The sequence below is a fragment of the Bacillus sp. AM1(2019) genome (genome assembly GCF_009906915.1).
In the GTDB taxonomy this organism is placed as follows: domain Bacteria; phylum Bacillota; class Bacilli; order Bacillales; family Bacillaceae; genus Bacillus; species Bacillus velezensis.
This window is the reverse complement of sequence record NZ_CP047644.1, coordinates 512,587-743,272: the sequence shown is the minus strand read 5'-3', so window position 1 is coordinate 743,272 and position 230,686 is coordinate 512,587. Positions and strand designations below refer to the sequence as shown.

The window sequence follows — 230,686 nt, the reverse complement described above, 5'->3', positions numbered from 1 at the left end:
CCCCGAGTGAATTGAGGTCAAACGCCTGATGCAATAATCCGTAGATCAGCATATGGCGCAGCCGGAGAAAATCCGGGATGTGTTCAAGCCAGGCGGGGTCAAGGTCATTTTCTTCCCTGTAGCCTTTCATAAAGTGTGTCATGAACTCACCCGTAAACGCGGCCTTGTCTTCATACGGGATGACCGGATACCACAATATGTTGTACAGCAGAATACTGATATCATTCACAAACCAATTGTAGCCGGTATCATCAAAATCAAATGCAGTGATTTTTCCGTTGTCCCAATTGAAATTACCGTGGTGCAGATCGGCGTGCACAAGGCCGTAGTTTTCAGGATTCTTCGGCAAACGGCGCAGTTTTTCCATTAGAGCATCCGCCCGCTCAAATACGAGATGCTGATCTGCGGGCACGTATTTTCTCAGCTTCAGCTGCTCCTCTTCATCCCATTCCTGCCTTTTATATGCCGGGTCGCTCAGACGGTAGCTTTTTGTCAGCCGGTGCATGTTCCCCGTGTACTTCCCAAGCTCGTAAAACAGAGTCCCGTTCCAGTCTGATTGCTCCACTTTGCGTCCGGGCGCTTTTTCATAGACTCTTACTAAAAATGCTCCGCCTTTTCCATCCGGCACTTCTTCGACATCTTTGCCATTTAATGAAGGAATCGGTTTCGCTGCTGAAAGCCCGCCCTTTGCCAGATGATGAAGCCATTCCATTTCTCCGAGAATATATTCCGGTGTTCTTCTGATCGTATGCGTAATTTTTAAGATATACGGTTCGTTATCTTTCACAATTTCATATACGTAGTTCTCTGCGTCCGCGATAAATTGAAACGTAGTAAATCCGTATATTTCACCGGCCTCAGCCAGTACCTTATCTTCCTCAAAAATCGCTTTAATATCTTTATGCATGCTGATTCACCCTTTCATAATGTTTGTAGGCGGTGTGTGTACTCAGCAAATGTCATTCATCAACATTCCTGCCCTTCTTTTTTCACAGCAGATTCGTAACATCCGCTTAGAAATAAAATGTGTTTTCCTGTTAATTCCTAATTATACAAATATCTTAACATACCTCATCCCTCTCTCCAACGATATTCACAATAAAAAAACCCTTGCTCATACAGAAATGAACAAGGGCATCTTGGTTAATCGTAAATATGGACGGTCGGTTCTTTGTCACCCGCATTGCGGACGATCAGCGCTTCCTGTCCGTCAGACGAGGTAATGTTAATTTCGACATCAACTGAGCTTTTTGAATAATAATCCATCAGCTCACCTGTTAAGTATTGGGTAAAGGCGATAACTTCGCTTTTCCCGTAAAATTGCATCGGGATTTCAATCTTCATTTTTCTCATTTCATCGTTTTCGTACATTGCCGTTCCGACGACTCCGGTGTAATTCGGGAAGTAGCTGTCGATGGCGTTTTTGAAGCGTTTAAACACTTCGGAATCATCAGGGTATTTCTTTGCCGTGTCTGTATCCGCCGGATAGAAGACGTACTTTTCTTTGACATCATCCCAGTTTGAAATGGTGGATGAGCCGGCCTTGACTTCTGTTTTCGCAATGTAATTCCCCGGTACGATTGATGTTTTCGGCGCTTGTTTATAAAGGGCGACGGTAATCGGCACATTTTTCAGGTTATCCATTTTCCGGAGGCGGTTAACGACTTCCTGGGCGATTTCTTCACCGTGGCTGCGGATCGTTTTGTCGCTGAGCTCCACTTCCTGCTGCGGATCACCTGTGTTTTCGCGGTAATAGTAAACAGAGTTGAGAGCGAGACCGATCATGACACCGCCAAGCTGGATGGAATTTTTATCTTTTCTTACTAAGTAATCCTGTTCAAGCATAGACGCTAAGTAAATCGGGCTGTTTTCATTTTTCTCTTTTGCCGATCCCGAGCTTGGCAGCACCGGGTTTAAGCCGAGATTCTGGAAATTGGCGTCTGCCTTTTTCGCCTTTTTCAGATCACTGCCCTCTTTTTTGCGGTCAAGCCAGCTGAGTACCGTGTCCTCATCTAAATACTGGCCTTCCTGATACAAATAGTCATCCGTCGGGAACGTGTCTTGAGCGAGCCGCATCAGACCCGTCTCGAATTCATCGATGTCCAGCCTCGTGTTCAGCCGGTCCGCGGTCAGGCCGCGCGCTTTTCCGGCCTTAAACGGAAGCACCATTTTATAGTAGGAATCAGAGATATTATATTTCGGTATGATCGCTTTTTCAGAAGACTTTGCCGTTTTCTGCGTGATCTCTTCCTCTTTGTTCCCCCCGAAACTCGGCGAACAGGCCGACAGCATGAGTACTGCCGCCGTTGCCGTCGCCGCCAATGCCAACATCTTTTTCAATAGAAAACACTCCTCTTATTTCTTTAGCTCTCCCAATAGCTGTGCTTCATTCCATACTTCAATGTTTAATTCCTGCGCTTTTGTCAGCTTGCTTCCGGCCGCTTCTCCGGCAATCAGCAAGTCTGTTTTTTTGCTGACAGATCCCGTCAGCTTTCCGCCGAGCGCTTCAATCTGCGCCTTGGCTTCATTTCTGGACAGCTCTTCAAGCTTTCCGGTTAACACGATGGTTTTGCCGGCAAAATAAGAGTCGCTGTCCTCCGCTTTTACTTTTTTCGGGCCTTTGTAGAGTGTGTTCACACCGAGTTCCTCAAGTTCATTCAATAGCTCAACCATTTCTTCTTTACGGAAATAGGTGACAACGGCATCGGCCATCTTTTCGCCGATTTCATCTACCGCAAGCAGCTCTTCTTCCGTGGCTTGTTTCAGATTTTCCAGGCTTTCAAAATGCATGGCGAGTGTTTTGGCCGCTTTTGAGCCGATAAAACGGATGCCGAGACCGAACAGCAGGCGTTCCAGCGAATTCTCTTTCGACTTTTGGATGGAGCTGATCAGATTGTCAGTTGATTTTTCCCCCATCCGCTCAAGCCGGATGACCTGCTCTTTCGTCAGCTTATACAAATCAGCGACATTACGGACGAGATGTTCACGGAAAAGCTGTGTGATGACACGTTCTCCGAGTCCGTCAATATTCATCGCGTTGCGTGAGACAAAGTGAATCAGGCCTTCTCTGATCTGCGCCGGACATTCCGGATTGATGCAGCGCAGCGCGACTTCCCCTTCAATGCGGACAAGTTCGCTCTCGCACTCAGGGCAGCTGGTAGGCATATTGAATTCTTTTTCTTCCCCGGTCCGCTGTTCGATTAAGACATTGACGACCTCAGGGATGATGTCGCCCGCTTTTTTGACGACCACTTTATCGAGAATGCGGATATCCTTCTCTTTAATTAAATCTTCGTTATGAAGGGATGCTCTTGAGACCGTCGTTCCCGCGACTTTTACCGGTTCCAGAACGGCGGTCGGCGTAATGACGCCCGTTCTTCCGACATTCAGTTCGATATCGAGAAGTTTTGTCACGACCTCTTCCGCCGGGAATTTATAAGCAATCGCCCAGCGCGGGCTTTTTGCCGTATACCCGAGCTCTTCCTGCTGGTCGAGCGAATCGACTTTGATGACGATTCCGTCAATTTCATACGGGAGATCGGCCCGCTTCGCCTGCAGCTCTTCGATCATTTCAATGACTTCATCTATCGTGGCGCATTTTTTCCGTTCCTGGTTTGTTTTAAAACCGAGCTCATCCAGAAAATCCAGGCCCTGACTCTGTGTTTCCACACCCATTTCGTCAAGCTCCGCTATACTGTAGACGAAGATGTCAAGATTTCGTTTCGCTGCAATTTTCGGATCGAGCTGTCTGAGTGAGCCCGCAGCCGCGTTCCGGGGATTGGCGAACGGCTCCTCTTCATGTTTCAGCCTATCTTCATTGAGCGCTTCAAATGACTGTTTCGGCATGTACGCCTCTCCGCGCACTTCTATGGAAAGATTCCGTTTCATTTTCAGCGGAATGTTGCGGATCGTTTTTAAGTTTTCCGTGATATCTTCGCCCGTCGTTCCGTCTCCTCTTGTCGCGCCTCTGACGAAATAGCCGTCTTCATAACGGAGAGAAACAGCAAGACCGTCTATTTTCAGCTCCACATTATAAGCGACGCCGTCACCGACAGCCTGACGGACGCGGCGGTCAAAATCGCGGAGATCATCATCGTTAAATGCGTTGCCGAGACTGAGCATCGGCGTGCCGTGCTGCACCTTTTGAAACGATTCAAGCACCGCTCCCCCGACCCGCTGTGTGGGCGAATCAGGCGTTCTGAGCTCCGGGTGCTCTTCCTCTATGGCAATCAGCTCCTGCATCAGTCTGTCGTACTCGGAATCCGGCACGCTCGGTTCATCTAAGGTGTAATATTCATAACTGTACTGATCGATGGTGCGGCGCAATTCTTCTGCCCGGTGTTTCGCTGTTTCTTTGTCCATCATGTTCTTCCTTTCCTCTTCAGGTTACTGCTTTTCAATCGGCGCAAAAGCGGCAAGAAGACGCTTCACGCCGACTGGGCTCGGGAATGCGATATCAAGCTCGGTGCTTTCGCCTTCTCCTTTTACGCTGACAACCGTTCCGGTGCCCCATTTTTTATGGCCCGCTTTATCGCCGACCGCCCAGCTGAGCGAGTCGCCGCCTGTTTTGTTCGCATAGGAAACGGGACGGGATACGGGACCGCGTTTTGGCTGCACTTTTCTTCCCGGCTGCATGCGAGGTGTTTTCTTCTCATTTAGGTTCTCCAATAAATCGCCAGGTATTTCCCTGATAAAGCGGGATTCCGGATTCATATTGGTGCGGCCGAATAAGGTGCGCATTTTGGCATTCGTTAAATACAGTTCTTCTTCCGCCCTCGTAATGCCTACATATGCGAGCCTGCGTTCTTCTTCCATCTCGGCTTCTTCCATCAGGGAGCGGCTGTGCGGGAACACGCCTTCTTCCATGCCCATTAAGAACACGACAGGAAATTCAAGCCCCTTAGCGGCGTGCAGTGTCATTAAAGTGACGGCATCCTTTCCGCCTGATTCCTCTTCCTTCTGGTCGAGCTGGTCAATATCCGCGATCAGCGCCAGATCAGTCAGAAACGCGACGAGAGACTTGTCTTCGCTTTTTTGTTCGAAGTTTTTCGTCACGGAAAGAAACTCGTCGATATTTTCAAGGCGGCTTTGGGCTTCGATTGATTTTTCGGCCTTCAGCATTTCTCTGTATTCCGTTTTCTCGAGAATTTCTTCCGTGAGTTCCGTAATGGACAAGTAATCCTGCATGTTCGTCAGATTTTCAATCATCGCGCCAAAGCCGTCAAGCGCGTTTGCCGCTTTCGCGCTGACGCCGATGAAATCAACCTGTTTGACCGCCTGGAACATTGACATTCCGTTCATCGCCGCATATGAAGCGATTTTTTCTAGTGAAGTTGCGCCGACGCCCCGCTTCGGCACATTGACGATCCGCGTAAAACTGATGTCGTCGTCCGGGTTTGACACAAGGCGCAGGTATGCGAGAATGTCTTTAATTTCTTTCCTGTCGTAGAACTTGGTTCCGCCGACGATATTGTAGTTCAGTCCGGATTTTAAAAGGGTTTCCTCAATAACGCGCGACTGGGCGTTTGTCCGGTATAAAATCGCGATATCGGAAAGCTTCCGCCGGCCCGAACTGTTCAGCTCATAAATTTTGCCCGCGACGAATTGGCCTTCGCCGAATTCATTGTCGCCGCTGTAATAAGAAAGCTTGATGCCTTCGTCATTTTCCGTCCACAGGTTTTTCGGCTTGCGGTTTGAGTTGTTTTTGATCACTTCGTTAGCCGCTTGCAGAATCCGCTTTGTTGAGCGGTAGTTTTGTTCGAGCAGAATCACGTTTGCGCTCGGGTAATCTTTTTCAAAGGAAAGGATATTCGCGATATCCGCCCCGCGCCATCTGTAAATGGACTGGTCGGAGTCACCGACGACGCAGATATTTTCAAGACGGGCCGCAAGCTGCTTCACAAGCAGGTATTGCGCCCTGTTCGTATCCTGATACTCGTCTACGTGAATGTATTGGAATTTACGCTGATAAAACTCAAGCACTTCCGGCACACGCTCGAAAAGCTTAATCGTCGTCATGATTAAATCATCAAAATCGAGCGATTGGTTTTTCAGCAGTTTTTTCTGATAATCGGTATACACGTCACTCGTGACCTGATCGTAGTAGCCGCCGGCCGTTTTTGCGAATTCCTCAGGTTCGATCAGCTCGTTTTTTGCGCTGCTGATGGAGCCTAAAATACTTCTCGGATCAAACTTTTTCGGATCGATATTCCGCTCTTTCAGAATCCCTTTAATAACGGAAAGCTGATCAGCCGTATCAAGAATGGAGAAATTTCGGTTGATGCCGATTCTGTCAATATCCCTGCGCAGAATCCGCACGCACATGCTGTGGAAGGTGGATATCCAGATTTCATCCGCGCCGGGTCCGAGAATGCTCTCAACCCGCTCCTTCATTTCTCTGGCTGCTTTATTTGTAAATGTAATCGCCAGAATGTTCCATGGCGCCACGTGTTTTTCCGCCATTAAGTATGCGATTCTGTGCGTCAGCACACGTGTTTTTCCGCTTCCCGCGCCCGCCATCAGAAGCAGCGGACCGTCCGTCGTCTTGACCGCTTCCTGCTGAACGGGATTTAATCCGCTTAATAATTGATTGCTAATGTAATTCATATCCGTTCACCGCCTATCAAACATATGTTCTATCATAAATCAATTTCGTCCGCTTGGCTACTTTGTCTTTACAGCCGCCACTGTTTTAAGCGCCTGATCAAAATCTTCATATACGGCATTTCCGACAACGATGACATCGGCATGACGGCCGAACCGTTCCGCCGTTTCCGCGTCTTTAATGCCGCCTCCGTAAAACAGGACGGACTTGTCCAGCACAGCCTTCGTTTTCTCCACCGTTTCTATGTCCGCCAGCATCCCGCTGTATTCCAGATAAAAAATCGGGAGATGAAGCAAATGTTCCGCGACCCGCGCATAGGCGAGAATATCTTCTGTTTCTATATGTGTATCCGCCTCCGTCAAAGCGGCCGCCTTACAATCAGGATTGACGATGCAGTAGCCCTCCGTCACGATTTCCTCCATTGACATGAGCTCTCCGTATTCTTTCATCGCCTGATGATGCATGCCGACAATCCAGTCCGCCTTTTTGCTGTTGAGCACACTCGGAATGAAATAAAGATCAAACCCGGGCACAATGGAATCAATCGTCGACACCTCAAGTACGCACGGCACTAAAAACCGCCGCACCTTTGACATCAGTCTCAGCACATTGTCCTCGGTGATATTGTCGCTTCCTCCGATCACAATGGCGTCAGTCCCTGATTCACAAAGCCGTTCCAGCTGTTCATCCGGTAAATCTTTATTCGGATCGAGTTTAAAAACATGCTTCCACTCGTTAACATCGTACATGCGTTTTCGTTCCTCCATTCGTTTCTTGCCATTTAAACATTATAACAAATTCGTTTGGCCCGGAAAAACGGAAAAAGACGTCATTCACCTGATTCACAAAAAAAGATTGCGCTCCGCCGGACGGGAAACGGCTATGTTTGAAAACAGACAATATGTGGAATGTCAAAGAGAAAAAAGACAAGGAGTCTGATCTCAATGGAACAAGCCATTATCGTACTGATTTGTATATTGATCTTTATTATTTTAGTTCCCGCCGCATTGTTTCTCTGGATATACATAAGAGACGAAAAGCAGGAAGAACATTCAGTGCTGCGCAATTATCCCGTAGCGGGAAAACTGCGCTATATATTTGAAAAAATCGGACCAGAGCTGCGGCAGTATTTATTCAGCAATGATAACGAAGAACAGCCGTTTTCCCGGAGAGAATATGAACAGACGGTCATGTCGGGAAAGTATAAAAGCAGAATGATGGGCTTCGGCTCAGAACGGGATTTCGATCAGCCGGGCTATTATATCCGTAACGCCCTCTTCCCGAAACAAAGGGAGGAGCTGCGCGCAGATCAGACGCCGAAGATCGACACGATGATATACAAAATTGACAAAGACAACCTGCTGAAACGCAGCGAACACCGCGAAAAAGCAAAGGCGGACCCTTATTACCTGCATCCGGACGATGTGCAAGTGATCGGCCGCGATACATGCAAGAAGCCGTTTTATGTGAAAGGGTTAATCGGACAATCAGCGATGAGCTACGGCTCACTTGGCGACCGGGCAATTACCGCCCTGTCAAAAGGGCTGCACCAGGCCGGCGGCACATGGATGAATACAGGCGAAGGCGGCCTGTCTGAGTATCACCTGAAAGGCGGCGCGGATATTATCTGCCAAATCGGTCCCGGGCTGTTCGGCGTCCGCACCGAAGAAGGAGAATTTTCGTGGGAAGAATTTAAGAAAAAAAGCCGCCTCGAACAGATTAAAGCCTTTGAATTAAAGCTTGCGCAAGGGGCGAAAGCAAGAGGCGGGCATATTGACGGTTCAAAGGTGACCGAAGAAATTGCCGCCATCAGAAATGTACAGCCCGGACAATCCATTGACAGCCCAAACCGCTTCAACGAGTTCTCAAATGTCCCGGACATGCTTGATTTCATTGAGAAATTAAGGACTGTCGGAGAAAAACCGGTCGGCATCAAAATTGTCCCGGGAAGCCGCAAAGACCTTGAAGACCTTATTTCCTGTATGAGTTCCTCAGGCAAACTTCCCGACTTTATTACGATTGACGGCAGTGAAGGGGGAACGGGAGCTTCTTTCCATGAGCTGGCGGATTCCGTCGGCCTGCCGATTCTGACCGGCCTCCCCCTTGTTGACGGCCTTTTGAAGACATACGGGATAAGAGATAAGCTGAAAATTTTCGCATCCGGAAAGCTGCTCACTCCGGATAAGATTGCCGTTGCCCTCGCGTTAGGCGCGGATTTTGTCAATATTGCCCGGGGAATGATGTTTTCAGTCGGCTGTATCCGCGCTCAAGTATGCCACACCAATCATTGTCCTGTCGGAGTGGCGACAACCGATCCAAAACTTCAGCGCGCGCTCAGTATCGAGGATAAACAGCACCGCGTCTGCAACTACGTGCTCTCGTTGCGTGAAGGGCTGTTTCACCTAGCCGCGGCGGCGGGCATCAGCTCGCCGGTTCATTTCTCAGCTGAACACATCGTATACCGGGAGGAAGACGGAAGCCTGAGGGAACTTCCCGGCCTTTTGAATCAGCACGCATAAAAAAAACCGCCTGCCGTCATCGGCAGAGCGGTTTTTTACGTAGCTGAGGAGGATTCTCCTTTGTTTACGCGGTCGAGCGCCATTTCATAGGCGTCGTTTCCGTAATTTAAGCAGCGCTTCACCCGGGAAATCGTCGCTGTGGAAGCACCCGTTTCGCTTTCAATTTTGTGATACGTATTTCCTTCGCGGAGCATTCTTGCCACTTCCAAACGCTGCGCCAGCGATTGGATTTCATTAATCGTACAAAGATCGTCAAAGAAACGATAGCATTCCTCCAGATCTTTCAGCGATAAAATAGATAAAAATAACTGGTCCAGTTCTTTTCCGCGTAATTTATCGATTTGCATCGTCAAACACCTTCTCCTTTACTAATGGAAGCTGCATCGAGATCAGGCACGATATTAATCCATGTCTTTCCTGGCACAAACGGAAGAATCTCACCGCCTTTTACGGGCAGAATACGGCCGTCTTTATATTCCCAGTCTGACTCCATAACATCGCCGTGCTGAAGCAGGAGGCCCTTCCCCCCTGACTGAATATCGATGGCCCGCCTTCCATCTTTGTCTGTCATGCGATGGCCGGCTTCAACAATAAAAATGTTGTGCATGGCTAAAGGCTTTCCGGTCTCCCGGTCTGTCGCTTTCACACCATCAGAGCTTCTTGTATAAGCATCAGCTTTTTTATCATAATCGTATTCGACAAGATTTGTAATGTTTTGTGTTCCATAATCTATCCGAATATTGTAGGTTTCGTTTCCGGGTTTTGCATCTGATGTCTGAAATGGGAGCGGTTCTGTTTTTCCGTTCAGCTTGTATCCTTTTTGTTCCGCCGCCTTCCTGATATTGTCATACGACGTATAGGAATTGTGGGGCGGCTTGCTGAAATCGGCTCTCCAAAACAGGCTTCCGTCAAAATCCAAACCGTTTATATAATCGTAAGCTCCGGACTCCAGCTGCTTTTTTGCGCCGGGACTCCAGCCATGATGGACAAATATGCTGTTAAACCCGCTGCTGAGCGTGACAAAATATTCCCTCGCGCTCCGCACAGGCCCGACCGTTTCCGGCATCTCACTTTGAAAAATCGCGAGAAACCGCGTAATCCGGCCCTCCGCAAGCGCCTCGATGACAACATCCGCCTTTGACAGCCCGGATTGGGGCCTCGCCTTCGGATGATTGTTCACTGCGACTGCAATCGGACGGCGTTCTGCAAGCTTCTGCTCAGTTTTCAGCCCCGTTAAAGGAGCTTCCGCTTCTTTCGGCTGCACCTGATCGGCATTGTTCTGCCGGCAGGCGGCAAGCAGCAAAAACGCAAAACAAAGCATACAAACGGTTTTCCATCTTTTCATATGTCGGCTCCCTGCTTTTATATTTTAACGCATTATCGATGGAAAGAGTACAGTTTTTTTCATCACGTCGAATATTCCTCTCGGCGTAATGCGGATATAAGGCAGGTGTGTGCTCTGCAAAAAGAGCAGCGTATAGATCGGATCGCAGAATCGGTAGCCCCGCTCCTCCAGCAGCGTCCTCAGTTTTTGCTCTTTCTCAAGCACTTCTTCATAATTCTCCGCAGATGCAGAACCGTTTAAGGCGAGGGGAATCTCATGCAGAATCTTCCCGTTTTCGGCAAGCACGATTCCGCCGCCGATTTCTTTCATCCGTGAGAAAGCGAGCAGGATATCTTCCTTATTTTTTCCGGCAGCGATAATATCTCCAGTTGTCGTGTAGGAACTGACAAAGCCCTGCACCCGGTCGGCAAAACCTTTCAGCATTGTATTAACCCGCCATTTTCCATGCTTATCGAGAAGCGTGAGATAGCATTCATCATGATCAAAAGAAAGCTGGTCAACAGAATTATCAATCGCAATCATATACGGCTCCATAATGACCGCGTTGCGCATGGACACACCCATCGGCATTGAAAACTGTAAATCATCCATCGTCATATCATATGAAAGCTCAAGAGGGACAAGACCGCCCTTTTTCCAATCCGTTTCTGTAAACGCATTCATATTTCGGCCGTCTTCCCTCAGCAGGATGCCTTTGGAGATCACCGTGACCGGGTCAGGATTCATCGGGTCATCGAGAATGTTCAATGAAGCAAGCCGGCCCGGACCGATCACACCGAGAAAGTCGTCCATCTGATAATACTTCGCGATATTAAAGGAGGCCATATTGTAGGCGTCAATCGCCGGAACTCCTTCCTCCAAAGCGATTTTGATTAATTCATTCGTCATGCCGCCTTTATAAAAATGCGGCGTCGCTCCATCCGTCGTGTAAAAGAAATGATCATAATGCCGGAAGCCTTTTTGATGAAGATCCTGCAAAATCGTTCTCAAATCAGGGCGGATGGATGAATGTCTGAGCGAAACATAGTAGCCCAATTCAAGCCGTCTCATTACCTCGCCGCCATTCATCGCCTCGTGGTCGGAATCAGCTCCGAACAGTTTCATCTTCGTCAGTGTTTTTTCAGAGGCTCCGGGAAAATGCCCTTCTATCCGCTTGCGCAGTTTCTTTGTCGCCTGCATGCAATGAAGCATCAGGTCATCGCCGTCCATGAGGCGCGGCCATCCGGTCAATTCTCCGCCTTGAATGACATCCGGGTGCTCAATCCATTGCTTTCGGACATCAAAAGAAAGAAGCTGATCCTCATTCAGCACTTCAGTCTGCAGATCATATCTGGACCACCAGAAATATTGCACCGGCTGTTTTTTCAGTTCTTCCAATATAGTAAGCGCTTTCTTTTTACCGCTGTGCAAAAGAAAAAACAAGTTATCATTAACAAACGTCGTTGTTCCGAATTGAGACACATATTCGGCGAGCGTTTGGGGATTATATATTTGAAAAGGATGTGTATGCGGTTCAATGTAACCTGGCACAATGTATTTTCCTTCACAATTTATGGTATGAATGTGCTCAGCTGCATCAGGAAGCTCATCACCAACATATACAATTCGGTCTCCGTAAATCCAGACGTTCTTTTTCAGCCATTGTTTTAAAAAAGGATTTAATACGAGAGCATCCCGTAAAAGTAGCGTTGGAAGCAGCTTTGAGTCTACAACATCCGCCTGTGATCTGATGTCTTTATTTTTCCAGTTAAAGGTACGTTCGGACATTCACATACTCTCCTTCGCTTATATTAGACCCATCGTATCACATCCGCACAATTATCGCACGGCTAAAACGTTACAAATTATTGAAGATGAATGAAAAACTTTTTCTAAGGGAGCTGAAATGATGAAACCGAATATCAGTTTATTAAATGCCGTTATGCGCATCACTTGCGGCCTCACCATTTTGTCTGCTGCTTCAGCGAAATACACGAGAAAACCTTGGTGCAAGATGCATCTCTTCTGTATGATGATGGGCGCGATGAAAGCGGCGTCCGGCATCCTCCGCTTCTGCCCGGTGACATATATGTTCCAAACCGGAATGAATCAGGATGACAGCCATCAGCAAGAAAAATAACAAGCCGTTTCGGCTTGTTATTTAATTTCTCCTGTCCCGCGAGTCTGAGAAGAATCCGTCTATACGCCTTCATCGATGACTGGCAAGCCGACAACCTAGGCCGTCCTCAGCTTACGTAAAAAACCCCGCAGCTCGGGTGCTGCGGGGTTCTGCTTTCTATCGTTGAGAAGCTTTCAGCGCACGGGCGCCGATGTCGCTTCTGTAAAACAGTCCGGGTTTTGTCAGCCCTGAAACGGCGCTGTACACTTTATCTCTCGCCGCTTCAAATGTCTCAGCAAATGCGGTGACATTGGCGACCCGGCCGCCGTTTGTGACAAATTGACCGCCTTCTTTTTTCGTTCCGGCATGAAAAATGGCGATCCCGTCTTCAGCGGATGCCAAACTGCCGATCGGCGTCCCTTTTGCATAGCCTTCCGGATAGCCTTCAGAAGCCAGCACAACGCTGACGGCGGCCGTATCTTTCCACCTTAGGTCAACATCTTTCTCATGCAGCAGATCCAAAAGCACCTGGATGAGGTCAGATTCCATTCTCGGCACGACAACCTGTGTTTCCGGATCTCCGAAGCGCGCGTTGAATTCAATGACTTTTGATCCGTTTTCCGTCAAAATCAGCCCCGCGTACAGCACGCCCGTGAAGGAGCGTCCCTCTTTCACCATTGCTTTTGCCGCCGGCTTCACAATCGTTTCGACTGCGCTTCTGACGATATCATCGGAAATGTGCGGCACCGGTGAGTAGGCGCCCATTCCGCCCGTATTCGGCCCTTTGTCTCCATCGAAGGCGCGTTTATGATCTTGAGCGATTACCATCGGATAGACGGTCTCCCCTTTTACAAACGCCATTAAAGAAAATTCTTCGCCGGCGAGGAACTCTTCAATGACCACAGATGCGCTCGCCTCGCCGAATTTCTCATCCTCAAGAAAATCGTGCAGGCATTCAATCGCTTCTTCTTCCGTCATCGCGACCGTGACACCTTTTCCAGCGGCAAGCCCGTCCGCTTTAATGACAATCGGCGCGCCTTTTTGCTGCACATATGCTTTCGCCTCTTCAAATGAAGTAAACGTCTCATATTCCGCCGTCGGAATGCCGTATTTTTTCATTAAATCCTTGGCAAACTGTTTGCTTCCTTCAATGATTGCCGCTTTTTCAGACGGTCCGAAAACAAGCAGTCCGGCTTTTTCAAACTCGTCCGCTATCCCTTCAATCAGAGGAACTTCGGGGCCGATAATCGTCAGCCCGACACGATGTTCTTTCGCAAACGCAATGAGTGCGGCATGATCGCTTTCTTCAATGTTGACCAGCGTCGCGCAGCCTGCCATACCGTCATTTCCGGGCGCGGTGTACACCGTGTCAACAAGCGGGCTTTGCGCCGCTTTCCAAGCCAATGTATGCTCTCTGCCGCCTTTTCCGATAATCAATACATTCACGCTTCGTTCCCCCTCTTAATGTTTGAAATGTCTGATGCCGGTGAATACCATGGCGATGCCGTATTCATCCGCTTTTTTAATCGAATCTTCATCGCGGACCGATCCGCCGGGCTGGATAATCGCCGTGACACCGGCTTTTGCGGCTTCTTCGACTGTATCCGGCATCGGGAAAAACGCGTCTGATCCGAGCGCGCTGCCTTTTGCTTTTTCTCCGGCCTGCTCAATGGCGATTTTAGCTGAACCGACGCGATTCATCTGTCCTGCGCCCACACCGACCGTCATATGGTCTTTTGCAAGAACGATCGCGTTGGATTTCACGTGTTTGACGACTTTCCAGGCGAGCTTCAGATCTTCCCATTCCTGCTCGTTCGGCTCTCTTTTTGTCGGGATGCTGATGTCGGCGTCATCAAATCCATGGACGTCTAAATCTTGAATCAAAAGGCCGCCCTGTACGGATGTCAGCTGTTTTTCTTTCTTCCCTGATGCGGTCACGTCAAGCGTGAGCAGACGAAGGTTTTTCTTCGCCGTCAGCACGTTCAGCGCTTCTTCACTGAAAGAAGGGGCGATAATGATTTCTAAAAAGATGCCGTGAAGGGCTTCAGCCGTTGCCTGATCAACTTCACGGTTCAGCGCGATGATGCCGCCGAAAATGGAGGTTTTATCAGCTTCATACGCTTTATTGAATGCTTCCTCAATTGAAGCTCCCGTACCGACTCCGCACGGGTTCATATGTTTAACGGCGACAGCTGCGGGTTCTGTAAACTCCCGGACGATTTGAACGGCCGCATCCGCGTCCTTAATATTGTTGTAAGAAAGCTCTTTGCCGTGAAGCTGTTTTGCCGCCGCGATGGAACCGGAGACAGGAAGTGCGCTTTGGTAGAAAACCGCCTCTTGGTGAGGGTTTTCACCGTAGCGGAGCGATTGTTTTTTCTCAAATGTAACGGTGAATTGTTCAGGGTCTTTCTCACCGGCCTCGCGTGTTAAGTAATCAGCGATTAATGCGTCGTATGCCGCGGTATGGCGGAATACTTTGGCCGCAAGCTCGCGTTTTCTTTTAAGCGAAACGCCGCCGTGTTCTTTAATCTCATTGAGCACGGAGCTGTAATCGGCCGGATCTGTGATGACCGTCACATCCTGATGGTTTTTCGATGCGGCGCGCAGCATGCCGGGGCCGCCGATATCAATGTTTTCTATCGCTTCATCGTATGTTACATCTTCTTTTGAAATCGTTTCTTTAAACGGATAAAGGTTGACAACCACAAGGTCAATCGGTGCAATGCCGTGCTCATTGATCTGCGCCATATGCTCTTCATTGTCTCTTACGGCAAGCAGGCCGCCGTGAATATTAGGATGGAGGGTTTTTAACCGTCCGTCCATAATTTCAGGAAATCCGGTCACTTCTGAAATGCCGATGACATCCACACCGTTTTCCTGGAGAAGTTTTTTTGTTCCTCCGGTCGAAATGACTTCGACGCCGAGCTCTGTCAGTTCCTTTACGAAAGGTACGAGATTTGTTTTATCAGAAACACTGATTAGTGCGCGTTTGATTGTCATGCCTTTTCACCTCTGTTATTTAGTCCCAGCAGCTGTTTCACAACGCTCGGATACCATTTGTGCTCAAGCTCGTGTATTGTATGCTCTATGTCTTCAAGCGTATCGTTTTCCTGTATTTCGAATGCTTTTTGCGCGATAATCGGTCCTGTGTCCATGCCTTCGTCGACGTAATGAACGGTAATGCCCGCCACTTTCACACCGGCCCGATACGCCTGTCCGACAGCGTCAATCCCGGGGAATGCCGGAAGAAGCGAGGGATGTATATTAATAATGCGGCCCCCGTATGCTTCAAGCAGCGTATCTCCAATCAGTCTCATATAGCCGGCGAGAACGATTAATTCCGCCCCGTGCAGGCGCAGCTGTTCAATAACGGCCCGTTCAAAGGCCGCTTTGTTTTCAAAAGATGACGGTTCAAAGGCGAATGACGGAATGTGTAAAGCCTCCGCCCTTTCCACCGCCTTTGCCTGAGGCTTATCCGTCACGAGAAGCGAGAGCTCCGCATCCCACTTCTCTTCTCTCATGCGTTTGGCAATGGCCTCGAAGTTCGATCCGTTTCCTGAAGCAAATACCGCAAACTTTTTCATGAAAGAGCCGCACCGCCGAAAGAAATGCCTTCGCCCCGCTTGACCCGGCCGATCAAATAAGCCTTCTCGCCCTGAGCTTCAAGCGTGTCGATGACGTCTGTCAGGTTTTCTTCTTTAACGGCAAGGACAAAACCGATGCCCATATTAAAAACATTGAACATTTCTTCTTCTTTCAGCTTGCCGTGCTCCTGCAGAAACGGAAAAATCGGCGGGATCGGCCATGATCCGTGATCAATTTCCGCACTCAATCCGTCCGGCAGCATCCGCGGGATGTTCTCGATGAATCCTCCGCCTGTCACATGCGCCATGCCGTCCACCTTACCGCTTTTCACCGCCTTGAGCACCGGCTTCACATATATTCTCGTCGGTTCCAGCAATTCTTCTCCGAGAGGACGCGCAAACGGTTCATAGACAGTATCCAAATCAAGTCCGCCGTCATCAAGAAGCACTTTTCTCACAAGGGAAAATCCGTTGCTGTGAAGGCCGCTTGAAGTAAGTCCGATTAAGAGATGCCCCTCTTCGATATGTTCACCGGTGACGATTTCGTCTTTTTCCGCGACGCCGACTGAAAAGCCCGCAATATCGTATTCATCAGCCGTATACAGCCCCGGCATTTCCGCCGTCTCACCGCCGATAAGCGCTGATCCTGACTGCTCGCATCCGTCCGCCACGCCCTGAACGATCTGCTCAATTTTTACCGGATCAGCCTTGCCGACCGCCAAATAATCAAGGAAAAACAGCGGCTCCGCTCCTTGGGCAAGCACATCATTTACACACATCGCGACCGCATCGACGCCGATCGTGTCATGTTTATCCATTGAAAATGCGAGTTTCAGCTTGGTGCCGACACCGTCTGTTCCGGAAATTAAAACAGGCTTTTGATACGGAAGCTCTGACAGATCAAACATTCCGCCAAAACCGCCCAGGCTTCCCATAACGCCGAGCCTTTTCGTGCGCTCCACGTGTTTTTTCATTCGTTTGACGGCTTCGTATCCGGCTTCGATGTCAACTCCGGCATTTTTATAAGCATCAGACATCCCTATCACTCCTTGTCAATTCGTTTCTCCTTAAAAGGCAGAAAGAGAAAGGCAGCCTGAATTCCCGCTGCCTTTATGTCATTTTCACATTTTATTTTGTCAGCACCGCTTCTTTTACGTGAGGAAGCACTGTATCCTGATAAATTTCCGTCGGATATTTGCCCGTAAAACAAGCGAGGCATTGTCCGCAGTTGGTGTCTTCAAATTTTCGGCCGACTCCTTTTAACAATCCGTCTACACTTAAGAAAGAAAGCGTGTCAGCACCGATGATCTGGCGGATTTCTTCCACGGAATGAGAAGAAGCGATCAGCTCCTCATGGGTTGATGTGTCGATGCCGTAGAAGCACGGATGAGCGATCGGCGGTGAACTGATCTTGACGTGCACCTCTGTCGCTCCCGCTTCTCTGAGCATTGTGACAATCCGGCGGCTTGTCGTCCCGCGCACGATGGAATCATCAACCATGACGACCCGTTTTCCTTCAACAACACCGCGGACGGCGGACAGCTTCATTCTCACGCCTTGCTCGCGCAGAGCCTGTGACGGCTGGATAAACGTTCTGCCGACATAACGGTTTTTAATGAGACCGAGTTCGTACGGAATGCCCGTTGCCTCAGCATAGCCGATAGCCGCAGAAATACTGGAATCAGGCACGCCTGTGACGACATCCGCTTCAATCGCGGACTCCTGGGCAAGCATTTTTCCGAGGTTTTTCCGGGCGCTGTGCACGTTAATGCCGTCGATATTGCTGTCAGGTCTTGAGAAATAAATGTACTCCATGCTGCAGATGGAACGGTTGATATTCATGGAGAAACGCTCTGATTTCATGCCTTCATCATTGATGATCAGCATTTCGCCCGGCTCTACCTCGCGAAGGTATGTCGCGCCGACCACATCGAATGCGCACGTTTCTGATGCCACGACGTAAGCGTCACCCATCATGCCGATTGACAGCGGTCTGAGTCCGTTCGGGTCAAGCGCTACGATCATTTCTGTTTCAGTCATGATTAAAAAGGCATAAGCGCCTTTCAGCATAGACAGCGAATTTTTGATTTGATCCTTCAGCGAAAAGTGTCCGCTGCGTTTAATCAGATGAGCCAGCACTTCCGTATCGGAGGAAGTCTGAAAAATGCTCCCTTGATTTTCAAGCTGCTGCTTCAACTGTGTGGCGTTGACCAAGTTGCCGTTATGGGCGAGCGCGAGGCTGCCGTTGTTTTGCGAACGGAACAGGAGCGGCTGGACATTTTCATATCCGCCTCCGCCTGCCGTCGCATAACGGACGTGCCCGATCGCGCCTTTTCCCTTCACTTTGCTCAGTTCGCCGTTTTGAAAAACTTCGGTAATAAGCCCCTGTCCTTTATGCGCCGTCAGTTTTTCACCGTCAGTTGCGACAATTCCCGCGCCTTCCTGTCCTCTGTGCTGGAGGCTGTGCAGGCCGTAATACGTGATCTGCGGGGCTTCTTCATGTCCCCAGATGCCAAACACACCGCATTCTTCATTCAGGCCTTTGATTTCAGCAAGCATGGAATAGCTCCTTTCCACGCGCGCTCAAGTTCTTTCGTTTGCGCGTGAACCAATTGTTGTCCGTCCTGGTTTTGAATCGCCAGAAGTCCGTCAGCCGTTACCTCGCCGATATGAACCGCATCGGCCATAGCCGCTTCAAACGCCGCTTGGTGTTCTTTTTTCACCGAAACGACGAAGCGTGATTGAGATTCAGAGAATAATAATGCCGCTTCCCCTTCTACAGTCACGTGCGCGCCAAGGTTTTCCGTCGTCATGACGCTTTCTGCAACCGCTACGCCTAAGCCGCCTTCAGACACATCATGCGCTGATTGTACGAAGCCTTTTTTAATCGCGTCAAGCAATGCTTTTTGGCGTGACAGCTCTACATCAAGATCGATTTGCGGCGCTTTGCCGTAAATGCGGCCTTCTGTCATTTTTTGCAGTTCGCTTCCGGCAAACTCAGGTTTTGTTTCGCCGATCACGTATACAAGATCCCCCGCTTGTTTGAAATGCTGTGTCGTAATATGAGCGGTATCTTCAATTAAGCCGACCATGCCGATAACAGGCGTCGGGTAGATCGCCGTTCCGTTCGATTCATTATAAAGTGATACGTTACCGCCGATGACGGGAGTGCTGAGAACATTACACGCCTCGCTGATGCCGTCGGCCGCTTTTTCGATCTGCCAGAAAATTTCAGGTTTTTCCGGGTTTCCGAAATTCAGATTATCCGTGACCGCAAGCGGTTCGGCGCCGGAGCATACGATGTTGCGCGCCGCTTCGGCAACGGCGATTTTCCCGCCTTCTTCTGGATCAAGATATAAATAACGCGCGTTGCAATCCGTCGTCATCGCCAGCGCTTTTTTCGTGCCGCGGATTCTGAGCACTCCCGCGTCAGAGCCCGGAGCGACCACCGTATTTGTGCGCACCATGTAGTCATATTGATCGTACACCCACTCTTTGCTGGCAATTGTCGGCTGCTGCAGCAAGGCAAAAAGCGTCTCTGTCCCATCTTTTACTTCAGGCGCGGGAACTTCTGTTTCCTGAAACTCGCGGTAGTACGCGGGTTCTGCTGACGGCTTGTGGTATACAGGCGCTTCTTCCGCCAGCGCGTCAACCGGAAGCTCGCAAACAACCTCTCCGTTATGGCGGAGGCGGAGCATTTTATCATCCGTAACATGACCTACGGAAACCGCTTCAAGATCATATTTATCAAAAATATCGACAATTTCCTGTTCACGTCCGCGTTCAATGACGAGAAGCATGCGTTCCTGAGACTCGGAAAGCATCATTTCGTAAGCGGTCATACCTGTTTCCCGCTGCGGAATGAGATCAAGGTTCATTTCAATGCCTGAGCCGGCTTTGCTTGCCATTTCAGCACTCGAACTTGTCAGACCGGCCGCCCCCATATCCTGAATGCCGACTAAGGCGTCGCATTGGATGACTTCAAGGCATGCTTCCAGGAGAAGTTTTTCCATGAAAGGATCGCCGACCTGCACCGCGGAACGTTTTTCTTCAGATGAATCTGACATTTCTTCTGATGCGAAAGTAGCGCCGTGTATGCCGTCGCGGCCCGTTTTAGCGCCGACGTACATGACCGTGTTGCCGACACCTTTCGCCTGGCCTTTTTTAATATCTTTATGATCAATTAAGCCGACGCACATTGCATTGACAAGCGGATTGCCCTCATAGCTTGCGTCAAACTGCACTTCTCCGCCGACCGTCGGAATTCCGATACAGTTTCCGTATCCCGCGATTCCCGCCACTACTTCTTCAAACAAGTACTTCACACGAGGTGAAGTGAGCTCACCAAATCGAAGAGAGTTTAATACAGCTATCGGACGGGCGCCCATTGAGAAAACGTCACGGATGATGCCGCCCACTCCCGTCGCGGCACCTTGGTATGGCTCAATCGCTGACGGATGGTTATGAGATTCAATTTTGAACACGACCGCCTGATTGTCACCGATGTCAACGATTCCCGCGCCTTCACCGGGACCCTGCAGCACGCGTTCGCCGCTAGTCGGGAATTTGCGTAAAACCGGTTTTGAGTTTTTATAGCTGCAGTGCTCTGACCACATGACGGAAAAAATCCCGATTTCCGTGTAGTTCGGCAATCTTCCGATAATAGATTCAATGAGTGCGAACTCGTCATCACTGACACCCATTTGCTGATAGAGTTTCTCTTCTTTTATTTGTTCTTTACTTGGTTCAAGCAGTAGCGACATGAGTTTCCCTCCAATTTTTCACGATAGACCGGAACAATGTAAGACCGTCTGCGCTGCCGAGCAGTTCATCGACTGCGCGCTCAGGGTGAGGCATCATGCCTAATACGTTGCCTTTCTCATTCACGACGCCGGCAATGCCGCTGACGCTTCCGTTAATATCGCCGCCGTATGTGAAGGCGATTTGATTGTTTTCTTTTAATCTTTCAAGCGTTTCGTCATCACAGTAGAAATTGCCTTCGCCGTGGGCAACCGGAATCGTAATCGATTGTCCTTTTTCATAGGAAGATGTGAATAACGTACCGCCGTTCTGCACGATTAATTCAACCGGTCGGCAGATGAACTTTAAATCTTTGTTGCGTCTCATCGCGCCGGGCAGAAGTCCGAGCTCCTGCAGAATCTGGAATCCGTTGCAGACGCCGAGAACCGGTTTTCCTTCGGCAGCCGCTTTTTTCACAGCCGGCATGATGTTTGCGAATCTGGCGATGGCGCCGCATCTCAAGTAGTCGCCGTATGAAAACCCGCCGGGGATGAGCACGCCGTCAAATCCGTCAAGGCTTGTTTCCTCGTGCCAGACATACTCGACTTCTTCGCCGAGTTCGTCCTTTACGGCGTGGAACATATCAATATCACAGTTGGAGCCGGGTAACACAATCACCGCAAATTTCACTGTGCGACAACCTCCTCAACTTCATATCGGTAGTCTTCAATGACTGTATTGGCAAGGAGCTTTTCACACATTTCTTTCACGAGCGCGTCAAGATCGCGGTCAGATTTTTCAATCGTCAGCTCCATATATTTTCCGATGCGCACATCCTGCACTTCATTGTAGGTCATGCTGTGCAATGCATGCTGCACCGCGCTTCCTTGAGGATCGAGCACACTTTCTTTTAAGCTGACATAAACTTTCACTTTATACATTATGAAATGCCTCCCAGTCTTTTGAAAATCTCTTCATATGCGTCGGTTAAGCTTCCCAGGTTCCGTCTGAACAAATCTTTATCGAGCTTTTCGTTTGTGTCTTTGTCCCACAGACGGCACGTGTCAGGAGAAATTTCATCCGCTAAAAGCACCCGTCCCTCTGCGTCTAAGCCGAATTCCAGCTTAAAATCTATTAATCTGACGCCGCAGTCTTCAAAAATATGCTGCAGCTCTTGATTGACCTGTTTTGTAATCGATTTGATCGTTTTGACCTGCTCAGGAGCAGCCGCTTTCAAGAGCCAGATATGATCTTCTGTGATGAGCGGATCGCCCAGCGCGTCATCCTTGTAGTAAAATTCGATAATCGGCTGCGGAAGCTCTGTTCCTTCCGGGATGCCGAGACGTTTCGACATGCTTCCGGCGGCAATGTTTCTGACCACGACTTCAAGCGGAATGATGCTCACTTTTTTGATAAGCTGCTCTGATTCTGAAACACGCTCCACAAAGTGGTTGTCAATTCCTTTGGCGTGCAGATGTTTGAAAATCAGGCTTGAAATTTCATTGTTCAGACGGCCCTTTCCGCTGATCTCCGCTTTTTTCTCACCGTTAAAGGCTGTTGCGGAATCCTTGTAGACCACGCGGAGAATCTGTTCGTCTTCAGTTTGATAAATCCGTTTCGCTTTTCCTTCATAAAGAAGATTATTGTTCACAATATTCACGGAAGGCCTCCTAACCCGAATGTTGGGAATATTCAATCTATGGCGGCTGAAGAAGCCGCCTCCGGCTGGCTTCTTCTATAAACCTAAACGATCAAAGATCAAGTCGACGTTTTTCAGATGATAATTGTAGTCAAAGCAATCGGCAATCTGTTCCGGTGTGAGACGGGACGTGATTTTTTCCTCCGCTTCGACAAGCTGGCGGAACGGCACTTGTTTTTCCCACGCTTCCATCGCTTTCGGCTGAACCGTGTCATATGCTTCTTCACGAGGCAGACCCGTGTCGATTAAAGCGAGCAGCACGCGCTGAGAGTAGATTAAACCGAGTGTGCGGTCCATGTTGCGTTTCATATTTTCCGGGAATACCGTTAAGTTTTTGACGATATTGCTGAATCGGTTCAGCATGTAATTCAGCGCGATTGTCGCGTCAGGAAGAATGATGCGCTCAGCTGATGAATGAGAAATATCACGCTCATGCCATAACGGTACATTTTCGTATGCCGTCAGCATGTACCCGCGGATCACGCGCGCCATGCCCGTCATATTTTCCGACCCGATCGGATTCCGTTTATGAGGCATAGCCGATGAACCTTTTTGTCCTTTCGCAAAAAACTCTTCCACTTCACGTGTTTCACTCTTTTGCAGACCGCGGATTTCCACTGCGAATTTTTCAATGCTCGTCGCGATCAAAGCCAGTGCCGCCATGTAATCCGCATGACGGTCGCGCTGTAATGTCTGAGTGGAAATCGGCGCCGCTTTCAGGCCAAGTTTTTCACAGACATACTGCTCTACGAACGGATCAATATTTGCATATGTGCCGACCGCGCCGGAAAGCTTCCCGACTTCGATCCCTTCTTTTGCCTGCTTGAAACGTTCAAGGTTGCGTTTCATTTCTTCGTGCCAAAGCGCGAGTTTCAGGCCGAATGTCGTCGGTTCCGCGTGTACGCCGTGCGTGCGGCCCATCATGACCGTGTATTTATGTTCTTTCGCTTTTTCTTTTATAATGTCAACAAATCTCTCAATGTCCTTGAGCAAGATCTCATTCGCCTGTTTTAATAGATAGGAAAGAGCGGTATCCACGACATCTGTTGACGTCAGGCCGTAGTGAACCCATTTTCTTTCTTCGCCTAATGATTCTGAAACCGCGCGGGTGAATGCAACGACGTCATGGCGCGTATCCTGCTCGATTTCCAAAATGCGGTTGATGTCGAAAGACGCGTTTTCGCGCATGACCTTGACGTCTTCTTTCGGAATGACGCCAAGCTCAGCCCAGGCTTCACAGGCTAAAATCTCGACTTCCAGCCATGCCTGGTATCTGTTTTCGTCCGTCCAGATCGCGGACATTTCAGGTCTTGAATAACGTTCGATCATTATGCTCGTCCTCCGTCTCTATTCATCCATATGTTCGTGATGTCCTGAATCCATGTTTCATCAGGCTTCCGCAAAAATGTCATATGCCCCATTTTACGGCCTTTTTTAATCTCATGTTTTCCGTACAGGTACAGTTTGGCTTCCTTTAAAAGCTCCGTATGCTCCTCCGCAAGCTTCACTTCATCACCGAGCAGATTCACCATCATTCCCGGTTTGAGAAGATCGGTTCTGCCGAGAGGAAGTCCGCAGACCGCTCTGATGTGCTGTTCGAATTGGCTCGTTTCACAAAGGTCGAGCGTATAATGCCCTGAATTGTGAGGACGCGGCGCCAGTTCATTAATCAAGAGGCCTCCGTCTTCCGTGACAAACATTTCCACCGCAAGCGGCCCGACAAGCTCCAATTTCTCCGCGAGCTGAACGGCAAGCGCCTCTGCCCGCTTCTGAACCGTTTCCTCCGCTCTCGCGGGCACGATGCTTTGGAACAGAATATTATTTTTGTGGATATTTTCAGCAGCCGGAAAGGTTGAAATCTCACCGTGCACCGATCTCGTCACGATAACGGAAAGCTCCATCCGGAACGATACCCAGCTTTCAAGTATGCACGTGCCGTTTTCTAACAGCGCAGCCGCTTCATCTGTCTGTCCTTCTTCCTTAATGACAAATTGGCCTTTGCCGTCATATCCGCCGCGGCATGTTTTCAGCACCGCCGGGAGTCCCAGTGCCTGAACGGCTTCCTCAAGCTCCCGTCCGCTGTTTACGATCCGATAAGGAGCGACTTGACAGCCTGCTGACTGGATCGCCTTTTTTTCCGTTTCCCTGTTTTGGGTGATGAGCAGCAGCTCGCTTCCCTGGGGAAGATATGCATGTTCTTTGAGCCAGTTGAGCGCCTCGTAATCGATATTTTCAAATTCGTAGGTAATGATGTCACTGACTCCGGCCAATTTTTGAATCGCTTCACGGTCATTGTACTGGGCGGTAATCTCAATATCGGCGATCTGTCCGCATGGCGAGTCTTTCACGGGATCGACGACAGCGACTTTATAGCCCATCTGTTTTGCGGCGACAGCCATCATTTTTCCGAGCTGTCCGCCTCCGATAATGCCGATGACAGCACCGGGAAAAATCGTTTTTTTATCAGACAAGCTGATCACTGCTTTCCAGCACCGTTTGTTTTGTCGCATTTCTTCTCGCCTCTAGTTTATCCGCAATGTCATCGTCAAATGCCGACAAAATTTGCGCGGCTAACAGACCCGCGTTCACTGCGCCCGCTTTCCCGATCGCCGTCGTCGCGACCGGCACGCCGCCGGGCATCTGTACGATAGACAGAAGAGAATCAAGCCCGTTAAGCGATTTCGTCTGAACCGGTACGCCGATCACCGGCAGCGTCGTTTTGGCCGCCGTCATTCCCGGCAGATGCGCCGCTCCCCCGGCTCCGGCAATAATGACTTTTAAACCCCTGTCTCTTGCGCTTTCTGCATATTCAAACATCAAATCAGGCGTCCGGTGCGCGGATACCACCTGTTTTTCATAAGGAATGTGAAGTTCGTCAAGTATGTCGCATGCATGTTTCATTGTCTCCCAATCGGAGGTGCTTCCCATGATGATTCCTGCTAGCGGCTGCATTCTGTTCCCACCTTCTCATGCTTTGTTTTTCAGAAAAAAAAGCCCGGCTTATATTGCAACTATGAGGAAGCAATACAAACCGGGCATGGCGCGCGTATCGTCAGTCGTTCGCTTCTGCGATATCCATGTCAGCTGTTTATCACTTTCCTGCATAGTCCGGCCGTTTACGGCAGCCGGGTAGAAACTTATGGGCCATATTCCCAAGATTATATGAGGTCGTGTTTTGATTTCATGTTTATCTTAACAACGGACTTGGATAATGTCAACGACATTATCGAACGATATAAAAATTCTTTCTTTTAATGTTCGTGTTTAGATCAATTTCCCTTCAAATACGATTTTTTTCCCGCAAGGAACGACTTGAATTGATCCATTTTCTTTCTTTTCTGTAAAGATCGGCTCTTCCATCCGCCGGACGGGCATATAACCCTCTTCCTTCATTAAAGTGAGAATGGTGTCAATCGTTTCATCTTCCGTTACTTCAAACCGTTTCTTTTTTGGCTTTGTCATTCCTTAATTCTCCTCTTCTTCACTGCTTTCACCCAGAATCCGCCGTGGATCGTTTTCGGCTCAAAGGCGATAATAAACGCTTTTTCATCAAGCGTTTTAATCGTATCATAAAGCTGAAGCTCATATTTGCGCGGCGTCAGAATCTGCATGGCGGTCCGGTCTCCTTCAAGTCCGCCCGCAACCCAGCTTGTAACCCCGTATCCTTTTTCCCGGAGCTGTTTCGGCAGGTCCAGATCGAGCTCCTTCGTAATGACGTTGACTGTAATATAGCCGAGCGCCAGTTTCTCTTCAATTTTCATTCCCACTATGACGCCGAGGCCGTAGCCGAGCGCATAGGCAATGACGTTTTGAATTTGATTCAGATTGCCGAGCACGAGACTCAGGCCGGTCACATACACAAGGATTTCAATCGTACTGATGCCTGCGGCGAAATAGCGCTGTCCCTTTAATGTCAGAATCATCCTGATCGTAAAGAAAGAGACATATATAATGTTAATGATGAGAATAATGAGAACCATACCTATACTGTTGGATAAAATCGTCTGCATCACTGATTCCCCTCCTCTGATACTTTGAAAAGCATCAATCCTTCAATTAAGGATAGTTTACCCTCTTTTCATCATTTTCAAAAGAAAAAAAAGCCCGCCCCGCAAGGCAGACTGTTAAGCTCTTATCAGTGAAGCTCGGCTTTTTTCAATCGTTTGACGGCTTCATATTCCTTCTCAAGTTCACTCAGCGTGTACCCGGACAGTTCCTGAACATGGTCTTGATAAAACCCTGAGCGGATCAGTTTTGTCCTCAGGTGCTGTTTTTTCCGATTAATGGCTTCTCGCAACAACGGGGCCATCTTCATCATCCCTTTCCGAATCATAAAGAGTAGTGCCGCTTTCGAATTGCTGTTGCTCTCATCATATCTCGGCCGGGTCCTCAAAACAATACGCTTTATTAGAAAAATTTGTAAACATTGTGAAAGACAAATTTCGACTTATAAAGGGATCAGCGAAGCAGTAAAGTACTCGGAAATGAGCGGCCATGTCACAGCCGTAAAAACGAGCATGATGATGACCGCCGCGGAAATACAGTACATCACGTCAGCCGCAGGCTTTTCAGCCGATTTGTATAGAATCTGCACAAACTGCACCATCGCCGAGGCGGCCAGAAACAAGGTCAGCGCCGTAAACACCACGGTGACGACCGGCAGATTCAATATCGCGAAAATCATCCACACGATAGAGCAGGCGACAGCCGGAACCAAAAGCGATCCGACCCCCGCGGCCGCATCCCGCATCGTAATTTTCTGTTTCATCATATAACGTGATACAAGCCAGACCGCGCCGGCCGCAGCGGCAAAAAAGACGAGCGTATACACGAGAACGACGGTAAAGCCGTCAAAAAACGTATGATGCCGCTCCCCGTATCCGAGAGGCCTTTGCTGGCTTGCCCTCAGCTGAAACCAATTTCCGATTGAGAAAAAGATACTGAATACAAGCATTGAAATAAGAGCATATTTAAAGCGGGAAAAGCCGTCTTCCCCAACGACCTTCACCGGTGATGTCAAAATGCGCAGCGCGAAACGGCAATAACGTTTGACCGCGGCCCATGCAGAAGCGAGTTTTTCCGTAAAAGCCGGAGCCGGGCGCCGTTCCTTTACTTTTTTCTTTTGCTTTTGATAACGTCCCGCATTTCTGGACATTCTCGACAGCGGTTCTTCATCAGTCCCCTGATGCTGTTTTTCTTCTTCCAACGTTTCTTTTCTTTCTTCCGTCATGTCAGCAACTCCTATCAAAAAAATACGGCGGAATTTGTTAAACAAGAAAATAAAACACTTATATAAGGTACCGAAGCGTCCTTAAACAGTCAAGCGGTTTTCTTCACCCGGACACCCACATGACGTTTTATAGTATGTATTGGTTTTACGGAATAGGACAAAAACAAAAAACCGGCTTAACTCAGCCGGTTTTTCCGTTATTTCAAGAAGATGAAATACAGGATAAAGATGACGAACAGCCCGTACATAATCGGGTGAACGCTTTTTCCTTTTCCTTTGCAGATCATTGTAATCGGGTAGAATATAAAACCGATCGCAATCCCCGTCGCAATGCTGTACGTCAGCGGCATCATAATCATCGTTAAGAATGCCGGCACAGCCACCTCGAATTTATCCCAGGCGATCTTACCGAGCGGCGCCACCATCAGCGCGCCGACAATAATTAAAGCCGGAGCCGTCACATTCGTGGTGACAACTGACAGAAGCGGCGAGAAAAACATCGCCAGCAAAAAGAGAATGCCCGTCACAACAGCCGCGAAGCCGGAGCGCGCCCCCGCCGCAACGCCTGAGCTGGATTCAACATAAGAAGTCGTTGTAGACGTACCGAGTACGGCTCCGATAACGATTGATGTCGAATCTGCCAGAAGCGCTCTTCCCGCACGCGGAAGTTTGTTTTCCTTCATCAGCCCGGCCTGTGTCGCTACAGCCACCAGCGTTCCGGCCGTATCGAAAAACCCGACGAACAAGAAAGTTAAAATGACAATCAGCATTTGGACGGAGAAGATATCCGGAAGATGCATCCACGCCTGTCCGAAAGTCGGCGCAAGACTCGGCACGCTGCCGACAATGTGCGTCGGAACCGGAATCAGTCCGCAGACCATGCCGGCAACCGCCGTCAGAAGCATTCCGATAAATACGCCGCCGTTTACGCGAAGCACCATCAGAATGACAGTCACAATAACACCGAAAACCGTCAGCAGCACAGGGCCGCTGTGAATATTGCCGATAGACACCAAAGTCGATGAGTTCGCTTCAATAATGCCCGAACCCTGCAAACCGACAAATGTGATAAACAAACCGATACCCGCGCCGACCGCCAATTTCAGCTCAGGCGGAATCGCATTAATGATTTTTTCCCGCAGTCCCGTCAGCGAAAGCGCCACGAAGATAATTCCGGAAATCAAGACGCCGGAAAGCGCAGCCTGCCATGAAATCCCCATGCCGAGGACGACAGAGAAAGCAAAAAACGCATTTAATCCCATACCCGGCGCAATCGCGATCGGATACTTTGCAATGAGCCCCATTAAAATACAGCCGGCCGCAGACGCCAAGGCTGTAGCGGTGAACACCGCGCCCTGATCAATTTTTAATGCTTCCGGAAATCCCTTCACACCGTTTAAAGACAATGTCAGCGGATTGACGAACAGAATGTACGCCATTGACAAAAAGGTCGTTAAACCGCCGATGATTTCATTACGATAGCTTGTCCCCAGCTCATCAAACTGAAAAAATTGCTTCAAGCCAATTGCCTCCTTCATTCTCTCCCATTTATTCTGCCCGTTATCCGCCAAATAAAAAACGCCCCAAATACATTTGGGACGCTTGACTACATACGTTCAGTCTGAATAAATAAGAATGGATTATTTATATCAAACGATTGAGATTGATCCGTAGTCAAGCCATTTACGGTAGCTTGGTAGAAACTTGCGGGCCATATCCCCGCCATTATACGATATCTGCATATTTGATTTCTGAGTCTATTGTATCAATTCAATTTTGAAAACTCAATAAAAAAAACGAACAATCCCGTTAAAAAAATTTGGTTTATTCGTTAATTGACCAAAAATGGAAGACGGCAAAAGCCGCCTTCCCGACATCATTTTCCGTCCGCAGGCCGAACCGGCACCGCGAATGTGATCCCCTTATCATCCGCCAGCAAGTTCATAACCGTTTGATTGACGTACAAAGCGTATGAATCGAATGAGAAATCGCGCAACGAATAGTCTTTATTGGATGAATCATCCAATTCAAAAACGGATTCCATTTCACCCGTTTTAAGGTTCGTGACTTTCGCCTTATTTCCTTTCAGATAATAGCCTTTTTCATACTCATTAAGCGATGGCCAGGTTTTCATTTTTTTCGTATTGCCGAGACCGATTGACTCACCGACATTGATCAGCTGATCTTCATCCGCCTTGCTGTAATTGATTCCGGTGAATTGATAATCGACGATTACCGTTCTGCCTTGCTGTTTGATCTTTTTGATGGTAATGCCGACATGATGATGTTTCGTTTTATAACTGACGGGCAGTTTTGTTTTCAGAGGCACGATTTCTCCCGGCTCTGATTCTGTTTTTATATCGCCCGTTATGAAAAGTGTTTTCGCTTTCGGGTCTATCGGTTTGCTGAATTGAGTTTGGCCGCGTATTCTTTTCCCGCCGCCGGGAAGATTCTTTCTGCCGCCAAGTTCAATATTCGACGCCGTCATTTCATAATGGTTTCCGGCATCATCCGTTGCCTCGTAAATCGAGATGGCATCATTTTTGGCTGCATCATAGAAGTCGATAGAATACAGGAGAGCCGATCCCGTCGTTCCGTTTTCCGCCCGGATATCGAAAAAGCGGTATAATCCGTGATTTACATTCACAGCTTTCGTTCCTTCAAGAGAAACGGACTTTTGTTTTTTGATCGGGAGTGTAAAGCGCCAGTTTCCCGGGATGTTCTTGATTTTTGTAATGACAAGCGGAAGCTTATCACCGTCTTTCAGCTTTGAGCCGTCCGTGAACAGGCGAAGCTGTCCCGCGTACCGTCCGTCTTTCATTTTTTTCATATCACTGCTGTCATAATCCTCTGCTAACATATTCCGTGGATCTTTATAATCAACTTGAAAAGAGATGCTCTGCTCATCTGATTTCAAATTGTCAACGGTAAAATTGTAAACGAGCTGTCCGCTGTCGTAATACACACTTTTCACTGTCACCGTGATTCCGCGTGATTCCGCTTTCTCATTCAGTTTTGTCACCAAATTGCTTTTAAACAGCGCAGAACCTGCCTTATCCTGAAACAGACTGTAAATTTGTCCGGCAACAGGAATGTTTCCCATAGCCGTATTAACGGAGGGCATGAATAAGCCTGAGGACAGATACAGAATAAACAAAGCAGCAGCAACCGCGAGTCCGTTTATCACTTTTCGTCCCCATCTCCGTCTGACGGCGCCTTCTTTTCCGGCACGGACAGCGGCGCTGTGTATCACATTTTTCAATTCAGCTTTCGGCACGTCAATGTCCTGATACAATTGCTTCATTTGATGCTTTTCCATATATGTTTATCCTCCTTTTCCAGCTCCTGCTTCAATGCTTTTCTCGCCCTGTGCAGATGCGTTTTTACAGTGCCTTCCGCCATACCGGTCTGTTCAGCGATCATAGCAATCGAGAAATCTTGAAAATAATAAAGCTGAATGGTCAGCTGTATATGTTCGTCAAGCGTTTCCAGGGCATTCCGAAGATCTATGTATTCTTCAATGTTCTTATTCTCCGCGCGCGTATCATGCTGCGGCTCAAACGGGATGACGTCTCCGTGCTTTTTCCTCATCGCAAAAATCGTATGAAGCAAAATCCGGATCAGCCACGTTTTAAAATATTTCGGCTCCTTCAGCTGCGCGATATGAAGAAAAGCCTTGTAAGCCGTTTCCTGAACAGCGTCCAGCGTATCTTCCTTGTGATGCAAATAGAGATAAGCTGTTTTATATAAAGTATCCTGGTGTGCGGTGATCAGTTTTTCAAAGGCTGCGGCATCACCTTTTTTCGCCTTTTTGATCAATCGTTCTTCCTTCACCTTATCCACCTCCTATGCTGTTAGATATGAATCAAGGCAAAACGGTTTCAAAAAGATGAAAAAAAAACGCCTCAAAGTCTAATTTCGGATAACAACGATCCGTTTTCAAACTTGAAGGTGTTTTTTATTTGTCTCATCTTATGGGGTCAGTCCCTTAGATTAATACCTTCTTTGTTCGCCGTTCAGTCTGTATTCCTCTCCCCAAAAATATAAACACTCTTGTTTCCCATTCTGATGGGGCGCTGCTGAAAAGAAAAAAGCCTTTAAACCTTTGAGGTTCAAAGACTTTGCCATTAATTCTTCATTGTGTTAAAACATTTAACTCCTATGAGATTCTGTTACATCAACTTTTGAATGTCCGCTCTTATCAAGATGTTTTTTTGCCAAAAATAAAACCGGAATTCCCGAGGCTGTCGTTATAAAAATGATCAAAAACATATAGAAGGACCCGTTTACACCAAAAAAGGAAAGAAGAATCCCTCCCAGCCAAGGACCGATTACATTTCCTAAACGGTTAAAGCCTGCTGCTCCAAAGTATGTCCCTTTGAAGCCTGGTTTTGCAATTTCATCCACCAGCATATCAACCATCGAAAAAATCAAAACTTCCCCTATTGTGAAAAACACGACGATAGAGCCCCATATGAATGGGTTGGACGATAGCGAAAAAAATAATAAACTGAAACTAATTAAAGCATTTCCCAGAATGATTGAATGAATCGGCGGGAACTTTTTCATGATATTCACAATAGGGTATTGAACAATTAAGACGACAATTGCATTCAAAGCTAAAAGCCATGAAAATATGGTCACCCCGTCCTCTATTTTGGCGGCAAAATATTGGGGCAATGTTGTAGAAAAGTGCGCATATCCGGATATTGATAATATCACTCCAAGTAATGTGATAAGAAAAACCTTGTCTTTCCTTGTCACATTAAAAGCCGTAGCAATAGTCGTTTTATTTTCTTTTCGATTGTTCTCGTCTAATTTAAATTTTCGGAATGAAAATACGAGAGATAGACCATAAAGAAAATATGTAAAACCTGCGAACAGAAATGGGAGAGCCGTCTTGGCAGCTCCCAATCTAAGGCCTAAAAGAGGACCGAAAACTACGCCGATATTAATCGCAGTATACCGCAAATTAAACATCTTCAAACGATTTTCTTCTTTGCTTATATCGGATAATAATGCTCTTGACGCCGGTTCAAAGATAGATTGACACAGCCCGTTAAGCGCATTGATGACAAAAAATGCGAGTACACTATCTGCAAACATAAAACTTACAAAAACAAGCGCCCAACAAAATACAGACGTTATCATCACAATTTTCCTGCCAAAAAGATCAGACAAATACCCTCCGTAAAAGCTCATTACAATCCCAGCCAGCGAACTTACTGAAACAATGATGCCGGTCAAAGCAGGAGAAACACCTTTTACTTGTGTTAGGTAAATAGAAAGGAAGGGAATGCTCATCGAGACTGACATTCTGCTAAACAAGGTGCCTAAAATGATATTCCAGCCCACAGGGTGAATTCTTAATCGTATGCCTTTCAAAAAACCACCTGCCTAAACATTAGATGCAGATATAAAGAGGCTCGTTTAAGCTTTCAGCGCTCTGTTATACCTTAACTGCCAGCTGAGTTGTAAAATTATTAATTCTTTTCAAAGCCTCTGTGATAAGATCCTTTGGGATGGCAAAATTCAAACGAATGTTGTTCGGCTCTCCGAATGCTGTGCCGGGAACAGCTGACACGTGCTGTTTTTCCAACAGAAGATGACAAAATGTCTCCGCATCAATTATTTGTTGATCTTCAAACATTGTTCCGAAAAATTGTGAAACATTCGGAAACGCATAAAAGGCTCCATTTGGTTTGGCGCATTGAATGCCCTCAATTTGATTTAAACCATCGACTAATATATCGCGTCTTTTTTTGTATTCTTCGACCATCGACTTGTCAAAACCGTTTAAAGCAGAAATACCGGCATATTGAGAAATAGTTGACGGGCTGCCTGTAGCATGGCTTTGAAAGCTGGCAATGGCTTCGGCTATATCCGATGGGGCTGCGATATAGCCGAGCCTCCATCCAGTCATTGCAAAGACTTTGGAAAATCCATTCGTTATGATGGTCCGATTCAGCAATTCGGGAAAAATGAGCGGCAGACTGATATGCTTGCCCTCATACACAAACTGATCATAAATTTCGTCGGAAATGATAAAAATTTCAGAATAATCTTTCAACACATTTCCTAAAGCTTTCAGTTCATTTTCTGAATAAACGGACCCTGTCGGATTATTGGGAGATGTGATAACAACAGCTTTTGTCTTAGGGGTAATTACTTCTGCAAGCTTCTCGGGTGTGATTTTAAAATTTGTAGTTTCATCACAGCTTACAATAACAGGAACCGCCCCCGACAGTTTGATTTGTTCCGGATAAGATACCCAGTAAGGTGAAGGGAGGATAACTTCGTCGTCTTGATCACAAATTGCTTGAAAAACATTATATAGCGGCTGTTTTCCCCCGGCAGATGCAATTATTTGGTTTGGTTTATATTCTAAACCTCGTTCGTTAAGCAGATATCGCACAATGGATTCTCTTAATTCAATCAGCCCTGCTGCCGGCGTATACCCGGTTTTCCCCTTCACTATTGCCTGAATTCCTGCATATGAGGCTGTTAATGGCGGATGAAGATCCGGTTCTCCGACACTCATATTTATAATGTCTTTTCCTTCTTTTACCATTATCTTCGTTTTGGCATTTAATGACATAGTGGCCGAAGGTTTTATATTCATGACTCTATCGGATAATCTTTTATTCAATTCAAACGCCTCCAATGTCTTTATGGGCCATTCTTAAAATAGCACGATACAAAAACCTCAGTTAGCCGGCTGTCTATGGATCAAACGCTCCAGTTGCTTCATCCCCGGAACGTCTTGAATGTCAAATATCTCATTAACGCTCACGATGTCATTTTCAATCTGCAAAGACGATTTATTATTTATAATGCTTTCGAATGTATCATTTATAGCCTTAACAGAAGCGCGCAACGCCTGATTCGCATAGATGGAAACCTTCACTCCCAATTTCTCAAGCTGTTCCATTGAGAGCGTCGGATATTTAGTCGGAACCACAACCAACGGCGCATCCACGTCCCAATTGTTAACAAACTCAATAATTTCATCAGGCGATTGTTCTTTTGAATGAATTAAAATTGCATCTGCTCCAGCATGAACATAAGCTTTTGCTCTTGTATAGGCTTCTTCTTGACCCAATTTAGCAATTAAAGCTTCGACACGGGCAATCAATACAAAATCGTCATTTTGCTGAGCCATCTTTGCGGCTCTAATTTTTGCGCAAAATTCTTCAGTACTGACAAGGATCTGTTGTCTGTCGTCAAATGAGTTTAATTTTGGATATACTTTATCTTCAATACAAACTCCGGCAATACCAGCAGCTTCGTATTTTTTGATCATGCGGGTGACATTGTGAATGTTCCCGTAGCCGGAATCACAGTCAGCGATGACCGGCAAATTGCATGATTCATTCATAATGACGGCGGCTTCAAGAAATTCAGTCATCGTTAATATACTGGCATCAGGTACAGTTTGCACAGCCGAGATTCCCAAACCGCTTGCCCATACGGCATTAAATCCGTTTTTCTCTGCTAATTTGGCGCTTAAACCGTCATGAGCTCCCGCAACTTTCACCAAACCTTTACTGTTTAAAGCATCTCTAAAAATTGATGATTTTCTGTTTTTCACCATCATTCTCCCCTTCACCTAATGATTATTTTTATTTTGTCAATCGCATCATGTAATGCGTGATTGACTTCTCGCTCATTTTTCCCCTTTACAATCATCCATCCTGCTCTATCGTAGCTGTTTTTGATCGGTCTGATTCTATCACCGACACTGCAATTTACATGAAAATCTACTACATTCCCCATCATTTTGAGATCGCTGATCCCTTTGATTGCGCGTACAACCCCTTGGTTCGTTTCTAAAAAACGAACGGCGCATACTTCGCTTTGAGCATGTTTCCTTTCCGGTTGATATGGGATGCCCGCCAGTTCCGCAAAAATAGGTGTATGCATATCACATTTCATGGCGATTTCTGTAATGGTCACTATGTTGTCTCCGCCATAGCGGGTGTGTACCTCGCCAACCACAAATCCTTTATTTGTGTGATACCCTTCAATATGCAAGGGGCCAAATACGATCCCCATGGCATGAACAACTTCCTTGACCAGATTCTTATACAAATCCTGATGTTTTTCTTTATGTTTATACGGCGATATATGCCCGGATTCTACAAAAGTCCCGGGGTATAGCAGCTTTTCGGTCACACCAAATATGTCGGCCTTGCCTTGGCAGACAACGGCTTCTATTGAAATTTCCTGCCCTTCTATAAATTCTTCGGCTAATACTGACTTCTCCTCGTCATGTTTTGAACACTCTTTAAAACACGCCTCAATGTCCTCTTTTTTCTCAACTTTTATGACGCCTATACTGCCTTGCTGAGATCTCGGCTTTAAAATGATAGGATGTTGAGATGTATTCCAAAAATCGTATACGTCTTCCACGCTCCTGCACAATCCAAAATCGGGAGAGTTTAGTCCTGCCTTTTTTAAAAGCCGGCGCGTTGTATATTTATCAAGGCATGCTTGCACCACAGACGGAGGATTTCCTTTTAAATGAAATGCCTGCTGAAGTTTGGATACATTGAATAAGCCGGCTTCTTTGAAAGTAAATATGGCATCTAAAGGCTCTTTGTCATGGATTTCTTTAGCGACTGAGAATAGATTCTCATGATTGGTATAATCTAATGCGATTTTTTGGTCAGCTTCCTTTATTAAATGCTCATATTTTTTTAATGAAGCTTCTGTATCTCCTAATAAGACGTCAAAACCAAGTTGTTTTGCCCTCGTAACGGCCTTCTCAATATGCGTTTCAGGAATCCCGATCAGGAACAGTCTTTTCCTCTCCATTGATGAAACACCTCACTTCAGATAAAGCATTTTCAGCATATTCGATCGCTTTTTCTGTATCTTCGGCTTCTGTGATGACATAAGCAATCCGGGAATCATGAAACTTTTCAGGCGGCAGGCCAACATGATCGCCCGGCTGCTTTTCTAAAACAAATTCAACGACCCCGGGCATTTCTTTGATCGATTCGACACCTTCCCACTTTTCTATCACACCAGCACGGTCTGCAATTAAAAACCTGACGCAGGCAGCTCTTCTTTTCGAAGCTTCAAAGCTTATTGTTTCTCCTAATACAGCCAATAGGTTTGCGCGCGTTATATTTATACCTTTGGCTAGAGGAACCAAATGGGTAGTAATAAAATCGCCGCCCAGACGACCGTTGATCTCGATAATCTTGCACCCTTTCTCTGTGATCATGACCTCGGCATGAAAACCACAATTGTTCAGCTCCAAAGCTTTTATCCCTTCACTGGTGATGTGGAATAATTCACGTTCCACAGCCTCCGGCAGCCTGGCGGGAAATGCATGCTGGTATTCTTCGAAATACTGATCCGTCCATTTTTCAGTAACACCTGCAAAGTGAATGACTCCGTCGGAAATCACTCCCTCAATGCTGACTTCTTGTCCGTTCATAAACTCTTCAACAATATACTCGTTTTGATAAAAAGAAAACATTTTATCGTTTTCCGGCACCGCAGCGTTTAACAGCTGCTGATATGCGCGGTTTAAATCTTCAGGCTTTGATATTCGGAATACGCCTTTACTGGCAGAAGCACCCACAGGTTTAACGATCAATGGGTATTCCATATCAATGCTTGCATGATATAATTCGGTCCAATTTGTAAATTTGCAATATTTTGGATGAGGAACTTGTGCGCGGTTCAAAAATTGACGCATCTTCCATTTGTTTCGAGCCCGTTCTGCCGCTTCCACCGGACTGCCCTTTAAGTTAAGTTCTCGGGCAGTTACCGCCACCGGAACCACATCTCTATCCCAGAATGTAATGACTCCATCAAAAGGATTTTCTTTGGCAGTTTCCTTCAGAACAGCTATAGTCTCATCAATCTGATAAGTATTTGCGGAAATGTAATGGTCAACGAATGGCCGCGACCATTCAGGCAGTTCAGGGCCGACAACAGAAACCGTCAAGCCCAAATTTTTAGCAGTCTCCAAAGTAGAAATTTTTTTAATATAAGTAGCATTAAAAAATAAAATATGTTTTTCCATCCTTCCGAGCCTCTTTCAACATTTTTTTCTACAAATTAGAAACCTTCTGCGTTTCTAAAGAACTGAATGCAGAAGATAAAAAACCCCTTGGAAAACTCAAACCATCATATGTTTTATTTGTATATATTCATAATAACATACATTATTTGTTATTAAATGAATATTTTATGAATTCAGTTTTATTAGAAAAAATGAAATTATAGGGAGAATATTAGGAATACAACTGATTAAAAAACTCGAATATATAAAAAACTGCTGTACATCTTCTCCGGTGTTAATGATAAAAGGCCCATTATTCCTAGAACCATGTAAATTAAAAAAGCCTCAAATCTTTATAAATAAAAGATTTGAGGCTTTTCTCATTATTCCCACTCAATTGTTGCAGGCGGCTTAGAAGTAATATCGTACACCACTCTGTTGATGTGTTTCACTTCATTGACGATCCGTGTCGAAATCACTTCAAGCACATCCCAAGGGATACGCGCCCAGTCAGATGTCATGCCGTCAATTGATGTTACGGCACGGATACCGATTGTGTAATCATACGTTCTCGCATCTCCCATGACGCCGACGCTGCGGATGTCAGGAAGAACCGTGAAGTACTGCCAGATGTCGCGCTCAAGGCCGTGGTTCGCCACTTCTTCACGCAGAATCGCGTCTGATTCACGAACGATCTCAAGTTTTTCTTCCGTTACTTCGCCGAGTACGCGGATGCCAAGTCCAGGGCCCGGGAACGGCTGACGCCATACGATATCATCCGGGATGCCGAGCTCTGTGCCGAGCGCGCGCACTTCATCTTTGAAAAGAGTGTTCAGCGGTTCGATCAGTTCAAATTGCATATCTTCAGGAAGTCCGCCGACATTGTGGTGCGATTTGATCGTTTGCGCAGTTGCCGTTCCGCTTTCAATAATGTCTGTGTAAAGCGTTCCTTGCGCAAGGTAGTCGATTCCTTTCAGCCTGTCCGCTTCATCATCAAATACGTAAATGAATTCGTTGCCGATGATTTTGCGTTTTTGCTCAGGATCAGAAACACCTTTCAGCTTGTTTAAGAATCTGTCTTTCGCATCAACTTTAATGACATTCATATTAAAGCCTTCGCTGAACGTTTTCATGACGCCTTCCGCTTCGCCTTTGCGGAGAAGGCCGTGATCTACGAAAATACAAGTCAGCTGGTCGCCGATCGCTTTATGAATCAAAACGGCTACGACAGAAGAATCGACTCCGCCGCTCAAAGCGCAAAGCACTTGTTTGTCTCCGACGGTTTCGCGGATTTTTTGCATTTCGATTTCGATAAAGTTTTCCATTGACCATTCGCCTTTACATTCACAAGGCCCGAAGACAAAGTTTTTCAGAAGGTCATTTCCGTATTCTGAATGACGGACTTCCGGATGGAACTGAACACCGTACCATTTTTTGTCTTTTTTGCTCATCGCCGAGTTCGGGCAGTGATGGCTTGTCGCGTCTACCGTAAACCCTTCCGGCACTTGTACGACTAAGTCGCCGTGGCTCATCCAGACAACTTGTTCTTCCGGAAGATCTTTGAACAAGTCAGGAGTTCCTTGAATCTGAATGTTCGCTTTTCCGTATTCGCGCTGGCTTGCCGCCTCGACTTTCCCTCCGAGGTAATGAGTCATCAGCTGCATGCCGTAGCAGATGCCCAATACAGGAATATCAAGTTCAAAGATTTTTTCATCACAGCGGAAAGATCCTTCATCATATACACTGTTTGGTCCGCCTGAAAGGATAATTCCTTTTGGATTCATTTCTTTGATTTCCTCAGCTGTCAACGTATGGGGATGCAGCTCGCTATATACGCCAAATTCACGGATCCGGCGGGTAATCAGCTGGTTATACTGACTGCCGAAATCAAGAACAAGAATCATTTCATTCACTAACTTCGTCATGGTTGTCACCTAATCTCCTCTAAGTTTTTGACACAGAAAAAACGGAGGACACACGTTCAGCCCTCTGTCGGCAAGACTTGTCCGGAAGCCCGGCTTTTTAACGCTCCCGGGCTCCCATTTAACATTCATTTATTCTAACAACAGGACGATATGCGGTCAAGACTATCTTCTTTTAATTATATTTTCCCACAACTGTCCCGATTCATTCCAAAGCTTTGCGGCATTATCGCTGCGGTATAACGCACGCTCATAGCGCAGCGTCAGCTCGGACATGTCGTTTGTATGGTGCGCCTCGTCAACCCTCGCGGCAAAATCACGGAGCGTTTCTCCGTCCCCCCTGCTGAACCCTTTTCGTTTCAGCTGTCGGAGCAGCGCGGCATATGCGTCGAAAAAGACGTCTTCATCCGTTCGCCGCTTCAATCTGGCTGCTGTAACGTGCGGAATCCAGCGCGCCCGGAGCAGCCAGGCGAGTGCCGCCGCGGCTGAAATCACAATGACGATGGCTGCATACGGCCATAGCTGTGCCGCGGTTTTGTTGCGGATCACAGGCTGCGGTGCCGCGCTGTGATCCCGCTTTTTCGGCTTTTCCTCTTTTTCCGGCTTTGATTCCTGACGCTGCTTGTCAGACGGTTCATCCGAGTTCCCCGCTGAGCCTCCGCTGTCTTTTGCCGCGGTATGATTTTGCTCTGACGTAAACTCCGTCGGATTGGTGAAGCCTTTCGTCGGCTCAAACGTCACCCAGCCCTGATCCGGAAAATACACTTCTACCCACGAATGGGCGTTGTTGTTCGTGACTTCATAAATGTGGCCGTTATGGTCGCCTGCCCCTTTATACTCGCCGGATGTATAACCCTTCACCCAACGGGCGGGAATACCCGCAGATCGGAGCAGCACGGCCATTGCCGATGAAAAGTTATCACAATATCCTCTTTTCGTTTCAAACAGAAATTGATCGACATAATCCTGATTGTGCTCCGGAACCGCGACATCCTGTGTATGATACGAAAATGCGGAAGATCCGAGATAATCCTCGATCGCCTTCGCTTTATCGAACATATTATGATGATCCCGCGTCAGTCTGTCCGCAAGCTGTCTCACTCTTTTCGGAAGGCTGTCGGGGACCTGTAAATACCGGTCATTGAATTGATTCTGCTCACGGTATCGTTTTACTTTCACTTTTCTGAGATCATTCAGCTTAAAGACGGGCGCCTGAAAAGTCACCGTGTACCGTCCCATATTGCGGATGTTGCCTACTTGTTCACTGACCGGCGTAATTTGCTCGGTGTTTCCGTTCATTTCAAGCTGAATCGAGTGCTTCGGTTTAATATTGGAGACGCCGATCGGATACATGACGTGATTATAGAGATAATTCTCATCAATGGACACCTGTGCCGTATACCGTCTCGTCTGCACACTCCGGTCAAACCATATATCTTCAACGTTGCCGCCGTTCAGTTTATAGGACATGCCCTGATCGGTCTCCACCCAGCCTTTCCCCGTGTATGTATCCTTCGTTTCCACCCGGAAGTACGCCCGTTCTTTTCCCTTCCATGTAAAAACCGGCGTATCATCCTCCTGAAAAGGGCCGCCCAATGTTTCATCATGATTGCCGTAGCCGATTTTGCTTTCGGCGGCGGGCACTTCTTTGTGGTTTGTTATTTTTTTAAGAAACGGCACGGGGTCCGGCCAGTTCGGGTCTGATTTCGGAGCCGCCAGACCGAACACGACGGAAGCGCAGATAAACAGCATCAGCGGCAGAAACCATTTGAGTATCAATCTTTTTTTAAACGCTATGTGTTCCGTAAGCCGGATGCGCTCCATATACAAAAGCCCCATCATCAAAAAGCCGATAAAGACGATCCGGATGACGGCGTATGCGGCATCATAGGGAGTAAACGTATCAAGCACGGTGATATACGCCACCGTCATGATAAAAAAGAATAAGATTTTCCGCTGATAGATCACCCAGTAATGCAGCAAATACACGAGCAGCCATAAAAGCACAAAAAACAGCAATGTGCGGAATGACGGATTCATATCATTCCATCTTCCGGTCCCGATGTGGCGGGCATTTTGCATCACGTCCCGCAAAAAAGAAACGAGCCATTCCGGCTGAAAAACCGAACCTTTATAAAACAGGATGTGAATACTGATCAACGTAAACAGAATGCAGGACGGCACGGTGACGTACCACCTCATCCGGAAGAATGACAGCAGAAATGCCAAACCGATAAAAACGATGAAAAAACCGGTATGTTTTGTATCCGTAAAATTGTGCAGCGGCCTGAGCCATTCCCATAACAATAAAAAAGCGAGAAAATAAAACAGCAGCAGACTCAGCCTGCTTCCCTGGTTCTCGTCATGCGGCATGGCGCGCCACCTCTCTTTCTAAACAACATGGGACACCCGTTTGTCCCTGATCATTTGCACCTTAATATTTTTTTGCGCGAAGATGAGAGCGAGTTTCCGTTCTTTCTCCGAAAGCGCGGCATTCGTTTCTTTCGCCAAAAACACCGTCATGTCAGCACGGCCGGGCTCAGCCTGTTTGAGAAGGTCTTCTGTAAGACTGCCCGTCACGACGGCAATGGAAGCTTTGCGGACGCGCGGATCCGCCAGCTCTTTTCCTAAACGCCCGCCTGCATCGGCTTCTTCCGATTCTGAAGCTGATGCCAGGTAACGCAGCATCTTTCTGAAATGCCGGTCTCCCTCCCGGACGGGAAATACGGTCCGGTCGCTCCCCAATGAAATAAATCCTGCGGGAGAGCCCTTCACAAGCGCCGTGTAAAGCAGGGATGCCGAAGCTGATACCGCGGCTTCAAACGATGGGGACGGCCTGCAGTCCAAAAGGAGAATTATATTCACACTCTGCAGCGGGTCAAATTCCTTCGTCATCAGCTCATTTCGCCGCGCCGATGTTTTCCAATCAAGTGCGGAAAACCGGTCGCCCGGCTGATAATTTCTGACGCTCGCAGCCATTGCGGAGCGGTGTACCTGAAACGGAGCGCCGGCAGCCGTACCCTCTTCCCCGGAGGCGGACTGCGGCTTATAGTGAACAGACCCGTACGCCGGGAAAACCAGAACCGTATCCGTAACGGAAAACGACGCCGTCTTGTCCAAAAGCCCGAGAACATCTCCCGTCCGCACTCTTATCGTATGTAAATGATGCTCTCCGCGCGGCACCTGCGGCAGCTCATATTGTAACGTCAGCTTCCTTTGAAACCACGGAAACACAAGCTGTTTCGCACTGCGCCTCTCGCCAAGCGTTTCCGGCATCACATCTTCAATGACCATATATGTCAGCGGAAACGGCAGGCGCCTCGTCAGCCTGATGGTGACAGACAGCCTGTCGCCTGAGGTTAACTGGGCGGAGGACACGTCACGCGCCACCTGAAACGCCCGCAGCGGGTACACAGCGACCAGCCCGGCGTAAACGGTAAACGGCAAAAACGCATAAAATAAAAACCAGCTCACAAATCCGCCCTGAAACATGGCATAAGAAAAGACAGCCGCCGTCAGTACGGCCAACATAAGCAGCTTCCAGCCATATAGAAGCCAATGCATCTTCTTTCTCATTAGCGGACCGACATCCTTTGGACGGGCACTTTTTCCGTTTGCATGATGTCTTCTATAATCGCTTCCGGCGTCACATCGTTAAATTTCGCCTCGGCGGTCAGGATCATTCTGTGCGGCAGCGTATACGGAGCCAAATACTGGACGTCATCAGGAATGACGTAATCGCGGTCATGAAGCAGCGCGTACGCCTGCGCGGCTTTCATTAATGAGATTGAACCGCGCGGACTTACGCCCAGATGTACGGACGAATGCCGGCGGGTATGCTGAGTAATGCCGACGATATACGCTTTAATTCCCTCATCCACCCGCACCTTCTCCAGTTTTTGCTGAAGGCTGATAAACTGTTCTTTAGAAATGACGGGCTCGATTGTTTCAAGCAGATTGCGCCCTTCCTGCAAAGACAGAACTTGAAGCTCTTCCTCGGCAGTCGGGTAGCCCATGCGCAGCTTAAATAAAAACCGGTCAAGCTGGGCTTCGGGAAGCGGATACGTTCCTTCATATTCAACCGGGTTTTGTGTGGCCATGACGAAAAACGGCTCAGCCAGCCGCATTGTCTTTCCGTCAATCGTGACATTCCCTTCCTCCATTGCCTCAAGCAGGGAAGACTGCGTTTTCGGAGAGGTTCTGTTAATTTCATCAGCCAGCACGATATTCCCCATGATCGGTCCAGGGCGGTATTCAAATTCCATCGTTTTCGTATTATAAATAGAGACACCCGTCACATCTGACGGCAGAAGATCCGGCGTGAACTGAATCCTCTTAAAGTCAGCTCCGATCAGCTTGGCCAAAGCGCGGACCATCATCGTTTTTCCGACTCCCGGCACGTCTTCCAGCAGCACATGCCCTTTTGCGAGAATGGCGGCCAGACTGAGTATGGCGATATCCCGTTTTCCTATGATGATGTTTTCAATATGCTCAACGGCTTTCTCCAGCAGCGGATGCAGCTCTTCTTTATAAGCCATTCTTCTCCTCCTAGTCATCTCTCAAATTTCAATTATCGTAACCTAACTTTACCACAAAATATAAACAGTATAAAAAAACGTTTCCAGCAAATTGTTTCCAGTCTGAAAAAGGAAAAAGCTCCCTTTAGAAAGGAAGCTTTATTTCAGCTGGAGAGGCTCCATATGAACGTGTGAATGGTCAATGGCATGTTCCTCTTTCATCTTGCGTTCTACCTCATTTGCGATCTCATGACTCTCTTTAATGTTCAGATCAGACGGCACTTCAATGACGACATCAATATGAACGGAGCTGCCCAGATATCTCGCTTTAATATCTTTTAAACGGCTGACGCCCGCAATCTGTTCAATCGTCTTTTTATAATCAGAAATATGTTTGACATCAAAACCGTCAGTCAGCGAATGAGAGGATTCCTTAAAAATATCCCACGCGGTTTTGCAGATGATCAATCCGATGATAAACGCGGTAACCGTATCCACCCAAGCCAAATGGAACTGTGAAGCAAAAATTCCGATAAACGTGCCGATACTGACGAGCGCATCTGATTTATTATCAGCGGCCGCAGCTGAAAGGGCCTGGCTGTTTACCTTTTTGGCAAGCCCTTTCGTATAGCGGCAGACCATCAGCATCACGACGGCGCTCCCCGCGGCCGTCCAGGCGGCTATCATATCCGGTGTTTCCTCTTTAACGGAAAAAATAGATTGCGCGGCGCTGAACAGCACTTGCATTCCGACAAGCATCATAATAATGGAAGCGATGAGTGACGCGACGGTCTCCGCCCGAAAATGGCCGTAAGGATGATCTTCGTCAGGAGGTTTCTGAGAGATGCGCAAACCGATGAAAACAGCCGCAGATGCCACGATATCAGTCGTATTATTTAAACCGTCGGCCTGAAGCGCTTCTGAGTGAAACAAATAACCGATCACAAGCTTCACAGCCGACAATGCCGCATATGCGCCAATACTGACAATCGCTCCGGTTTCGCCTTTTTTCAATTCATGATATCTCTCCACTGAAAATCCTCCTTCCCGTTCAATTTTTCCTTCATTATCATACAAAGCGAAGACACAGTGGGTCTATAGAAACATGATTCACTTTCCACAGAAAAATAGTAAGCATAGAACATTTATGCGCTCAGGAAACTTATTTTTATTCACGAAACCCCTCTCATCCCAATCGTATCAAGGATTCTCGCCATCCCATGTTCATGGAATTATTTTCAAACCCATTAAAACACAAAAATAACAGAAAATTATTTCTTTTCCTTCCGGCACCTCTGCTGTACGGACGAGAAAAAATGTCATATTTTCTTACATCATTTTCAACTGTCTGTGGCATTTATGATAGAATAATACTTGTCGGAATATTCAGCATAAACAAGCCAAAAGGAGGCAAAGAATGAATCAGCCTAACTCTTTATCAAAGGGATTAAAAACCCGGCATATGACTATGATTTCAATTGCCGGCGTGATCGGCGCCGGATTATTTGTCGGAAGCGGATCCGTCATTCATTCCACCGGACCCGGAGCGATTGTCTCCTACGCTTTAGCAGGATTATTAGTGATTTTTATTATGAGAATGCTGGGGGAAATGTCCTCCGTCAACCCGACAAGCGGTTCGTTTTCACAGTACGCGCATGATGCCATCGGTCCTTGGGCCGGTTTTACGATCGGATGGCTGTATTGGTTTTTCTGGGTCATCGTCATTGCTATTGAAGCCATTGCAGGCGCCGGAATCATACAGTACTGGTTCCCGGGCATTCCGTTATGGCTGACGAGTCTGCTTCTGACCGTGCTGTTAACACTGACGAATATTTATTCAGTTAAATCGTTCGGCGAATTTGAATACTGGCTTTCCTTAGTGAAGGTAGCGACGATCGTTGTCTTCTTAATCGCGGGATTTGCGTTCATTTTCGGAATCGTCCCCGGCAGCAAGCCGGTCGGGCTGGAAAATCTGGCGGGCAGCGGCGGATTTTTCCCTAAAGGTCCAAGTTCCGTTCTGCTCGGCATCGTCGTTGTCATTTTTTCTTTCATGGGATCTGAAATCGTCGCAATCGCAGCGGGAGAAACGTCAAATCCGGTCGAATCCGTCACAAAGGCGACCCGCTCAGTCGTTTGGCGGATCATTATTTTTTACGTCGGCTCCATTGCGGTTGTGGTCACACTGCTGCCGTGGGATTCAGCCAATATTTTGGAAAGCCCCTTCGTTGCCGTTTTGAGCCATATCGGGGTTCCCGCAGCCGCTCAAATCATGAATTTTATCGTCCTGACAGCCGTTCTGTCCTGCCTGAACTCCGGGCTTTATACGACGTCACGGATGCTGTATTCACTGGCAGAGCGAAATGAAGCGCCGCGGCGTTTTATGAAATTGAGTAAAAGAGGCGTACCGGTTCAAGCCATTATCGCCGGCACCTTTTTCTCCTATATTGCCGTTGTTATGAACTACTTTTCTCCCGACTCCGTATTCTTATTTCTGGTCAATTCATCAGGGGCGATCGCACTGCTCGTCTATCTCGTCATCGCCGTCTCACATCTGAGAATGAGAAAGAAAATCGAACGGACAAACCCTGAATCTCTTAAAATCAAAATGTGGTTCTATCCGTACTTAACCTACCTGACGATCATCGCCATTTGCGCCATCTTGTTATCTATGCTGTTTATCAGCTCAATGCGGTCTGAATTTCTGCTGACAGGATTTATTACTCTGCTGGTGCTTGCCTCATATGTATTCCGCAAAAAACAAAAACCGAAAGAGAGCGCTTCCGAAAGCCGGGTTGCGCAATAACCGCAAACACCCCCCTCAAAAAAGGGCGGGTGTTTTTTTAACCAACCTGTTCCAGGCAGCATTAACTGTAGTACAGGATTTCAATAAATGATAAGGACAGGATGAAAAATGGCACTAGAAAAATTTGCAGATGAACTGCCGATTATTGAAACACTCCAGCCGCAGAAGAAATCAGACGGCAACACGTATTATGAAGTCACCATGAAGGAATGCTTTCACAAGCTGCACCGCGATCTCCCGCCGACCCGGCTGTGGGGGTATAACGGTTTATTTCCCGGCCCGACGATCGACGTGAACCAAGATGAGAACGTCTATATTAAATGGATGAATGACCTGCCGGATAAGCATTTTCTGCCTGTGGATCATACCATTCACCATTCAGAAAGCGGCCATCAGGAACCCGATGTCAAAACCGTCGTCCATTTACACGGAGGAGCAACGCCGCCGGACAGCGACGGCTACCCGGAAGCCTGGTTCACAAAGGATTTTAAGGAAACGGGTCCTTATTTTGAGAAAGAGGTATACCATTATCCAAACAAACAGCGCGGGGCTCTGTTATGGTATCACGATCACGCCATGGCGATTACGAGGCTCAATGTGTACGCCGGGCTTGCCGGGATGTATATCATTCGCGAGCGAAAAGAAAAGCAGCTGAAGCTTCCCTCCGGAGAGTATGACGTACCGCTTATGATTTTGGACCGCACGTTAAATGACGACGGTTCCTTGTCTTATCCGAGCGGACCTGCTAACCCTTCCGAAACGCTGCCCGACCCTTCCATCGTCCCGTTTTTTTGCGGAAATACCATTCTCGTCAATGGTAAAGCGTGGCCGTATATGGAAGTTGAACCGCGGACATATCGTTTCCGCATCCTTAATGCCTCCAATACAAGAACATTTTCTCTCTCGCTCAATAACGGCGGGAAGTTTATCCAAATCGGTTCTGACGGCGGACTGCTTCCCCGCTCTGTCAAAACACAATCTATCAGCTTAGCCCCGGCAGAGCGGTATGATGTGCTCATCGATTTCTCCGCCTTTGACGGAGAACATATCATTTTAACGAACGGCACCGGCTGCGGGGGCGACGCCGATCCGGATACAGACGCCAATGTGATGCAATTCCGCGTCACAAAACCGCTGAAGGGAGAAGACACAAGCCGTAAGCCTAAATATCTTTCAACAATGCCTAATGTGACATCAAAGAGAATACACAATATCAGGACGCTTAAACTCACAAATACGCAAGACAAATACGGCCGGCCCGTTTTGACGCTGAATAACAAGCGATGGCATGATCCTGTGACAGAAGCGCCGAAGCTCGGCACAACGGAAATCTGGTCGATTATCAATCCGATGGGGGGCACCCATCCGATACACCTGCACCTTGTTTCCTTCCAAATCCTTGACCGGCGTCCTTTTGACTTAGAGCGTTATAACAAATTCGGCGACATTGTGTATACAGGCCCCGCCGTCCCGCCTCCTCCAAGTGAGAAAGGCTGGAAAGATACCGTGCAGGCGCACTCGGGAGAGGTCATCAGAATCGCGGCGACTTTCGCTCCTTACAGCGGACGCTACGTATGGCACTGTCATATTTTAGAGCACGAAGATTACGACATGATGAGACCGATGGACGTCACGGATAAGCAGTAAACAAACATCCCCCCTTTTCTGAGAGGGGCTTTTTTATTTATCCAAAAAGAAAAAATAAGAAGACACTTATTTGCATATACTGTAATAACAGGAAGACGGTGCACCCTCATTGGAAATCTGGATAGAAAAAGGAATTAGGAGATTAGGGAAAAGTATGAGACAATGAAGGAGTGCACGAAAATTCATAAGGGAAGAAGTGACTTTATGTCTTACTACAACAAACGTAATCAGGAACCGCTGCCTAAAGAAGATGTCAGTACGTGGGAATGCACAAAAGAGGACTGTATTGGCTGGAGCAGAAAGAATTTTGCCGGCAGTGATACCCCGACTTGCCCCCTTTGCGGCAGTAAAATGATCGACGGCGTCCGTTCGTTGGTAAATCTCCAAAACAATAATCAAACGGCATCAAGTTAGACCTCCCTTTTACGAGTCTCAACATAGAGAAGGCCTCCATGTCTCATGAGAGGCCTTTGCGTTATCATGTCCTTTTATGATGCAAAGGAGCAATGAACATGAAAAACGATCGGCAGCAGAAAGATCTGAAGGAAATGGCAAAACGGCGGAAAATGAACCTTGCCGCACAGTCATTCATCGAAACGCTCCATTTTGCCGTTCCGATTCTCCGTTTTTTCAAATGGCTCGCCTCAGCCGCAGCCAGCTTTGTTCATTAAAAAACACCCAGCAGGCGGGGACTGACCCCATAAGATGAGACAAACAAAAAACACCTTCAAGTTTGAAAACGGATGATTGTTAGCCGAAATTAGACTTGGAGGTGTTTTTTCTATGGGGACAAGAGTGAGTTATCCGGTTGAAGTGAAACAGAAGGCTGTAGAAATGAGATTGGCAGGCGTGCCTATGAAAGAGATCATGCAGGAATTGAATATTAAGAATAAGACACAGGTTCAGACATGGGTTAGATGGCATAAGACTGGGGATACACATCGATTCGAACAGCCTGTCGGAAAGCAATACACTTACGGAAAAGGCCCGGAGTATTCTTCCGAATTAGAGAAACTGCAGGCAGAAAATCGTTATCTGAGACAACAGAATGAAGTTTTAAAAAAGTGCAACGAATTGGAAAGGAAGCTGATAGCGAAACGCCAGTCGAGCTTGTAGAAGCATTGCGCGGCACAATGACCATACAGGATATCTGTATTCATTTAGGTATCTCACGAGCATCTTATTATCGTTGGAAGAAGAATCTGATGAAAGATAACCCTAAATACCATTTAGAAAAACAAATCGGCACGTTGTGCCGAGAACACAAGTTTCGATATGGCTATCGGAAAATCACAGCCATATTAAAAAAGGGAATGCGTGTGAATCATAAAACGGTTCAGCGCATTATGCAGAAGAATCAGTGGCAATGCCGGGTTAAGGTGAAAAAGCGCAAGAAAGATGGGCAGCCATATGCCGTGGCCGAGAATATATTGGATCGAAACTTTCAGTCTGAACGCCCTCTGGAAAAGCTAGTAACGGATATCACATATTTGCCTTATGGGCAGAAACAATTGTATCTTTCCAGTATATTGGATTTATACAATGGAGAAGTGATTGCTTTTACAATTGGCGATAGACAGGACACAGACTTTGTCTTACACACACTTGATCAGCTGCCCGCACTGCCAGAGAACTGCGTGTTACATAGTGACCAAGGTTCTGTTTATACATCTTATGAGTATCAGAAAGCTGTTAAAACAAAAGGCATTACCATGAGCATGTCCCGCAAAGGGACGCCCGCTGATAATGCCTCCATCGAATCGTTTCATTCCTCACTAAAGTCTGAAACGTTCTATCTTAACAGCATTGATCGAACTACGACGACCATCGTAGAACGCACTGCCATAGAATACATTCATTATTATAACAATATTCGTATTCAAACGAAACTAAACAGCCAATCGCCGATACAATATCGGCAATTGGCTGTATGAAGGTGTTTTGATCCCTGTCTCAAAAACAGGGGTCAGTCCCGGCGCTGAGTGTTTTTTTCATGATTGGATGACGGAAAAATTGTTGATAATGCCGTTGTCATTTTCCCAGACTTTTTCGCATTTTTTCGTATCCAAATGATAAGCATAAATGGTCCGGACCTTCGCATTCCGCCCTGTTTCATCCTTCAGACGCTTAGCGCCTTTTGCTTCCGCCATGAAATAAATGATGCTGCCGTCTTTAGAAAACTGAGGCTGGGCATCAATCAGCGGAGCGAAGTCCTTCCCGTTTGAGATAATCGTTTCATCTTTTTTCGTTTTGACATTCATCAGACGGATGGACGCTTTTTGTTCCGTCCCTTTTTGTGTATAAGATGTAAAGACAAGGTTCTTTCCGTCCGGTGACACCGCCACGTCGCTGATAAACTGTTCAAGGTTTGTCAGATCCTGAAGGTGTTCGCCCGCTCCTGCCGCAAACCGGATATTCGTCGGTTCAGGGTCAATCCCCTTCTCATTTGCTTCATCCGTTTTTTGATAATCCTCTTTTACGGAATAATGCAGAAGCGCAAAATCGTTTTGGCTGCGGTTATAAAAGAAGCTGCTTACACTGTCGTCTTTCTCATCGGCGGCGGGATACAGATTTTCATAACGTTTCGTTTTCAAATCAAAAGATGCGAGACGGAAAATATCTTCATCCGCTTTTCCGAGACGGAAATAAATGTGCGTCAGATCCTTTGATAAAAACAAACTGTCAGCGCTTGCCGTTCCTTTATAAAGCACCGTCTTCTTTTTCGTCTTCAGATCAAGCTTATACAGACGCATCTCATTTTGGTCATTATTCCCGACAAAATAGAGCACCTGATGGGCATCATCCAGCGCAAACGCCGGATATGCCGAAAGCTTTTCCTCGTACAGCACGCGGCCGTCCTCGTAATATTTCGTCATCAGATCTTTGTCTGTAATGGAAACAAGCAGCTTGTCATGACCGCCGGAGACAACGGCTTTTCCGCCGCCGTCGCTTTTTCCTTTAATCAGTAAAACGGCCGCGATGACCGCCGCCGCCAAAACGGCGGCCAGCAACATCCAGATCCATCGTTTCTTCTTCATTATCAATCTCTCCGTCAATCAGAAAAAGCAAGAATCAGTGTCCTTGCTTTTTAAGATGGTCTATTTTAATAGCTGTAGTGTCCGGATACTCTTCCTTTGCTTAACGGATATCCGAGCGCTTTGAACGCTTTCGGGCTGACATCCAATACGGCATTCGGCAGACGGCCTACATCATTTTTGTATACGGTGATAACCTTTTTCGGTTTTGCTTTCGCATAAGCTCTGATTTTCGTTCCGTTTCTCGGAACGTCAAATCCTAATTTTGTCGCGCAATCCCAGTGTCCCAGTTTTTTACCGGAAGATCCTTTTTTACCGACTCCATTATACCATGTAATATTTCCGTTCACTTTTTTAGCACTTGCATCAGAAGAGTAACTGATCGCTCCCAGCGTGCTTCCTGCTAAAATCAATAAGGCTAAGAATAACTTCTTCAAGCTTTCGTCCTCCTGATTCTTTATTCTAGGCAAAATTATACACCAAGAAGACGATTATAATATTTCAATCACTTTACATGTTCATTACAACGTGATGAGACATGCACATAACGACGGCACAATTTCCTGTTCTATATAATTCCATGGTAAATTATACTACAAAATTTAATTCATTAGCGTTATAATATTCATAGAGTATTTCTGCATTCAATATGGACTTTTTATAAGGCCTATTGATAGTTGCATAATATGATATATTTTGAGAAATCAGGCTTTAGGAAGCAGGCACTTTATTCCTTTTAACCGTGGTTCATATTGATCATGTACCTATACTCGTTTCAATCAGACTAGGAGTGATAATCAATGAAAGCGGCAAGATGGCACAATCAAAAAGACATTCGAATCGAAAACATTGATGAACCTAAAGCAGAACCGGGTAAAGTCAAAATTAAAGTCAAATGGTGCGGGATTTGCGGAAGCGACCTTCATGAATATTTGGGAGGCCCGATCTTTATTCCGGTCGGCAAACCTCATCCGTTAACAAACGAAATGGCGCCCGTCACGATGGGTCACGAATTCTCAGGAGAAGTCGTTGAAGTGGGCGAAGGCGTCAAAAATTACAGCGTCGGCGACCGTGTCGTCGTGGAACCGATTTTTGCCACACACGGACATCAGGGAGCCTATAACCTTGATGAACAAATGGGATTCTTAGGCTTAGCCGGAGGCGGCGGCGGATTTTCTGAATATGTATCCGTTGACGAAGAATTGCTGTTTAAGCTTCCTGAAGAGCTTTCTTACGAACAGGGTGCGCTTGTTGAGCCGTCAGCGGTAGCGCTTTATGCCGTCCGCCAAAGCAAATTAAAAGCGGGCGACAAGGCGGCAGTTTTTGGCTGCGGACCGATCGGGCTGCTTGTGATTGAAGCCCTGAAAGCGGCCGGCGCCACAGATATTTACGCGGTTGAACTTTCACCGGAACGTCAGGAAAAAGCGAAAGAACTCGGCGCTATCATCATTGATCCGTCAAAAACGGACGATGTCGTTGAAGAAATCGCTAAACGCACAAACGGCGGCGTTGATGTTTCTTATGAAGTAACAGGCGTTCCTGTCGTTCTCCGCCAGGCGATCCAGTCAACAAACATTGCCGGTGAAACGGTTATCGTCAGCATCTGGGAAAAAGGAGCGGAAATTCATCCGAACGATATCGTCATCAAAGAACGGACCGTAAAAGGCATTATCGGATACCGTGACATCTTCCCTTCCGTTCTTGCACTGATGAAAGAGGGCTACTTCTCAGCAGATAAGCTCGTCACGAAAAAAATCGTGCTCGACGATCTGATTGAAGAAGGCTTCGGCGCTTTAATCAAAGAGAAAAACCAAGTGAAAATCTTAGTCAAACCGAACTAAACCGTTCAGCTGAATATCAGACACATCCGAAAAAGAGCCGTTCCGGCTCTTTTTTTCATCTCATCGTCTTTCCTTCCTTTTCCTTTTAAAAATGATCCCCTCTGCGCAAACTATTTTTTACCCTGTCCCGTCTATCCTTAGGCAGCAGCCTATGATACGTATTTTTAAAAAAGGAGCCCTTTGAAGCAATGAAGAACGAAACAGCCAAAGCGTCGCTTGTGACGTGCATAACTGAGCGCAAGGAAGACTTTTACCGGCTTGCGTACAGTTACGTAAAGAACAAGGATGACGCGTTAGATATTGTTCAGGAATCAATTCAAAAAGCGCTGACATCGGTCGAATCCGTCAAAAACCCCGATGTGATCAAAAGCTGGTTTTATAAAATTTTAGTGCGCACGGCCATTGATTTTCTCCGCAAACAGAAAAAACTGAAAGTGATGGACGATGAAACGATCGAGTTTTTAAGCCGCGGAAAGGAAGATCACTACAAGGACACAGACCTTCACGAAGCGCTCGATGACCTGCCGCATCAATATAAAACCATTATCATTCTGCGTTTCTTTGAAGACCTGAAATTAGAAGAAATCGCGGACATCACGGGGGAAAACATCAACACCGTCAAAACACGCCTTTACAGGGGGCTGAAGCTCATGCGCATTCAGCTGACGAAGGAGGATCTTTCTTAATGGAAAAGAGATTAGAACAATTAAGAGAAGAGTATAAAAGTGTGCCCATTCCTAAGGAACTGGACAGCATTGTCGAAAAAGCCCTTCGGCAAAAACCGAAGAAAAAACGAATCGTGATGTGGCCGACATCCGCGGCAGTCGCTGCGGCCGTCTTATTTACCGCCGTTGTCAATATCAATCCGGATGCCGCACAAGCCATGTCTAAAATCCCCGTCATCGGCAAAGTCGTCCAAGCCATCACATTCACGGAGATGAAGGAAGAAAAGAACCAATCAAGCATTGATGTGAAAACGCCCGCTCTGTCCGGACTTTCCGATCATAAACTCGAAGACAGCATCAACCGGCATTACATGAAAGAAAGCAAAAAGCTGTATCAGGAATTTATGAAGGCGACCTCAAAAAGCAAAAAAGGCCACCTCAGTATTTACAGCGATTATGAAACCGTTACTGACACAGCGGATCTGATCTCAATCCGACGTGATATCGAAAAAACGCAAGCTTCCTCTTATACACAAAGCCGTTACATCACGATTGATAAAAAGAATGAGGCCGTACTTACGTTAAAGAGCTTATTTAAAGATGACCGTTATATTAAAGTCATCAGCCAAAATATTAAAGAACAAATGAAAAAACAGATGAAAGAAGATCCGAATAAAATATACTGGGTCGAAGATGATGATATGACGGAGCCTTTTAAAGCCATCCGCGCCGACCAGAATTTTTATATTACAGATAAGCACAAACTTGTTATTTCATTTGACGAATATGAAGCGGCACCCGGATATATGGGCGTTACAGAGTTTACAATACCGACCTCCGTCATCTCCAAGCTGCTTGTCGGAGACCGCTACATCAGATAAAGAAAGAAAAAAATCCATGATATCCGCAGATCATGGATTTTTTCTTTCGTCCCGCAACAGCCAAGATGCACAAGGGACCCTTTTCATATAACAGACGCCGGACGGGGGCTGAAAAGTTTAAGAAAATCACAGCATTTCATTCATTTTTTCTGAAACAAAATCCCCTTCCGAATGCGTCTAATTAACGGAACAAATGGAAGACTGTACAGAAATCTGCCATAGCCATCCGCAAAACAGCGAGAATTTCCGCGCACATTATTGGAGGAATACCATGTCAGACAAGTCACTGCATCACCGCTATATTCCCGGACTGGATGGACTTCGCGCCTTTGCCGTCCTCGCAGTTATCGCATATCATCTGAATTTTAACTGGGCCGACGGCGGTTTCATCGGTGTTGATATCTTTTTTGTTTTATCGGGGTATTTAATTACATCTATTATATTGCCTGCCCAAGGCAATGCCATCACCCTTGATTTGCGTGATTTTTGGGTGCGCCGGATCAGGCGGCTTCTGCCGGCGGCTTATCTCATGATTATCACGACAGTCATTTGGGTCGTATTGTTTAACAGCGAGCTCCTGCATACCGTACGCGGAGATGCGGTCTCCTCACTTTTTTACATAAGCAATTGGTGGTTTATCTTTCATAAACTTTCTTATTTCGACAGCTTCGGCTCCCCTTCGCCATTAAAAAACCTTTGGTCGCTGGCGATTGAAGAACAGTTTTATATCATATGGCCCTTCCTGCTGCTTGCGGGAATGTACATATGTAAAACACGGGCCCGGCTTGCGGCCGCGGTCATGTTCCTCGCGTTATGTTCGGCAGTCGTAATGAGTATGATGTATGTGCCCGGCGGAGATCCGAGCCGCGTTTATTACGGAACGGATACCCGCTCATTTGAATTGCTGATCGGCTGCGCTTTAGCTTTAGTGTGGCCGATGAAACGATTATCTTCCAAACGGCTGCCGAGCAGCATGAAACACCTGCTTCACGGGACGGAGCTTGCCGCTTTTGCCGCGCTGCTGCTTTGCGTCTTTTACACGGATGAATATGAACCCTTCCTGTACAAGGGCGGCATGCTTTTGATCAGCATCACCGCAGCGGTTCTTGTCGCATGTTTATGCCATCCGAGCAGCTTTTTGGGACATGTTCTTTCATGGAAGCCGCTTCGCTGGATCGGAACGAGATCATACGGAATCTATCTTTGGCATTACCCGGTTATCGTGCTGAGCACACCCGTACAGGAAATCGGAAATCCGGTTTATTGGCACTGCGCCGTCAGAATCGGCGCCACTTTCATTCTTGCCGAGCTATCTTACCATTTCATTGAACAGCCGATCCGCACTGCGGGCTTCCGGCCATTTTTACGCCGCGTGTTTCTGAACCGCTTTCTGGAATGGAAGACGTCCTCTGTCATCAGCAGAATGTCGCTCGGCCTCATTCTTGCCGCCATTCTCGTATTTGCGGGCGGGCTGTCAGGGATAGCCGAAGAGAAAAAACAGCCGCAATGGACGTACGCGCAAAATGATCAGCAAGAAACCGCCGCCTCTTCGCACAAAACGGCCGATCACGATCAGCCTGCAAAAGAAGAAGACAGCAAGAAAAAACACGGCGGCGAAAAAACGGACACCGCGTCAGACAAAAACAAGAAAGAACCAACAGACAAATCAAATACAAAGAAAAACGAAGAGAAAAAGGAACGGTCATCTCAAAAAACGGCTGATTCAAAACAAACACAGCCTCAGCAAGACGTGCTGGCCATCGGTGACTCGGTGATGCTGGACATTGCGTCATACCTGCGGCAGTCCCTCCCTCATGTCACCATCGACGGAAAGGTAGGAAGACAAGTCTCTCAAGCACTCCGGCTCACTTCGGAATATGCGTCATTTAATCAGCCGAACAAAGCGGTCATCATCGAGTTAGGGACGAACGGCTATTTCACAAACAGCCAAATTGAATCACTGATCAGCTCCTTTTCAAAAGCCGATATCTATCTTGTCAACACACGTGTGCCGCGGCAGTGGGAAAGCAAAGTAAACGAGTCATTGCGCCGGCAGGCCGAGTCACGGAAAAATGTGACGCTTGTCGATTGGCACGCAAAAGCATTGCAGCACCCTGAATACTTCACACCGGACGGCGTCCATCTCATACCTGAGGGCTCTAAAGCGCTGACATCCCTCATCGTTCAAACAATGAAATCATGACAAAAAAAGAGGCCCCAAAAAGGCCTCTTTTTCGTATATCGTCAGGCAAGCTTCTGTCCGCAATTCGGGCAAAAATTCGCGCCTTCCGTTTTCGTTCCGCAGTTCGGACAGAATTTCGGCTTAGCCGCTCCTTCCGAGCCGTTCGCCGGTGCCGTCCCCTGATTCTGCTGACTTTGATCTTGCTGCGGCTGGTTCTGCTGATTTTGGTTCATTTGGTTCATCATTTGATTTGCCACATTCATTCCCATCATCATGCCCGCCATGTCTGAGGCGGCGCCGCTTCCGTTCATTTTGCCGGATGACATTCCGTCCGTCATGGAAATCTGCTGATAGCGGTTCACATCGCCCACCATGCCGTAAGAAGCGTTTTTCGTAATCATATCCTGAACTTCCTGCGGATAGTTAAAGCTCATAATATTGAAGCCCGTAATCGACATGCCGTCTCCGATCAGCTGCATATCAAGATCTTCTTGAATCCCTTTTCCGATTTCAAAGGAATTCGACTGCAGATTGAACATGTCTTTTCCTTCTCTGGTGATCCATTTCATCAAAAGCTGATCGAGAATAGACGTAATCCGGATTTTAATGTCCTCCACTAAATAGCTGTCTTTGACACCCGCAATCTTATCAATCAATCCGATGTAGTCAATGACCTTGAAGTTAAATGTGCCGTTTGCGCGGATCGGCATACCGCCCGGCATACCTGCCGCCGGAATGTTGATGGCGTTTTTTGTGCCCCACTTCACGGTGAACTCCTTCGTATTCACAAACAGCACTTCAGCCCGCATGCCGCTGTTAAAACCAAACTTAAACCCTTTTAGTGTCGATAGAAACGGAATGATTTCTGATTCGATATCATAATCGCCGTCATCACGGAAAATCCCTTCAATCTTCCCGTTGTATAAAAAGATGGCATCCTGTCCCGGCCGGATGATCAGACGGCTGCCTTTTTTAATTTCACGGTTGTTCCATTTATAGAAAACCATGTCGTCTCTGAATTCTTCCCACTCCACCACATTTGCTAACTGATTTCTGAAAAAACCCATGTATGCTCAAATCCTTTACATATAATTTAAAAACTTCCCTTGCTTCCGCTGTAACTCGTGCCGCCCCTCGTGACTCCGCCGTCACTGTCATTATCTTTATCAGGCTTTTTTTCTCTTGTAACGTCGGTTCGGATATATGTGTCGTGCTGGCTCAGCACTTCAGACGTATCGTGATCCATATACGTGCTGCCGGTGACGGTGACCTTGCCGCCGGAATTGTACACCATCACGGTGACGGCGATTCCGGCCGCGGCTGCGGCAATAATGAGCTGAAACCACCATGTGAGCAGCAGATTGTCAGACTTGTCGTCCGGGCTTTTCCCCATATCTTTATAAGCCATCTTGATGTAGGTCTGAAACGCCTTTTCATAATGGCCTGCGGAAATATCTGACGAGATCGTATTCCTGATCGTATTCAGCCGGCTGTTATTCAAATACGTCTCCGCCTTTTTATATCCGGAGATAAATACTTCCCGATTTTTCATATCAATGGTCAATATCGCCGTACTTCCGCTAAAATGACTGTCATAAAAATCACCGGCGTACTGCTCGATGTCCTTACCGCCCGTTCCGTTTGCGGTAAGAATGATAAAATCGGTATGGCGCTTTGCCCCCAGCTTCCCGGCCAATTCCTCAAGTTTCTTCGTTTCATCCTTCGTTAATAAATGAGCATTGTCGTAAACATATTGCTTCTGTTCCGCGGCAGACGCCGATGTATGTAAAGAAAAAGACAGCATCAGAAAAAGGACGAAGCAGAAGAGACACGCTTTTTTTATCGATACTTTCATCAAAAACCGCCTCCTATCATAAGTGAGACGAGTCTTAATGCTACAAACGCACCGGCGGTTATGCCGCCGAACCACGCGGCCACTTTTCCGGCACTGATCGGCGGTTTGCCGACAACCTTGCCCGTCTGCCCGTTCATCGCAAAAATGTGTTCAGCCCGCTCATAGTCGTAGCTGACCATCCAGACCGGAAGCAGTACGTAAAAGCTGCTGATTTTATCGGTCTGAATCTGCTCATCCGTAATGTCAGCCGTCGTATATCCGGAGAAGGTGGATCTGATATAAGAATCAATATAATGGCTGATTTTATCCTTCGCCCGCGGAAAGAGATCGTCATCGGTATAATTGTACTTTTCCGCTATATATCCCGCTAAATAGGCCGTATTAAACTCCTTCAGCTCACTGTATGAGTAAGGTTCCAATTTGTCCATTAATTCATCATTCATTTTTTCTGAAGCGTCGACCGGAATTTTGAGATAATCAAGATTGATATCGCGGTACGCGTTGTAATACTCGGTCTCCGTCACCCGGTATTCTCCATCATCATAGTGATGCACTCTCGTACAAACGGCATTGACCTGAACCTTGCTGTTTAAATCAAACATCCAAAACGGCACGTACATGCCGGTTATGCTCTTCACCCGGTCGGCAGACATAAATCCTTTCGGTGTCAGACGGCCGTTTCGGCACCACTTTTTAAAAGCGCTCATGGCCTCTTCTTTACTGATCGTAAAAGGGATCACCATCGAAGGCGCGAGATTTCCCGATAATCGGTCGGCGAGAACGGCGGCTCCTCCGCAAAACCCGCACGTCGTGGCCGTCGTTTCCGCCTCAGTCATTAATACCGCGCCGCAATTCTCACAGCGGTACTCGTTCGCCTCATTTTCGGAAAATCTCGTCGTTATATACTCTTTTGGCAGGCTCTCAATCTGATCCTGCCGCCCGCAGCTGTGACATGTCAGCATGCCGGATGAACTGTCAAAGACCATATCATCGCCGCAGTTCGGGCATTTATAAGAAATGATCATTCTGTTTCTCTCACTTTCTCTTTATATCGGACAAAGCTGCAGCCCGCTGTCTATTGATCTTTACTGAAAAGCATTTTCTGCTTGAGCGCCGCCAATTCATCATCGACACTGCTTTGATTGCTGTCATATTTAGCCGCCAGCTCGTCAATATCGTCTTTCGGAGACGCGTTCAGCTCAGCCATCGCATTGGCGTGATCAAGCGCTTGGTTGACCTTGTCTTCCATTCTGCCGAAAGCTGTCATCGATTGGCCCGCATTTGACACAGAGGACCCCAATTTGTTCATTCTCTCCTGCGTTTTTGCCACAGACCACTTCGCTTTGATGGCATTTCTTCGCGACTCAAGCTCTCCGATATCAGCGACAAGCTTGTCATGCATTTTGCGCATTTGAGAGGCGTTGGAAGAAGCGAGCTGATAAGCCGTCTGCAGCTCAGTCAGTCTTGATTCAACAGCCGCTTTCCTTTCCAAAAATGTCCGCGCATCGGCTTCATTGCCGGCCTGCAACGCTTTCATCGCATAACTTTCCATCTTTTCGGCATCAGCCTGGCATTCTGTTAACGCTCTTTTCGCCCGCTGTTCCTCAGCCATGACAGAAGCCGTCTCCGCTTTCACTTTTCCTAAATCACTGTTCAGATTCCGCAAATATTGATCAACCATTTTTTCAGGGTTTTCAGCTTTATCCAGCAGCGCATTGATATTGCTTGACATGATGTCTTTAAATCTTCCTAAAATACTCATTTTTCATTTTCCTCCCAAAATTAAATAGTAACAAGTTCACAGTTATCTATACTGTTTTTTTCAAAAAAAGTTTCATTTTCTCTTTAATTTATGTATTTTTATATGAAAATAGTCTCATTCAGCCCATTTGTGCCGGCGGTAATTCTTTATGACCAGATACAGTGAGAACAAAAAATAAACAAACAGCCCGATCATCAACCCGCTCACTAACGGATAATGTTTCGCAGCATACACAAAGAAATCAAGCTGCGAAATCTGTTCCGGACTTGTAATCGTATCCGTCCCATTCAAAAGCTTTGAAAATTTCGCCGTATCATTCCAATCAAACGAATCAGAAACAAGCTCACTCCCCTGATACCAATTGACAGCGGCGAGACATAAAAAACAAAAAACAGAAAACGCGCATTGCACAATAAGAAAAACATGTTTCATGAAAAACATTCCTCCGCGGTTCAATATCATAGGCCGTCACACTGTACATGACGGCAGCAGCAGAAACTTGGTTTTACTCAGAACTGATAAAAACGTGATTGTATGTACTTCACATCGGTTCAATTTACTGGATGCCTTTCTAAAGTATACCGTATATCGAAAAGGGTTTCAGACCTAAATAAAGAGGATGCTTCCCGAAGTCCGATGACTTTCAAGAAGCATCCTCGATATTTTACAGAGTCACTCCAACCTCTTTTAAGCTCGGCAAAGCATCAATCGCACCGATTTTAGTGCACACGAGCGCCCCCACCTTATTGGCAAATGAGACAATATCACGCAGCTTCGCAAAATCTTCGGCTGCCGTCTGAATCTCATCCGTGCGCGCCAGCTGATACAGCGCCGCGCCGACAAACGCATCTCCCGCTCCCGTTGAGTCTATTGATGTCACCGGAATGCTCGGAATGATGTCAATATCCTTCCCATTTGAAAGAAGGGTACCGCTTTTCCCGAGTGTCACCGCAACAATGCCGGCCCCGAGCTCATGAAGAACCGCAACACCTTCTTTATGATCCTTCGCACCGCTGATGATCTCAAGCTCTTCGTCACTGACTTTCACAAAATCACTTACGGCAACGGCTTTTTTTGCGGTGTTTATAAACTCTGAAACTCTTCCTTTCCATAAATCCTCACGGTAGTTAGGATCGAAGGAAATAAACTGTCCATTGTCTTTCGCAATCGACATCAGCCGTAAATAGGCTGAGCAAAACGGATCAGATAACAATGCCGTCGCTGACCCGAAATGAAGGATTTTGGCATCGTTTACCTTTTCCAGATCAATATCATCCAGCGTGAACAAAGCGTCCGCTCCTCTGTTAAACACAAAGTCGCGCTCCCCATTTTGTTTTAATGAAACAAACGCAAGCGTTGTAGGCGCTTTCTCATCCATGACGAGCATAGAGGTATCGACGTGTACGGCGTCCAATGTCTGCTTCAGAAAATACCCGAACGGATCTTTGCCTGTTTTTCCGCTGAAAGCCGCGTCTCCGCCCAGCTTAGCAATGGCTGCCGACACATTCGCCGGTGCGCCGCCGGCACTTTTTAAGAAATTACGCCCTTCCGTCAAATCAACATCCACATCGGTACAAAAGAAATCAATTAACAATTCTCCAATACAAATAACAGATTGGCTTCCCACATTATCACACTCATTTATCAATTCTCGATTATAGTTTCAGTATAGTGCTTTCTGTCATAAATACAACCGTTTACATAGAATATTTTAAATTTTACGTATACTTATCTGGCAGCCCTTTGCTCCAGATCAGACATCATCTGCTGATATTTTTTTTCAGTTAAAGGATAAAAAGAAATAAGAATAATAGACAGCAGAATGAACAATCCCGGAATGAGCGCATTCATATTTTTAATCGCATTCAATGACGAGGCCGTCTGATCGGTATTCGCGGCATATCCGGCGATTCCGAGATAAACGGCCGAAAATGACCCGGCTAACGCAACTCCGAGCTTATTGATGAAACTCATGCTCGAAATCACCACGCCATCAGCCCGGACTCCGGTTTTCCATTCCGCATAATCGACACAATCGGCAACCATTCCCCAAGCAAGCGTATTTAAAGGCGTCGTAAAAAATCCCGAAACGAAAAGCCAAAAGAAAATAAGCGGCAGCGAAGAATACGATGTAAACTGAAGGCCCGCATAAGAAATCAGCGATAGCGCCGCCGTGATGATCATAACCTGCTTCCGGCCCCGCTTCTCAGAAAAGAAAGGAATAAACAGATTGCTGATCAGCGCCGCTCCGAAAAATAATACAGTTCCTAAAAACACAAATTCCTTATGGCTGACGTTATACGTAAAATAGTACACCATAGTGCTGAGCTTAATGTTAAATCCAATCGCAAACGCCAAAAATGCAGAAACCAAAATGAGCAAAGGCTTGTTTCGGAATAAAACGGACAACGTTTTTTTCATTCCTTGTTTTTTTCTTTTTTCAGGCTGAATCCGTTCCCGCACAGTAAAGAAACTGAACAAATTCAATGCGATGCTCACCGCCGCATAGATGAGCGCCGTCATCTGAAATCCAAACGCCTGATCTTTCCCGCCGATGGCGTCCGCAAGCGGTGTCGCACAGGAAATCGATAACAGAATTCCGATATAAACCAAAATCATCCGGGTCGTCGTCAGAACCGTCCGTTCCTCCACGGAATTCGTCATCCGCCCCGTTAAGCTGTTGACCGGAATCGTCTGCATGCTGAAGGACATCCCAAGCAGAATATAAGTGATGTACGCATAAACCATATTCCCCGTCTCGCCGAAATGAGGGGTCGTGAAGCATAAGAACGTAAATAGCGCAAAAGGAAACGCCACCCACAAAAGATACGGCCTTGCCTTTCCCCATCTTGTATTCGTCTTGTCTAAAATCACGCCCATAATCGGGTCAAAAACAGCGTCCAGCACCCTTACGATAAGAAACAAAGCTGCGATGACCGCAGGCTTAATGCCGCCGACGTCTGTATAGTAGAATAATAAGTATGCGTTTACAAACTGAAAGATAATATTGTACGACATATCGCCGAATCCGTAGCCGATCCGTTCCATCCAGGACAGGCCGCGATATTTCGTCTTTACTGCCGCTGCTTTTTCTGTTTCAATCATTATTTCCCACCCCAAGAATCCGTTTTCATTTTTGATAAGCAAGAGGGAGAATGCAAAGATCCTCCCCGTTCACTCAGCGATTTGGATACACCATCACTTTTAAGCATTCATTTTTGTATTGAAAGGCCCGTTCCATCGCCTCTTGCGTCTGCTCCAGCGGATATTTGTCCGTTACAAGATGCTTCGTGTCCACAATGCCGGAAGCGAGAAATTCAATTCCCTTCGGATACGTATTCGCATAACGGAAGATTCCGTATATATCAATCTCGTTATCTGCAATAAACGGCACATTGAGCGGGATCTCGTTCTGAGAAGGCAAACCGACAATCGCCAGTTTTCCGCCCCGGCGCACGGAAGCCAGTGCGGATTGCAATGCCGCCGGATTCCCCGCTGTTTCCCAGGCAGCATCAACGCCTCTGCCATTCGTGATCGTTTTGATTTCTTCACCGGCATCCTGTTCCCGGACATTGATGACATGCGTCGCGCCCATTTTTTTCGCGGCATCTAACCGCAGCGGCTCCAAGTCGGTCACAATGATTGTGCCTGCCCCGTATGCTTTCGCGGCCGCAACGGCCATCAGCCCCACAGGGCCCATTCCCATGATCGCAACCGTAGAACCGGGCTGGAGCTTCGTTCTCGCGGCCGCATGAATGCCGACAGAAAACGGTTCAATCAAAGCCGCATCTTCATAGGATAGTGAATCCGGAATTGAAAAAACAAAGTCCTGACGCATTTTAATATATTGGACAAACGCGCCGTCAACCGGCGGTGTCGCCAAAAACTGTACATCCGGACAAAGATTATAACGCCCTTCCTTGCACGCCTCACAGCGTCCGCACGTGACACCGGGTTCGACAGCGACCCGGTCTCCCACCTTGAATTGATCGACAGACGATCCGACGGCGGCTATTTCTCCCGCGCATTCATGACCGAGGATAAATGGTTTTTCCACTACATAATTGCCTATTCTGCCATTTGTATAGTAATGCAGATCAGATCCGCAAATTCCGACAGCCATCACCTTAATTAACACTTCATCATGATTGATGTCAGGCACGGGCAATGTTTCGATTTTGATTTCTCTCGTGTTGTGCATAACCGCCGCTTTCATATTTTGAGGCACTGTGTGAGTCATTTGGCAAAATCCTTTCTCTGCTTTGAAATGTAAGTGCATACATTTTTGTTTTCTCTATTACTGCCCCTATTTTATCTGCTTTTCCATACGTACAACAGCCTTTCCTGCTGTATAAAAGGACAGCCGCACTGTACTTTTTATTTTTTCATATACAAAAAACACTGAATTGATAAAATAGTACTAATAGGAGGTGCAGGCTAATGGCTGAACTTGAAAACCGGGCACAATTTGCAGAACTGCTGGCACCTGCCGTCAAATCGCTGAAACATCATCCTGATTTCAAAATTAAAAGGACAAAGAACGTAAAATCCGGACAGTCTTATATAGATCAAATCGCACTCCGAATAGGCGTTTCCTCTAACACGATCAAAAGCTGGATCGGACAGATGGGCGCAAACTACATTCCCGGACGAATTGACGACGGAAAGTTGTTCGGCATGGTCTGGATCATTATAGAAAAGACTGATATGGATCCTGAATGGCTGACCGGCCTTCTGGAAACCACCACCATTCCCGTCATCAAACCCGCATTGCCCGTTTGGACGGCGTCTTGTCTAAAAAAAGCAAAAATACTCCGGAAAGACGGATCATTCGGAGCGCCGAGTGATGACGATGTTGAAAAAGCAGTAAAGCGGCTGTTTCATGACAGACCAAGCCACGAAACGAATGCGCTTACAAGAAACTCCGTCACGCATAACTTACCGTCACGCCGGACGGGAAACTTTATCGGCCGCGACTTTGATATAGAGGCGATTCGACAATGGATGCTGTCTCCGTCACCGGTCTGTTTAATCACAGGCTGGGCCGGCATGGGAAAAACAACAATCGCTCTTGAAGCAGCCTACCTTTGTGCCGGCGGTTCACCAGATTGGCCGGCATTCAACAGCATCATCTGGATCAGCGCGGACTGGAAAGGATTGAGCTTCAGCGATTTTTTAAACACGATCGCCTATCAGCTCGGACGCGCAGAACAAATCGATAAATCAATCAACGAAAAACGGTTCGTCGTCCGCAATGCATTAGCCGCTCATTCAAATGAAAAACCGGTATTGCTGATCGTTGACAGCATCGATACAGCGGAACGTGACATTCACGAATTTATTATCGGCCTTCCGCAAGGCGTAAAAGTCCTCCTTACGGCACGGGAAAACGTAAAACAGACATACCGGGACGGCCTCGGGGAACTGGCGGCCATCCAGCTGAGCGGCCTTGAACAAACGGATGCCCTTGATTTTTATCATCAAGAAGTGCACCGCTGTCTGCAAACATGCAACCTCCCGCATAAACGGGAAAAGCTGGAGCAGCTGCTGCAGCTATCGCCTGACCTTAAGAATGAATTCATCTCGGCAGCCGCCGGCAACCCGAAGGCCATGGCACTGAGCATTGCATACATGTCAGACGACGACATCCCCGCTCCGCAGCTCATTCAAGAACTTAAACAAGCAGGCTACTCATTATTGGAATTGTTTGAGGTTCTCTTTGGCCGCACATGGGACAGATGTCATGAAGACACACGAAAACTATGGCAGACGCTTTGCTTTTTCGCTAAGCCCCCTGATGAGAAAAGCTTGGCTCAAGCGGCCGGATTAGACGTCCGGCGGTTTCATTACGCGATTGAGCAAATGCGGTCATATGCTTTAATACAGCCGGAACGAAGCGCAGGAAGTATTCAATATGCAGCCCATCAAACCGTTGTCGCTTACGGAGAACAGCACTTATCCGAAAATCACGAATTAGCAAAAGAAGCCCGCAGCCGCTGGGCGCATTATTATATTGATTATGCGGAAACCCATATAAAGCGGGAACAGCCCAATTCTGTCTATTGGAGCTACTTGCTGGGACGGAATTTAGAGCAAATGAAAAAGGAATGGCCGAACATCCTAAAGGTCATCGAATGGTCGGTCGAAACCGGACAACATGACATCCTGATCAAACTCATCATCCGCATCAGCCATTTTCTAAGCAGAATCAACCTGCCCCTGCGAATCGAATACGGATTAAAAGCCGCCGATGCCGCCCGTCAATCAGGCGAACACACGCGGGAAGCTTACTTTCGGATCGACACGGCAGGCTGGGCGCTGATGGAAGTCAACGATTCAGACGGAGCTCTCAGGCAAATAGAAGCCGGCCTGAAGATACTCGAACAATCAGGCGCACCGGATCACGACGACTTGAAAGTATGGGGAACCGCCCTGCAATCGAGGCTGCTGTTAAAAATCGGAGAACCGGACAAAGCGGCAGCAATGCTGGACGGCATCAAAGATCAGCCCGTCTCGCCCATTATCCGGCACAGGGTTCTTCTGGTCCGCGGCGACCTGAGTTTCGCCCGCTCTCACTACGAAGAAGCCATCACATTATACGAAGCGGCAAACACAACCAGCGCCGCATACGGCGGCGAAAAAACGATAGAAGCCTATTTCAACCTCGGCATGGCTTACGTCAAGTGTGATCAGCTCGAAAAAGCGGAAAAAGCCTTTGAACAAATGCTCTATGACAAACATAACGCCAATCAAGTTGAACTCATCTACTATTATTACGGAATGGCACAGCTCTTGTATCGTAAAGGAGAAAATAAGAAAGCGATGGAATCGAATCAGAAGGCGATGCGTTTGATTGATTCGTGGGAGCCTGGGATTGGGATTCGGGGTGAGGTGGAGCAGTTGGAAGAGATGCATACATAAAATAGTAAAAGTAGTTAAACATAGAGAAAACAGTTTGGCAACAAAATAAGGAGGCCTATTTTTAAATGAGAGGAACTTGCCTTTCATCCTAGCAATCTCCATATGTAAAGCTATATTTTAATAAGTCAGCGTCCCTAGCTGCTCGGAAACATGATCGCTATACCATATCTACAAGACCGAGATCTGGGCGAGCCGATAGAAAAGTAAATAAATAGCATTTGGTAGATGTATTTGTAAAAGAGATTATACATGAGCTGAATGTTTAGCATAAGATGAAATACAGTTGACAAAAACCAAGTGGTATAAGACGTTGAACAGTCAATAGTTGAAAAATACATATATGGAAGAGCAACTAGAGATAAAAAATCTATTTTCATTAAGAAATCAAAACGGAAAAGAAAAGACAGGGGGCACGCCGGCTCAAAGGTTCTACTAGCCTGTATCCTAAAGGCCCCCCCTGGCTCCTCCGCTTTGTTTCATAGCTAAAGTCTGAGTGTACTACCCCTTAAATTATATGGACATGCTTAGGTCTCTTAATTTAAACAAGGAGTTATCTCTGAGGTAAAAGAGTTCATAAGAAATTAAATATGCCCAAAATAGTTTCAAAAGTGATTTTGACTTCAGCTATTTCTTTTTTTTGACCTGTATCCGTCATCTATATAGTCAAATTTTGAAACCTTGTAAAATATTCTATGAACGACCTACCTGTTTCTTTACTATTGCAAATATTGATAATACAAACAGCACAACAGTATAAACAATAATAATTAAGAAACCATAAACCTCAGGCTTATGATGAAATAAAATATCTCCTGGTATATCTACAATGTAATACATGGGTAAAGCCTTAGATATTATTTTTATAAATTCTATTGATAAATTAGGGGGCTGAAAAAGTCCACCCAAGAATAGTAAAACCATAAATATTCCTGTACCAACTACTTGAGCTGAATCACTAGGCACTAAACTCCCAATAACAATACCTGCAAGAATAGACACAATAGAAGTAATCCATATCCATAAACCAACGATAATCAATTGAACAAAAGAAATACCCATTCCTTGATAAACACAAGCAACCCCAAATACAATAAACACAATAAGAAAGTTTAAAAATAACTGTGATACAACATTTGAAATCATATAAATAGTTGGGGATAAGGGAGATACCTTAATTAATTTTATCCAACCTTGTGAAAAATCCATTGACAGCCTGTTACTTAATGTATTAAGGCCACTTCCCATAACCCCAATTGCTGCACAACTAATCATTAACTTTAATTTCCATGGCACTCCGTCTATCATTACATCCCCATTTACCTGATTTATCAAAATGAAATAAAACAAAATTGGAAATACTATAGTAAAAATTACAAACCTTTTATTCCGGACTGTTCGAATTAACTCACTTTTACACTGTATAATAAGCGTATTCATTTTTACCTCCCGATAGCTGATTCTGTTACCTTATTATAAAAGTCCTCTAAGGTTACATTTTTAATTTCTAACCCGTCTATTTCAAAAGACTGATTCATTAATGATTTCATTGTTACCTCAACATCTCTACTGTTCAGCTTCACTTGATTACCTAATATTTCTACACCAGTAACATAAGGTAATTGTTTTAAAAACTGTTCATCTATATCACTCTTAGTATTAAAAGTTATATAACGGTCACTTACCTTCCTTTTCAATTCATCGGGTGAGCCATCTGAAATAATTTTTCCATTATTAATAAAAATGATTCTATCAGATATCGAATCCGCTTCTTCTAAATAGTGTGTTGTAAGTATAACCGTTTTATTTTTTTCTTTAATTAGTTTTCTTAAAGAATTCCAAAAAAGCTGGCGAGAAGAGATATCCATACCTACAGTAGGTTCATCTAGAAATAAAAGGTCAGGGTCTCCACACATTGCTAAAGCAAAATTCAGTCTCCTCTTTTGCCCTCCAGATAATTTAGTAGAAATTACATTCTCTTCTTTCTTTAATCCTGATATCTCCAATAGTGTGTTAACAGGTAGAGGATTGTCAAAATAGCTTCTAAAAAGAATTATGGTTTCTTTTACTGTTAACAAGTTAATCACGCTTACTTCTTGAAACATAACTCCAATTTTTTGTCTCACTTTCCTAGCAGTTGCTTCTTCTCCTAATATCCTTACTATTCCTGATGTTGGTTTAATTAAACCGAGCATGATACCAATTGTTGTTGATTTTCCTGCCCCATTAGGGCCAAGTAACGTAACAATGGACCCTTTTTGAATTGACAGAGTCAAGTTTTTAATTATCTCTCTATCCCCAAAGCTTTTATGTATATTTTCCAGTTTAATAATAGCCATTGTTAACTCCTCTTTTCTAAAACATTAGCATTACATGAACAATACGGATTCTTAACTAAATGGTTAATTTCAGCATCAAAATTTAGAGTTTTAATCTTCAATTGTTTCCCAATCGTTAGACTATTTTCAGGTTCAATTTTTCTTGGCATATCACCAATCAGATTGGGGAGATCTGTTAAAAATAAACCCGAAACTATTGATGCCTGATTGGGATTAAAGATAATACTTTTTTTATTAGGATTTATTATGTGTTGGTTATATCCATAATAATTGTAATCAATACCTAAATTTCTATTTGATTTCTTGAAACAATTATAACAACCTGTTTGACCTGGAATAAAGGTTGGGCCTATATATAAATCCCACCGATCAATCAGTAGTAAGGTCCACTTAAAGTTATATTGATTAGCCAATTGGTTTACAATATTATAAAGATATGAATCATACTCATCCGTTGCAATTATGACCATATTACAATCGGATAAATATTCACTTAGTCCACTTTCAGAATCGCACATTTCTTCTATAATCTTAACATTTTTAGAGTTAATTGTATTTTTATGAAATTCTTTATAAGCCTTTACTTTGCTGTCTCCAATCTTTTTATTAGTATATTCATAACAGTGGTCTATATGCATTTGATTAATTATACCATAATCAATTAATTTCAACTGTTCAAAATCAAATTCTAAAAGACCTTTAGCTACTTGAACACCAAGTACACCTAATCCAATGGACGCAATTCTTGTTTTGTTGATAGAGTTGTCAAGAAACTTTTCTTTTCCGTACATATTATTAGTTAGCCAATACGGAGTATTCGTTTCTGCTTTTGCCTCCATGAAATATCCTTTTTTGATTCCTGCAATTATAATTTGCAATATGATTTTTTTATTTTTATTAGGTACAACTTTAACCACATCTTTAATAAGACAATGATCACTTAATTTTTCAAAGAAGCTCTTTATCCAATTTTCTTTATATTTGTCTTTTAAATGGAATACACTCTCTGAAAGATAGTTAGTTTTAATATATACTTCATTATCATTAGGGAAAAAGGGAAAATATCCAGGAGTAAAAACAATTTTTTTGTCCATTATATCATTATCCACTGTATTACCTCCTTATATACTAACCGATCGGAATCATGTATAGAACAACCTCAGAAACTCCATCTAAGTCCAAAAAATTATTAGCCCTATCATCATAAAAACCTGTAAAAGGTATAGACTTTTTCTGTAAAAATGTACTCACCAACAAAATATTTTGAGCAATATGACCACTTTCCATAAGCGCTAATCTATAAGCTCTTAATCCATATTTATCAGTTTGATATTTAAAATTAGCTGAAAGCATAAAGACTGCTGAAGCTTTTTCAAAACTATCTTCTGCTATTATTGGATTTCGCTCTTCATCCGTTGAAATCCCTATGGAGTTTAGTGGAACATTTATATCTTTTTCTCGTTTAATTAAGAATAATTTATTAAGTTGTGGGCTAAATAAATAAAGGCCGCTTTTCAACCCCTTAACTTTTTGGATATATATATAGATATCTATGGAATACAAAGCTCCTCCAGAAGGATACGTTCTTTTATTTATGACAAAATTCTGTTTACTGTTAGTTATTTTTTTTACTTCTGTTATACCGAAGCTGTATTGGAGTAATTTACAAAGTTCATCAAATGTTATCTCTTCCCCCTTAAAATCCCAAGAACTCCTTCTGTTTTTGAGCACATGTACAAAAGCATTTTTATCATTCAACTCTTCAAAAGATGGAATTTTGTATTCTTCATAGTATCTTTTTTTTATATCAGCTTTTGGAATAGAGTATGGAAGTAAAGGCATTTGTTTATAGAATATATCAGGATAATACTTACTATTCTCATGGTATAATGATGCTAACCAAAACCTTTCTTTAAAAAATTCATTTACTCGATCATCTGCACTAATAGCGTTATAAGAATTCACAAACCATTTTTTGGATTCCATCAATGCACCAACTCTTTTAAAAGACTACCTAGAATAAATTCAAAGCTGGGGGTAATCCCCAACCTATTGTTAGTCATGTGAATAATTGAAATAGCAATTGAATGAATAGCTTCTTGCTGAGCTTTATCCCCATCTACATTATTTCCACTTATAGGGCTGATTAAATCTGCATCCATTTGTAAAAGTTCATTATAAGAAATTCTTAATTGTTGCTGCCAGCTTGCATATATACCAGATATGTTCTCTAAGGAATCTGTGTCACACAATTCTATACGATTTTTTATATAGTTACCTTGTTTCTGCTTTAGAACAATTATCAACTCGTTAAATTGTTTTAAATCGTCAATGTATGTTTTCCAAAATTCAGCGTAAACACTAAAGAATGTTTGGATGTTTTGAATACCTAAACTTTTAGCAGTAATATACATCAAATCTATTGCAATAATTAATAGTTTATTAAACTCTAATTTTCCACTTATAATCTTAGAAACCATTTCACTTGAATGGTGAAATAAATTTTCACTAATATGTATGGCTTTAGCACCGCCATATCTTCTATATTCAGGTTTATAATCAATTAACTCAACCGAATGATTCGTATAAAAAGGAAGGATTTTATAATCTAACTTTTTACCATCAAATTTATGATTTTTATAGTATTCTTCAGCTGTTAATTGAGGTATACCTTTAAATTTTTTATACTCCGAAACAATTTTTTTTAAATCATTTCTTATTTTATTCTTATTACATTTTAAATTTAACAATCTCAATCTTATATGAGGTCCTCCCTCCCAGTATCTTATAAAAAACCATTTATCTATTAAGCTGCTTTTTTTTAAGCTTTCTACGAAGGGGAAAAAATCCACTTGAATAAAATGATCATAACTATCTTTATCGTGTAAAAATATATGAATAGATGTCCAATTTTGTTTCAAAGACATTTAACCATCTCCTCATGAATTATGGAAAAGGGTGTGGGTACGGATTAATATCTTGTTCTGATTTAATCGTCTTATTAGACTTTAAAAACTTTACTGCATGTTGAAGTCTCTTTAAATTAATTCTTCTATACTGATGTCCAAAGGACATGGTTAACATCCCCTCAACCAACACTTTAACTCCGTTAAGATTGAGTTCTTCTAATTCAAGACTAGTTTGATTTACAATAAATATATCCCCAAAAATGGTTGTAACTTTATTCATTAATTTTATAACTTCATTCGTGAAATTATCATCCGGATTATTTTCATACCATGATTTGTACTGCTTATCAATATCTTCAATGTTATCTTTTGAAAATAAAAAAGATAAACGCTCATAAGCATCTGGATGAGAATAGAGTAGGACATGGTCATTCATTACCTGAACCTTGCCTGAATCTTTCACCATTTCCGCTGCTTTGTCTCTTTGTTTTATAAACTCTTCTTCATAAATTGCAAAAGAAGTTGATACTTCTACTAATGCTGACAAAATGGCCTTTTCAGGATTGGGGTGTGCCCCAGCTGCCGAATATGTTTTAACTGAAGCATTATTGTCAGGGTTAACAATCAATACCCAAACCGATGGAATACCTGTTTCCATGGTTGTATCAAAAATATAAAGCTCATATCCTTGAGATTCAATTAGGTCTTTAATAATGAGTAAGTTTTTATCCTTCGCATTATCTAAGCTAATCTTAGTTAATGGCCTTTGAGTATACCACGCTACTAAAAACGCATCTCTTTCTATAACCTCTAATAACCCATAGAAAATAGCTTCTTCTATTGAACTTCCTAAAGCACAGCCATTTGAGGTTTCATAAACAAAGCGATTATGCTTTTGTTCTTCTTGATTAAGCAAACGATAATAAACCATTGTTTCTGGTAATAACTTTGATTGTTTTTCTTTCCAAGAATAACTCCAACACCAGTTAAGTTCCAAATCATCAGTATAATATTCAAATTTATATCCCGGTTCGTTATACTGGTTTTTATTATGAAGCGTTAACCTTTCGGGGTTTATAGCAATTTCTTTTAACTGATTATAAGAACCACGTATGTTTGTTTTTGTACGCCGTGGATGCATACCAACGTATCTTTCTAAAGCTTCAAGAATTGATGAGTTTTCGGAATCGTAAAAATTATATGTGCGCCCACTCCCATATTCTTTTTCTTCTCCTTCAAACAACGGCATTTCTGCAACTACAAATGGCATCCACCTAATTTTAGATTGATTTCTAAAAATATGAGTAACCAGACCCGTTTGATAATCCAGATAATACTTTCTCAATGTCTTTCGACTTAAAGTATTATTAATCCTATACTTATCTTTGTCCCAGATAAAATGATCTTTAAAATCAATCATGGCAAAAGATGATGAATCTTCCGGTAAAGTACTACATACGTAACACAAAGGATTCGGCTGAAATAAATGTGTTCTTCCTTCTAATGTGATGAGATCGCCAATATAAACCCTTCCACTTAATAATTCAGTACTGTCCTCTTTTATGTAATAATTGATTTGATTATAGATCATATTTACATAAAAAAGAATAGATGGTTCTTCAATTACATCTTTGATTTCCCCATAAATAGAATAATCATCAGTTTTTTGCTTTAATATCTCTTTATTAGGGTGGGCAGTGATTAATCTTTTTTCACAACAATTAATGCACCCTGAATTACGATTAGGTACAATCCATGGTCCTATAAAAATCTTAGTTATATCAATACACACTCTTAATAAAGGGATATTATTCTCTAGAGCAAATTCTTGAATTTCTAATTCTTTTCTTATAGCTTTATTATCTCTGCAGCTAAGAACTATACTAGTTTCCTCTATATATTTCAAAGCTATTGTAATATCATCTACTCTTTTGACTTTCATATTATTCTTTAAAAGAAATCTTTGAGCATTATTAGCGAGATATCCCTTACCTACTATTAAAATTAACTTTTCCACTATTTATACCTTCTCCCTATCCAACTTTAGCTGACCTATAATGACTTTGCTTTTTATAACGACTGGGTCTACATCTTGTAATGAATATTTTATAAATATCTGTTTTTCTTTTAGCTCATTTTTTATTTGTTTTACCCAATCAATTTGCGAAATTTGATCAACATCATTTAATTCAGATAGATTGTGTACAATTCTAAAATTATTCGTTCCGTCAACATAATGTATATGTTCATTCGAGATGGTGGATATTTTTTTATACTCATCTTCATAAGCCAATTGGAATCTAGATATTAATTCTAAAAATCCGTATAGCAATGAATCATGAATATTCTTACCATAACTAATAAACTTTTCATTATTATGATCCGTGAATAGTAGAAAAGATATATTTTTAACCTCTAAAACCATTTTATAAACATTAAATGGTTTATTAATTCGTTTTATTAAAAGGTTATACTGACTATTCAACTCATCATTTTTATCCCATTCATACGCTTCAAGATTTAGTGGTCTGCAAATAATCTCATCTTTTTGAAGAGTTTCTTTTAGCAACAAAAATAATATGCCTTTTTCCAAAAACTCAACCAAATTTCTTCCTGAAGACCAAACTTCACCATGATACTTAGTACTGAAGTAATTCCTAATAATATTAAGAGTTAAACTAGATTCTACATCTGCTAAGGATTTCCCGTACCCTACTAATTTTAAGGGGTCAATATTATTTTCCAGCTTAACTATTGTCGATAAATGAGGTACAGGTATTTGAGGTAACTTTTCTGGTTCAATATTATTTAAGACTCCTATATATTTATCCTGAATGAGTTCCATATCAATTTCTTCTAGTTCATAACTTTCAATTAGATCTTTATCGTCTACAACCAACCAGTTCTTATATGCTATACTTTTGTTCATAAATATAGGGTGAGTGCTTACTTCTAAATTAAATGGATCAATTGCATAAAATAGTTTTGAATTTTCTTTATTATCTCCTAGACAACTCAAAATTTCTTTCATGCACAAAATACTTAAATATTTGCTAATAGAATTATTATTATTATGTAAAGGCACTTTTTTATCTGTAATTCTATTAAAAAGATAGTTCCACTCTTCAAAAGTAAACCACCCAACAATCCCATATCCAGATATTGAAGTAGCAACTAGAACCTCGTTAGTTCCCTCCATTTTAAAAAGGTCTAATAAAGTATTATGATCATATTCGTCACAAACATAAACTAAAGAACTTTGATTTATTCCATTCCTTAAAGATTGTTGTTCATTATTTTTTATCCATGAACTTAATAATTTGTAAGATGATCCGCCTCCATACAAAGATAAAAATGGTCTATCAATTAGAATTTTTTTTGTTTCTCTCTCTATTTCTTCAATCAACAATACTTTTTGTTTTATTAGTAGTTTTAGCAACTGTTCTACAGTCTCACACTCATCTTCAGAAAAGTATGAAATTATATCTCTTATATTATTGTGTTTTTCCGCTGCATCAAGAATCTCACATATAATTTTGTATATCCTATTTCCCTTAATATAAAAAGAATTTTCAATTGTTCTTACCATACAACCATTATTATATTTTTCGATTGTAAAATAATTATTCAAAGATACTTTATTCACATCATTCCACCTCACGATATCCCATTAAATCTTTCCAATTGACATTAAGTCTTTGTTCAACTGCATTAGATAAAATATAGCAAAGCATATTTCTATCCTTAGAATTGAACCCTAAAATTGGGAGTTGTTCATAAAAGAGGTTAATAATAAAACGATATATATTAAAATCTTTAGAAGATAACAACTTAATTCCTTCATTACTTTTTATTAAATGTTTATGAAAATGGCTCAATTCATTAATTTTTTTGGGGTCATTCACTATACTTATAAAATCGTTTGGAGAGCTAATATCTACCGATTCAACTCGTTCCAGATTACTCCAAGTATCATCTATTAAATTATTCCATTCATCAAATAAGCTTTTATTATCAATTTCATTTATGGAGATTATATAGTTATCAATAAAGCTTTCAATTTCTGTTTTTATTAATTCTTCTGTTTTTTTAAAGTCCTTCACCATTATAGATTCAATATTTCTTCTTTTTGATTCATGGATAAAACCTTCTGCATGAGAACGAAAACTTAAATAACCATATTTAATTCCACCTGAAAAGCAATCCGCTACTAAAGCCATGAAGCACGCACAAATAATTAGACGTTCATTTTTAGAAGATGACTTGTTTAAGATTTTCTCTATAATTGGAGTGAATTTTGTTAGAAACTTTTCTCTTTCTAGAATTAATGGCATGCTATTTTTAAATACAGTTACATTGCGTTTATAAACTAAAAATCGAATCGTGTTGTTATTATATATAGGGGTATATGGAGCATCAATCTGTTCCAACAAAGCCAATTTCCTAGAAATCTCTACATATTCTTCTTTATTAATCTTAGTTTCAGAAGGATTTATTTGTAAATAAGTTTGAATTTCTCTCGCTAAATAGGCCTGAAGTTCACTTCTTGTATCATCTGTAAAACCCGTTATATTTATATCAATATGAGGCCCGTTTAGCCAATGTCTTTTTAAATAAGCTTGACATTGTTTACTTTTCAAATTATTTATTAAGGGAAAAATACAATTTATTAAAAGGGAGTCTTTTTGTTCTTCATAATGATATAATCTTAAAGTTAGCCAGTCACTTTCTTTATGCATTTGCTAATCACCTAATTTTTTTGAGTTAATTCAATGATATACTCGTTGACGAAATTTTCTTTTTCTGACTCAGGACTAGATATATCAGGAAGAGCCTCTTCTATATGAATCCCATATTTACTATTAGAAGTTACTTTTCTAAACATTTTACAAAAAAGAGGGTTCCCTAAATCCATGTACAGTGGTTTAAAACTTTCCTCGTCACTATTCTGTTTATCATTTTGTGCGTTACTATCAATCTTTTTGAAATTTGTGGGGATCATTCTGAAAAAGAATTTCGTTGGTATTCCGTTCTCATTTGCCCAATTTTGAATTCGAAAAAAATATTCATCATCTGATATATTTTGTATACTAATTATATACTTTCTAGGAATGATCCATTTCTTTCTCTGTAAAATTAAATTATCTATAATAATCCTTCCATATTTCCTGATATCCTCTTCTTCGGTATCTTTCAAGTTTAATTCGTTATATGTGTGAAAAGGTAATCCTATGAATCCCGATTGGAATAAATGTATCAAATGTTTTTGTAACTTCGGTAAATAAAAAGGAGTGAGATAACCTATATAAAAAGGATAGATTTTCCCTATTTTTTTGTGTTTAAAAACTACTCTTTTTGTATTTTTATCAAAAAATAGTATTAAATCGTTAATATTTATTTGCTTGTTTGTATCTCGAGCAAGATGATAACTAAGCATTTTTAGTTCGTATTCCCCCATCTCAGGGTGTAAATTCGCATTAAAACCAGGGGAACTAGAAATTTCAACTGTAGTGCCATCACTACCAAATATACTTTCTCCTAAATGTTTTTTGAGTTCCTTATATATTTCGGGTGAGTAGTAACTGAGAAACCGTGAAAAAAACTCAGTATAACCTAAGTATACTTGATTAAGAACTGCAAGATCACTGTGTTTACTTTTAAACTTCTGCAAGAAAAAACTGTGAGAAATAGTTCTAGATTTAAATTCTTTAGGAATATTATCATAATATCTATTTATATCGTCTTCTGAAATAAAAACATCTTTTCCATCTTTACTTTTCGTTATAAATTCCTCAAAAAACATAATCTTTAGTTCATTCACTTTTTGTATATGGTCAAGATCTTTTCCAAATTCAGGATCGTATCCGGGATTTATGGTTTTAATATATTCATTAAAAAGAGGTGTTAGTTGGTGCAAAAATTCCTCAATATTATCACATACCCCATTGTGACCATACTTTTTCACAAACAAATCAGCAACGGCACTCTGATAACGAAATCTCACATCAAACAAAGGTGATATTTTTTGAAGTAGCTTAATGCTTTTTAATACAGGATCCCATTCGCTTTTACTTTCTTTAGCTTCATTTAAAATTATAGAATCCTCATATAATATATTGTTAACTATTTTATCTGAAAATGGGATATTTAATAATTCAGCAATGGCTCTGACTGTATTCTTTAGTTTTGAAAGTAAATTGTTTTTTTTGTTTAACTCTGCATTGGAGTATTGATCTATATTTTCATTTAATTGTTTTAATAATTCAATTAAACTTTTAACCACTGGAACGTCCCAATTAGAAATCTTGGTAATAAACTCATCAATAATATTGTCCGACTGCTCATATAAATGTAACGTTGGGAGTATTAGCTGAATTTGATAAATTTTATTTATAAAATCCTTACTTTCTTTCTCAGAACCAAAATAAGACTTTATAAGACTTAAAAGCTCATTATATGTTAATGAACTTTTTGTTTTTATAACTTTTATAATGTTATTAATAAAATCATTGTCTGTAATTTGTACTAGCTTCTCATTCATTCGATAAATTTTAGAAGAGGTGCTAATTCTGTCATCGTTCATAATATAACTAATTGTATTTTCTTTAATCTTTGTCGTAGGGTTTATTATATAGGAACAGAACTGCATTACTTCTTCATGTGCCAGTAAGTATTCAAAAATTCTCATTACCAGTGAATAGTTAATTTTATAGTAACTTTCGGTTCTATTTTCACTTTCATTTATCGAGAATTTGTGTTCAGCCCAATCTCCTATTGCTGTAGATGTAAAGGTGCTAAAAGGACTTGTCTTGCAGGCAGTTCTTATTAAGAAAGTGCTTAATGCGGGTTCTATTTTTCTTAATCTCGATTTTTGATCTTTAATTGGAGTACTAATATATTTCTTTGTTTTTTCATACATAACCTGACTGGTCAAAAGAATACCATTCAATAGATTCTCATTATCAACTACTTTTTGAAAATTCAATCGGATATCATTTAATTCATTTTCATAAACAACAGGATATCTTCCCATTAATTTATTAAAGGCAGAAAGCTTATCATTCCACTTTTTCAAACAGATTATAATTTCCTTGGATATCATCTGATCACAGATCTCTTTTTCCATTGACACCTCTTTTCTTTTATGTATGGTTTTTTTTATTGCAATCAGTTTATCTCTGACCATAGAACTTTTAGTATTTTCTATATTGTCATAAATTAATTTAAAAATGTGTATTTTTATTTCCTCTAATATATGTTCAGTGTCACGTATTTTCCCTATTAAAGCCAACGTTTCATAAGCAATTAAGTCGCGCAGTTTATCGTAGGGCATACCCGCGACTCTTTTTAAATAATAGGGAGTTAATATTTCTGCTTTTCTCATGTTTTACCCCAACTAAAATTTATTCGGATCTGCAGCCCAATTGCATTTAATAATTAATAATTATGATTCAATTTTATGAACAACAAGAAGAACAGCAAGAAGATGAGCCACAAGTTGAATGTCCGCCAGATCCACTCGTTGCTCCTGTTTCAGGAATAGAAATAGAATCTGTTATTTCAGTTACGTCAAGTCCTGTAATTTCTAAGTTATTTAATAAGTCATTTTTTTCTTTTTTCATAGCATTAAGTACCCCCTGAATAAATTATTGGGCTACAGTCCGCTATTTATGATATCATATTCTTGTGTAAAATCAAGAATTTTTAGGAATAATTTATTAAATTGTGGGAAAACAAAGGACATATGACATGAATATATAATATAATTATTGACAGTGGAGTAGATCAAACTTTTTTGGAGGGTTTTTATGGACAGATTAGCTTACTTGAAAAAACTAATGCCTTATCTTATAAAGGTAAGAAGATACTTACATAAACATCCTGAGATCGGATTCAAGGAAACTAACACTAATAGGTACATCAATAAGATTTTAACTAAAACTAACATAGATGTTATTGTTCCTAGAGTTGCTAAAACAGGAATTATAGCAAATATGAATATAAATAAAGACTATAAAACACTTGCTTTTAGAGCAGATATTGATGGATTGCCTGTAGCAGATAAGAAAAATGTTTCTTATAAGAGTATTTATAATGGGATGAGTCATTCTTGCGGCCATGATGTACATACAACAATTTTAATTGGGGTTATTATTATGCTCCAAAGATTAAGAGATAGCCTAAAATGCAATCTTATTTTCATTTTCCAACCTGCTGAGGAAGGACCAGGGGGTGCTGAGAGAATCATAGATTCATCTTTAATAGATAATGCAAATATGATACTAGGACTCCATGTTCTTCCTCACTTACCTACAGGTTATATAGCAGTGAGTGAAGGACTGGTAATGGGGGCATCATCAAAGATTCAGATAAGGATACGTAGTAAATCGTCTCATGTTGCTGAGTTGAATAAAGATGAAAACCCTATTGAAATTAGCGCGGAATTAATTTTGTTCCTTAAGAATTTGGAGAAAAAATTCAATGAAAAACATGAAAACTTTTTATTTTCTATAAGTACTATAAATGGGGGATATTATTATAATACCCTAGCTGATGATATTTCTATGACAGGGACAATTCGTTCCTTTTCGCAAGACATTAATAAAATGTTTTTTAATTACATAAAACAAGAAATGAAAAAATCTTTCCCTGATAAGATAGTTAATGCTATTGAGATGAGCTTTGAGTCAATGTATCCGCCACTGTATAATAGCAATGAATCTGTAAATCTTATTAAAAAAGCAGGGGCCAAGTCACTTGGACCTGATAAAGTCGTTCCTGCTTGGAAAGTATTGGGGGCTGATGATTTTGCATTCTACACAAAAAAAATAGATGGTGGTTACTTCTGGTTAGGAACCAACTTTAATGGTGAGCCTCAACATAACCTTCACAGTCCCTACTTTGATGTTGATGAAAATTGCATATATTATGGTATTCTAACTTTAGTAGAATCAGCTCTATGTTATTCTTGAAGAGAAGCATAAAAGTTAGAGACCTAGTGCAGTTGTTACGGAACGATTAACATTATGCCTCTAAAAAGGTTAAAACTCAATGCAAAATCAGAAATCCCAAAGGTATAATTTATTTAACTTATCTTTATAGTATTCTAACCCATACAAAGTTTGAATAATGGGAAATGAAAATACCAAAAAAACTCACGGCACTAAAAATGAAAGAGGATGCCTCACACAAAGTCCCAGCAGACTTTTGGAAGCATCCTCATGAATGTTATCTTTTTGCTATTTTTTCGGCTGATTGGGGTGATGAAAAACGGTCAAACCCTTGTTATATCAAGAGTTTTCGCCGTTTAATTACATCATGCCGCCCATACCGCCCATGCCGCCCATGTCAGGCATTCCTGCGCCGCCGGCGTTTTCTTCCGGTTTGTCAGCGACAACGGCTTCAGTTGTTAAGAGCATTGCTGCTACAGAAGCTGCGTTTTGCAGAGCAGAACGTGTCACTTTTGTCGGGTCAACGATACCTTTTTCGATCATGTTTACCCATTCGCCAGTTGCAGCGTTGAAGCCTACGCCGATTTTTTCGTTTTTCAGGCGCTCAACGATGACAGATCCTTCAAGACCAGCATTGTGCGCGATTTGACGGATCGGCTCTTCAAGCGCGCGAAGCACGATGTTGATACCTGTTTGCGCATCGCCTTCAGCTTCCACTGCAGCGACTTTGTTGTATACGTTGACTAGCGCTGTACCACCGCCGGATACGATGCCTTCTTCAACAGCTGCGCGAGTTGAGTTGAGTGCGTCTTCGATGCGAAGTTTACGCTCTTTCAGCTCAGTTTCAGTCGCAGCGCCGACTTTGATGACAGCTACGCCGCCGGCAAGTTTCGCAAGACGCTCTTGTAATTTTTCTCTGTCGAATTCAGAAGTTGTTTCTTCCACTTGAGCGCGGATTTGGTTGACGCGTGCAGCGATTTTTTCAGTGTCGCCGGCGCCTTCTACGATTGTTGTGTTTTCTTTCGTTACCACAACTTTAGAAGCGCGTCCCAATTGTCCGATTTCAGTAGATTTCAGGTCAAGGCCTAAGTCTTCTGTGATTACTTCTCCGCCTGTAAGAACAGAGATGTCTTCAAGCATTGCTTTACGGCGGTCACCGAAGCCAGGAGCTTTAACGGCAACAGCGTTGAATGTGCCGCGAAGTTTGTTGACAACGAGTGTAGCAAGCGCTTCACCTTCAACATCTTCAGCGATCAGAAGCAATGGTTTGCCTTGCTGTACAACTTGCTCAAGCACAGGAAGGATTTCTTGGATGTTTGTGATTTTTTTGTCTGTGATTAAGATGTAAGGATTGTCAAGAACCGCTTCCATCTTATCAGAGTCAGTCACCATGTAAGGAGACGCATATCCGCGGTCGAATTGCATACCCTCCACAACTTCAAGCTCAGTTGTGAATCCTTTAGACTCTTCGATTGTGATGACGCCGTCGTTTCCTACGCGCTCCATTGCTTCAGCGATAAGGCTTCCGACTTCCTCATCAGCAGCAGAGATCGCAGCAACCTGAGCGATAGACTCTTTGCCTTCGATCGGCTTAGAAATTTCTTTTAAGTTTTCGATTGCTACAGTCACGGCTTGTTCCATACCTTTACGCACGCCGACAGGGTTAGCCCCCGCAGTTACGTTTTTCAAGCCTTCGCGGATCATAGCCTGCGCAAGTACAGTCGCAGTCGTCGTACCGTCACCGGCAACGTCGTTTGTTTTGCTGGCTACTTCAGCTACAAGCTTCGCACCCATGTTTTCAAACGCATCTTCAAGTTCAATTTCTTTTGCGATTGTCACACCGTCATTTGTAATTAACGGAGAACCGAATTTTTTCTCCAGAACCACGTTGCGTCCTTTTGGCCCTAAAGTTACTTTTACAGCGTCAGCAAGCGCATCGACACCGCGAAGCATAGCGCGGCGTGCTTCTTCACTAAACTTAATATCTTTTGCCATGTTAACGAAACCTCCTCGAATTTTTAAAAATATTTATTTGCTTAGCCGATAACAGCTAAAATGTCGCTTTCACGTAAGATTAAGTATTCAGTACCTTCGTATTTCACTTCAGTACCGGCGTATTTTGAGAAGATAATGCGGTCGCCCTCTTTTACTTCTAAAGCAACGCGCTCTCCGCTTTCCAACACGCGACCTGAACCGGCTGCCACGATTTTGCCTTCTTGCGGCTTTTCTTTTGCAGAATCCGGTAATACGATTCCGCTGGCAGTTTTTTCTTCAGATTCTACGAGTTCAATGACAACGCGATCACCTAATGGCTTTAACAATGTAATAACCTCCTCAATAGTATGAATATGTAATTTTAGCACTCAGCTCTAAAGAGTGCTAACACAGTTATTATAATAAAGAATCTCACTTCCAATTTCAAGTCATAAGAATAAAAAATTTTCACGCTTACATGATTCTCTCTCGCACTGATTTTCTCCTTTTTTCACGTCAAGTTCACTTGTGTTACAATAAGAACAAATAAGTTGATTTTATAGGATAAAGGAGTACATATCATTTGAGAAAACAGTATTGGTATATCATTTTGACATATGTTATCATGCAGCTTTCCGCATTGATCGGCATTCCTTTAATGTACAAATTCGGCTATGCGGGCGGGCACCCTACGAATGCGAATCTCACCATGGCTCAGGGGATTTATTCCGTCGTAAGCTTTTTTATCTGCCTGATTATCGTTCTCTTGATTTTGAGAACCGCGCCGAAGCAGACATTAAGAAACGGGAAGAAAGCATCCGCCGGCATGTCCGTTCTCTGGGCGGTCGCGGGAATATGGCTCGCTTTATTTTCTCAGGGAATCGCCGGGATGATTGAGCAGTATGTCTTTCATGTGGGCAGCGGTTCCGAAAACACGAAAGCCATTCTCAACATTATTAAAGCCATGCCGCTCATGATTATCGTTTCTTCTATCGTCGGGCCGATTCTTGAAGAAATCATTTTCCGGAAGATCATCTTCGGTGTATTATATGAAAAAACGAATTTCTTTATCGCCGGACTGATCAGTTCCGTCATTTTCGGCATTGTGCATCAAGACCTCACGCACCTGCTGCTGTATACGGCCATGGGCTTTACCTTTGCGTTCTTGTATGTGCAGACGAAACGGATTATTGTGCCGATATTCGCCCATGTCATGATGAATACCATTGTCGTGGTCATGCAGCTCGGCCCCGCCCAAAAATATATTGAACAGCATAGTGAGCAAATGCAATTAATTATTGGAGGATTGTTTGTATGAGGAACCCAATGACTTGGGGCTTGATTTATTTCGCAGTCGGCTGTATCTTTACGTATTTGGCCGCAAGCTCTCCGGGAAGCATGTGGTCTTTTTATTCCATACTGCTGATGGTTTTCGCCGCTTATAATATCAGCATCTCGTTTAAAATGTTCGCTTTCTCATTTAAAGTGAAAAAAAATCAAAAATAAAAGAAAAGCCATTTCTCATCATGGAGAAATGGCTTTTTTTATGCTGATACGTCCTGATCAGATTCACTGCCGGTCTGCCTTTTCCGATACGCCGCTTTTGAGATCAGAATGCTGATCTCGTATAAAATGCAAAGCGGAATGGTAATCATCAAGTGAGACAGCAGCTCAGGCGGCGCAATCATCGCGGCGATCACAAGCAGCACAAAATACGCATACTTCCTGATCTTCGATAAAAACCTCGGCGTGATAACACCGAGTCTCGTTAAAAACATGATCAGCACCGGCATCTGAAACAGCAGTCCGAACGGAATCGTCAGCTGCAGCAGAAAATGAAAGTACTCGGTAATCCCGATCACCTGGTTGACATCCAGGTCATTCGAAACCCGCTTCATAAAATCAACGACCAGCGGAAATAAAATATAATAAGAAAACGACACACCGCCGACAAACAGCACGATCGAAATCGGAATATAGCTGAGTGTTACTTTGCGCTCCTTCTCATACAGACCCGGGCTGACAAACGCCCAAATCTGATAGAGAATAATCGGCGAAGTCAAAATGATGCCGATGATAAACGCGAACTGCAAAAAGATAAACAGCGGATCCGTCAGGTTAAAAGCATTAAGGGTGAGCTCTTTTACTTCATCGGCTTTTTGAAGATACACAATGATAGGTTTTGCCAGAAAAAAGCCTGCAATAAAGAAAACCGTAAAGGATAACGCCACAATCAGCAATCGTTTCCGAAGTTCGGCAATATGCTCCACAAGCGTCATTTGATTCACTCTCATACGCGTCATCCTATCTTACTGTTCTTCTTTCTTTTTTTCCTCTTCTTCACCGGCTAATCCCTTAGTAGCATTCTTAAATTCACGAAGCGTGTCTCCCGCCGCTTTTCCTAATTCGGGAAGCTTCTTCGGACCGAAAATAATCACCGCCACCACACCGATAACCGCCAGGCTTCCAGGACCGATCATGTGCAGCTCCTCCTTTCGCTATTCAATTTCTTCCAAAACAGAATAATGCTTTAAGAAATAAACCAATGATTGAAGTTCTACAGCTAAATCTATATGATGAATTCGAATGTGATCCGGCACATTCAAACGGGCCGGCGTAAAGTTAAGGATTCCCTTGATTCCGAGCGACACGAGCCGGTCGGTGATTGACTGCGCGGCAACCGCCGGAACGGTAAGAATCGCCACGGGTTCATCCTTAATGTGAAGCTCTAAATCATTAAGATCAAAGACAGGCACACCGCCTACCTCAGTTCCTATTTTACTCTGATTCACATCAAAAGCCATAGATATTTTGGTGTTATTATTTTTTGTGAAATTATAGTGAAGAAACGCCGTCCCTAAATTCCCGACACCGATCAAAATGACATTCGTCGTTTCATCCTGATCCAGTGTTTTTCTGAAAAATGACAGCAGGTAATCCACATTATAGCCGTATCCTTTTTTGCCGAGCGCCCCGAAATAGGAAAAATCCCGGCGGATCGTGGCCGAATCGACTTTTACCGCGTCGCTCAGTTCAGCTGATGAAACGCGCTGCTTTCCTGACGCGTGTAAATTCTTTAAAAAGCGATAATAAAGCGGCAGCCGTTTTGCCGTCGCCTGTGGAATTTTTGATTGATCCTTGTTCATGATTGGTCCTCCACTTTATACTCAGATGCATCTCTTTTAAAATCACCGTTTTTGCCTCCTGTTTTTTCCATGAGGCAGGTCGGGCCGATGACCATTCCTTTATCCAGCGCCTTGCACATGTCATAAACGGTCAAAGCGCAGACTGAAGCGGAAGTTAGCGCTTCCATTTCCACACCTGTACTCCCTTTCGTTTTTACGCTTGCCTGTATATGAAGAACGGCTTCTGAATCCTTTTCCTCCCAGCCGAATGAAATGTCGACGCTGCTTAAAGAAAGCGGGTGGCACATCGGGATAATCGCTGACGTCTGCTTTGCGGCCATAATTCCTGCCACCTGTGCGACAGCCAGCACGTCTCCTTTTCCGATCTCGCGGTTTTTGATTCTGCTGTACACGTCATGCTTCATGTGTACGCTGGATATCGCAGCGGCAGTACGGACTGTTGAAGATTTATCGCTTATATCCACCATGCGGGCACGGCCTTCTTCATTAAAATGAGAAAATCCATTCATATTTAAACTCTCCTTACTTCTGATCATACACTATTTTCTCCCTGATGTCTTATCCTATAATGTTCCAATTCTGATGTATTGTTTGCTGACAGCAGGTTGATAAGCTACACTTAACTTATTATAACAGAGGTGAAATAATATGATGATCTTACAAATTAATCAGCTATCCAAATCTTTTGGCGCTGATCCTATTTTAAACAATATAAAGCTTGAAGTCAGATCTCGGGATCGCATCGCCATAGTAGGCAGAAACGGAGCCGGCAAATCAACTCTCCTTAAAATTATCGCAGGTCACCTTTCATATGAAAAGGGTGAATTAATCAAACCGAAAGAATTAACGATGGGATATCTTGCCCAGCACACAGGCTTGGAATCCCAGCTTACCATAAAAGAAGAACTGCTGAGTGTTTTTGATTTCCTGAAAGCAATGGAAAAAGAGATGCGCTCTATTGAAGAAAAGATGGCCACGGCCGCCCCGGCGGAGCTTGAGACGCTGATGAAAACCTATGACAGGCTTCAGCAGGATTTCAAGGATAAAGGCGGCTATCAATATGAAGCGGACGTCCGCTCTATCCTTCACGGCCTCGGCTTCGGAAAATTTGACGATTCCGTGAAAGTGCAAAGCCTGAGCGGCGGTCAGAAAACAAGACTTGCGCTCGGAAAGCTGCTGCTGACCCAGCCTGATCTGCTTATTCTGGATGAACCGACGAACCATCTCGACATCGATACGCTTACATGGCTTGAGCATTATTTACAGGGATATTCAGGCGCCATTCTGATCGTTTCCCACGACAGATACTTTCTTGATAAAGTCGTCAGCCAAGTGTACGAGGTCTCACGGACAGAAAGCAAAAAATACCTCGGCAACTACAGCGCCTATTTAGAACAAAAAGCTGAGCAGTATGAGAAAGACCTGAAGCTGTATGAAAAACAGCAGGACGAAATCGCCAAGCTTCAAGATTTTGTCGACCGCAATCTGGCCAGAGCTTCTACAACGAAAAGAGCCCAAAGCAGACGAAAACAGCTTGAACGGATGGACGTCATGGCAAAGCCGCTCGGGGATGAAAAATCAGCCGCCTTCCGTTTTGACATTACAAAACAGAGCGGAAACGACGTCCTGCGCGTACAGGATGTTTCCATCAGCTATGACGGCCAGCCTCCGCTCTTGAAAAACCTGACCTTCGGCATGACAAGAGGCGAAAGCGCCGCCCTCGTCGGACCGAACGGAATCGGCAAATCAACCTTGCTGAAAACCATTATGAATACAATCAGTCCGGAATCCGGATCGATCACGTACGGTTCCAATGTCACAATCGGCTATTATGATCAGGAGCAGGCTGAACTGACCTCGTCCAAACGCGTGCTGGACGAGCTGTGGGATGAATATCCGGACATGCCGGAAAAAGAGATCAGGACATGCCTCGGCAACTTCCTGTTCAGCGGAGACGATGTCCTGAAACCGGTCCGTTCGTTAAGCGGCGGGGAGAAAGCAAGAGTCGCGCTTGCCAAGCTGATGCTTCAAAAAGCAAACTTTCTCATCCTTGATGAACCGACAAACCACCTTGACCTGGACAGTAAAGAGGTGCTGGAAAACGCCCTGATCGACTACCCGGGAACACTGTTATTTGTCTCGCATGACCGCTACTTTATTAACAGGATCGCCACAAGAGTGCTGGAGCTCTCACCTGATCATGCAGAAGAATATTTGGGAGACTATGACTATTACACCGAGAAAAAAGCCCAGCAGCTGGAACTGGAAGAAATGAAGCGGCAGGAAAAGGAGCAGGCTCAGCCTGCCGGCAAGGTCAAACAGGATACGAAAAGAACTTACGAGGAAGAAAAAGAATGGAAGAAGAAAGAACGGCAGCGCCTGAGACGCATTGAAGAAATCGAAGCAGCCGTCTCATCCGCCGAAGAGAAAATCAGCGCCAATGAGGAGCTGCTGTGCGATCCTGACGTGTATCAGGATCATGAAAAGGTACAGACCATTCACGCGGAGAATGAAGCTCTGAATCAAGAGCTCGAGAACTTATTAGCAGAATGGGAGGAACTCTCCTCAGAAGAATAGAAAAAGTCAAGCACCTCTTTAAGGGGTGCTTTTTTATCCACAGCTATCCTCCTTGTCAGCCATGTAAGTAAGCGTTTTATACACACTATCCACAAAATTTTCTGACTTTATCCACTTTACTAACAACTTACAGCCCCTTATCCAGCCTGGATTTCTGGATATACTCACAATCCTGTGGATATGTTAGAATTATCTGTTAATAAGTAAAAAAAGCCTCACGTTTTACAACGTGAGACGATCAAAGGATGTTAATTCCAAACCGGGCTGTCCGTTCATATCATATGAGCCCCGAATCCCCTTTTCAAAAGCAACGGTTCCGGCAGCCGCAATCATCGCTGCATTGTCCGTGCATAAAGAAAGCGGCGGGATGATAAGCTCGGGATCTCCCGAATGGCTGAATTCCTGCTGAAGTGCGGCTCTCAGCCCTTTGTTAGCGGCTACGCCCCCTGCCAGCAGCACTTGTTTAACCCCGTATTCTTTCGCGGCCTTAGAGGTTTTTGCCGTCAGTACATCAATGACACTCTGCTGAAAGCTTGCTGCAAGATCCTCCGGAGGAATCACCTCATTTTTTTGCGAGGCGTTATGAAGCGTGTTAATCACGGCTGATTTTAGGCCGCTGAAGCTGAAATTGTAAGACCCTTCTTCCAGCCACGCACGCGGAAGCGGAATGGAATCCGTTCCCACAGCAGCCAGCTTATCAATCTGCGGCCCTCCCGGATAAGGAAGCCCCATCGTTCTTGCCACTTTGTCGTAAGCTTCGCCTGCGGCATCATCCAGCGTTTCACCGATAACCTCAAATGAACCGTGCTCTTTCATATAAACCAATTCCGTATGTCCGCCTGACACAACCAAAGCAAGCGCCGGGAACTGAAGCTCTCCTATCAGCCTGTTTGCATAAATATGACCCGCAATGTGATGGACACCGACTAGCGGTATTTGATGGGCAAAGCTTAACGCCTTTGCCGCATTGACTCCGATTAACAGGGCTCCGACAAGTCCGGGTCCTTCCGTTACGGCAATCGCATCAAGATCATCAAAGCCCATCTCCGCTTTTGAAAGAGCTTCCTCAATCACAAGGGTAATCTGCTCCACATGATGTCTGGACGCTATTTCAGGCACGACCCCGCCGAAACGTTTATGGCTTTCAATTTGAGAAGCGACGACGTTTGAAATAATTTCATTCCCGTTTTTTACGACTGAGGCCGCTGTTTCATCACAGCTTGTTTCGATTCCTAATACATAAATATCTTGTTTTTCACTCATGTAATGTCACCCACATTAATAACGCATCTTCCCCGTTATCTGTATAGTATTGTTTTCTGATTCCACCGGCCTGAAGACCGAATTTTTTATATAAGGATTGGGCGGGATGATTTGAGACCCTGACTTCGAGAGAGAGCCTTCTTGCCTTTTTTTCTCTGCACAATTCTATCGCAGAGCGAAACAGCGCTTCTCCCAATGATTGGCCCCGATATTCCGGCTTAATGGCTATGTTCGTAATCTGCGCGTCATCTATAATAATCCAGATTCCGCAATACCCCGCCAGACAGCCGTCCTTTTCAATGACAAGGTAGTGGGCATACGGATTTTCCAAAAGCTCATGATAAAATGAATCCTTCGTCCACGGAGAAGTAAAGGATGCTGTTTCAATTTCATAAATTTGATCAATATCTTCCGGCCGCATGCTTCGAATCGCCGTTTTCGTTTTCATCCCTATCACCCTATTTTTGAGATTCCATCCATTTCGCTTCAGCCTCTGCCAGACGCAAATAATCCGGAACAAGGCTGTGGACATCCGCTTCTTCTTTTTCCAAGCCTAAAAACGCCAGCTCTGACGGCCGCGGATTATGCTGTGCAGCCGTTCCTATCACTGCTTGAGATGTCAGCTCATGCAGAATGGTTTCTTCATGAATCGCTGTATCGTGCCCTAAAAATAAAACCGGAGACGCTTTTTCTTTCAGCATGCCGAGCCAATCAGTCAAAAGGACATTCTGATCTGGAAGAACGGATTGTAATCGGCCGTCCTGATATTCATAAAGTCCCGTATATACCTGTCCGCGCCGGGCATCAAATAACGGGCAGATCAGTCCTTGAAAGTGCCGTCCGTTAGCCGCCAGCACCTCCAGACTCGAGACAGCGGAAACCGGAAGCTTCAGCGACCATGCCAATGTTTTTGCCAGCGTCACACCGATTCTGACACCTGTATACGATCCCGGTCCTTTCGCCACCGCTATTTTTGTAAGATCCTGCGGTGTTAGGCCGCAATCCTTCAGCAATGAATTGACAGCAGGCATGGCCCGCACGGAATGATTCTTTTTTAAATATGTAATATACTCCGCCATCACCGTTTTGTCACGAACGAGCGCGGCACCCAGCGTGTAATTTGACGTATCAATTGCCAGTATTGTCATGTTTATTTATCTCCTCACAAAGCGTTTCATACCGTGTTCCGCAAGCCGTAAAGGTAATGTCCCTTGCCTCATCACCGGCTCTCTTGATGACGATCTGCAGCCGTTCAGCAGGCAGCTGATCCTGAATTAAATGAGCCCATTCAATTAAACAGACGCCTTGTCCCTCAAAATATTCTTCAAGCCCTAAGTCTTCGCTTTCATCCTCCATACGATACACATCCATATGATATAGAGGAAGCGAACCGTCATGGTATTCTTTTATAATTGTAAAAGTCGGGCTGTTTACCACTCTCGTGATTCCCAGTCCTTCGGCAAAACCCTTTGTAAAAGTCGTTTTTCCCGCGCCTAAGTCGCCTTCCAGTGTCAAAATGTCTCCCGGCTTTGCCAAAGAAGCGGCAAGCTTGGCTACGGCTTTCGTTTCTTCGGGGTTTTTCGTTCTCCATTGTAATGTCTTCAAAGTGAGTCACCCGTCTTATTTAAAATGATTGTATCCTTTTTTCTCAAGGACGATTTGTCTGTGATCATTGGCTGTCAAAAGAACACATGCTTCCTTCCGTTCAGACACCGCTCCTATCTTCGCAATCGGAATGCCTGATTGAGTGCAGTAATCAAGCAAAGAAATCCACTCTTGCTGAGAAACCGTTCCAACCAATTCAAAATCTTCACCGCCGAATAACACCCATTTCTTCCACTCAGAATCTGCCTCAGGCAAATCCGGATGCACCGGCAGAAGTTGTTCTTCAATTTCTATCGTAACTGAACTTGCCGCAGCTATTTCATGCAGCTCACTGGCCAATCCGTCACTGATATCATTCAAAGCCGCGCGCTGAAGCTGAGAGCAGAAGCGGCCGACCTGAACTCTCGGAACGGGCCGTTTATGTTTTCGGATAAAATAATCACTCGTATGAAAAGCAGAAGGGAGTGTTTCTCCCAATAAAAGAGACAGTCCTGCTGCGGACGAGCCGATATCCCCCGTAACAAACACAACATCCCCGGGTCTTGCCGAGCTTCGCAGACAAGCGCGATCCTTCTCAACTTCTCCGATGACAGTAACGGTAATTACGGCTTGACCGGAAGCGGAGACGGTATCTCCCCCGATCAAATCCATTTGATATAGTTTCGCCAGTTCCGCCATTCCTTCATACATTGCCTGGACGTCAGCTTTCTGCCAGCAAGAAGGAACCGCTAGAGACACCAAATAAAACTTCGGAATGCCTCCCATCGCCGCCACGTCACTAATGTTAACAGCAAGCGCCTTATAACCGATATCATGAGGAGAGGAATACTCTAATTTAAAATGGACATTCTCCACCATTGTATCAAGGCAGACAATTTGCTGCATATGGGGTGACGCTGTATAAACCGCACCATCATCACCGATCCCTACATCGACGGAAGGATGATAATGCGAATGCGGCGTAATACTGTGAATCAAATCAAACTCATCCATATATCTCCCGTCTCCCTTTCTGACGCTCTTGTGAAATACAGCTCTTTCTAGTGTATCGGATTATGTTTCAATATCCAAGACTTTAACGATATAAAAGAAAGCTTGGTTAGATACCAAGCTGCCAGCATTTAAAAGAAAACACAAAAAAAACGAAAACATGATCGTTTCGTTTATAATAAAAATGGCGGTCCGGACGGGACTCGAACCCGCGACCTCCTGCGTGACAGGCAGGCATTCTAACCAACTGAACTACCGGACCATTTTTTGGTTGCGGGGGCAGGATTTGAACCTGCGACCTTCGGGTTATGAGCCCGACGAGCTACCGAACTGCTCCACCCCGCGATGATAAAATTTTAGAAAAGCTTGGCGGCGTCCTACTCTCACAGGGGGAAACCCCCGACTACCATCGGCGCTGAAGAGCTTAACTTCCGTGTTCGGCATGGGAACGGGTGTGACCTCTTCGCTATCGCCACCAAACCATTGAGAGTGTTCTCTCAAAACTAGATAACAGTAAGCATACATTCAAATTGGTTAAGTCCTCGATCGATTAGTATCTGTCAGCTCCATGTGTCGCCACACTTCCACCTCAGACCTATCAACCTGATCATCTTTCAGGGATCTTACTTCCTTGCGGAATGGGAAATCTCATCTTGAGGGGGGCTTCATGCTTAGATGCTTTCAGCACTTATCCCGTCCGCACATAGCTACCCAGCGATGCCCTTGGCAGAACAACTGGTACACCAGCGGTGCGTCCATCCCGGTCCTCTCGTACTAAGGACAGCTCCTCTCAAATTTCCTGCGCCCGCGACGGATAGGGACCGAACTGTCTCACGACGTTCTGAACCCAGCTCGCGTACCGCTTTAATGGGCGAACAGCCCAACCCTTGGGACCGACTACAGCCCCAGGATGCGATGAGCCGACATCGAGGTGCCAAACCTCCCCGTCGATGTGGACTCTTGGGGGAGATAAGCCTGTTATCCCCGGGGTAGCTTTTATCCGTTGAGCGATGGCCCTTCCATGCGGAACCACCGGATCACTAAGCCCGACTTTCGTCCCTGCTCGACTTGTAGGTCTCGCAGTCAAGCTCCCTTGTGCCTTTACACTCTGCGAATGATTTCCAACCATTCTGAGGGAACCTTTGGGCGCCTCCGTTACCTTTTAGGAGGCGACCGCCCCAGTCAAACTGCCCACCTGACACTGTCTCCCCGCCCGATAAGGGCGGCGGGTTAGAAGGTCAATACAGCCAGGGTAGTATCCCACCGATGCCTCCACCGAAGCTGGCGCTCCGGTTTCCAAGGCTCCTACCTATCCTGTACAAGCTGTACCAACATTCAATATCAGGCTGCAGTAAAGCTCCACGGGGTCTTTCCGTCCTGTCGCGGGTAACCTGCATCTTCACAGGTACTATAATTTCACCGAGTCTCTCGTTGAGACAGTGCCCAGATCGTTGCGCCTTTCGTGCGGGTCGGAACTTACCCGACAAGGAATTTCGCTACCTTAGGACCGTTATAGTTACGGCCGCCGTTTACTGGGGCTTCAATTCGCACCTTCGCTTACGCTAAGCGCTCCTCTTAACCTTCCAGCACCGGGCAGGCGTCAGCCCCTATACTTCGCCTTACGGCTTCGCAGAGACCTGTGTTTTTGCTAAACAGTCGCCTGGGCCTATTCACTGCGGCTCTCTCGGGCTTGCACCCTAACAGAGCACCCCTTCTCCCGAAGTTACGGGGTCATTTTGCCGAGTTCCTTAACGAGAGTTCTCTCGATCACCTTAGGATTCTCTCCTCGCCTACCTGTGTCGGTTTGCGGTACGGGCACCTCTCACCTCGCTAGAGGCTTTTCTTGGCAGTGTGGAATCAGGAACTTCGCTACTATAATTCGCTCGCCATCACAGCTCAGCCTTCACGGGAAACGGATTTGCCTATTTCCCAGCCTAACTGCTTGGACGCGGATATCCAATACCGCGCTTACCCTATCCTCCTGCGTCCCCCCATTGCTCAAATGGTGAGGAGGTGGTACAGGAATATCAACCTGTTATCCATCGCCTACGCCTTTCGGCCTCGGCTTAGGTCCCGACTAACCCTGAGCGGACGAGCCTTCCTCAGGAAACCTTAGGCATTCGGTGGAGGGGATTCTCACCCCTCTTTCGCTACTCATACCGGCATTCTCACTTCTAAGCGCTCCACAAGTCCTTCCGGTCTTGCTTCACAGCCCTTAGAACGCTCTCCTACCACTGTTCGAAGAACAGTCCGCAGCTTCGGTGATACGTTTAGCCCCGGTACATTTTCGGCGCAGAGTCACTCGACCAGTGAGCTATTACGCACTCTTTAAATGGTGGCTGCTTCTAAGCCAACATCCTGGTTGTCTAAGCAACTCCACATCCTTTTCCACTTAACGTATACTTTGGGACCTTAGCTGGCGGTCTGGGCTGTTTCCCTTTCGACTACGGATCTTATCACTCGCAGTCTGACTCCCAAGGATAAGTCATCGGCATTCGGAGTTTGACTGAATTCGGTAACCCGGTAGGGGCCCCTAGTCCAATCAGTGCTCTACCTCCGAGACTCTTACCTTGAGGCTAGCCCTAAAGCTATTTCGGAGAGAACCAGCTATCTCCAGGTTCGATTGGCATTTCACCCCTACCCACACCTCATCCCCGCACTTTTCAACGTGCGTGGGTTCGGGCCTCCATTCAGTGTTACCTGAACTTCACCCTGGACATGGGTAGATCACCTGGTTTCGGGTCTACGACCACGTACTCAATTCGCCCTATTCAGACTCGCTTTCGCTGCGGCTCCGCATCTTCTGCTTAACCTTGCACGGGATCGTAACTCGCCGGTTCATTCTACAAAAGGCACGCCATCACCCGTTAACGGGCTCTGACTACTTGTAGGCACACGGTTTCAGGATCTCTTTCACTCCCCTTCCGGGGTGCTTTTCACCTTTCCCTCACGGTACTGGTTCACTATCGGTCACTAGGGAGTATTTAGCCTTGGGAGATGGTCCTCCCGGATTCCGACGGAATTTCACGTGTTCCGCCGTACTCAGGATCCACTCAGGAGAGAACGAAGTTTTGACTACAGGGCTGTTACCTCCTATGGCGGGCCTTTCCAGACCTCTTCATCTACCTCGTTCCTTTGTAACTCCGTACAGAGTGTCCTACAACCCCAAGAGGCAAGCCTCTTGGTTTGGGCTGGTCCCGTTTCGCTCGCCGCTACTCAGGGAATCGCATTTGCTTTCTCTTCCTCCGGGTACTTAGATGTTTCAGTTCCCCGGGTCTGCCTTCTCATATCCTATGTATTCAGATATGGATACCACTCCATTACGAGTGGTGGGTTTCCCCATTCGGAAATCTCCGGATCAAAGCTTGCTTACAGCTCCCCGAAGCATATCGGTGTTCGTCCCGTCCTTCATCGGCTCCTAGTGCCAAGGCATCCACCGTGCGCCCTTTCTAACTTAACCGTTAAAAAGAATCACTACGTGATATCTTGCATTACTAATTGAATGTGAATTACTTCTGTTATCTAGTTTTCAAAGAACAACATCTCGAAGAATCAAATGATCCTTCAAAACTAAACAAGACAGGGAACGTTCTGTTTATAAGACCCAAGGTCTTATATTCCGTTAAAATCCTTAGAAAGGAGGTGATCCAGCCGCACCTTCCGATACGGCTACCTTGTTACGACTTCACCCCAATCATCTGTCCCACCTTCGGCGGCTGGCTCCTAAAAGGTTACCTCACCGACTTCGGGTGTTACAAACTCTCGTGGTGTGACGGGCGGTGTGTACAAGGCCCGGGAACGTATTCACCGCGGCATGCTGATCCGCGATTACTAGCGATTCCAGCTTCACGCAGTCGAGTTGCAGACTGCGATCCGAACTGAGAACAGATTTGTGGGATTGGCTTAACCTCGCGGTTTCGCTGCCCTTTGTTCTGTCCATTGTAGCACGTGTGTAGCCCAGGTCATAAGGGGCATGATGATTTGACGTCATCCCCACCTTCCTCCGGTTTGTCACCGGCAGTCACCTTAGAGTGCCCAACTGAATGCTGGCAACTAAGATCAAGGGTTGCGCTCGTTGCGGGACTTAACCCAACATCTCACGACACGAGCTGACGACAACCATGCACCACCTGTCACTCTGCCCCCGAAGGGGACGTCCTATCTCTAGGATTGTCAGAGGATGTCAAGACCTGGTAAGGTTCTTCGCGTTGCTTCGAATTAAACCACATGCTCCACCGCTTGTGCGGGCCCCCGTCAATTCCTTTGAGTTTCAGTCTTGCGACCGTACTCCCCAGGCGGAGTGCTTAATGCGTTAGCTGCAGCACTAAGGGGCGGAAACCCCCTAACACTTAGCACTCATCGTTTACGGCGTGGACTACCAGGGTATCTAATCCTGTTCGCTCCCCACGCTTTCGCTCCTCAGCGTCAGTTACAGACCAGAGAGTCGCCTTCGCCACTGGTGTTCCTCCACATCTCTACGCATTTCACCGCTACACGTGGAATTCCACTCTCCTCTTCTGCACTCAAGTTCCCCAGTTTCCAATGACCCTCCCCGGTTGAGCCGGGGGCTTTCACATCAGACTTAAGAAACCGCCTGCGAGCCCTTTACGCCCAATAATTCCGGACAACGCTTGCCACCTACGTATTACCGCGGCTGCTGGCACGTAGTTAGCCGTGGCTTTCTGGTTAGGTACCGTCAAGGTGCCGCCCTATTTGAACGGCACTTGTTCTTCCCTAACAACAGAGCTTTACGATCCGAAAACCTTCATCACTCACGCGGCGTTGCTCCGTCAGACTTTCGTCCATTGCGGAAGATTCCCTACTGCTGCCTCCCGTAGGAGTCTGGGCCGTGTCTCAGTCCCAGTGTGGCCGATCACCCTCTCAGGTCGGCTACGCATCGTTGCCTTGGTGAGCCGTTACCTCACCAACTAGCTAATGCGCCGCGGGTCCATCTGTAAGTGGTAGCCGAAGCCACCTTTTATGTCTGAACCATGCGGTTCAAACAACCATCCGGTATTAGCCCCGGTTTCCCGGAGTTATCCCAGTCTTACAGGCAGGTTACCCACGTGTTACTCACCCGTCCGCCGCTAACATCAGGGAGCAAGCTCCCATCTGTCCGCTCGACTTGCATGTATTAGGCACGCCGCCAGCGTTCGTCCTGAGCCAGGATCAAACTCTCCGATAAAGTAGTTTGACTGACTACGCACATCGCTGTGCGATTTATTTAAAACTTTGAATTAACAGGTACGTTTTGTCTTGTTTAGTTTTCAAAGATCATTATAATGGAGCGGGTGATGAGAATCGAACTCACGACATCAGCTTGGAAGGCTGAGGTTTTACCACTAAACTACACCCGCGTTTGTATTGGCGCGCCCGAGAGGAGTCGAACCCCTAACCTTTTGATCCGTAGTCAAACGCTCTATCCAATTGAGCTACGGGCGCTTATCAGGCGACTTAACTATCATACTACCAATCAGTTATGATGTCAAGTGTTTTTTCATTTCTTTCGAAGTCTTTTTCTCGACTTCATTTATTATACACGATTTTGAGAATTTGCAAAGCCTTTTTTTCAAAAGATCATTTTCTCATTTGTCGTTATCGCTTTGTTCATCAGCGACGTTTAATAATATACCATGCACTTTAAATGAGGTCAACACTTTTACGAAACTTTTTTCTCACTTATTATTCCCTTCTATATAATAAATAAAAAAGCAGGATTCCTAGGAACCCCGCGTCTATTCAGATTACCCGCTCACCTCAGCTTCTGCGCTATTACGATCTGTTTTTTCATAAGCACGGAAGTTTTGTTCAAGCTGTTCGAGCGACAGACCTTTCGTTTCCGGAAGGAACCTTTTCACAAAAATAACGGACACTACCCCAAACAGGACAAAAATGAAGAAGGTTGCAGACAATCCTATGTTTGCGAGCAGGACCGGAAAAGTTAAACCCACAAGGAAGTTCACGATCCAGAGGCAGAAGACAGTGACCCCCATACCAAGTCCCCGCAATCGAAGCGGGAATATCTCCGACAGCATCAGCCAGGTCACCGGAGAGACAGCCCCCTGCTGAAACGCAAGGAAAGTGACTGTTAATGAAAGAACCACATAAGGAAGAGCAGGCGATCCTTTCAGCACGACAGACAGAACTCCGATCAAAAGCAGCACCGCAGTCGTTCCGATCAGCCCCGTCATCAGCATCGGGCGGCGGCCGACTTTGCCGAGAAGCCATATTCCCACAAAAGTCGCGAGCACCGAAATCACACCGTTGGCAATATTGCCGATTAATGCGGCTTTTGTCTCGAAACCGGCATCTTTTAAAATTTGAGTTCCATAATACATAATTGAATTCACGCCGGTGAGCTGCTGCACTACCGCAATTCCGATCCCGATAAACACAATGCGGCGCACCCACGGAACGGCAAGATCCTTAAAGGCGGCCTGCTCCATCTCAGCTTCCTTATGAAAGGCAGAATCAATCTCAGCGAGCTCAGACTTAGCTTTCTCTTCATTCCTTATTCGCCGGAGAACGCGCAGAGCATCTTCTTTTCTTCCTTTAGAAACCAGCCAGCGCGGACTTTCAGGAACTTTCAGCATACCGAAAAACAAGAATACCGCCGGAAGGGCCGCGATAACGAGCATATAACGCCAGGCGTGAGAGGTATCACCAAGCACATTGCCGATGATAGCATTACACGTGAAGGCAAGCAGCTGGCCCGTTACAATCATCAATTCATTTTGGGTAACCATTCTCCCTCGGCTTTCCGCCGGCGACATTTCAGCCAAATATGCCGGAACGGTTACGGATGCTCCCCCGACGGCAAGCCCCAGCAGAAAACGGGAGATGATCATAACCGATACGTTAGGCGCCAGTGTACATCCAAGCGTCGCTGCAAAGAACAAAACGGCAAGGATAAGGATATTTTTACGTCTGCCGTTATAGTCCGACAATCTCCCTCCGAAAACTGCTCCGATCGCAGCCCCCAAGAGCAGGGAGCTCGCCACCATCCCTTCAGTCAAAGCCGTAAGATTAAGCTGGTCAGCTTCCGCCATAAACGGCAGCGCCCCATTAATTACACCTGTATCGTAGCCGAAAAGAAGTCCCCCGAATGTCGATACCAAAATGATGGTTCTTAAAAATGAATGCTGGCTGCTATTTTTATTCATCTTCAAATCCTCCTAGTTTTTACACAGAGATAATATCGGAATATTCAGTTATCAATATTTACACCTATAACGTCTGCATACAAGTTCTGACCGTCCAAAACAGTTATATAAGAAGAAAATGATCTGAAAGCGTTATCATTTATAGTGATTATTCGCTCTCCCCTCTCGTCAAATTGTTATTTTATAGTTACTTTGTAGTGAAGTTATAATGATATTATTGGTACTTATGTTATTATCATAATTTTAAAAGCGCTTTCAGTCAATAAATATTTCAGAAAATTTTATAACTTACCTTTATATTACCTATATGTAATCAATTTATATTTTTAATCAACTCATTTTCACGATATACTCAATAGTTAATCTCTTTTCAATAAATAATTGATTATATATTGAAAACCCCCAATCAGCAGTTGGGGGTTTTTGTTTTATTCTTCGTTTATCGTAACGATCGTTCTCCCTCTCGCTTCTCCTTTTAAAAGGGCAGGAAGCGTATCCGGCAGCTCTTCAAGTGTAATTTCCTTTTGAATAAAGGCCTCCAGATCTGCAGGCTTGAAGTCATCAGCTAAACGCTGCCATGTTTTCTTTCTTGTCTCCATCGGACAGAATACGGAATCGATTCCCAAGAGACTGACGCCGCGCAATATAAACGGGAAGACTGTAGCAGGGAGTTTCGTTCCCGCTGTCAGTCCGCTCACAGCAACTGATCCGCCGTACTGAATCTGGCTGAGAACTGAAGCAAGCGGCTCACCTCCGACCGGATCGACGGCCGCTGCCCATTTTTGTTTTTGCATCGGTTTTAACGTGCCGTTATACACTTCATCACGGTGAATGACCGTCTTCGCTCCGAGGCTCTTCAAATAGCCGCTTTCTTCCTCTTTTCCCGTACTGGCCTCGACCTCGTAACCTAAGGTTGAAAGAATGGAGACGGCAAAGCTTCCGACGCCGCCTGTCGCTCCCGTCACCAGCACCTTCCCTTTTTCAGGAGCGGCATGGTTTTCTTCAAGACGCTGGACGGACAATGCGGCAGTGAAGCCGGCGGTTCCGATCGTCATGGCTTCTTTAAGTGTCAGACCTTCAGGCAGCGGCACGATCCAATCTGCCGGAATGCGGGCCATCCCGCTATAACCGCCAAAGCGGGAAACACCTATGCCGTAGCTTGTCGCAATGACTTTGTCCCCCTCTTTGAAACGGGCGTCATCTGAGGAAACGACGATTCCCGCTAAATCAATTCCCGGCACGAAAGGATACGACGTTACAATCTTGCCGTCAGGAATGGCAGCCAAGCTGTCTTTATAATTCACCCCTGAGTAGCAAACCTTAATCAGCACTTCACCCTCGGGAAGGTCCTGAACCGCCAGCTCCCGTACGCTGACTGAAAACCGGTCTTCACGTTGATCGACTACTAACGCTTTAAATTGATCTGTCATCACTACGTCTCCTTAAAATGAATTGAATGGCTTTGGAAAAGCATAGAATAAGTTTGATTTGATTTCAAATGTCCTGCCCCGTGTAGTATGATCAAAAGTAAAAACAGCGAAAGAGTGGTTACGCATCATGTCTGATAAACAAAACAAAGATAACAACAACAACAGCGGCAATCAGCCATTACCGGACATTATTCATACCGCCGTTTTCAAGGCGCCGATACAAGTTGTCTGGGATACGGTCTCCACTGCGGACGGCCTGTCTCTCTGGTTTATGCCGAATGATTTCACACCTCAAGAAGACAGTGAGTTTCAGCTGGAATCTCCGTTCGGTCCGTCTCCTTGCAAGCTGCTGGATATTGAAGCGCCGTACCGCCTTTCTTTTTCGTGGGATACGGAAGGCTGGATCGTTTCTTTTGTCTTAAAGGAAACGGAAAGCGGAGATACGGAATTCACTCTCATTCACGGCGGATGGAAAGAGCCGGAAGCCGTCATCAATAAAGTCAATCGGAAAAGCTCCGAGATTCACAGTACGATGGATCAAGGATGGAACGGGCTTGTCAACACGAAACTTCGCGGGGCGGTTGAGGCTTAACACAAAAGGACGGACACGCTTTCCGTCCTTTTTTTGATGCCGATACATAAAAACTGACTTTGCAAAGACACTAACAGAAGAACCAAAAACTTCTTTCAGGGGGCGCTGTTTATGTATTATTACAAAGAAGAGCTGATCAATATCATTAAACCGGACAAGCCGGACCCGGCCGCGGCCAAGGTGCTTCAGGAAATTTTAGGCGGGCACTACGGAGAAATGCGGACGATGATGCAATACTTTTTCCAAAGCTCTAATTTCAGAGGAAAAGAAAAACAGTTCCGCGATCTGCTTCGCGGTGTATTTTTAGAAGAGATCGCACACGTTGAACTCGTCCAAAGTACGATCAATGCGCTGCTAGATGAAAGCGGCGGTGAGGGCGCCGGAAATCAGGCAGCAGATCAGGCGCCGCTTGATGAAGCGGTGAAACACGCCAATCCGCACCATTTTATCATCGGGGCGCAAAGTTCTCTTCCTGTAGACGCCGGCGGCAATCCATGGAACGGGTCTTGGGTATACAACCACGGGAATCTGATTTCCGATTTATTGGACAATGTCGTGCTGGAATCAACCGGCGTGCTGCAAAAGACACGCATTTATGAAATGAGTTCAAATCAGACGTTCAGAGAAACACTCGGATTTCTGATCGTCCGTGACAACGCCCATCAAAATGCATTTACAAAAGCGTTGGAAACACTGGGTGTCGAATGGGGCAAATTATTTCCCGTGCCGAATTATGATATTGAAAAATACCCGGAATGCCGAAAATTCGTTGAGATGGGTTATCATAATACCCAATTTAATTTCAGACTGGATCCGACACGGATCGGAGAAATTCTGCAGGGAACGACGCCGAGCCGAAACGGCGGCGAATTAAGTGTGTCCGAGCCTCCTAAAGGTTTCCCCGTGCCGGAACTTCCCGAGCTTCCGAATGAGCACAGCCCCGGACTGAAAGATATGAACTTGTAACAAAAAACGCCTGTTTCGGGCGTTTTTTGTTTTTCTGAATATGAGGTTTGAATGTGTTTAAAACGGGGAATATAAGCCGGGAGATCTTGCCATACGGCCGTTATTATAATGTGAGCACATTGCTGTACATACTTCGTTTCGAAAGTTGTCCTAATTTTCCAGCCGGCCGGCTGGGTATGTTTGAATGATAATGGGAATTATGTAAAGAGAACAATGTCTTTTCTAAGGAGGCAGCGAATGTCTAAGCAAGGAAACTTCCAGAAAACTATGTCACTTTTTGATCTTATTTTAATCGGCATGGGAGCCATATTCGGTTCGGCATGGCTGTTTGCCGTCAGTAACGTCGCCTCTAAAGCGGGCCCATCAGGCATTTTTTCCTGGCTGATCGGCGGGGGAATCATCTTATTGATCGGCTTGGTTTATGCGGAACTGGGCGCCGCGCTGCCGCGGACCGGGGGAATTATCCGGTACCCCGTATATTCACACGGACACCTGGTCGGATATTTAATTTCCTTTGTCACCATTGTGGCATACACGAGTCTTATTTCTATAGAAGTCACGGCAGTCCGCCAATACGTGGCGTATTGGTTTCCCGGTTTGACCGTAAAAGGCTCCGATTCTCCGACAATTGCCGGGTGGATATTGCAATTTGCGCTGCTCTGCCTGTTCTTCCTCCTCAATTACTGGAGTGTCAAAACCTTTGCGAAAGCAAACTTCATTATTTCGATTTTTAAATATGTCGTACCGATTACGGTAATTGTGGTACTGATTTTTCATTTTCACCCGGGCAATATGACCGTTCACGGATTCGCGCCTTTTGGCTTCACCGGAATTCAGGCCGCGATTTCCACAGGCGGCGTCATGTTTGCATACCTTGGGCTGCATCCGATTGTGGCTGTCGCGAGTGAAGTGCAGAATCCGAAGCGGAACATTCCGATCGCATTGATTGTCTGTATTATCGTGTCTACTATTATTTACACCGTGCTGCAGCTCACTTTTATCGGGGCGATCCCGGCGGATACCCTGAAGCACGGATGGCCGGCTATCGGGACTGAATTCTCCCTTCCGTTCAAAGATATCGCCGTTTTGCTCGGTTTGGGGTGGCTGGCGACATTGGTCATTTTAGATGCGATTTTATCACCGGGCGGTAACGGAAATATCTTTATGAATACGACTTCACGTCTCGTCTATGCCTGGGCCAGAAACGGAACATTATTCAGCATTTTTTCTAAAGTCAATAAAGAAACCGGGACACCGCGTGCCTCCCTTTGGCTTTCGTTCGGTCTGGCTGTTTTTTGGACGCTTCCGTTCCCTTCTTGGAACGCTCTTGTCAACGTTTGCTCCGTCGCATTGATTCTGTCTTATGCGATTGCGCCGATTTCTTCTGCGGCGCTGAGAGTCAACGCGAAGAATATTAACAGACCGTTTTATTTAAAAGGGATGAGCATCATCGGACCGCTGTCGTTTATTTTTACCTCTTATATTGTATATTGGTCCGGATGGCGCACCGTATCCTGGCTTCTCGGTTCTCAAATTGTCATGTTTCTGATCTATCTCTGTTTCAGTAAATATGCTCCCAAAGATGATGTCAGCATACGGCAGCAGCTGAAATCAGCATGGTGGATCGTCGGCTTTTATGTCATGATGCTGATTTTCTCCTATCTCGGCTCGTTCGGCCACGGATTGGGCATTATCAGCAATCCGCTTGACCTGATTCTGATCGCCATCGGTTCGCTCGGTATTTATTACTGGGCAAAATATACGGGACTGCCGAAGGCTATGATCGACAGTGATAAATGACGAATGCCGGAAAGAAGTTTGGTCTTCTTTCCGGTATTTTTATTTTAAAGGATGACAAAAAAGCGAACATGCGATAAAATGAATGACAGTCATTCATAAAAGGAGGAACCCCTCTATTGGCAAAACAAAGCTCGGGAAAATACGAAAAGATCCTGCAAGCCGCGATTGAAGTCATTTCTGAAAAAGGATTAGACAAAGCATCCATTTCAGAAATCGTCAAAAAAGCCGGCACGGCCCAAGGTACGTTTTACTTATATTTTTCTTCTAAAAACGCACTGATATCCGCGATTGCAGAAAACCTGCTCGACACTACGCTGGACAGAATAAAAGGGAAAACGGACGGTTCTGAAGATTTTTGGACGTTGCTGGACATTTTGGTAGATGAGACATTTCACATCACCCGGCTTCATAAAGATATTATCGTTCTCTGTTATTCCGGTCTTGCTATCGATCATTCGATGGAGAAATGGGAAGCCATTTATCAGCCTTATTATTCCTGGCTGGAAGGCGTGATCAATACGGCCATTGAACAGGGTGAGGTCCACAGCGGCATTCATGTCAGATGGACGGCCAGAACGATTATCAACGTTGTCGAGAACGCGGCTGAACGGTTTTATATCGGCTGTGAACAGGATGTCGATCTCGAAGTATATAAAAAAGAAATATTCAGCTTTCTCAAAAGAAGCTTGCAGAAATGATTGGCGGAGACCGATCATTTTCGACCGCCGTAAAAATGACTGACATTCATTCATAACTAACTGAGGTGACTGTATCATGTATTGGCTGCTTGTATTGATAGCCGGACTGTTAGAAGTCGTTTGGGCGTCCGCCCTGAAGCATGCGGATTCGCTCTTCGATTGGATTGGTATTTTCCTTCTGATTGCCGTCAGCTTTCTGATGCTGATCCGCTCTTATAAAAAAATTCCGATGGCTGCCGCATATACCGTTTTTGTCGGAATAGGCACCGTCGGCACATATGTAACGGGCGTCATTTTAGGCGAATCGTTTTCAATCGGGCAAATAATCTTTTTAGCTTTGCTGTTGTCCGGCATTTTAGGAATGAAGGTATTTACGAAAGAAACTGAAACAAGGGGTGAACATTAATGGCATGGCTGCTGTTATTTATTGCCGGAGCGGAGGAAGTTGTAGCGGCCGTTGCCATGAAACATATTGACGGTTTTAAAAAAAAGTGGCCGCTGATTGTCATGGTAACAGGCTTTATGCTTTCATTCTTTTGCCTTTCCGGAGCGATGCAGGTTCTTCCCACAGGTGTCGCGTATGCGGCTTGGACCGGCATGGGAAGCATCGGCGTTTCGGCCGTGGGCATACTTTGGTTTAAAGAAAAATTCAATCTGTCACAATTGGTGTCTCTGGGGCTTATCCTCATCGGTGTCATCGGCTTAAAACTGACAGCGTGACGGCCTGAGACAGCTTTTTAAATAAAAAACAAAGGACCCGAAGCGGGCCCTTTGTTTTTTTATGCTGTTTTGATCTGTTCCGCTTTTCCCGCTCCGACTCCGAAAATGAAAATCAGAACGGAGACTGCGATCAGCATGAATAACGGAACCGTCCAGCCGCGCGTGATGTCATGCAGCAAACCGAATACGAGCGGGCCGAACGCGGCAAGCAGGTATCCGAATGACTGGGCCATGCCGGAAAGCGCCGCGGCTTCATGAACATGCTGGGTCCGCAGGCTGAAGAACATCATCGCCAAGCTGAACGCACAGCCTCCCGCAATTCCGATCAAAATGACCCATAGCGGAGTGAGAGCCGGGCTTCCGAAAAGAACGCCGGCAATGCCGATAAGGAAAAATAAAGCCGTCAGTCCGGCGAGTGCGCGCTGATTTTTCATTTTAGCGGCAGCGATCGGCACGATAAAAGTAATCGGCAGGACTGAGAATTGCATTAATGAAAGCATCCATCCCGCCTTACTTGAGCTGAGTCCATTCTGCTGAAGAATTTCCGGCAGCCAAGCGATGACGGTGTAAAAAATAAGGGATTGCAGCCCCATGAACATCGTCACCTTCCAAGCCAGCGGAGACCGCAGCAGACTGCTTTTCTTCTCTCCGTTTGTCCCAGTCGTGCGGACGGGCAGTTCGCGTCCTCGCATTTGCGGAATCCACATGACAAACGCAATGAAAGAAAGGATAGCCCAGCAGCCGAGCGCGCCTTTCCAGCCTAACCCCGCTGAAGAGGCGATCGGCACGCTGATGCCGGATGCAATCGCGCCGCACAGATTCATAGAAACCGAGTAGACGCCGGTCATGATGCCTAAATTTCCGGGAAACTTATGTTTAATGAGACTCGGCAGCAGGACGTTGCATACGGCGATCGACAATCCCAACAGGATCGTTCCGAAAAAGAGAGTGCCGATTCCGGCGATGGAGCGCAGCAGAGTTCCGGCTGTCAGGACAATTAATGATGACAGTAAGACAATCTCGGTCCCGAAGCGCCGCGACAATAAAGGAACAAACGGCGACAGACATGCAAAGGCCAAAAGCGGCACTGTCGTAATGGTGCCGGCAGCCGCATTGGTCATGCCGAGGCTGTCCCGAATTGAGGAAACGAGCGGTCCGACCGATGTCAGAGGCGCTCTGAGGTTGGCCCCTATCAATATGACTCCGATGACCAGCAATATCAGTTTTTTACGCTGACTTGCTTGCAGAATTTGATGTTCGTCTTTAATTTTCATGTTCATCCTCCATGTGTATTGTATCTTTAAATACTCTGATGTATTGGTTGACGGCCTCCATGGCCTGATCCGGTTTCTGTCCGATAATCGCGGCGGCAAGCTGGGTGTGGATCCGGATAGCAGGGGTGATTTCCAACAGGTTATGGACTGACGCACAAAGCGCCTCCGTCATATGCTCGTATAGATCAGAAAGCATGTTGTTATGGGCCGCCTGTACAATGGTTTTGTGCAGCTTAATGTCGGCTTCGGCATACCGTTTTCGATCTTCATTTTGCAAGGCCGCTTCACATTCATCCAAGCATGCCTTCAGTGCTTTCAAATCTTCGTCATTACGCCTTTCCGCCGCCAATCGTGCAGCTTCTCTTTCGAGTGCGTACCTGACTTCTAATGTTTCAAGCAAATTTGATTTTTTAATATGGCGGTAAAATGCCGCGCCGAGAACACTGGATGAGCTGACATACGTACCGCTCCCCTGCCTTGTCTGAAGCAGGCCGGCATGTACGAGCGCCCGAATGGCCTCACGCAATGTGTTTCGGCTCACATCAAATTGCTTCATTAAATCCAGCTCAGGGGGAATGCGCGTCCCGACCGGCCATTTATCCGATTGAATTAACGATTCAATTTGCGCCACCACTTGTTCTACGAGCGACAGTCTGCTTGTTTTGGATATCTCCATCAAAACACCTCTGAAATTTGTAGGATGATTCTATCATTGGGTAATATAACATAAAAGAAGCGAAGATGTAAATCAGCGGCAACAAAAAAAGAGTGAGTTTTTCTCTCACTCTTCGGCGCTTTTATGAACGTTTTATATTGACTGAGGTCACGACAAACTTGTCATGACGGTGGCGGGAAAATGAATATTCAAAGGGAGTGCCGTTGTCCAAAAAGCCTACATGCTCGACTTCAAGTATCGGGTCATCCGGCCGGCAGCCGAGATATTGCTGATCCATATCATCCGACTTGCACGCTCTGATTTTTCTGTGTGAGCCTGCGATTTTGAGCTGGAGTTCCCGCGTAATATGATCGTAGATGGAATGGTTGAGCACCTCGTCATTAATGCCGGGTATAAGGCTCGCCGGCATGTACGTTTTTTCAAGAACGTACGGTTCGCCTTCAACGATTCTGAGCCTCACTACATAATAGACGGGAGTCTTTTCATCGATGGCCAAATGTGCGGCGACATCTTGAGACGGAAACTGCACTTCAAACCGGATGACCTTGCTCTTGATATCTTTGCCTTTTAACAAATTGCTCAAGCCGAGAATTTCGTTGCTGACTACGTGAACGTGTTCATCCTGCATGGCTGATTGAATGATAAACGTGCCATGCCCTCTTTTTCTGAAAAGCATTCCTTCAGCCGCAAGTGTATCAAGCGCCCGCTTCATCGTCATCCGGCTGCACCCGAACTCCGCAGCGAGCGTCTTTTCATCCGGGATCGGCTGATCTATGTCATATACACTGCTTTTAATCCTCTTTCTCATTTCGTTGGCGATTTTTTCGTACTTATTCATCGGTTTCCTCCGGCTGTATAATGTTTGATCTGTATAGACTCCTTACGGTTATCATAAATTTTTTTCCCTGCTTCATCAATGACGTTACAGCCGCCGATATTGAAATTTGAAAGGATTTCCTCGAATTTTCTATGGAATCTCCCTCACTATTATGGTAGAATTTTTTGCAGAAACGGACACAACCGAATATTGCATACATTGTATAACCTCAATGATATGGTTTGAGGGTGTCTACCAGGAACCGTAAAATCCTGATTACAAAAATTGTCCCGTACACTTTTTGTAATCAGGATTTTTTATTTTCTAAAAAATAAAAAAAGGAGTATCTGTACATGAATTTCAAAGTATTTCTGCTTGCAGCATCTACCATCGCAGTCGGATTGGTTGAATTAATTGTGGGCGGTATTCTTCCGCAAATCGCTTCCGACTTAGATATATCCATCGTCAGCGCAGGGCAGCTGATCAGCGTGTTTGCGCTCGGTTACGCGGTATCCGGCCCGCTGCTTTTGGCAGTGACGGCAAAGGCTGAACGAAAGCGGCTTTATTTAATCGCACTGTTTATTTTCTTCCTAAGTAATCTGGTCGCTTATTTCAGTCCCAATTTCGCCGTACTTATGGTGTCACGGGTGCTCGCTTCCATGAGCACAGGGCTGATTGTCGTCCTTTCTTTAACGATTGCTCCTAAAATCGTGGCACCTGAATACAGAGCGCGGGCGATCGGCATCATTTTCATGGGGTTCAGCTCCGCAATCGCTTTAGGCGTGCCTGTCGGTATTATCATCAGCAATGCCTTCGGATGGCGCGTTCTGTTCTTGGGAATCGGCGTATTATCTCTCGTTTCCATGCTGATTATCAGCGTCTTTTTCGAAAAAATACCTGCTGAAAAAATGATTCCGTTTCGTGAGCAGATCAAGACGATCGGGACCGCCAAAATTGCCAGCGCACATCTTGTCACCTTGTTTACATTGGCGGGGCATTACACACTCTATGCCTACTTTGCGCCTTTTTTGGAAAGAACGCTTCATTTGAGTTCCGTTTGGGTCAGTGTATGCTACTTTTTGTTCGGTCTGTCAGCGGTATGCGGCGGCCCGTTCGGAGGCTGGCTGTATGACCGCTTAGGGGCATTTAAAAGCATCATGCTTGTGACCGTTTCTTTCGCTCTGATCCTGTTTATTCTTCCGCTGACAACGGTTTCTTTAATCATTTTCCTGCCTGCGATGGTGATCTGGGGATTGCTCAGCTGGAGCCTTGCGCCGGCGCAGCAAAGCTATTTAATCAAAATTGCACCTGAGTCTTCCGATATTCAGCAAAGCTTCAACACGTCCGCTTTGCAGATCGGCATCGCGCTCGGGTCAGCCATCGGCGGCGGCGTGATCGGACAAACCGGTTCAGTCACAGCAACAGCCTGGTGCGGAGGTTTGATTGTCATTATCGCTGTCGCGTTAGCTGTATTCTCTTTAACGAGACCCGCTTTGAAAAGAAAATCCGCATAAATGTGAGACCGCAAAAAAGCCAAAGGAGTTCCTTCGGCTTTGGCGGTCTTTTTATTTTGCGGCAGCAAGCTCGTCTTCTGTCACCCATTTATGATTGGTTACTTTTTGGCCGCCGTCAGTCGGTGTATAGTCGACCATATAAACGGTTGTCTTTTTGGCTGAATCAATAACGGCTTCGGCGCCCTTCATGCCTTTCATATGGGATGCCTCGATCACGGCCTTGTCACCCGGTTTTAGCGTTTTATTACCGGCGCCCTTCAGCTCTTCCTGAATGACCCATTTATGATCTTCGACGCGCTTTCCTCCCGTTTCCGGAGTGTAAGATACACTGTAAACCGTTGTATCATAAGCACCTTTTACGGTTCCTTGCGCATTTTTCATGCCTTTCATATGAGAAGCTAAAATCATGACGTCACTGCCGACCTTATAAGTCGGATTTTCGGCCTTCTTTAAACCTTTCGGCACCTCGGATGAACCTGAGTGATTCATGTCTTCGTGAGAGTGCGTTTCTTTGTCTTTCGCTTTTTCGCTTCCTCCTGAAGATTGGCTGTTGCATCCGGCAAGCGCCAGAACGGGGATCAGGAGAAACATGCTGAATAAAAATAGTCTCGCTTTCATTTCAAGAACTCCTTTGCCTTTTTGATTTTTCACTTTCCCTTTCGTTTCTTCGGTAAAACAAAAAGATGGCCTGTCATTTCTCCTAATTCTTCAAATCTCTCTTTATTGCCTTTCATCAGGTGAAATTGTTCACAAAATGTACACATTAATGGAGATGCAGTATAATTCAATTATCAGATAATAGGGGGAACTCATCATGAAAACGAAGGTTTTTGCGGTGGTATTGGGCGCTGTTTTAATGATTGCGGGGTTGGTTTTGGCAGAAGTTTCGCTTTATATGGAATACATCACAATGCTCGGAGCTATGATTTTTTCTTCTATATTTATGTCAGAGCCGAAAAGAAAATTTCGCGTCATCAAAGGGGTTTGACTTTTCTATTACCGCCGTCTTCTCAGGACGGCGGTTTTGTTTTGCATGTCACTCAGTCTATCCTCACAGCCGTTTCTTCTGTGCCGTCCTGATATAAAACAAAATGCGGGGCTGTTTGTGCTTTATCACCTGCAAATCCAATTTCAAGCGGCAGCGCCCTGACAAAATAACGGGTTTCCGTCATTGGGAATATTTCGAATGGTGTCTGCCCGTCTATTGTAAGATACAATCGGTTTTCTTTTACCGCCACCGATGCATGTGTGTCATCCTGAAATGAGTAATTGCCGGTAAATCTGCTGTAAATCGCAGGATCGATATCTGCTTTTTTCTGATCTGCCGGACGTTTCGGAATCACGTATGGCTGATCAAATAAGATGTTTACAGCCGCGGCAATTACAGCTTGTTCAAATTGATACGATTGTTCCATATTGCTGAGATAAATCAGTGTTTTATTCTGGTCAATATACCGGATCATCAGAGTTGAATAGCCCGGCCAGCCTCCGTCGTGACTGATAACCTTCCCTTTTTGCCGGCTGTTTTGAATCATCCAGCCAAATCCGTATCCGAATTGCTCTTCTTCATTCCAATAGCCCGGTGTAAACGCTTGATTTTTAGACTCTTTGCTGATGATTTCTTCCGTATAAAGAGCCTGATCAAACAGATATAAATCTCTAATAGCGGAGTTAACGGTTCCGTCACCTTGAATTCCGTCAAGAAAGACGACATAATCAGTTTCCTCAAGTTCATCCGGCAGCACATATTCTCCGGAATGAACATCATACACATAGCCATATGCATAGTTCGGGATGTTTTCTTTACTCAGCCTTCTGTTATAAATCCGCGTATCGTGCATACGAAGCGGATGAAATACGGCTTGTTTCATAAATTCAGCAAAACTCATGCCTGATACAATTTCTATAATAACCGCTAACACCACATACCCCGTATTACTGTACAGCCACTCCTTGCCCGGCGGGAAATAAGCATCCGGCTTATGCTGCTTAAGCATATCGATCACATCTTGATTAACGGCAATTCTGTCCCGGTCCCAATGTGTTAAGAACAACCCCATATAGTCCGGCAATCCTGACGTATGATGGAGTAAATGCCGAATGGTAATACCCGGATAAGGAAAATCAGGAAGCCACCGCTCTATCATATCGTCATAACGCAGCTTCCCTTGCTGCTCTAAAATGATAACGCCCAAAGCTGTAAACGGCTTCGATACTGAGGCCAATTCAAAGACCGATTGGTCATTCAGCATCCTCTTTGTATTCAGTTCTGCAGCGCCGAATGACCCCTGGTATAAGATGCGGCCGTTTTCCGCTGCCAATACAGCGCCGTTTATTTCATGCCTTTCGTCTAAAGTGCTGAAAAGCTGTTCAAAAGCTTGTTTTTTCTTATCGTTCATTTCACGAACCTCCATATACAAGCTGATTTACTCTTTTATACGAACGGCCGCTATAGAAGTTTCAATATTTTCCCTTCTCGAAACACCAGTCAGTATACTGCCGCTTCAGGCAGCCGCGGAGGTTTGATGAATGTCTTTTATTCACACAATACTGTGCAGGCTTCAAATTCAACATGCTTCTCGTCTTTATTTGCACCGGCAATTTCCATGGTCGAAAACATCGCGCAGACGACGGCTTTGTATTCGTTCATGACGGTTTGAATTTCAATCAGGAACCGTTCGGATGAAGCCGCGTATTCCGTTACGTACTCTTTCATTTTGCCGATAATATCATCTGCCTGACGGCTGAAGCCGGCCGCCTCCAAGTCACTCTCAAACTGGTTTTTGTTGATCATATGAATATGCATTTTTTAAAGGCTCCTTTCAGCAGCATTTTGTGGTTATATCTACTGTAAAGGACAGGCTTGGATAAACTTTTAATAAAATATGAACAAAATATGAATTGGCTCATCGGCCTGTCCGGCGGGCTTTCGGCTGTGCTCCGTTTCATTTGGACTACCTGAAATAATGACTTCTTTACTCTGTTAAAAACAGCTCATATATGATCTAATACCAGTAAAATGTTTAGGAGGCGGCCTATGTCAGCAGCAGGAAATCGGCAAAAATTTTGGGTCATGGCGATGCTTATAGCGGTCTTTGCCGTGTTCGTTTTCTCTTTTTCTGAGAATCATTCACAAAAGGACTGGCACACGGCGGTTGACCAGGCGTCAGTGAATGTCTTCGGCCAGCAGATCTTTGAAAAAGACCGTCTGGCAAAAACACTCGACGCACGTGAGGCAGAATCTCTTCTGACTCTTGTGAAACTTGCAAATGAAGAACATCACATCATCTAAAAGCCATTATAAAAAGCCTGTTTCCCTTTTGCAGAGGAAACAGGCTTTTTCCATGTATTATTGAGCATGTTTTTGTTCAATAAACCGGTCGATCCGGGCCAGAACATCCTTCATGTCCGTACATTCTTTAAAGCTTTCATTAATGGCTTGAATGCCTTGTTTGTATTTTCCGTTATGCAGCACTTCTTCCGCGGCAAGCCTTACCTTTTCAGCGCTTACTTCATCTTTTTGCACGGTATAGCCTGCATCCAATTCAGTCAGGCGGCGCGCAACCATCGGCTGGTCTTTATCGTGCGGGATGACCACCAGCGGCACTTGATAATGAATGCCTTCATTTACACTGTTCATTCCGCCATGCGTGACAAACACGTCGGCCTGCTCCAGCACTTCAAGCTGCGGCACGTACGGAGCGATGATAAAGTTTTCCGGCGCCTGTTTGATTTTCGACAGATCGGCTTTTTCCCCGGCGGCAATGACTACTTTTCCTTCAAAATCTGAGAACGCGTCTATGCACAGATTGAAAAACGCTTCTGTGTCCCCGAGCACCGTTCCCATTGAGATATAAATGACTTTTTCATTCTTTAATGAGTCAATCGGGAAGTCGACGCGCCCTTTTCTCTTCGGAAAACTCGGACCGATAAATAAATACTCATCTCCGAACGTCTCGCTTTTGGGCTGAAAATATCTGCTTGTATAGACGACGTTCAATTCACCTGTGTTGTTCATAAATTGAACCATGCTGTCAGGGGCGACACCGTATTTGTCTTTCATCTCGGCCAACAGCTCTTCACATTCCCTGTCCGGCTGAAACGGCACGCCCGATTCCGGATGGAGCGGCAGTATTTTCAGACGGTCTTCATTGAACAGGAAGGATGCTGAAGAAGAGATGCCGGGGATGTTGAGATAATCCCGCACCAGCTCTCCCGCACCGAATTTATCATAATAGACGGCGTCGAATTGAATGTCCTCTGCCAGCCGCTGCACAATATGTAAAATCTCCAGTGACGTTTTGATATGAACCTTTAAAAATGCAAGTATACCGGACGGACTGCCGGGATCAATAGGTGTCATTCTGAGCAGATCGCTGTGAAGATGAACTTTCGCCCCTACTCCTTCCAGTCTGCTTTTGTATTTTTCCGTTGAGATATAATGAACGTGATCGCCCCGTTCGCTGAAGGCCTTTGTCATACCCAAAGTCGGGTTTACGTGTCCTTCTGCGGGAAAATTGATCATCAGAATATGTTTCGCCATTTTTCAAACTCCTTTGCCTTTTTTGCGTCTCTTCCATATCCATCATAAATGACGCGGAAAAAATCATGCAAGGAACATCCGTCAGGTCTTTATGACGGTTCGATGACATCGGCAAAAAAAAAGACAAGGCTTTTCACCTTGTCTATCGTGATGATTCGTCTGTTTCTCCCGCTTTGAGCACGCCTTTCAGATGTTCTTCATCATGCTTGAGATGCTCCGTCATATATTGCACGGCTTTTGTTTTATCGCCCTTTTTTATTTCTTCAAAGACTTTCCGGTGCTCATGCAGGATAACCTCCGCACGGTCATCGCCTTTAAAATTAAGAACTCTGCAAAAATTAATCAGCACATTGACATGCTCAAGCAGCATGGCCAGCCGGCTGTTGCGGCTGAAATCCACAAGGAGCCGATGAAACGACTCGTTTAAGGAAATAATCTCAGTCTCTTTGACGCCTTTATTGATGGCTTCTTCCGTCTCCCGCAGCTGTTTTTCAATGAGGTCAATTTCACTCTCAGCCGCTTCATCAATAACGAGTTCGACCGCCAGTGATTCAAGTGACATTCTGATTTTATAAATCTCTTCAACATCCTTAACGGACAAAGAATAAATGACAAAGCCGTTTCGATCGTCTGCCGTCAAAAGCCCGTCCTTTTCAAGGAGCCGCATGGCTTCTCTGACCGGCGACCGGCTGACTCCGAAATCCTTGGCCAGCTGAGTCTCATTCAGCCGTTCACCCGGTTTAAAATTCCCGTCAAATATCATTTTTTTCAATTGGGAATAAAATTGCAGATAATACGGGATTGGCTTATCTAATTTAAAATTATCCATCTTTCCTACCTCTTCATACAATTTAGGCCTTATTGTTACCATGATCATATAACAGTTTATCTATGGAAGCAACATTCCCGAGCTTGTCAGCATATCGGATGTGGCGTAATATGGAATTATGATGAACGACGGTCGACGGTCCGCCGTAAACCGAAAACAATTCATTCAGAGGTGACGGAAACATGAAAACTTACAAGATTGCCAGCATACCGGGGGACGGTGTGGGGAAAGAAACAATTCCGCAAGCGGAGCGGGTGTTGAACGCGATCGCCGAATTACATGGAGGCATTGCCTTTGATTTCACTTCTTTTCCGTGGAGCTGCGAGTATTATTTGGAGCACGGGACTATGATGCCGGATGATGGATTAGAAACGTTACAGCACTTTGATGCTTTGTTTTTGGGAGCGGTGGGGAATCAAAAACTCGTCCCCGATCATGTTTCGCTGTGGGGGCTGCTCATTAAGATACGCCGGGAATTTGAACAGGTGATTAATGTGCGGCCGGCAAAGCTCCTGCCGGGAATCACTTCCCCCCTCGTTAACCCGAAGGATTTTGATCTGATAGTCGTCCGCGAAAACAGTGAGGGCGAGTACAGCTCTGTCGGCGGCAGAATCTATCAGGGTGAGGACGAAATCGCCATACAAAACGCGGTCTTTTCCCGCCGGGGTACGGAAAGAGTGATGCGGTATGCTTTCGAACTGGCGGAAAGTCGGCGGAAACACGTCACAAGCGCGACGAAATCAAACGGTATTATTCACTCGATGCCGTTCTGGGATGACATCTTTAAAGAGGTCAGCCGGGAGTACGCCGGGATTGAGACGGATTCCCAGCACATCGATGCACTGGCGGCCTTCTTTGTCACGCAGCCGGAACGCTTTGATGTCATTGTCGCTTCGAATTTGTTCGGAGATGTGCTGACAGATATCGGCGCGGCGATTATGGGAAGCATCGGAATCGCTCCCGCAGCCAACATCAATGTAAACGGCAAATACCCTTCCATGTTTGAGCCTGTTCACGGCTCCGCCCCGGATATTGTCGGAAAAGGAATTGCCAATCCTATAGGCCAAATATGGACGGCGAAATTAATGCTCGATTCATTCGGAGAAGAGGAACTGGGCCATCTCCTCTTACAATCTATTGAAACGGTCACAAACAGCGGCATTCTGACTCCTGATGTCGGCGGAAAACATTCAGCGGAAGATGTCACTTCCGCTATTATTTCTCAAATCAAGAACAGATAATACGAAAAAACCGCGGGCAGGAAAACTGCACAGCGGTTTTTTTCGTCTCAGACGGGACGGATCGCGCAGAAACAGGCCGATTCACCTGTGAAGCCCGCAATACGGCCTGATTGATCCTTTTCTACAGAAAAAAACCGCTGTATATCACGAGGAGCATCCAGCATCTGTTTTTCCAGTAATGCGGCTTTCTCTTCTGTCAGGCCTGCCCGTTCACACCAGACGGTAAATTGAAATGGTTTCAAAAAGCAGACAGCGGATTCAATCCGGAAGCCGGCTGTCTCCAGAAAACGGAGCCATTCTGTTTTTTTCCACGCCCGAAAGTGGCTCTGATCCCGTTTCTTTTCAATGTCATTATAAAAATGGTCATATTCATCCTTTTCAGGTGCGGTATTGTCAATGAGAAGCAGTCTGCCGCCCGGTTTGACAACCCGAAACGCTTCATGAACAAAGGCTCTGACATCGGGAAAATGATGCGCCGCGATTCTGCATGTGACGATATCGAAAGCAGCATCGGAAAACGGCATCTTTTCAGCATCGCCATTTTCGAATGACACGTTCGTCCATCCGTTTCCGGTTATAAATGCTTCAGCGGCTGCTAACATTTCTTCCGTGAGGTCATATGCGATAACAGAGCGTACGAGAGGAGCGAGAGCGTTAGCCGTATGTCCGCCTCCCGTCGCGATATCCAGCACGTTCATATGCTTTTCGGCACCGGAAGCTGAAACGAGATACGCCAAATCCTCTCCTGCGGCGTGTCCTGGACTAGTCACATATTTCGCGGCGGTTTTGGCAAATTGCCGCTGCGCCTGCTGTTTAATTGAATCCTCCATTATAATCGGGCCCCCTTTTCTTTCTGATTGCTGCCTTAATCAAAATAAACGGGTTCGTCCGGATGTTTGAGATATGCAAACATCCTTTCAATCTGACTTTCCGTATTGCGGGCTTCAGATAGCGGCGGCAGTTCCGTTTCCGCAAAAAAGCCGGCCGCGCTTGTTTCCGTTCCCTCCCTGAGCCGGCCGCCGATGATCTCGCATTTGATAAACACTTTGTAAACGTGGACGGCGGACGGCGGATGGGAATGGCATTTCTTATCCATTACAGCTAACAGTTTAACGGGCTTTACGTCGATTCCCGACTCCTCTTTTACTTCTTTGACAGCGGTCTCGCCCGGAGAAATCCCGATATCAGCCCATCCGCCCGGCAGCGCCCATCTGCCGTCGCTTTTCTCTCTTACCATTAATATGCTCTGATCTTTAAAAACTGCCGCTCTGATATCAACTTTCGGAGTGGGATAGCCCGTGTCACCGGCGAATACGTCTTTAATGATTCTTTTGTCGATGCCGGTATGATGCGCCATGATATCCACGCTTATTTTTCTTATTTCTTCAAATCTCTCAATATCATATATGTCTTTGGAATAAGCCAGCCCCGCTTGCGCCGCGGATTGAAGCTGTTTTGCCCATTCAAGCCATTTTGGCTCCATTTTTTCACCGCCCGTTATGTTAATTGACGAAACCCTGAGGGTCCGGGTATTGCACCTTGAGAGTACCGGTGCCCATGATCCGTTTCTGCTCCTTGTTTTCTGTTTATGGAGGGGCGAATCCTGCCGGGAAAACAGAAAAAAGCCATTCATTTGCTGAATGGCTTTTTTTCATTTTCTATTTTTCTTTCATGACGAGAACGACGCCTGAAACAATAAGGGCCGCCCCGATCCAGAAGGTTCCTCCGATCGTCTCTCCCAGCAGCAGCCAGCCGAGCAATGTCCCGGAAAGCGGCTGAAAGAAGAAAAACAGACCGCCGCTTGCCGCATTCAGCAATTGCAATCCGCGATTCCAAAGCATGAACGCGCAGGCGGTTGAGATCACACCCAAATATAAAAGTCCGCCCCATATCTCAGGCCGGGCAAGCTGAGACAAAGGAATCTCCTGAAGCGGGCCCGCTGTAAACGGGGTCAGGATGACAAATGCGACGCAAATGGAATACGTTGTGACGACAAGCGGTGAGTAATGGCCGGGAACCCGTTTCATCAGCACGGACATCAAAGCCCATGTCAGCGCCGCAGCCAGAAGCGAGAGACCGCCGAGCTGGCTCGACATATCGAGATCTCCGTTCCCCACAATGAGCAATACTCCGATCGTCGCCAGCCCTGTCGATATTCCTTTTTTCAGCGTTAACCGCTCTTTCAACATCAGCCGGGCAAATACAACCATAAATGCGGGAGTGGATGCCGTAATAATCGCACCCATCTGCGCGGTTGATAATTTCGTGCCGATTTCCTGCGTGACGATCGAAACCGTGTTGCCGATCAATCCGATCGCAGCGATCAGTAATAAATCACGTTTATGAACTTTCCAGGATTGGCGTGTAAATAAACTGAGAATCAAAAGCGAAAGAAGCGCTACCGCATATCTCAGCCATACCAGTTCAAGCGGCGGAATGACCGCTACCACAACTTTTACAACGACATACATACCGCCCCAGATACTGGCGGCCAATGCCAAATAAATCGAACCGAACAATGTATTTTTCAATTTGATGCACCCTCCGTTATCATATTAGGTCACGTCATATGCCCTAACGGAGAGAAGCGCAGTCACTTTCCTCCATTAAGGGCGGAGAAGTGCTGCCGGTACATCATGTTCAAATAAGGGCGCTAGAAACATATCGTTTTTCACCTCAATTGCAAACTGATTTTTCTCATTATACAAGGTTTGTTAAAAGACGTAAATGAACGGCGGCATCGGCTTTATCGATTGCGGACTTGCAGCTGGATTCTTGTGATCTGATTGTCAAACCCGTCCGCCACAACCTCATCAAGCATATATTCTTCATATGCATAATCGCCCATTTCCAGCCCACACTCTTCAATAAACTGCATGATGCTGCGGTAAGCCGCTTCCGCTTCATCCCCTATTTGGTACCCGACGGCATAAAGCCCTTTCGGCTTGATATGGAGGTCTCTATTCTCTATGCCTTCTTCTGTCTTCATATAAAAATGGGTGTAGTTGTAGAATTCTTTTTTCAGAATCTGCTCCCGCGCAAACAGTCCGCCGACCGGATGCCCCTGATCGAGCTCATGTACCCGCATATAGCGGATCAATTCTGAAATGGCGGCAGTATATTGCCGTTCTGGCAAATGGAGTACGGGCCGTCCTATCATAAGTGTCTCTTCATCTAATCGCTGCAATGAGACGGAGGAAAAGTCTGTCTCCAAGGCTTGTTCGGTCAGCTTCACCTTTGTCCGAATCATCCTTTGCAGGTGATCCAGCTTTTTGATTTTGCTTTCGATTTCTGAAGATTTCTCTTTTAAAAGCGTGATGATACCCTCAGGGGTTTTGTCTGTTAAGAGCGGTTTGATCTGCTTCAAGGGAACGCCGACCTCCTTAAACAGACCGATGACCTGAAACAGTTCGAATTGATGATAGGAATAGTATCTGTATCCGTTCGCTTTTTTGATTTCCGGAGAAAGCAGGCCGATCTCGTCATAATGGAACAGGGTTTGTTTTTTTACGTGGCACAGTTTTGCAAATTCACCCGTTGTGAAGTATTTTCTGACGTCTTCGCTCATAATGCCTCCTTGACTATACGGTAACCATATCCTTTATGATGATCATTGTATCCGAGAGAAGGCTGATTCACAAATGGCTTACGCAATGAAAGCTTTACCGTCTCAAAAAAAGCGGAAGAGGAGTATCAAGTATGACGATTGAAATCAGAGCAGTCACGGAAGAAAACCGTGCCGATATACTGGCGCTTCATGTAAGTGAAAGCCAGACTTCATTTATTGAAACCGCGGAAGAGTGCTTACAAGATGCTGAGGATTGCCGGCATTATCAGCCGGCCGGTCTTTATGTTAACGGGGAATTGGTCGGCTTTGCCATGTACGGATGGTTTCCGGAATATGATGAGGAAAATGAAAACGGCAGAGTGTGGCTTGACCGTTTTTTTATTGATGAACGCTATCAGGGACGGGGATTGGGCAAGCTGTTGCTTGATGCCCTAATCCGTCATCTCGTTCGAATATATGATTGCAGACGGATTTATTTAAGCCTGTTTGAAGATAACGTGCACGCATTGCGGCTTTATCAAAAATTCGGCTTCTTATTCAATGGAGAGCTGGACTTCAATGGTGAAAAAGTGATGGTGAAAGAGCTGTAAACCCTCTGTATAAAAGCAATTCGTCTTCTTGCCAATACCTTAAATTTGAGGTAACATAAAGTAATTAGACGACGGTCGACGGACTACGGTCGATTATTAAAACCTGATACAGCGGAGCGGAACATGGTGATCAGGCATCTAAATGGAGGAGAAGATTGTGCTTATTATACTCGTTATGTTTCTTCTCGGGATTATTCTCGGGTTTATCGGCGCCGGGGGAGCCGGTTTTGTCATTGCACTTTTAACTATACTGTTTCACGTACCGATTCATACGGCTTTAGGCACCTCCCTTGCCGGAATGGCTTTCACAAGTTTATCGGGGGCTTTCAGCCACTACCGTGAAGGCAATATTCAGATGAAAATCGGCCTCATCGTCGGCGTTTTTGCGGCATTCGGTTCGTTTTTCGGGGCAAGGCTTACTTCCCTTATCCCCGCAGATTTGCTGCATTACTTGACGGCGGGCATGCTGTTTTTATCTGCTCTGCTTATTTTAGTCCGGTTATTTATTGTAAAAGAAACACAAGAAGATTCCGGACAGCAAAGCAATCTGAACATATGGGTGAAAGCCGTTGTACTCGGTGTCATCGCAGGAATCTTGTCCGGAACGTTCGGGATCGGCTCTGCCCCTTTCATCCAAATCGGCTTAATGATTCTTTTGCGCTTATCCATCCGCCAGTCGGTCGGCACCACCATGCTTGTCATTATCCCGCTTGCGGTCGGCGGAGGACTCGGTTATGTGACGGAAGGATTTGTCGATTATATGCTGTTGGTCAAAGTGCTGATCGGAACGATGTGCGGCGCATATGTCGGAGCGAAATTCACCAACCTCGTGCCGAAAGTCATTCTGAAATCAGCCATCTTTTTAACCCCGGCCATCGCCGGTCTCATGCTTTTATTTTAAACTGAAACGGGAGGCGGCCGCCTCCCGTTTTGTTCTGTTCTTCATCTGTTTTCGAAGAGCTTTTTCAGCTTTGCTTCCGTTTCGGTATGATCTACCGGCGTATACACACTGCAGCGCAGATCACTGTTGCCCTGAACCTGAAATGAAGTCAGGTTAAAGACCATTTTTCCCGCCTTCGCGTGGCGGAATTCAATTAATACTTCGGGTGCCGAGCTGACTTCGCTCTCATTCCACAGCGTATGAAATTCCGAATACGTTTTCTCCATTTCTTCTATAAACTGAGAATACCACGTATCAGCTACATACTGGCCGTAATACGTTCTGAAAATGGCGATGAATCCTTTCACAAAGTGCTCCCAGTTCACGGCTAAACTTCTTAATTCTTTTCTGGAAAACAATAGCTCTATGAGATTCCGCTTTTCAGGAGGAATTTGTTCAAAATCTAAAAACACGTGCGCCGCAGCCTGGTTCCACCCTACGATATGACACCGCCTGTCCGAGATAATGGTGGGACAATAACGGAGCTCTTGCAGGATTTTTGAAAGGGACGGGCTGATAACCGCTTCTTCCTCCGCAGCAAACGGCTGCTTCACGCCCTCCTCAATGGCAAGCGCGTATAAATAATTTCTCTCATCTTTGTTCAGCTGCAGCGCATCGGAAACGGCGTCCAATACGGCTGCGGACACTTTAATGTCTCTGCCCTGCTCCAGCCACGTATACCACGTGGTGCTTACGCCGGCTAATTGCGCGACCTCTTCTCTTCGGAGTCCGGGCGTTCTTCTCCGTGTGCCCATCGGAAGCCCGGCCATCTGCGGAGAAATTTTGGCCCGCTGCGTTTTTAAAAACTCTGAGAGCGCCTGCAATCTTCCTTCTGGTATCATACCGAATCTCTCCTCTCTTACCCTGGTATTCATTATACTAGGATAACCAACAACTTGTAATAGGATAATTGCGAGTTACAATAAATACATACCGAAGGAGGAATGACCATGAAAAGAGTTGTGATCACCGGAATGGGAGTGATTTCACCTCTCGGCAATGATGTGCATACATTTTGGAAACACCTGACGGAAGGAAAATCGGGAATCTCTTTCATCGATTCGTTTGATGTCTCCGGCTCAAAGACAAAAATAGCCGGTACCGTCCGTGATTTTGACGCAGAAGAAAGGTGGGGCAGAAAAGAAGCGAGACGGCTTGACCGTTTCAGCCAGTTTGCTTTAGCGGCAGCGGAACAGGCGCTTGAAAGCTCCGGGATTCAGCTCGATCAGATTGACCGTGAACGCCTCGGCGTGTACGTCGGCTCGGGAATCGGCGGCATCACGACTTTGATTGATAATGTTCATACTTTAAATGAACGGGGAGCGCGAAAAGTGAGCCCAAGCCTTGTCCCCATGATGATCTCAAATGCGGCCGCCGCTCAAATCAGCATCAGATTAGGCGCGCTCGGCCCCTCACTTTCTCCCGTCACCGCGTGTTCCATCGGCAATACGTCGATCGGAGAAGCATTCAACGCCATTCGGAATGATGACGCAGATATCATGTTTGCCGGGGGAGCAGAAGCGGCGATTACGAATTTGTCATTAGCCAGCTTCGGCAATGCCCACGCCCTGTCAGCGAGAAACGAAGACCCTGCCGCGGCAAGCCGGCCGTTTGACGCGGATCGCGATGGATTTGTCATGAGTGAAGGCGCGGGCATCTTAGTATTGGAATCATTGGATAGCGCAATCGGCAGAAATGCCCCGATCCTTTGTGAGGTGCTCGGCTACGGTGCGAGCTCTGACGCCTATCATATGGTGGCCTCCCATCCGGAAGGAACGGGCGCATACCTGGCGATGAAAAACGCTTTGAAAAAGGCGAATGTTTCAGCGGAAGACATTGATGTCGTAAGCGCTCATGCGACAAGCACAAAAGCCGGAGATCTTTCTGAAACATTGGCCATCAAGACATTATTCGGGGAGCTTGCGTATGATATTCCGGTTACGGCCAACAAATCAATGCTCGGACACATGCTTGGCGCGGCAGGCGGCGTTGAAGCCATCGCTTTGACAGAGAGCTTGAGACACGGCATCATCCCGCCGACAATCAATCTGCAGCACCCTGATTCGGCATGTGATTTGGACTATGTAGCAGACGGTCCCCGCCAGCAATCGTTAACGATCGGCCTTTCCAACTCATTCGGCTTTGGCGGGCATAATTCGGCGATCGTGCTGAAGAAATATGAATAACGGGCATCAAAAAAAGGAGTGAATCATTTCACTCCTTTTTTGCTTTCTCCGGTTTTGTTGTTAAGGCGAAAAAAGCGATGGAACCGATAACGGATGTCGTGAACATAATTGCCCCCATCGGGACGGCCGTCGCTTCATTCATCCCCACAAGCGGCGACACGATGGAACCGAGAAGAAGCGGAAGCATGCCAAGCAGTGCGCTTGCGCTTCCCGCGCGGTGTCCCTGCTTTTCCATCGCCAATGTAAAGGTGCTTGTCAGCGTCATGCCGATCGTAATCATATAAATAAAAATTGAAATCACCAGTGCCGCCAGCGGTCCGTGAATGATCGTCATGACGAGCAGAACGGCAGTCGCCGTCATCGCTGTAATCACGCCGATTCTCAACAGGCTTTTTTCGTGAATGATTCCGCCGAAACGCCCGATGATAAAGCTTCCGGTAATGATCGCCAGACCGTTTATGCCGAATAAAACACTGAATACCTGAGGCGAGACTCCGTAAATATCCTGATACACGAAAGGCGTTCCGGAGACATACGCAAAGCTCCCGCCGTGAATAAAACCGACCGTCAGCGCATAGCCGATAAATGACCGATCCTTCAGCAGGCTTCCCATTGTCCGCACGGAATTTCCGATGGAGCTCGGAATCCGCTTTTCCGGCGGCAGGGTTTCTGTCAGCTTGAGCGCAATGATGAGAACAAGCAAAAACCCGATAAAGGTTAAAAAGAGAAAAATCGTATGCCATGATGCAAACGGAAGCAGTAAAATCGCGCCTCCCGTCATCGGCGCCACCATCGGCGCGACGGCGGTAATGACCATCAGCAGCGAGAAAAATTTAGAAAGCTCTCTTCCTGTAAACACATCTCTGACGATTGCACGGGATAAAACGAGTCCTGCCGAAGCGGTGAATCCTTGAAGAAAACGGGCAATCACTAATGTAGTAATGTTCGGTGCAAGCGCGCAAAACAGAGAAAACAACGCAAATAAAAAAATACATAGTAATAACGGTTTTCTTCTTCCCTTCGCGTCACTTAACGGGCCGACAACAACCTGTCCGATTGTCAGTCCGATCAGACATGCGGTTAAACTGAGCTGGACAAGCGATGCGCGGGCGCTTAAATCTTCAGCGATTTCAGGGAAACTCGGCAGATACATATCTATATTGAGCGGCCCCAGTATCGCAAGCATTCCGAGAAGAAAAGCCAGCGCAAGCCGCTCCTTACCGGTCGGATTATGCAGCATATCGTTCCCACCTTTCCTTTGTCAATCTCTCAAAACATTTGTATATTGTATCATAATTTTTTCTTTATTTTTAAAAGTTTTCAAAGGGCATAAAAAAACCAAGGGCTGCAGCAGCCCTTGGGTCCGGGTCACGCGGTAAAAGGTTTTACGCGTGTTTTTCTTTAAATGCTTTTGCGTATTGATCAGCCGCTATAATGGCATCCGCCACGTCGTCAGCCGTCACGTCAAAAGCGGCATGAATTGTTTCTTCTTCAATCGTCGCGGCTTCTGCCACTTTCATAATGTCCTCTTTAGATGCGTCTTTCAATTTGATGTCTTCAAGTGTGACAGGCAGCCCCAAGCTGATATAAAACGCGATATACCGCTCAATTTCCTCAAGCGAACGTTTTTCCAGCGCCAATTGAACGAGCGTGCCGAATGCCACTTTTTCACCGTGGGTCAAGTGATGGATTTCACCTTCAAGCGCGGTAAATCCGTTATGAATGGCATGTGCCGCAGCTAAGCCGCCGCTTTCAAATCCCAGTCCGCTCAGAAGTGTATTGGCTTCAACCACCGCTTCCAATGCGGGCGTAACGGCTTTCGCTTTCACAGACTCATAAGCGAGACGGCCGTATTTGAATAATACCGCTTCACATTTTTCCGCGATAGCCTCTCCGGCGATTGTCGGAATTCCGCCTGCCATCGTTTTACCGCCATTGGCGATGACACTGCGCGCCTCTATCCACGTCGCCATTGCATCGGCAATCCCTGATGCTAAAAAGCGCGGCGGAGCTTCCGCGACGATTTTCGTATCGACCAGAACCAGGTCAGGATTCTTATGATAGAAACGATAGTTTTCGAACGCGCCTTGTTCAGAATACACGACAGACAGCCCGCTTGTCGGAGCATCCGTTGAAGCGGCCGTCGGCACGATAACGGTATAGCCGTTTATTTCATCTGATACGGCTTTGGCCGTATCAAGCGTTTTACCGCCGCCGACTCCGATGACAATAGTCGCGCCTGCTTTTTCTGCGATGCCGGCAATTCTTTTCATTTCTTCCTGGGAGGCTTCGCCGTTGAAAACCGCCTCTTCAGAAGAAATATTGCTTTTCTTTAATTCAGCCGTCACCTTGTGGCCCGCGATATCCCATACGGTTTTGTCCGCGATGACGACGGCTTTTTCACCAACGCCCTCCAGATGTCCGCCGATCGTTTCAATGGCGTTTTTTCCCTGCACGTATTTGGCCGGACTGATAAAAATTCGTTCCAATGTCATCATCCCTTCTTCGTTGTCTCTCATTACATTTCTCTTATTGATAGAGCAGAAATGAAAACTCTTCTGATATAATTCCTCGTTTTAACTTGATTTAAACCTCATATACACTGCAGAAAAATCAATTTTCACGGCATTGACAAGATGTGAAGGTGTCTATATAATCTTCGATATTGAAGCTGATCATTCTTTACTGAATGAACAAACGAGATTGTGAATGATTCGTCTTAAAAATTATTTAGTTCTGCTGGATAATTTTTGAGGCGTTTTTGTTTTTTATATATTTTTGACTGCGGAGGAGGTTTGCACATGAAGAACATTTGCAAGGATATACTGATGATTATGGCCGGAGCCTTTCTTATTGCGGCGTCCGTGGAATTTTTCGTCATCCCGAATCATTTAGGGGACGGCAGCACCGTGGGAATCGCTCTCGTGTTATATTATCTTTTCCATATACCTGCAAGTATTACGACTCTGGTTGTAAATTTGATTTTTATCGGGCTGGCTTATAAATTTTTAACGAAAAAAACGATTTTATACACGATACTCGGTACGGGAATGACTTCTGTTTTTCTCAGTATCGTCAGCTTTATTCCGTTCGGCGTGCACGATATGGTGCTCGGGATTGTATTCGGCGCTCTGCTGATGGGAGCGGGGCTGGCATTGATCTTTATCGCTGACGGATCTACCGGCGGGACCACGCTTTTGGCGTATTTATTGAATTACACAAAGGGCTATAATATCTCGAAAAGCATGTTTTATATGGATTGTGTCATCATTTTTGCATCCGTTTTAGCGATCGGCATCAATCATATGCTGTATACGTTTATATTCGTATATCTGTGCGCCAAAATCGTCGATATTGTCATTGAGGGTTTCCATAATAAAAAAGCTCTCACCATTATGTCTGACCAATACGAAGAAATCGCCAAAGCCATCACCTCCGAGTACGGCAACGCGGCGACGATTTTTTACGGATACGGGTATTACGGCAGCAAAGACAAGCGCATTATCTATGTTGTCATTAAAAAGAACGAATTGCTGAAAATCAAAAAACATGTTCAAAAAATTGACCCGAAATCATTTATCGTTATTCATGAAGTAAAAGAAGCTGTCGGAGGGCAATTCGGATTTACAAACCTGCCCGCCGCCGCAAATGAAAAATAATCGCCTGCAGTGTATAGCTGCAGGCTTTTTTTATTCGGCTCTTCTCCGCTCAAAGGTTTTTACATCTTTCAATCGAAGTAGTAAATGAAATCTTTTTTGATGGAGGAACATAAAAAATGAATATCAAAACTGACAGGCTCGTCATTCGGACATTTGAGCCGGAAGATTCGCAGGATGTCTATGCGTACACGTCAAATCCGAATGTCATGAAATATATACCAGAGGGTGTCTTTACCGAAGAAGATGCCAGGAAATTCGTTACTGAAAACAGCGGTGAACATGCCGGGAAGTTTCCCGTTTTATTGAAGGATGAGAAAACGGTCATTGGCCACATTGCTTTTTTTCAGTATTTTGGCGATCATACGTATGAAATCGGCTGGGTGTTTCACCCGGAATACCAGGGCAAAGGATATGCTTCAGAGGCGGCGCGCGCCGTGCTGGCATTCGGGTTTAACAAGATGAAATTACACCGGATCATTGCGACATGTCAGCCGGAAAACATTGCTTCGCACCGGGTGATGGAAAAGATCGGGATGAGACGGGAAGGCTTTTTTAAAAAATGCATCCCCCATGATAATGAATGGTGGGATGAATATTATTATGCCGTTTTAGAAGAAGAGTGGGAAGCCTCCAATCTGGAATAAAAAGGCTTATACCCTTTGCTTTTACAGATAAGTGTGTGCTACACTGGTTGTAACAAATACGAAGGGATGATGGGTGGACAATGATTAACTAATCTTATTTTGACCGTTTGAAATCAAATATTTCAAATCAGAAAAAATAGGATTAGTCTGCCCATTTTCTATACGATACGAAAGCTATGTGAAAATAGCTTATTTGATTATGCACAGGTACGGCTAATCCTTCCAAATCAATTGGGAGGATTTTTTTGTCCTCCCTTTAAAGCGAGGGATTGACATATGAAAGAAATGTTAAAAATAAGCGGCATCAGTTATGAAATCAACAGCGTTCCCCTTTTTGAACAGATCAGCGCGAGCGTTCAGCAAGGTGACATCATCGGCGTTATCGGTAAAAACGGCGCCGGCAAATCGTTATTGCTGCAATTGATCTGCAATCAAAAAGCGCCGTCACAAGGACAGATTCAGATGATGCAAGATGTGAACATATATATGGTGGAACAAGAAACGGAAGCTTATGATTCCGGCCATCCGGAGCCTGCGGAGGCAGCCTTGTTAGAAAAGTGGAACGTGCCCGCACGCGCCTTTTCGCAATTGAGCGGCGGAGAAAAACTGAAAGCCCGTCTTGCCAAAGGTTTCTCCTCCTCAAGCAGCCTTTTGTTATTAGATGAGCCGACGAACCACCTCGATCAGCACAGTTTAGAAATACTGCTAAATCAGATCAAGAATTACAAAGGCACCATTATTTTCGTTTCGCATGATCGTGCTTTTATAGATGCAGCGGCGACAAAAGTCTGGGCCATCGAAGGAAAGAAACTCATTGAACATAAAGGGAATTATTCAAGCTATATGGAGGTCCGCAAACAGAGAAGGCTGACACAGCAGCGGGAATATGAGAATCAGCAAAATATGATCAGACGGATTGAAGCTCAAATGAACGAGCTGAGCGCCTGGTCGAAAAAAGCCCACGCCCAATCAACGAAAATAGAAGGCTTTAAAGAATACCATCGTGTAAAAGCAAAACGCACGGACGCCCAGATTAAATCAAAGCAGAAGCGTCTTGAAAAAGAGCTTGAAAAAGCGAAAGCAGAACCGGTTGAAGCGGAGTATGAAGTCCGTTTTTCCATTGAGCACCGCAAAAAAGCGGGAAAGCGTTTTTTAGAAGTAAGTGATGTCACAAAGTCATATGACGGCCGAACACTTTTCAAAAATGTGAATTTCACTGTGATGCACGGTGAAAAGATCGCGATTACAGGCCCGAACGGCAGCGGGAAAACAACATTATTGAAGGTCATCCTCGGTCAGGAAAAAGCGCAGGGCGGCAGCATATGGATTTCTCCGTCTGCAAATGTCGGATATTTAACCCAGGAAGTATTCGACCTTCCGCTTGATAAAACCCCCGAACAGCTTTTTTACAAAGAAACGTTCGAAGCTAGGGGCAATGTGCAATCCCTCATGAAGCATTTAGGATTTACCGCAGGGCAATGGACGGAACCCATCGGCAAGATGAGCATGGGAGAGCGGGTCAAATGCAAACTGATGGCGTTTATTCTGGAGGAGAAAGATGTGCTGATTCTGGATGAGCCGACAAACCACCTTGATCTGCCGTCACGCGAGCAGCTTGAAGACACTTTGGCCCGATACGACGGAACGCTTATCATCGTATCTCATGATCGTTACTTTCTCGAAAAGACGACGGACATCCGGCTTGATATCTCAAATGGCAGCGTCCGAAAACAATGGAAAGAATCCCCCTCCGTCAGGGACGATGCTGAAGAACTGCGATTAAAGCTTGAAACCGAACGGCAGGAAGTCCTCGGAAAACTCAGCTTCATGACTCCGGCTGATAAACAATATCGTGAGCTTGATCAAAAATTCAAAGAGCTGACGGAAGAAATCAAGAAATTGAAATGAATGTAAAAACCCGTGATTGTCACGGGTTTTTTTTTGGAAAGTTCACGTATCATGAAGAATAATTTCAAACTGATTTGTACAACCTACGTTCAGATTTATTATGAGCATGGTTCAGGGGGGCAAAGAATGGCCAAACGCATCGGAATTACGGGAAACATTATGGCTGATCAATCCGGTCCTTTCCCGGGTTATAATCGGGCATATGTCAATAATGATTATATTCAGTCTGTTTCTGAGGCCGGCGGTGTGCCGTTTATATTGCCGGTGATTCAAGAGACGGCGCTTGTAAAGGAACAGGTCTCTCATGTTGACGGGATCATTCTGTCCGGCGGCCAGGACATAGACCCGCTGTTTTACGGCGAAGAACCTTTACAGGCTTTAAGAAAGACCTTTCCTGATCGGGACGCCTACGAGAAGGAGCTGATTCTCACGGCGGTTGCTTTAGAAAAGCCGATTCTGGCCATCTGCCGGGGGATGCATATGTTAAACGTCACTTACGGGGGAACTTTATATCAGGATCTGACACACGCTTCATTTGCTGAAATCAAGCACGATCAAGAAAAAGATCCGCCGTTAAAAACCCATCATGTTTCCTTTGAAAAAGGGACACGTCTCCATTCTTTGTTTGGCGATTCAGCGCGGGTGAATTCATTCCATCACCAGATCATAAAAGAAACGGCGCCTTCGTTTAAAGCCGCGGCTTATGCGAAAGACGGGGCCATTGAAGCGATTGAACGGACAGGTGAATTATTTGTCGTCGGCGTGCAATGGCATCCTGAAATGCTGACAAAAAAACATGAAGACATGAAAAAGCTTTTTTCTCTTTTCATGAATGCGATCAGCACATAAAAAAAGCAGATCATAACGATCTGCTTTTTCATTTTATTCTTCCGGTTTCTCCGGTGTTTTGCCTTGTGTCAGCTTATGGCCTTCGATATCCACGTTCGGAATGATTTTATCCAACCACTTCGGCAAGTACCAGGCCGCATGTCCCATCAGCTTCATGACACTCGGAATAATGGTCATTCTTACAATGAACGCATCAAAAAGAACACCGAAGGTCATTGCCAAGCCCATGGATTTGATCGTAGCTTCTCCCGCAAAGATGAACCCCGCAAAGACGAAAATCATGATCAGTCCCGCCGCTGTTACGACAGGTCCGCTATGTTTCAATCCGGTATGGATGGCTTGTACCGGATTTTTTGTTTTGACATATTCTTCTCTCATTCTGCTGACAAGGAATACTTGATAGTCCATCGCCAGCCCGAAAAGAATACCGATGGCTAAAATAGGCAGGAAGGCGAGAATCGGACCTTTTTCCGGAATGCTGAGCAAGCCGGTGAAATTCCCATCCTGCAGAACGAATACCGATAACCCGAGTGTAGCGGTCATCGTCAGCAAAAAGCCGACGACGGCGGCAAGCGGCACGAGAAGCGAGCGGAAAACAACGGTCAGCAATACAAACGCAAACCCGACAATGAGAATGGCGAATTCCGGAATCGCATCATTTAACCGGTCTGAAATATCAATATTCACCGCTGTTGACCCGGTGACGAGCAGGCGGATGCCGTTTTTGTCTGATCGTTTCCGTATATCCTGCACTAACTCTTTCGTTGCCTTATCATTCGGCCCGGTTTCAGGCACTGCCGTAATGATGGCATAATCCCCTTTTTCGTTCGGCATGGCCGGTGTGACGCTCGCCACATTGTGCAAGTCCTTCATTTCGTTCACGGCGTCTTGAAATGCTTCACTTTTGTTCCCCTTGACCCCTTTTGCATCGGCAACAATTGTCAGCTTGCCGTTAAAGCCTTCGCCGAATCCTTTAGACAACAGATCATAGGCGCGGCGATCCGGGCTGTCTTTCGCTTTCATTCCCGCATCAGGCAGCCCCAGCTCTAAATGCATGGCCGGCAGACTGATGACGGCTAAAAGAATAATGCTGAAAATGCTTAACAGAATAGGCTTCTTTGTAACGAAGCGCCCCCAGGCATTCGTGTCGGCGCTTTTCTTTTCTTTCTTCTTGTTTGATTTCGGAATCATCCGTTTTCCTGCGATTGACAACACCGCAGGCACCAGCGTAACAGAAGCCGATACAGCCATCAGCACACTGAGTGCCGCAGTCAATCCCATGGCAGACATGAACGGAATGCCGACAACGGTCAATCCGCAAAGCGCGACGATCACGGTCAGTCCCGCAAAAACGACGGCGCTGCCAGCCGTTCCCGCGGCTTTAGCGATCGATTCATTTTTTTGTACACCTTCGCCCAAAAACTGACGATGCTTCGTAAAGATAAACAGCGCATAATCAATCCCGACGGCCAGTCCGATCATTCCGGATAATGAGAGACTGACCGAGGCTATCGTAAAGAACTGTGTCCCGATTAACGTCAGCGCGACGCTTACGCCTAACCCAATTAGGGCCGTGACAATCGGAAGCCCCGCTATGACTAATGAACCAAACGTAATAGCCAGTACGACGAATGCCAGCACAACGCCGACAATTTCAGATACACCGCCGATTTCAACACCGGCCCCCGGCACATCGCCGCTGAGCTCCGTCTGCAGACCTTTGTCTCCTGCGGCGGACAGACTGTGTTTAATATGTGAAACAGACGCATCCGTAATGTCATCCGCCGCTTTTTTGTACGTAATATCGGCATATGCTACTGATCCGTCTTTAGAAATGGTTCCTGTCTCAAAAGGACTTGCAATCGAAGCGACTGAATGATCTGTTTTGATCTTCTTTAATGTCTCTTCAATCGCTTGTTTTTCCGGTTTTGACGTCAATTTCTTCCCGTCTTCAGCTCCGAAAATAACCCGTATGCTTCCTTTATCGGGACCCTTTGAAAATTCTTTTTGAATCATATCCATCGCCTTTTCAGAAGGTGTGTCGGTAATTGACATATCCTCAGAAAAAGCAGGTTTTAACGAGATGGCGATCACAATCGAAGCGATCAGTATCACGAGCCACGCACTGATCATTTTTAATCGATTGCGGGCAGACCATCCCCCTAATTTATATAAAAAACCAGACATCGAATACTCCTCTCCAATCATTACTTTCTGCCTAATTGTAGTTCACATTCACATAAAAAAAACGTACATAGGGGCATGTACGTTTGGGCAGTTTTTCATTATATATTCAGTTTCAGAATGCCTTTTTGCATGGCAATGGTGACGGCTTCCGTCCGCGAATCAGCGCCTAATTTGTTATAAATTGATGTTAATCTCGCTTTTACCGTCCGCTCTGAGATTCCTAAATCGAAGGCGATCGCTTTGCTTTTATGTCCTTGCGCAACGGCTTCTAGAACTATGATTTCCTTGTCCGTCAGCTGTGTTTCATTGGCATTTGCCCGTTCCATTTTCATTTCCCGGAAACGCCGCAAGATGTCCGGCTGCAGAAGCACTTCTCCCCTGACTGCCGCATCCATCGTATGAAATAAGGTTTCTGAGCTTGTGTCCTTCAGCAGATAACCGTTCGCGCCTGATTCGATGCCTTCTATCATCAGATGATCTTCATTATAGGTCGTCAAAATAATGATCGGCACATCAGAATGCTCTTTTATCTGTTTAATGGCTTCCAGCCCGCTCATTTCCGGCATGTACAGATCCATGAGAATGACATCGGGTTTTAGTTCTTCTGCGAGCCGGACGGCGGTTTTCCCGTTTTCCGCCTCTCCCGTTATGGTGTAATGGTCATTTGTTTCTATCAAAAGCTTCAGACCTTCTCTGACGACAAGATGGTCATCTGCTATTAACACTTTATACATGTTCCGCCTCTCCCTGAATTGGTATGATGATCTCAATTTGAGTCCCCGCTGATCTGGCGCTTGTTATACGGAAAGTGCCGTTCATCATATTGACGCGTTCTTGTATCCCAAGCAGCCCGTAATGTCCGCTTTTTCTCATTTCTGTTCCGGCATCAAAGCCTTTCCCGTCATCTTTGACGGTTATGCGGATCTGTCTCTCTTCTTCCCGAACGGACACCCAGACATTCTTTGCTTCTGCATGCTTGGCGGCGTTTGTCAGGCCTTCTCCGATCATGTAATGGCAATTCTCCGCCGTATGAACGTCAAGCACATGATGCACGCTGTAATCTAAAAAACAAGACAGCCCGGAGGCTTCTGTAAAATGGTTGATTTGTTCAGTGATGCTTTCTTTTAAGAAGCCGATCTCTTCTGATTTACTGCGAAGGTTATCAATGGCCGAGCGCGCATCAGCCAATGTGCCCTTCACTCTGTCCATTGACTGGCTGATGATGTCTTTCGCTCTGTCAGTGTTATCTTTCGAAAGATGAACTTGCACCGCTTCAAGCTGCATGTGCAAGCTGACCAATCCTTGGGCAAGCGTATCGTGTAAGTCTCTCGCCATCCGCTGTCTTTCATTCTGAAGCGTCAGCTGTTTCACTTGCCGGTGAGCGAGCTCTAATTTTTCAAGCGTCATCTGTGTTTTTATTTTTTCATCAACTTGCGCGAAAAATGTGGCCGCATACGTGATAATCACGATCATGATGGGAGCGGCGATAACGATGAAACGCAGCAGATGATGCGGATGCTCCTGATGCAGGGCTGTTATGGACATTAAAATGAAAAGATAGAGTATGAGCAACGTTTTTCCCTTATCCGCCATTCCGATAATCTGCCCGATTAAAAAGGCATAGAGACCGATGACCAGTGCGATATAGCCGCCGGTCATCAAGTTAGCCGATGTATATATGATAAATCCCTGTATGATGAAATAAAGAAACGTCTTTTTCTTCACCCAGCGATGGGAATGCCAGTGCAGCACGGTAAAAATGACGATCAATATCGTGAATAACAGCTGCAAAAAAACCGTCCAGCTTTCATAAATGTACTGCAAAGAAACTGATGCGGCATATACCATTAAAATAAACGCCAGACCGGGCACCCGAAGCGCAAGCATATGCAATGAGCGTCTGTCACGGGAGACGTAGTCTTCTTGATGTTTTGTACCAAACAATCTCTGTCCACTTCCTTTTAGCCGACCGGCCTCACGAGGTTTTATTCTATTTGTCATCATACCATATGTGCCTTCTTCTCACCTTCCCCTTCTGTCCCTGCATGACGGGTGAAAGAAAAAACAGCCTGCGGGATTGTTCGCAAGCTGTTTTTGTTCATATCTTTTTTATGACCTTCCCCGGGTTTCCGGCCATGACGGGATTTGGCGGGACGTCTTTCGTAACGACTGTACCGGCCGCAATGACGGAGTTTTCGCCGATGGTGACGAAAAATGACACAGCTGCCTCCGATCGTAATCGGAATGCCGTAACCGCTTTTATTTCTTCCTCCCGGCTGTATAGATCCCGACATTCGGCCCTATCATACAGTTATCGCCTATTCGCACGTCAGCCATGTCTAAATGGTGCAATTACAGCCGGCATAAAAATGATCACCGACATGAATATTGGTTCCGATATCACAGTGAAAGTTATGCTCGATGCCCGGTTTTTCCCCTGCCGTCCCGAATAATTCTCTGATGAGCGCTTCTTTTGTTTCAAACGCTTCCGGATCGGCGTCGTTTAATTCCCGGACAAGCCTATGCGCCCGGATGTTTTTCTTCCTCAGCTCTTCCGTTTCGCGTTCATAATAGATTTTGTTATCAGAACTCATGTGTCGAGCCTCCATTTTCAGCAAGGATATTCTGTTTATTCTCCGCTTGAAAACAATGTTAACCCGTTTTGACTGATTCGGTAAGTATATTTTAAACTACTTTTAATAAGTCTTTTAAAAAGTGATTAATAAAGGGGTGCAGAATCATGGCAAATACCATTAATAATACATCCATTGTAAAAAAAACGAATGAAGAAACAATCATTGAAGCGCTGCTGAAAACGGATGCGGCCACCATTTCCTTTCTCTCTCAACAAACAGGGCTCAGCGCCGCCACGTGCGGAAACATTTTACATGAATTAAAAGAACGCGGCGAAGTTATGGAACTGGAACCGAGCGCCTCAACAGGCGGAAGAAAAGCAAGGCAGTTTACGTTAAATGCGGACAGTCATTTGGTACTCGGCATATCCGTTAAAACAGAAGGCGGCGTCCATTCGATTGACGTCGCGCTGGCAGATTGGCACGGTGACTATATTGAAAAAGACAGCCACTTTTATGATGTCATCAATTATGACGTCATCGAACGGCTTACTGACGAATGGATAAGGCGGTTTCCCAATATAAAGGCGATCGGCATGGGGGTTCAGGGTGTGGTCAGCCACGGCATCATCGGCATTTGTGACACTGAAGAGCTGTGTGATATCCCGATGCAGGAAAGACTTGAAGCCAGACATTCTGTCAAGGTCAATGTAGAAAACGAGATGCATTACGCTTTGTACGGATTTTATCGCGATCAGCAATATTCCGTCCCGAAAACCATCGCCATGGCCGCATTTGTCAAAGACAACCCTCCGGGAGCGCGCTTCGTTATAGACGGGCGCTTAGTCAAAGGCAATACGCAATTCGCCGGAGAAATTTCTTATATTCCATTTGAAACGACACGGAAGCAGCAGCTTGAAAAGCTCTATTCACCTGATTCTTTTCCGGAACTGGCTGTTAAGATGACAAGCGCCATGATTTCAATCATCAATCCGCAGGCCATTGCGTTTATCGGAGAATTATCAAAGGGATTGGATATGGAACAGGTTTATGAAGCATGCTCCGCTTTTGTCCCGAAAGAACACATGCCCGAGCTGATTCTCATAGATGACATCCAGCCCTATTATCAAAAAGGATTGATTGCCATCACATTAAAATCTCTGCGTTTTCCGCTTCATTTGGCAGAGAGGGAACTGATTTCATGAGTAAACAGGGCATTCAAAAATGGAAACTTTCCCTTTTTATTATTTTTTCGCTGCCCGGACTTGCTTTCTCATCCTGGATTTCCCGCACGCCTGAAGTCAGAGAAACGCTGAAAGCCTCGACTTCAGTGATGGGATTGATTATTTTCGGCCTTGCATGCGGCTCATTAATCGGTCTGTTAAGCGCCAGCCGGATCATCTCGCGGAAGGGAACCAGATTCGCAGCTCTGATCAGTGTTCTGATTGTCATTATCGGGATATTCGTCATCAGCGCAGGTGTTTTTGCCGCTTTCAAAAGCATCGTATTTGCCGGACTGATCATCTTCGGGCTCGGCTACGGACTTGCGGAAGTGGCCCTTAATGTAGATGGTTCCGCCCTTGAACGCGCCGCCGGGAAAACCATGATGCCCGCATTGCACGCATCGTTCAGCGCCGGCACATTGATAGGCGCGGGACTCTCCTCTCTCGCTATTTTATTCAAGGTTCCCGTGCTCGTTCACCTGCTGCTCATTGCCGGAATTGAGTTTATCCTGATTTTTACTTTCTTCCGGTTTCTGCCGGAGGACACCGGGAAAGAAGATGCCGTCTCAAGGCGGCAGGAAGTCTCAAGCGAAAAGCCGGAAAACGTCTGGACAGAGCCGCGCACACTGCTGATCGGGCTCATCGTGCTCGGAATGGCTTTCGCAGAAGGGTCGGCCAATGACTGGCTTCCGCTCACCATGACGGATGGTTTTCACGTGACGCACGCGCAAGGCACGGCGGTTTACGGGGTCTTCCTCACCGCTATGCTGATCGCCCGCATCTTTGGCGGGACATTTTTGGACCGGTACGGACGCGTGCCCGTTCTTCGTCTCTGCACCGCCGTCAGTGTCATCGGACTTTCCCTTGTAATTTTCAGCGGAAACCTCACAGCAGCCGTAATCGGCGTCTTTCTTTGGGGAATCGGCGCCTCCCTCGGCTTCCCGGTCGGCCTTTCCGCAGCCGGCGATGACCCAAAAGGAGCAGTTAAGCGGGTCGGAGCAATCTCCTTCGTCGGCTACTGCGCCTTCTTAGTCGGCCCTCCCGTTCTCGGACTGCTCGGTGAAGAATTCGGCCTTGTTAAAGCACTGATCATCGTACTGATCGGCATCGTGCTCAGCGGGCTCGTCTCCCGCGCGGCAAAACCGCCCGCGCATCAGAAAAACGTTCATGACACCAACAGCCATTCCATGTGAACAAGAGGAAGCGATTGTGCTTCCTCTTTTTTTTGATGCACCGTCAGGCTTTTTCTCCGCTTTTTCTTACAAACAAAATTTGTAAGACTAGAGCTCTTTTCTCAGGGGAAATTAATTACGTATTTTTAGAAAGGGAGGTTTCAGACGATTATGGAAAAGCGTGAATTAGCGGCTCACGAGTCGCTGGACTTACATGAAATCATTAACTTCAAGACGCTTTGTGTAGCGAAATCCAAGCTCATGCAAGGGCTTGTGTTTGATCAGGATCTGAAAACGTTAATGGAAAAAGACGTTCAGCAAGCCTCTCAAGACCTGGCTGATCTGCAGGCGGTTTATGAACGGGCAACGTTTCAGGCTCCCGTTCCTCAAAACCGGCCGACTTCGATCATCAATTGAAAGGAAGGTAAGCATCATTGAATCATGACCATTTAGATCCGATCAATTCATTACATGTCCCTGAACTTGCGGATATGACATTCGCAATGGATTTTCTCATACGCGCCAAAGAAGGCGTCAGAAATACCGCCGTCGCTTTAACAGAAACCGCTTCACCTGATGTAAGAGCTTTGCTGCGCAAACAGCTCATGCAGGGAATCGCGATGCATCAGGAGATAACAGACTTGATGGTCAGCAAAAAGTGGTTTCACCCGCATGATTTGAGCGAACAGTATAAATTGGATCAGCTCTCTGCGAAAAATACCCTCATGGTCGGAAGCATGAACCTGTTTCCCGTTGAAACAAACAGAAAAGGGATGTTTGACCGCACACCTGATGAACACTAACACTGGAGGTATTACAGCATGAAGGCCGTAACGTATCAAGGAGTGAAAAACGTCGTTGTCAAAGACGTGCCTGATCCGAAGATTGAAAAACACGATGACATGATTATAAAAGTCACAAGTACGGCAATTTGCGGATCAGATTTACATTTAATCCACGGACTCATCCCGAATTTGCAGGAAGACTACATCATCGGCCATGAACCGATGGGCATCGTGGAAGAAACCGGTCCCGGCGTGACGAAAGTCAAAAAAGGCGACCGCGTCATTATTCCTTTTAATATCGCCTGCGGAGAATGCGTTTATTGTAAGAATCACCTGGAAAGCCAGTGTGATCAATCAAATGAGAACGGCGATATAGGCGCTTATTTCGGCTATTCAGGAAATGCCGGCGGCTATCCGGGAGGCCAGGCCGAATATTTGCGCGTTCCATTTGCGAACTTTACCCACTTTAAAGTTCCCGAAACATGCGAAGAACCGGATGAGAAACTGAGTGTTATTTCCGATGCGATGACAACCGGCTTTTGGAGCGTCGACAATGCCGGCGTAAAAGAAGGCGATACAGTTATCGTTCTCGGCTGCGGGCCCGTGGGCCTTTTCGCTCAAAAATTCTGCTGGTTAAAGGGAGCGAAACGCGTAATAGCCGTAGACTATGTCAACTACCGTCTCCAGCATGCGAAACGGACGAATAAAGTAGAAATCGTGAACTTCGAAGACCACGAAAATACAGGCAGCTACCTGAAGGAAATCACCAAAGGCGGCGCCGACGTTGTCATTGACGCCGTCGGCATGGACGGAAAAATGACGGATCTCGAGTTCCTCGCCAGCGGATTAAAACTTCAGGGCGGGGCGATGAGCGCATTGGTCATCGCGTCCCAAGCGGTGCGAAAAGGGGGAACAATCCAGATTACGGGTGTGTACGGCGGCAGATACAACGGGTTTCCCCTTGGCGATATCATGCAGCGGAACGTCAATATCCGATCAGGACAAGCTCCGGTCATCCACTATATGCCGTATATGTTTGAATTGGTGTCAACCGGCAAAATTGATCCAGGCGATGTTGTAAGCCATGTCATTCCGCTCAGTGAAGCGAAGCACGGCTATGAGATGTTTGACACGAAAACAGATGATTGTATTAAAGTTGTACTCAAACCTTAAAGAACGGAGGCTACAGAAATGGCCAGCGCCTTACATGAATTACTCGAAATTCAGGAGATGGCTTCTTTTAAGTCACTTTGTCTGACGAAATCCAAAACCATGAAAGCGCTCGTATCCGATCCGCAGCTGAAAGAAATCATGCAGCAGGATGTGGATACATCAACAAGGCAATTGCAGGAATTTGCCTCGATTTTATCTGATGCACAGCATGAAATGAGGAGATGAATCACGAATGAATCCGATTATTGAATACTTGACGGGAATGAATGCACTGACAGACCAAATTGTCGCAATGGATTTATTGAATTCGGCAAAAAGCGGTGTCAGAAACTATGCGATGGCGGCGACGGAAGCCGGAACGCCTGAAGTGAAAGCGATCCTCACCCGGCACTTAGAAGAAGCCCTTGACATGCACGAGCAAATCTCACGCTATATGATGGAAAAAGGCTGGTATCACCCGTGGAACACAAATGAACAAGTCCGGCTCAATTTGCAAAATATTGATACGGCGCTCCGCCTGCCCGTCCTATAAATCGTTTTGCTGCTGAGACTGCACCCCTGACTCAAGCTTCAGTATTTCAAACTGTGAGCTGCCTTTTACAGCGCCCAGGCGGCTCTCAGTTTTTTTATACCTTCTTGTATATTGGTTTCAGAAACCCCCGCGAAACCGAGAGAAACTGTTTTTTCAGGGAGCTGTTTTTGATAGGTGAGAGACACGGGATAGATTTTGACTCCTTGTTCCTCCGCCTTTTCAATCAGCTCTTTTTCACTGAAAGGCAGCTGAACGTCAAGTAAAATCCGCAGCCCGGAATTTTCTCCGCGAATCCTGACGTATTGTCCCAGCTCGCGCCGCACGGCCTCTAATAATACCGCTCTTTTTTTCCGGTACAGCTTTCTCATTCTGTTAATATGTTTCTGCCACTCTCCGCTTTTGATAAATTGAGCCAGCGTCAGCTGACTGTGGCAGGAGACGGTCTGCTTATATAAAGAAGCGATTTCCCTGCCTTTTTCGATAAGCGGCAAAGGAAGAATCATATAGCTGATGCGCAGCGAAGGAAGCAGAGATTGGGAAAACGTTCCCATATAAATAACACGGTGATGCTGATCAAGCCCTTGCAATGATGGGATCGGCTGGCCGGTGTATCGGAATTCACCGTCATAATCATCTTCTATAATGAACGATTGATGTTCCTTCGCCCATTTCAGCAGCTGAATCCTTCTGTTTACCGGCATAATCATTCCTAACGTAAATTGATGAGAAGGCGTGACATATACAAGACGCGGCCGCTCTTCATTCAGCTTCCGGATACAGACTCCTTCATTATCGACGGGTATCGGAATGATCTTCATGTGATTGGCTTTAAAAATCTCCCTCGCTCTCGGATAACCCGGATCTTCATATCCGATGGATAGATTTGCTTCAAATATTTTGCACAGCATTTGCAAAAGAGCAGGGTTCCCGGCGCCGACTATCACTTGTTCAGGACGGCAATTCACGCCGCGCGACTGATATAAGTATTCTGAAATGAGCGTTCTCAGTTCAAGCTCGCCCAAATCATCCCCGGGCCGATACAGCTCGTGCCCATATTGATCTAAGCTTGCAACCATGCTTTTGCGCCATGCCGAAAAAGGAAAATGAGCGGCATCCACAGTGCCGTAGTGAAAATCAATCCATTGGCGGTCTTCCTTCGCCTTTGTTTGAACAGGCGAAGCGCCCGGCTTTTTCACATAGACGGCGTCCGAGTCATAATCGGCAAACCATCCGCTTCTCGGCTTACTGACAATATAGCCTTCGGCGGCAAGCTGTTCATAGGCACGCTCCACAGTCGTCTGACTGACGGAAAGCTGACTTGACAAAAGCCTTTTTGAAGGAAGCTTCAGTCCTTTAGGAATACGGCCCTGATGCATATTTTCCTTAAAATGCCGATAAAGCTGCTGATAAAGCGGAATATCCAGATCTCTATTTAAAAATGGCGTGATATCCATTTTTATTCCCTCCAAACTGGCATTCTTCTTTTTATAAAAACTGGCCATTTGTATAAGGCCAATTTCAGTTTATAGTCATTATAAACTTTGAAAATGGGTTTAGAAATATATATTGGAGTGATTGGAATGAATAAGGCCGCAAACGGCTGGATTAACGGATTTATCGGCGTGCTCATTTTCAGCGGCTCGCTTCCCGCGACCCGCTTGGCTGTAGCGGACTTTGATCCGGTATTTCTCACCGTATGCCGCGCCGCGATAGCCGGTATATTGGCAGGCGCTCTGCTCCTGATTTTTCAGGAGAAACGCCCTGCCAAAAGCGACATCATTTCATTAATAACAGTAGCGCTCGGCGTCGTGATCGGTTTCCCGCTGCTTACAGCATTAGCGCTTCAGCATGTCACATCCGCTCATGCCATTGTCTACATCGGGCTTCTCCCGCTTGCGACGGCGATCTTCGGCGTACTGCGAGGAGGCGAACGGCCCAGACCGGTCTTTTGGATTTTCTCGGCTGCCGGCAGCATCCTCGTAGCCGGATATGCTCTGCTGCAAGGAGGGGAATCCTCTCCGCTCGGTGATACGTACATGATCGCTTCGATTATCGTGTGCGGTCTCGGTTATGCCGAAGGCGCCCGCCTCTCCCGGCGGCTTGGCAACTGGCAGGTGATCTCTTGGGCTCTCGTTTTATCGCTTCCCCTTATGTTCATCCTGTCTTTCTGCTTCATGCCGGACTCATGGTCAAACATCGGCGCGCCCGCACTGCTCAGTCTTGCATATGTCTCAATATTCAGCATGCTGATCGGCTTCGTATTCTGGTATCGCGGACTCGCCCAGGGAGGCATCGCCGCGGTCGGACAGCTGCAGCTTCTGCAGCCTTTCTTCGGACTGTTACTGGCCGCCATGATTCTCCATGAAAAAGCAGGATGGGAACTTGCGGCGGTGAATGCCGGCGTTATCGCTTGCGTGGCGGCCGCCCGGCGGTTCGCAAATCAATCAGAAAAGGCCGAACAATGAACTTGTTCGGCCTTTTCATTATGTTCCGCCCATAGGCAGCAAAAGTCTGCATCTCACTCACATGATCCGGGTATTTTTCAGGCAGGCTGAACTCCCTTAAACGCACTCATCACCAGATCATGCACATAGGAATCATTCACCTCATCACCTGTGATCAACAGGCGATAGAAAATCGGTCCGTAAATGAGATCGATGCTTACGTCAATATCAAGATTCTCTCTTAATTCACCTTTTTGAATTCCCTTTTCCAGAAGGCCTTTCGCTTGGAGGCGGCGGGGCTGGAAAAATCGCGTGCGATATTCTTCCGCCAATTTTGCATCCAGCTGCCCCGCACCGATTAATTCCTTAATAACGGTTCCTTCCCGGCTCGTCAAAAACCTTGCTAAATTCGTGGCGTGGGTCAATATATCTTGCACTGTTGATCCTGTATCGGGCACAGGCAGTCTGTCCGTAGCGGTCGAAAGAAAGCTGTCCATGATAACGGCAGCCTTGTTTGACCACCATTTATAAATCGTTGCCTTACTCACTTTGGCACGCTCAGCAATTTTATCGACTGTCACCGCGTCAAAGCCATTTTCCAACAATAGGTCATAGGCTGCAGAAAGAATCGCCTTATGTGTTCCTTCATCGCGCGGCCGTCCTCGTTTACTCTGCACATGAATCATTCCTTCCCGAATTATAAACGATACGTTCAGTATACTTAACCTGTATAAAAAAAGAAAACAGAAACCCATTTACAAAACTGAACGTTTAGTATATCATTTGCTTATAATAAAACTAAACGTTTAGTTTACAAAATAACTTGAGGGAAATCTTGATGAAACACAGACTCCAAAAGCCTCTGCGTAAAGGAGATGAATCAGCAAATCATTTATCAAGCATCATAAAAACCACTTAAAAAGGAGTTCATTCATATGGCTAAAGAAAACAAACAGACAGCAGATCAGGGAATTTCACCTGGTTTAACCCTTCTTCTCGCAACGGCATGCGGTATCATTGTCGCTAATCTTTATTATGCACAGCCCTTGGCAGGATTCATTAGTGCGGCAATCGGACTTTCTCCAAGCAGCGCCGGACTGATTGTCACGCTGACCCAAATCGGATACGTTGCCGGCTTACTGTTTCTCGTCCCTTTGGGAGACATTATCGAAAACAAAAAACTTGTCGTTGTATCACTCCTTCTAAGCGCAGCCGCTTTGACACTGACAGCATTTGTGAAGCATGGAACACTGTTTTTAACCGCTGCGTTTTTCATCGGACTGGGATCAATTGCAGCCCAAGTGCTAGTTCCGTTCGCATCATACCTTGCGCCAGACGCCGCACGCGGCCGGGTTGTCGGCAATGTGATGAGCGGCCTGCTGCTCGGTATTATGCTTTCCCGTCCGATATCCAGCCTGGTCGCTGATATATGGGGGTGGAATGCCATATTTGCTTTATCCGCCGCGTTAAGTGTTGTCCTGGCAATCATCTTATCAAAAGTGCTTCCTGCCAGAAAACCAACAGCAAACACAAGCTACACCGTCTTACTCGGTTCAATGTGGAAGCTGCTGCGCACGACTCCGGTCTTACGCCGCCGTGCCATTTATCATGCGTTTGTATTTGGCGCTTTCAGCTTATTCTGGACGACTGTGCCTTTATTATTGTCCGGTCCTGCTTTTCATTTTTCTCAAAAGGCAATCGCGCTGTATGCATTAGCGGGCATTGCGGGTGCAGCGGCTGCACCGATAGGCGGCCGTCTGGCTGATCGCGGCTTGACCCGGCTTGCCACCGGAATCGCTCTCGGTGTTGTCATCGTTTCTTTATTACTCCCGCTCATGATTCAGAGCAGCTCCCCCGTCGGAATAGCAGTTCTGGTGGCCGCTGCTATCCTGTTGGATATGGGGGTATCTGCCAATCTCGTACTCAGTCAGCGTGCCATTTTTTCGTTGGCACCTGAATTTCGCAGCCGATTAAACGGATTATTTATGGCAATCTTCTTTCTCGGCGGTGCTATAGGATCATCAATCGGAGGATGGGCATACGCCTCAGGCGGGTGGAGTATCACATTATGGATTGGAATCGCTTTTCCGGTCATAGCATTGCTTTATTTCACCACAGAGAAATAAGCCATTCACCAAAAATAAGCCGTCAGAACCAAGCTGACAGCTTTTTTTGATGTATTCTTCTTTACATCCATCCGAACAAAAAATCCGGATTCATAAAAAGATGATATTGATTCTTTACGCCCCGCTCACATAGCAGAAACGGTAAAACCATGTCATAATATGTTAAGAAATAATTACGCCATAGGCAGGTGAAACACATGAAGAAGTATTTATATAAACACCTTTTGTTAGCTCTCGTTTCGTCCGTTTGCTTTTTAATGGTCTTTTATGTGGGTTTAAAATTGACACAGGAAGACACACCGCCGTTGTCTTCTTACCCGTTTTACCTTTTTATTTATCTGTACATCGCAGCCGGATATTTGACGGTCGGCCTTGTTTTAGCTTGTATGACTGATATCTTGAAGAACCGCTGGACATTCAATAAACCGTCTACCATTCTATTGAAACTTATCGTTTACTTACTCATACCATATGCTATTTTTCATTCTTTCTTCATTTTAATGGCGCCATTGATTTATGTGCTGTTTGAGTCGTTATTCATCCTGAGAAAAGCTTCATAACCTGCGCATGCTGCCGGTATGTTTTTAACATGCTTGTCAGTTGTTCGCAGTGATCCGTTTGATGTTTTCTTCCATCAAGCCGGAAATGAGCTGTTCGTTTGTATGAGGAATCTGTTTGAGCTGTTGTACGACCAGCCCCTGTCTTGCAGCTGAATGATTTTGACTCAGCTTTGCTTTCCCCTCTATTTTGCTGATTTTGATTTTAAAGCCTTTTACCCCTTTGTTCATGCCTGCCAGCAATTTCGCATCGACATCCTCTAATTTGTACGGGCTGTCGGGGCTTTCGTATTTCAATACGAGATCACTCATCGACTGCACGGTTTCTTCCTCATCCAAAAGCTCCGCCTCTCCGTAAACATGAACCGCCACATAATTCCATGTGGGAACAGCCTGATTCGTCTCATACCATTTAGGCGAGATATAACAATGAGGCCCTTGAAAAACGGCTAACACGTTTTGGCCATCAATCTCTTTCCATTGGGGGTTCGGCAATGCAAAATGACCGTATAAACATTCGTTATTCTTACTCATCATCAATGGCAGGTGGGTTGCATACGGCATGCCTTCCGCCGTTGAAAACAATGCTGCGAAACCATACTCTTTGATGACATCGCACGCTTCAGCTTCACTCAGCTGAAATGGAGCCGGAATATACATACAAAACTCTCCTCTCAAACATAGATTGATAAAGCGCTTTCCGCTATAATAAGATATCAACTGACATTTAAAAAGGTACAGTTAGGAATAAATACACATGTCAGAGGAGAACATCCGATGAAAAATATGATTTTCGCTTTCGGAAGCGACACCCCGAAATACAAACAAATTTACGAGCAATTTAAAACACTGATTGAGCAGGGAAATATTCAGGCAGATGAGCGGCTGCCTTCGATTCGGGAGCTGGCAGATTCCCTGCGGGTAAGCCGTAATACAACGCTGATGGCTTATGATCTTCTTTTAGCGGAGGGATACATTCGCGGAGAAACACGCAAAGGTTATTTTGTAAATGAAGTAGAACCTTCTATATTTCAAAAAGAAAACGATGTTGTTTACGCTGAAAAAACCGAATCAACTCAGCCGGTCCTGATTGATTTTCGCGCCGGAGCCGTCGATCAAAAGCATTTTCCTCTGAAAACATGGAGAAAATTATACAATCAAGTTTTGACATCAGAGAAAAGCTTCCTGTACGGTGAACCGTTCGGCGAGAGAGACCTGCGTGAACAAATTGCCGCTTATCTCTTGGAATCCCGCGGAGTGAAAACAGATGCGGATTCCATTATCATCGGCAGCAGCACGCAGCAGATGCTGATATATCTCAGTCGGATTCTGAAAGAGGATTTTTCGGGAATGATCGTTGAAGACCCGGGATTTGACGGTGCCAGAGCGGCTTTTCAATTTCACGGGCTATCTCTGGAAACGATGCCTGTCTATGAAAACGGAGCTGATTTTTCTCAATTACATGCAATGAAAGAAAAATTAATCTATGTGACCCCTTCCCATCACAGCCCTTACGGCGTAAGCATGTCCATTCAGCAGCGCCAAACTCTGATCAATTGGGTGAATCATAGAGAGGGTTATATTCTTGAGGATGATTATGACAGTGAATTCCGTTATACACAGCAGCCGTTTCCCGCTCTTGCTTCCATTCAATCAGACCGGGTGATTTATTTGGGGAATTTCTCAAAATCCTTTCTTCCGGGCATCCGCATAAGCTATATGGTTTTGCCGCAGCGCCTTTTGCACCGGTATAAAAAACGGTTTATTCATTTCGAAAGCACCGCTTCTTCGCTTAACCAGCTGACCATGGCTGAATTGATGAAGGCCGGTGAATGGACCCGCCATATTAAGCGCATGCGTATTGTTTACAGGCGCAAAATGCACCACTTGATTTCACATGTAAAGCAGCAGTTCGGCGATCATGTGACGATCATCGGCGAGCAGTCGGGATTGTATATATTGGTGAGAGTTCACCTGAACTATACAGAAGAAACATTAATCGAACGCGCTTTTCAGTACGGAGTGAAGGTATATCCTACCGCCGTTTATTTCGTTGCCGAAAAACCCGAACCGCCGATCATAAAGCTGGGTTTCGCCCATCTCGATACGGATCAGATCACACAGGGCGTACAGCTTTTGAGAAATGCTTGGCTGTCATGAAAGAAAAAAGGCGCCGAACGGCGCCTTTTTTTATTTCGTATTTCTTGTGAATTTCGGCAGTCCAAATATGATGGCGGCGATGCCGCAGATTCCGATGAAAACGGGATAGAAAGAGTATGGCAGGATGCTGACGGGTGAAATATTCCCGAATTTTCCGGCTGATAACAGCTGCGCGCCATAAGGAATCAATCCTTGAATCATGCACGAAAAGATATCCAGAATACTTGCCGATTTTCTGTTGTCGATGTTGAATTTATCAGCGATATTCTTTGCAATCGGCCCGGCTGCGATAATCGAGATCGTATTATTGGCCGCAGCCAGATTCGTCACGCTGACCAGTCCGGCAATGCCGGCTTCGGCGCCTTTTTTGGAACGGATTCGTTTCGTGATGAACTCCAGTAAAAAGTCGATCCCGCCGTTTTGTTTCATCACGCCGACCATCCCGCCGATCAGCATGGACAGGATGATCAGATCGCTCATTCCGGCAATTCCATCCGTAATCGCCTTAAAATAAGAATCAAACGTAAGGCTGCCGCACGCTAACCCTATGATTCCCGTCAAAATCAATCCGCCGAATATGACAGCCATCACATTAATACCGATTAACGCAAAAACCAACACGGCGATATAAGGAAGCACCTTAATCCAGCTGTAAGATGCAGTTCCCGTATGGACGGCGTGGCCTGCCGGAATAAAAAATAAGATAATAACAGTCACAATGGCAGCGGGTAAAACAATCAGAAAGTTCGTTTTGAATTTATCCCTCATTTGTGTTTTTTGCGTCCGGACTGCCGCGATGGTCGTATCGGAAATAAAAGAAAGATTATCTCCGAACATAGCTCCGCCGACCACAGCCGCAATCGGAATCGCGGCGGAGATGCCAAGCTCGCCGCTCAAACCCGCGCTGATCGGCGCAACCGCCGCAATCGTGCCCATTGATGTTCCCATCGATATAGAAATAAAACAGGCAATGATAAACAGCCCCGGCAGCAAAAACTGCTGCGGAATAACGCTCAAAGCAAGATTGACAGTTGAATGCACCGCTCCCATCGCTTCAGCCGCTGAAGCAAAGGCACCTGCCAATATAAAAATCATAACCATAATGATAATATCAGGATGTCCCGCACCGGAAGCGAACCATTCTATTTTTTGATTGAGCGATTTCTTCCGGTTAAATAACAGCGCAAAAGCTGACGCAATGATCGCGGCAATCAAGATCGGCAATTTATAAAAATCTCCGGTCACCAGACCAGAGCCGACAAAAAGCCCTACGAATAAGACTAAAGGCAATAACGCCCAAGGGTTCTTTTTATTGTTCATCTGGGTAAACCACCTCTTTTCAGCATTAAAGTCGCTAATCACAGTCTAAGCAACATTTCACACTTTAAAAGTCTGCAGTAAAAAAGTCAAGCTGAAAAAAGGATAAGTAATGATTGATAAGATAGAAAAGGCTGTTTTGTTTCCACTCGTTAGAAAATAAAAAAACCAAGGCTCGTTTCCCTTGGTACATTTCATGCGGCCCCGCGTCCGGGACACCTTCTCTTCATTCAGAAATACATTCAGCTTTCAATCTGTTTTTAAGTTTCGCTTCATTTTCAAGGATATCTTCGTAATCCTCAATCTTCCTGTTTAATCGTTTTATGGTTTCATCAATTTCCCTCTGTTTCTCCGTCAGCCTTTTCCTTTCATTTATCAGGATGTTTTTTCGGGGTTCGATTGTATGATCGGCTCCTTCAATAAATAAAGCGGTATATTCAATCAGCGCCTCAATCGACAGCCCGGCACTTCTCATGCATTTTATAAATTGAATCCAATTCACATCATCTTCGTCATAATCGCGGATGCCGCTTTCATCGCGTTTTACCGGAGGAATCAGTCCTATACTTTCATAATACCTAAGCGTCGCGGCTGATAACTCAACCTGCTTTGCAGCCTGCGCAATCTTCATATTCTTACCACCCATCCTTCATACCTTTCATAAGCGTCCATTATAGAATATCATTTCATAGAAAAATAAACCAAACCCCTTGACTTAAAGTCCGCTTTAACATTTAAAGTAAAACCGAACAGAGGATTCATCACTTTATCTTGGAAAGGAAGATAACCATGTGCAATAATCATCCGACTCGTGTATTAAGCGCTCCGCATGCAAAAGCTAAATTTGAGCGGACGACGATTGAGAGAAGAGCATTACGGCCGCACGATATCCTGATTGATATTAAGTACAGCGGGATTTGTCACTCAGACATCCACAGCGCATTCGATGAATGGGGCGGCGGAATCTTTCCGATGGTTCCCGGACACGAAATTGCCGGAGTTGTGGAAGCCGTGGGTGAAGAAGTCACCACATTTGCCGCCGGCGACCGTGTGGGTGTCGGCTGTTTTGTAGACTCCTGCGGGGAATGTGAATACTGCCTGAACGGAGACGAACAATATTGCACAAAAGGCGTTGTTCAGACTTATAATAACCTGGACTACGACGGAAATCCTACGTACGGCGGCTACAGCCAGAAAATAGTTGTCACTGACAGATTCGTTGTCCGGATTCCCGATCAGCTGAATTTGGATGCTGCCAGTCCGCTATTGTGCGCGGGCATTACCACCTATTCTCCGCTGAAACACTGGAATGCCGGTCCCGGCAAAAAAGTGGCGATTGTCGGAATGGGCGGGCTCGGACATTTAGCCGTTCAATTCGCGCACGCTTTAGGCGCAGAGGTCACCGTCCTCAGCCGCTCAATGAACAAAAAAGACGAAGCGCTTGAATTTGGAGCTGATCATTACTTTGCGACAAGCGATCCGAATACATTCACTGAGCTGGCCGGACGATTTGATCTTATTTTAAATACAGTATCCGCGAACCTTGACGTAGATGCCTACTTATCCCTGCTTCGCATTGACGGTACATTGGTAAATGTGGGAGCGCCCGCTAAGCCGGACTCATACAGTGTGTTCTCCTTAATCACGGGCCGCCGCAGCATTGCGGGTTCACTCGTCGGCGGTATTCCGCAGACTCAGGAGATGCTTGATTTCGCCGCCGAGCACGGCATTGCTCCTAAAATTGAAGTGATACCGGCCGATCAAGTTGACGAAGCGTACGAACGGGTTCTCCAAAGCGATGTCCGCTACCGTTTCGTTATTGATATTGCAACTTTATAATCGACATAAAAAAACATACCAATATTTGTTGGTATGTTTTTTTTCAGCGCAGATTATTTTTTATTTCAGCAGCCATCCGGGCACCGCTTTGATATAAACCAATTCGCCTATCAATTCAATGATCGTCTGTGTGACGATAACAGCAGCGGCTAATGAGGCCCAAGCATCCGGCAAAGCCAGCGCTAACGGAAGGACTGCGAGAGAATTCCTTGTGCCCGTGCTGAAGATCAATGCTCTTCCTTCACCTGTATCCAGACGGAACGCATATGCGATAAAACGGGAGACAAACGGCATAATGAGCAGGAATAGCAGATAGATCGGAATCACACGTATAATGATGTCAGCATCATTGATGACTTTGCCGATTTGTGTGGCGACGACCGCCAATAAGACCAGAGCCATAAAAGGAACAGGCAGCCACGCCGTCCATTCCAACACCTTTTCTCCCGCCGGCTTCTTATCAGCCCATAGTTGAGTCATCACCGCCGCCAGCAGCGGCACTGCTATTAACAATAAGAATGCCTCCAGAAACGGTCTTGCATGAACAGCCCCTATCACTTCTTTCCCGATAAACAGCCACAGGTATAACGGAAGCAATACCATCTGAACGGCGAACAAAACCGGCGTGGAAGCCAGTATTAATCTCTCATTTCCTTTGCCGAGCTGAGTAAAGACGATGACGTAATCAATACAAGGTGTAAGCAATACCAAACAAACCCCTGATAATATAGGTGGAGATTGAGGAAAAATGGCGGTTAACCCCCATACAACGACAGGTACAGCTAAGAAATTACCGATCAGTAAAGCCGCCATAAACTTGAGATTTGACATGGCTTCCCTCAGCTTCAAGAATGGAATTTGGGCAAACATGGCATACATGAGAACAGCGATAAGCGGTGATATCGTCCATCCCCAGCGAAGTCCTGAATCTTTCCCGGCGATCCCCGCTATTCCTCCGATCACAAGAGTCACACCATATATCCAAATTTGCTGTTTTTCTAATGTTTCTCTGGTTATTTTCATTGGCTGACACCTCTTCTCCGCCCATTATACCTTCTTTTCTGCCGCTCTTGCATTAAGGTCCTGCCGGAATCAAAAAACACCAAGGGTCTGTGACACTTGGTGTTTTTGGAACGCGGCCGAGAGATACGGATTGAGAACCGTTAATTCTTGTAAATAACCCTCTAAAAGTATTTTTGACGTACTGTTCCTTATCGAATAAAAGCATCCTCTTTCATTTCCAAAGCATCATCCAGCCATCTCGGGTGCATCGGCAAGAGATGTTCAGGTAATTCATGGATATCAAAATATCTGATTTCCATGGCTTCCTCTGTGGACTTTTTCAAAGTGCCGCCGATGATGTCACATTGAAAACAATTGGTAATAAAATGGCTGACTCTGCCGTCAGGGTATATAAAGGTTTGTGAACTCGGATCAGAATAAACGCCTATCATTTTAGAGACTTTCACCACTAATCCAGTTTCCTCTTCTATTTCTCTTATAATTGCTTGTTCAACTGTTTCACCAGGTTCCACATGTCCTGAAGGAATGCCCCATAAACCATTATCAGCACGCTTCATTAATAAAACGGAACTTGATTCTTTCATTATAATTCCAGCGACTCCGGCTTTCACTTGTTCTGTCCATTGGAAATCCGGTTTTTTCCGTACTTCTGCCTTTATTTCATTATCGAACAAGTCTTTCAGATCGCGGATCACAACATCCGGATTTCTAAAATCATGTTTTGCAGGAAATAAAGTATTTTGATCAGAAACTAATACGGAAGTTATGCCTATTTGGTTTGCTCCGACAATATCTGTTTCAGGCGTATCCCCGATCATAACGCATCTCTCTTTATCCTCAAAAGGCTCTAGTACTTTTTCAAATATTGAAGACGCCGGTTTTCCAATTATCATCGGCTCTTTAGCAGCTGCTGTTTTAACAGCCGCGACTATAGCGCCTGTCGCGGGAGCTGGTCCGTTAGCGGCAGGAAATGTTTTATCCCCGTTTGCAGCGATAAATGAAGCTCCGCAACGGATGAGGTTTACTGCCTTATGCACATCCTGAAATGTAATATTTTGATCCCATCCAATGACAACAGCCTCCGCCTGATCTTCCGTAAGATCAATACCGGCCTTTTGAATTTCACTTTTAAGTTGGTCATTTCCCAATATATATGCCTTCTTTATTCCTTCACTGACAAGGTAATCAGCTGTTGCCCACCCCGCAGTAACGACTTCATCAATACTTGCTGAAATCCCCAGTTTATGAAGGCATTTCACAATCGTTTCTCTTGTAACACAAGGATCATTCGTTAAAAAGCGAATGGCTTTCTTTTCTTCACGGAGTCGTTTTAAAGAGGCCACAGCTCCTGGTAAAGCTTTATCTCCTATATATATCACTCCGTCTAAATCAAATAAAAATACATCATAATTCTTGGAGATCATCATAACACTCCTTAAGCGGTTGTCTCTTGGTTAATAGTTGAGCGATACGCAAAATGATTTGTAGGGCCTTGTCCTTTCCCGATTCCTAAGGGATGTTTAATGGCTGCTGAAATGAATTCCTTTCCAGTTGCCACTGATTCCGGTATGCTGTGCTGCTTTGCCAGCTCTGCAGTTATCACAGCTGAAAACGTACATCCTGTTCCATGAGTATGCTTTGTATCAAAGCGGGGAGAAACAAATTCCTCGAAGTCCTCGTCAAAGTACAAAATATCACGGGCTTCTCCATTCAGGTGCCCCCCTTTTACGACAGCACTTTTCGCCCCGTATACCTCCACCATTTCTTTCGCCGCATCACGCATCTGCTGTACAGTCTCGATTGATTTGCCGATGATTACTTCCGCTTCCGGAATGTTCGGTGTAATAACAGTTGTTTGGGGTATTAATAATTTCTTCAAATGATCAATGGCGTCCTTATGGAGCAGATGATGTCCGCTTTTAGCAATCATAACCGGATCCATCACATACGATTGAATATTTGCGTCTTTTAACTTTTCTGCCAGCAATTCAATAATTCCTATACTTGCAAGCATACCGGTTTTGACAGCATCAGGTTTTATATCATCCATGACACAGTCTATTTGCTGAGATATATTCTGAAGAGACATCTCCTCAAAACTTTTCACACCAAGTGTGTTTTGTGCAACAACTGATGTAATAACAGCCATTCCATATACCTTTTGTTCCTGAAATGTTTTTAAATCCGCATGAATTCCCGCCCCTCCGGAAGGATCAGTCCCAGCAATCGAAAGCGCTTTATAAATATCCGTCAATTTACACTCCTCCTTCAGGCAGGTTTCACTGCTTTAAAAATGACAAAAGGCGGATATTCCTTTTCACATTTCCAATTATTAAATTGAAACTCTTTCTCTATGGCTTTTACATGCTCTTGGTCAATATCGTTTAACGTTGGTTCTGATAAAGTTACATTTTCAAAACCTGCATGAGTTAATAGTTTATAATACATTGACTTCGGCCAATGAAAATCATTTAAAATTAAATCTGCTTGTCCCGGAACATGGAGCCATTCATTTCTTTCTTCTCCGTAAGAATATTCTTTCCCCGGTATTCCATTGCGGAAGGTTGAAAATTCAATTCCGGTTGAATCAGGATTCGTATCGAGTATGACAAATGAAGCTCCTGGTTTTAACACACGAAAAATTTCATTTATGATACCTTTGATACGCTGGTCACTATCCGTATTAATAAAAACATAACAGGCCATTGCAGCATCAACCGAGTGATCTGGTAAGAAGGAAAGATTATCGTGTTCAATTAAATGATAGTCCACATGAGGATGTTGTCTTTTTGCCTTTGCTATATCTAACATCTTCCTTGATTCATCGACTGCGATCACATTGCAGCCTATTCTGTCAGCCAGCCTATAAGCTACCTTTCCCGGACCGCATCCGAAATCGAGCACCTTTTTAATCTCCGCTTTATCAAAAGTACGAAAAACAAACTCAAAACCTAACGTTTGTTCTAAAACGTCATTATAAGCATCGAATTTACCAGCAACACTGTCTTCTTTCCATGAAGTTTTCATTGAATTTCCTCCTTTTGCTCAATTGAGAAATAATGAAACCACTTATTCCTGACGAAAAATTGATATATAGGAAGTAAACTTTGAAATAGAGAATGATCCATATCCCGTTTATATGCAATATGCTGGTATATACTGAAAAGGAAAAGAATCTGTTTCCAGTAATCAGGTAAATCAAGCATTTCAATATCGTTTTTTGTCATAGAAATTTGATCTTTCCTAAGTAATTCTTCATACTTTAAGACTGTTTCAATGGACGGCCAGTTATTTCCCTCAGGCATTTTCGGAAATTCAAATTCCCGAATATCATGGTGATTTTCAGCTTCCTCAAGCACCGTTTTCGCCCATTCATGATCTGAATCATAAATATGGATTGATCCCGCATTATGAAAATATTCTCCGACTTCTAAACGCAGTTCTCTGGCCATTAATTCCTGCATGAAGGTAAATGAGAAAAGATCACTGATCATCCCGCGAAAAGCATCATTTGCACGCATGACAGAAGACATGTATAATTCGCCTTCCCTCACAAAAAACTGCAAACCGATTGTGCAGGAAACATCTATATTTTCTGAAACGAAGAGTTCCGAAGCATCGAATATTTGAATAAATGCCCTTTTTGAATCAATATCTTCTTGTGTCAAAAGATTTTTTATTCTATTCCATTGATTTAGTTTTGCATTTCCGAATTCAAATATTTTAGGCCCATACGCAGTGCCTGTTAATGTTTTTTTATTCATTGAATATGAAGGCATTTTTTTATTGTAATAACTGATAAAATCTAAGTCGTTACTCCCCGATAAATACCATAACACTTCAGCAAAATTAAACACGATATTGGTTTTTCTTGAGGATAAATAAGTGACACGTTCTATTGGATTTTCCAGAGTCAGATGGTAGTTCAATTGTTCTCTGCTTTTTTGTCCGCGCGGTGAATTGAGAAATTCAGGGTTGTGATAGATGTCATACAGCGTTTCCGTATATGCTTCATGAAAAGTTCTCTTTCTCATTGAGATTCCGCCTTATATGCTGCAAAGATATTTTTAATGTTCTCTAATAAATCATCTGTATCTTTATAGCTGATGTACTCAACATCCGCCACTGCATTTAACCCTTGAATTAAGAAAGCATAATCCTTGTCCTTTTCTAGAAATAGCACGATCTTTTTTTTCAAGGCAGAAGCCCATCCAATTTCTATATGTGTTCCGGGAGAAGCGGGTGATCCGGGGAATGCTGCAAAAAGGTCGCAAGTGCTTATTTCATCAAAATCAATTTTAGTGCATTGAAGGGGTGTCATGAAATCCTTCCCCCACCCTTCCCGCTTGTGAGCATTATGAACCAGCCATCCTTCATTCTCAAAAAAGGAAATTAATGATTCCAGCTTTCCCCTCTCATACGTACTCATCAATCCAGTTTTCTCATCTACTAAACTTTTAAAAGGCCCTGCCAGAAAAACTTTTTTCGTCGCCACTTCATATCACCCTTTCAAAATAAATAAAGCCACTTTCCTCTATGGAAAGTGGCTTAAATATAGATAAGATAAAGAATCTCTCTAATTTTTCACTTCCCTACGCTGGTATTAACCAAATCAGGTTCAAAGGGTCAGGACGTATTGTCTCTTCTCAGCTATTAAAGCTCCCCTAGTGACTTTTTATAAATATTTACTTTAATTCTATGCTATTCCATATAAATAGTCAAACAATGACCGGCAAAAAGCGCTGCGGATATCACTGGGATTCCCCTTCAATATTGCAGCTTACCCACTAGTTTTAAAACCTTCCGGCCTCTTTTTTCCTGCCAACGAATAAGGTCACGGCAACACTCGCTGAACTGACCAAAGTCCCCAGAACGGCAGCAAGAATTGTCAAAAAGCCATGGGGAATCAGAAATCCAATCGGAATGAGGCCCGCAAACGTGAGAACGATAAAACATTGATAGACGCCGGATATGATTCTCACAACCAAGCTGCTAAAAAAGGACATGACGAATGGCGGAATGAACAAACATAAAATGATTCCGAGTGAGATCAATAAAATCATAGGCTCGTCAAAAGAAATGACACGATCGCCGGGAGACTCTTCAGCCGCCGCGAATACAGCAAATATAGACATCATCAGCGTAAGAAAAACAAGAAAAAACCTTTTCAGCAACGTTATGACTCCTTTTTATAAAAACGGGTATCCTTTTTTTTAAGACGATAACCATTTTATGTTATCAAATGAAATAATATGAAGTCAATTGATGAATGAATAACGTAATAAACGGCTTGCTGCTGTGTCGGTCTTATATCAGGAGGAAAAACAATCCGTACAGAATCTATATTGGTTTTCTCGATGTGTTTCATCAGTTTGACGGCATCATTGGTTCTTACGGCTGAAACCCCGAATATCAGTTCAACATCTTCAAATTTTCGCTGATTAACATACTCAATGATCTGAAGGCGCTCATCTATGCTGAGTGGATGCTGTTCACCAGTCGTGCCGCATATGAGAACGAATGGATACCGCTGTTTTTCAAATGTTCGACAATAGGATCAAATCCTGCTGAATATAAACGTTCATCTTCATGAAAAGGCGTAGGGATAGCAATAAAATTTGCATGAGAATGTCCTCCAAGTACATATTCTTGAATATCTGCAGAGTATCATATAACACTGTCTGACATTTAAAAAGGTACAGTTTCAGATAACTTAACATGTCAGATGTAAAGGCCGACACACAAAAAAAGCAGGCAAAGAGAGCCTGCTTCATTGCTTCGTCTTACAGCGGCCCATTCCCCGGATGGCTTGACAAATATGAGTAATAAGGCAAACTGATATAAAAATTGTGCTAATGAGGCGGGGTTAATAATTTTAGATTTAAAAGGTGAAACGCACATGGATCATCTTGTGGGAATGCTGTATTCTGCCGTTAATGAAAATGACAGCCGCTTAATATCCATTGTGTCAGACATGTCACAGCAGGAGATCGATTATAAAGGACCAAATCATCAACCATTCAATGGGGAATATGGCATATGGCAGACCATAATAGATATCATCAAGCTCATATTCATCAGCTTCGCAAATGGTATGAAGAGAAACAGAAACTTGGCAGTTAAAGCCTTATTAGGAGGAGCAAGGATAAATTCATTACAAATGTCTATTTTCACTGACTGCCAATCAATTAAAATGGTCAGACAAAAAATCGCTATTACATTTGCAACGTATCTTAATCCGGCCGGCGCAGTTGTTTTCAGCATAATAAAAAAAAGACCGCTTTCCCCTCTTCTTCAACGTAACTGACATCATCATCTTCATTTTTCTTAACATAGGTTCAGCAAATCGTTCCTCGGTATATTCCACACATTGTTTTCAAATGCAGGTGCAATTCTCCCTGAAACAGCAAATGGTTGTTTGGTTTATTGAATTCTTTCATATTAAATGGAGTCATTTTAATGATCATATCAGTCTCCTTCCAAACGAGATTGCATTTACCCATTATTTGTTATTCTGCAACTGAATCATTATCTTTTATATCAGGAATTCTTACAAAAAAGTAAGGTGAGTGTAAGGTATCCGCATTTATTCGATATGCAGTGTTCACTAGAATAAGAAGTATAAAAGGAGTGATGAAGAATGAAAAATATGAGCATTTTCATTATTATATTAGGCTGCCTATCGGTTTTCATATTAGGAGGCTGCGCTGATCAAGGCGCCGTGCTGGAAAGCGATTATTACGTACAAATTCACGGAAAAGCGGAAAAAAACAAAAATAATAGCAACTACGTTTACAATTTAGAAGGGTATAACGAGAAAGGTAAGAAAAAGATGGTTTCTTTCTTTGTTGAAAAGCCTTATCAAGAAGGTGACATTGTACGCGTTCCGAGGAGCTATGAGGGTTATACCGGAGGATCTGAAGCTATTAAGGCCGAGAAACTGCCTGAAAAGATCAAAGACCGATTCAACATTGTGAAATAACAGCGAGTTGAGCAGATATTTAAGTCTGCTCTCAATTTTTTACGACAGGTTCATTCGAATGCAAAATGCAGGATGGCTCCTTGGGCCACTTCTACATAAAAGATTGTGCAAATTAAGCACACCCTCCCCATTTTCTTTTTTTTGGCTGGTTACAACTATCGGAAGTGACATTGACAATTCTTCTATGGTCCCAAGTAATTAATGAACTCTATAGTGGGCGGATACGTATACGGCGGGGTTTGCAGTTTTTTAACTTCTTGTTATTTGAGCTATTTCGACTTTTACTTGAAAGAATTAAATTAGAGAGTCTGAACGAGGAGTGAAGCACGCGCTCCATGTGAATCCATTTAGTTCAAACTGAATATGCGCGGACTAAAATAGTTGCACTGATGGACGTATTCAACACAAAAAAGAGCAGGAAACCCGTAAGTTACTGCTCTCCTCAGTCTATCCGCCGTTCATTTGTTTTACAATGTATTCAGCATCATTTCCTACACCTTGAAGCAGCGCTGAACCTCGCCTATGCTGCCAAGGCAAACCAATAAAGTACAATCCTTCTACAGCTGAAACACCCCGGTGATGTATAATTCGGCCTTCCTTATCCAAAACGCCTTCTATTTTCATCCAACAAAGCGGATTCTTAAAACCAGTTGCCCAAATGATATTGTTTACTTCTAATGAAGATGAATCTTTAAAAATGATTTCATTTTGCTTTCCGGCTATGACTCTTTGTTTTAAGATGATCTTCTTCTGTCTTATTGCATGTTTTAATTCATACCCAAATATGGGGTCGCCTTTCTTTTGAATGAACTTGCCTACTATTGATGTATGACTTGCATGTAAAACTCCTAATTTATCAAACCACCAAAAGATGCTTCTTTTTCCAATCCATAAAGGGAAATAAGCCGGTTTATTACTGCAAGCCAAATATGTAACTCTTTCTTTGGATAATTCAACAGCTATCTGAGCCCCGCTATTCCCGCCGCCGACTACCAGTACATTCCCAGGCGCCAGTTGTTTTGAATGTTTATATTGTGAAGAATGTAATTGATGAATATGATCGGCTACATCCCTTGATATTGATGGAATGTTAGGGGTATGAAAAGGACCTGCGGCCATCACAAGATTCTTCGTTTGATATTCTTCCCGGTTTGTTTTTATTAAGAAATCGTTCTTTAATTTTTGGACACTTATTACTTCTGTCCGTAATTGGATCGGGATATCAAATCTTTCTACATATTTTTTCAGATAAGCAGCAATTTCATTTTTTGAAGGGAGTCCATGCTTGTCTCCTTCAAGAGGCATTCCAGGCAAAGAGCTGTACATTCGAGAAGTAAATAAAACCAATGAGTCATACCGCTTGTTCCAGCTTTCTCCCACTTCATGACTTTTATCCAAAATGATAAACTTTTGTTTCGACTTCTTTAGATAATATCCTACTGAGATTCCTGCCTGACCGGCTCCGATTACTATCGTGTCGTACATATGAATCCCCCTCCGGTTTTATCTTAATTGTCAGCAGACAAGTGAGTCCCTATTTCCTCCTTTAATGATGATGATGGTCACGCGGATTCTCAGTTTGGGCCTGACAAAGAATCGTATTGTCGTGATTATGCGCTGCTGTTTCCATTTGAATGGTTACATGTGTAATGCCTTTATCTCCAAGTTCATGTTCAATTTTGCGTAAAATACTTTCACTTTCAGAAATGGTCATTTGATCGTTAACAACAGCGTGGCAGGAAAGAGCATTCAATCCGCTTGTGATAGACCATATGTGCAAGTCATGAATGCTTTGAATTCCTTCTGTCTCTTCAATTGTATGAATGATGTCAGTGACATCGATATTTTCCGGAGTTCCTTCCATTAATACGTGAATGGAGTCTTTCGTCACATGGTAACCGCTTCTCAGAACAAGAATAGCCACAATGACACTGGCCGCTGGATCTGCCCAGCTCCACCCGAAGAAGATGATAAGAATCGCAGCCAGTATGGCACCTACAGATCCGAGCATGTCACTTATCACATGTAAGTAAGCCCCTCTTATGTTCAGGTTATTCTTTGTATCTCCGCCGTTCAGCATAATCCAAGCGACCAATATATTCACAGCTAACCCGATGATACTAATCGTCAGCATGCCGGTTGTTGCTACCTCCGGCGGATGAGAGAAACGTTTGATTGCTTCATAAATGATATAAAGGGAAATCACTATTAATGCAACACCGTTTATCACAGCTGCGAGAATCTCAAATCGTTTGTAGCCGAATGTCTTATGATGACTTGCCTTTTTTTCGGCCAATTTAAAAGCAATCAGAGCAACCATTAATGAGATCGAGTCACTCAGCATATGGCCTGCATCTGACAAAAGCGCTAAACTATTGGTTAAAAATCCGCCTATCGCTTCTATTATCATATAACCTGTAATCACGATAAAAGAGATCAATAAAACCTTCTTATTGGACCCGCCAGCGTGATTGTGATTGTGACCCATAAAAATCTCCTCCTTATCTCATACACTGCATTTATTATTTCTTTTCTGTTATGAAGCATTCTAACATGGACACAAAAATAACCGTATATGATTATGTGCTCATATATGAATATATAGGTTCTTTACTGAAATGTCAAAATATTTTCAATGAAAATGTCCAATACTTTATATTGCTCTTAATCAATGATTGCTATGAAGCCGCGGATTACAGTAATTACTTCAGGCGCAGACAATTTAGAAAAATCGCTGCACTTCTATGGGGATGACTTGGGTCTGCCTACAGAAGGAACAGCCGGTACAGATTTGAACATGGCGCAGAATTCGTTTGGAATCCGCATTGAGATATAAGTGAATAACTGCATTTCAGAAATGAAAACAACAATAAAAACACACCTGAATGTTCTGGTGTGTTCCAATAATAATGTTTAGAATGCAAACGCAGCATTTTATTTTGTTTCCCAAAACGATCAAACTATTTATACGATGGCGGGATGCTTTGCGGAAAACGGAATACATTTTCGGGATCGTATTTCGCCTTTATTCTTTGAAGCCTTGCAAAGTTTGAGCCATAATATGCTTTTCCGAAGTTCTCGATATTTTGATCCGGAACATTCACATATGAACCTGTTACATATGGTTTCATCAGCTGACGCACTCTTTCAACTGATGCAAGATTCGAAGCTTCTTGTGATTTATTTTTCCAACTAGCCGTCCATTCCGTATAAAACAATGGCCGGCGCCAATAGAAGGCTGTTTCACTGCTTGGAACTCTGCTTATCGCGCCGCCCCAATTGATAAAAAAGAAATTGGTTTCTGTCCCAGTCGCTTTTTCTAAAAATTGTCTCATTACTGCAATAGGTTCTTCCGGCCAAAGATTGAGCGCCCACGCCGAGGAGAATTTAACACTCTGATCAGATCTGCCGGGAATCGGTTCGTCAGGATCTAAGAAATCTATACAATCCGGGTAGTATAGTGTTTTGATTACTGTTTGTGCCGGCGTTCCGGCATTTAATAAAGGTTTTAATAATTGAACCAGCTCTGGTTTTGAACCCAGGAACAATCCTTCCGCATGGCACAAGCCATTTACTTTGCTGTAAATCTCAAGGTAGCATCCTAATCGTTCGTCTGTAAACGGCGCCCATTTTTGCCACGCTTTAAATACCGTTTCTAACTGTTCCCACGGCCAAATAATATTAAAGACGGTTGCGGTTTTAGGGGCACGATGAACTTTGAACGTATATTGGGTGTTATATCCGAAATTGCCTCCCCCGCCGCCTCTGGAAGCCCACAGTAAATCTTCATTGCGGGATTGATTTGCTTGAATAATCCTGCCTTTGGCATCTACCATTTTCAATGCGAGAAGGTTATCGCTTATCAGGCCGATCGATCGGGAAAGCACTCCAAATCCGCCTCCCATCGTGATTCCTCCGATTCCGACGGTTGGACTGTCTCCGAACGGGGCCATAAAACCTTCCCGAGCTAAACCTTTTACAAGCGGGCCGACGTGAATGCCGGTTTGAACGGTTGCTACCGCGTTTTTTTCATCTAAGAAAACTTTATTCATTTCACTCACATCAATAACAATCCCATCACTTACCGTGGAAAGATTTTTATCCAGAGCATGGCGGCCGCTTCTGACACGCATAGGCACATTCTTCTCACGAGCCCATTTAATAGCATTACTTACATCGTATGAATTTTGTGCAAAAACAAAGACAAGCGGACAGACATCAACATAAGGGTTCCAATTCTTAACCGCCTGTGTATAGCCGGGGTCCCCTTTGAAGATGACGCGTCCTGTTAACTGTGCTGATCCCATCTATTTCACTCCCAATAAGCATTTGATTCCGATACCAGTATATGTAGGAATTGGACAAATTCTTAGACAGATGATCTGCAAACTTAAAAATAGATACCTATACGCGAAGATGATATAAAAACAAAAAAAGACAAGAGCGGCAAGCTGCCGAAACTCTTGTCTCTCCTGCCTTTTTGTCATATAGGCACTTACATTTATTGGCGTGATATCCCGACCTAACTATGGAAGTCCATAGAAAATTATGTTTGCCCTGCCATGCGTGGTTCTGCTGAGACACCGGCTGAGCAACCTTTCTGCTTGATCGCCCGACAAGAATCTTTTTCTTTATCGTTTTTGCACCCCTGTACGGGTAAAATCAATACACATTGAATCTTATCATTTACATGATGAAAAGCTCTTATTTTTTCTTCTTGTGCTTACGTTTGCAATCATGTTTTTTCTCTTTCTTATGACGTTTTTTACATTTCGCTTTTGCTGCTAATTTTGCCGCTTTTACCTTTGCTTCTGCTGCTCGGGCTCTTGCTTCTTCCGCTCTTGCTATTGCCTCTTCCGCTCTGGCTCTCGCTTCTGCTTCTCTTGCTGCTTCCGCTCTTGCTTCGTCGTCCGCCATATCAAAATCATGGCCAAGGTCACAGGCTTCGTTGTATGGCTTTTTCTTCTGAACGTACTGTTGATCTTCACCTTCGTTATAATACATTACGCCACTCCTTCTCGCATTTTTTAATCTCTTCATACTATGTAAATAAAAAACCCCAGCTTGGACTATTATGTTGATGAACCGGCACATTTTAGGGCAATTTTCATTTTTCGATACAACAGATTCTGGATGCTTGATGAAACTTAAATGATTTATGATAAGCAGCGTAAAAAGAGAGACTGCGAAAAAGGATGCTGCGCGCTGCAGCATCCTTCTGTACCAACTTTTTGTGTTTTTGACTTTTAGTTTGCTTGCTGTGTTTGTTTTACTGGTTCTTTACTAAAAAGTCCGACAATGTTCCACAAGATAATTGCAGCAGCTATGATTAAACGAGCCGTACTGACTTCTTGGTTAGTAAACAATTTATAGCCATATATTGATCCCAATGCTGCTATGCAAAAAATATTGAACCATTTACTCCAACGCAATTAGAAAACTCCTTATTAAATAATTACATTTTCAAACAATGTATTATAATATTAACAAATTTTTCAATATTTAACCTTGAATTTTTCTTAATTGTCGTTCAAGTAAAAATCATTATTACTATTTTGTTTTTTCCTTGAAGAACGAGTACCTTACCTCTTCACCCTCCACAACCATTAATCAAAGTACGGGATTATCAGTATATTGTTCCCTGATTGTTATACAGCGCATTTCCTTTCATAAGCTTTTTAATCCCTTCGGTGTAATAAGGCAATCGTTGACTTGCCTGTTCAATATCAACCCATTCTATTTTCAATATTTCTTGAGCATTTTTAATTCCTTCTTTCCCTCCTGTAACTTTTGCTTCAAATGTAAAAAATATGGCGTGATGATTTCTCTTTATAAATTTCGCTTCATTAACAGCTAGTATATTCCCAATTTCAACTTCCAGCCCTGTTTCTTCATATACCTCACGTACAGCTGCTTCTATTAGATTTTCATTAAGCTCAACTTTTCCGCCTGGAAGTGACCAATGCCCCTCATGATTATCTACCATTACTATCTGATTGAACTCATTTCTAATCAATGCGTATACAACTTTAACTTCTTCCATATGACTCTCCTTTACTAAAAATATTTTTTAACCGCTTATTTATTTTCTATATATTTACTATAAAGAATATAAAGGGATATAACAGCTGTTTTTTTGTAATACATCAAACTTACAACCGTTCAAGCGCATCATTTGTATCGTTTTAGAACCTTTTTTAAAAACGACAGTCTATTGAGCAGAGCAAATAAGAGTAAACTTTAAAAATAAAAGAGAACATAAAAAATACCAAAGGCTGTTACACCCTTGGTATCATTGAGATGCAGCCGGGAGGACTTACGCTTCATGGGTTTTTCAACCACAGGAGCCTCGCACTGCTTTTAAACATAAGATACTATTCCCTACTTCCAAGCGACCATATCACCACCGGAATTAATAATAACGATAATATCCCTCCGCCAAGTGATAATGTCAGGTAATTGGCACCTGCTACGACCATTCCGGACAAGGCTCCGCCGGCGGCTCCGGACAACGCAATCAAAACATCCACAGTACCTTGGGTTTTAGCCCGTGTTGACGTTTCAGTTGAATCAACAATCAGTGCCGTTCCGCTTATCAAACCAAAATTCCATCCTAACCCGAGCAAAGACAGAGCAATGACCATAAGAATCATAGAATCTCCCGGTGCAAATGCCGATATGAGCCCTGCCAAAAGCAGCGTCATTCCGGAAGATACAGCCATTACAGTACGGCCTAATTTATCCGCAAGCACACCTGTCACCAAAGAAGGGAGATACATGGCGCCTATATGAAAACCGATAACAAGACCTACCGCTCCTAAGCCATGGCCGTGATGTCTCATATGGACCGGTGTCATTGTCATAATAGCAGTCATTACAATTTGAGTAAGAATCATAACCGCCGCACCCGCAATAATACCTTTTTTGTTCTCTGTGTGTTCGTCGGCGGGCACTTGTCCTCTATCATCAGGTGTTTGGCCGGCCATTTCTATTGTTCTTGCTATGACTAAAGGGTCAGGACGTAGCATGATGAAAAGAGTAACACCTGCCAACATATATGCTGCCGCCGCTAAAATGAATGGACCCGCCAGTGACGGAACACCAATGGAGCGAGCGAAGTTCCCCATTACATTCACTAAATTCGGGCCTGCAACGGCACCGAATGTGGTAAAAACCATAGTCATACTGACAGCAGTCGCCCGCTGTTTATGATTTGCCAAGTCCGTACCCGCATAACGGGCCTGCAGATTTGTCGCTGTTCCCGCACCATAAATAATCAAAGAAGCAAACAGCAGAAACACACTATTTAAAATAGCCGCAATGATGACTCCTATCGCTCCCAGTCCGCCAATCATAAATCCGGCTGAAAGACCTGTCCGGCGGCCGTAACGCTGAGAAAGCCTCCCCACAAATAACGCGGCGCCTGCTGATCCTAAGGTAAATAAAGCAGAGGGCACACCGGCAAACGCATCTGTACCAAGCATTTGCTGTGCAATAAGCGCACCGACAGTCACTCCGGCCGCCAACCCTGCGCCGCCGAAAATTTGTGAAAGACTGACGACAAACAAAGTACGCTTATATAATCTTTTTTGTTTATCAGGAGAACCTATGAATTGCTCCAATAATGCCGATTGAGTATCTGACCCTTTTGCACTGTCTTTGTGAAGCATAATCCGACCTGCCTTTCTATAACCTCCAACAGATTTGGATTATCATAACACGCACAAAAAAACCATACAATATAATAATTGTATGGCGGACAATATTAGATATGCTCATCCAGCAGGCGTTTAAGAATCAGCAGTCCCTGCTCAAGCTCCCCAAGCGTTTTCGGTGCACAGACAGACACCCTTACAGCCCTTTCCGGACAACTGTTCCCGACGACAAAACGTTCAGCCGCGTATACTTGCACTCCATGCTGTGCGGCTGATTTTTCAAATGCAGCACCTGTCATATTTCCGGGTAACAGTAACCATCGAAAGATTCCCGTCTCAGCACCTGCACACGTATAGCCGGTTAAATATTGATCGACCATTTTGTTTCTGCGAATAGTCTGTTCACGATGACTGTCAATTAAGATTTCAAATTGATTCGTTACGATCGTCCGTGCAGTGAGTTCTGCTAACAGCGGGGAAACGGTTATATTTAAATTGTAAAGCGCCTTTGAAATCGGCTCCTTATATTGACTCGGGACGGAGACATACGCCATCCTTAACCCTGGTGCCAGTGATTTTGATAAACCGGCAATGTGAATGACCTGTTCCGGTGCAAATGATGCGATGGCCGGAAGCGGATTCTTGCCAAGAAGATGGTACGAGGCATCTTCAATAATGAATTGGTTATATTTTTTTGCAATTTTCGCGATCATTTTTCGATTCTCAACAGACATAAAGGACGCTGTCGGATTATGATAATCCGGGATGAGGTAGATGCCTTTAATATTTTCATTTTTACACGCATATTCAAATGAGGCAGGGCTCATCTCATTGTTCTCTGATTTGATCGGCACAATCTGCACACTCAGCATCGAAGCGGCAGTTTTCAAGCCTGGGTATGTATGGTGATCAACTCCAATGCGGTCTCCTGGTTTACAAAGACTCGCCAATGCCGCGGCAATCGCATTTTGCCCGCCGTTTGCAAATAAAATGTGATCAACGGACGTTTCAAATCCGCCTCTTCGAATCAGCTTAACAGCCGCATCTTTCTGCCAAAGACTTTCACCCGTCCGGCCATAGCCAAACCACTTTTCATAATCTTCCTCTTGCAGCATACTTTTCAGCTGGAGCAGCAGCGGCTCATAAGAAGCCTGATCCGGAAGCGTCGCCCCCATTTCAATCAGATGCTTCGGCTTTGTATCTTCCAGCAGATACGCATTCGATAACGCATCATAAGCAACAAAAGTCCCGCTCCCGACAGAGGCACTCAGCAGACCCTTTAACTCGCAGACTTTAAAAGCCTTTGAAATGGTACTTACATTTAAATCCAAAAAATCAGCCAGTTCTCTCTGAGGAGGCAGTTTGGTTCCGGGTAATAAAACTTCTTGTAATATATCCTGTTCTAATTTCTCTGCAATCGCTTTATAAATGGGTTTTTCCGTTTTATCAATCGCCGGCTTCCAGCTCATCGGATAGTTTTCAAAAGAATTGATCGGCATGATATGCATCCTTTTTCATTCAATTATATGATCACACCGTTTATAAAACAATTTTCACTTACCAGACGCAAAAGTTGACATAAAAAAAAGCCAAAGGCGGTTAAACCTTTGGCATGATTGATACGCCGGGAAAAATTGAACTTTCATCAGAGATATCAATGATGAGAAGAGCTTTTCTGTACGACACTCTTTATCTTCACTCTTTATCTCGATTTGTATTCCTTGATGTTCCCGTTTCCTTAGTTAGAAGAAAGATCACTAACGACATCTAATAATACATTGACACCTGCAGCCAAGTCATGATCTTTCGTGTATTCTTCAGGATTATGGCTGATCCCCTCTATACTTGGAACGAAAATCATAGCCGTCGGACAGATGCGGGCCATCATTTGTGCATCGTGCCCGGCACCGGATGTCATCCGTTTTGATTCCAGTCCCCGTTTATTTGCAGCCCGCTCAATTAATGCAACAATGTTTTTATCAAATACAACGGGATTGAAACGGACTAATTGTTCAGATGTGATAGATACGTTTTCAGCCTCTTCCAAATCTTTCAGGTAATCGGCCAGTGCTGATTCTTCTTCTTGAAGTCTCTTTTCGTCCGGATCTCGCAAATCAACTGTAAGTGCTGCCAATGATGGAATGACATTGATAGCATTTGGCTCAAAACTGATTGTTCCGACCGTGGCGACAGTTTGGCCGTTAGACATATTGGCACGTTTGCGCAAATACGTTATGATTTGTGCGGCTGCATGCCCGGCATCCTGACGCATATCAGTCGGAGTTGTCCCGGCATGATTTGAAACGCCTTGAACCGTTATACGCTGCCAGGAAATCCCTTGCAAATTCTCAACGGCACCGACCGGAATGCCTGTTTTGTCTAAAATCGGCCCCTGCTCAACATGAAGCTCAATAAAGGCGTGCGGTGTTAAAAAGCCGGGCTTTTCTGTTCCCTCATATCCTATACGCTTAAGTTCTTCACCCAGTTTCGTCCCATCCGTACCGCGGGTCTGAAGCGCCTTTTCTAAAGAAAGTCCTCCGGCGAATACGAGTGATCCCATCATATCTGGAGTATATCGCACACCTTCCTCATTGGTAAAAGCCGCAATGACAATCGGACGCTCCGGTTTGAAGCCGGACTCCTTTAAAGTGTTTATGACTTCAAGTCCCGAAATAACCCCGTAACATCCATCGTAAATACCCGCGTTGATGACCGTGTCGATATGAGAGCCGATCATAATGGGCGCATCATTATTCTGATCAGAACCGTACCATACCCCGAAAATATTTCCGATTTTATCAATCATAACCTCTAAGCCTGCTTTTTTCATCCATGTTACCAATAAGTCCCGTCCCGCCTTATCTTCATCGGAAGCAGCTAACCTTGTGAGTCTGTCATTGCGGTCACGTCCGATTTCACCAAGCTCCTTAAGACGGCTGAGTAAACGTTCAGAATTCATGTAAAGGTTCACATGTTCAGATGCCATTTTGCATTCCTCCCTGTACTGAGTCAATCGCTTCATTGATATAACAATAATGTTATGATATATAAGAATTCATCATCTTAATACCAATATTGGATTTAAAAATATAAGTATATTGAGGTGTTTAACATGCAAACGCAAAACTTTCTGATGGATGACAGTCTGCAAGATTTGACGAAACACCATACAATTGTTATGCCGGTTGCTTGCTATGAAAAAACCATTAAGAACCATTTGCACGGATATATTCCCCTTCATTGGCATGATGAAATTCAATTCGTGCTTATAATAAAAGGAGAAGCGCTGTTCCAAGTAAATGAGGAATGGGTGGTTGTCCGTCAAGGCGACGGGCTGTTTATTAACAGCGGCTGCCTGCATATGACAAAGGAGCATGGCAGTTCAGATTGTCTTTATATCTGTTTAAATGTCTCCCCGCATTTCGTTTTATCACAGGAACTCTACACGACCTATGTAAAACCTTTGATTCACGCAACGAATGTCCCTTACTTATATATCCACGCAGACGACCCTTTAGAAAAAAACATTCTGAATGCTGTATTAGAGATCCACAAATGCATCGAGCAAAAATCCCTCTTTTATGAAATAGATATCACGATGAAACTTACGTCTGTTTGGAAACACTTAATCGCCAATTGCTTCCACCTTGAATGTATCGAAACAGAATGGTTGAAGAACCAAAGGATGAAGAATATGCTGAGCTGGATCCATCAGCATTATGCTGAAAAAATCACATTGGAGGATATTGCGAAAGCCGGGCAGCTAAGCCGTTCTGAGTGCTGCCGCTATTTCAAGCGCTTTTTAAAATGTTCTCCGTTACACTACGTTATAGATTACAGAATTCAAAAAAGCTTATATTTATTGCAGCAAAGAGATGCGAGTGTGACAGACATTTCTTATCAAGTTGGTTTTAACAGCACAAGTTATTTCATCAGCAGGTTCAGACATGCCATGAAGATGACGCCGCTGGCTTATAAAAAACAAAAAAACAAAGAAAGACAGCACTGACTGATTCAGTAATTGCTGTTTTTCTTTGTTTCATGTGTTTTAGGATAAGCGAATTTTAACTAATTCCGCAAAATACGCTGCACCGGTTAAAAGAATGTCATCATTAAAATCATATGACGGGCTGTGTAATGGAATATGGCCCTTTTGATCATGCTCATCACCATTGCCAAGAAAAACAAATACACCGGGAACCTTCTCTAAAAAAGCCGAGAAATCTTCTGAAATCATCATCTGATTTATGTTAGAAGTGACATTCTCTTTTCCGGCTGTTTTGGCAGCAGCTTCAACAGTAAACCCGACATATTCTTCCCAATTCGTCGTTGGAGCAAATTCATGTGTATACTCAAACTGACACTCCGCACCATGCATCTCACAAATCCCGGAACTGATAGTCCTCATTTTTTCTTCGAGAAAACGTCGGGTGTCAGGAGAATAACTTCGCGTATCACCTTTGATTTCCACATAAGTCGGAATCGCATTCCTCACCCCGTCTGTTACGATTTCCGTACAGGATATAACGGCAGGAACGCTTGGATCTAAATTTCTGGACACAATAGTCTGTAAGGCGAGAATAATTTGCGACGCTATGACCAATGGATCAATACTCATATGAGGGCGGGCTGCATGAGCGCCTTTTCCTTTAATCCGGATGACAAAGTTATCTTCACCGGCCATAATTCCCCCGGGGCGGGTTGCAAAAGTACCCGCCGGCAATCCAGGCATATTATGCAATCCGTAAATTTCATCGAGCGGAAATTGTTCAAAAAGTCCATCCTCAATCATGGCCCTCGCACCCTTGCCCGGTTCTTCCGCCGGTTGAAAAATAAAACACACGGTGCCGTTAAAATGTTGTCTTTCACTCAATATTTTAGCTGTCCCAAGAAGGATTGCCATATGTCCGTCATGACCGCAGGCATGCATTTTCCCTTTATTTTTAGACACATACGAATGATCTGCTGCTTCAGTGAAGTGTAATGCGTCCAGTTCCGCTCTGATTCCTATAACCTTTGAACCTTCTCCCGCTTTTAAGGTGGCGACTATACCTGTTCCGCCCAGACCCGAACAAACGCTTACTCCCATTTTTTTTAATTCTTCAGCAATATACACTGAGGTCTTGTGTTCTTCAAAAGCTGTTTCAGGTATCATGTGGAGGTCATGTCTCCATTTTATTAATTGATCTTTCATTGTGATATCATTCATAAAGACCACTCCAATATAATCATTAAATAGAAAGCGTTTACACAAATAATTAAAATAAAGCAAAAATAATTGCCGAAACAGTGATGACACCAATAATCGCAACAAAAACATTACTGATTTTATTTCGATACATTTTTAATACTGGCAGCTTACGAATGGCATACATAGGGAGCAGCAATAGAATAACAGCCCCTATCGGTCCGCTGATGCTTTCAATGATGCCTAGAATACTTGGGTTGATATAAGCTATTAGCCAGCAAGTGACAAACATAAAAAACAGAATGATAAAATCTGTTTTTTTCTTATTATTTCTTGATGGAAAAACCTCAACAATGATATCCCGCATGGCCTCATAGGCTCCTATATAATGTCCTAAAAAGGATTTCGTAATTGCGAGAAATGCGATAATCGGGGAAAGACAAGCAATAAACGCTGAATGAAAATGGTTGGCGAGATAAGTGAGAATTGAGATGTTTTGTTTCTTTGCCATAGCAAGATCTGCCGGCGACAAACTGAATACACAGCTGTATACAAAAAATAAAACAGTAAGTATCATCAATATATAACTGTATTTTTGTATTTGGGCACATTTATCATCAGCAAATTTGTCTCCATAACACTGCCTTTGAGCTACAACGAATGGTGAAATCATTGAATAATGATTAAATGAAAGCACCAGGACAGGGAATGTCATCCATACCGTCATGAACATCCCTTGTCCTGATCCGGATAATGATAGGTGTGTGACATCCAAAATGGCTGTATTCCATTTAGGTATCAGATAGATCCCCATCAAACATAACGAACCTATAAATGGATAAACTAACAAACTCATAGTCTTCATGACCGCATCCTGACCAAAACGCACGATAAACAGTAATCCTGCTATCAGAAATCCGGCAGTTAAACCCCTTGGCGGCTCTGGCATGTTCATTTGATTCACAATAAAGCTTTGAGCTGTATTTGTAATGGCAACTGAATACATTAACAGGATGCTGTAAATCGCAAGAAAATAAATGACAGTGAATACTCTTCTTGCTTTCGCCCCAAAGTATTCTCCTGTCACCGCTAAAATCCCGTCTGTTGCAGAACCTGCCGATAAAACAAATCTGGCCAAAGCTCTGTGAGAAAAGTACGTAATCGGAAAAGCCAGAACAGTGATGATCATCAGAGGCAGAATGCCCCCTATTCCCGCATTAATTGGCAAAAAAAGCACGCCCGCGCCTATTGCTGTGCCAAACAGGCCTAAGACCCAAATTGTATTTTGCCTGCACCATTTAGCCGGATCTTCATAAGAGGCATTATTCGATGAAGAACTCCGGCACCGCACATCCACATCCTGTTCTATAGACATATTTATCCTCCCGAAAAAAGAATGTCATGCTCTGGAACATCACGAATTACCATGAAGCCGGGCAGCTTTTCACTCGTATATATTTATCCGGAATACGCGATGACTTCAATTTCAATCTGTACATCTTTAGGCAACCGGCTTACTTCAATTGTGGATCTCGCAGGACGATGGTCTCCAAGATATTTACCATATTCCTCGTTAACAGCTTTAAAATCACCTAAATTTTTAAGGAAAATAGTCGTTTTCACTATACTTTCAATTTTTAAATCCTCTGATTTCAGAATGGATTCAATGTTTTTTAAAACTTGAATCGTTTGTTCCCTAATATCAGCCGGAACTTCATCCGTGTTTGGATTAACAGGAAGCTGTCCTGATAAAAATAAAAAATCTTGTACTTTAATGCCTTGAGAATAAGGTCCGATCGCTTTTGGTGCTTTTTCTGTAAAAACTGTTTTTAACATAATAATCACCTTCTCCTTATTGATGTAAAATTCTAAATATTCTTCACAAAAAACTGAATCGCTTTCAGTTAAGAGTAATATATCACATATCTCATATTAGTCAAACGAAAAATTCATACAAAAAAGCCTGACGAGTTGTCAGGCTTTTAATTGGCTGTTTAAAATGATTCGAGTCAGACTGTTTTCCCAGTTACTCCTTATGGCATTCAGTCCTTGTTTAAGATCTTTATTCTTCATTGCGTCTAATATTTGATTGTGTTCACTGCAGGATGCATTCATTGCGTGATTTTGACTGAAATACCGAATTTCAATTCTCTGTATTTTCGTTTTTTGTCCTTGCAGTAATTTCTGCAGTTCAGTATTATTTGAGACTTCAATGATCTTTTGATGAAAGGCATTATCCAATTCCAGCGCTTTTACCTTATCATCCGTCTCCATTATTGCATTCATTTGCTTATTTAATTTTTCCATCTCGTCTATATGATCTTGCGTAAATCTTGAAAGTGCCTGTTCAAAAGCGAGACACTCGAGAGACCAAACGACCGAGTAAACCTCTTTCGCATTTTCCAGGTCAATAGGTGCTACCACTGTCCACCGATTGGCTTTCGTTATGACAAGACCTTCATTTTCAAGCTGAAGCAGCGCCTCCCGGACCGGCGTGCGGCTGATTCCGAGTGTCTCAGATAGATCTTGATTTCTCAGTCTTTCTCCTGGCTCAAGCTTACCTGTTATAATCCACTCTCTCAGAAACTGATAAGCTTCAACTTTCATAAATGTTCGTTTTAATTGGTGCTGTTGGTTCATTGTCATGTTTCCACCTCTTTAAAACATCATTTTACATGTAATATACCACATTTTAGTATATCGTTTGCGAAAAAGAAGAGTTGCTTTGCATTCCGATCCATGTATAATGTGATATATCACATATTGGAAGGGTGAAGAAATTTGTTTGCGAATATTGATTGGGTTTCGAATCATTTCAGATCTGATACGTTACCTCAGGAATCTTCCTATTTCTCTGCAGAGGAAACAAAAAAAGCGCTTCATTTTCATTCCGGCATTCCCGGCTATCAAGCAACACCGCTTCACTCGTTAAGAGGTCTCGCACAATATCTCGGCATAAACAGTCTTTATGTCAAAGATGAATCTAAACGCTTTAGCCTTAATGCTTTTAAAAGCTTGGGTGCTTCATATGCGATTGCTTCTTACTATAGTGAAAAACTTAAAATCGACCTTAATTCCATTCATTTTAACGAATTGGTTGAACTTGTAAAAAGCGCTCCTTCTGCTACATTTGCTACAGCTACCGACGGTAATCACGGAAAGGGACTGGCATGGGCGGCTTCCCTTTTTGGACAGAAAGCAAAGGTATATATGCCGAAAGGTTCTTCTCCCGCGAGATTGGAAGCCATTAAACATTTAGGTGCTGATGCGTACATTACGGATTTAAATTATGATGACACTGTTCAAATGGCGGCAGATTTATCTGAGAAACATCATTGGATTTTAGTTCAGGATACGGCTTGGGAAGGATACAAGCAAATTCCTCTCTCTATCATGCAAGGATATACAACAATTATTGCAGAAATATACAAACAAAATGAAGATTTCTTCAATACAATCAGTCATGTTATCCTTCAGGCTGGAGTGGGATCTTTCGCTGCTTCAATGGCAGCTTCCCTATTAAATGCAAAAAGCGGGAATAAGCCCAAAATCTCCATAGTTGAACCCGAAAGTGCAAATTGTCTGTACCGGTCAGCCCAAAGCGCCTCTGGATCACCTGTCCGAGTATACGGTGATCTTTCTACAATGATGGCTGGGCTTGCCTGCGGCGAACCCAACCCATTCGGTTGGAACATTTTGAGAACATGCAGCGATTATTTCTTTTCCTGTAATGACAAGATAAGCGCATTGGGGATGAGAATATTGGGTAATCCTATTGATCCGGATCCGAAGATTATTTCTGGTGAGTCAGGTTCCGTACCATTAGGTTTGCTGCATGAGTTAAGTAAGAATACTTCAATGGAACAGATAAAGAAGAAATTAGAATTAGATCAGTCATCTAATGTGTTAATGATTAATACAGAAGGTGATACTGATCCGGAAAATTATCGGAAAGCGGTTTGGGGAACAGATCATTAAAACAACGGCAACATGTTTGTTTTAATATTTATAAAAAGCCTTAACTTTGGGTGAAGTTAAGGCTTCCGTTATTTCCCCTTCCCATGTAAAACTCAATCATTTAACTAGTCCCAAATTAAAGGCCTGTCAACCTCAGCAGTTCTGAGATAGTCTAAAAGCTGACCGGTATGTACGGACTCATGGTAAGCGATTCTTAATAACATGTCTCCTAGTTCGCGAATATATCCAACATCAGACCTGTCAATCTTTATATTTGTTAAATCTGTTTCGTTTAACGATTTGATGAATGTCAAAAACGCGGCCCGATACGGTTTGGCAAATTCTAATTCTTCGGTTACTGTGGTAAACGTTTTTGATTCATACGGGTTTTCGGATTCCAATGAAGACTCATTCATTTGTTTTAGTAAAATGTGATGATAAAGAAATTCCGCTTCTAATACATGTCTTATCATTTCCTTGCACGACATTGCTTCGGAATCCGGGCGCCAGTCCATTTTTTCCTCAGGTATAGCTGTCCATAACTTGATGCTTCGCCGTCTTACCTCTTCAAAATGTAAAACAATAAGGTCAATTGTATTCAAGTATTTTCCCCCTTTTATTTTTCAATAATAATTCTCCTTCTTCCCGGAAAAAACCTCTTCAAATAAAAAACATATTCTTTCCAGACTCGCTGGATTGATAATCAAACCATTTTTAAGATAAGGAGATATTCATTCATCCATACAATAGACTCTGGCTGAACATATACTGAATGATAGTTTTCATCAGAAAGGAGAAATCAGCTTTGGCAAAATATCGGATCATGACCTTTGACGGGGGCGGTACCTTAGGTGCTTTAAGTTTACAACTATTGAACAGACTGGCTGAAGAAAATCCGGCATTAATAAGCCGAACCCATGTATTTGCGGGAAATTCAATCGGTTCATTTACTGCCCTGGCATTAGCAAGCGGAAGATCTCCGAAGGAAACACTTCAGTATTTTGAGGATGAAATCCTGCCCGCATTCAGCACTTCCCGGCCGGGCGGACCTGTTTTTAATCAGCAATTACCATATTCCGGTTTTATTAAAGCGGTACGAAACTTTTTCCCGCCAGGCCTTCGTCTTAAAGATGTAAGAAAACGAATTGTTGTCCCTTCATTCAAATTATACTCCCCGGCACTGGATCGTTGGACGCCCGTATTATTTCACAACTTTCCCGGCTCTCCCTATTTAAATGAGAAAGTGAGTGATGTCATATTGCGGAGCAGCGGTGCTCCCGCGACGCAGCGCGCCTATCAAAACTACGTGGACGGATATGTAGTGGCAACGAACCCCAGTACGGCCAGTATCGCGTTTGCGGTTGGTAAAGCCAACGTGCCATTGGATCAAATTGCGGCGCTATCCATCGGGACAGGTGAAGCCCCGACTCGGTTAAGAAGAGATACGAGGGGATGGGGAATGGTAAGTGCGGATAACATACGTCCCGAAAATCTGAAGAACCTTCCTCCAAATTGGGGAGTCCTTTTGGACAGGTCGCCTAATGAACCTTTACTGCCATTTCTTCAGATGATCTCCGGCGGAAATGGCTACTATGAATCCATGGTCAGCGCGAATCTGCTGGGAGATCGCTTTTTCCGGTTAGATCCGCGAATTCCTAACTTCTCCAAAACAGACCCTTCCGTGGTTCCCGCTGTCATTGAAATTGCGAACAAAACCAACTTACAGCCTGCGAATACATTTATAGAGAAAAACTGGAACGACAGCGCTAAATAAGCAAGAAGTTTACATCATCATACAATGAACAAAAAATACCAAGGGACTCAAACCCTTGGTATTTTTAATGCGGCTGAGAGGGTTTGGACCTTCACGGGGTATTTATACGCTGGGCATTCGATAAAGTGAAATCTTATTACCGCCCGGCATTTCAAACACTGAAGTTAAACATTACAACCAACAATCGGGCCATTTAATTGAATAGGACTACTCAAAAGTCGCTTCCCATTACGTAAGGGAAGCGACTTTTGAGATTTGATTTTCAAGTTCCTTTGACAAATTTTGAAAAAACCATTGACTATTCAGTTGAACTGTATTAAGTTTAACTATATAGTCAGACTGAATAGAGGATGAGGATATGAAACATAAATTATTACCGCTGTCTGAAACCATGCATTATATTTTATTAGCTCTGCGGGAGCCGCTTCATGGCTATGCCGCCATGCAGAAGATCGAGAAGATGAGTAACGGAACTGTTATTTTAGCAGCCGGCACATTATACGGCGCGATTGAAAACTTGAATAAGCATGGCTGGATTGAACCTGTTGGAGAGTCGGGCCGGAGAAAAGTTTATATGATAACTGCGGAAGGAAGCGCCATTTTGAAGATGGAACAAAACAGGTTACTGCATATTTTATCCCTGCACGAAGGAAGTGAATCGAATGAAGAAATTTAAGATGTTTTTTGATATTGAAAAAGAGGAGCAATGGCTGAACGAGCAATTACAAAAAGGCTATCGCTGTACAAATATCAGCGGATTAGGAATATACACTTTCGAAAAAACCGACAAAAAATATGTGATGAGACTGGATTATCAAGATTATTTATCAAAGAAAAAATTCGAAGATTACAGAGAGATATATGAAGACTTCGGCTGGAGTTATATAAATGGCCCTTGGGGGCTTGGAACTCGATATTGGCAAAAAGAAGATGATGATCAAAATGAAATCTTCTCGGATCGCCAATCAAAGAGTAATTATTATAAAAGACTAATGAGTTTTTCATCTTGTTTTGGGTTACTGTGCTTGTTTTATTGTAATATGATTTACACGAATTCAGGTTTGTATTTAGCTGAAGGTCTGTGGAGTATGGAAGGCGCAATGTTTTGGAAAGCATTTTTATTTGAAACTCCATTTGCCCTTTTAAGGTCGCTTCCCGCTCTTATGGCCGTTCTCTTTGGCTGCAGTTTCTATAAAGCGTATCGAAAATATTCAATGTTAAAAGAACAATAACGCGGGGAAGTTACATTTAAAGAAGTAATCGAGGATCATGTATCTGCCGAAGCCGGGCGCTTTAACGGAAAAAAAGCGCCCTGAATTTGCTGATAAATCAGACGGCTCATTTTGTTAATGATACATACTTATTTACAATGGCTTGAGCGAGACAAGCTGATGAATCAACAAAGGTAAGTTCGCTGCTTTTTTGATCCGTGACCATATTTAAATCCGTACATGCAATGATAACCGTATCAACCTTTTCTGCTAATTCACGGTGTAATTCATCATATAATGTACCAGCCTCATCGGTTTGACCTTGTTTAATCTTTTCTATTATGTGATCGACATAGATTTGCCAACTATCTTGATGTAAAAAATCATAACCTTCTCTGTTTAACGCTTCTTGAAATATTCCAGATTGAACCGTAGGGACGGTGGCTAAAAGAGCTGCTTTTTTTGAGCCATTAGGCATTTTTTTTATGGTTTCATCAATCATGTTTAGTAAAGGGACTGAAATCGATTTTTTTATTTGATTAAAATAGATATGTGCGGTATTACATGGGATTGCAATAAAATCAACACCCGTTTTTTCAAGCTTTACAGCCCCCTCAATAATTGCCTTTTCCATGTCCGTATGATTGAGAGGTTTATTCATATAGAAAGGAGTCGGACAAGAATAAATCATCATATGAGGGAAATCCATGTCATGTATTGCTCCATATATTTTTTGGCACTCGTCTACTACCTTATCTACAAATGGCCCAGTAGATTTTGGCCCCATTCCTGCCAGTATTCCAATCATAATTGTCCTCCTCTGTAAAAATGTGTACGAATACGATCACGATGAGTTATTCTTGTGTTACGCATCTGAATCTGCTCTCATTTCTTTTTGGCTGTCTTCTCCTATTTTATCATTTCATTAATCGAAAAAGGGACTTTAAAAGATAGCTGGCAAACCAGACGACTTGCTTTAAGTAACGGGGCAGCTGCAAACAAAAAATACCAAAAGTGTCAGAACCCTTGGTATCATTGTGATGCGGCCGAGAGGACTTGAACCTTCACGGGTTATTCACCCGCTGGGCCCTCAATAAAGCGAAACTGTGTTTTCTATTACAAAACCTTTATATATTAGTGTTTGTTTATATTGATCATGTTATTTACAAAGATTTATTCATATTGTGGAGTAAAAATGGAGTCGTTTTTTTCATCACCAGAAAGTTACATGACATGTCTCGGGTTCCATGTTTGTTAAAATCACCATCTTCGTTTTAAAACGTACAGGTTTATAGTGTCCCATAACGCTGTCCTAAATAAAACACTGGACGCAACTAAGTCAAATGTTTTTCACGGTACTATAGTCAAGACTTGCCCAAGTCACCATTATCAAAAAGAATTTCATCAAGCACTTGAAACATTTATTGAACGTGAGCAAGTGTTATAACATGAATAAGAAACCAAGGAGTGATGAATCTTCTAATCTTTCATTTTACCCGCTGACTCATATCAAAGGAGCTCTAACCAAATTTTAATAGCTGTCGCACTTATTAATAACGCTAAAATCCATTGCAGGAATTTTGTATTTACTTTTTGCCCAACAGTTGCGCCAATAGGAGAAGCAATTAAACTGGCAATCATAAGAACCAGAGCCGGTGCAAAAAGAACCTGGCCCGTGATTACTTTTCCAACTGTTGCGCCAATAGATGAAAGAAATGTAATCGCAAGAGATGAAGCGACTGTGATTCTAACAGGAATATTTAAAATTGATAACATAAAGGGGACCAGGATAAAGGCGCCGCCAGCTCCTAAAACACTAGATACACCACCAATGATAAACGCTAGGGACGAAGCCAACCATTTATTAAATATCACTTCTTTGTCTTCGCTTTGTTCTTGTCCTTTTTTAGGTATAAATATTAAAACAACTGCTAAAATAGCCAGAATACCGTATATAAAGTTAATTCCTTTTTCAGATATATAATGAGAAAAGTAACTCCCCAATACACTCCCTACAAGGATGCTGCTTCCCATGTACATAATTAATGCTTTATTTAGAAGACCACTCTTACGATAAGCCCAAACACCGCCAAGTGTCGCAAAGAAAACTTGAATAGCCCCTATCCCTGACACTTCATGGGCAGTTAATGACATCACTCCCACTAAAGAAGGAATGTACAATAGCATTGGATAATTAATAACTGCTCCGCCAATACCAATCATTCCGGAAATAAAGGCACCAATAAACCCTATAGTGAAAAGAGTTGTGATAAAGGCAATATCCATTTTGGTTCCTCCTTTCAAAGAAAAAGGGCATCTTTGTATTCGATACCCTTTCACATTCATTAGCCTTTTTTAATCCAGAATTTCAATACATCGCCTTCATCAGTTTGCTCTAAAAGGTCATGCCCGCCTGATTTAGACCAAGCTGCAAGATCATTTTTAGCTCCCTTATCTGTTGCATGCACTTCTAATATTTGACCTGATTCCAGTTCATTCATCGCTTTCTTTGTTCTGACGATTGGCATTGGGCATGCCAGGCCTTTTGCGTCTAATACTTTATCTGATTTCATGTTCATCTCTCCTCTTTTTAATAGAAACTTGTGTTACCGTATTGCACAGCGGTTTGGACCAATCTCCATTTCACGCTGTTTTTCTTCATCCGGGCTGATTTTCCCCATGTTTGTTTCCCGAATCTCTTGGTATGCATTTGGCTGCGGAGGCAAATGATCTGTTACTAGGTGTCTAAATTCTCTTTCATCCGCAATGTTCAAACCATGGTTCTCGCTAAATAATGTACGTAGTTTTTTACCAACAATTCCATCCTCATTTAGCTCGTCAATGATCATAAAGTGTGCCGGTAATACAATTAAATCCTTTGATAACGCGTTGTAACGGCTATAAAGCGTTGTTCTTAAATCTCCCGCCCAATCTTCTGCCATACCGGCTAAGTCTGGTCTTCCGATTGAATCAATAAATAAGATATCACCTGAAAGAAGATACTGATCATCAACAATGAAAGAAGTGGAGCCAATCGTGTGACCCGGAGAATAGATCGGTTGAATTTTAATCTTTGTATTTCCAATGATGATATCATTTCCTTCTTCCAACGGCTGATAATCGAACACCGCTTCTTCAGCATCTTTAGGCGGTAACCAGTAGGTTGCTTTTGTTTTTTCAGCTATGACTCTGCCGCCTGAAATATGGTCTGCGTGAAGATGTGTATCAAATACGTGAGTAATCTCCGCGCCCTTCTCTTTCGCAAAGTCTATAAAAATATCCGCCATACGTGTCGCATCAATAATCGCTGCTTCACCATTGGAAATGACCATGTATGACAGGCAGCCTTTACCGATTCGAACAAACTGATATATCTCACCGCCACCTTTTAAATCCCCGACTTTTACCGGCTCTAAATGTTCGCTCCATGCTTTCATTCCGCCCTTAAGATAGGATACAGAATGACCTGCTTCAGAAAGCATTTCGGATACCATGACAGATGAACCTTCTTTTGCACAAACGACCAGCACTTCTTTATCAGAAGGAATTTTCTCCAAGATATCTTCTACGCCATCTAAAAGATCGAAATACGGTACATTTAAATGGTCAAAATAATGTCCTTCAATCTTCCAATCGCTAAAATCATTTTCATTACGTACATCCAAAATAAATAAAGATTCTTTGTGAAAGATTTTTTGTGTGACTTCTTTTGCGGTAAGTGCTTGCACGGTCATGTTTACATACCTCCTTTTTCTGTTTTACCTGTCCAATCCCGCATACCGGGAATAACATTAATAACCTTTTTAAAACCTTGTTTTTTCATGGTGTGAGCTGCCATTTCACTTCTTCTTCCTGAGTGGCAAATAATATAAATTTCATCATTTTTGTTTAATTCGTTAGAGCGCTTTTCCACTTCGCCAAGAGGGATATGCACCACTCCGGGGATATGGGCTTCTTCATACTCCTCTATCTCTCGTACATCTAAAATGTGAAGAGACTCATCACGATCCACTTTCTGTGTGAAAGCTTCTAATGAAATCTCAGGAATTGAAGATGCATTTTCTGATGAATGCTCTCCTCCTTTTCGAAGAAAGTGACGAAGGACTTCTCCCTCTGTTTCAGTACCTAGATATTCATGGCCTGAGCTTTTTGCCCATGCTTGCAGATCTGCCGCCGATCCTTTATCTGTTGCTTGAATTTCTAATATGTCACCAGCTTTTAATTCTTTTATTTTCTTCTTTGTTTTTACGATAGGCATTGGGCATGACAATCCTTTAGCGTCTAATACAATATTTGCTTTCACGATTTTTTCCTCCTTTTCTTATATAGGGGCGGGGGTATATAAATATGCAAAAAGTTACTCTCTGGATGTTAATACCATGTATTCATACCACCTTTTATATTTGTGATATTTTTAAATCCTTGTTTCTTCAATACTTTACTTGCCTTTATACTTCTCATTCCGCTTTGGCAGCTCACAAAGACGTCTTTGTCTTTCGAAAGCTGATGAGTTTGACGAGGCAAGATAGACAAAGGAATATTTTTGAACCCTTTAATATGCCTTGTGCGGAACTCATACGGTGTTCGTACATCTATAAACTGTTTGTCTTTATTTTTCAGCTCTGACTTTAAATCAGCAGTTGTTATTTGTTTAACACCATGCAATGGGAAAAAACGTCGAAATACGATCCAAAGTAAAAATAAAATGAGTAAAGTATTGAACATTACTCCGCTATTCATAGTGTTATAACCCCCTTCACTTATTCAATTTGCAATGGATAACATTAGATAAATAAGTTGACATTGCCTTCTTCAGCATCTGCCAAATAAGCAGCTACACCAGCATAGTCGATATCATCTAATAGTTCTTTTTCCTGTAAACCAAGAAGATCCATTGTCATCGTACAAGCTACGAGCTTTACACCTTGTTCTTGAGCCATCTCAATCAACTGAGGCAACGTAAGTGCATTATGCTTTTTCATCACATTTTTAATCATTTTAGGGCCCATACCTGCAAAGTTCATTTTAGATAAACCCATCTTATCAGCACCGCGAGGCATCATCTTTCCAAACATTTTTTCAAGAAATCCTTTTTTCACTTGAATCAGCTCTTCTTTACGTAAAGCGTTTAATCCCCAAAACGTATGGAAGATCGTCACTTCATGATCGTAGGCAGCTGCACCATTTGCAATAATATAGGCTGCCATTGCTTTGTCATATTCGCCGCTAAATAAAACAATTGTTGTGCGTTTTGTTTGTTTTGTCATGTCTATTCTCCTGACTAATCACTATTACCCCAGGGGGTATATCGGAATTAAAATTTTTTCGAAAGATCTCCTATTATTCAACCCAAAATACCGGCAGGGGTATATTATAATAAATATAAAAATTCGTCAACCTTAAAGATGATAGGTTGATGAATTTTTTTATCGGCTCTTTACCAATAATTCGACCGCTTCTTTTACTAAGTGTTGTGTGTCTTCTCCCTTTTCTAAACTTTCACGAACACAATGTTCAAGGTTTGTGCTCACAATCAAACCCATTGCTCGATCGATCGCATTACGTGAAGCAGCTAATTGGGTCACAACCTCTCTGCAATCTTTTCCTTGTTCCATCATGGTCAATACACCTTTTATCTGTCCTTCTATCCGGCGTAAGCGATTTTTAATCTTTTGATCATATTCCATGCGTTGAACTCCTTCTTTGAAATTTATATATTTGCATGTTATCAACTATCACTTCATACTATGCTTTATCACACTACATTATTAACTAGATAATGTTTGTGAATCAATATTATACCCTTACAGGTATACTGTCAATTTTCAAGACGGCATGAGAATGATTATAAAGAGTTAATATTAGTACCCCCTGTTTTACGTTAAACCCAAAAGATTAATCACAAGAAGTCTCCATATTTACTTAACATGCTCTTAATTGCATAATTGGTATCCTTGAGGAGAAGAAGACATCGAAAAAGTAAAAAAGTAAACAAACCTAGGATTCAATTGCTGTCATTGATGTCAAGTCATGAACTCCTAAAGGAAATTTAATAACTCATTTTCAACGAAAACTGAACTCTGTTAATTAGTCGAGATTTCAAGATATACACGGACCAATGACCTTTCCTTTTTTAGGAATCACACAGGTTCCCTCTTGTTTTGATGTTGTTTTTTTAAAAAAATTTATTGACACCAATAAATGACCATGTTATCATTAAAAATTTGATATCTCACTCCATATATGATAACCTTAAGTTAAGTTCCTATATATGGAGGTGGATGATATGTTTCAAATTGGCGATAACATTGTTTATCCAATGCACGGAGCAGGTACAATTGAAGCCATAGAAGAAAAACAATTCTTAGAGGAAAAACAACAGTATTATGTCATAAGAATGTCAATCAGTAATATGACAGTTATGATTCCAACGCGTAAGATATTGAGTTCAAATATACGGCCAGTAACTGATATACGTGCATTAAAACACATTATACACATTTTTCAGCATGGAGAATCAGATAGGCTACTGCCGTGGAAGCAAAGGTATATAGTAAACACGAACAAAATAAAAACGGGTGAAATACAAGAAGGCGCTGAAGTTGTACGTGATTTAAGGCGAATGAAGAAAGAAAAAGCACTTAATTCAAGCGAAAAAAAAATGTTGGATCATGCATATGAATTTTTGATTAGTGAACTGGAAGTCATTAAAGGAATCACTGAAAAACAAATAAAAAGTTTCTGCTAAGGTTAATTTTAAATAATGTTTTGCATTCCAAAAAAAGCACCCAAAAGTTTTCGGAATATTACGATTAGATGTTTAACTTCTTCAACTTACTTTTAAAACATTAACCCCTTTTATTACCCCAACAATCTAATCTGTTTTATTTTTTTCTTCAACGAACATTTGAATTTCGATGAAATAGTCACTTGATTTTTGTAATCCTGATTCACACTGGCACGGACAAGGAGCCGTAAGGATGGAAGAGAGGCAGGGCTTTCATTGTTTTAGGTCTAAGTGATTATTTCCAGAAGAAAAAACAACCACTCTCCTCTTTATCTTTAAGAATTTCTTACATCTGCTTCCACAGTGAATAGCAGTTGTTTATCTTCTTTTCATATTAGAGATATGCGAAATGTAACAAAGAATAACATACAGATATATTGAGAACATAAAAACAAATCATTTATATATATTCCACATATCGTCAATCCGGTATGTTATACTGTAAACAATCCTTTGAGGTTTTAAACCTTTTTCTTACCTTGTAGCAACTGTCCCTACTCGAACGTTGAGTAGGGTTTTTTTTATTCAGTATGATACAGAGAACATAAAAAAACAGGCCCTGTATAAAGAGCCTGTTTGTATAAACGATTAAAGATTAAGCAGTTTTTTGAACGTTAGCAGCTTGAGCTCCACGAGCACCTTGCTCAACGTCAAACGTTACTTTTTGACCTTCGTCTAAAGATTTGAATCCGTCACTTTGGATTGCAGAAAAGTGTACGAATACATCGTCTCCATTTTCACGTTCGATAAATCCAAAACCTTTTTCTGCATTAAACCATTTCACTGTACCTTGTTCCATTTTTGTTGCCTCCTAGTGTGTTACACATTGTATTACTATCCTTGCCCAAAGTATCATCAAGACGAAAAGTCGATATTCATACTATCCTTTACACGAACAAAAATAATTCCCCTTTATCATAGCACGAAACGGAAATAACTGCAAATTAATAATGTGTTCATTCATGTTTTATTTGTTAAACCTGTCGATACGAGTGCAAAATAAGATGCCTATTAATAACTATGGTTTGAAAACACCGTGAACATGAATCAAGAGTGTCTTCAAACCCAGTACTTCATATTGATTGTTAAAGATTTCTTTAAAAAGCTCAGCTGTTTCTTGTTCAAGTACAAGATATTCTTGGCTGTTCACTGGTATAGCTTTGTTTCTGCAGATGTTTCCAAACGATCATTCAAGTATACCCCCTATTTTAACGGTATTAACTTGTCATGTTTGTTCCTCAAACAATCAATGTTTACGGTCTAAATAAACCGATTCACATAGGGGAGCATGGAGAGAGTTTGGCCCGATAAAGAGCCGGGTATAATCTTCATACGCTTTTTGTATCCCGGCTGGCCATTGCTAATAAAGATTTAATCGAGATGGAGATCAGTTTCTGACCTTCAATAATTTTACATAGGATTAGGAAAGATACTTATCATACATGGAGTATGACAGCTGGGACTTCAAAGGCAATAAAACGTTTTCTATACGCAGATTAAGAACATCAGGGAAGGGGAAACTTTTAAAAATGAATAAACAAAACCTAAGGACTTTGAGAAAACTGGTTACCCCTTATGAAAAGTCCGATTTACAAAAAAGTATTTATCAAATCATTAACACATTGGTGCCGTTTTTCCTGTTATGGTGTTTGGCCTATAAGAGCTTGTCGATTTCTTATATCCTTACATCAGCGATTTCTGTCGTTGCGGCAGGTTTTTTAGTGAGAACCTTCATCATCTTTCATGATTGCTGCCACTATTCCTTTTTTAAGAACCGAAAGGCGAATCGAATCCTTGGAACAATTACAGGAATTCTGACTCTGCATCCGTTTGATCATTGGGCACACGATCATTCTGTCCATCATGCGACAAGCAGCAACCTGGACAAACGCGGTACGGGCGATATTTGGGTACTGACTGTTGAGGAATATAAAGAAGCCTCAACTAAGACAAAAATAATGTACCGTTTGTACAGAAATCCGTTTGTTATGTTTATTATCGGACCGATTTACGTCTTCGGGATTACCAATCGTTTTAATCGTAAAGGGGCAAAACGCAAAGAACGAATGAATACATATGTAACGAACCTGGGGATCGTCGCTTTGGCAGCACTTTTATGTTGGGCTATCGGCTGGCAAAACTTTCTGCTGGTCCAGACGCCAATTTTTATGATATCGGGATCCCTCGGAATTTGGATGTTTTATATTCAGCATACGTTTGAGGATTCATATTTCGAAGAAGATGAGCATTGGGAATATGTAAAAGCAGCCGTTGAAGGAAGCTCTTTTTATAAGCTTCCAAAAGTCATGCAGTGGCTGACAGGCAATATCGGTTTCCATCATGTTCATCATTTAAGCCCAAGAGTCCCAAACTATAAGCTTGAAATCGTGCATAACAACACTGAACCATTGCAAAACGTTCCGACCATCACACTGGCAAGAAGTTTTAAGTCGTTAAAGTTCCGTCTATGGGATGAAGAAGGCAAAAAATTTGTTGGTTTTAACCACTTAAAAAAAACTTCTAAAAGCCAGGTATCAGCTCGGCTAAGAACGGATTAAATAAACTCCCGTAATCGGTGATAATGGGCAGTGTATCTTGCAGAATAAAAGTGCAGACTCGCGCAAAGATTTTGTGCAGAGGTCAGCACTTTTTTAATGCCACATGCACTTACAACAAAAAAATACCAAAGGTGTCAAAACCCTTGGTATCATTAGGATGCGGCCGAGAGGACTTGAACCTCCACGGGTTATTCATTCGCTGGGCCATCAATAAAGTGAAGCTGTGTTTTCTGTTACAAAACCATTGTTCTAAACACATTTGCCGCACTAATCGTTATTTATGTCTTGATCTATTCAATCAAGTTTAATCGATATTATTCGAAAGTGACGTCATGATTAAACTACCATGAAAATAAACTTCTGTAATTTAGAAGTTTTGACGGACCCCTTACCGTACTTAATAATAAATATCATGTTGATAGATGTATTTTAAAAAAGCCCACTCACGAAAACGAGTGGGTTTACAAAAGCTCTAACTAACCCACAAAGGTTTTAGTCAGAGCTATTTATACATATTTTTTTGGTCCAACTCACTAAGCACCTACTCTATCCTCAACTCGAATAAATCAGCTGCTCTGATTGCAAAGTTTTCAATGTCTCCGTACATTCTTAGAAGGAAAGATACCATTAGCGATGACACTAATGGTACCCTTTGTTTCTACTCAATTATTCAGCTTCTCCAACAACTGTAAAGCGTTCATTTATATGTTTTGGATTTTCAATTTCATCCAATACTGCAATTGCATAGTCTGCATAGCTGATATAACTTTCGCCTTTCGAATTCACAAGAAGATGATCTTTTCCTGACTGATAAAATCCAGTTCTTTTCCCGTCTGGGTCAAATACCGCTGAAGGACTGATAAATGTCCAGTTAATATCAGAAGTTTCCTTTAGTTCTTGCAAGTTACGACCTTGCCCTTTAGCTGTTGGAATAAAAATCTCCGGGAAATCAGGTGTATCCATTACACTGACAGTTTTATTTTCGTCTACATAAAGACTCCCTGCTCCACCTACAATTACAGCTCTTGTGCCCGTTCCTTTTAATGCCCTAATTAATGCCCGGCCAGCATCTACATGTGCCTGTTCTTCTCCTAATGGAGCACCGAAGGCATTAACTGCTACATCTAACTTTTTTAGATCATCCGATGTAAGATCAATTATATTTTTTTCAATGATTGAAATCTTTTCCTCTTTAAGTTTTGCAGCATCTCTTACAATTGCAGTTACTTCATGTCCCCTGCTTACCGCTTCTTTCAAGATAAGACTTCCAGCTTTTCCGGTTGCACCAATGATTCCAATTTTCAATTTAAAGTCCTCCTAATCATTCAAAATTTTAAATGTAACCATATCGATTACATGTAATAATTTTAGTTACACCTTATTTATTTGTCAATACTTTTATCATCTTGTTAATTGAGCATATTAGAGTAAAAGAACTTGTAATACATTCAGTTACAAGTGTACTATAAAGAGTGTAACGTAATTAGGATGGTGAAGAAATCATGTCTATTAGCAGCCGTTTTGCTGTAGGAATTCATATATTGGCTCTTATTGAAATAAATGAAGACGGAATTAGCACTTCTGAATTTTTAGCTGGAAGTGTAAATACAAATCCCGCCTTCATAAGAAAAATTATGGGGATGCTGAAAAAAGCAGGTTTAGTAAATGTTCGGCCAGGTATTGCAGGAGCTGAATTAGCGAAGGATTTAACTGAAATCACCTTACTTGATGTTTATAGAGCAGTTCATGTTGTTCAAGATAAAGAATTGTTTAGTATACATGAAAATCCCAATCCTCAATGTCCTGTAGGCCGGAACATTCAAAGTACAATTGGTCCAATATTTGAAATCGCCCAATCTGCCTTGGAAAAAGCTCTTGGGCATATCACAATTGAGGATGTGGTAAAGGATATTATTGAAAAAGAAAAATTGACCAATAATTGTTAAATGATTTCACAGAAAATCTTTTATCAGACTGGGGATAAAAAAATGGCTTTTCATGAACAAAAAAAGAGCAGACATAAAGTCTGCTCCTTTTGATGAAAGATTTAGATTACAGTAAGGGATATAAATATGCTCATGATACAGAGGAAAAATTAACGACAATGCAGACGATGCCAGATTCTTTAATAGGGCGTTGAGTATTACTATCCAACAACTCAAGGTTCAGAAGCTAAGTTCAAACAAAGACTTGAGGAAATCTCGGATTGGTATAAAAGAAACCGCAAATCTTAGTTTGAACGAATATGTTCTGTATATAAAAATAATGAGGTATGGAGTGAATTGATAATGAATTATGATGAAATAAAAGATTACTGCCTAACCTTTCCAAACTCTTATGAAGACCATCCTTTTGGAGATGGTTGGACTGCAATTCGGCACAAAGGGAATAAGAAAATATTTGCACTTATCTTCACTCGCGACGAACACTTATGTGTCAACCTTAAATGCGAACCTGAAAGGGCTGATTTTCTACGTAGTCTTTTTGAAGAAATCAAGCCCGGATACCATATGAACAAGGAGCATTGGAATACTCTTACCTTAGATGAGGGACTCCCAGAGCACCAAATCCATGACATGGTAAAGTACAGCTTTGAACTGACAAAACCAAAAAGTAAAAAGGAAACATAACATCGAGGGATAGAACGCTTATTATAGATATTCATCCGGTGCAATGCTACAGAGGAATATGCAAAAAACCTCAAGGCAGCAATGTTTAAATTCGTATTTACGAGATGATTTTTTCGTTATTGTTAGTCCTTTGTTTCTTGACATAGGTTGAACAAATAAAAAAAGAGCAGAACAAAGTCCACTCAATTCATTAAGATGATTGCTTATTTCATCCAGACACCTATAAAAATGAAAGGTGACGATGATATGCCACAAAGGTCATTTAGCGTTTCATTAATACTGATAACTCACCTTCAAACACTTTTTCCTCTTTCTGATTATAGGTAGATAACAATACAGTAAGTATCCCCGTCTGGCTTTTATTTGGTTTTTTATCAATAACCTTAACAATAGTGTGCAGTTTATCATTAGGGTAAACGGGTGCTAGGAATTTTATATTATTCATTCCTGTCCCAGCAATAATATCGTCTTCATGACACCCTTCTTCAATCCAAAGCTTAAACGTAATAGATAACGTTTGTATTCCAGAAGCAATAATTCCATTAAATCTGCCCATTTTTGCTTTTTCTTCATTTAAATGCATGTATTGTGGGTCATACACTTCTGCAAAATTCATTATATTCTCTTTTGTTAATTCAAAAGATTTAGTTTGAAAAACTTGCCCGATGGTAAATTCATCCAACTTCATAAATAAATCTCCTTGAATCTAAACTTTATTATTAAATCTACGTAGCATTTTAACATACTGGCTCTCACACAACAACTTAACGGTGAAACAATCGTTCCCCTATCAGGAATGAACAAGCACATTGTTTTTGTTTCCTTGCTTTTAACCTCTTTATAATCAGGTGTTTTCTTATAAAGACCAAGGCGGTCGCCATCACCATCACCCGGCATATGTGTCATTTCCTCATAAGAATCTCCAAGCTTCTCATAATAAGAATAAGCAGTAAGCTTGCGAGAACTTTCTTCTGGCTGATAAAACGCAAGTTGAATAAACTTCCCGTCATCATATACACGAATTATGGCGTTATCTCTTTTGTACTCATCTGAATCTGCTCGCATTTCTTTTCTGACTTTCTTCTCCTGCTTCATCACTTCATTAATTGCATTATCATATTTACTACCGCCGCACGCAGTCAACAGAAGGATGAAGGTGACTGACAAATCATACGGCCTACTATACAGTAACAGATGAATTTTCCGCAAAAAAAAATACCAAGGGCGTCTACAACCCTTGGTATCATTGATGCGGCCGAGAGGACTTGAACCTCCAAGGGTTATTCACCCGCAGGGCCCTCCATCTATATTCATAAAACTATTGCTCAGTTGTCAGCATGTTAAGTAAATTACGAATTTCCTTGTTATAACTTTTAATTTCTTCTTCATTACAACCGGTTTTATCAAATACTGCGTTAGGTATCATTCACGATTTCGTGATGCTCAACGCCTTAGCTAAAACTGAAGCTGCGCGCGGAGCAATTGATCTTGCCGCAACATGGCTGCGTAAAGGGTTTTAATTCATCTATTGTTTCGTCACTTAGAGACTGCTGCAAATAAATAAATAAAAACAAACAGATCCACTCAAATAATTGAGTGGATCGTATATTGATTCAATAACTTATCGCAAATATATTAACGTTGGAATAATGGAACTTTTGATGAGCTTTTTAATCGGGCTGGTTATTATTTTGTTGTTGAGATGTCCCTAATTGAAAAGCTAACTCCACAACAAACTCTATTTTTTCACCAGTCCACCCTCTTCATATCCAAAAAACCTTTGTTGATAAAAACAATAGGATTATTAGTTAGCGTACAAGTTCTCGTTTTCTGCTTTGGACCCCATATAGAAAATAAAAAGCCAGCTCTCCTTCGGGAGAAGAACTGGCATAACAAAGCTTCTTGTTTCTTATTTTGCTGTATTGCTCGGACCTTTTAATTTCTCTTCGTTCTTGCGTCAATGTTTTATTATTAGGACACAACCAATAAAATAATGACGATCGAGAATAGCAGCGCTGCTTTTGCAAAGCAGTAAGCCCTCCAGAATATAAAAGAGCTGCAGTCATTGCTGCTCGGATAATCCCAGCTTATTCTGAGTCTGTATTTCGAGTAGCCGGTCAATTAAATGGATGTTTTTTTCATTCCTTTTCTGTTTGTTCCATTTTCCACCATAGTGAATCTTTTGGATTTTCAACAGCCTCTTGAAACTCAGCTTTAGAAGCAACTGTTGGGTAAGAACCTTTTAAAGATTTACCTGAAGTATCTTTAAATAAGGTTAACACAACTATTAAGCCAATTAAACTAACTGCCAATAAATAGAAACCCGGCGCCAAATTGTTTCTTGTCACATGGGTTAACCAAGAAGCAACTAAAGGTGTTGTTCCGCCAAAAATAGAAACTGATAAGTTGAATGTCCAGGATAATGTTCGATATCTAATGTCAGTATGGAACAACGTAGGTAAAGATCCTGGCATAGTACCTTCGTATACAGATAATACAATACCTAACATTAAAAGTCCTATAAATAAGAATATTAGACTCCCCATATTAAGAAATTGAAAAGAGATAATCGAAAATACAATTCCTAATACTAATCCAATTGTTATAACTTTTTTATTTCCTAATTTATCTCCCAATTTACCAAAAGTTAAAGCGAACGGTACCATAATAATCAATACAATTGCTGTAACCGGTGTACTTATATTATCACTTATACCAAGGTTCTCATCTAAATAAGAAGGCATATAACCTAACAATAGGTAATTGGTTATATTGAAAAATGCCACAAATACGATACATAAAAAGATATCTTTTTTATATGTTTTAATGACTTCTAATAAACCTGGTTGTTGTTCTTGGTTTTCAGAGATGTCATTTTCAAAGATTGGTGATTCATCTAAATGACTTCTCAAATATAAACCAAATAATCCTATTGGAATACTCAAGAAGAAAGGAATTCTCCATCCCCAACTATTCATTTGAACATCAGATAAAGTCCAGAAAAGTACTGTAACTAAAACAGACGCTACTATATAACCAGATAATGTGCCGATTTCTAAACCGCTGCCTAACCTTATACGTTTATTATCTGGAGAAGATTCTGCGATATATACCATTGCACCAGCGTACTCTCCACCCACAGAAAAACCTTGCAGAATACGAGCTAAGAGTAATAATATAGGGGCCCATACACCAATCTGGTCATAGGTAGGAAGCACACCAATTATTAAAGTAGATAAAGCCATCATTAAAATAGTAATTGTTAATACTATTTTCCGACCAAATTTATCACCCACTTTACCAAAAATAATTCCGCCTACCGGTCTAAGTAAGAAGGCAATTGCAAATGTAGCAAAAGTAAATATTAACTTTAATTCATCGTTTTGAACCGGACTGAAAAAGTTTTTACTAATAATAACTGCCAAATAAGAATATAAAGCAAAATCAAACCATTCCATCGCGTTTCCTATCCCTGTAGCAAACACGCTTTTCTTCGCTTTTTGAATGTCTACAACGTTAATTTTTTTCTTGTTAAACTTCATTTAATAATATCGACTCCTTAATTATCAAATCCACATTATACAAGCGTATAAACGGTCCAAGCATGCAGTCCCAGAATGTATAGCGTAATGCTTCTCTAAAAGTCTGGGGGTTTCTGTTTCACCTGATGGAGAGCTAACGGCATAGTGGATGATTGGTTCAACTGTACCTTAAAAGACTAGACGAATATCCATATCAGCGCCAAATAACATTGTAAACCAGGAAAGAAGGATGAAATTCAGTTTTTTCGCTGGTTTCCTTAACTTATTTTTGCCGATTGGACTAAAAATAATACAAAAAGCAACAAAAAGAGAAACATCCAACAGATAATACCAGCCAAAGCGGTTAGTGATATATCCGTGGGCTGTGGTTGGTATTTTCTGCAGACTATTTGGAGAAATGATTCCCCTTCATACAGCTCTATTGTGAATATTATCACAATCGAAAAAAAACTTTTATTTCTTCAAAGGATCCTAAACCTATATTTTAGTTCTTCCATTACGTCTTTATTTACTGATTCTATCTTTATTACCCCGCAATCAGGTGAAACAAAACACTATAAACGTAGCATACCTTTTTAAAATCTGACAAGCCCAACAGGGTGATAGAAACCCGGCTAAAGCCAAGCTAGTCAATGGATAGAAGAAATTTTTTTGTTTTTCCCAAGGAATAACCGTCTGCGTTTAATCTAGCCCAATTAGAAAGAAAAAGAGCAGGAGTAATCCTGCTCTTTCATTCAAAACTTTAATTTGTATGAAGAATTTCGTATACCTTTTCGACTTTCTTTACCTATTAATCAGTATACAGACTACAACAGAAATAAGTAGCACCGGGTATGAAATAATGGATGCATTTAAACAAGCCAATCACCGACAATTGAATTTATTGCATGACATCTAACAAAATTATTTTTTAAATCCAGCTGTAAATAAAGAAACATTTCTTAGGTAATGGTTTTATTTTTGGTAAATCGACATGTATTTGTTTCCCCTTCCCTGTAATCCAAATGTTTCGATATGAACATTTAATCCTTTCATACATTTATCACAATTTTAACAATATTTTAACTGAACTGGGTAAGTTGAACAAGGATTAAACATTGAATTTTGACAATCACAAACTGTCATATGTGTCCGTCATATCAAAAGAATCTCTTTAAGGTGTTGTTTAGTGCTTTCGTTACGGCGACTATCGACAAATAAGAACCAAGCAAAGTATTGTCCAGATAGTTTGAGTATTTTGATCACTTTGCAAATAAGTTATTGAAAATACACTACCTAAAATCACTGCAGCCAATAGACATCGGCTGATTTTCATCAATAATCTCCCCTTTTTTATTTTTCGTAGAGAGCATTAAGCTTCCTCGTTCATGAAAATAATCAGCGACTTCAATCGAAAAATTTTCAACATCAGCAAACATTTTCCTCGAAGTCTTGGTATTCTTCCTTGCTTAGCAGCACTTTCTCTGCTTTGGCAAATTGGAGTTTGAGGCATTAGTAACTACCTATAAAGATGAAAATATTTGTGCGATGTCTACTGCAGATGACTTACTTTAGGTAAGTGGGCAGTTTGTGGGCAGTAGATCATTTAAAAATAAGCACAAAAAAATACCAAAGGTGGTTAAACCCTTGGTATCATTGAGATGCGGCCGAGAGGACTTGAACCTCCACGGGTTATTCACCCACTAGGCCCTCAACCTAGCGCGTCTGCCATTCCGCCACGACCGCGTGCTATGAAGCTGTCTTTCCACTAAGCATATAAGCTAGTGATGATGATCAGCACTTTGAAAAGAAAGTGCGGGTGAAGGGACTTGAACCCCCACGTCGTAAGACACTAGATCCTAAGTCTAGCGCGTCTGCCAATTCCGCCACACCCGCGTGACAAGTGGTGAGCCATGAAGGACTCGAACCTTCGACCCTCTGATTAAAAGTCAGATGCTCTACCAACTGAGCTAATGGCTCGCTCTAAAAGTGATTCAAAAATTTTAAATAAAATGGCTGGGCTAGCTGGATTCGAACCAACGCATGACGGAGTCAAAGTCCGTTGCCTTACCGCTTGGCTATAGCCCAACGAAGGTAAATGGTGACCCGTACGGGATTCGAACCCGTGTTACCGCCGTGAAAGGGCGGTGTCTTAACCGCTTGACCAACGGGCCGTCTGGTTGAGAACTTATCTGGCGGAGAAGGAGGGATTTGAACCCTCGCGCCGCTTACGCGACCTACACCCTTAGCAGGGGCGCCTCTTCAGCCACTTGAGTACTTCTCCATATGGCTCCACAGGCAGGATTCGAACCTGCGACCGATCGGTTAACAGCCGATAGCTCTACCACTGAGCTACTGTGGAATAATCAGACTTTCTTTATTATAAATGATGCGACATATTGTGTCAAGAAGTAACATTTATTTTTTTAAGAAAGTGTCGTTGTCTCTCAACGACTTTTATAATTTAACATAGAACATTAAAATGAGTCAAGCCTTTTTAAAAAATTCTTTTGATTTTCCCTCTGCATTTTCCGCAGGCATATCTTTCCGGGTTCATTGCCCGCTTCTTTATATACTGTTGGCCGCAGGCCGTGCATCTATACATATATGTTTTCTTTTGTGTCTTTTTGGTTTGCAGCGGCGTGCAGAATCTCGGCGCTCCGACTTTCTGAAGCAGGTCTCTGAAGTCTTTGTCTCTGTGCTTGTACCCTTTTCCCTCAAGATGAAGATGATAATGGCACAGCTCGTGTTTAATGATTCCTACCAGCTCGCTCTGCCCGTGTTCGAGAAGATATCTGCGGTTTAATTCGATGTTATGGGAAGACAGCATGTACCGGCCGCCTGTCGTTTTCAGCCGGTCATTGAAGAAGGCTCTGTGACGGAACGGCTTTCCGAAATCTTGTGCAGAGATGTCTTCCGTCAGCTTTTGAAGTTGTTCGTTATCCATATGTGCACCCCGCTTTAAAAACATTGAACGGGACAATTCACCGTTCGCATACAATGAGTTAAAACCGACCTCTAACTAAAAGCTGAGGAGGAATGAGCCATGCCGAATTGGCTGATGAAACAAATGCAAAAAGCGTTTTTAGAAAAGGACAATTACCAAATCAAACTGCTGAACCAGTGCTGGTATTTCTACAGAAAAAAACACTGCTCGTAAGCAGTGCTTTTATTTTACCATAGACAGCGACACTCTGCCTTTTTGCACGTCCACCCCTTCGACCCATACGGTGACGATGTCTCCGACCGATACGACGTCAAGAGGATGTTTGACGTATTGATTGCTCAGTTTTGAAATGTGCACAAGCCCGTCCTGTTTGACGCCGATATCGACGAAAGCGCCGAAGTCCACAACGTTGCGGACGGTGCCCTGCAATTCCATTCCTTCCTTTAAATCCTCAAGCTGCAGAACGTCTTTTTTCAGCAAAGGCTTCGGCACTTCGTCACGAGGATCTCGCTCCGGCCTTGTCAGCTGCCCGCAAATATCCGCAAGCGTAATCTCCCCTATACCGAGCTCTTCAGCCGTTTCAGACAGCGGCAATGCGCTGATTTTCTCTTTTGCGTCCGCGCTTCCGATCTGATCCGCAGTGAGCTGCAGTTTTTTGAGCAGCGCCTTTGTCTCTTTATAGCTTTCCGGGTGTATCCCGGTGCGGTCGAGCGGCTCTCGTCCTCCGGGCACTCTCAAAAAGCCGATGCACTGTTCATATGTTTTTGCGCCGAGACGCGGGATTTCTTTCAGCTCTTTGCGGTTTGTGAATTTTCCGAGCTCTTCCCTTTTTTTAACGATATTGCCGGCAACGGTTTTGGATAACCCGGCTACATATTGAAGCAGCGCGGCTGATGCTGTATTGACATTCACCCCGACTTGGTTGACGACGGTCTCTACGACAAAACGGAGTGATTCATTTAAATGCTTTTGGCTGACATCATGCTGGTATTGCCCGACGCCGACGGATTTAGGATCGATTTTCACAAGCTCGGCCAGCGGGTCCTGCAATCTCCGCGCGATGGAGACGGCGCTGCGCTCTTCGACCTGAAAATCCGGAAATTCTTCACGGGCGATTTCTGACGCCGAATACACGCTTGCTCCGGCCTCATTGACGATGACATAATAAATGTCCCGCTCTGTTTCTTTCAGCATATCAACGACGAATTGCTCTGTCTCCCGTGATGCCGTGCCGTTTCCGATCGCCACAACCTCGACTTCGTACCGGTCCAGCAATTCTTTGATTTTTTTCCGGGCTTCCGCTGTCTTTTTTACGGGAGCGTGCGGGTAAATGACGTCGATTTTCAGCACTTTTCCCGTCTCATCAACAACTGCCAGTTTGCACCCCGTACGGAAGGCCGGATCGACGCCGAGCACAACTTTCCCCTTCATCGGCGGCTGCAGCAGGAGCTTACGCAGGTTTTCAGCGAAAATATGAATCGCCTGCGCGTCTGCTTTTTCTGACAGCTCTTTGCGGATATCGCGCTCAATAGCCGGCTGGATCAGACGTTTGTAACTGTCCTCAATGGCTTCTTTCAGCGTTTCTTTCACAGGCGTTTCACGGTGTTTGATGATTTGCTTTTCTAAATAAGTTTTTATCTGATCGGCGGGCGGTTCGATCGCAATCTTTAAAATGCCTTCTTTTTCACCGCGGTTCATCGCAAGCACTCTGTGAGGAACGACCTTTTGGATCGGCTCTTCGTACTCGTAGTACATTTCATAGACGTTTTTCTCGTCATCTGCGGCTGACTTGCCTGCCGCGGAAGTGAGAATTCCTTTTTTATACGTTTCCTGGCGGATCCACTTTCTGAAATGAGGATCATCCGAGATTTGTTCGGCTATGATGTGCTTCGCGCCTTCAATGGCTTCCTCTCTTGAAGCGACTTCTTTTTCTGTACTGATATATTGATCAGCGATGTCGTGAAGACGGTTTTCTTTCGGGAGAGAAAGAATATAGTCCGCAAGCGGTTCAAGGCCTTTGCTTTTGGCGACGGTGGCTTTTGTTTTCCGTTTTTGTTTGAAGGGACGGTATAAATCCTCGACTTCCTGAAGCTTGACCGCTTGTTCGATTTTTTGCTTCAGCCCTTCCGTCAGCTTGTCCTGCTCTGAGATCAATCTGATGACTTCTTCTTTCCGCTGCGTCAGGTTTTGTATGTATTGCCACCGCTCGGAGATTGCCTGAATCTGCACCTCGTCCATTGAGCCGGTCTGCTCTTTTCGGTACCGCGCAATAAACGGGACGGTATTGCCGTCTTCCAGCAGGCGGATGACACTTTCGACATGTTTTTGGGATAACGCTGTTTCTTCAGCAATTTGTTTTTTCAAAAGGGCTAACGTTTCCATATCACAAAAGCCTCCATCTCTTCATTCTTTCTCTAGTGTATCAAAAAACGGCGGAACATAAAAAAAGCAGCCTTACGATAAAAGCTGCCCTAGAATATAGGTCAAATCATCACGTCTGGATGTTGTGTACGGATGAAGTGATTTTGATATATCTTCTATTGAGTGTCCCTGCTTTAAGCAGGTGCGGATATGCGGAACCTCAAGCCCATCCGTGTAGATGATGAACCTCGCCCCTTTTTCGTATGATGACGTATACGTTTTGTATCTTTGCGGTTTGCCTGAGAGGTAACCCGAAATCGGCAGCGGATGAAAGACTTCGCCTGATGGGGAGTGCAGGAAGAAACGGACGTTGCCGATCGAGCAGTATGTCAATTCCCTTTTGATGAAATTGATTTTTAAGATGGAGGCAGTCGCCCCTCTTTTGTTTTTCATCGCTTGATTGCAGCGCTCAATGATGCTTTCCACATCCTCATCCGCATACGTTTCCATGATGTCTTTAATGGCTGACGAGGATTCATTGGCAAGAGATCCGCTGCCGAGACCGTCCGCTACCGCGCAAACTAATTCTTCTTCATTCGCCTTCATAAAAAAGCTGTCGCCGCATATGGACTTGCCTTCTTTATTTAATTGGTATACAAGAGTTTGAACATGTTCATTTTCTTCAACCTGAATCATTACATTAGCTCCATGGAGGGATCTCCAATCAAGGCCTCTCTCAGTTTTTTCACCGCTTTCCGCTGCAGGCGCGAGACGTGCATTTGAGATATTCCGAGAATGTCCCCTGTTTCTTTTTGGCTTTTATTTTGCACAAATGTTAGATCGATAATCTGTTTTTCGCGGTCGGACAGCACATGAAGCACGCTTTTGATCATCATCTGCTGGTTGACGCGTTCGTATCCTTCCTCCTGCGAACCGACGATATCTAAAATCGTGACGGTGCTTCCGTCCGCATCCGCTTCGATGCTGTGATCGACAGACAGCGCCTGATAGCTTTTTCCCATCTCCATCGTTTCAAGCACTTCCTCTTCTGACACATCGAGAAAGGCTGCGATTTCTTCGACTTTCGGCGACCGCTGCGTCTCTGTCGTCAGCTGATCCACCGCCATTTTAATGCGCGGCCCGAGTTCTTTAATCCGTCTCGGAACGTGTACGCTCCATGTTTTATCTCTGAGGAAGCGTTTGATCTCGCCGATGATGGTCGGAATCGCAAATGCTTCAAAGGATTTGCCGACCTCGGGATCATACCGTTTAATGGCTCCGAGAAGTCCGATCATTCCGACCTGGCGGAGGTCTTCGTGAAAGCTTTTTCCTTTTGAATATTTCTTTGCCAGCATTTCGACGAGATTGGTATACACCTCGACGAGTGTTTCCTGGGCTTCTTTATTATCACGTGTTTGAAAGTCGCGTATGAGCCGATCAACTTCATCTTTAGTTAGTTTCGTAGTTTTTGATGGTTGTGCCATGATCAACTCGCTCCCCATTTAAATACTTTGTCATCGCCACGGTTACGCCAGAGTTGCTTTGAACTTTGACTTCATCCATGAGCGTTTCCATTAAATACAGACCGAGCCCTCCTTCTGACAATTGATCGACTGTGTGCGAAGGAGTGTACGGCCCGAGATCCTGCTGCTTCTGATCAAAATCAAAGCTGTCTCCCTGATCGGCGACAATGACCTCCAGCCGATCCTCAAACACACCGAACCGCACGGATACTTCTCCCTTATTTTCATCGTTGTATGCATGCTGGACAGCGTTTGTACAAGCTTCGCTGACAGCGATTTTTAAATCTTCAATGTCATCATAGGTATAGCCCATTCTGCTTGCGACCCCTGATAACGTAAGCCTGACGATTCCTACATATTCCGGTTCGGCCGGAATTTTCATCTCTATATAATCAACTGATGTACTCATTGTACGCCACCTTCTGACTTTGCCGAAATGTCGATGATGTCCTTAAGCCCCGTAATTTCAAACAGACGGACGAGCCGGTCGGAAAGATTCTCAAGCTTCAGAGAGCCGCCTTCCTTGCTCACCGTTTTAAACACGCCTACAAAAACGCCTAAACCCGTACTGTCCATATAATTTACATCTTTTAAGCAGATTCTCATGTCTTTCCCCTCGTTTGCCAGGGGCATCAGCTTTTCACGAACCGCCGGAGCTGAGTATACATCGATTTCTCCAGCGATATTGATTTGTATATCTGAAAGATTCTCCTTCATATCTACCGTTAAATTCATCGTATCACCTCTGAAAGTTATCCTTACTCGTGCTAATGGCTTTTTACCCGTGCTGCTGTTTTTTTAAACCTTTCTTTTTAAAACAATTAACGTAAAATCGTCATGAAGCTGAAAGTCCTGGAGTCTCAGCAGGCTGTCGTAAATATTTTTGACCATATCCTGCGCGGAGCAGTCCATATGTTCTTCCAGCATGCGCTGAATGTCGCTGCGTTCTAAGAAACCGTTTTCGGTACGGCATTCGGTGACGCCGTCAGAAAAAAGAACGATCATGTCTCCTTCGTCCATGTGCTGTTCATATTGGCTGTAATCAAAATCCTGAGAAATTCCCAGCACCAATCCTTTTGCCTCCAGATCATAAAACTTTTTTTCTTTTTCAGAGTAGTAGAAGCCCGGTTCATGCCCCGCAGAAGCATATGTAAATTGGTGATTTTTCGTATTGTAGTTTGCGTAAAACATGGTGATAAACATGCTTGAGTCCACGTTCTGTTCTACAACGCGGTTAAGATTTTTCAGCACTTGGGAGGGGTGAATGCCGGTCTCCGGAAGAGAGTCCATGGCATACTTGATCATCGACATGCACAATGCGGCGGGTATTCCTTTTCCGATGACATCGGCTATCGCGATGTTAATCGATTCCTTGTCTTTGACAAAGTGATAATAATCCCCGCTCATCTGTTTGGCGGGGACGCTGATTGCCCCGATATCCAGATCTTCTTCTTCAGGAATTTTTGTGCCAAGCAGCGTCTGCTGAACATTTGCGGCAATTTCAATTTCTGAACGAAGCTCCTGCTGGATATCTCTCAGACTTTGATGTTCCTGATAAGCCATCCCGTAGCCAATCATGACTTCTATTAAAAAATCCAGCGAATGAAAAACATCTTCCGGCAGATCCGGATACAGTTCCTTTACTACTTTTCGGTGGATGCTGATGATCTCCTCCGGAGGAACCTGATGTTCAATCGTTTTTCGGCTGAATTTTTGGGCTTGATATAAAGATGTTTCTGTTAATTCGGCTATATATCGGCTAAGCAGCTGATGATACCGCTGCTCTATAACCTCCCTGAAATCCACGTTCTAACCTCCTACCGAAGCCATTTCACGGCTTGAATCTCTGTTCCTTCCTCTGCAACAGATTGCAGGCTGAATTCGTCCATCAGCCTTTTGACGCCCGGAAGTCCCGCTCCCAGTCCGCCTGACGTTGAAAAGCCGTCTTCCATCACTTTACGGATGTCGGGGATTCCGGGTCCTTTGTCTTCTGCTATAATTTTAAGGCCTTTTTTCCCTCTGTCGTTTACTTGTTCTATGCTGACCTGGCCCTTGCCTGCATATAAGTAAATGTTTCTGGCCAATTCTGAGATAGCCGTCGTGATTCTGGCCTGGTCCACCGTGCCGAAGCCTAATTCCTTCGCAACGTTGCGGCCAAGCTGTCTGGCGGCTACGATATCCCATTCTGTCATGATTTTCACACAGGATTGGTCGTTCATCGCTATTCCCCCAATTCCCGCTTCAATGTCTCAAGCCCTTGCTCTAAATCGAGCGCCGTTTCAATTTCCTCAAGTGAGATTCCGAGTTCAATCAATGTGACCGCCACAGCCGGCTGAATTCCCGTCAACACGACATTTGCGCCCATCAATTTAGACATGGTGATGACATCGCCGAGCACTTTCGCGATAAATGAATCGATCATGTCAACGGATGTCAGGTCAATGACGACCCCGTTTGCGCCGGTTTCATAGATTTTGTTCAGCAGATCTTCTTGAAAATGCAAAGCTGTCTGGTCGTCAAGTTCCCATTGGATGGATACCAATAAGCAGTTATACAGTTTCAGGATCGGGATTTTTGGATGTCTCACAATGTTATTCCCCCAATGAAACGATTTTTCGATTTGTCATTTCAAGCGCTGTTTGAATTCCTTTTTGAAGGGTATTCTTCGTAATAACCTGCGACAAATCAATTCCCAGATTAACGATCGTCTGCGCGATTTCCGGACGGATTCCGACGAGCAGGCATTTCGCGCCGACAAGCCGCACCGCTTCTGACGCCTGAATAATATGGTGCGCCACCATCGTATCAACGACCGGCACGCCCGTGATATCAATTAATACAACCTGTGAACGGTGCTTCACGACGCCGTTTAACAGATTTTCCATAATGTGCTTTGCACGCTCCGTATCAATCGTCCCGACAAGCGGCATGACCGTTACATGCTCAAATACCGGGATCAGCGGAGCCGACAATTCCTGAAGCGCGATTTTTTGCAAAGTAACCGTTTTTTCCCAGGAGATAGAATACTGATTTAAAATTTCCGTGTTGATCGGATTGAAAAAGCTGTCTATTTCCAAAATCAAATCTGCTCTGTCCTGATCGGCCATATTAAGGTCGACCATCGTTTCGTAAAGCAGTTTCCAAAACTCTGACAGGGTAGCTGAAAGAAGTTTCAGTGACAGACCGAGCTGAACGGCGCGCAGTGCGAGTTCACTGATCTGCTCTTCCGTAGCCTCGTCATTTTTAGTCGATAATAAAAGAATGTCTATATAGTCTTTACAAATATTTTCACATATGTGATTCGTAAGCTGATAGTCTTCCTGATTGCCTACTTCTTTTAGTTTGGCTGTCCAAGTATCAAGCAGTTCATCATGCTGATCAATAATGAACTGATACACTTTCTGATTCGACATGGGTTTCACTGACCTCCCGACACAAAACAACAAATTTTGTTTGATTATCTCTTTATTATAGCGCTTATGTTTTTCGAAAACAAAAAAAGTTGCTCTATATGAGCAACCAAAATATGACTAAAAATCAATGAGTGCCAAACTGATTTGCAGGGCTTCATCAACCTTATCCATCATTTCATCATCCAGATGAGTTATTTTATCCGTTAATCTTTGCTTGTCAATCGTCCGAATTTGCTCCAGCAAAATAACGGAATCTCTTTCAAAACCGTAGCGTTTTGCATCAATTTCGACGTGGGTTGGTAATTTCGCTTTCTGTATTTGGGCTGTTATGGCTGCAACAATAGCAGTCGGGCTAAAGCGATTTCCGATATCATTTTGGATCACTAAAACCGGGCGTACGCCGCCTTGCTCTGAGCCAACAACAGGAGATAAATCAGCAAAATAAACATCGCCGCGCTTTACAATCAAAATGATTATCCTCCGCTGACTAAGCGCTCAACGGTCGTTTCTGCTTCGCACTCAGCATAGTGAGCCTCAGAAGAGATATTCAAGTTGATTTTCGCCATTTCCATATACCCGCGTCTCATCAAATCACGGTTATGGCGAGTTGTCCGTTCGCTGACATACGCTCTCACTGCTTGTGATATCAGTTCGTTTCTGCTTCGTTTCTCCCGCATCGCTACACCATCCAATTCAGCTACTAAGTTTTCGGGCAAGCTGATTTTCATTTCGGTTCTTGCGCTGGATTCAGACAAAAAACATACACCTCCACCAAACTTACGGATACGACCAATTCATCCATCCAGACATAATGATACCATTATTCAAACGTCAAGCAAAGCTGTTTTATAAATTCTCTTTTTCCGGATGACGGCTACTTGCTTGTATTATCTTGCAGTAAAGGATTTCTTACTTCCATTATACTCTCATTTTCCAAAAACATACGGGGAACGCGGGAACTAATGGTACAAGGGACCTCGTAATTAATCGTCCCAAGCCGCCCTGCGATTTCATCCATCGTGATCGTTTCTCCCTTCTGGCTGCCGATCAGGGTGACTTTGGTGCCCGGCGGATAAGATTGATCTAATTCGACCATCAATTGATCCATGCAGATTCTTCCCGCGATGTTCATCCGTTTGCCGCCGATCAGCACAGACGTGCCGCTCAGCTTGCGGAGCCACCCGTCTGCATAGCCGATGGGAACCGTTCCGATCCATTGATCCTTCTCTGCCGTATATGTTGCGCCGTAGCTGACGCTTTCCCCTTTGCGGATCTTTTTCACATGGGATAAAACAGAGTGCAGCGCAAAAGCCGGTTTTAATTGAAACGGAATTTCGCTTTGGATGTCAGCAGAAGGACGAAGCCCGTACATACTGATGCCGAAACGAACCGCGTTAAAGAAGCCTTTTTTAAGGCGAAGTCCGGCGGCGCTGTTCGCGCAGTGCACCATCAATTCTTTTAAAGGGAGCGGAGCGATCAATGTTTTAAAGCGGTCAAACTGGAAGAGGAAATAATCTCTGTTTTTCTCATCCGCGGTAGCAAAGTGGGTGAAAACGCCTTTACAGACTAAACCGGGATTTTGGCTGAGGATTTTTAACACGCTTTGGATTTCTTCCTCCGTTTTGACTCCGAGTCTGTTCATGCCGGTGTCGACTTTCAGATGAAACGGCAATGTCGCACTTCCGAGGTGGCGCGCAGCTTCCTGAAGCCATTCAACAGAATACCCCGTGAGTGTTACGTCATACTCGGCAGCTGCTTGTACATATTCGGGCGGCACGGCGCCAAGCACGAGAATCGGCGCTGTAATGCCCCGTTTTCTCAATGAAATCGCTTCATCCAGTATGGCTACGGCAAGACAAGAGGCACCCGCTTCAAGCGCGGCTTTCCCAACTTCCAAATCTCCGTGGCCGTAAGCGTTCGCCTTTACAACCGCCATGAGATGGACGTTTTGCCCGATGTGTTTTTTCATATGCGTGACATTTTCTTTAATCGCGGACAGGTTGATTTCCGCCCACGTTTCTCTGTAAAAGGATGCTGTGTTCATTCGATACACTTCCTAGCATTATTTTCAATTCATATTGTTATTATCATACTAAAATTATTCTGCAAAGTGAAATGGAATCAAAAAAGAGACCGACAGCGGCGGCCTCTTTTTTGACATTATTTTGACGACTGTCCCTGCATGCTTTTGGCGGCGGCCACCATTTCATCTTTTGTCAGATCCTGTGATGACAGAAGATAATCGACTCCGTCATATGTCCACGTTAAAGACGTATCAGATAATGCGGCCACCGTGAAGCCGAGATTAACCGGTTCGCCTTTCAGCGTGACGGCAGAGGCGGCTTTTGCGATATGGGCTTTTTCTTGAATAAGGGTGAAGGATTTTTCTCCGCCGTAAGTCATGACGATCCGTTTGCCGTCCGCCGTTGAAATATCTTTCTCTTCAAGCTTTTTGACGCCGGCCGGCACTTGAAGCGGTGTTTTGACCGCAAATGAATCAGACGGCTTGGCGCTTGTGGCGACGTCCATCTGGGAAAGCGTCATATTTTTCTTCTCGTCAAAAGAGTCTTTATCAAACGGCTTGTTGAATTCAAAGCTTTTGAATTCGACTTTTACCATCACTTTTCGGTCTGTATCCATCACTTTGACGAGCGACGGGCTCATGTCCTTTTTGTTGAAAGTGATTTCCTGAGTCGGCAGCATTTTGTTGTGCTGATAGTTTGTTTTTGTTTCAAACGTGTACTTTTTATCTTTGGCGGAATAGACGGCGTCTTTGTCATGCTGCACGTCCTTTACAAGTGACTCAAACAAATATACTTGGCTGCTGTTATTCGGCCAATCGCTTTGGAATCTGAAGCTCTTATTTAAAGACGGCGTAAGGACAAAGACTCCGTTGGCGTTCCGTAAAATGACTTGGTTTTGGTCTTTTTTCGGATTTTCCAGATAGACCCGGTACAGGGAAGGTTTTTTATGCCAGATTTCCACATTGTATACTTGCGGATCACTCCCCGTCTGAATGGTCATTTTGGCTTTCGCTTTGTACGAGGTGTATTCTTTCGCCTTCTTATCTAAACCGTTCACGATATCTTCCTGTGATTTTTGGCCGCAGGCCGAAAGAATAAGGACGGCAAGCAGTCCCGTTAAAAGCAAAACAAAGCTTTTTCTCACCTTTTTCCAACCCCTTCTTCTCAATTGATGTAAAGGGAAGAAATCGCTTGTTTGACTTTAACGGTACGCCCTGAACGGACGGACGCGTACCATAAAAGCCTCAAACAACTTGTCTCCCTTAATGCACTATCAAATATATGAAGGGGTTTCGGCTAATATGCAGACTAGCGTGACAACCTTTCAATCACGACCTGTGCCGCGGCGTATTCTTTTGTATGGGTAATGGAGACGTGAACCGCCGCGCCGTCCAGCTTGGCGCAGGTCAGCACCGGCTTGCCCGCCGTGTCGTTTCCGGTTTCAATATCCTGAAAGCTGAGCTCTTTGCCGATACCTGTGCCGTATGCTTTCGAAAAGGCTTCTTTTGCCGCAAATCTTCCCGCGAGAAATTCAATTTTCCTTTTGTCCGACAGCAATGTAAAACGGGCGTATTCAGCCTCCGTCAATATTCTTTTGGGAAACCTCGCCTGCCGGCTGAGCATGTTTTCAATTCTGTGCAGTTCAACGATGTCGATTCCGATTCCGAAAATCATGTGAATTCCTCCTAAAAGTCCGTACTAAAAAACGGTTTATGTCATAAACGTGTTACTATATATGTAACAAATCAGATGCAAAGGGGCTTGCGATGTTTATACGAACGGAAAATTTCCAGACTTTTATCAGACGTTATCCGGCCGTCAGCTGTATCTTGGCGCTGCAGGCGTTCTTATGGCTGTTTTTCAGTATGCCGCTTCATTCCGTCATGATGTGGTCAGATGCTGTGACCGGCTATAATTACGGCGTTTCCTCGGGAGAATGGTGGCGGCTGGTGACACCGATGTTTTTACATGCGAATTTCACTCACCTTTTGTTTAACTCCATGTCTCTCTTTTTATTCGCGCCCCCGCTTGAGCAGATGCTCGGAAAAGTCCGTTTTCTGATTGTGTACATCGCATCGGGCATCATCGGCAATATCGGCACGTATCTTGCCGAACCGCTTGATTATGTGCATGTCGGCGCATCCGGCGCGATCTTCGGACTTTTCGGCGTGTATGTGTTTCTGACTGTTTTCCGCAAGGAGCTGATCGGCCGGGATCAGTCGAAAATGATTATGACCCTGCTTATCATCGCGGTGCTGTCGACGTTTATCAACTCTAATATTAACATTATGGCGCATTTGTTCGGACTGGCAGGCGGATTTTTGCTTTCCTTTTTATGCGTGCAGCAAAAAAAGCGGCGGTATTAACCGTCCGCTTTTTCATATGAATACCAGCGCCCGATGCGTTCGGCATCTTCCTCGCTGACATCCTTCAGCATGACAAGCTCCATGTGGTGAGCTGATTTCACTGCGGTAGCCACAGATGCGAGCCGCCTTCTTTTTTGCAGAAAGGAGCGGCTGACTTCAAACATCTGCATTCTTCTTCTCAGCATAATCGTGGTCGTCTTCCCGATCAGCCTCGTGGTGATCTGAAGCCTGCCGCCGTTTATGCACCATGACGCTGTCCTAAACGAAGCATATCCAAGCACCAGTTCGACAGGAAGCACAAGCAGCGATGCATATCCCCACGGCTTAAACAGAATACAAAGCGGGATGATCACGAAAACCGAGAAGATTATAGATCGGAATAAATACCGGCGCAGCGCCCTTTTCGGCAAATGATTCCGGTTTTCTTCCAGCACGTAATCCGGTGTGAAACGATTTAGCATCACACCGAGCTTTGATTTGCGGATGATCGGAAACAGAATCGTCTGTGCTCCTTCTTTCTCATTCCCCGCACTGCCGGCGCTGACAATCGCAACCGTCGCGTATCCGAATAATTGCCTGATCACATTTTCTTTCATTTTAATGGCTTGGATTTTACGGAGCGGGATTGTCACTTGATGCTTTTCAATAATTCCTCTGGTAATAACCAATTCGTGTTCCTTTTTTTCTATTTTAAAGTTGGCATGCTTGATCATCATACCGGCGATGCTTAACAGCCAGGCGATGAACAATCCTATGAAAATGATCACGGCGTATATGCCGATGCTCGCATGCTTGAGAAAGGAAAACCTGTCATAGAGCCAGTCCATCGGAAGTACTTCATCAATCTGAGAAAAGAGGGCGAATACCGCTGAGATGATGACACCGATTCCCCCGGATGTTGAGGCGGCCATAAGCAGCTCACCTACAGACAGGCGGTAAACGGATTGCACATCTTCCCCGCGCATCGGTTCCTGCTCCGCTGCGGTCTCCCCTCGTTCTTCTTGCTCCGCTTTTTGCTGAAAAACAGCCGCTCTGATCCGTTCCGCCTCTTCCACAGTAATGGCGGATAAGACGGCTTCAGCGTTTTTCCCGTCGCCGGCCGTTTCGATTTGAAGCTTAACAAGCTTAAAAAGCTGCTGAATGATGCCGGCACTCGTATTCATTGATTGAATCCGGTCAATGGAGATGTATCTCTTTTTCGTAAAAAACAAGCCTTCTTCAATTCTGAATTCTCCGTCCTCAATCCGGTATGTAAATTTTCTCCACTCGATCACACTAGCCGTAATCAGCCAGATAAGCAGGACGGCGAGCGCAATGCCTCCGTAAAAGCGGATGAAGTGGTTGGAGTTTACAATATAGACGAGAAAAAATGGCAGAATAATGTTTTTAATGGTTTCGATAATAATATGGAATAAGTTCAAAATCACGGCCGCCGGATGCAGACGTTTCGGCTCAGACATCATCTTCCGTCACCCTTGCCAGACGGGAAATGGAATCCCTCAGCCGGTCAGCTTCCTCCATATCAAGCGCCGGAATGGAATGAACGGTTGCCGCCGTGGAGATTTTGACTGAGGCCAGACGGTACCTTCTGAGGAGCGGGCCTTGTGAAGTATCTACGTGCTGCACCCTCACCATCGGCACAATGACCCGTTTGACAATAAAAATGCCGGATTGAATATCAATTTCATTTTCATGGACTTCATAGCGCCAGATCCTGTGCCTGATTTTCGGTATGGCATAGACGGATATTACTGAACCGATAACCCAAATGATGCCGAGGACTCCGGTGATCCAATACGGCCAATGGAAGAAATGGCTTAAAACAGCTGCTGCTATAACGGCCAGAAGACAGAAGGCGGACAGGATGATTTCCTGAAGACGCCAGACTTTTAAGCCGCTTGGACTGATTCGATTTTTTGGCTGTGCTCTCAACATACCTACCTCCCATTTTTTATCATACATACAAATACGGCTGATTTGCAAAAAAGATTCACTTTCCGGCATATCAAAAAAAAGCGGACCCCGTAAAAGGGTCCGCTTCCTGTGTTTTAGTATGATTTTTTCTGGCGTCTGTCACCTGAAGAACGGCGGTCGCTTGAGCGTTTTTTATCGTAGGAAGAACGGTTGTTGTTTTTCCCTTTGCCGCCGCGGTAGCCGCCGCCTTGGCCGTCTCTGCGCTTAGAAGTACGCTGGTTTTTATAGCGTTTGCTGACCATCGGCGCTTCATCAGTGAGGCGTACAGGCGTGCTGTCCGGCTCTTTTGTCGCCATTTTAATGGCTGCAGCCACAACTGTCACTGCATCATGATCTTCTAACAATTCCGCAGCTGCCGTCATGTAGAAGTTCAGGTTGTTTTCGCTGATCGCCGTGCGCAGACGGTCAACCGTCACCTGCTGCTGTCCTTCTAATGCTTCGTCAAGCGTCGGCTCTTTCATGCGGTCCATTTTGCGTTTTGTCGTTTGTTCAATCGCGCGAAGCATGCTTTTCTCACGCGGTGTGATAAACGTCATCGCCATACCCGTTTTTCCTGCACGGCCCGTTCTTCCGATACGGTGAACGTAACTTTCAGGATCTTGAGGCACGTCAAAGTTGTAAACGTGGGTAACGCCTGAGATATCAAGTCCGCGGGCGGCAACGTCAGTCGCTACAAGCACTTCGATCGCACCTTCTTTAAACTTGCGAAGCGCAACCATACGTTTCGCCTGCGTTAAGTCGCCGTGAATTCCTTCAGCCGCATATCCGCGAAGGTTCAGGGCTTCAGCAAGCTCATCGACACGGCGTTTCGTACGTCCGAATACGATCGCAAGTTCCGGAGACTGAATGTCAAGAAGACGAGTCAGCGTATCGAATTTTTTGCGCTCCTGCACTTCCAAGTAGAACTGCTGAATGTTGGACACAGTCATTTCTTTCGCTTTTACTTTTACGTGTTCCGGCTCAGTCATGAAACGCTCTGCGATCCGTTTGATCGGCGCAGGCATTGTTGCTGAGAATAAGAGCGTTTGGTGGTCGCTCGGCACGTTTGAGAGAATGGATTCAATGTCATCAATGAATCCCATGTTCAGCATTTCATCAGCCTCATCCATGACAACCGTGTTCACGTTATTTAAACGGATCGTGCGGCGGTTGATATGGTCAAGAAGACGCCCCGGCGTACCTACGATGATATGCGGGTTTTTCTTCAATGCGCGGATTTGACGTCCGATATCCTGGCCGCCGTAAATAGGCAGTACTTTCGCACGCTTATCTTGTCCGATTTTATATAACTCTTCAGATACTTGAATGGCTAATTCACGGGTTGGCGCGATTACGATTGCTTGAATATTAGGAGACTCGGGGTTCATTTTTTCAACAAGGGGTATACCGAACGCAGCTGTTTTACCTGTACCTGTTTGCGCTTGTCCGATGACATCTTTATTTAAAAGTCCGAGCGGAATCGTTTGTGCCTGGATCGGTGTTGCTTCTTCAAATCCCATACGATTGATTGATTTCATGAGATCAGAACTTAATTGGAAATCTTGAAACGTTATAGTCAAATTATTCAAACTCCTTCTGATTGCTGTTTCAGTAATGTCGTGATTTACCACTAAAAACCGCCCTTTCATCCAAAGGACAGGATCATACGTATACAAAGCCCGAATTACTTTACGTTTAATCTTACCATTACACTATGTGTTTTTCAATAAGGCGAGATGGTCAGGCGGCCGGAAGCGGCCTGACCGGATTCTTCCCGCGAACGGGGCCGGACCCCGCGCCGGACGGGATTTCCCAGCCGGCGGTCTTTCTTTTTCATACGGACAGAATTATTTCACCCTGAATTAGTTTCTTCATTTTTGTATATTTTTATGATGCTGATCAGTATTTTTTCAGTGCTTCTCTAATAAATCTTTAACGATTTCTTCGAGCTTCATACCTCTCGATGCTTTAAACAGAAGGAGATCGCCGGAAGCGGCCATTTCCTGTATGGCGTGAAGCAGTTCTTTTTTGTCAAGATAATGGCTGACGCGCCCTTCTTCAAAACGCCGGCGCGCTCCGTCAGCGATGAATGCGCCGAGTGTGCCGTAAGTAAATACATGGTCGATTTCCGCCGGATTGATCGCAGCTCCGCATTCTTCGTGGAATGCTTTTTCTTCATCACCAAGTTCAAGCATATCACCGAGCACGAGCATTTTCTTCCGATAGCCTTTCATCGTTTCGATTAATTCGACCGCCGCTTTCATTGACGTCGGGCTCGCATTATATGCGTCGTTTACGATCGAGATGCCGTTGTCCGTTTTGACCAGTTCCAATCTCATCCCCGTCACCTTCAGGCGGCTCAGTCCCAGAGCGGCATTTTCCGGCGTAATGCCGAAATAGATGCCGGCGGCGTATGCGGCCATGGCATTCATGACATTATGTCTGCCGAGAACGGGAATAAAGAAAGAACGGCCGATTCCGTCGATATTGAAGTACGTGCCTTCTTCCGCCTGTTTTATTTCTTTCAGGCGGAGATCATTGTCCGCGCCTGCGCCGTATGTCGTTGTCCGGCAAGTGTACGTCTTTTCGCGAAGCAGCGGCTCATCCCCGAAACAAAACAGAACGCCGTCTTCCCGAAGTCCGTTTATAATTTCAAGTTTTGCCTCCGCAATTCCTTCTCTTGAGCCTAAATCCTGCATGTGGGATTCGCCGATATTGGTAATGACGGCAGCTTCCGGTTCAGCAAGACGGCTCAGAAAATCAATTTCGCCTCTCGCGCTCATTCCCATTTCTAAAACGGCGATTTCTGTATCTTCAGGCATGGCAAGCACGGTCAGCGGCAGGCCGATATGGTTGTTGAAATTGCCGGCGGTTTTGTGAACGCGGTACTGCGTGCCGAGAACGGCGTGAAGCATGTCTTTCGTTGTCGTTTTTCCGTTGCTCCCGGTCACCCCGATAACCCGTGTGCCGAGCTCTTTTAAATAAGCTTTTGCCAATGTTTGCAGCGCCTCCAGCGTGTCATCGACAAGGATGACAGCTCGCTCTTCCGGCGGATTCGGTTCAGAGCGGTCCCACAATACCGCGGAAACGCCTTTTTCGAATGCTTGCGGCACAAAGGTGTGGCCGTTAAAATGCTCGCCTTTTAAAGGAATGAACAGCTGATTTTTTTCCAAAGTCCGCGTATCGGTTGCGGCGCCCTCAATCATTGTTTGTTCAAATACGGGATTTGTCAGTGTGCCTTTGACCATGTCTGCGATTCGTTTTACAGTTCGCTTTATCAAAGGTGGCACCTCGCTTTCTGAAAATGTTGTCTGTTACGGGAAAAGACACTGCCCCTTCAGGCAGTGTCCGTCTTCATTAAAATGTATGTTTAATCAGCTGTTTTTCGGCATGGCGTTCTTTTGCCAGCTCAACCAGCTGTTCGATCAGATCACTGTAATCTACGCCTGCTTCTTTCCAAAGCAGCGGGAACATGCTGAATGGCGTAAAGCCCGGCATTGTGTTCACTTCGTTAATGAGCACTTGACCGTCATTGGTCAGGAAGAAATCGGCGCGGACAAGGCCTGATCCGTCAATCGCTTTGAAGGCTTTAATCGCCATCTCGCTGATTTCCGCATATTGTTCATCCGTCACTTGCGCGGGAATCATTAAATCCGTGTCGCCGTCTTCATATTTCGCCTTGTAATCGTAAAAGTCGGTTTTCGGCGCGATTTCACCGACGGCGGAGCATTTCGGTTCGTCATTTCCGAGTACGCCGATTTCGATTTCTCTTCCGGCGATTCCTTCTTCCACCACAATTTTCCGGTCATACTCAAAAGCCAGTTCGAAGGCTTTTTCAAGCTCTTCACGGTTTCTGCATTTGCTGATTCCGACGCTTGATCCGAGGTTCGCCGGTTTGACGAAGCATGGATACCCAAGCTCCTCTTCAACCTGCTGTAAGCAGCTGTCCGGCGTCTGTTTCCAGTCCTTTTTTAAGAAAGCGGCGTACTTCGCCTGCGGAAGCCCCGCTTGAGCGAACAAATGCTTCATGATGACTTTATCCATGCCGGCTGATGATGCAAGCACCCCGTTGCCGACATAAGGAACGTTCAGCAATTCCAGCAGACCCTGAATGGTGCCGTCTTCACCGTTCGGTCCGTGGAGAAGCGGAAATACGACATCGATCGGCGCCTTTTCGTCAGGCGACGCTTCAGGAAACATTTCCCGGTTCAATGCTGATAGAGCGAAACTTTCACCGTTTTGTTCCAGCTGAAGCATTTTCACGTTGGAAACCGGCTCAGTCAGCAGCGGGCCTCTTTGCCATTCTCCTTTTTCAGTGATGTAAATCGGATGTATATCAAACTTCTCAGTATTAAGCGCTTTTGTTACAGCTAATGCTGTCTGCAGCGATACATTGTGTTCGGCTGACTTTCCGCCGTACACCAATCCTAGACTTGTTTTCAATGGATATTCCCCCCACAACAATTCATCTTTACTATCTTATCACTTTCCTCAGAAAATGATCTAATTATTTTTGGGCATTCTGAATATGAAAGCATTTGTATGTAATTCCTTTTTATTTTATATTAAAATGGCATGGAAAAGGAGATGTGTCATATGAAAAAAATCAGTACAACAGAACAATTTAATGAACTTATTCAATCCGACAAGGAAATCATCGTGAAATTTTTCGCTGACTGGTGCCCTGACTGCACGCGCATGAATATGTTCATCGGCGATATTTTGGAAGAATATAATCAAAATGATTGGTATGAACTGAACAGAGACGAGCTCCCTGAGCTTGCCGACAAATATCAGGTAATGGGCATACCGAGCCTTCTGATCTTTAAAAACGGCGAAAAGAAAGCGCATCTTCACAGCGCAAACGCGAAAACGCCCGAAGAAGTCACAGAGTTTTTATCACAGCATATTTAATTCGTTTCACGATCTTTGTTTATGACTTCAGGCTCTACATGAACATGGACATGAGTCACATCATGTTCATGTTTTATTGCATATTCGACCTCATCGGCTACTTCGTGGCCTTCTTTCACAGACAGTCCCGGATCTACCGTAATGACCATTTCCACATGAACCGTGCTCCCCAAATACCTTGCTTTCACATCCTTCAGCCTGCTGACCTCTTTTATTTCTTTCACCGTGTGTTTATACGGCTCCAAATCTTTCAGATCAAATCCGTCCGTCAATGAGTGGGAAGCATCTTTGAAGATGTCCCATGCCGTCTTACAGATGATGATTCCGATCAGAAAAGCAATAACCGGATCAATCCACGGCAGATGAAGCCGGGCCGTTAAGACGCCTATAAACGCCCCAATACTGACATAGGCGTCAGAACGGCTGTCTTTCGCCGCCGCATGAAGGGCAGAACTTTTAACCCGATCCGCAAGTCGGCTGTTATATACATACATGCCGTACATTACAATCCCGCTTCCGAGCGCCGTCCATGCCGCAATGAAGCTCGGCTCGGCCTCCGTTCCGCTGACAATCGCCTTTGCTCCTCCGATCAGCACTTCAATACCGACCGCCATCATAATAAAAGACGCAATTAATGAAGAAATTGTTTCAGCCCGATAATGTCCGTAGGCATGATCACTGTCCGCGGGGCGCTGGGAAATCCGGAGCCCGATCAGCACAGCCAGTGATGCGACAATATCCGTGGCATTATTTAACCCGTCCGCTCTGAGCGCTTCGGAATGATAAATAAGACCGATCACCAGTTTGACGGCGGCAAGGATGAGGTACGCGGCGATATTAAGAATCGCGCCTTTTTCGCCCCGTTTTAAGTTTGCCGTTTGATCATTCATGTAAGGACTCCTCCATTCTCATTCATAGTATGGATGGAAAAGCGGAAAAATAGCAGCTTTGATCTGACAGAAACACAATCAATTCGACAGCATTATTCCCCGGGAAACTTTTTGTCGAAAAATTGGCGGTATTTTTCCTTTACATATGAATATGCCCATTGTATACTTTCATTAACTGATAATGATTCTCAATATCATTTGATTAGGAGGGTAATCATGAGGTCTTCTCCTCAGCTCAGATCATCAGTTGAAGGACGAAAAAAACATCTGATCCATTTGCTGATCAATAACGGAATATACAAAAAGTCGGAACGGCATTTATATGAATTATCGCTCGGAGAATTAGAAAGCGAATACAAATATGTAAGGAAGGTGCGGGCTCATGGCGAAACGTAAAATAAAAACATACGAACAGCTGATAAAAGAAAACAAGGCGGCCATTATGAATAATCAAAAGCTGATGAATGTGATCTATGACAGAATTGACCGCAAGCATCAAAAACTGCTCCGGCACAACAGCCATACATAAAAAGAGCCTTTTTCAGGCTCTTTTTTTATTGCTCAAAGGCTTCCGCCGCTAATTTGCCGATGACCGCATCGTCCATCGGCGGATTGTGAAGGCCGGCCCGGGCATCCCGATAATACCGCTGAAGCGGATTATTTCGCTCCAGGCTTTTTGCGCCGGTGATTCTCATTGCTTTATCAACAACAGAAAGGACGGCATTTGTCACAATATGTTTTGCGGCGCCGAGCTCGCTTTTGATGAAAGGGCGGCGTTTCGGGTCATCATACATTTGCGCCGCCGTGAAGAGAAACTGTCTCGCTTTTAACAATTCGAGCTCCATTTCCCCGACACGCTGCCCAACGGCCGGCACGTCTTTAATCGGTCCGTTCAGGCTGTTCGGCGAATATTCGGATGCAAACCGGACGGCATAGTCCCTTGCCGCTTGAGCGATACCCAGATAAGCAGCGGGAATGTGAAGCAGCCAGCCATTCACTTTCGCCGCTCTCGGCCCGCTGATAAGCTCCACAAGCCGCTCATCACTGACCGTGACATGATCTAAAAGGAGATCATGGCTTCCGGTCGCCTTCATGGCAATCATATCCCATGTTTCTTCGACTGAAACGCCTGCCTGATCTTTATGAATGAGAAAAACACCGGTCGTTTGTTTTTCTTCAATCCATGCCGTCACAAGCATATAATCCAAAGTCAGCGAAAGGGTTGTAAAGGTTTTTCGGCCGTTCAGCACCCATTTTCCGTCTTTTTTGACAGCGGAGGTGCCGGGTCTTCCTCCCCTCGTCGGACTGCCGGTCTGCCGTTCCGTCGCTGCCCTGTTCAGGACGGCTCCCTTTTTCACCTCTTCTGTGATAAATGAAAAGACACCTTCATCCCAGCTGTTTCCTTCTCCGAGCTCACCCATGACGGATAAATGCCAGCCGATTCCGAGAGCAACGGCCGCGTCTCCCCGCGCCAGCCGTTCCTGAAACAGCACCATATCATAAACGGAAATGCCTGCACCGCCGAATGCCTCAGGTACCGTTAACGCCGTATATCCCGCGTCGCGCAGTCTTTGAATTTTCTCCGCGGGAAAACGGCCCGCCTCATCATCAAGCGCGGCTGTTTTTTGAAATTCGTCTGCAAGCAGGCCGATTTTTTCCACCCATTCCCTCTGCCGTTCATTCTGTATCCATAAAGACACTGGAATCCCCCCATTATAATTCCGATAAAGTTAATAAGTATTATAGAGATTCAAGTCTCGTTTCGCAACTGTGAGGCTGTACAAAAAAACACGCTATTCCATGGAATAGCGCGTTCAGACTGCTTCCGGGCCGCGGTCCTGCTTGAGCCCGAGATAAATCAGCATATATGTGAGATAACCCATCGTCATCACAAGCCCGCCAAAGAAAAAGCTTGAAAAAATCGGCTCTTCAAACGCGGTAACCGCCGCAAGCACGATCCAGCTTGCATACAGGTAGATGATGAAATAACGGAATCCCGACTTCATTTTATATAAGAGAAACAGCCCCACTGTAGAAAACAAACCCAGCGCAAGCCTGAAATAAACAAGATGTTCGAATTGGAACATGAATGACACAAAGGAAAAACCAAGCAATAACACAATCGGTAATGCGGTAATAAAATTTCTCAAGTGAGCACCTCCGTCATTACCTTTATTATAAATCAAAATAGCATAAATTATTGATTTATCGTGATCTTTTTCACAAAAATGTCATTCCTTTACTTTATACCCGAACATCGCGTTTGCAAAAGCTCCACCAAGCGACGGCTAAGAAGAATACGATATGGATAATGATAATGCCTGCGGAAAATAACGGCGTCATTCCCGCAAACAGCGGTTTCGCCCCGCTCATATATTGCGTCAGGTCAGTATTTGCGAACAGCAGAAAACTTCCCCATTTGTTTTGGAAGAGCGACATAATCGTCACGAGTGATTTTGCGCCGTACAGCACGATAAATGACAAAATGACGGCCGTTGCGCTGTTTCGGAATACAGAAGAACACAACAAGCCAAAGCATGCCATCGCAAACGCCTCGACCCAGTTCGTGCCGATTACTTTCAGGGTGTTCATCAGAAGCGTCCCTGATTCAGATGTCACCGACACGCCGAAGAAAGCCATGCCGAACAGCAGAGACAGAATATAGTACGCCGCATACAGGTACAAGCTGACCAAAAATACGGTAATGAGTTTAGATACAAAAATCCGCTCCCGCTTTACCGGGCGGATTAACAGAAATTTGATCGTTTTCTTATCAAATTCAGCGGAAATGATCGTTGCCGCGATCACGATCGTTAATGCCTCAAGCAGAATATTCAGCCCGGGCGCGTACGCCATATAGCCGATGAAATTCTCATCCGTTCCGGAACTGATGACAAGCCGTTTAATGACAAGCGCCATAATAAATTGGAGAACGGCCATCAGAATCAGCGCCACTAATGAGACTTTTCGGTTAAAGAGTTTCATATGCTCATTCGCTGTCAATTTAAACATTCGTCTCCCCCTCCTCTTGAAGCGCCGTCGTCACTTTCATGAATTCATCCTCCAGCGATTCCGCATACGGCATGATGGAATACACGAGAAAGTCTTGTCCGACGAGCGCACGGTTTAATGCCGGGATGTCCTTCTTCGCTACGGTGACGGTAATGCCCCCGCCGTTTTTCTCCGGAGCAAATTGCTGTTGGGACAGCCATTCGAATGCTTCGTCAGCCGGCTGAATGTCGAGGACGGCTTTTTCTTCTTTTTCCTCAGCGCCGCGCAGAACAACCTCTGTTTTGATCTCACCTTTTTGAATGATGATGACACGGTCGCAAAGGTCCTCCACTTCACGCAATAAATGCGTCGCAAAAAGGATGCTCGTCCCTTCAAGCTCCGCGAGTTCCTTTAAGTGATCGCGGAAATCCTTCATTCCGCCGGGATCAAGCCCGTTTGTCGGTTCATCTAAAATGAGCAGATTCGGACGGTGAAGAATGGCCTGTGCAATCCCGAGACGCTGACGCATACCAAGGGAATACGTTTTAACTTTGTCATGAACGGCATTTGTGAGCCCGACCCGCTCGATGACTTCCTGAAGCCTGTCCTCTTTGATGTTTTTGTGCATGTTGGCAAAGTGCTTCAGATTCTCCCACCCCGTCAGGTATGGGTAGAATTCAGGATTTTCCACGATCGCTCCGACGGATTCAAGCGCTTTTTCGAAATCAGCATCGTGCTGAAAGCCGTTAATTGTAATCGTGCCGCTGTTTTTCTTTAAAAGACCGACGATGATTCGGATAAGTGTGGTTTTTCCCGACCCGTTCGGACCGAGCAAACCGATGATCTCGCCCTGCCTGACATCCATGCTGATGTTTTTTAAAATGTGCTTCTTGCCTATTGTTTTGTCAAGGCCTTCAATATGTAAAATCGGCTCAGTCATACAGCCTTCCTCCTTTTTCACAAAAAATAAACAGTGCCCGTACATAGGCACTGTCTGCATTATAACATTAGTCATATATTCGTGAAGAGCCGGAGCCGACGTTATGTCTTATCCGGGACCGGTCCTTTTTTTTCCTTCTCTTCATTATTGACGACATCCAGAATATCAAGCAGGAACACAAAAATCGGAATTCCGATAATCAAGCCCCAAATGCCGAAGAAATGTTCCGAGAAAATCAGAACCGTAAAGGTAAAAAAGATCGGCAGTTCCGTTTTCGCTGACATCAGTTTCGGATTAAGGAAGTACGTCTCAATCGCATGGATGACGAAAATGACCAGCACGATGTAGATGACATACGCTGCGCCGCCCGTCGTATACGCGATGATGCTGAGCGGAATGAGCGAAATCACCACACCCGCCACGGGAATGAGCCCGAGGAAAAAGACCATGATTGACAGGCCGAACAGCTGCGGAAAATGCAGAATCGCCAATGCGATCAAGGTGAGGATACAGTTCACCAGCGCAATAATAAATTGGGCTTCAAGCACTTTGCCGAATGTTCTCGCAAACTTGCTGCCGAAATAAGCAAGTTCGTAGTAAAAAACAGACAGCTTGCTGTGCTGAAATTTTTTCATAAACTCCGTGAGCCGCTTTTTCTCGAACAGGAAAAACATGCTGAGAATCAGTGACATCACGACCTGCAAACCGAAAGTGCTGATATCGGCCAAGTATGTATACAGTACATTAAAACCTTCTTTTACATAGGAACCGATATTGATATCGCCGAACACGCTCGATATCTCATCATAAAACGGAATGACATCGGGATGATACGCGATGTGCTTGATCTGCTTAATCAGCTGTTCAATCTGCTTGGCAACAATCGGGTAAAAGACAAAGCCTCCGACAGTCGCCCCGACAGCCAGCGCAATATATAAAACGGTGATGACCACCCTCTGGCTGATCCGGAAAAAATGGTTCAACACGTGCCGGATGACAGTCTCCAGCCGATCCATCAGAAAAGTAAAAATAAACGTAAGCAAAATCAAATTAATCATACTTCGGAATACAACTAACACCCCAGTCAAAACAAGAAAAACCGAAAAACGTCTGACACCCGGATGCTGAAAAAATTTAAAAATAGCCGCCATTTATACACTCCTGCTAGGACAAAAAGCCCTTAGATTTCATCTTTCACTCTCTAATTGTAAATTATATAACAAAATGACGCTAAGGTCTTTGTCCACCTCCTAATAAATTTAAACAAATTTATCTTTTTTACTCATGGCGGCCGAAAAAAAGAACGGCATGCCCGATGCATGCCGTTCCTTTCCTTTTATACCGCCGTTTTCATTTCTTTTACGGCCTGTGTGCTTTTCGCTTCGTCAAACTCATTTTCGCTCTTGGCTACGATGATGGTGGCGATTCCGTTTCCAATCAGGTTGACGATCGCCCTTCCTTCACTCATAAAGCGGTCGACGCCGAGGAGCAGCGCCAGCCCCTCCAGCGGAATAACCTGAAGCGCCGATAAAGTGGAGGCGAGCACGATAAATCCGCTTCCGGTTACGCCCGCCGCGCCTTTTGATGTCAGCATCAGCACGAGAATGATCGTAACCTGCTGGCCGATGGTAAGGTCAACGCCGAACACCTGCGCCAGAAAAACCGTCGCCATTGAAAGATAAATCGAGGTGCCGTCCAGGTTAAAAGAATATCCCGTCGGAATGACAAGGCCGACAACCGATTTGGAACAGCCGTAGCGCTCCATTTTATCCATCATCCGCGGAAGGACGGACTCAGAAGAGCTTGTGCCGAGAACGATGAGCAGTTCATCTTTAATAAAACGGAGATAGTTCCACAAGCTGAAACCGAATAGTTTGCAAATGATATTCAAAGCGACAAATACAAACAGGAACATCGTAACGTATACAGACAGCATCAGACTCGCCAGCGGCTTGATGGAATCAAGGCCGAAGTGCCCGATCGTATAGGCCATGGCCCCGAATGCGCCGATCGGCGCCGCGCGCATGATGTAGCCGATGATTTTGAAAAAAACATGCGACAGTTTATCAAAGAAATCAATAATGCTTTTGCCTCTTTCACCGAGCGCCGCCAGGCCGACACCGAATAAAACAGAAAAGAATAAGACCTGAAGAATGTCGCCTTTTGCGAAAGCGTCAACCATATTTGACGGAACGATGTGAGTGATAAATTCAATCCAGTCAATCCCCTGTCCCCCGTTTTGCGTGTACTGGGAGACATCCCCTTTTTCAAGCTTGCTGTAATCAAGCCCCTCACCGGGTTTCATGATATTGACGACCAGAAGTCCGATAATAAGGGCGATGGTGGTCACGACTTCAAAATAAATAAATGCTTTTCCCCCGACTTTGCCGACTTTTTTCATGTCTCCCATCTTGGCGATGCCAAGCACGATCGTCAGGAATATGATCGGTGCGATAATCATTTTTACCGCATTGATAAATGTATCGCCGAGCGGCTTCATCTGCTTCCCGGCCTCAGGCCATACGAGTCCGACAATGACGCCGATGATAACCGCCGTGATGACCTGCACCGTAAGATTTTTGAAAATTTTCATCCCTGCTCCCCCTTGCCTCTCGCTGCGTCTATATGAAAATGATAGCGTTTTCAAACGAAGAGGGGAAGCTTATGATCATAACGGACATTTTGGTCTTTTTGGTCTCGGCTAGCGGACGAATTTGTAGCGGTTAACCGGCCGGCCCACTCCCCCGTATTGAATATCGAGCTTAATCTGGCCGTCTTTCTCAAGAAAATCAAGATAACGCCGCGCCGTCACCCTGGCGATTCCGAGCGCTTTGGCGGCTTCTTCAGCTGAAAGCGGCTCCGTCTGCTGTTTCATATAGGTCAAAATTTCATTCATCGTAAAATGATTTAACCCCTTCGGCAGATCCCGGGACGGATTTTGCGGAATTTTAAGCAGCATGTCAAGCTGCTCTTGCGACATGGTGTCATGCTCTTCAATTTTCCGTTTATATTGTTTATAGTTTTCGAGCGCCTGTCTCATCCGCTCCAGCTTAAACGGCTTCAAAATATAGTCGGCCGCACCGTTTTGCAGCATAAGCTGGATTGTTTCTTTGTCTTTTGCGGCCGAGACGATGATGACGTCCACTTCGAGCTTTTGTTTTCTGATTTCCTGGAGCGTTTTAATTCCGTCTTTTTTCGGCATATATACGTCTAATACCACGAGCCCGGGCTGCAGATCTTTAATAAGCCTGATTCCCTCGTCTCCGTCAGCGGCTGTGGCGATGACGCTGAACCCCGAAACACCGGTGATAAATTCTTTATTCACCTCCTGCACCATCGGATCATCTTCAATAAGCAGCACCTTGATGTCCATCGAATGATTCCTCCCCCTTCATCGGAAATAAAATAGAAAATGCCGTTCCCTGTCCCTGCCGTGTGTCGACTTCAATAACGCCCATCCCTTTGTCGACGATTTGTTTGACGAGGTACAAGCCGTATCCCGTTCCTCCCGTTTTATTGACGGTAAACCCTTTTTCATAAAGGCGCGGGATGTGCTGATCGGAAATCCCGCTTCCGTTGTCTTCTATTAATATAGCAAGCACTTCATCATTTTGCTCGATACTGATGTCAATATGTTTGTCCTCCGTGTCCGCTGTTTCGAATGCGCCGAACGCATTTTCAATTAAATTGCCGAGCAGGACGACAATGTCATGCTGGTCGACATGCTCCGGAAATGCCGAGAAACTGCTGTTTTCATCAATTTTCACAGAAATGCCAAGCTCTTTTCCTCTTTTGATTTTGCTTAACAGCAGCCCCGCCGCAGCGTCATTCTGAATGGCCTGATGAAGAAAATCGGTGACGCTTTCTTGTTCTGATGATTCCTTAAAAGCAAGCTGGAGCGCTTTTTCTGATTTTCCGAGCTGAATGAGTCCCGCGATGGTGTGAAGCTTGTTCATATGTTCATGATTTTGGACTCTGAGCGCATCGACAAAATTTTTCACACCTGTCAGTTCTTCCGCCATTTTCGCCGCTTCCGTCCTGTCCTGAAAAATGGCGACGGCTCCGATGACCTTCTTTTTCATGACGATCGGAATTCTGCTGCTCATGATCACCTTTCCGCTGACTTGGATTTCTTCATTATATACGGCTCGGTTCCGCTCGACGATCTCAGGGAGCCGCGAATCTTTTAACACGTCCCAGATCAGCCTGCCATCGGTCTCTTGTCTTACATTGAATATCTGCTTCGCTTTTTCATTAAAAATGGTGATGTGATGCTGATTATCGATCGCGATGACGCCCTCATTCATCGAATGAAACGTAGCGGTCCGTTCCTCATACATTCTCACGATCTCATGGGGCTCCAGCCAAAACATCTGTTTTTTGATGTGGCGGGCCAGCAAAAAGGAGCCGGCCAGTCCGAACCCGAGCGCCAGCAGAACGATAAACAGTATTTCATGTTTCAGCTGAAGAAGAATTTCACCGAATCCGGGCAGCGTTTTACCGGCCAGAACGACGCCGATCTGATTCAAATCCCGGTCTTTGATGGGATAAAAAGCGCGGACGGCGGTGCCGATCTCTCCCTTTGCTTCGGAAAAATAAATGTGCTCGGCGAAAGCCGCGGCTTCGTCCTCACCCCTTGAACGCTTTCCGATCATTGTGCTGACGGGATGTGAATAGCGGATATGATCCATATCCATAACGACGATGTAGTCCGCTTCATTGATGATCCTTATTTCTTCGACCGCATGGCGCACGTCTTCCCTTTGTTTTTTCTGCTCGAGGGCGCGTTTGACATCGGTCATCTCAGATACCGTCCGCGCGGTATTCATCAGCCGTTTTTTCAGCTCGCGCTCCTCTGTATGCTGAATATTGCCAATCAGCACGATGCCGACGATCAAAAAGGTAAAAAGCACGACGATATACGAAAGTATGGTGATTTTCCAGCGGATGGTGAGCTTTTTTTTCGTCATTGGCCTCTTCCTTTCCGTCTCTTTACGAAAACGGCCCGCCCGATTATGCTTGTTATAGAAAATGGCGGAGGGGGTTTTCGATGAAAAGCTTGCTGACTTGTCTCAGCCTGATGGTACTCGGTATCGGAACCGCTTTATTCATCGGTTTTCATGATCATTTCTCAACGGAAGAACCGTATTATGATGACGAACAGGAAGGCCTGAAAGATCAAATCGTTTTCAAATTCAGCCATGTCGTTGCTGAAAACACGCCTAAAGGGCGGGCGGCGAATAAGTTTGCCGACCTTGTCTATCAAAAGTCCGGCGGCACCATTAAAGTAGAGGTGTTTCCAAACGGGAGCCTCTATTCAGATAATGAAGAAATAAACGCCCTCCAAAACGGGGACGTGCAATTCATCGCTCCCTCCACCTCAAAGCTCGGATCACTGTCTCCCGAATGGGGCGTTTTGGATCTGCCGTACGCGTTTACAAACTATAAAGCCGTGCAAGAAGGCCTCAACGGCAAAATCGGCACACGCCTGTTCACTTCATTAGAAAAGCATCATTTGAAAGGACTGGCGTACTGGACGAACGGGTTTAAGCAGCTTACGTCAAATAAAGGACCGATCTTCACTCCGGACGATTTGAAAGGACAGGCGCTCAGGATCATGCCGAGCAGCGTGATCGAAGACCAATACCGTCTGCTCGGCGCGCACCCGCGGCAGGATTCCTTTAATTCCACGTTTCAGCTCTTGGAAAGCAATCTTGTAGACGGAGAAGAAAATACGATTTCAAATATCTATTCTAAAAAATTTTATAATGTTCAAGATTATTTGACAATCAGCAATCACGGGTACCTCGGTTATGCCGTGATGACCGACGAGCATTTCTGGAATTCACAGACAGAAAAAACGAGAGCCATCTTAACGGAGGCGATGAGAGAAACGACGGAATGGAACGAAGCCTCCGCTGAGAAAATGAATAAAGACCAGCTTGAAGAGATAAAGAAGAATTCATCCATTCATATTCATGTGCTGAGCAAAGCGGAAAAGAACACATGGATGAAACGCCTCGACCCGATTTACGGACAATATGAACAGGTAATCGGCCGCGGGCTTGTGCAGGATTTGTTATCCTTGCGCCGCGAGCCTTAGCAGGACCAATACGCCCATCTCCGTTTCATCCCTTTTCCCGCCGGGGAAGTAAATAGGGACAGAGCAAAAAAAGGAGATGGAGACATGTTTACACATACGAAAAAACTGCAGCATCCGGCTAAACCGGATCGTCCTGACCCGCTGTTCGCAAAAAAGATGCAGGAAATTTTAGGGGGACAATACGGGGAAATATCCGTCGCCATGCAATATTTGTTCCAAGGATGGAATACACGGGGCAATGAAAAATATAAGGATCTTCTGATGGATACCGCGACGGAAGAAATCGGCCATGTCGAAATGATCGCGACGATGATTGCGAGACTGTTAGAAGACGCCCCGCTGGCAGAGCAGGAAAAAGCGGCTGATGATCCGGTCATCGGGTCCATTTTAGGCGGGATGAATCCGCATCATGCAATTGTCTCAGGACTCGGCGCAATGCCGGAGAGCAGCACGGGCGTTCCGTGGAGCGCAGGCTATATCGTCGCAAGCGGAAACCTTCTGGCAGACTTCCGCGCCAATCTGAACGCCGAATCACAAGGAAGGCTTCAAGTCGCACGCCTGTATGAAATGACCGATGATAAAGGCGTGAAAGATATGCTCAGCTTTTTATTGGCCCGTGATACCATGCATCAAAACCAATGGCTTGCGGCCATTAAAGAATTAGAAGAACAGGAAGGTCCGATCGTTCCTTCCACATTCCCGAAGGCGCTGGAAAAACAGTCATTCTCCCATAAGCTTATTCATTTCTCAGATGGCGGAGAAAGCGCTGAACAAAATTGGCTGAAGGAAACAGCTCCGGACGGAGAACCATTCGAATACGAAAAGGAACCGAAAGCGCACGGCGAAATAGCTAAGCTGGATCCCGTCCCGCCGTATGTCCACAACACGCTTCCCGGACGCGAGTAAAGACAAAGCCCAAAACAAACTGTTTTGGGCTTTCATTATGCCTTCTGAACCGTCCAGTTCGGTTCGTATCGGATGTCCGGGTGATGTAACAGCTCGTGAATGACAGGTTCATCCTCTTCGTACAGCATCACTTCTATTGAAAGAATCGCAGCCTTCTGCTCGATTTCTTCGTATAGGCGGTCATGTTCGTTCTCCATAAAATCATCATAGGCCTGTCTGTTCTCCCAAACGCTGATGATCTCTGCGATGAACAGGCCGTCTGCGTTTTTCCGCCACCCGCCGGCCTGTTTGACGAAGCCATTTACACATGATAATGCTTCCCACCTTGACTGTGCTTGCGCAAATGCTTCAGCGTTTGCAGCGTCTGTTTCACATACAATCTTTTTGATTAGCATGACCGTTCCTCTGTGATGACTGTTTTCGCATGCGTATGCTCAACACAGAGATTCACGGTTCTGACGTAAGAGCGGGTGCGGTGAATCGTGCCTTTCGGGATGAGCAGGCTGTCATTTACTTTGAGCACTGCGGTTTCTTTGTCCTTAAAATCGATCAGCAGCTCCCCTTCCAGAACGATGAACCATTCATCTGAGTCAGGGTGATGGTGCCAGTCATATTCTCCCGTAAACACTGCGAGGCGCACACAGTGGTCATTGATCTCCGCGATTGAAAAATTGTCGTGTTTTTCTTTGACTTTACTGGCGATAGCGAGCAAATTCAGCATGTCAGACACGAGTGAAAAACCCCTTTTTCATTTTATTGTATCGCAAAGGCGGCTCAGATCAAGATTTTCCCAAAATAAAAAGCGATCCAGCTGGTGCGCCGGATCGCTTTTGATCTGCAGATTGTCTGCCTTTTATGCTTTTATTAGCTGCTTCGTCTGTTTCCGCCTTTTTGGCCGATTTCCTTATAAAAATCTTTGTCATGATTTTTACTAGTGGCTTCTCCGCCTTTTTGGCCGATTTCTTGATAGAATTCCTTGTCATGGTTATTGCTTGTGGCTTCTCCGCCTTTTTCACCGATTTCCTGATAGAATTCTTTGTCGTGATTTTACTTTGTGGCTTCTCCGCCTTTTTCACCGATTTCCTGATAGAATTCTTTGTCGTGATTTTTGCTTGTTGCTTCTCCGCCTTTTTGACCAATTTCCTGATAGAATTCTTTGTTATGGTTATTGCTTGTCGCTTCTCCGCCTTTTTTACCTGCTTCTTCTCTGCTCATTTTGTTATTATCTTGTGCCATTTTTGAATTCCTCCTTTAATTGGTGTTGGTTGTTGGTTTCCCGATTTCAGAACTGCTAAACAAAGAAAACACATTGAATGTGTTTTCGGGTGGTTTTTATCATTCTGTATCGTGCATGCGTTTTAGAATCCGGCGTTTTTTATAAAGCATGGTGCCTGTTTCCGCGATGCTTTCTAAAGCTGAACGGTTGGCGGACGCGCCGAAGATGATGCCCGCGACCGGAACCATTTGCAGCAGTTTTTTCGCAGCGAACGTATCGCGGTAGCTGTAAACGACTTCCCGCCAGCCTTGGATTTGCGAGGCGACGCGCTGATAGGCGCTGTCGTTTTGATCATATTGCCGTAAATCTTGCAGGATCGCTTTTTTTCCGATGACGTCACTGGATGCAAGCTGGAGCAATTTGACGATAAACACGCGTTCTTTTTTGTCTTTCGGATCAAAGCCGTAAGCAACCGCGATATCCTGCAGCGTCTTTAAGGACAGGCCGAGCATCGCCGGAATGTCTGCCGCCAGCGT

The 230,686-nt window shown here is 44.4% G+C and carries 224 protein-coding genes, 11 tRNA genes, 3 rRNA genes, 9 pseudogenes and 4 riboswitches (2 of these 251 running past the window's edge); of the genes and pseudogenes, 64 read left to right on the top strand and 183 right to left on the bottom strand.

Annotated elements, in window-relative coordinates; all coding sequences use genetic code 11:
• The 5 genes from GNE05_RS03870 to GNE05_RS03850 form a co-directional block, all read right to left on the bottom strand.
• A protein-coding gene (locus GNE05_RS03870) for a phosphotransferase enzyme family protein (RefSeq protein WP_160182457.1) crosses the window boundary here: on the bottom strand, positions 1-907 show its 5' portion. 89 nt of this gene lie to the left of the window's left edge; 907 of the gene's 996 nt are visible here — the first part of the coding sequence; it begins with the start codon at positions 905-907; the stop codon falls past the left edge of the window.
• A 236-nt stretch (positions 908-1,143) separates the two neighbouring features.
• Complete coding sequence (locus tag GNE05_RS03865; protein ID WP_014417115.1) at positions 1,144-2,340, bottom strand: CamS family sex pheromone protein; 1,197 nt, start codon at positions 2,338-2,340, stop codon at positions 1,144-1,146.
• Between the two features lie 15 nt (positions 2,341-2,355).
• A complete protein-coding gene (gene ligA, locus GNE05_RS03860) occupies positions 2,356-4,362 on the bottom strand; it encodes an NAD-dependent DNA ligase LigA (protein WP_032863936.1) in 2,007 nt (668 codons plus the stop codon).
• Positions 4,363-4,386: 24 nt separating this feature from the next.
• Positions 4,387-6,606, bottom strand: a complete 2,220-nt coding sequence (pcrA, locus tag GNE05_RS03855; protein ID WP_022552708.1) for a DNA helicase PcrA — start codon at positions 6,604-6,606, stop codon at positions 4,387-4,389.
• 57 nt (positions 6,607-6,663) lie between these two features.
• Positions 6,664-7,353: a heptaprenylglyceryl phosphate synthase gene (locus GNE05_RS03850; protein WP_003155740.1), complete on the bottom strand. Its 690-nt coding sequence runs from the start codon at positions 7,351-7,353 to the stop codon at positions 6,664-6,666.
• 195 nt (positions 7,354-7,548) lie between these two features.
• Between GNE05_RS03850 and GNE05_RS03845 the strand changes: the two genes are divergently transcribed.
• Positions 7,549-9,123, top strand: coding sequence for an FMN-binding glutamate synthase family protein (locus GNE05_RS03845; protein WP_095061204.1), 1,575 nt, complete (start codon positions 7,549-7,551; stop codon positions 9,121-9,123).
• A gap of 35 nt (positions 9,124-9,158) precedes the next feature.
• Here the strand turns inward: GNE05_RS03845 and GNE05_RS03840 are convergent, their stop codons facing one another.
• From GNE05_RS03840 to GNE05_RS03830, 3 genes are read right to left on the bottom strand one after another with little or no spacing between them, the layout of a single operon-like run.
• Positions 9,159-9,470 (bottom strand): YerC/YecD family TrpR-related protein, encoded by a 312-nt coding sequence (locus GNE05_RS03840; protein ID WP_003155745.1) that lies wholly within the window; start codon positions 9,468-9,470, stop codon positions 9,159-9,161.
• Between the two features lie 2 nt (positions 9,471-9,472).
• Entirely contained in the window at positions 9,473-10,468 is a 996-nt protein-coding gene (locus tag GNE05_RS03835; protein WP_017419031.1) for a DUF3048 domain-containing protein, read from the bottom strand.
• A gap of 24 nt (positions 10,469-10,492) precedes the next feature.
• Positions 10,493-12,235 (bottom strand): adenine deaminase, encoded by a 1,743-nt coding sequence (locus GNE05_RS03830; protein ID WP_014417109.1) that lies wholly within the window; start codon positions 12,233-12,235, stop codon positions 10,493-10,495.
• Positions 12,236-12,356: 121 nt separating this feature from the next.
• Here GNE05_RS03830 and GNE05_RS03825 point away from each other — a divergent pair, with 121 nt between their 5' ends.
• Positions 12,357-12,587: a YgaP family membrane protein gene (locus GNE05_RS03825; protein WP_017419030.1), complete on the top strand. Its 231-nt coding sequence runs from the start codon at positions 12,357-12,359 to the stop codon at positions 12,585-12,587.
• 156 nt (positions 12,588-12,743) lie between these two features.
• Here GNE05_RS03825 and purD read toward each other — a convergent pair whose 3' ends face one another.
• The 29 genes from purD to GNE05_RS03680 form a co-directional block, all read right to left on the bottom strand.
• Positions 12,744-14,012, bottom strand: coding sequence for a phosphoribosylamine--glycine ligase (purD, locus tag GNE05_RS03820; RefSeq protein ID WP_160182456.1), 1,269 nt, complete (start codon positions 14,010-14,012; stop codon positions 12,744-12,746).
• Between the two features lie 15 nt (positions 14,013-14,027).
• Positions 14,028-15,566 (bottom strand): bifunctional phosphoribosylaminoimidazolecarboxamide formyltransferase/IMP cyclohydrolase, encoded by a 1,539-nt coding sequence (gene purH / locus GNE05_RS03815; RefSeq protein ID WP_160182455.1) that lies wholly within the window; start codon positions 15,564-15,566, stop codon positions 14,028-14,030.
• The gene (gene purN, locus GNE05_RS03810; RefSeq protein WP_007408902.1) at positions 15,563-16,150 is read right to left on the bottom strand and encodes a phosphoribosylglycinamide formyltransferase; all 588 of its coding nucleotides are present in this window, start codon (positions 16,148-16,150) and stop codon (positions 15,563-15,565) included. Before purN ends, purH begins: the two co-directional genes overlap by 4 nt.
• Positions 16,147-17,187 (bottom strand): phosphoribosylformylglycinamidine cyclo-ligase, encoded by a 1,041-nt coding sequence (gene purM, locus GNE05_RS03805; protein WP_007609857.1) that lies wholly within the window; start codon positions 17,185-17,187, stop codon positions 16,147-16,149. Before purM ends, purN begins: the two co-directional genes overlap by 4 nt.
• Positions 17,188-17,278: 91 nt before the next feature.
• Complete coding sequence (purF, locus tag GNE05_RS03800; RefSeq protein ID WP_014417105.1) at positions 17,279-18,709, bottom strand: amidophosphoribosyltransferase; 1,431 nt, start codon at positions 18,707-18,709, stop codon at positions 17,279-17,281.
• Positions 18,685-20,913, bottom strand: a complete 2,229-nt coding sequence (gene purL, locus GNE05_RS03795; protein ID WP_160182454.1) for a phosphoribosylformylglycinamidine synthase subunit PurL — start codon at positions 20,911-20,913, stop codon at positions 18,685-18,687. Before purL ends, purF begins: the two co-directional genes overlap by 25 nt.
• Positions 20,897-21,580 carry a phosphoribosylformylglycinamidine synthase subunit PurQ gene (purQ, locus tag GNE05_RS03790; RefSeq protein ID WP_007408898.1) on the bottom strand — a complete coding sequence of 228 codons (684 nt, stop codon included), beginning with the start codon at positions 21,578-21,580 and terminating at the stop codon, positions 20,897-20,899. The genes purL and purQ overlap by 17 nt, the downstream gene beginning before the upstream one ends.
• A complete protein-coding gene (gene purS / locus GNE05_RS03785) occupies positions 21,577-21,831 on the bottom strand; it encodes a phosphoribosylformylglycinamidine synthase subunit PurS (protein ID WP_003155758.1) in 255 nt (84 codons plus the stop codon). The genes purQ and purS overlap by 4 nt, the downstream gene beginning before the upstream one ends.
• Complete coding sequence (gene purC / locus GNE05_RS03780; protein ID WP_007609852.1) at positions 21,831-22,550, bottom strand: phosphoribosylaminoimidazolesuccinocarboxamide synthase; 720 nt, start codon at positions 22,548-22,550, stop codon at positions 21,831-21,833. Before purC ends, purS begins: the two co-directional genes overlap by 1 nt.
• A 75-nt stretch (positions 22,551-22,625) precedes the next feature.
• Positions 22,626-23,918 (bottom strand): adenylosuccinate lyase, encoded by a 1,293-nt coding sequence (gene purB / locus GNE05_RS03775; RefSeq protein WP_014417100.1) that lies wholly within the window; start codon positions 23,916-23,918, stop codon positions 22,626-22,628.
• A complete protein-coding gene (purK, locus tag GNE05_RS03770; protein ID WP_061861927.1) occupies positions 23,918-25,099 on the bottom strand; it encodes a 5-(carboxyamino)imidazole ribonucleotide synthase in 1,182 nt (393 codons plus the stop codon). Before purK ends, purB begins: the two co-directional genes overlap by 1 nt.
• On the bottom strand, positions 25,053-25,541 hold the full coding sequence (gene purE, locus GNE05_RS03765) for a 5-(carboxyamino)imidazole ribonucleotide mutase (RefSeq protein WP_007609846.1): 489 nt from the start codon (positions 25,539-25,541) through the stop codon (positions 25,053-25,055). The genes purK and purE overlap by 47 nt, the downstream gene beginning before the upstream one ends.
• 132 nt (positions 25,542-25,673) lie before the next feature.
• A riboswitch (purine riboswitch) is annotated at positions 25,674-25,775 on the bottom strand.
• Between the two features lie 78 nt (positions 25,776-25,853).
• Entirely contained in the window at positions 25,854-26,051 is a 198-nt protein-coding gene (locus tag GNE05_RS03760) for an NETI motif-containing protein (RefSeq protein WP_007609843.1), read from the bottom strand.
• Positions 26,048-26,602: a DUF2179 domain-containing protein gene (locus GNE05_RS03755; RefSeq protein WP_014469850.1), complete on the bottom strand. Its 555-nt coding sequence runs from the start codon at positions 26,600-26,602 to the stop codon at positions 26,048-26,050. The genes GNE05_RS03760 and GNE05_RS03755 overlap by 4 nt, the downstream gene beginning before the upstream one ends.
• Positions 26,603-26,724: 122 nt before the next feature.
• On the bottom strand, positions 26,725-26,898 hold the full coding sequence (locus tag GNE05_RS03750) for a Fur-regulated basic protein FbpA (RefSeq protein ID WP_003155777.1): 174 nt from the start codon (positions 26,896-26,898) through the stop codon (positions 26,725-26,727).
• Between the two features lie 138 nt (positions 26,899-27,036).
• On the bottom strand, positions 27,037-27,819 hold the full coding sequence (locus GNE05_RS03745) for a hypothetical protein (protein WP_014417096.1): 783 nt from the start codon (positions 27,817-27,819) through the stop codon (positions 27,037-27,039).
• 197 nt (positions 27,820-28,016) lie between these two features.
• Positions 28,017-29,339 (bottom strand): NCS2 family permease, encoded by a 1,323-nt coding sequence (locus GNE05_RS03740; protein ID WP_007408891.1) that lies wholly within the window; start codon positions 29,337-29,339, stop codon positions 28,017-28,019.
• Between the two features lie 131 nt (positions 29,340-29,470).
• A riboswitch (purine riboswitch) is annotated at positions 29,471-29,572 on the bottom strand.
• A gap of 123 nt (positions 29,573-29,695) precedes the next feature.
• Positions 29,696-31,138 carry a DUF4179 domain-containing protein gene (locus GNE05_RS03735; RefSeq protein ID WP_160182453.1) on the bottom strand — a complete coding sequence of 481 codons (1,443 nt, stop codon included), beginning with the start codon at positions 31,136-31,138 and terminating at the stop codon, positions 29,696-29,698.
• The gene (locus tag GNE05_RS03730) at positions 31,120-31,653 is read right to left on the bottom strand and encodes a sigma-70 family RNA polymerase sigma factor (RefSeq protein WP_021495186.1); all 534 of its coding nucleotides are present in this window, start codon (positions 31,651-31,653) and stop codon (positions 31,120-31,122) included. The genes GNE05_RS03735 and GNE05_RS03730 overlap by 19 nt, the downstream gene beginning before the upstream one ends.
• Before the next feature lie 318 nt (positions 31,654-31,971).
• On the bottom strand, positions 31,972-33,204 hold the full coding sequence (locus GNE05_RS03725; RefSeq protein WP_061861925.1) for an MDR family MFS transporter: 1,233 nt from the start codon (positions 33,202-33,204) through the stop codon (positions 31,972-31,974).
• A 64-nt stretch (positions 33,205-33,268) separates the two neighbouring features.
• Positions 33,269-34,468 carry a pyridoxal phosphate-dependent aminotransferase gene (locus tag GNE05_RS03720; RefSeq protein WP_014417092.1) on the bottom strand — a complete coding sequence of 400 codons (1,200 nt, stop codon included), beginning with the start codon at positions 34,466-34,468 and terminating at the stop codon, positions 33,269-33,271.
• A 57-nt stretch (positions 34,469-34,525) separates the two neighbouring features.
• Complete coding sequence (locus GNE05_RS03715; RefSeq protein WP_014417091.1) at positions 34,526-35,416, bottom strand: isocitrate lyase/phosphoenolpyruvate mutase family protein; 891 nt, start codon at positions 35,414-35,416, stop codon at positions 34,526-34,528.
• 8 nt (positions 35,417-35,424) lie between these two features.
• Positions 35,425-36,636: an ATP-grasp domain-containing protein gene (locus GNE05_RS03710; protein ID WP_017419014.1), complete on the bottom strand. Its 1,212-nt coding sequence runs from the start codon at positions 36,634-36,636 to the stop codon at positions 35,425-35,427.
• Positions 36,599-37,861: an ATP-grasp domain-containing protein gene (locus GNE05_RS03705; RefSeq protein WP_017419013.1), complete on the bottom strand. Its 1,263-nt coding sequence runs from the start codon at positions 37,859-37,861 to the stop codon at positions 36,599-36,601. Before GNE05_RS03705 ends, GNE05_RS03710 begins: the two co-directional genes overlap by 38 nt.
• A 362-nt stretch (positions 37,862-38,223) precedes the next feature.
• Positions 38,224-39,765 carry a glutamine-hydrolyzing GMP synthase gene (gene guaA, locus GNE05_RS03700; protein WP_014417088.1) on the bottom strand — a complete coding sequence of 514 codons (1,542 nt, stop codon included), beginning with the start codon at positions 39,763-39,765 and terminating at the stop codon, positions 38,224-38,226.
• 162 nt (positions 39,766-39,927) lie between these two features.
• Entirely contained in the window at positions 39,928-42,135 is a 2,208-nt protein-coding gene (locus tag GNE05_RS03695) for a DUF4129 domain-containing transglutaminase family protein (protein WP_160182452.1), read from the bottom strand.
• A gap of 18 nt (positions 42,136-42,153) precedes the next feature.
• Complete coding sequence (locus tag GNE05_RS03690) at positions 42,154-43,338, bottom strand: DUF58 domain-containing protein (RefSeq protein WP_160182451.1); 1,185 nt, start codon at positions 43,336-43,338, stop codon at positions 42,154-42,156.
• The gene (locus GNE05_RS03685) at positions 43,338-44,300 is read right to left on the bottom strand and encodes an AAA family ATPase (RefSeq protein ID WP_160182450.1); all 963 of its coding nucleotides are present in this window, start codon (positions 44,298-44,300) and stop codon (positions 43,338-43,340) included. The genes GNE05_RS03690 and GNE05_RS03685 overlap by 1 nt, the downstream gene beginning before the upstream one ends.
• A 138-nt stretch (positions 44,301-44,438) precedes the next feature.
• Positions 44,439-45,311, bottom strand: coding sequence for a cation diffusion facilitator family transporter (locus GNE05_RS03680; protein ID WP_160182449.1), 873 nt, complete (start codon positions 45,309-45,311; stop codon positions 44,439-44,441).
• Between the two features lie 385 nt (positions 45,312-45,696).
• Between GNE05_RS03680 and gabP the strand changes: the two genes are divergently transcribed.
• The 5 genes from gabP (at position 45,697) to GNE05_RS03660 (ending at position 50,663) form a co-directional block, all read left to right on the top strand.
• Positions 45,697-47,082: a GABA permease gene (gene gabP / locus GNE05_RS03675; RefSeq protein WP_012116987.1), complete on the top strand. Its 1,386-nt coding sequence runs from the start codon at positions 45,697-45,699 to the stop codon at positions 47,080-47,082.
• A gap of 108 nt (positions 47,083-47,190) precedes the next feature.
• Positions 47,191-48,729: an outer spore coat copper-dependent laccase CotA gene (gene cotA, locus GNE05_RS03670; RefSeq protein ID WP_160182448.1), complete on the top strand. Its 1,539-nt coding sequence runs from the start codon at positions 47,191-47,193 to the stop codon at positions 48,727-48,729.
• A gap of 204 nt (positions 48,730-48,933) precedes the next feature.
• Entirely contained in the window at positions 48,934-49,143 is a 210-nt protein-coding gene (locus tag GNE05_RS03665; protein ID WP_007408879.1) for a cold-shock protein, read from the top strand.
• A 98-nt stretch (positions 49,144-49,241) separates the two neighbouring features.
• The gene (locus GNE05_RS20940) at positions 49,242-49,400 is read left to right on the top strand and encodes a hypothetical protein (RefSeq protein ID WP_003155794.1); all 159 of its coding nucleotides are present in this window, start codon (positions 49,242-49,244) and stop codon (positions 49,398-49,400) included.
• A gap of 112 nt (positions 49,401-49,512) precedes the next feature.
• Positions 49,513-50,663, top strand: a protein-coding gene (locus GNE05_RS03660) for an IS3 family transposase (RefSeq protein ID WP_099721935.1) whose coding sequence is annotated in 2 segments (ribosomal slippage) — positions 49,513-49,786 and positions 49,786-50,663 — 1,152 coding nt in all. Because the reading frame shifts where the segments join, the coding sequence is not laid out codon by codon here.
• A 57-nt stretch (positions 50,664-50,720) separates the two neighbouring features.
• Here GNE05_RS03660 and GNE05_RS03655 read toward each other — a convergent pair.
• Together GNE05_RS03655 and GNE05_RS03650 are read right to left on the bottom strand one after the other, a co-directional pair.
• Complete coding sequence (locus tag GNE05_RS03655; RefSeq protein ID WP_160182447.1) at positions 50,721-51,767, bottom strand: TolB family protein; 1,047 nt, start codon at positions 51,765-51,767, stop codon at positions 50,721-50,723.
• Between the two features lie 65 nt (positions 51,768-51,832).
• Positions 51,833-52,201, bottom strand: a complete 369-nt coding sequence (locus GNE05_RS03650; RefSeq protein ID WP_007408877.1) for an RlpA-like double-psi beta-barrel domain-containing protein — start codon at positions 52,199-52,201, stop codon at positions 51,833-51,835.
• A 363-nt stretch (positions 52,202-52,564) separates the two neighbouring features.
• Between GNE05_RS03650 and GNE05_RS03645 the strand changes: the two genes are divergently transcribed.
• The 4 genes from GNE05_RS03645 (at position 52,565) to GNE05_RS03630 (ending at position 57,354) form a co-directional block, all read left to right on the top strand.
• Complete coding sequence (locus GNE05_RS03645) at positions 52,565-53,605, top strand: 2,3-butanediol dehydrogenase (RefSeq protein WP_007408876.1); 1,041 nt, start codon at positions 52,565-52,567, stop codon at positions 53,603-53,605.
• 188 nt (positions 53,606-53,793) lie between these two features.
• Positions 53,794-54,291, top strand: a complete 498-nt coding sequence (locus GNE05_RS03640) for an RNA polymerase sigma factor SigV (protein WP_003155802.1) — start codon at positions 53,794-53,796, stop codon at positions 54,289-54,291.
• Positions 54,291-55,151: an anti-sigma-V factor RsiV gene (gene rsiV / locus GNE05_RS03635; RefSeq protein ID WP_014417080.1), complete on the top strand. Its 861-nt coding sequence runs from the start codon at positions 54,291-54,293 to the stop codon at positions 55,149-55,151. The genes GNE05_RS03640 and rsiV overlap by 1 nt, the downstream gene beginning before the upstream one ends.
• Before the next feature lie 271 nt (positions 55,152-55,422).
• Positions 55,423-57,354 (top strand): acyltransferase family protein, encoded by a 1,932-nt coding sequence (locus GNE05_RS03630; protein WP_022552693.1) that lies wholly within the window; start codon positions 55,423-55,425, stop codon positions 57,352-57,354.
• 41 nt (positions 57,355-57,395) lie between these two features.
• On the opposite strand, the gene GNE05_RS03625 is transcribed toward GNE05_RS03630, so the two are convergent.
• The 8 genes from GNE05_RS03625 to gutB all read right to left on the bottom strand — a co-directional run bounded on the left by GNE05_RS03625 (position 57,396) and on the right by gutB (position 65,190).
• Entirely contained in the window at positions 57,396-58,400 is a 1,005-nt protein-coding gene (locus tag GNE05_RS03625) for an SPFH domain-containing protein (RefSeq protein WP_029973761.1), read from the bottom strand.
• Between the two features lie 26 nt (positions 58,401-58,426).
• A complete protein-coding gene (locus tag GNE05_RS03620; protein ID WP_160182446.1) occupies positions 58,427-59,188 on the bottom strand; it encodes a TPM domain-containing protein in 762 nt (253 codons plus the stop codon).
• On the bottom strand, positions 59,188-60,213 hold the full coding sequence (locus tag GNE05_RS03615) for a TFIIB-type zinc ribbon-containing protein (protein WP_017419002.1): 1,026 nt from the start codon (positions 60,211-60,213) through the stop codon (positions 59,188-59,190). Before GNE05_RS03615 ends, GNE05_RS03620 begins: the two co-directional genes overlap by 1 nt.
• A 50-nt stretch (positions 60,214-60,263) precedes the next feature.
• Positions 60,264-60,950: a PspA/IM30 family protein gene (locus GNE05_RS03610; RefSeq protein ID WP_160182445.1), complete on the bottom strand. Its 687-nt coding sequence runs from the start codon at positions 60,948-60,950 to the stop codon at positions 60,264-60,266.
• A 114-nt stretch (positions 60,951-61,064) separates the two neighbouring features.
• On the bottom strand, positions 61,065-61,382 hold the full coding sequence (locus GNE05_RS03605) for a YjdJ family protein (RefSeq protein ID WP_032867611.1): 318 nt from the start codon (positions 61,380-61,382) through the stop codon (positions 61,065-61,067).
• Positions 61,383-61,614: 232 nt separating this feature from the next.
• Positions 61,615-62,577: a carbohydrate kinase family protein gene (locus GNE05_RS03600; RefSeq protein WP_032867613.1), complete on the bottom strand. Its 963-nt coding sequence runs from the start codon at positions 62,575-62,577 to the stop codon at positions 61,615-61,617.
• Between the two features lie 101 nt (positions 62,578-62,678).
• Positions 62,679-64,055: an MFS transporter gene (locus GNE05_RS03595; RefSeq protein WP_020953921.1), complete on the bottom strand. Its 1,377-nt coding sequence runs from the start codon at positions 64,053-64,055 to the stop codon at positions 62,679-62,681.
• A gap of 73 nt (positions 64,056-64,128) precedes the next feature.
• Positions 64,129-65,190: a sorbitol dehydrogenase gene (gutB, locus tag GNE05_RS03590; protein WP_032867615.1), complete on the bottom strand. Its 1,062-nt coding sequence runs from the start codon at positions 65,188-65,190 to the stop codon at positions 64,129-64,131.
• A 200-nt stretch (positions 65,191-65,390) separates the two neighbouring features.
• On the opposite strand from gutB, the gene GNE05_RS03585 reads away from it, so the two are divergent.
• Complete coding sequence (locus GNE05_RS03585; RefSeq protein ID WP_160182444.1) at positions 65,391-67,871, top strand: NB-ARC domain-containing protein; 2,481 nt, start codon at positions 65,391-65,393, stop codon at positions 67,869-67,871.
• Positions 67,872-68,561: 690 nt separating this feature from the next.
• Here the strand turns inward: GNE05_RS03585 and GNE05_RS03580 are convergent.
• The 10 genes from GNE05_RS03580 to GNE05_RS03535 all read right to left on the bottom strand — a co-directional run bounded on the left by GNE05_RS03580 (position 68,562) and on the right by GNE05_RS03535 (position 80,738).
• Positions 68,562-69,308, bottom strand: coding sequence for an ABC transporter permease (locus tag GNE05_RS03580; protein WP_044053014.1), 747 nt, complete (start codon positions 69,306-69,308; stop codon positions 68,562-68,564).
• Between the two features lie 2 nt (positions 69,309-69,310).
• Entirely contained in the window at positions 69,311-70,207 is an 897-nt protein-coding gene (locus tag GNE05_RS03575) for an ABC transporter ATP-binding protein (RefSeq protein ID WP_044053015.1), read from the bottom strand.
• A gap of 2 nt (positions 70,208-70,209) precedes the next feature.
• Positions 70,210-71,316 carry a ThiF family adenylyltransferase gene (locus GNE05_RS03570; RefSeq protein WP_160182443.1) on the bottom strand — a complete coding sequence of 369 codons (1,107 nt, stop codon included), beginning with the start codon at positions 71,314-71,316 and terminating at the stop codon, positions 70,210-70,212.
• A 19-nt stretch (positions 71,317-71,335) separates the two neighbouring features.
• A complete protein-coding gene (locus GNE05_RS03565) occupies positions 71,336-72,193 on the bottom strand; it encodes a SagB family peptide dehydrogenase (protein WP_044053017.1) in 858 nt (285 codons plus the stop codon).
• Positions 72,193-73,134: a thiopeptide-type bacteriocin biosynthesis protein gene (locus GNE05_RS03560; RefSeq protein WP_160182441.1), complete on the bottom strand. Its 942-nt coding sequence runs from the start codon at positions 73,132-73,134 to the stop codon at positions 72,193-72,195. Before GNE05_RS03560 ends, GNE05_RS03565 begins: the two co-directional genes overlap by 1 nt.
• 19 nt (positions 73,135-73,153) lie before the next feature.
• Positions 73,154-75,133 (bottom strand): TOMM precursor leader peptide-binding protein, encoded by a 1,980-nt coding sequence (locus GNE05_RS03555; protein WP_160182440.1) that lies wholly within the window; start codon positions 75,131-75,133, stop codon positions 73,154-73,156.
• Positions 75,134-75,136: 3 nt separating this feature from the next.
• The gene (locus GNE05_RS03550) at positions 75,137-76,762 is read right to left on the bottom strand and encodes a hypothetical protein (protein WP_160182439.1); all 1,626 of its coding nucleotides are present in this window, start codon (positions 76,760-76,762) and stop codon (positions 75,137-75,139) included.
• Position 76,763: 1 nt separating this feature from the next.
• Positions 76,764-77,855: a lantibiotic dehydratase C-terminal domain-containing protein gene (locus GNE05_RS03545; RefSeq protein ID WP_044053021.1), complete on the bottom strand. Its 1,092-nt coding sequence runs from the start codon at positions 77,853-77,855 to the stop codon at positions 76,764-76,766.
• 11 nt (positions 77,856-77,866) lie between these two features.
• Positions 77,867-80,500 (bottom strand): lantibiotic dehydratase, encoded by a 2,634-nt coding sequence (locus GNE05_RS03540; protein WP_160182438.1) that lies wholly within the window; start codon positions 80,498-80,500, stop codon positions 77,867-77,869.
• Between the two features lie 73 nt (positions 80,501-80,573).
• A complete protein-coding gene (locus GNE05_RS03535) occupies positions 80,574-80,738 on the bottom strand; it encodes a thiazolylpeptide-type bacteriocin (RefSeq protein WP_072588276.1) in 165 nt (54 codons plus the stop codon).
• Positions 80,739-80,924: 186 nt separating this feature from the next.
• Here GNE05_RS03535 and GNE05_RS03530 point away from each other — a divergent pair, with 186 nt between their 5' ends.
• A complete protein-coding gene (locus GNE05_RS03530) occupies positions 80,925-82,088 on the top strand; it encodes a M20 metallopeptidase family protein (protein ID WP_046559394.1) in 1,164 nt (387 codons plus the stop codon).
• Between the two features lie 339 nt (positions 82,089-82,427).
• Here the strand turns inward: GNE05_RS03530 and groL are convergent, their stop codons facing one another.
• Together groL and groES are read right to left on the bottom strand one after the other, a co-directional pair.
• Complete coding sequence (gene groL, locus GNE05_RS03525) at positions 82,428-84,062, bottom strand: chaperonin GroEL (RefSeq protein ID WP_003155941.1); 1,635 nt, start codon at positions 84,060-84,062, stop codon at positions 82,428-82,430.
• Positions 84,063-84,103: 41 nt separating this feature from the next.
• Complete coding sequence (groES, locus tag GNE05_RS03520; protein ID WP_003155970.1) at positions 84,104-84,388, bottom strand: co-chaperone GroES; 285 nt, start codon at positions 84,386-84,388, stop codon at positions 84,104-84,106.
• A 236-nt stretch (positions 84,389-84,624) separates the two neighbouring features.
• Between groES and GNE05_RS03515 the strand changes: the two genes are divergently transcribed.
• Both GNE05_RS03515 and GNE05_RS03510 read left to right on the top strand, forming a co-directional pair.
• Complete coding sequence (locus GNE05_RS03515) at positions 84,625-85,359, top strand: CPBP family intramembrane glutamic endopeptidase (RefSeq protein ID WP_003155972.1); 735 nt, start codon at positions 84,625-84,627, stop codon at positions 85,357-85,359.
• Positions 85,356-85,547 carry a YdiK family protein gene (locus GNE05_RS03510; protein ID WP_003155975.1) on the top strand — a complete coding sequence of 64 codons (192 nt, stop codon included), beginning with the start codon at positions 85,356-85,358 and terminating at the stop codon, positions 85,545-85,547. The genes GNE05_RS03515 and GNE05_RS03510 overlap by 4 nt, the downstream gene beginning before the upstream one ends.
• A gap of 38 nt (positions 85,548-85,585) precedes the next feature.
• Here the strand turns inward: GNE05_RS03510 and tatC are convergent, their stop codons facing one another.
• Genes tatC through moaC form a run of 4 tightly spaced genes read right to left on the bottom strand, consistent with a single transcriptional unit; the run spans position 85,586 to position 87,696 of the window.
• The gene (tatC, locus tag GNE05_RS03505; protein ID WP_007609791.1) at positions 85,586-86,344 is read right to left on the bottom strand and encodes a twin-arginine translocase subunit TatC; all 759 of its coding nucleotides are present in this window, start codon (positions 86,342-86,344) and stop codon (positions 85,586-85,588) included.
• A 6-nt stretch (positions 86,345-86,350) separates the two neighbouring features.
• Positions 86,351-86,521, bottom strand: a complete 171-nt coding sequence (locus GNE05_RS03500) for a twin-arginine translocase TatA/TatE family subunit (protein ID WP_003155981.1) — start codon at positions 86,519-86,521, stop codon at positions 86,351-86,353.
• A gap of 18 nt (positions 86,522-86,539) precedes the next feature.
• A complete protein-coding gene (locus tag GNE05_RS03495) occupies positions 86,540-87,187 on the bottom strand; it encodes a redox-sensing transcriptional repressor Rex (protein ID WP_003155984.1) in 648 nt (215 codons plus the stop codon).
• Positions 87,184-87,696, bottom strand: coding sequence for a cyclic pyranopterin monophosphate synthase MoaC (gene moaC / locus GNE05_RS03490; protein ID WP_003155986.1), 513 nt, complete (start codon positions 87,694-87,696; stop codon positions 87,184-87,186). The genes GNE05_RS03495 and moaC overlap by 4 nt, the downstream gene beginning before the upstream one ends.
• Before the next feature lie 139 nt (positions 87,697-87,835).
• On the opposite strand from moaC, the gene GNE05_RS03485 reads away from it, so the two are divergent.
• Positions 87,836-89,764 carry an ABC-F family ATP-binding cassette domain-containing protein gene (locus tag GNE05_RS03485; RefSeq protein WP_021495210.1) on the top strand — a complete coding sequence of 643 codons (1,929 nt, stop codon included), beginning with the start codon at positions 87,836-87,838 and terminating at the stop codon, positions 89,762-89,764.
• 222 nt (positions 89,765-89,986) lie between these two features.
• On the opposite strand, the gene tsaD is transcribed toward GNE05_RS03485, so the two are convergent.
• The 14 genes from tsaD to GNE05_RS03415 all read right to left on the bottom strand — a co-directional run bounded on the left by tsaD (position 89,987) and on the right by GNE05_RS03415 (position 102,215).
• Positions 89,987-91,027, bottom strand: coding sequence for a tRNA (adenosine(37)-N6)-threonylcarbamoyltransferase complex transferase subunit TsaD (gene tsaD / locus GNE05_RS03480; RefSeq protein ID WP_007408855.1), 1,041 nt, complete (start codon positions 91,025-91,027; stop codon positions 89,987-89,989).
• Positions 91,020-91,475 (bottom strand): ribosomal protein S18-alanine N-acetyltransferase, encoded by a 456-nt coding sequence (rimI, locus tag GNE05_RS03475; RefSeq protein ID WP_003155993.1) that lies wholly within the window; start codon positions 91,473-91,475, stop codon positions 91,020-91,022. The genes tsaD and rimI overlap by 8 nt, the downstream gene beginning before the upstream one ends.
• 10 nt (positions 91,476-91,485) lie before the next feature.
• A complete protein-coding gene (gene tsaB, locus GNE05_RS03470; RefSeq protein WP_007408854.1) occupies positions 91,486-92,175 on the bottom strand; it encodes a tRNA (adenosine(37)-N6)-threonylcarbamoyltransferase complex dimerization subunit type 1 TsaB in 690 nt (229 codons plus the stop codon).
• The gene (gene tsaE / locus GNE05_RS03465; RefSeq protein WP_014417064.1) at positions 92,156-92,632 is read right to left on the bottom strand and encodes a tRNA (adenosine(37)-N6)-threonylcarbamoyltransferase complex ATPase subunit type 1 TsaE; all 477 of its coding nucleotides are present in this window, start codon (positions 92,630-92,632) and stop codon (positions 92,156-92,158) included. Before tsaE ends, tsaB begins: the two co-directional genes overlap by 20 nt.
• 15 nt (positions 92,633-92,647) lie before the next feature.
• Entirely contained in the window at positions 92,648-93,625 is a 978-nt protein-coding gene (gene thiL / locus GNE05_RS03460; RefSeq protein WP_160182437.1) for a thiamine-phosphate kinase, read from the bottom strand.
• A gap of 182 nt (positions 93,626-93,807) precedes the next feature.
• Positions 93,808-93,884 (bottom strand) — tRNA-Asp (locus GNE05_RS03455).
• A gap of 6 nt (positions 93,885-93,890) precedes the next feature.
• Positions 93,891-93,967 (bottom strand) — tRNA-Met (locus GNE05_RS03450).
• Between the two features lie 19 nt (positions 93,968-93,986).
• A 5S ribosomal RNA gene (gene rrf, locus GNE05_RS03445) occupies positions 93,987-94,102 on the bottom strand.
• 50 nt (positions 94,103-94,152) lie between these two features.
• Positions 94,153-97,082, bottom strand: a 23S ribosomal RNA gene (locus GNE05_RS03440).
• Between the two features lie 175 nt (positions 97,083-97,257).
• Positions 97,258-98,807: ribosomal RNA gene (locus tag GNE05_RS03435) — 16S ribosomal RNA — on the bottom strand.
• The 16S, 23S and 5S rRNA genes sit together here with 4 tRNA genes alongside, the layout of an rRNA operon.
• 98 nt (positions 98,808-98,905) lie before the next feature.
• Positions 98,906-98,979 (bottom strand) — tRNA-Gly (locus GNE05_RS03430).
• An 8-nt stretch (positions 98,980-98,987) separates the two neighbouring features.
• A tRNA-Arg gene (locus tag GNE05_RS03425) sits at positions 98,988-99,064 on the bottom strand.
• A 302-nt stretch (positions 99,065-99,366) separates the two neighbouring features.
• Positions 99,367-100,785, bottom strand: coding sequence for a sugar porter family MFS transporter (locus GNE05_RS03420; protein WP_094296445.1), 1,419 nt, complete (start codon positions 100,783-100,785; stop codon positions 99,367-99,369).
• Positions 100,786-101,213: 428 nt separating this feature from the next.
• A complete protein-coding gene (locus tag GNE05_RS03415) occupies positions 101,214-102,215 on the bottom strand; it encodes an NADPH:quinone oxidoreductase family protein (protein WP_025650290.1) in 1,002 nt (333 codons plus the stop codon).
• 127 nt (positions 102,216-102,342) lie between these two features.
• On the opposite strand from GNE05_RS03415, the gene GNE05_RS03410 reads away from it, so the two are divergent.
• The 6 genes from GNE05_RS03410 to GNE05_RS03385 all read left to right on the top strand — a co-directional run bounded on the left by GNE05_RS03410 (position 102,343) and on the right by GNE05_RS03385 (position 106,991).
• Positions 102,343-102,807: an SRPBCC family protein gene (locus GNE05_RS03410; RefSeq protein WP_014417060.1), complete on the top strand. Its 465-nt coding sequence runs from the start codon at positions 102,343-102,345 to the stop codon at positions 102,805-102,807.
• 111 nt (positions 102,808-102,918) lie between these two features.
• Positions 102,919-103,773, top strand: a complete 855-nt coding sequence (locus tag GNE05_RS03405) for a manganese catalase family protein (RefSeq protein ID WP_022552682.1) — start codon at positions 102,919-102,921, stop codon at positions 103,771-103,773.
• Positions 103,774-104,010: 237 nt separating this feature from the next.
• Complete coding sequence (locus GNE05_RS03400) at positions 104,011-105,573, top strand: APC family permease (RefSeq protein WP_017419163.1); 1,563 nt, start codon at positions 104,011-104,013, stop codon at positions 105,571-105,573.
• Between the two features lie 116 nt (positions 105,574-105,689).
• Positions 105,690-106,271 carry a TetR/AcrR family transcriptional regulator gene (locus GNE05_RS03395; protein ID WP_007409294.1) on the top strand — a complete coding sequence of 194 codons (582 nt, stop codon included), beginning with the start codon at positions 105,690-105,692 and terminating at the stop codon, positions 106,269-106,271.
• A 76-nt stretch (positions 106,272-106,347) separates the two neighbouring features.
• Positions 106,348-106,677, top strand: a complete 330-nt coding sequence (locus GNE05_RS03390; RefSeq protein WP_021495015.1) for a DMT family transporter — start codon at positions 106,348-106,350, stop codon at positions 106,675-106,677.
• A complete protein-coding gene (locus tag GNE05_RS03385) occupies positions 106,677-106,991 on the top strand; it encodes a DMT family transporter (protein ID WP_003156024.1) in 315 nt (104 codons plus the stop codon). The genes GNE05_RS03390 and GNE05_RS03385 overlap by 1 nt, the downstream gene beginning before the upstream one ends.
• Before the next feature lie 59 nt (positions 106,992-107,050).
• Here the strand turns inward: GNE05_RS03385 and GNE05_RS03380 are convergent, their stop codons facing one another.
• The 3 genes from GNE05_RS03380 to GNE05_RS03370 form a co-directional block, all read right to left on the bottom strand.
• A complete protein-coding gene (locus GNE05_RS03380; protein WP_021495016.1) occupies positions 107,051-108,265 on the bottom strand; it encodes a CynX/NimT family MFS transporter in 1,215 nt (404 codons plus the stop codon).
• Positions 108,255-108,941, bottom strand: coding sequence for a FadR/GntR family transcriptional regulator (locus tag GNE05_RS03375; protein ID WP_014417058.1), 687 nt, complete (start codon positions 108,939-108,941; stop codon positions 108,255-108,257). Before GNE05_RS03375 ends, GNE05_RS03380 begins: the two co-directional genes overlap by 11 nt.
• A 121-nt stretch (positions 108,942-109,062) precedes the next feature.
• A complete protein-coding gene (locus GNE05_RS03370; RefSeq protein ID WP_014417057.1) occupies positions 109,063-109,779 on the bottom strand; it encodes a GntR family transcriptional regulator in 717 nt (238 codons plus the stop codon).
• Between the two features lie 178 nt (positions 109,780-109,957).
• A riboswitch (purine riboswitch) is annotated at positions 109,958-110,057 on the top strand.
• Positions 110,058-110,111: 54 nt separating this feature from the next.
• Here GNE05_RS03370 and GNE05_RS03365 point away from each other — a divergent pair.
• On the top strand, positions 110,112-111,272 hold the full coding sequence (locus GNE05_RS03365) for an MFS transporter (protein ID WP_007409299.1): 1,161 nt from the start codon (positions 110,112-110,114) through the stop codon (positions 111,270-111,272).
• A 51-nt stretch (positions 111,273-111,323) separates the two neighbouring features.
• On the opposite strand, the gene GNE05_RS03360 is transcribed toward GNE05_RS03365, so the two are convergent.
• Positions 111,324-111,890, bottom strand: a complete 567-nt coding sequence (locus GNE05_RS03360) for a YdhK family protein (RefSeq protein WP_014417056.1) — start codon at positions 111,888-111,890, stop codon at positions 111,324-111,326.
• A gap of 196 nt (positions 111,891-112,086) precedes the next feature.
• Here GNE05_RS03360 and GNE05_RS20935 point away from each other — a divergent pair, with 196 nt between their 5' ends.
• Positions 112,087-112,260, top strand: a complete 174-nt coding sequence (locus GNE05_RS20935; RefSeq protein ID WP_007409301.1) for a hypothetical protein — start codon at positions 112,087-112,089, stop codon at positions 112,258-112,260.
• Between the two features lie 52 nt (positions 112,261-112,312).
• Here the strand turns inward: GNE05_RS20935 and GNE05_RS03355 are convergent, their stop codons facing one another.
• Positions 112,313-113,671: a serine hydrolase gene (locus GNE05_RS03355; RefSeq protein ID WP_160182436.1), complete on the bottom strand. Its 1,359-nt coding sequence runs from the start codon at positions 113,669-113,671 to the stop codon at positions 112,313-112,315.
• Between the two features lie 137 nt (positions 113,672-113,808).
• Complete coding sequence (locus GNE05_RS03350; RefSeq protein WP_007409303.1) at positions 113,809-114,078, bottom strand: hypothetical protein; 270 nt, start codon at positions 114,076-114,078, stop codon at positions 113,809-113,811.
• 231 nt (positions 114,079-114,309) lie between these two features.
• Here GNE05_RS03350 and GNE05_RS03345 point away from each other — a divergent pair, with 231 nt between their 5' ends.
• The gene (locus tag GNE05_RS03345; protein ID WP_014417054.1) at positions 114,310-114,564 is read left to right on the top strand and encodes a hypothetical protein; all 255 of its coding nucleotides are present in this window, start codon (positions 114,310-114,312) and stop codon (positions 114,562-114,564) included.
• A 57-nt stretch (positions 114,565-114,621) separates the two neighbouring features.
• On the opposite strand, the gene GNE05_RS03340 is transcribed toward GNE05_RS03345, so the two are convergent.
• A complete protein-coding gene (locus GNE05_RS03340) occupies positions 114,622-115,815 on the bottom strand; it encodes a macrolide family glycosyltransferase (RefSeq protein WP_022552678.1) in 1,194 nt (397 codons plus the stop codon).
• Positions 115,816-115,957: 142 nt separating this feature from the next.
• Complete coding sequence (locus tag GNE05_RS03335) at positions 115,958-116,644, bottom strand: GntR family transcriptional regulator (protein ID WP_160182435.1); 687 nt, start codon at positions 116,642-116,644, stop codon at positions 115,958-115,960.
• Between the two features lie 182 nt (positions 116,645-116,826).
• On the opposite strand from GNE05_RS03335, the gene GNE05_RS03330 reads away from it, so the two are divergent.
• Positions 116,827-117,885 carry a tartrate dehydrogenase gene (locus GNE05_RS03330; protein WP_109566737.1) on the top strand — a complete coding sequence of 353 codons (1,059 nt, stop codon included), beginning with the start codon at positions 116,827-116,829 and terminating at the stop codon, positions 117,883-117,885.
• Positions 117,886-117,932: 47 nt separating this feature from the next.
• On the opposite strand, the gene GNE05_RS03325 is transcribed toward GNE05_RS03330, so the two are convergent.
• The 4 genes from GNE05_RS03325 to GNE05_RS03310 all read right to left on the bottom strand — a co-directional run bounded on the left by GNE05_RS03325 (position 117,933) and on the right by GNE05_RS03310 (position 121,453).
• Positions 117,933-118,715: a class I SAM-dependent methyltransferase gene (locus tag GNE05_RS03325; protein WP_160182434.1), complete on the bottom strand. Its 783-nt coding sequence runs from the start codon at positions 118,713-118,715 to the stop codon at positions 117,933-117,935.
• 35 nt (positions 118,716-118,750) lie between these two features.
• Positions 118,751-119,368, bottom strand: coding sequence for an NUDIX hydrolase (locus GNE05_RS03320; RefSeq protein ID WP_014417049.1), 618 nt, complete (start codon positions 119,366-119,368; stop codon positions 118,751-118,753).
• Between the two features lie 175 nt (positions 119,369-119,543).
• Positions 119,544-120,416, bottom strand: a complete 873-nt coding sequence (locus GNE05_RS03315; RefSeq protein ID WP_160182433.1) for a DMT family transporter — start codon at positions 120,414-120,416, stop codon at positions 119,544-119,546.
• Between the two features lie 215 nt (positions 120,417-120,631).
• Positions 120,632-121,453 (bottom strand): MerR family transcriptional regulator, encoded by an 822-nt coding sequence (locus tag GNE05_RS03310; RefSeq protein ID WP_160182432.1) that lies wholly within the window; start codon positions 121,451-121,453, stop codon positions 120,632-120,634.
• Positions 121,454-121,584: 131 nt separating this feature from the next.
• Here GNE05_RS03310 and GNE05_RS03305 point away from each other — a divergent pair, with 131 nt between their 5' ends.
• Both GNE05_RS03305 and GNE05_RS03300 read left to right on the top strand, forming a co-directional pair.
• The gene (locus GNE05_RS03305) at positions 121,585-122,043 is read left to right on the top strand and encodes a spermine/spermidine acetyltransferase (RefSeq protein WP_063096273.1); all 459 of its coding nucleotides are present in this window, start codon (positions 121,585-121,587) and stop codon (positions 122,041-122,043) included.
• Positions 122,044-122,200: 157 nt separating this feature from the next.
• Positions 122,201-122,944: a sulfite exporter TauE/SafE family protein gene (locus GNE05_RS03300; RefSeq protein WP_015416927.1), complete on the top strand. Its 744-nt coding sequence runs from the start codon at positions 122,201-122,203 to the stop codon at positions 122,942-122,944.
• Positions 122,945-122,985: 41 nt separating this feature from the next.
• Here the strand turns inward: GNE05_RS03300 and GNE05_RS03295 are convergent, their stop codons facing one another.
• Entirely contained in the window at positions 122,986-123,825 is an 840-nt protein-coding gene (locus GNE05_RS03295) for a helix-turn-helix transcriptional regulator (RefSeq protein ID WP_007409314.1), read from the bottom strand.
• Between the two features lie 108 nt (positions 123,826-123,933).
• Here GNE05_RS03295 and fabF point away from each other — a divergent pair, with 108 nt between their 5' ends.
• Positions 123,934-125,169 (top strand): beta-ketoacyl-ACP synthase II, encoded by a 1,236-nt coding sequence (fabF, locus tag GNE05_RS03290; RefSeq protein ID WP_021495025.1) that lies wholly within the window; start codon positions 123,934-123,936, stop codon positions 125,167-125,169.
• 28 nt (positions 125,170-125,197) lie between these two features.
• Here fabF and GNE05_RS03285 read toward each other — a convergent pair whose 3' ends face one another.
• Together GNE05_RS03285 and GNE05_RS03280 are read right to left on the bottom strand one after the other, a co-directional pair.
• A complete protein-coding gene (locus GNE05_RS03285; RefSeq protein ID WP_012116945.1) occupies positions 125,198-126,409 on the bottom strand; it encodes a Bcr/CflA family efflux MFS transporter in 1,212 nt (403 codons plus the stop codon).
• A gap of 145 nt (positions 126,410-126,554) precedes the next feature.
• Entirely contained in the window at positions 126,555-127,688 is a 1,134-nt protein-coding gene (locus GNE05_RS03280; protein ID WP_014304447.1) for a glycerol dehydrogenase, read from the bottom strand.
• 282 nt (positions 127,689-127,970) lie between these two features.
• Here GNE05_RS03280 and GNE05_RS03275 point away from each other — a divergent pair, with 282 nt between their 5' ends.
• From GNE05_RS03275 to GNE05_RS03260, 4 genes are all read left to right on the top strand, one after another.
• Positions 127,971-128,828: a YitT family protein gene (locus GNE05_RS03275; protein ID WP_052827114.1), complete on the top strand. Its 858-nt coding sequence runs from the start codon at positions 127,971-127,973 to the stop codon at positions 128,826-128,828.
• Positions 128,829-128,944: 116 nt separating this feature from the next.
• A complete protein-coding gene (locus tag GNE05_RS03270) occupies positions 128,945-129,472 on the top strand; it encodes a GNAT family N-acetyltransferase (RefSeq protein ID WP_160182431.1) in 528 nt (175 codons plus the stop codon).
• A 276-nt stretch (positions 129,473-129,748) separates the two neighbouring features.
• A complete protein-coding gene (gene abc-f, locus GNE05_RS03265) occupies positions 129,749-131,380 on the top strand; it encodes a ribosomal protection-like ABC-F family protein (RefSeq protein ID WP_160182430.1) in 1,632 nt (543 codons plus the stop codon).
• A gap of 126 nt (positions 131,381-131,506) precedes the next feature.
• Positions 131,507-132,229: a gamma-glutamyl-gamma-aminobutyrate hydrolase family protein gene (locus GNE05_RS03260; RefSeq protein ID WP_095273189.1), complete on the top strand. Its 723-nt coding sequence runs from the start codon at positions 131,507-131,509 to the stop codon at positions 132,227-132,229.
• 33 nt (positions 132,230-132,262) lie between these two features.
• On the opposite strand, the gene GNE05_RS03255 is transcribed toward GNE05_RS03260, so the two are convergent.
• The 5 genes from GNE05_RS03255 to GNE05_RS21175 all read right to left on the bottom strand — a co-directional run bounded on the left by GNE05_RS03255 (position 132,263) and on the right by GNE05_RS21175 (position 137,010).
• Positions 132,263-134,416 (bottom strand): MMPL family transporter, encoded by a 2,154-nt coding sequence (locus GNE05_RS03255; RefSeq protein WP_160182429.1) that lies wholly within the window; start codon positions 134,414-134,416, stop codon positions 132,263-132,265.
• A 98-nt stretch (positions 134,417-134,514) separates the two neighbouring features.
• Positions 134,515-135,150: a two-component system response regulator YdfI gene (locus GNE05_RS03250; protein WP_012116939.1), complete on the bottom strand. Its 636-nt coding sequence runs from the start codon at positions 135,148-135,150 to the stop codon at positions 134,515-134,517.
• On the bottom strand, positions 135,143-136,360 hold the full coding sequence (locus tag GNE05_RS03245; protein WP_079891268.1) for a sensor histidine kinase: 1,218 nt from the start codon (positions 136,358-136,360) through the stop codon (positions 135,143-135,145). Before GNE05_RS03245 ends, GNE05_RS03250 begins: the two co-directional genes overlap by 8 nt.
• 154 nt (positions 136,361-136,514) lie before the next feature.
• A complete protein-coding gene (locus GNE05_RS21375; protein WP_014417033.1) occupies positions 136,515-136,637 on the bottom strand; it encodes a maltose O-acetyltransferase in 123 nt (40 codons plus the stop codon).
• 118 nt (positions 136,638-136,755) lie between these two features.
• Positions 136,756-137,010 (bottom strand): maltose acetyltransferase domain-containing protein, encoded by a 255-nt coding sequence (locus GNE05_RS21175; RefSeq protein ID WP_014417032.1) that lies wholly within the window; start codon positions 137,008-137,010, stop codon positions 136,756-136,758.
• 146 nt (positions 137,011-137,156) lie between these two features.
• Between GNE05_RS21175 and GNE05_RS03230 the strand changes: the two genes are divergently transcribed.
• The 7 genes from GNE05_RS03230 (at position 137,157) to GNE05_RS03200 (ending at position 141,874) form a co-directional block, all read left to right on the top strand.
• A complete protein-coding gene (locus tag GNE05_RS03230) occupies positions 137,157-138,194 on the top strand; it encodes an ROK family protein (protein WP_014417031.1) in 1,038 nt (345 codons plus the stop codon).
• Complete coding sequence (locus tag GNE05_RS03225) at positions 138,191-139,405, top strand: MFS transporter (protein WP_160182428.1); 1,215 nt, start codon at positions 138,191-138,193, stop codon at positions 139,403-139,405. Before GNE05_RS03230 ends, GNE05_RS03225 begins: the two co-directional genes overlap by 4 nt.
• A gap of 150 nt (positions 139,406-139,555) precedes the next feature.
• Positions 139,556-139,801: a hypothetical protein gene (locus GNE05_RS03220; RefSeq protein ID WP_007409324.1), complete on the top strand. Its 246-nt coding sequence runs from the start codon at positions 139,556-139,558 to the stop codon at positions 139,799-139,801.
• 17 nt (positions 139,802-139,818) lie between these two features.
• Positions 139,819-140,187: a spore coat protein gene (locus GNE05_RS03215; RefSeq protein ID WP_014417029.1), complete on the top strand. Its 369-nt coding sequence runs from the start codon at positions 139,819-139,821 to the stop codon at positions 140,185-140,187.
• An 18-nt stretch (positions 140,188-140,205) separates the two neighbouring features.
• Positions 140,206-141,342, top strand: a complete 1,137-nt coding sequence (locus tag GNE05_RS03210) for a zinc-dependent alcohol dehydrogenase (protein WP_014417028.1) — start codon at positions 140,206-140,208, stop codon at positions 141,340-141,342.
• 18 nt (positions 141,343-141,360) lie between these two features.
• Entirely contained in the window at positions 141,361-141,567 is a 207-nt protein-coding gene (locus GNE05_RS03205) for a hypothetical protein (protein WP_014417027.1), read from the top strand.
• Between the two features lie 7 nt (positions 141,568-141,574).
• Complete coding sequence (locus GNE05_RS03200) at positions 141,575-141,874, top strand: spore coat protein (RefSeq protein WP_014417026.1); 300 nt, start codon at positions 141,575-141,577, stop codon at positions 141,872-141,874.
• Positions 141,875-141,939: 65 nt separating this feature from the next.
• On the opposite strand, the gene pdxR (GNE05_RS03195) is transcribed toward GNE05_RS03200, so the two are convergent.
• Positions 141,940-143,328 (bottom strand): MocR-like pyridoxine biosynthesis transcription factor PdxR, encoded by a 1,389-nt coding sequence (gene pdxR, locus GNE05_RS03195; protein ID WP_021495035.1) that lies wholly within the window; start codon positions 143,326-143,328, stop codon positions 141,940-141,942.
• A gap of 126 nt (positions 143,329-143,454) precedes the next feature.
• Between pdxR (GNE05_RS03195) and GNE05_RS03190 the strand changes: the two genes are divergently transcribed.
• Positions 143,455-144,339: a DMT family transporter gene (locus GNE05_RS03190; RefSeq protein WP_115940477.1), complete on the top strand. Its 885-nt coding sequence runs from the start codon at positions 143,455-143,457 to the stop codon at positions 144,337-144,339.
• A 77-nt stretch (positions 144,340-144,416) separates the two neighbouring features.
• Here GNE05_RS03190 and GNE05_RS03185 read toward each other — a convergent pair whose 3' ends face one another.
• Complete coding sequence (locus GNE05_RS03185; protein WP_021495037.1) at positions 144,417-144,995, bottom strand: TetR/AcrR family transcriptional regulator; 579 nt, start codon at positions 144,993-144,995, stop codon at positions 144,417-144,419.
• A gap of 258 nt (positions 144,996-145,253) precedes the next feature.
• Between GNE05_RS03185 and GNE05_RS03180 the strand changes: the two genes are divergently transcribed.
• On the top strand, positions 145,254-146,444 hold the full coding sequence (locus GNE05_RS03180) for an MFS transporter (RefSeq protein ID WP_014417022.1): 1,191 nt from the start codon (positions 145,254-145,256) through the stop codon (positions 146,442-146,444).
• Between the two features lie 197 nt (positions 146,445-146,641).
• Positions 146,642-147,004 (top strand): hypothetical protein, encoded by a 363-nt coding sequence (locus GNE05_RS03175; protein WP_160182427.1) that lies wholly within the window; start codon positions 146,642-146,644, stop codon positions 147,002-147,004.
• 36 nt (positions 147,005-147,040) lie between these two features.
• Here GNE05_RS03175 and GNE05_RS03170 read toward each other — a convergent pair whose 3' ends face one another.
• Positions 147,041-147,661, bottom strand: coding sequence for an FMN-binding negative transcriptional regulator (locus GNE05_RS03170; RefSeq protein ID WP_021495040.1), 621 nt, complete (start codon positions 147,659-147,661; stop codon positions 147,041-147,043).
• Positions 147,662-147,778: 117 nt separating this feature from the next.
• On the opposite strand from GNE05_RS03170, the gene pdxR (GNE05_RS03165) reads away from it, so the two are divergent.
• Positions 147,779-149,161 carry a MocR-like pyridoxine biosynthesis transcription factor PdxR gene (gene pdxR, locus GNE05_RS03165; protein ID WP_160182426.1) on the top strand — a complete coding sequence of 461 codons (1,383 nt, stop codon included), beginning with the start codon at positions 147,779-147,781 and terminating at the stop codon, positions 149,159-149,161.
• A gap of 30 nt (positions 149,162-149,191) precedes the next feature.
• Here pdxR (GNE05_RS03165) and GNE05_RS03160 read toward each other — a convergent pair whose 3' ends face one another.
• Entirely contained in the window at positions 149,192-150,481 is a 1,290-nt protein-coding gene (locus GNE05_RS03160) for a Na+/H+ antiporter NhaC family protein (protein WP_160182425.1), read from the bottom strand.
• Between the two features lie 223 nt (positions 150,482-150,704).
• Positions 150,705-151,109, bottom strand: coding sequence for a MerR family transcriptional regulator (locus tag GNE05_RS03155; RefSeq protein ID WP_007409338.1), 405 nt, complete (start codon positions 151,107-151,109; stop codon positions 150,705-150,707).
• A gap of 158 nt (positions 151,110-151,267) precedes the next feature.
• Here GNE05_RS03155 and GNE05_RS03150 point away from each other — a divergent pair, with 158 nt between their 5' ends.
• Positions 151,268-152,317 (top strand): NAD(P)-dependent alcohol dehydrogenase, encoded by a 1,050-nt coding sequence (locus GNE05_RS03150; RefSeq protein ID WP_160182424.1) that lies wholly within the window; start codon positions 151,268-151,270, stop codon positions 152,315-152,317.
• Between the two features lie 60 nt (positions 152,318-152,377).
• On the opposite strand, the gene GNE05_RS03145 is transcribed toward GNE05_RS03150, so the two are convergent.
• The 8 genes from GNE05_RS03145 to GNE05_RS21170 form a co-directional block, all read right to left on the bottom strand.
• Complete coding sequence (locus GNE05_RS03145; RefSeq protein ID WP_156735879.1) at positions 152,378-153,340, bottom strand: arsenic resistance protein; 963 nt, start codon at positions 153,338-153,340, stop codon at positions 152,378-152,380.
• Positions 153,341-153,528: 188 nt separating this feature from the next.
• Positions 153,529-154,767 (bottom strand): HAD-IIA family hydrolase, encoded by a 1,239-nt coding sequence (locus tag GNE05_RS03140; RefSeq protein ID WP_042893846.1) that lies wholly within the window; start codon positions 154,765-154,767, stop codon positions 153,529-153,531.
• 8 nt (positions 154,768-154,775) lie between these two features.
• A complete protein-coding gene (gene thiD / locus GNE05_RS03135; protein WP_021495048.1) occupies positions 154,776-155,594 on the bottom strand; it encodes a bifunctional hydroxymethylpyrimidine kinase/phosphomethylpyrimidine kinase in 819 nt (272 codons plus the stop codon).
• 14 nt (positions 155,595-155,608) lie between these two features.
• Positions 155,609-156,367, bottom strand: coding sequence for a class I SAM-dependent methyltransferase (locus tag GNE05_RS03130; RefSeq protein WP_014417013.1), 759 nt, complete (start codon positions 156,365-156,367; stop codon positions 155,609-155,611).
• Positions 156,364-157,374 carry a thymidylate synthase gene (locus GNE05_RS03125; RefSeq protein WP_021495049.1) on the bottom strand — a complete coding sequence of 337 codons (1,011 nt, stop codon included), beginning with the start codon at positions 157,372-157,374 and terminating at the stop codon, positions 156,364-156,366. Before GNE05_RS03125 ends, GNE05_RS03130 begins: the two co-directional genes overlap by 4 nt.
• Complete coding sequence (locus GNE05_RS03120; protein ID WP_014417011.1) at positions 157,371-157,835, bottom strand: TIR domain-containing protein; 465 nt, start codon at positions 157,833-157,835, stop codon at positions 157,371-157,373. Before GNE05_RS03120 ends, GNE05_RS03125 begins: the two co-directional genes overlap by 4 nt.
• 77 nt (positions 157,836-157,912) lie before the next feature.
• Positions 157,913-158,016, bottom strand: a riboswitch (TPP riboswitch).
• Positions 158,017-158,133: 117 nt separating this feature from the next.
• Positions 158,134-158,514 carry a hypothetical protein gene (locus tag GNE05_RS03115; protein WP_014417010.1) on the bottom strand — a complete coding sequence of 127 codons (381 nt, stop codon included), beginning with the start codon at positions 158,512-158,514 and terminating at the stop codon, positions 158,134-158,136.
• Positions 158,515-158,570: 56 nt separating this feature from the next.
• Complete coding sequence (locus GNE05_RS21170; RefSeq protein ID WP_236654844.1) at positions 158,571-158,798, bottom strand: beta/alpha barrel domain-containing protein; 228 nt, start codon at positions 158,796-158,798, stop codon at positions 158,571-158,573.
• 441 nt (positions 158,799-159,239) lie between these two features.
• On the opposite strand from GNE05_RS21170, the pseudogene GNE05_RS03105 reads away from it, so the two are divergent.
• Positions 159,240-159,463, top strand: a pseudogene (locus GNE05_RS03105) (hypothetical protein).
• A gap of 91 nt (positions 159,464-159,554) precedes the next feature.
• Here GNE05_RS03105 and GNE05_RS21165 read toward each other — a convergent pair.
• A pseudogene (locus GNE05_RS21165) lies at positions 159,555-159,807 on the bottom strand (GNAT family N-acetyltransferase); the annotation flags it as partial.
• A 173-nt stretch (positions 159,808-159,980) separates the two neighbouring features.
• Here GNE05_RS21165 and GNE05_RS03100 point away from each other — a divergent pair.
• Positions 159,981-160,322 carry a YxeA family protein gene (locus GNE05_RS03100; RefSeq protein ID WP_014417007.1) on the top strand — a complete coding sequence of 114 codons (342 nt, stop codon included), beginning with the start codon at positions 159,981-159,983 and terminating at the stop codon, positions 160,320-160,322.
• Between the two features lie 447 nt (positions 160,323-160,769).
• Here GNE05_RS03100 and GNE05_RS03095 read toward each other — a convergent pair whose 3' ends face one another.
• From GNE05_RS03095 to GNE05_RS03055, 9 genes are all read right to left on the bottom strand, one after another.
• Positions 160,770-161,807, bottom strand: a complete 1,038-nt coding sequence (locus GNE05_RS03095; RefSeq protein WP_160182423.1) for a flavin-containing monooxygenase — start codon at positions 161,805-161,807, stop codon at positions 160,770-160,772.
• A 61-nt stretch (positions 161,808-161,868) separates the two neighbouring features.
• Positions 161,869-162,810, bottom strand: a complete 942-nt coding sequence (locus GNE05_RS03090) for a cation diffusion facilitator family transporter (protein WP_160182422.1) — start codon at positions 162,808-162,810, stop codon at positions 161,869-161,871.
• Between the two features lie 472 nt (positions 162,811-163,282).
• Positions 163,283-164,629, bottom strand: a complete 1,347-nt coding sequence (locus GNE05_RS03085; protein WP_160182421.1) for an FAD-binding oxidoreductase — start codon at positions 164,627-164,629, stop codon at positions 163,283-163,285.
• Between the two features lie 397 nt (positions 164,630-165,026).
• Entirely contained in the window at positions 165,027-165,326 is a 300-nt protein-coding gene (locus GNE05_RS03080) for a hypothetical protein (protein WP_017419202.1), read from the bottom strand.
• 242 nt (positions 165,327-165,568) lie between these two features.
• Complete coding sequence (locus GNE05_RS03075; RefSeq protein WP_017419203.1) at positions 165,569-165,754, bottom strand: hypothetical protein; 186 nt, start codon at positions 165,752-165,754, stop codon at positions 165,569-165,571.
• Between the two features lie 194 nt (positions 165,755-165,948).
• Positions 165,949-166,365 carry an NUDIX hydrolase gene (locus tag GNE05_RS03070; protein ID WP_061861889.1) on the bottom strand — a complete coding sequence of 139 codons (417 nt, stop codon included), beginning with the start codon at positions 166,363-166,365 and terminating at the stop codon, positions 165,949-165,951.
• Between the two features lie 331 nt (positions 166,366-166,696).
• A complete protein-coding gene (locus GNE05_RS03065; protein ID WP_088056320.1) occupies positions 166,697-167,995 on the bottom strand; it encodes an MFS transporter in 1,299 nt (432 codons plus the stop codon).
• Positions 167,996-168,087: 92 nt separating this feature from the next.
• On the bottom strand, positions 168,088-169,476 hold the full coding sequence (locus GNE05_RS03060; RefSeq protein WP_160182420.1) for an aminotransferase-like domain-containing protein: 1,389 nt from the start codon (positions 169,474-169,476) through the stop codon (positions 168,088-168,090).
• A 239-nt stretch (positions 169,477-169,715) separates the two neighbouring features.
• Complete coding sequence (locus GNE05_RS03055; protein WP_022552648.1) at positions 169,716-170,963, bottom strand: Zn-dependent hydrolase; 1,248 nt, start codon at positions 170,961-170,963, stop codon at positions 169,716-169,718.
• A gap of 126 nt (positions 170,964-171,089) precedes the next feature.
• Here GNE05_RS03055 and GNE05_RS03050 point away from each other — a divergent pair, with 126 nt between their 5' ends.
• Complete coding sequence (locus GNE05_RS03050) at positions 171,090-171,986, top strand: AraC family transcriptional regulator (RefSeq protein ID WP_014416996.1); 897 nt, start codon at positions 171,090-171,092, stop codon at positions 171,984-171,986.
• Positions 171,987-172,025: 39 nt separating this feature from the next.
• Here GNE05_RS03050 and GNE05_RS03045 read toward each other — a convergent pair whose 3' ends face one another.
• The 4 genes from GNE05_RS03045 to GNE05_RS03030 all read right to left on the bottom strand — a co-directional run bounded on the left by GNE05_RS03045 (position 172,026) and on the right by GNE05_RS03030 (position 175,805).
• Positions 172,026-173,186, bottom strand: coding sequence for a M20 aminoacylase family protein (locus tag GNE05_RS03045; protein WP_160182419.1), 1,161 nt, complete (start codon positions 173,184-173,186; stop codon positions 172,026-172,028).
• Between the two features lie 49 nt (positions 173,187-173,235).
• Positions 173,236-174,546 carry an aromatic amino acid transport family protein gene (locus GNE05_RS03040; protein ID WP_201741795.1) on the bottom strand — a complete coding sequence of 437 codons (1,311 nt, stop codon included), beginning with the start codon at positions 174,544-174,546 and terminating at the stop codon, positions 173,236-173,238.
• 77 nt (positions 174,547-174,623) lie between these two features.
• Positions 174,624-175,001 carry a RidA family protein gene (locus tag GNE05_RS03035; RefSeq protein WP_072177232.1) on the bottom strand — a complete coding sequence of 126 codons (378 nt, stop codon included), beginning with the start codon at positions 174,999-175,001 and terminating at the stop codon, positions 174,624-174,626.
• 138 nt (positions 175,002-175,139) lie between these two features.
• Entirely contained in the window at positions 175,140-175,805 is a 666-nt protein-coding gene (locus tag GNE05_RS03030) for a GntR family transcriptional regulator (protein WP_031304481.1), read from the bottom strand.
• 141 nt (positions 175,806-175,946) lie between these two features.
• Between GNE05_RS03030 and GNE05_RS03025 the strand changes: the two genes are divergently transcribed.
• Positions 175,947-177,143 carry a diaminopropionate ammonia-lyase gene (locus GNE05_RS03025; RefSeq protein WP_160182417.1) on the top strand — a complete coding sequence of 399 codons (1,197 nt, stop codon included), beginning with the start codon at positions 175,947-175,949 and terminating at the stop codon, positions 177,141-177,143.
• A gap of 104 nt (positions 177,144-177,247) precedes the next feature.
• Here the strand turns inward: GNE05_RS03025 and GNE05_RS03020 are convergent, their stop codons facing one another.
• Positions 177,248-177,724, bottom strand: a complete 477-nt coding sequence (locus GNE05_RS03020) for a DinB family protein (protein WP_160182416.1) — start codon at positions 177,722-177,724, stop codon at positions 177,248-177,250.
• A gap of 203 nt (positions 177,725-177,927) precedes the next feature.
• Between GNE05_RS03020 and cotR the strand changes: the two genes are divergently transcribed.
• The 3 genes from cotR (at position 177,928) to GNE05_RS03005 (ending at position 180,128) form a co-directional block, all read left to right on the top strand.
• On the top strand, positions 177,928-178,896 hold the full coding sequence (cotR, locus tag GNE05_RS03015) for a sporulation hydrolase CotR (RefSeq protein ID WP_003156127.1): 969 nt from the start codon (positions 177,928-177,930) through the stop codon (positions 178,894-178,896).
• Positions 178,897-179,254: 358 nt separating this feature from the next.
• Positions 179,255-179,572 (top strand): PadR family transcriptional regulator, encoded by a 318-nt coding sequence (locus GNE05_RS03010; protein ID WP_014416988.1) that lies wholly within the window; start codon positions 179,255-179,257, stop codon positions 179,570-179,572.
• Complete coding sequence (locus tag GNE05_RS03005) at positions 179,559-180,128, top strand: DUF2812 domain-containing protein (protein WP_014416987.1); 570 nt, start codon at positions 179,559-179,561, stop codon at positions 180,126-180,128. The genes GNE05_RS03010 and GNE05_RS03005 overlap by 14 nt, the downstream gene beginning before the upstream one ends.
• 106 nt (positions 180,129-180,234) lie before the next feature.
• Here the strand turns inward: GNE05_RS03005 and GNE05_RS03000 are convergent, their stop codons facing one another.
• The 8 genes and pseudogenes from GNE05_RS03000 to GNE05_RS02965 all read right to left on the bottom strand — a co-directional run bounded on the left by GNE05_RS03000 (position 180,235) and on the right by GNE05_RS02965 (position 185,794).
• A complete protein-coding gene (locus GNE05_RS03000) occupies positions 180,235-180,915 on the bottom strand; it encodes an aspartate/glutamate racemase family protein (RefSeq protein ID WP_160182415.1) in 681 nt (226 codons plus the stop codon).
• A 701-nt stretch (positions 180,916-181,616) separates the two neighbouring features.
• Positions 181,617-182,393: a sulfite exporter TauE/SafE family protein gene (locus GNE05_RS02995; RefSeq protein WP_160182414.1), complete on the bottom strand. Its 777-nt coding sequence runs from the start codon at positions 182,391-182,393 to the stop codon at positions 181,617-181,619.
• Between the two features lie 59 nt (positions 182,394-182,452).
• Positions 182,453-182,680, bottom strand: coding sequence for a sulfurtransferase TusA family protein (locus tag GNE05_RS02990; RefSeq protein ID WP_003156135.1), 228 nt, complete (start codon positions 182,678-182,680; stop codon positions 182,453-182,455).
• A 33-nt stretch (positions 182,681-182,713) separates the two neighbouring features.
• A pseudogene (locus tag GNE05_RS02985) lies at positions 182,714-183,878 on the bottom strand (MBL fold metallo-hydrolase).
• Positions 183,844-184,413: a sulfurtransferase TusA family protein gene (locus GNE05_RS02980; protein ID WP_151295719.1), complete on the bottom strand. Its 570-nt coding sequence runs from the start codon at positions 184,411-184,413 to the stop codon at positions 183,844-183,846. Before GNE05_RS02980 ends, GNE05_RS02985 begins: the two are co-directional and overlap by 35 nt.
• 65 nt (positions 184,414-184,478) lie before the next feature.
• Positions 184,479-184,847: a rhodanese-like domain-containing protein gene (locus tag GNE05_RS02975; protein WP_100261616.1), complete on the bottom strand. Its 369-nt coding sequence runs from the start codon at positions 184,845-184,847 to the stop codon at positions 184,479-184,481.
• A gap of 44 nt (positions 184,848-184,891) precedes the next feature.
• Complete coding sequence (locus GNE05_RS02970) at positions 184,892-185,374, bottom strand: DsrE/DsrF/DrsH-like family protein (RefSeq protein ID WP_160182412.1); 483 nt, start codon at positions 185,372-185,374, stop codon at positions 184,892-184,894.
• A gap of 159 nt (positions 185,375-185,533) precedes the next feature.
• The gene (locus GNE05_RS02965) at positions 185,534-185,794 is read right to left on the bottom strand and encodes a metal-sensitive transcriptional regulator (protein ID WP_014416981.1); all 261 of its coding nucleotides are present in this window, start codon (positions 185,792-185,794) and stop codon (positions 185,534-185,536) included.
• A 599-nt stretch (positions 185,795-186,393) separates the two neighbouring features.
• Here GNE05_RS02965 and GNE05_RS02960 point away from each other — a divergent pair.
• A complete protein-coding gene (locus GNE05_RS02960; protein ID WP_061861882.1) occupies positions 186,394-186,855 on the top strand; it encodes a CarD family transcriptional regulator in 462 nt (153 codons plus the stop codon).
• Positions 186,856-187,489: 634 nt separating this feature from the next.
• Here the strand turns inward: GNE05_RS02960 and cspC are convergent.
• Entirely contained in the window at positions 187,490-187,693 is a 204-nt protein-coding gene (gene cspC, locus GNE05_RS02955; RefSeq protein WP_003156143.1) for a cold shock protein CspC, read from the bottom strand.
• Between the two features lie 447 nt (positions 187,694-188,140).
• On the bottom strand, positions 188,141-188,239 hold the full coding sequence (locus GNE05_RS21490) for a molecular chaperone TorD family protein (protein WP_072177240.1): 99 nt from the start codon (positions 188,237-188,239) through the stop codon (positions 188,141-188,143).
• 184 nt (positions 188,240-188,423) lie between these two features.
• Between GNE05_RS21490 and GNE05_RS02945 the strand changes: the two genes are divergently transcribed.
• The gene (locus GNE05_RS02945; protein ID WP_160182411.1) at positions 188,424-189,452 is read left to right on the top strand and encodes a Delta(5) desaturase DesA; all 1,029 of its coding nucleotides are present in this window, start codon (positions 188,424-188,426) and stop codon (positions 189,450-189,452) included.
• A gap of 666 nt (positions 189,453-190,118) precedes the next feature.
• Here GNE05_RS02945 and GNE05_RS02940 read toward each other — a convergent pair.
• Complete coding sequence (locus tag GNE05_RS02940) at positions 190,119-190,757, bottom strand: NAD(P)-dependent oxidoreductase (protein WP_025650270.1); 639 nt, start codon at positions 190,755-190,757, stop codon at positions 190,119-190,121.
• A 197-nt stretch (positions 190,758-190,954) separates the two neighbouring features.
• Here GNE05_RS02940 and GNE05_RS02935 point away from each other — a divergent pair, with 197 nt between their 5' ends.
• A complete protein-coding gene (locus GNE05_RS02935; RefSeq protein WP_160182410.1) occupies positions 190,955-191,398 on the top strand; it encodes an Rrf2 family transcriptional regulator in 444 nt (147 codons plus the stop codon).
• A 342-nt stretch (positions 191,399-191,740) separates the two neighbouring features.
• Positions 191,741-192,082 (top strand): MmcQ/YjbR family DNA-binding protein, encoded by a 342-nt coding sequence (locus GNE05_RS02925; RefSeq protein ID WP_098081046.1) that lies wholly within the window; start codon positions 191,741-191,743, stop codon positions 192,080-192,082.
• Between the two features lie 262 nt (positions 192,083-192,344).
• Here GNE05_RS02925 and GNE05_RS02920 read toward each other — a convergent pair whose 3' ends face one another.
• Together GNE05_RS02920 and GNE05_RS02915 are read right to left on the bottom strand one after the other, a co-directional pair.
• A complete protein-coding gene (locus GNE05_RS02920) occupies positions 192,345-192,770 on the bottom strand; it encodes a MaoC family dehydratase (RefSeq protein WP_017419214.1) in 426 nt (141 codons plus the stop codon).
• Between the two features lie 125 nt (positions 192,771-192,895).
• Positions 192,896-193,270 (bottom strand): annotated as a pseudogene (locus GNE05_RS02915) (cystatin-like fold lipoprotein); the annotation flags it as partial.
• 227 nt (positions 193,271-193,497) lie between these two features.
• Here GNE05_RS02915 and GNE05_RS21160 point away from each other — a divergent pair.
• Positions 193,498-193,602 (top strand): annotated as a pseudogene (locus GNE05_RS21160) (esterase); the annotation flags it as partial.
• 618 nt (positions 193,603-194,220) lie between these two features.
• On the opposite strand, the gene GNE05_RS02900 reads toward GNE05_RS21160, so the two are convergent.
• The 13 genes and pseudogenes from GNE05_RS02900 to GNE05_RS02850 all read right to left on the bottom strand — a co-directional run bounded on the left by GNE05_RS02900 (position 194,221) and on the right by GNE05_RS02850 (position 198,550).
• Positions 194,221-195,624 carry an MFS transporter gene (locus GNE05_RS02900; protein ID WP_021495073.1) on the bottom strand — a complete coding sequence of 468 codons (1,404 nt, stop codon included), beginning with the start codon at positions 195,622-195,624 and terminating at the stop codon, positions 194,221-194,223.
• Between the two features lie 38 nt (positions 195,625-195,662).
• Positions 195,663-196,029: pseudogene (locus GNE05_RS21155) on the bottom strand (BCCT family transporter); the annotation flags it as partial.
• Between the two features lie 706 nt (positions 196,030-196,735).
• Positions 196,736-196,854, bottom strand: a pseudogene (locus tag GNE05_RS21485) (IS1595 family transposase); the annotation flags it as partial.
• Positions 196,811-196,939, bottom strand: a complete 129-nt coding sequence (locus tag GNE05_RS21150; RefSeq protein ID WP_223204396.1) for a hypothetical protein — start codon at positions 196,937-196,939, stop codon at positions 196,811-196,813. The gene GNE05_RS21150 and the pseudogene GNE05_RS21485, both read right to left, overlap by 44 nt.
• Positions 196,896-197,051 (bottom strand): annotated as a pseudogene (locus GNE05_RS02890) (tetratricopeptide repeat protein); the annotation flags it as partial. The pseudogene GNE05_RS02890 and the gene GNE05_RS21150, both read right to left, overlap by 44 nt.
• A 214-nt stretch (positions 197,052-197,265) precedes the next feature.
• Positions 197,266-197,349 (bottom strand) — tRNA-Leu (locus tag GNE05_RS02885).
• A 68-nt stretch (positions 197,350-197,417) separates the two neighbouring features.
• Positions 197,418-197,499 (bottom strand) — tRNA-Leu (locus GNE05_RS02880).
• Between the two features lie 8 nt (positions 197,500-197,507).
• Positions 197,508-197,583 (bottom strand) — tRNA-Lys (locus GNE05_RS02875).
• A gap of 33 nt (positions 197,584-197,616) precedes the next feature.
• A tRNA-Gln gene (locus GNE05_RS02870) sits at positions 197,617-197,691 on the bottom strand.
• An 11-nt stretch (positions 197,692-197,702) separates the two neighbouring features.
• Positions 197,703-197,777, bottom strand: a tRNA-Glu gene (locus GNE05_RS02865).
• A 19-nt stretch (positions 197,778-197,796) separates the two neighbouring features.
• Positions 197,797-197,887: transfer RNA gene (locus GNE05_RS02860), tRNA-Ser, on the bottom strand.
• A 3-nt stretch (positions 197,888-197,890) separates the two neighbouring features.
• A tRNA-Asn gene (locus GNE05_RS02855) sits at positions 197,891-197,965 on the bottom strand.
• 135 nt (positions 197,966-198,100) lie between these two features.
• Positions 198,101-198,550, bottom strand: coding sequence for a SprT family protein (locus GNE05_RS02850; protein WP_061861878.1), 450 nt, complete (start codon positions 198,548-198,550; stop codon positions 198,101-198,103).
• Between the two features lie 99 nt (positions 198,551-198,649).
• Here GNE05_RS02850 and cmpA point away from each other — a divergent pair, with 99 nt between their 5' ends.
• Complete coding sequence (cmpA, locus tag GNE05_RS02845) at positions 198,650-198,763, top strand: cortex morphogenetic protein CmpA (protein WP_003156164.1); 114 nt, start codon at positions 198,650-198,652, stop codon at positions 198,761-198,763.
• Positions 198,764-198,772: 9 nt separating this feature from the next.
• Here cmpA and GNE05_RS02840 read toward each other — a convergent pair whose 3' ends face one another.
• The 14 genes from GNE05_RS02840 to acpS all read right to left on the bottom strand — a co-directional run bounded on the left by GNE05_RS02840 (position 198,773) and on the right by acpS (position 209,545).
• Positions 198,773-200,932 (bottom strand): Tex family protein, encoded by a 2,160-nt coding sequence (locus GNE05_RS02840; protein WP_160182409.1) that lies wholly within the window; start codon positions 200,930-200,932, stop codon positions 198,773-198,775.
• A gap of 72 nt (positions 200,933-201,004) precedes the next feature.
• A complete protein-coding gene (locus tag GNE05_RS02835; protein WP_160182408.1) occupies positions 201,005-201,607 on the bottom strand; it encodes a phosphoserine phosphatase RsbX in 603 nt (200 codons plus the stop codon).
• Complete coding sequence (gene sigB, locus GNE05_RS02830; protein WP_029974100.1) at positions 201,607-202,395, bottom strand: RNA polymerase sigma factor SigB; 789 nt, start codon at positions 202,393-202,395, stop codon at positions 201,607-201,609. Before sigB ends, GNE05_RS02835 begins: the two co-directional genes overlap by 1 nt.
• Positions 202,361-202,843, bottom strand: a complete 483-nt coding sequence (gene rsbW / locus GNE05_RS02825) for an anti-sigma B factor RsbW (RefSeq protein ID WP_007609591.1) — start codon at positions 202,841-202,843, stop codon at positions 202,361-202,363. The genes sigB and rsbW overlap by 35 nt, the downstream gene beginning before the upstream one ends.
• Positions 202,840-203,169, bottom strand: a complete 330-nt coding sequence (locus tag GNE05_RS02820) for an anti-sigma factor antagonist (protein ID WP_033575044.1) — start codon at positions 203,167-203,169, stop codon at positions 202,840-202,842. The genes rsbW and GNE05_RS02820 overlap by 4 nt, the downstream gene beginning before the upstream one ends.
• A gap of 63 nt (positions 203,170-203,232) precedes the next feature.
• A complete protein-coding gene (locus tag GNE05_RS02815; RefSeq protein WP_007609589.1) occupies positions 203,233-204,240 on the bottom strand; it encodes a PP2C family protein-serine/threonine phosphatase in 1,008 nt (335 codons plus the stop codon).
• Positions 204,241-204,251: 11 nt separating this feature from the next.
• On the bottom strand, positions 204,252-204,653 hold the full coding sequence (locus tag GNE05_RS02810) for an anti-sigma regulatory factor (protein ID WP_003156178.1): 402 nt from the start codon (positions 204,651-204,653) through the stop codon (positions 204,252-204,254).
• A gap of 2 nt (positions 204,654-204,655) precedes the next feature.
• Entirely contained in the window at positions 204,656-205,021 is a 366-nt protein-coding gene (gene rsbS / locus GNE05_RS02805; RefSeq protein ID WP_007609584.1) for an RsbT antagonist protein RsbS, read from the bottom strand.
• A gap of 4 nt (positions 205,022-205,025) precedes the next feature.
• Complete coding sequence (locus tag GNE05_RS02800; protein WP_003156182.1) at positions 205,026-205,847, bottom strand: STAS domain-containing protein; 822 nt, start codon at positions 205,845-205,847, stop codon at positions 205,026-205,028.
• A gap of 117 nt (positions 205,848-205,964) precedes the next feature.
• Positions 205,965-206,315, bottom strand: coding sequence for a type II toxin-antitoxin system endoribonuclease NdoA (gene ndoA / locus GNE05_RS02795; RefSeq protein WP_003156187.1), 351 nt, complete (start codon positions 206,313-206,315; stop codon positions 205,965-205,967).
• 5 nt (positions 206,316-206,320) lie between these two features.
• Positions 206,321-206,602: a type II toxin-antitoxin system antitoxin EndoAI gene (gene endB / locus GNE05_RS02790; RefSeq protein ID WP_003156188.1), complete on the bottom strand. Its 282-nt coding sequence runs from the start codon at positions 206,600-206,602 to the stop codon at positions 206,321-206,323.
• Between the two features lie 119 nt (positions 206,603-206,721).
• A complete protein-coding gene (gene alr, locus GNE05_RS02785; RefSeq protein WP_160182407.1) occupies positions 206,722-207,891 on the bottom strand; it encodes an alanine racemase in 1,170 nt (389 codons plus the stop codon).
• A 116-nt stretch (positions 207,892-208,007) separates the two neighbouring features.
• Entirely contained in the window at positions 208,008-209,015 is a 1,008-nt protein-coding gene (locus GNE05_RS02780; RefSeq protein ID WP_003156191.1) for a LolA family protein, read from the bottom strand.
• A gap of 164 nt (positions 209,016-209,179) precedes the next feature.
• On the bottom strand, positions 209,180-209,545 hold the full coding sequence (gene acpS / locus GNE05_RS02775) for a holo-ACP synthase (RefSeq protein ID WP_160182406.1): 366 nt from the start codon (positions 209,543-209,545) through the stop codon (positions 209,180-209,182).
• A 92-nt stretch (positions 209,546-209,637) separates the two neighbouring features.
• Here acpS and GNE05_RS02770 point away from each other — a divergent pair, with 92 nt between their 5' ends.
• Positions 209,638-210,237, top strand: coding sequence for a rhomboid family intramembrane serine protease (locus GNE05_RS02770; RefSeq protein WP_003156193.1), 600 nt, complete (start codon positions 209,638-209,640; stop codon positions 210,235-210,237).
• On the opposite strand, the gene GNE05_RS02765 is transcribed toward GNE05_RS02770, so the two are convergent.
• The 5 genes from GNE05_RS02765 to GNE05_RS02745 form a co-directional block, all read right to left on the bottom strand.
• Positions 210,234-211,700: a PH domain-containing protein gene (locus tag GNE05_RS02765; protein ID WP_061861875.1), complete on the bottom strand. Its 1,467-nt coding sequence runs from the start codon at positions 211,698-211,700 to the stop codon at positions 210,234-210,236. The two genes, GNE05_RS02770 and GNE05_RS02765, sit on opposite strands and share 4 nt — an antisense overlap.
• Positions 211,690-212,169, bottom strand: coding sequence for a PH domain-containing protein (locus GNE05_RS02760; RefSeq protein ID WP_003156195.1), 480 nt, complete (start codon positions 212,167-212,169; stop codon positions 211,690-211,692). The genes GNE05_RS02765 and GNE05_RS02760 overlap by 11 nt, the downstream gene beginning before the upstream one ends.
• A 116-nt stretch (positions 212,170-212,285) precedes the next feature.
• Positions 212,286-213,770, bottom strand: a complete 1,485-nt coding sequence (cshA, locus tag GNE05_RS02755) for a degradosome RNA helicase CshA (RefSeq protein ID WP_014416963.1) — start codon at positions 213,768-213,770, stop codon at positions 212,286-212,288.
• A 330-nt stretch (positions 213,771-214,100) separates the two neighbouring features.
• Positions 214,101-215,471 (bottom strand): UDP-N-acetylmuramoyl-tripeptide--D-alanyl-D-alanine ligase, encoded by a 1,371-nt coding sequence (locus tag GNE05_RS02750; RefSeq protein ID WP_160182405.1) that lies wholly within the window; start codon positions 215,469-215,471, stop codon positions 214,101-214,103.
• 76 nt (positions 215,472-215,547) lie between these two features.
• The gene (locus GNE05_RS02745) at positions 215,548-216,633 is read right to left on the bottom strand and encodes a D-alanine--D-alanine ligase (RefSeq protein WP_003156199.1); all 1,086 of its coding nucleotides are present in this window, start codon (positions 216,631-216,633) and stop codon (positions 215,548-215,550) included.
• Between the two features lie 153 nt (positions 216,634-216,786).
• Between GNE05_RS02745 and GNE05_RS02740 the strand changes: the two genes are divergently transcribed.
• The gene (locus GNE05_RS02740) at positions 216,787-217,104 is read left to right on the top strand and encodes a thioredoxin family protein (protein ID WP_003156200.1); all 318 of its coding nucleotides are present in this window, start codon (positions 216,787-216,789) and stop codon (positions 217,102-217,104) included.
• Here GNE05_RS02740 and GNE05_RS02735 read toward each other — a convergent pair.
• Positions 217,101-217,994: a cation diffusion facilitator family transporter gene (locus GNE05_RS02735; RefSeq protein WP_017419229.1), complete on the bottom strand. Its 894-nt coding sequence runs from the start codon at positions 217,992-217,994 to the stop codon at positions 217,101-217,103. The genes GNE05_RS02740 and GNE05_RS02735 overlap by 4 nt on opposite strands.
• Positions 217,995-218,210: 216 nt before the next feature.
• On the opposite strand from GNE05_RS02735, the gene GNE05_RS02730 reads away from it, so the two are divergent.
• Together GNE05_RS02730 and fbpB are read left to right on the top strand one after the other, a co-directional pair.
• Entirely contained in the window at positions 218,211-218,390 is a 180-nt protein-coding gene (locus GNE05_RS02730; protein ID WP_003156203.1) for a Fur-regulated basic protein FbpA, read from the top strand.
• Positions 218,377-218,523, top strand: coding sequence for a Fur-regulated basic protein FbpB (gene fbpB / locus GNE05_RS02725; RefSeq protein WP_003156206.1), 147 nt, complete (start codon positions 218,377-218,379; stop codon positions 218,521-218,523). Before GNE05_RS02730 ends, fbpB begins: the two co-directional genes overlap by 14 nt.
• A 25-nt stretch (positions 218,524-218,548) precedes the next feature.
• Here fbpB and GNE05_RS02720 read toward each other — a convergent pair whose 3' ends face one another.
• From GNE05_RS02720 to GNE05_RS02685, 8 genes are all read right to left on the bottom strand, one after another.
• Positions 218,549-219,694, bottom strand: coding sequence for an acyl-CoA dehydrogenase family protein (locus GNE05_RS02720; protein WP_014416959.1), 1,146 nt, complete (start codon positions 219,692-219,694; stop codon positions 218,549-218,551).
• Positions 219,695-219,808: 114 nt separating this feature from the next.
• Complete coding sequence (locus tag GNE05_RS02715; protein ID WP_007410218.1) at positions 219,809-220,144, bottom strand: hypothetical protein; 336 nt, start codon at positions 220,142-220,144, stop codon at positions 219,809-219,811.
• A gap of 94 nt (positions 220,145-220,238) precedes the next feature.
• Complete coding sequence (locus GNE05_RS02710) at positions 220,239-221,006, bottom strand: ABC transporter permease (RefSeq protein WP_007410217.1); 768 nt, start codon at positions 221,004-221,006, stop codon at positions 220,239-220,241.
• Complete coding sequence (locus GNE05_RS02705) at positions 220,999-221,925, bottom strand: ABC transporter ATP-binding protein (protein ID WP_012116860.1); 927 nt, start codon at positions 221,923-221,925, stop codon at positions 220,999-221,001. Before GNE05_RS02705 ends, GNE05_RS02710 begins: the two co-directional genes overlap by 8 nt.
• A 101-nt stretch (positions 221,926-222,026) precedes the next feature.
• Positions 222,027-223,076: an AI-2E family transporter gene (locus GNE05_RS02700; RefSeq protein WP_101670016.1), complete on the bottom strand. Its 1,050-nt coding sequence runs from the start codon at positions 223,074-223,076 to the stop codon at positions 222,027-222,029.
• 185 nt (positions 223,077-223,261) lie between these two features.
• Complete coding sequence (gene dctP, locus GNE05_RS02695; RefSeq protein WP_012116859.1) at positions 223,262-224,518, bottom strand: C4-dicarboxylate transporter DctP; 1,257 nt, start codon at positions 224,516-224,518, stop codon at positions 223,262-223,264.
• A 108-nt stretch (positions 224,519-224,626) separates the two neighbouring features.
• A complete protein-coding gene (locus GNE05_RS02690; RefSeq protein WP_060560266.1) occupies positions 224,627-225,298 on the bottom strand; it encodes a two-component system response regulator DctR in 672 nt (223 codons plus the stop codon).
• The gene (locus GNE05_RS02685) at positions 225,273-226,895 is read right to left on the bottom strand and encodes a two-component system sensor histidine kinase DctS (protein ID WP_021495084.1); all 1,623 of its coding nucleotides are present in this window, start codon (positions 226,893-226,895) and stop codon (positions 225,273-225,275) included. The genes GNE05_RS02690 and GNE05_RS02685 overlap by 26 nt, the downstream gene beginning before the upstream one ends.
• 80 nt (positions 226,896-226,975) lie before the next feature.
• Between GNE05_RS02685 and GNE05_RS02680 the strand changes: the two genes are divergently transcribed.
• Both GNE05_RS02680 and GNE05_RS02675 read left to right on the top strand, forming a co-directional pair.
• Entirely contained in the window at positions 226,976-228,028 is a 1,053-nt protein-coding gene (locus GNE05_RS02680; RefSeq protein ID WP_007609559.1) for a TRAP transporter substrate-binding protein, read from the top strand.
• A gap of 84 nt (positions 228,029-228,112) precedes the next feature.
• Positions 228,113-228,934 (top strand): manganese catalase, encoded by an 822-nt coding sequence (locus tag GNE05_RS02675; protein ID WP_012116856.1) that lies wholly within the window; start codon positions 228,113-228,115, stop codon positions 228,932-228,934.
• Positions 228,935-228,969: 35 nt separating this feature from the next.
• Here the strand turns inward: GNE05_RS02675 and GNE05_RS02670 are convergent, their stop codons facing one another.
• From GNE05_RS02670 to GNE05_RS02655, 4 genes and pseudogenes are all read right to left on the bottom strand, one after another.
• Positions 228,970-229,329, bottom strand: coding sequence for a DUF4937 domain-containing protein (locus GNE05_RS02670; RefSeq protein ID WP_160182404.1), 360 nt, complete (start codon positions 229,327-229,329; stop codon positions 228,970-228,972).
• Positions 229,323-229,664, bottom strand: a complete 342-nt coding sequence (locus GNE05_RS02665) for a cupin domain-containing protein (RefSeq protein WP_160182403.1) — start codon at positions 229,662-229,664, stop codon at positions 229,323-229,325. The genes GNE05_RS02670 and GNE05_RS02665 overlap by 7 nt, the downstream gene beginning before the upstream one ends.
• A gap of 134 nt (positions 229,665-229,798) precedes the next feature.
• Positions 229,799-230,170 (bottom strand): annotated as a pseudogene (gene gsiB / locus GNE05_RS02660) (glucose starvation-inducible protein GsiB).
• A 99-nt stretch (positions 230,171-230,269) separates the two neighbouring features.
• A protein-coding gene (locus tag GNE05_RS02655) for an EcsC family protein (protein WP_160182402.1) crosses the window boundary here: on the bottom strand, positions 230,270-230,686 show its 3' portion. 390 nt of this gene lie beyond the right edge of the window; the window shows 417 of its 807 coding nt (coding positions 391-807); its start codon lies beyond the right edge, outside the window; it ends in the stop codon at positions 230,270-230,272.

Excerpts from the sequence above, each read along its gene's own strand:
- thiL (WP_160182437.1), bottom strand. The coding sequence starts at position 93,625 with ATGGATGAGTTTGATTTGATTCACAGTATTACGCCGCATTCGCATTAT.
- GNE05_RS03705 (WP_017419013.1), bottom strand. The coding sequence starts at position 37,861 with ATGGAAAAACATATTTTATTTTTTAATGCTACTTATATTAAAAAAATT.
- GNE05_RS02990 (WP_003156135.1), bottom strand. The coding sequence starts at position 182,680 with ATGAAATCAGATAAAGTATTAGACGCAAAAGGCCTGGCATGCCCAATG.
- GNE05_RS03200 (WP_014417026.1), top strand. The coding sequence starts at position 141,575 with ATGAATCCGATTATTGAATACTTGACGGGAATGAATGCACTGACAGAC.
- GNE05_RS02765 (WP_061861875.1), bottom strand. The coding sequence starts at position 211,700 with ATGATGTCTGAGCCGAAACGTCTGCATCCGGCGGCCGTGATTTTGAAC.
- GNE05_RS03055 (WP_022552648.1), bottom strand. The coding sequence starts at position 170,963 with ATGGCATCTGAACATGTGAACCTTTACATGAATTCTGAACGTTTACTC.
- GNE05_RS03255 (WP_160182429.1), bottom strand. The coding sequence starts at position 134,416 with ATGTCTGGTTTTTTATATAAATTAGGGGGATGGTCTGCCCGCAATCGA.
- purE (WP_007609846.1), bottom strand. The coding sequence starts at position 25,541 with ATGCAGCCGCTAGCAGGAATCATCATGGGAAGCACCTCCGATTGGGAG.
- GNE05_RS03160 (WP_160182425.1), bottom strand. The coding sequence starts at position 150,481 with ATGAACAATAAAAAGAACCCTTGGGCGTTATTGCCTTTAGTCTTATTC.
- GNE05_RS03295 (WP_007409314.1), bottom strand. The coding sequence starts at position 123,825 with ATGATACCAGAAGGAAGATTGCAGGCGCTCTCAGAGTTTTTAAAAACG.
- guaA (WP_014417088.1), bottom strand. The coding sequence starts at position 39,765 with ATGACGAAGTTAGTGAATGAAATGATTCTTGTTCTTGATTTCGGCAGT.
- GNE05_RS03580 (WP_044053014.1), bottom strand. The coding sequence starts at position 69,308 with ATGAATACGCTTATTATACAGTGTAAAAGTGAGTTAATTCGAACAGTC.
- GNE05_RS20935 (WP_007409301.1), top strand. The coding sequence starts at position 112,087 with ATGAAAACGAAGGTTTTTGCGGTGGTATTGGGCGCTGTTTTAATGATT.
- GNE05_RS03415 (WP_025650290.1), bottom strand. The coding sequence starts at position 102,215 with ATGACAGATCAATTTAAAGCGTTAGTAGTCGATCAACGTGAAGACCGG.
- GNE05_RS03540 (WP_160182438.1), bottom strand. The coding sequence starts at position 80,500 with ATGAGAAAAGCAGAAATATTAACTCCCTATTATTTAAAAAGAGTCGCG.
- GNE05_RS03745 (WP_014417096.1), bottom strand. The coding sequence starts at position 27,819 with ATGACGGAAGAAAGAAAAGAAACGTTGGAAGAAGAAAAACAGCATCAG.
- GNE05_RS03050 (WP_014416996.1), top strand. The coding sequence starts at position 171,090 with ATGCAAACGCAAAACTTTCTGATGGATGACAGTCTGCAAGATTTGACG.
- GNE05_RS03690 (WP_160182451.1), bottom strand. The coding sequence starts at position 43,338 with ATGAGAAAGAAGATGCATTGGCTTCTATATGGCTGGAAGCTGCTTATG.
- gabP (WP_012116987.1), top strand. The coding sequence starts at position 45,697 with ATGAATCAGCCTAACTCTTTATCAAAGGGATTAAAAACCCGGCATATG.
- cmpA (WP_003156164.1), top strand. The coding sequence starts at position 198,650 with ATGCCGAATTGGCTGATGAAACAAATGCAAAAAGCGTTTTTAGAAAAG.
- GNE05_RS03005 (WP_014416987.1), top strand. The coding sequence starts at position 179,559 with ATGAAGAAATTTAAGATGTTTTTTGATATTGAAAAAGAGGAGCAATGG.
- GNE05_RS03405 (WP_022552682.1), top strand. The coding sequence starts at position 102,919 with ATGTATTATTACAAAGAAGAGCTGATCAATATCATTAAACCGGACAAG.
- acpS (WP_160182406.1), bottom strand. The coding sequence starts at position 209,545 with ATGATTTTCGGAATCGGAATCGACATCGTTGAACTGCACAGAATTGAA.
- GNE05_RS03370 (WP_014417057.1), bottom strand. The coding sequence starts at position 109,779 with ATGAATAAGTACGAAAAAATCGCCAACGAAATGAGAAAGAGGATTAAA.
- GNE05_RS02850 (WP_061861878.1), bottom strand. The coding sequence starts at position 198,550 with ATGGATAACGAACAACTTCAAAAGCTGACGGAAGACATCTCTGCACAA.
- GNE05_RS02680 (WP_007609559.1), top strand. The coding sequence starts at position 226,976 with ATGAAAAGCTTGCTGACTTGTCTCAGCCTGATGGTACTCGGTATCGGA.
- GNE05_RS21175 (WP_014417032.1), bottom strand. The coding sequence starts at position 137,010 with ATGAGTTCTGATAACAAAATCTATTATGAACGCGAAACGGAAGAGCTG.
- GNE05_RS03130 (WP_014417013.1), bottom strand. The coding sequence starts at position 156,367 with ATGAAAACTTCATGGAAAGAAGACAGTGTTGCTGGTAAATTCGATGCT.
- GNE05_RS02945 (WP_160182411.1), top strand. The coding sequence starts at position 188,424 with ATGAATAAACAAAACCTAAGGACTTTGAGAAAACTGGTTACCCCTTAT.
- GNE05_RS03030 (WP_031304481.1), bottom strand. The coding sequence starts at position 175,805 with ATGAACCAACAGCACCAATTAAAACGAACATTTATGAAAGTTGAAGCT.
- GNE05_RS03840 (WP_003155745.1), bottom strand. The coding sequence starts at position 9,470 with ATGCAAATCGATAAATTACGCGGAAAAGAACTGGACCAGTTATTTTTA.
- GNE05_RS02690 (WP_060560266.1), bottom strand. The coding sequence starts at position 225,298 with ATGGACATCAAGGTGCTGCTTATTGAAGATGATCCGATGGTGCAGGAG.
- GNE05_RS03830 (WP_014417109.1), bottom strand. The coding sequence starts at position 12,235 with ATGTCCGAACGTACCTTTAACTGGAAAAATAAAGACATCAGATCACAG.
- GNE05_RS03095 (WP_160182423.1), bottom strand. The coding sequence starts at position 161,807 with ATGTACGACACGATAGTAATCGGAGCCGGTCAGGCAGGAATCTCAGTA.
- GNE05_RS03760 (WP_007609843.1), bottom strand. The coding sequence starts at position 26,051 with ATGACAAAGCCAAAAAAGAAACGGTTTGAAGTAACGGAAGATGAAACG.
- GNE05_RS03190 (WP_115940477.1), top strand. The coding sequence starts at position 143,455 with ATGAATAAGGCCGCAAACGGCTGGATTAACGGATTTATCGGCGTGCTC.
- GNE05_RS03715 (WP_014417091.1), bottom strand. The coding sequence starts at position 35,416 with ATGATGGTGAAAAACAGAAAATCATCAATTTTTAGAGATGCTTTAAAC.
- tatC (WP_007609791.1), bottom strand. The coding sequence starts at position 86,344 with ATGACGCGTATGAGAGTGAATCAAATGACGCTTGTGGAGCATATTGCC.
- GNE05_RS03535 (WP_072588276.1), bottom strand. The coding sequence starts at position 80,738 with ATGAAAAAAGAAAAAAATGACTTATTAAATAACTTAGAAATTACAGGA.
- GNE05_RS02840 (WP_160182409.1), bottom strand. The coding sequence starts at position 200,932 with ATGGAAACGTTAGCCCTTTTGAAAAAACAAATTGCTGAAGAAACAGCG.
- GNE05_RS03845 (WP_095061204.1), top strand. The coding sequence starts at position 7,549 with ATGGAACAAGCCATTATCGTACTGATTTGTATATTGATCTTTATTATT.
- GNE05_RS03250 (WP_012116939.1), bottom strand. The coding sequence starts at position 135,150 with ATGTATAAAGTGTTAATAGCAGATGACCATCTTGTCGTCAGAGAAGGT.
- GNE05_RS02730 (WP_003156203.1), top strand. The coding sequence starts at position 218,211 with ATGAGGTCTTCTCCTCAGCTCAGATCATCAGTTGAAGGACGAAAAAAA.
- GNE05_RS02670 (WP_160182404.1), bottom strand. The coding sequence starts at position 229,329 with ATGCTAATCAAAAAGATTGTATGTGAAACAGACGCTGCAAACGCTGAA.
- GNE05_RS03575 (WP_044053015.1), bottom strand. The coding sequence starts at position 70,207 with ATGGCTATTATTAAACTGGAAAATATACATAAAAGCTTTGGGGATAGA.
- GNE05_RS03365 (WP_007409299.1), top strand. The coding sequence starts at position 110,112 with ATGAATTTCAAAGTATTTCTGCTTGCAGCATCTACCATCGCAGTCGGA.
- GNE05_RS02925 (WP_098081046.1), top strand. The coding sequence starts at position 191,741 with ATGAATTATGATGAAATAAAAGATTACTGCCTAACCTTTCCAAACTCT.
- purH (WP_160182455.1), bottom strand. The coding sequence starts at position 15,566 with ATGACAATCAAACGCGCACTAATCAGTGTTTCTGATAAAACAAATCTC.
- sigB (WP_029974100.1), bottom strand. The coding sequence starts at position 202,395 with ATGGCACAACCATCAAAAACTACGAAACTAACTAAAGATGAAGTTGAT.
- GNE05_RS03330 (WP_109566737.1), top strand. The coding sequence starts at position 116,827 with ATGAAAACTTACAAGATTGCCAGCATACCGGGGGACGGTGTGGGGAAA.
- GNE05_RS03385 (WP_003156024.1), top strand. The coding sequence starts at position 106,677 with ATGGCATGGCTGCTGTTATTTATTGCCGGAGCGGAGGAAGTTGTAGCG.
- GNE05_RS03360 (WP_014417056.1), bottom strand. The coding sequence starts at position 111,890 with ATGAAAGCGAGACTATTTTTATTCAGCATGTTTCTCCTGATCCCCGTT.
- GNE05_RS02835 (WP_160182408.1), bottom strand. The coding sequence starts at position 201,607 with ATGATTCAGGTTGAAGAAAATGAACATGTTCAAACTCTTGTATACCAA.
- alr (WP_160182407.1), bottom strand. The coding sequence starts at position 207,891 with ATGAACACAGCATCCTTTTACAGAGAAACGTGGGCGGAAATCAACCTG.
- GNE05_RS03230 (WP_014417031.1), top strand. The coding sequence starts at position 137,157 with ATGGCAAATACCATTAATAATACATCCATTGTAAAAAAAACGAATGAA.
- GNE05_RS02920 (WP_017419214.1), bottom strand. The coding sequence starts at position 192,770 with ATGAAGTTGGATGAATTTACCATCGGGCAAGTTTTTCAAACTAAATCT.
- GNE05_RS03140 (WP_042893846.1), bottom strand. The coding sequence starts at position 154,767 with ATGATGATCTCCAAGAATTATGATGTATTTTTATTTGATTTAGACGGA.
- GNE05_RS03100 (WP_014417007.1), top strand. The coding sequence starts at position 159,981 with ATGAAAAATATGAGCATTTTCATTATTATATTAGGCTGCCTATCGGTT.
- GNE05_RS02675 (WP_012116856.1), top strand. The coding sequence starts at position 228,113 with ATGTTTACACATACGAAAAAACTGCAGCATCCGGCTAAACCGGATCGT.
- GNE05_RS03605 (WP_032867611.1), bottom strand. The coding sequence starts at position 61,382 with ATGAAACATGTTTTTCTTATTGTGCAATGCGCGTTTTCTGTTTTTTGT.
- GNE05_RS03380 (WP_021495016.1), bottom strand. The coding sequence starts at position 108,265 with ATGAAAATTAAAGACGAACATCAAATTCTGCAAGCAAGTCAGCGTAAA.
- GNE05_RS03350 (WP_007409303.1), bottom strand. The coding sequence starts at position 114,078 with ATGCATATTCATATGATCAACAAAAACCAGTTTGAGAGTGACTTGGAG.
- GNE05_RS02960 (WP_061861882.1), top strand. The coding sequence starts at position 186,394 with ATGTTTCAAATTGGCGATAACATTGTTTATCCAATGCACGGAGCAGGT.
- GNE05_RS03125 (WP_021495049.1), bottom strand. The coding sequence starts at position 157,374 with ATGAGAAAGAGAACTTTTCATGAAGCATATACGGAAACGCTGTATGAC.
- GNE05_RS03180 (WP_014417022.1), top strand. The coding sequence starts at position 145,254 with ATGGCTAAAGAAAACAAACAGACAGCAGATCAGGGAATTTCACCTGGT.
- GNE05_RS03485 (WP_021495210.1), top strand. The coding sequence starts at position 87,836 with ATGATGATCTTACAAATTAATCAGCTATCCAAATCTTTTGGCGCTGAT.
- GNE05_RS03225 (WP_160182428.1), top strand. The coding sequence starts at position 138,191 with ATGAGTAAACAGGGCATTCAAAAATGGAAACTTTCCCTTTTTATTATT.
- GNE05_RS03685 (WP_160182450.1), bottom strand. The coding sequence starts at position 44,300 with ATGGCTTATAAAGAAGAGCTGCATCCGCTGCTGGAGAAAGCCGTTGAG.
- GNE05_RS03320 (WP_014417049.1), bottom strand. The coding sequence starts at position 119,368 with ATGGAGCCAAAATGGCTTGAATGGGCAAAACAGCTTCAATCCGCGGCG.
- purB (WP_014417100.1), bottom strand. The coding sequence starts at position 23,918 with ATGATCGAACGTTATTCAAGACCTGAAATGTCCGCGATCTGGACGGAC.
- GNE05_RS03260 (WP_095273189.1), top strand. The coding sequence starts at position 131,507 with ATGGCCAAACGCATCGGAATTACGGGAAACATTATGGCTGATCAATCC.
- purF (WP_014417105.1), bottom strand. The coding sequence starts at position 18,709 with ATGCTTGCTGAAATCAAAGGCCTGAATGAAGAATGCGGTGTGTTTGGC.
- GNE05_RS03640 (WP_003155802.1), top strand. The coding sequence starts at position 53,794 with ATGAAGAACGAAACAGCCAAAGCGTCGCTTGTGACGTGCATAACTGAG.
- GNE05_RS02770 (WP_003156193.1), top strand. The coding sequence starts at position 209,638 with ATGTTTATACGAACGGAAAATTTCCAGACTTTTATCAGACGTTATCCG.
- GNE05_RS03850 (WP_003155740.1), bottom strand. The coding sequence starts at position 7,353 with ATGTACGATGTTAACGAGTGGAAGCATGTTTTTAAACTCGATCCGAAT.
- GNE05_RS03630 (WP_022552693.1), top strand. The coding sequence starts at position 55,423 with ATGTCAGACAAGTCACTGCATCACCGCTATATTCCCGGACTGGATGGA.
- GNE05_RS03545 (WP_044053021.1), bottom strand. The coding sequence starts at position 77,855 with ATGCATAAAGAAAGTGACTGGCTAACTTTAAGATTATATCATTATGAA.
- cotA (WP_160182448.1), top strand. The coding sequence starts at position 47,191 with ATGGCACTAGAAAAATTTGCAGATGAACTGCCGATTATTGAAACACTC.
- GNE05_RS03060 (WP_160182420.1), bottom strand. The coding sequence starts at position 169,476 with ATGCCGATCAATTCTTTTGAAAACTATCCGATGAGCTGGAAGCCGGCG.
- GNE05_RS02975 (WP_100261616.1), bottom strand. The coding sequence starts at position 184,847 with ATGAATAGCGGAGTAATGTTCAATACTTTACTCATTTTATTTTTACTT.
- GNE05_RS03070 (WP_061861889.1), bottom strand. The coding sequence starts at position 166,365 with ATGGAAGAAGTTAAAGTTGTATACGCATTGATTAGAAATGAGTTCAAT.
- tsaB (WP_007408854.1), bottom strand. The coding sequence starts at position 92,175 with ATGACAATACTGGCAATTGATACGTCAAATTACACGCTGGGTGCCGCG.
- GNE05_RS02700 (WP_101670016.1), bottom strand. The coding sequence starts at position 223,076 with ATGGCGGCTATTTTTAAATTTTTTCAGCATCCGGGTGTCAGACGTTTT.
- pdxR (WP_160182426.1), top strand. The coding sequence starts at position 147,779 with ATGAAAAATATGATTTTCGCTTTCGGAAGCGACACCCCGAAATACAAA.
- fabF (WP_021495025.1), top strand. The coding sequence starts at position 123,934 with ATGAAAAGAGTTGTGATCACCGGAATGGGAGTGATTTCACCTCTCGGC.
- cspC (WP_003156143.1), bottom strand. The coding sequence starts at position 187,693 with ATGGAACAAGGTACAGTGAAATGGTTTAATGCAGAAAAAGGTTTTGGA.
- GNE05_RS03615 (WP_017419002.1), bottom strand. The coding sequence starts at position 60,213 with ATGATCATTTCTTATAAATGCCCGAACTGCGGCGATGATATGGTCTTT.
- purL (WP_160182454.1), bottom strand. The coding sequence starts at position 20,913 with ATGTCGCTACTGCTTGAACCAAGTAAAGAACAAATAAAAGAAGAGAAA.
- GNE05_RS02965 (WP_014416981.1), bottom strand. The coding sequence starts at position 185,794 with ATGGAATATGATCAAAAGATTAAAAATCGCTTACGCCGGATAGAAGGA.
- GNE05_RS02900 (WP_021495073.1), bottom strand. The coding sequence starts at position 195,624 with ATGAAGTTTAACAAGAAAAAAATTAACGTTGTAGACATTCAAAAAGCG.
- GNE05_RS03595 (WP_020953921.1), bottom strand. The coding sequence starts at position 64,055 with ATGATTGAAACAGAAAAAGCAGCGGCAGTAAAGACGAAATATCGCGGC.
- GNE05_RS03270 (WP_160182431.1), top strand. The coding sequence starts at position 128,945 with ATGAATATCAAAACTGACAGGCTCGTCATTCGGACATTTGAGCCGGAA.
- purK (WP_061861927.1), bottom strand. The coding sequence starts at position 25,099 with ATGCGACAAAACAAACGGTGCTGGAAAGCAGTGATCAGCTTGTCTGAT.
- GNE05_RS02810 (WP_003156178.1), bottom strand. The coding sequence starts at position 204,653 with ATGAACGACCAATCCTGTGTGAAAATCATGACAGAATGGGATATCGTA.
- tsaD (WP_007408855.1), bottom strand. The coding sequence starts at position 91,027 with ATGAGTGAAAAACAAGATATTTATGTATTAGGAATCGAAACAAGCTGT.
- dctP (WP_012116859.1), bottom strand. The coding sequence starts at position 224,518 with ATGAAAATTTTCAAAAATCTTACGGTGCAGGTCATCACGGCGGTTATC.
- GNE05_RS03510 (WP_003155975.1), top strand. The coding sequence starts at position 85,356 with ATGAGGAACCCAATGACTTGGGGCTTGATTTATTTCGCAGTCGGCTGT.
- GNE05_RS02735 (WP_017419229.1), bottom strand. The coding sequence starts at position 217,994 with ATGAATGATCAAACGGCAAACTTAAAACGGGGCGAAAAAGGCGCGATT.
- GNE05_RS02740 (WP_003156200.1), top strand. The coding sequence starts at position 216,787 with ATGAAAAAAATCAGTACAACAGAACAATTTAATGAACTTATTCAATCC.
- gutB (WP_032867615.1), bottom strand. The coding sequence starts at position 65,190 with ATGACTCACACAGTGCCTCAAAATATGAAAGCGGCGGTTATGCACAAC.
- GNE05_RS03175 (WP_160182427.1), top strand. The coding sequence starts at position 146,642 with ATGAAGAAGTATTTATATAAACACCTTTTGTTAGCTCTCGTTTCGTCC.
- moaC (WP_003155986.1), bottom strand. The coding sequence starts at position 87,696 with ATGAATGGATTTTCTCATTTTAATGAAGAAGGCCGTGCCCGCATGGTG.
- GNE05_RS03045 (WP_160182419.1), bottom strand. The coding sequence starts at position 173,186 with ATGAATGATATCACAATGAAAGATCAATTAATAAAATGGAGACATGAC.
- GNE05_RS03610 (WP_160182445.1), bottom strand. The coding sequence starts at position 60,950 with ATGAGTATTTTAGGAAGATTTAAAGACATCATGTCAAGCAATATCAAT.
- fbpB (WP_003156206.1), top strand. The coding sequence starts at position 218,377 with ATGGCGAAACGTAAAATAAAAACATACGAACAGCTGATAAAAGAAAAC.
- GNE05_RS03710 (WP_017419014.1), bottom strand. The coding sequence starts at position 36,636 with ATGGAGAGGAAAAGACTGTTCCTGATCGGGATTCCTGAAACGCATATT.
- GNE05_RS03375 (WP_014417058.1), bottom strand. The coding sequence starts at position 108,941 with ATGGAGATATCCAAAACAAGCAGACTGTCGCTCGTAGAACAAGTGGTG.
- GNE05_RS03645 (WP_007408876.1), top strand. The coding sequence starts at position 52,565 with ATGAAAGCGGCAAGATGGCACAATCAAAAAGACATTCGAATCGAAAAC.
- GNE05_RS03420 (WP_094296445.1), bottom strand. The coding sequence starts at position 100,785 with ATGAATAAAAATAGCAGCCAGCATTCATTTTTAAGAACCATCATTTTG.
- GNE05_RS03010 (WP_014416988.1), top strand. The coding sequence starts at position 179,255 with ATGAAACATAAATTATTACCGCTGTCTGAAACCATGCATTATATTTTA.
- GNE05_RS03080 (WP_017419202.1), bottom strand. The coding sequence starts at position 165,326 with ATGTATTATAACGAAGGTGAAGATCAACAGTACGTTCAGAAGAAAAAG.
- GNE05_RS03035 (WP_072177232.1), bottom strand. The coding sequence starts at position 175,001 with ATGTTAAAAACAGTTTTTACAGAAAAAGCACCAAAAGCGATCGGACCT.
- GNE05_RS03500 (WP_003155981.1), bottom strand. The coding sequence starts at position 86,521 with ATGATCGGTCCTGGAAGCCTGGCGGTTATCGGTGTGGTGGCGGTGATT.
- purS (WP_003155758.1), bottom strand. The coding sequence starts at position 21,831 with ATGTATAAAGTGAAAGTTTATGTCAGCTTAAAAGAAAGTGTGCTCGAT.
- GNE05_RS03325 (WP_160182434.1), bottom strand. The coding sequence starts at position 118,715 with ATGGAGGATTCAATTAAACAGCAGGCGCAGCGGCAATTTGCCAAAACC.
- GNE05_RS03835 (WP_017419031.1), bottom strand. The coding sequence starts at position 10,468 with ATGAAAAGATGGAAAACCGTTTGTATGCTTTGTTTTGCGTTTTTGCTG.
- GNE05_RS03560 (WP_160182441.1), bottom strand. The coding sequence starts at position 73,134 with ATGTCTTTGAAACAAAATTGGACATCTATTCATATATTTTTACACGAT.
- GNE05_RS02685 (WP_021495084.1), bottom strand. The coding sequence starts at position 226,895 with ATGACGAAAAAAAAGCTCACCATCCGCTGGAAAATCACCATACTTTCG.
- GNE05_RS03280 (WP_014304447.1), bottom strand. The coding sequence starts at position 127,688 with ATGAGAGACAACGAAGAAGGGATGATGACATTGGAACGAATTTTTATC.
- GNE05_RS03285 (WP_012116945.1), bottom strand. The coding sequence starts at position 126,409 with ATGCTGCATAATCCGACCGGTAAGGAGCGGCTTGCGCTGGCTTTTCTT.
- GNE05_RS20940 (WP_003155794.1), top strand. The coding sequence starts at position 49,242 with ATGAAAAACGATCGGCAGCAGAAAGATCTGAAGGAAATGGCAAAACGG.
- GNE05_RS03400 (WP_017419163.1), top strand. The coding sequence starts at position 104,011 with ATGTCTAAGCAAGGAAACTTCCAGAAAACTATGTCACTTTTTGATCTT.
- GNE05_RS02995 (WP_160182414.1), bottom strand. The coding sequence starts at position 182,393 with ATGGATATTGCCTTTATCACAACTCTTTTCACTATAGGGTTTATTGGT.
- GNE05_RS03145 (WP_156735879.1), bottom strand. The coding sequence starts at position 153,340 with ATGAAAATAACCAGAGAAACATTAGAAAAACAGCAAATTTGGATATAT.
- GNE05_RS03390 (WP_021495015.1), top strand. The coding sequence starts at position 106,348 with ATGTATTGGCTGCTTGTATTGATAGCCGGACTGTTAGAAGTCGTTTGG.
- ligA (WP_032863936.1), bottom strand. The coding sequence starts at position 4,362 with ATGGACAAAGAAACAGCGAAACACCGGGCAGAAGAATTGCGCCGCACC.
- GNE05_RS03825 (WP_017419030.1), top strand. The coding sequence starts at position 12,357 with ATGAAACCGAATATCAGTTTATTAAATGCCGTTATGCGCATCACTTGC.
- GNE05_RS03625 (WP_029973761.1), bottom strand. The coding sequence starts at position 58,400 with ATGGGTTTTTTCAGAAATCAGTTAGCAAATGTGGTGGAGTGGGAAGAA.
- GNE05_RS03205 (WP_014417027.1), top strand. The coding sequence starts at position 141,361 with ATGGCCAGCGCCTTACATGAATTACTCGAAATTCAGGAGATGGCTTCT.
- GNE05_RS03085 (WP_160182421.1), bottom strand. The coding sequence starts at position 164,629 with ATGGGATCAGCACAGTTAACAGGACGCGTCATCTTCAAAGGGGACCCC.
- GNE05_RS03620 (WP_160182446.1), bottom strand. The coding sequence starts at position 59,188 with ATGAAAGTATCGATAAAAAAAGCGTGTCTCTTCTGCTTCGTCCTTTTT.
- pcrA (WP_022552708.1), bottom strand. The coding sequence starts at position 6,606 with ATGAATTACATTAGCAATCAATTATTAAGCGGATTAAATCCCGTTCAG.
- groL (WP_003155941.1), bottom strand. The coding sequence starts at position 84,062 with ATGGCAAAAGATATTAAGTTTAGTGAAGAAGCACGCCGCGCTATGCTT.
- GNE05_RS03305 (WP_063096273.1), top strand. The coding sequence starts at position 121,585 with ATGACGATTGAAATCAGAGCAGTCACGGAAGAAAACCGTGCCGATATA.
- GNE05_RS03750 (WP_003155777.1), bottom strand. The coding sequence starts at position 26,898 with ATGGCCCCGTTGTTGCGAGAAGCCATTAATCGGAAAAAACAGCACCTG.
- GNE05_RS03340 (WP_022552678.1), bottom strand. The coding sequence starts at position 115,815 with ATGGCGAAACATATTCTGATGATCAATTTTCCCGCAGAAGGACACGTA.
- GNE05_RS03150 (WP_160182424.1), top strand. The coding sequence starts at position 151,268 with ATGTGCAATAATCATCCGACTCGTGTATTAAGCGCTCCGCATGCAAAA.
- GNE05_RS03170 (WP_021495040.1), bottom strand. The coding sequence starts at position 147,661 with ATGTATATTCCGGCTCCATTTCAGCTGAGTGAAGCTGAAGCGTGCGAT.
- GNE05_RS02935 (WP_160182410.1), top strand. The coding sequence starts at position 190,955 with ATGTCTATTAGCAGCCGTTTTGCTGTAGGAATTCATATATTGGCTCTT.
- rsiV (WP_014417080.1), top strand. The coding sequence starts at position 54,291 with ATGGAAAAGAGATTAGAACAATTAAGAGAAGAGTATAAAAGTGTGCCC.
- GNE05_RS03410 (WP_014417060.1), top strand. The coding sequence starts at position 102,343 with ATGTCTGATAAACAAAACAAAGATAACAACAACAACAGCGGCAATCAG.
- GNE05_RS03695 (WP_160182452.1), bottom strand. The coding sequence starts at position 42,135 with ATGCCGCATGACGAGAACCAGGGAAGCAGGCTGAGTCTGCTGCTGTTT.
- GNE05_RS03345 (WP_014417054.1), top strand. The coding sequence starts at position 114,310 with ATGTCAGCAGCAGGAAATCGGCAAAAATTTTGGGTCATGGCGATGCTT.
- GNE05_RS03155 (WP_007409338.1), bottom strand. The coding sequence starts at position 151,109 with ATGAAGATTGCGCAGGCTGCAAAGCAGGTTGAGTTATCAGCCGCGACG.
- GNE05_RS03275 (WP_052827114.1), top strand. The coding sequence starts at position 127,971 with ATGAAGAACATTTGCAAGGATATACTGATGATTATGGCCGGAGCCTTT.
- GNE05_RS03220 (WP_007409324.1), top strand. The coding sequence starts at position 139,556 with ATGGAAAAGCGTGAATTAGCGGCTCACGAGTCGCTGGACTTACATGAA.
- GNE05_RS02820 (WP_033575044.1), bottom strand. The coding sequence starts at position 203,169 with ATGAATTTAACGGTAGATATGAAGGAGAATCTTTCAGATATACAAATC.
- GNE05_RS03735 (WP_160182453.1), bottom strand. The coding sequence starts at position 31,138 with ATGGAAAAGCATCAAATGAAGCAATTGTATCAGGACATTGACGTGCCG.
- purM (WP_007609857.1), bottom strand. The coding sequence starts at position 17,187 with ATGTCTGATGCTTATAAAAATGCCGGAGTTGACATCGAAGCCGGATAC.
- GNE05_RS03585 (WP_160182444.1), top strand. The coding sequence starts at position 65,391 with ATGGCTGAACTTGAAAACCGGGCACAATTTGCAGAACTGCTGGCACCT.
- purN (WP_007408902.1), bottom strand. The coding sequence starts at position 16,150 with ATGAAAAAGTTTGCGGTATTTGCTTCAGGAAACGGATCGAACTTCGAG.
- GNE05_RS03090 (WP_160182422.1), bottom strand. The coding sequence starts at position 162,810 with ATGGGTCACAATCACAATCACGCTGGCGGGTCCAATAAGAAGGTTTTA.
- GNE05_RS21150 (WP_223204396.1), bottom strand. The coding sequence starts at position 196,939 with ATGAAAATCAGCCGATGTCTATTGGCTGCAGTGATTTTAGGTAGTGTA.
- GNE05_RS02970 (WP_160182412.1), bottom strand. The coding sequence starts at position 185,374 with ATGACAAAACAAACAAAACGCACAACAATTGTTTTATTTAGCGGCGAA.
- GNE05_RS03530 (WP_046559394.1), top strand. The coding sequence starts at position 80,925 with ATGGACAGATTAGCTTACTTGAAAAAACTAATGCCTTATCTTATAAAG.
- GNE05_RS03335 (WP_160182435.1), bottom strand. The coding sequence starts at position 116,644 with ATGGATAATTTTAAATTAGATAAGCCAATCCCGTATTATCTGCAATTT.
- GNE05_RS03665 (WP_007408879.1), top strand. The coding sequence starts at position 48,934 with ATGTCTTACTACAACAAACGTAATCAGGAACCGCTGCCTAAAGAAGAT.
- GNE05_RS03355 (WP_160182436.1), bottom strand. The coding sequence starts at position 113,671 with ATGAACGATAAGAAAAAACAAGCTTTTGAACAGCTTTTCAGCACTTTA.
- pdxR (WP_021495035.1), bottom strand. The coding sequence starts at position 143,328 with ATGGATATCACGCCATTTTTAAATAGAGATCTGGATATTCCGCTTTAT.
- GNE05_RS03565 (WP_044053017.1), bottom strand. The coding sequence starts at position 72,193 with ATGGAATCCAAAAAATGGTTTGTGAATTCTTATAACGCTATTAGTGCA.
- GNE05_RS03655 (WP_160182447.1), bottom strand. The coding sequence starts at position 51,767 with ATGAAGAAGAAACGATGGATCTGGATGTTGCTGGCCGCCGTTTTGGCG.
- abc-f (WP_160182430.1), top strand. The coding sequence starts at position 129,749 with ATGAAAGAAATGTTAAAAATAAGCGGCATCAGTTATGAAATCAACAGC.
- GNE05_RS03495 (WP_003155984.1), bottom strand. The coding sequence starts at position 87,187 with ATGAACAAGGATCAATCAAAAATTCCACAGGCGACGGCAAAACGGCTG.
- GNE05_RS02710 (WP_007410217.1), bottom strand. The coding sequence starts at position 221,006 with ATGTTTAAATTGACAGCGAATGAGCATATGAAACTCTTTAACCGAAAA.
- rsbW (WP_007609591.1), bottom strand. The coding sequence starts at position 202,843 with ATGAGTACATCAGTTGATTATATAGAGATGAAAATTCCGGCCGAACCG.
- rimI (WP_003155993.1), bottom strand. The coding sequence starts at position 91,475 with ATGAAAACGAAAACGGCGATTCGAAGCATGCGGCCGGAAGATATTGAT.
- GNE05_RS03310 (WP_160182432.1), bottom strand. The coding sequence starts at position 121,453 with ATGAGCGAAGACGTCAGAAAATACTTCACAACGGGTGAATTTGCAAAA.
- GNE05_RS03210 (WP_014417028.1), top strand. The coding sequence starts at position 140,206 with ATGAAGGCCGTAACGTATCAAGGAGTGAAAAACGTCGTTGTCAAAGAC.
- GNE05_RS02800 (WP_003156182.1), bottom strand. The coding sequence starts at position 205,847 with ATGTCGAATCAGAAAGTGTATCAGTTCATTATTGATCAGCATGATGAA.
- GNE05_RS02705 (WP_012116860.1), bottom strand. The coding sequence starts at position 221,925 with ATGACTGAGCCGATTTTACATATTGAAGGCCTTGACAAAACAATAGGC.
- GNE05_RS03000 (WP_160182415.1), bottom strand. The coding sequence starts at position 180,915 with ATGATTGGAATACTGGCAGGAATGGGGCCAAAATCTACTGGGCCATTT.